We start from the raw sequence: 230,686 nt of genomic DNA on the forward strand, positions 1-230,686 counted from the left end.
TGGGCCAACTCGGCGGACAGCGCTTCGCCGCTGCAAACGATGCGGCGCAGGCCCTGGCAAGTGGCGCTCTCAGCATGGCCGACAAAGGCTTGCAGCATCGAGGGCACGAAATGCAGCGTGGTCACGGCGTAGCGCTGGATGCTCTCGACCAGGCGCTGCGGGTCGCGGTGTTCGCCCGGTTGGGCGATGGCCAGGCGGGCGCCGCTGAGCAGCGGCCAGAAAAACTCCCAGACCGACACGTCAAAGCTGAAGGGGGTCTTTTGTAGCACCGTGTCGCTGCCGTCCAGGGCGTAGGCTTTTTGCATCCAGTGCAGGCGGTTGACCAACGCTTGATGGCTGTTGCCGGCGCCTTTCGGGCGGCCGGTGGAGCCGGAGGTGTAGATCATATAAGCGAGATTCAGCGGGCTGCTCAGGCATGCCAGATCGGCCTCGCTGTAGGCCGCCAGCCAACCTTCAGGCTGGTCCAGGCACAGGGTTTGTAGCGCTGCGGGGGTCGGCAATTCAGCCAGCAGCGCCTGCTCGGTCAACAGCCATTGCACGCCGCTGTCGGCAAACAGATAGGTCAGCCGCTCGCGCGGGTAATCCGGGTCCAGCGGCACGTAGGCGGCACCGGCTTTGAGCACCGCCAGCAGGCCCACCACCAGCTCGATGCTGCGGTTCAGGGCCACGCCCACCAGGCTTTCCGGGCCTACGCCCTGCTCGCGCAGCTTGTGCGCCAAGCGGTTGGCCTGGGCGTTGAGGGCCTGGTAAGTGAGGCTGCGCTCGCCGAACATTAAGGCGGTGCGCTCAGGGGTGGCGCGGGCTTGCTGCTCGATCAGTTGGTGCAGGCAAAGGTTAGGGAAATCCGCAGCGGTGGCGTTCCAGCCCTGGACGATCTGCGCGCGCTCGGCGCTGGCCAGCAGGGGCAGTTCGGTGAGGCGTTGCTCGGGGTTGGCGACGACACTGTGCAGCAGATTACGCCAGTGCCCGGCCAGGCGTTGGATGGTGGTGGCGTCGAACAGGTCGGTGGCGTAGATCAGCGTCGCCCCGAGCCCGGCTGGGCTTTCATGGGTGTTCAAACTCAGATCAAACTGGGCCGTGCTGGCGGGGCGTGCCAGGCTTTCCACGCGCAGACCAGGCAGCGCTGGCAATGCTGTGGCGCTGCCTTGCTGATGGTTATAAAGGACCTGGAACAAAGGGCTGTGGCTAAGACTGCGGGCAGGCGCCAAGGCCTCGACCAACTGCTCGAACGGCAGGTCCTGATGCGCCTGGGCCTCTAAGGCGGTATTGCGCACCTGCTGGAGCAACTGGCTGAAGGTCTGCACCTGGGTGAAGTCCGCCTTGAACACTTGGGTGTTGACGAAGAAGCCAATCAAGCCCTCGGTCTCGGCGCGCTGGCGGTTGGCGATGGGCACGCCAACGCGCACCTCAGGCTGGCCGGCATAGCGCTGCAGCAGGGTTTGCAACGACGCCAGCAAGAGCATGAACAAGGTCACGCCCTGGGCCTGCGCCAGCGCATTGAGGGCATCGGCCTGGGCCGCGCTGAAGCGGATGTCCAGGCTGGCGCCGCGATTGTCGCGCACGGCCGGGCGCGGACGATCGCTGGGCAAGGCCAGCAACGGCGGCTCGCCGCTCAGTTGCGCCTGCCAATAATCGAGCTGGCGCTGGCGTTCACCGGCAGCCATCCACTGGCGCTGCCAATGGGCGTAATCGGCGTATTGAAACGCCAAAGGCGGCAACTCGGCGGGCTGCCCTTGCACCTGGGCGGCATACAGTTGCACCAGTTCATTGACCAGCAGCGGCAACGACCAGCCGTCGGCGATGATGTGATGCAAGGTCACCGCCAGCACGTGCTCGGCCGCGCCCAGGCGCCACACATCGACCCGCAGCAATGGGCCCTGGCGCAGGTCGAACGGCTGCCCGATGCGCTGCTCGATAGCACTTTCGAGGTCAGTTAGGCTGGGGCCCTCCAAGCCATGGACGGTGAGCGGCTGCGCTGTCGGGGCGTGAACGATTTGCACCACCGAATCACCGGCTTCGGCAAAGGTGGTACGCAAACTCTCATGCCGTGCGACCAACGCGTCGAAGGCCCCCTGCAAGGCGTGCAGGTCAAGTTCACCATGCAGGCGCAGAGCCGCCGGGATGTGATAGGCACTGTTGGCCGGTTGCAACTGCCAGAGAAACCACTGCCGTTGCTGAGCGTAGGACAACACCAACGGTTGCTCGCGGGACACGCGGGTGAACGCCGGGGCCGCCGATTGCTGGCCCTCACTCACCGCTTGGGCGAACGCCGCCAAGTCGCTGGCCTCGAACAGGCTGCGCAGCGGCAGCTCCACGGCCAACTGCTGACGTACGCGGGAAATCACCTGGGTGGCCAGCAGCGAATGGCCGCCCAAGTCGAAGAAGTTGTCGCTCAGGCCTACTCGTTCAAGCTTGAGCACCTGCGCCCAGATCGCCGCCAGGCCCTGTTCCAGCTCGCTGCGAGGGGCGACATAACCCGGCTGCCATTGGCTGGCGTCGGGCCGCGGCAGTGCTTTGCGGTCCAGCTTGTTGTTGGGGGTCAACGGCATGCGCGCCAGTAGCATCAGGTGGCTTGGCACCATGTAGTCCGGCAACGTGGCTTTGAGGTGCGCCTTGAGGGCCTGGCGCAAGCTGTCTTGGGCGGCTTGGGGCGCCTGCACCAGGCTGCTGTCGCAGGGCACCAGATAACCCACCAATTGCTTGCCACCTGGGCCATCGATGTCGATGACCGCGGCCTGGTGCACCGCTGCATGGGTGAGCAGGCGTGCATCGATCTCACCCAACTCGATACGGAAACCGCGAATTTTCACCTGGTGGTCCGAGCGCCCCATGTACTCGATCACCCCACCGGCGCGGTAGCGCGCCAAGTCGCCGGTGCGGTACAGACGCGCGCCGGGGGCACCGAACGGGTTGGCCACGAAGCGCTCCGCACTCAGCCCCGGGCGCTGGTGGTAGCCACGCGCCAGGCCGTCACCGCCGATGTGCAATTCCCCCACGACACCCTGGGGCACCGGCTCGAAGTTGGCGTCCAACAGGTACATGGCCATGTTGGCGATCGGCCGCCCCAACCACACTTGGTCGGCCCGGGTGATGGGCGCCAGAGCCTCCCACACGGTGGTCTCGGTGGGCCCATAAACGTTCCAGAGTTCTGCACCCTGGTCGAGGATGCGCTGGGCCAGCTCGGCGGTCAGCGCCTCGCCACCGCACAGCGCTTTGCGCCCGGCGAAGGCGTTGGGGCCGGCCTGGTCGAGCAGCATGCGCCAGGTCGAAGGGGTGGCCTGGACCAGGTTGATGTCGTGCTGCTGAATCAATGCCAGCAAGCGCTGCGGGTCTTTGTTTTCATCCGCTTCGATAAGCACCACGCTAGCGCCGAGCAGCAGCGGCAGGTAAAGCTCCAACACGGTGATGTCGAACGACAGCGACGCCAGCGACAACACTTTGTCGCCTGCCGCCAAACCGGGCCGCTCAGCCATCGCCCAGAGGAAGTTGACCACCCCATCGTGGCGAATCGCGACGCCCTTGGGGCGCCCGGTGGAGCCCGAGGTATAGATCACGTACGCCAAATGGTGCGGCCCCGCCAGGGCCGGCAGCGGGTCGCGCGGATAAGCCTGCAGGGCCTGGCCCAGTTGGTCCAGGCACAGGCTGCGCACGGCAGCCGGAATCGGCAGACGTGCGGCCAGCTCGCTGCTGGTCAGCAGCAGGCCCAGGCCGCTGTCTTCGAACATATGCGCCAGGCGCTCGCTGGGGTAGTCCGGGTCCAACGGCACGTAAGCGCCACCGGCCTTGAGCACCGCCAGCAGGGTAACCACCAGTTGCACCCCGCGCCCCAGGGCGATGCCTACCAGCACGTCGGGGCCGACCCCGTGCTCGCGCAGCAGCCACGCCAGGCGGTTGGCACGGGCCTCGAGCTCGGCGTAGTCGAGCTCCTCGGCGGCGCTGATCAGCGCCTGGGCGCCCGGTGTGCGCTCGGCCTGGGCGGTGATCAACTGATCCAGGGTGCGTTCGCGTGGGTAGGCTTGAGCGCCAGGGTTCCAACCCTGCAGCACCTGCTCACGCTCGCGGGCGCTGAGCATCGGCAAGTCGGCGACGCGCTGCTCGGGTTGCGCGGCAATCCCGTGGAGCAGGTTCAGCCAGTGCGTGGCCAGGCGTTCGACGCTGCTGGCGTCGAACAGGTCGGTGGCGTAGGTCAGCGAGGCACCGAACTCAGCGCCGCGCTCATAGGTGTCCAGGGTCAGGTCGAACTGCGAAGTGCGGCTCTCCCATGCCAGGGTCTGCACCGCCAGGCCCGGCAAGCGCTGCACGCTGGCGGCGGCATGCTGTTGGTGGTTGTACATGACTTGGAACAACGGGCTGTGGCTCTGGCTGCGCTGCGGTTGCAGCACCTCCACCAGTTGCTCGAACGGCAGATCCTGATGGGCCTGAGCGCCGAGCACCGTCTGCTTGACCTGTTGCAGCAACGCGCTAAACGTCAGCCCTAGGTCGAACTCGGCCTTGAGCACCTGAGTGTTGACAAAAAAGCCGATCAAACCTTCGGTTTCCCGGCGGTTGCGGTTGGCCGTGGGCACCCCGACGCGGATCTGCGCCTGGCCAGTGTAGCGCTGTAGCAACGCCTGAAAGCTTGCCAGCAGGAGCATAAACAACGTCGCCCCGTGCCCCTGGGCGACCTCCTTGAGGCGCTGCTCCAAACCCACTGGCCAGGCGATCTGCAGGCGCGCGCCACGGTGGCTTTGCTGCGCCGGGCGCGGGCGGTCCAGGGGTAGTTCGAGCACCGGCTGCTGCTCGCCCAACTGGGCTTTCCAATAGGCCAGTTGGCGCTCCTGCTCACCGGCCTCCATCCAATGCCGCTGCCACAGCGCGTAGTCGGCGTACTGGATGGGCAACGCGGGCAATTGCAACGCCCTGCCCTGGCTGGCGGCGTCGTAAACGCGCACCAGTTCCTCGACCATCAGCGGCGTCGACCAGCCATCGCTGACGCTGTGATGGGCGGTGACCAACAAAACGTGCTCGCGCTCGCTGCGGCGCAGCAGGCGCACCCGCAGCAACGGCCCGGTTTGCAGGTCGAACGGCCGTTGCACTTCTGGCTCGACGTAGGCCCGAATGAAGTCTGCATCGTCCAGGCCGCTGGCGCTTTCTTCCACAAAGGCACAGGGCGCGGCGGGGTGCACCACTTGAACCGCCTGTTCGCCCTGCTCGCAGAAGGTGCTGCGCAGGATTTCGTGGCGGCTGATCAGGCTGTCGAAACTGCACCGCAGGGCCGCCAGGTCGAGTTCGCCAGACAGCTGCAGGGCGACCGGGATGTTATAGGCCGAGCTGTCGGGGGCCAGTTGCCAGAGAAACCATTGGCGCTGCTGGGCGTAGGAGAGCAGCGCGGGCTCATCGGGCAACCGCGCCGTGATGGGCGTCAGCCCATACAAATTCACCCCCTGGCGTTTGAGCAAAACCGCCAGCGCCTTGCGCTCCCTGGACGAAAGCGACGCTACCGAATCGAGTAACTCTTGCACCTGGAACCCTCACTAAGAAATCAGCTCATCAATATCCTCATCAGACAGACGTTTAAGGGCCCCCAAGGATTTAGCCAGATCCATGGCCAGTGAGGGTTTATGCTGCTGGGCGGCCAGCACCCGCTGGCAGAAGTCGCCCAACACCGGGGCTTCGAACAGGTCACTGATAGCCATTTCCACCGCACACTGTTCCCGCACCCGCACCAGCGTTTGCATGACCAGCAGGGAATGCCCACCCAGGTCGAAGAAGTGATCGCCGCGCCCCACTTGCGGCACCTGCAAGACCTCACGCCAGATCGCCGCGAGCTGTTCTTCCAGAGCGCCACGGGGCGCTTCGTAGGCGTTTTGCACGGCCTGCCAGGGGGCTGGCAGGGCCTTGCGGTCGAGTTTGCCATTGGCCGTCAGCGGCAACTCGGGCAACAACAGCCATTGCGCAGGCACCATATAGTCGGGCAACTGCGCTTTCAGCCAGGCCTTGAGTTCGTCGCGCAGGCGCGCCTGCTGGGCCGCCTCGGCGGCAATCAGCGATGGCTCGACCGGCACCAGGTAGGCCAGTAGTTGCTGGCCACCGACCCCGTCCGCCGCCACCACGACCGCCTCGCGTACGCCCGCGTGGCGTTGCAGCAGCGCCTGGATTTCCCCCAGTTCGATGCGAAAGCCACGGATTTTCACTTGCTGGTCAATGCGCCCCACATAGTCGATAGCACCTGGCCCGACGTAGCGCACCAGGTCGCCGGTGCGGTACAGCCGCGCCCCTGGGGTGCTGGCAAAAGGATCCGGGACAAAGCGTTCGGCGCTCAGCCCGGCGCGCTGATGATAACCGCGAGCCAGGCCGGCCTGGCCGATGTACAACTCACCGCAGCAGCCACGGGGCACCGGGTTGCCCGCGCCGTCCAGAACGTACCAGGTCATGTCCGCCAAAGCCTGGCCAATGGGGCTGGCGTGGTGCGACGCCAGGTCCTCCTGGGACAACGCGCGGTAGGTGACGTGCACCGTGGTCTCGGTAATGCCGTACATGTTGATCAAGCGTGGGGCGCGATCGCCGAAGCGTTCGAACCAGGGCCGCAAGCTGGCCACTTCCAGTGCTTCACCGCCAAAAATAACGTAGCGCAGCGCAAGCCCGGCACCCTCCTGCGGCGCCGCACAGGCCACCCGCATCAGTTGCCGAAACGCCGAGGGCGTCTGGTTCAGCACGGTCACCCGCTGCTGGGCCAGCAAGGCATAAAAGGCTTCAGGCGAACGGCTCACGTCATGGGGCACGATCAGCAACTGGCCGCCATGGAGCAACGCGCCGAAGATTTCCCAGACGGAAAAGTCGAACGCATAGGAGTGGAACAGCGTCCAGACATCGTCGGGGCCAAAGCGCAGGTGTGTGGCGCTGGCCTGGAACAGTCGCACGACGTTTTCCTGGGGCACCAAGGTGCCCTTGGGTTGCCCGGTAGAGCCCGAGGTGTAGATCACATAGGCCAAATTGCGCCCGTCGCCCAGGGGCTCGGGGTTGCTGTCGGGGTAGCTCGCCAGCTCCTCTGGCAGCCGGTCCAGGCATAGGCACGTCATGTGCGCCGGAACCGGCAAACGCTGCAACAGATGGGCCTGGGTCAACAGTAGGCGGCTGCCGCTGTCTTGCAGCAAATAAGCCAGGCGTTCGCTGGGGTAGTCCGGGTCCATGGGCACGTAGGCACCACCGGCCTTGAGAATCGCCAACAACCCCACCAGCATGTCCAGGCTGCGCTCGACCGCGAGCCCCACGCGCACCTCCGGGCCGACACCCTGTTCGCGTAAGCGATGGGCCAGGCGATTGGCGCGCACATTGAGCTGGGCGTAGCTGAGCCGCTGGTCACCCAGCCGTACTGCCGTGGCATGGGGCGTACGGGCCACCTGCGCCTCGATCAGCGCAGGCAAACCGGGCCCACGGCTGAAGGTTTGCCGCGCCGGATTCCAGTCGTCCAGGCTGCGCTGCAATTCGCCAGGGTGGTGCAGCGGCAACCGGCCGACACACGCATTGGCGTCGTCGGCCAAGGCCTCCAGCAGGTTGGCGAAGTGGCCGGCGACCTGGGCGATCGCCGCTTCCTGCCAGTGGCGCCGGTCGTAGCGATAGTGCACGGCCAGGCTGCCCTCCTGGCTGATCACCAGGGTCAGCGGGTAGTTGGTCTGGTCGTGGTAGCTGATATGGCTGAACAGCAGGCCGGCCGGCGCGGCCTCTTGCAGAGCCTGGGCGACCGGGTAGTTTTCGAACACCAACAGGCTGTCGAACAGTGCCTCCCCAGGCCGCCCGACCCAACGCTGGATGTCATACAGCGGGGTATGCTCATGCTCGCGCAGGGCCAGATTGTGCGCCTGAACTTCTTGCAGCAACGCCTGCACGGGTTGCTCGGGGCGCGGCGCGAGGCTGATCGGCAAGGTATTGATAAACAGCCCCAGTTGCTCCTCGACCCCCGCCAGTTCTGCTGGTCGGCCCGCCACGGTGGCACCGAAGGTCACTTGCGCCTGGCCGCTGTAACGCTGCAACAGCAACACCCAGGCGGCTTGCAGCAGGGTGTTGAGGGTCACCCGGGAGGCCCGCGCGAAGGCTTCCAGACGGGCGCTCTGGGCTTGGCTGAACGCCTGGTGCAAATCCCCATGGCCGCTGGCCACGGCGGCCTCGACCGGCTTTGGCAAGGCCAAGGCCAAGCGGGTCGGCTCGCTGAGGGCAGCCAGTTGGCGGGTCCAGAAGGCCTGGCTGACGCTACTGTCCTGGCGTTGTAACCAGCCGATGTAGTCGCGATAACGCCCACCGGCGGTGGCCGGCACCTGCCCGGCGTAGCGTTGCAGCACCTCGCCGAACAAACGCGAGTTGCTCCAGCCGTCCATCAGAATATGGTGAGCGGTGTAAATCAGGTGCCAGGCCTGCTCACCGGTGCGTACCAGCAGCAAACGCAGCAGCGGCCCGCGGCGCACATCGAAGCCGCTGTTGCGTTCGTCCAGGGCGCGCGCGCTGAGCGCCTCGCTGCAATGACCGCGCTGGCGCCAGTCGAGCACCTCCAGGGGCACCGGCAGTTGCCGGGCAATGGCTTGCAACGGTTGCGCTAGGCCCGTGATAAAGCTGGCGCGAAGCACCTCATGGCGATCCAGCACCGCCTGCCAGGCAGCGCGGAAACGCTCAACCTCCAGGCCCTGGATATCCACCCGCATCTGGTTGATGTAATCCCCCGGCTGGCGGCTGTCGAGGCTGTGGAACAGCATGCCTTGCTGCATGGGCGACAGCGGGTAGAGGTCGGCGAAGGTGCTGCTGTCGGCGAGGCTGTCGAGCTGCGCCTGATCGAGCCCGGCCAGGGGAAAGTCCGACGGGGACACGCCGCGGTGCTGCGGCTGGGCGCAGTGCTGCAGCAGCTCAAGCAAAGCCTGCTGATACGCCTGGGCCAGGCTGTCGATGGTCGCGGGGTCGTACATGGCGCGGCTGTAGGTCCACTCCAGGCGCAATTGGCCCTCGTGCACCTGGCCGTTGACGCTTAGCCAGTTGGCCAGCGGCGCCTCTTCACTTTGACTGGGCCCGGTGCCCTGGGTCGCGATGCTGAACAGCGGGGCATCGAGCGTATCGAACTGGCCAAGGTAATTGAAGGTGATCCGCGGGCTGGGCAACGCGGCCAGCTCAGCGCGCACCGCGCTGTCGCCCAGGTAACGCAGCACGCCATAGCCGAGGCCTTTATTGGGCGCCTGGCGCAGTTGCTCCTTGATCGCCTTGATCGACTCACCCAGGCCGCTGGCCGGCCGCAGGCAGACCGGGAACAAGCTGCTGAACCAACCTACGGTACGGCTCAGGTCGAGGTCGTCGAACAGGTCTTCACGGCCATGCCCTTCCAGTTGGATCAGCACCGACGGCTGCTGGCTCCACTGGCACAGCACCCGGGCCAGGGCGGTCAGCAAAAGGTCGTTGACCTGGGTGCGATAAGCCGCTGGCGCCGCTTTAAGCAGTTGTTCGGTGTGCTCGCGGCCCAGTTGGGTGCTGGCGTGGCCGGCCTCGGCCTGGGCGAGCGAAAGCACTGCGCGGTCGCGCGGCAGATCCGGGCTGGCGGTGGCCAGGGTGGTGCGCCAGTAATCCAGCTCAGCGGCCAACGGGGCACTGCTGGCATAGGTTTGCAGGCGCTCGGCCCAGGTATGAACCGGGGTGGTTTGCCCCGGCAATTGCACCGCCTGCCCCGCCATGGCCTGCTGACAGGCCAGTTGCAGGTCCTCCAGCAGCACGCGCCAGGACACCCCATCCACCACCAGGTGGTGGATCACCAATAACAACCGGTGTTGGCCATCGGCCAAATCCACCCACACTGCACGCAGCAGCGGGCCTTGCTCCAAGTCCAGGCTGCGCTGGGCGGCCAGGGCCAGTTCAGGCAGCTCGTCCAGGCTGGCCAGCGCGCGCCGCCACAACGGCAGGCTGGCGGCCGCTACGCACTCGGCGTGCCACGGCGAGCTGGGCTGGAAACGCAAACGCAAAGCGCTGTGCTGCTCGATCACTGCCGCCAGGGCCGTCGTCAGGTAGGCCTCGCTCAGGGGCTGACGCGGCGTCAGCAGCACGGCCTGGTTCCAGTGGTTGCGCTGGGGTATATCCAGCTCGAAAAAGCGCGCCTGGATCGGTAACAGCGGCACCCGCACGCTGGCTGCGTCGGCCGGCGCTGCCGGGGCCTTGGCCTGGATGACCTGGACCACGGCAGCCAACTGCTCGATGCTTTGTTTTTCGAAGAGTTGTTTAGGCGACAGTTTCAGGCCCTGGCGCTTGGCCCGGGCAATGATCTGCAAGCTGAGAATCGAATCGCCGCCCAGTTCGAAGAAGTTGTCGCTGCGCCCTACCCGCTCGACTTTAAGCACATCGGCCCAAATCGCTGCGAGCTGGCTTTCGATCTCGCCCTGGGGCGCCTCATAGCCCGCTGCCACAGCACCGGGCAACGGCAAGGCACGGCGGTCGAGCTTGCCGTTGGCGGTCAGGGGCAGGCGCTCCAACAGCAGGAGGTGAGCCGGCAGCGCGTGCTCCGGCAAACGTCGCGCAAGCGCCTCCAGCAAGGCCTGGGCACTGATGCCCGGCGCCGCCACGCAATAGCCCAGCAGTTGCAGACGCTGCGGGTCGCTGTCCAGGGGCACGGCCAACACCACCGCCTCGCGCACCCCGTCCAGCGCCCCCAGGGCCTGGCTGACCTCCGCAGGCTCGACGCGATAACCGCGAATTTTCACCTGGTCATCCGCCCGGCCAATGAACTCCACCTGGCCCTGGCTGATCCGCCCACGGTCGCCGCTGCGGTACAGCCGCTCCCCCTGGCGAGCTTCAGGGTCGGGCACGAAACGCTCGGCGGTGAGCGCCGGCTGGCCCACATAGCCCAGGGCAACTCCGGCGCCACCCAGGTACAACTGGCCGGCGACACGCTCGCTGACCGGGTTCAGGCTGTCGTCCAACAGCCGTACCCAGGTGTTGGCCAAAGGCTCGCCCACTGGCGCGCTGAGGCACCCAGGCAGGCGTTCGCCGACTTCGTGGGTGAGCAGCCCGACCGTGGTTTCGGTCGGGCCGTAGTGGTTGAATACCCGGCAAGCTGGTTGCAGGGCGCGGACCTGTTCCACCAAGCCCCACGGGCAGCTTTCCCCGCCCAGCAGCAATACGGCGTGGGGCACCACGGCGGCGCGGTCGGCGGCCTGCAACAAGCCCTGCAAGTGGCTGGGCACAATCTTCAACACGCCCACGCGGTGTTCAGCCATATAGGCCGCGAACTGGTCCGGGTCAAAGGCCAGAGCCTGGGGCAGCAGATGCAGCAAACGGCCGCTGGCCAATGCGCCGAACAGCACGGTGTGGCCCAAGTCAGCCGCCGTGGTGGACACCAGCGCCAGGCTGGCGTCGGCGGGCAGCTGCACGCGGTCGAGCAAGGCTTGGGTGTAGTTGGCCAGGGCCTGGTGGCTGACGCTTACGCCTTTGGGTTGGCCCGTGGAGCCCGAGGTATAAATGATGTACGCCGGCTGCTGCGGATACAGGGTCACGCGCAGTGCTTGCTCGCTGCCAGCGGCCCACAGCGCTTCGTTCCAGGCCAGGCACTGCGGGCTATCAGCGAGGCTGCCGAGGCTTTGTTCAGGGCTGTGAAGGAGCAAGGCGGCTTGGCTGTCCGCGACGATTTGCGCCAGCCGCTCGCTGGGTTGGCTGGGGTCGAGGGGCAGGTAAACGGCACCGATTTTCAAGGTCGCCAGCAGGCCGACCACCCACTCGATGGAGCGCGGCAGGCACAGCGCGACCACTTGCCCTGGGCGTACCCGCCCTTGCAGGTAGTGGGCTAAACGGTTGGCCTGGCGCTCCAGGCCTGGGTAGTCGAGCGACTGCTCGCCCGCAGCCAAGGTGGGCCCGCGCAAAGCCGGGGCCGGGCCCGCCAGGCGCAGGCCCTGTTGCCACAAGGCCAAGGCATCGTGGCAGGGAAAATCAGCCTCCACCGTTGCGGTGCGGGCGGCCACGCTGGGCGCCAGCCGTTGCAGTGGCTCACCGAGGGCCGTTGGCAGGCCCTGCAAAACGTCACGCAAGGCCTGGGCGATACGCTGGATGGTCGGTGCTTCGAACAGGTCGGTGGCATAGCTAAACACGGCTTCGATGGCGTTGCCATGGTCGGTAAAATCCAGCGCCAGGTCGAAGCGGGCGTCGGCCGTATCGATGGGGTAAGCCTCCACCGCCAGCGCCCCCAGGCCCTGCCCTTGGTAACTGCCCGCCACCTCATCGGCCACGTTCTGGTTGATCTTGACTTGAAACAGCGGGTTGCGGCTGAGGTCGCGCTCGGGTGCCAGGGCATCGACCAGGTGCTCGAACGGCAGGTCTTGGTGGGCCTGGGCGCCGGCCACCGTTTCTTTAACCTGAGCCAGCAACTGGCCGACGCTGGCTAACTCATCCACCTCAACGCGCAGCACCTGGGTGTTGATAAAGAAGCCAATCAGCCCTTCCAGCTCCTCGCGGTTACGCCCGGCATTGGGCGCGCCGACGCGGATGTCGGCCTGGCCGCTGTGCCGTGCCAGCACCACCGCCAGGGCCGTCAGCATCAACATAAACAGAGTGCAGCCTTCGCGCCGGGCCAGGGCTCGCAACGCCTCGGCCAATTGCGCAGGCAACTCGCAGGCCACACTGGCGCCGCGGTAGCTCGGCTGCGCCGGGCGCGGGTGGTCCAGGGGCAGTTGCAAAGCGTGTGGCTCATGCCCCAGGCGCTCGCTCCAGTAGGCCAACTGGCGCTGGTCTTCACCCGCTTCTAGCCAGCTGCGTTGCCATACCGCGTAGTCTGCATATTGGATCGGCAACGCTGGCAACGCTGCCGGCACGCCGCTGGCCTGGGCGGCATAGAGTTGGACGAACTCGCTGACCATCAACTTGCTCGACCAACCGTCGGAAACGATATGGTGCATGCACACTGTCAATAGCGCCTCTTCGCTGCCCAGGCGCAGCAAGCGCACCCGCAGCAAGGGCCCCTTGAGCAAATCGAAGGGCTCGCCCAAGGCTTGCCCGACCAGGGTTTGCAGGGTATCGGGACTGGCGTCGGGCACCTCGACGGATTCCAGGCGCACGGGCGAAGCAGTGTCTATCACTTGGTAATACTGCCCGTCCTCGGCCACGAAGCGCGTGCGCAGGGTTTCATGGCGCAGCACCAGTTGCTGCAAGGCGGCGTCTAACGCGGCTTCATCGATGGCCCCGCGCAGGCGCACGGCCATGGGCACGTTATAGAAAGCGCTGTCCGGCGCCATCTGCCAGAGAAACAACAGGCGTTGCTGGGCGTACGACAGCGGAATGCGGCCATCTTGCGGGCGCGCATTGACGATCGGCAGCAAGCGGAAGCTCTGGCCGCTGGCGCTCATTTTGTCGAGGATCTGCCGCCGCTGCTCGCGGTCGAGGCTGACGAACCGGCGGGCGATACGCTGGGCTGGGGTGTTTTCCATATCAAGCCTGCGCCATGTCGTTGATCATTTTTTCGATGTCGGACAAGCCGTCATCACTCAGGGACAAGCCGCTTTCTTCTACGGCCAGGGCAAAGTCGTTCAACTGGGGCCTCTCAAACAGTTGGCGCAACGGCAGGTCGATGCCGAGGCGGGAATTGATGCGGGAAATGGCCAGGGCCGCCAACAGCGACTGCCCACCCAATTCAAAGAAGTTGTCGTCCAGGCCCACCCGCTCCACCTTGAGCACTTGCGCCCAGACTTGCGCCAGTTGCGTTTGCAGGTCGGTTTGCGGGGCACGGTAGGCTGGGCCGTGGCGGTGGCCGTCGGGCAGTGGCAAGGCTTGGCGGTCGAGCTTGCCGTTGGGCGTCAGCGGCATGCGCTGCAGCACTACCACGTGGCTCGGCACCAGGTACTCGGCCAGGCGTTCGCGCAGCGCTTCGCGTAACCCAGCGCACCAGGCCGCCTGGGCGCTGGCTGGGGCGTCGACCAAGGCGGCGTCGCGGGGCACCAGGTAGGCCACCAATTGCTTGCCGGCCACGCCGTCGATGGCCAGCACGCGGGCTTCGGCGACACGGTCGTCGAGCTGCAGGCAGGCCTCGATTTCTCCTGGCTCGACTCGGTAGCCGCGGATCTTCACCTGGTGATCGCTGCGCCCGACGTATTCCAGTGCACCCTCGGCGCGGTAGCGCGCCAGGTCGCCGGTACGATACAAGCGCCCACCGCCGCTGGCGGCGAACGGGTCGGGAAGGAATTTCTCGGCGGTCAGGCCTGGGCGGCCCAGATACCCGCGGCTGAGCCCAGCCCCGGCCAGATACAGCTCGCCGGTGCAGCGGGCCGGCACTAACTGGCCGTCCAGGCCCAACAGATAAGCCGCACTGTTGGGCAATGGGCGCCCGATGGTGGCCTGGCCGCCAGGCTCACGCCGGGCCCAGGTGGAATAGGTGGTGTCCTCCGAAGGTCCATACAGGTCGTAGACGTGCTGCACCGCGCCGTGCTGGTACAAGCGCTCCACCAACGCCTGGGGCAAAGGCTCACCGGCCAGGTTGACGATGCGCAGCGACTCCGGCAACTGCCCGGCGTCGCAGAGTGCCTTGACCGCCGACGGCACGCTGTTGATCAGCCGCACGCGCCCCCGGGCGGGTAATTCCGGCAGTTGCAGGGCGTTGTCGGCCAAGATCACGTAGCCACCGCAGCTCAGGGTGACAAACAATTCCCACACCGAGAGATCGAAGCAAATCGAGGTCGAAGCCAGCACCCCGCAGAGGTCGTCGCGGCTGTAGCAGGTGCGCGCCCACGTGATCAGCGCGCTGGCGTTGCGTTGCTCGATCAGCACCCCCTTGGGCGCTCCGGTGGAGCCTGAGGTGTAGATGGTGTAGGCCAGGTTCGCCGGGCCACCGACGCAAGCCAGGTTGTCGTCGGGGTAGGCGGCGAAATCGAATTGGTCGAGCAGCAGCGGCGTGCAATTGAGGGTCTCGGGCAGGCGTTCGAGCAGGTCACTGTGGCTCAGCAGCAAGGCCGCTTGGCTGTCGTTGAGCATGTAAGCCAGGCGTTCACGCGGGTACGCCGGGTCCAACGGCACGTAGGCGCCGCCGGCTTTGAGCACGGCCAGCAGGCCCACCACCAGTTCGACATTGCGGGCCAGGGCGATGCCCACTTGCACATCCGGGCCCACGCCTAATTCACGCAGGCGCCGGGCCAACTGATTAGCGCGGCGGTTGAGGCTGGCATAGCTCACCTCTTGCTGGCCGTGGATCACCGCCAGCGCCTCGGGGGTTTTTCCGGCCTGGGCCTCGAACCATTGCTTGAGGCTCAGTTGCGCCTGCGCCAGCGGGGCTGGGCAAACATCATGCAGCAGCCATTGGCGCTCCTCGCTGGCGAGCATCGGCAATTCACCGATGGCGGCCTGGGGCGCCGCCGCCATGGCCAGCAACAACTGCGCAAAGTGCTCAGCCAAGCGCTCCACGGTGCTGGCCTGAAAGTGCTCGCGGTCGAAGCTGTAGTGCACCGCCAGGGTCTCGCCGAGGGTCACCGACAGGGTCAAAGGCAGGTGCGTTTGCTCTTGCTGCTGGATCTCGCTGAACACCAGGCCATGCTCAGCACCCTCTTGCAAAGCGGCAGCAATGGGGTAGTTCTCGAACACCAGTAAGGTGTCGAACAAGGCTTCGGCGTTGTGCCCTGCCCAGCCCTGGATATCCGCCAGCGGGCTGTGCTCATGCTCACGCAAGCGCAGGTTTTGCCCTTGCACCTGCTGCACCCACTGCGCCACGGGTTGCTGCGGCGAAGGCGCGGCGGCCACCGGCAGGGTGTTGATAAATAGGCCTAATTGCCCCTCGATGTGCGGCAACTGCGCCGGGCGCCCCGCCACCGTTGCGCCGAACGCCACGCCGCGTTGGCCGGTGTAGCGTTGCAACAGCAGCAGCCAGGCCGCCTGCACCAGCGAGTTGACAGTGACCCGCTGGCTGCGGGCGAACTCGGTCAGGCGCGCGGTCTGCGTGGCGCTCAAGCGCTGGTAGTGATCGCCATGGCCGTGGCCCTGCGCTTGCCCCTCGGGCTTGAGGGCCTGGGCCAAGCGCGTCGGCTGTTCCAGCAGCGCCAGTTGCTCGGCCCAGAAGGCCTGGTCTTGCTGCACATCCTGGCATTGCAGCCAAGCGATGTAATCGCGGTAGGCGCCGCGCCGTGGCGGCAACGCTTGCCCGGCATAGGCTTGCAGTACTTGCCCGAGCAGTTGGGTATTGCTCCAGCCGTCCAGCAGGATGTGGTGGCAGGTGTAGATCAGTTCGTGGCGGTCAGCGGCCAAGCGCATCAGGGTGACGCGCAGCAGCGGCTCGCCCGCCAGGTCGAAACCGCGCTCGCGGTCGGCGGCGGCCCAGGCAGCCAGAGCAGCGTCCGCCTGGTCCTGCTGGCGCCAGTCGAGCAGCTCGAACGGCAACGTCATGCGCCGCCGGATCAGCTGCATCGCGCCAGCCTCGGTGTCGATAAAGTTCGCCCGCAGTACCTCGTGATGGTCCACCACGCTTTGCCAGGCGGCTTGGAAGCGTGCCACGTCGAGGCCGCCGACGCTGGCGCGCAACTGGTTCACGTAGGCCGCACCCGACTGGGCGTAGCGTGAATGGAACAGCAGGCCCTGCTGCATTGGGGCCAACGGGTAGAGGTCGTCGAGCTTGCCCGGCGCCACCGGCAAGGCGTCCAACTGCGCCTGGTCGAGCGGGGCCAGGGGGAAATCCGATGGCGTACAACCGCCATTGCCTGGCGCGCAGCAATGCTCGATCAACGCCTGCAGCTCACGGCCGCAGGCATCGGCCAGGGCCTGCACCGTCTCGGGGTAAAGCACCTGGTCGCTGAACACCCAGCTCAGTTGCAGCTCGCCGGCGTACACCTGGCCGTTAATGCTGAGCAGGTCCAGCGGTGCATCGGCGTCCAGGGTGGCGGCGCCGCCATCGCCCAGGGGTTGGAACAGCGGATCAGCGCTGGCCAACCCTGGGTCGAACTGGCCCAGGTAGTTGAACACGATCTCGCCCTCAGGCATGGCGGCCAGGCGCTGCCGCCACTCGGGTTCGCCCAGGTAGCGCAGCACGCCGTAGCCAAGGCCTTTGCCGGGCACGCCGCGCAGTTGTTCCTTGACTCCCTTGAGGGTGCTGGCGAGGTCGTTCTGGTTGTGCAGATGCACCGGGTACAGGCTGGTGAACCAGCCCACGGTGCGAGTCAGGTCGAGTTCGCCGCCCAATTCTTCACGGCCATGCCCTTCCAGGCGCAACAACACCGAGCCCTGCCCGCTCCAGTGGCACAGGGTGCGCGTCACGGCGGTCAGCAACAGGTCGTTGATCTGCGTGCGGTAGGCCTGCGGGGCCTGTTGCAGCAAGCGTTGCGTGCTGCTGCGGTCGAGGCAGGTGCGGACCTGCGCGGTGTGGCGGGCCTGGCGCGCACCGTCGGGCAGATCCAGGGGCCAGGCGGTCGGTGCACCCCTGAGGTGCTGCTGCCAGTAGTCGAGCTCGGCGCGCAACGCCGGTTGTTGAGCGTAGTCGTGCAACTGCTGGGACCACGCCTGGAACGAATCGGTGCGGCTCGGCAGGCGCGGCGCCAAGCCCTGGGCCAAGGCTCGGTAAGCCGCCTGCAAGTCGTCCAAGAGGATGCGCCAAGACACGCCATCCACCGCCAAGTGATGGATCACCAGCAACAAACGCTGGCTGCCATCGGCGAGGTCGACCAACAACGCCCGCAGCAGGCGCCCCGCGCCTAGGTCAAGGCTGGCCTGGGCGCTAGCGGTCAAATCGGCGAGTTCACGGGCGTCGGCGGCGCGCTGGTGCCACAGGCTACAGGCGGGGGCCTGGGCCTGGAAACTCCCTTGCCACTGGCCATCGACTTCACGGAACGCCAGGCGCAGGGCATCGTGGTGGGCGCAGAGCAGGTCCAGGGCCTGTTGCAGTAGCTTGGGGTCGAGCGGATTGTGCGGCTGCACCAGCAATGACTGGTTCCAGTGGTTGCGTTGGGGTATGGCCTGGCTGAAGAAGTGCTGCTGAATGGGTGTCGGCCGTAGTACGCCCTGAACGGGCCGCTGGTCGACTGCGCGCTGCGGCCCGACCCCGGCCACCGAGGCCAAGCGGGCCACGGTCTGGTGTTCGAACAAGTCTTTCGGCGCCAGGGCCAAACCGACTTGGCGGGCGCGGCTGACCACTTGAATCGAGACAATGGAGTCGCCGCCCAATTCGAAGAAGTTATCGTGCCGCCCTACCCGCTCCAGCTTCAGCACATCGGCCCAAATCGCCGCCAGTTGCTGCTCCACTTCGCTACCGGGCGCCACGTACTCGGCCTGGGCGTCGCGGGCATCCGGCAGCGGCAGCGCTTTGCGGTCGAGTTTGCCGTTGGCGGTCACCGGCAGGCTGGCCAGGTTGAGCAGATGGCTGGGCACCATGTAGTCCGGCAGGCGCTGTTGCAGGTGCGCCTTGAGGCTGGCGCTGTCGGCGCCGCCCACCCAGTAGCCCACCAGTTGCTTGCCGGCCGGGCCGTCGATGTCCAGCACCACTGCTTCACGCACCTCGGCGTGTTCCAGCAGCCCGGCTTCGATTTCACCCAGCTCGATGCGCAGGCCACGGATTTTCACTTGGTGGTCCAGGCGCCCGGCGTATTCCAGTACGCCCTCGCCGCGATAACGGGCTAAATCACCACTGCGGTACAGGCGCCCGCCATGGCTGGCAAAAGGGTCCGGCACGAAGCGTTCGGCGGTCAGCGCCGCGCGCCGGTGGTAACCGCGCGCCAGGCCGATGCCGCCCAGGTACAGTTCGCCGTTGCAGCCGGGCGCGGCCACCTGTAGCTCGGCGTCGAGCACGTGGGTTTTGAGGTTGTCGATGGGCCGGCCGATGGGCACGCTGATGCGTTCTTGCGCCTGGCAGGTCCAATGGGTGACGTCGATGGCCGCTTCAGTGGGGCCGTACAGGTTGTACAGCGCCGTGGCGGGCCATTGCGCCTGGGCTTGTTGGGCCAGCTCGGCGGACAGCGCTTCGCCGCTGCAAACGATGCGGCGCAGGCCCTGGCAAGTGGCGCTCTCAGCATGGCCGACAAAGGCTTGCAGCATCGAGGGCACGAAATGCAGCGTGGTCACGGCGTAGCGCTGGATGCTCTCGACCAGGCGCTGCGGGTCGCGGTGTTCGCCCGGTTGGGCGATGGCCAGGCGGGCGCCGCTGAGCAGCGGCCAGAAAAACTCCCAGACCGACACGTCAAAGCTGAAGGGGGTCTTTTGCAGCACCGTGTCGCTGCCGTCCAGGGCGTAGGCTTTTTGCATCCAGTGCAGGCGGTTGACCAACGCTTGATGGCTGTTGCCGGCGCCTTTCGGGCGGCCGGTGGAGCCGGAGGTGTAGATCATATAGGCCAGGTTCAGCGGGCTGCTCAGGCACGCCAGGTCAGCCTCGCTGTAGGCCGCCAGCCAACCTTCAGGCTGGTCCAGGCACAGGGTTTGTAGCGCCGCGGGGGTCGGCAATTCAGCCAGCAGCGCCTGTTCGGTCAACAGCCATTGCACGCCGCTGTCGGCAAACAGATAGGCCAGCCGTTCGCGCGGGTAATCCGGGTCCAGCGGCACGTAGGCGGCACCGGCTTTGAGCACCGCCAGCAGGCCCACCACCAGCTCGATGCTGCGGTTCAGGGCCACGCCCACCAGGCTTTCCGGGCCTACGCCCTGCTCGCGCAGCTTGTGCGCCAAGCGGTTGGCCTGGGCGTTGAGGGCCTGGTAAGTGAGGCTGCGCTCGCCGAACATTAAGGCGGTGCGCTCAGGGGTGGCGCGGGCTTGCTGCTCGATCAGTTGGTGCAGGCAAAGGTTAGGGAAATCCGCAGCGGTGGCGTTCCAGCCCTGGACGATCTGCGCGCGCTCGGCGCTGGCCAGCAGGGGCAGTTCGGTGAGGCGTTGCTCGGGGTTGGCGACGACACTGTGCAGCAGATTACGCCAGTGCCCGGCCAGGCGTTCGATGGTGGCGGGGTCGAACAGGTCGGTGGCGTAGCTCAGGCTAGCGCTCAAGCCGCCGGCCTGCTCTAGGGTTTCCAGGCTGAGGTCGAACTGGGTATGGCTGGCGTCCCAGGCCTGGGGCGTAAGGCTCAGCCCTGGCACCGGCGCCAGCGCGTTAGCGCCCTGGGCGTGGTGGTTATAAAGGGCCTGGAACAACGGCGTATGGTTGAGGTGACGCACCGGCGCCAGCGCCTCGACCAATTGCTCGAACGGCAGGTCTTGATGGGCCTGGGCCTCTAGCGCCGTGTGCTGCTGTTGTTGCAGCAACTGGGCGAACGTCTCGACCTGGGTGAAATCGGCCTTGAGCACCTGCGTGTTGACGAAGAAGCCGATCAGGCCTTCGGTTTCCAGGCGATTACGGTTGGCCACCGGCACGCCGAGGCGGATGTCGCGTTGGCCACTGTAGCGCTGCAACAGGCTGGCGAACGAGGCCAGCAGCAGCACGAATAGGGTTACGCCCTGGCGCCGGGCCAAGTCGTGCAAAGCGCTGCTCAGAGCACCCGGCAGTTCGAACTTCAATTGCCCGCCGCGGGCACTGCGCAGCATCGGCCGGGGCCGGTCGGTGGGCAATTGCAGCAGCGGTTGTTCACCGCCCAACTGTGCCTGCCAGTAGTCGAGTTGGCGTTGCCGCTCACCCGCTTCCATCCACTGGCGCTGCCACAACGCATAATCACCGTATTGGATCGCCAGCGCCGGCCGCTGCAGGGCCAGGCCCTGGCTAAAGGCGGCATAGCCCTGGCTTAACTCTTCGACGATGATCGGCAGCGACCAACCGTCGGCAATGATGTGGTGCAGGGTCAGCACCAGTACCTGTTCGTCTGCAGCCACCTGCAACAGGGCCACGCGCACCAGCGGCCCCTGCTGAAGATCGAACGGGCGCTCGACCTGGCGGTTGACCCAGGCGCGCAGGCGTTCGTCCTGGCCTGCGCCGGCCGCCAACGCCTCGACCTCGATGGGTACCGCCAGCGCCGCGTGTACCTGCTGCAACGGCTGCTCGGCCGGCTGTTCGAAGGTGGTGCGCAAGCTTTCGTGACGTTCGAGCATGGCATCGACACTGGCTTGCAGCGCCGGCAGATCCAGCGGCCCGCGCACGCGCAAGGCCTGGGCAATGTTGTAAGCCGCACTGAGCGGCTGCATCTGCCACAGCACCCACTGGCGCTGCTGTGCGTAAGACAAGGCAAAGCGTTCGCCGCGCGGCTGGGGTAGCAAGGCCGGGGCCTGGCTGGCGCTGCCCGAACGGGCAGCGGCGATAAAACTGCCAAGGTCACGGGCGGCGAACAGGCTGCGCAGCGGCAGTTCCAGGTGCAACTGCTGACGCACCCGGGAAATCACCTGGGTGGCCAGCAACGAATGCCCGCCCAGCTCGAAGAAGTTGTCGTCCAAGCCCACCCGCTCGACCTTCAGCACCTGCGCCCAAATAGCGGCCACGGCGCACTCCAGCTCACCGACCGGTGGCCGATAGTGGCGCGGGTCCCGGCTTGGGCTAACCTGGGGCAGCGCCTTGCGGTCGAGCTTGCCATTGGGCGTCAGCGGCAGCCGTTCAAGTAGAACCACCTGGCTGGGCACCATGTAATCCGGCAATTGCGCCTGCAAATGGGCCCGCAAAGCCTCTCGCAGGCTATTGCGCGGGGCTTCCTCAGCCTGCGCCAGCAACGCCAGCTCGGCCGGCACCACGTACGCCAGCAATTGCGCTCCTGCAGGCCCTTGCACGTCCACCACCACGGCCTGGCGGACGGCGGCGTGGGCAGCGAGGGCGGCTTCGATTTCGCCCAACTCGATGCGAAAACCCCGAATCTTCACTTGCTGGTCGATCCGGCCGACATAGCTGATCTGCCCTCGCGCATCGAACCGAGCCAGGTCGCCACTGCGGTACAGGCGCGCCCCTGGCTGCGCGGCGAAGGGGTCAGGGAGGAAGCGTTCGGCGGTCAGCCCGGGGCGGTTCAAATAACCGCGCGCCAGGCCAGCCCCGGCAATCAGCAATTCCCCGGCGACGCCCACGGCCGCCGGTTGGCCGTAGCCGTCGGCGATGTAAATCGCGGTGTTGCCGATCGGCCGCCCCAAGGCCACCGGGGTGCCCGCAGGCAGTGCCTGAATGGCCGACCAGATGGTGGTTTCGGTCGGCCCGTAGAGGTTCCACAAGCTGCCGCCCTGCTCCACCAGGTCGTGCGCCAGGTCGGCGGGCAAGGCTTCGCCACCGCACAGCAGGGTTTTGCCCTGGAATGTGCCGGCCGGCGCCTGCTCCAGCAGCATGCGCCAACTGGACGGGGTCGCCTGGATCACATTGACCTCGGCGGCCTCGATCAACTCGAGCAGGGCCTGCGGGTCGCGATGGTCGCCGCCCGGCACCAGCACCACACGGGCGCCACAGAGCAGCGGCAAGTACAGCTCCAACCCAGCGATATCGAACGACAGCGAGGTCAGCGCCAGCATACGGTCGCCGGCGCGCAGCCCGGGCGCTTCGGCCATGCTGGCAAGGAAGTTGTTCAAACCAGCATGGCGCACCGCAACGCCCTTGGGCCGGCCGGTGGAACCAGAGGTGTAGATGACATACGCCAGGTGCTCGGCGCTGGCTGACACCGGCGGGTTATCCGTAGGGTAGCTGCTCAGGTCGAGGGCGGCATGGTCCAGGCTCACACAGGCGGTGCCACGGGGCAGCGTTAGCTGCGCCAAGGTCGCCTGGTGGCCCAGCAGCAAGGGTGCGGCGCAGTCTTCGAGCATGTAAGCCAGGCGCTCGGCGGGGAATTCGGGGTCCAGCGGCACGTAAGCGCCACCGGCCTTGAGCACGGCCAGCAAGGCCACCAACATGGCGGTGCCACGCGGCAGAGCGATGCCCACCAACACTTCCGGGCCCACCGCGCGTTCGCGCAAGTACCAGGCCAACTGGTTAGCCCGGTGGTTGAGTTCGCCATAGCTCAGGGTCTGCCCGGCGAACACCAGCGCCACGGCATTGGGGTTACGCGCGACCTGGGCTTCGAATAAGTGCGGCATGGCCAGGCTGGCGGGCACATCGAGCTGGGTGCGGTTCCAGTCGACGAGCAGCTGCTGGCGTTGCGCTTGGTCGCACATCGGCAAATCCGCCAGGCGCGCGCTGGGCTGATCGACAAAGGCCTGTAGCAGGTTCAGCCAGTGCCCCGCCAGGCGCTCGATGGTCGGCGCGGCGAACAGTTGGGTGGCGTAGGTGAAGGCGCCGTACAACTGGCCGCCTTGTTCGTGGGTGTCCAGGGTCAGGTCGAATTGGGCAATACGGCTTTGCCGTGCCAGGGAGGCGATGCTCAGCCCGGTCTGGCTGCGCAACTGAGCGGCGTCGGTGACGTCGGCCTGGTGGTTGAACATCACCTGGAACACTGGGCTGTGGCTCAGGCTACGGTCCAGGTCGAGGGCTTCGACCAATTGTTCGAAAGGCAGGTCCTGATGGCTTTGCGCATCCAGGGCGGTGCGTTTCAACTGCTGCAACAGCTGGGCGACGTCGGCCAGCGGGTCCAGACTGCTGTGCAGGACCTGGGTGTTGATAAAGCAACCAATCAGCCCTTCGACTTCGCCACGATGACGGTTGCCGATGGGCACCCCGACCCGGATCGTCTGGCGCCCGCTATAACGCCACAGCAGGACTTTGAACGCCGCCAACAGTACGGTGAACAGGCTGACATTGTGTGCCCTGGCCAGCTCGCGCAAGCCCTGGGCCAACGCCGCGTCGATGGGCACTTCCAGGCGCTCGCCAACATAGTTGGGTTGCAGCGGCCGCGGGTGGTCCGCCGGCAATTGCAGCGGTGCGTGATCGTCACCCAGCTGGGCGCGCCAATAGGCCAACTGCCGGACCTGCTCGCCCGCTTCCAGCCAACTGCGCTGCCACAGCCCGTAGTCACGATATTGAATGGGCAAGGGCGCCAGCCCCACCTCGCGCCCGGCGCAAGCGCCTTCATAAAACGCCATGAATTCGCCGATAAGCAAGTTCAACGACCAGCCATCAGCAACGCTGTGGTGCAGGACCAGGCTCAACGCATGCTGCTCGGGCCCCAGGTGCAGCAGACGCACCCTAAGCAAGGGCCCGACCGCCAAGTCGAACGCTGCCAGGGCGTTTTCTTCGATCAATGCACCGCTGCGCTCGGCTTGGGCATCGGCCGCCAGGCCGCTGAGGTCGATGCGCTCGATGCGCACCGCGGCAGGCTCGCTGACCACTTGCTCGACCGCGTCGGGGCCTTCGTGGAAGTGGGTGCGCAAGGTTTCGTGGCGCGCCACTAACTGGTCAAAGGCCTGCTGCAACGCCTTCAGGTTCAGCGGGCCCTCAAGGCGCACCGCCAGGGGCAGGTTGTAGGCAGCGCTGAGGGGGTCGAGCTGCCAGAGAAACCACATGCGCCGCTGCGCATAGGACAGCCCGTTACGTTGGTCGCTGGCTACCGCCGACGGAATCGGCAGCAGTGAAAAATCGACACCCTCAGCCTGCAGGCCCTGCAGAAACAAACGACGTTTCTCCAGGGGGAGCAGGATGAAACGGCTGGCGAGTTTCAGTGCGTCTTCGGCGTTCATGCGGGGTGTCCTTAGTGATCGGCAGCGGCCCGGGGGCCTGAGCGTTTACCTAAGGACGTACGGCTGGCAGGCCGATTTAGCGCGCCGAATAGCCCTCGGCCATGGCCACCACCACTTTGCGCGGGCCGCTAAAAGGCGCGCGGGCGTGGGCGGTGAGCATGTTGTCGAGCATCAGTACATCGTTGCGCTCCCAGAGAAAACTCACAGAGCACTGGTCGAGTACGCCGCGCACTTCGTCCAGCAGGCTGTCTTCGATGGGGCTGCCGTCGCCGTAGTAGACATTGCGCGGTAAGTCTTCGGGTTCGACGATGTCCAACAAGGTCTCGCGCACCTCGGCCGGCAGGTTGGAGATATGAAACAGGTGCGCCTGGTTGAACCACACATCAGCACCGGTTTGCGGGTGCCGTGCCACCGCCTGGCAGCGCTGGCGCGTGCGCAGTTCGCCGTCGTCCTTCCACTCCCACTCGATGGCGTGGGCGCGGCAATAGGCTTCAGCGACCTGGCGCTGCTCGGTGTTGAACACCTGCTCCCACGACACATCTAAACCGTTGCCGTAATTGCGCACGTACATCAGGCCTTTGTCGATAAAACGCTGGCGGATCCGCGCGGGCACCCGGCGGTAAATCTCGCGGCTGTCGGCAATCGGCGTCTGCCCGCCGCTTTGGGCGGTGAGCACGCTGTAGAACCAGATTTTCATCGGCCAATCGAGGGTGTAGGCCTGTTCGTTGTGGAGGGGGATACTCTGGTGCGCCGGGTACTCGGTGGAGGTGTAGACGCCCTGGGTGACGTTGCTGCGGGGGGTTGAGCCGAATTCGTAGTTAAGCAAGGGGTGGCCGAACGAGCCGGCGAACTCGCGGAACGCTTCGACCCCGGCCACCTCGAAGCCACGAAATAACAACCCCCCACACTGGGCCAGGTGCTGTTCCACCAAGCCCTGCAGGCTGTCGAACACCTCGAGCAAATCGATGCCCGGCGCTGGCGCCTGCACCAGCAACGGCAACAGGCCGGTTTGCCCGGCCATTGGTAGGGCAAGAATCTCCAGTGTTTCACTCATGAATGTTTGGCTCCCTGTGGGGTGTGCAGCCCCCTTGGGCAGGGCGCTGTATTACCCGGTTGGACGGATGACTCAGGGTGGAAATTAGCCGCCAGCAGGGTTGAGGCAAGGGATCGAGGGCAAGCCCTCTCCTACCCGATCGCGGCACCCCCAATATCAAACATACCCCCGACCGTAGGAGGGGGCCTTGCCCCCGAGCTCTTGATCCTCAGCCACGCCACTCGGCATTCAGCCCGTTGCCCCAATACTATGCCCGCTCTGCACCCTGATATAACGACCAGCTAGCGTCGATTGCGTGCCTGCAAGACACTCGGGGGCACAGACAACCTGTCAGGAGTCAGCCCATGCCCACCCACGGCGTTTCCACGCTGCTCGCCGTTGACCTCGCGCAATCGGTCTTGCAGCGTTTTAACCAGGTGGGGCAGCGCTCCTCGGCGTATAGCGCGTATGGCGATACGCCCGCTCCTGCCATGGCGCCGCTAGGCTTTAACGGCCAACGGCGCGAGCCTAAGAATGGCCTTTATTTACTGGGCAATGGAAACCGGGCTTATAGCACTAGGTTAAGGCGGTTTTGCGCGCCAGATCGGTTGAGCCCGTTCGATGAGTTGAATGCTTATGCCTATTGTGATGGCGACCCTATTAACCTAAGCGACCCCACGGGGGCCTTTCCGTTTGCATTGTTAGCCACTGGGTTCAAAGCCTTATTCGGCATCGGTGCCTTGGCCTCCCTCGCGGGGCCAGTTGTGATGGTCGTCGGGAGCGATAATCAAACCATGGTGGTTGTCGGCCTTTCTCTATTGATTGCTGGCTTGGTCACGGCGACGGCAAGCGTGAAGGGTTTTGGCTGGGCTGCGAAGCGGGCTGGGCGTGCGGCGCCTGCGGTACCGGGTGTTTCCCTCTCGTACATAGATTCACTCGCAGAAAAAGGGCTAATCGCAACAATAGAACCACCCTTGCACGCCTCTGTCGTTCGTGATTCTGGGATCTACACATCTATACCCGTCCGATGAATACTCTAGCCCTAGCAAGTATTACGCTGCGCCGCCGGGGCATGGCGCGCAGCGCGAATTGTGGGTTGCGCTGCAGGCTGGGTAGCGGTCGACCACAGGGCCTGCCCCCCAGCACTTTTAGCGCTGCCCCACCGCCGCCGCCTGAGCGAATATCCCCGCCACCTGATCCACCTGTTCAGCACTAATAATCAGCGGCGGCAAAAAGCGTACGACACAGCCATGGCGGCCGCCGACTTCGAGGATCAGCCCGCGTTTGAGGCATTCGCGCTGGATACTGGCCGCCAATGGGCCGTTGGCCGGCGATGCTCTCACCGCATCAGTCGCGGAGTTTGCGCCACGTTCATACAAAGGGGGTAAGCCGCAGCGCGTAAGACGCCACGTGATCTAGCGCACCCGACCAGACCGAGCTTAGCCTCGATAGTACCCGCGCGCTGCACCCTGATATAACGACCAGCTAGCGTCGATTGCGTGCCTGCTAAACACTGGGTACAGACAACCCATAAGGAGTTAGCCCATGCCAACCCACCGCGCCCCGACGCTGCTAGCGGTTGACCGCGCGCAATCGGTCTTGCAGCGTTTTAACCAAACGGGGCAACGCCCCTCGGCCTATAGCGCGTATGGCGATACGCCAGCGCCCGCCATGGCGCCGTTAGGCTTTAACGGCCAGCGGCGCGAGCTTGGCAATGGCCTTTATTTATTGGGCAATGGGCATCGAGCTTATAGCCCGGTTTTGAGAAGGTTTAGTGCGCCCGATCGGTTGAGCCCGTTCGATGCCGGGGGGTTGAATGCTTACGCCTATTGTGGTGGCGACCCTATTAACCGAAGCGACCCCACAGGGGCCTTTCCGTTTGGGTTGCTAGCCAATGGATTCTTAGCCTCTAGCGCCATCGGTGGGTTGACCTTCATCGCGGGGACAGGTGTGATGATCGCCGGCGCCTCGATAGATAATACCACCATGGCGATTGTGGGCTTTGCTGGAATGGCGGTTGGCGTGGCCATGACGGGGGCAAGCATGAGAGCTTATATCTGGGCGAGGAAGCGCGCGATGGTGGCGCGGGCTCATAGGGAGATGCAGGCTTGGAGCGCGATTGCGACGCGGGCTCAGAGGGAGGCGCGGGCTCTGGGTGCGACGCGGGCTCAGGGGGAAGCGGGGGCTGCGGGTGCGGGTGCGGCACGCGTGGTATCTGACCGCCCTCCCACGTACATTGAGTTAGTCGCACAAGAAGAAGCACTCGCAAGAGCAGAGTTACGCCAAATAACAGAACTACCCGCGTACGACGTTGCCGTTCGTGGAACAGGGATCTCCAATACACGCTTTTAACCGGCCAATGACTATTCTAGCCCTATCACGTATTACCTTGCGCCGCTGGGGCATGGGGCGCAACGCGAATTGTGAGTTGCGCCGCAGACTAGGTAGCGCTCGACCACCGAGCCTGCCCCCAGCTCTTTTAGCGCTGCCCCACCGCCGCCCCCACCGCCTGAGCGAATATCCCCGCCACCTGATCCACCTGGTCAGCACTGATAATCAGCGGCGGCAAAAAGCGTACGACACAGCCATGGCGGCCGCCGACTTCGAGGATCAGCCCGCGTTTGAGGCATTCGCGCTGGATACTGGCCGCCAATGGGCCGTTGGCCGGCGGATGGCCGAGGGCGTCCGGGGTGCCGTGGGGGTCGACCATTTCCACGCCGAGCATCAATCCACGGCCGCGCACATCGCCCATCTGTGGGGTACGCGCCTGTAATTCAAGCAGGTGTTGGCGCAGGCGCGCACCGACGTCTGCGGCGTGCTGCACCAAGTTGTGTTGGTCGATATGGCGGATCACCGCCGAGCCCGCGGCCATGGCCATCTGGTTACCCCGGAAGGTGCCCGCGTGGGCGCCGGGCTGCCAGGTGTCGAGCCAGTCCTGGTAGACCATGACCGCCAACGGCAAGCTGCCGCCAATGGCTTTAGACAACACCACCACATCGGGCACGATCCCGGCGTGCTCGAATGCGAACAACTTACCCGTGCGGCCAAAGCCGGTCTGGATTTCATCGATGATCAGCGCGACACCGGCTTTCGCGGTGATTTCCCGTACCCCTTGCAGCCAGCGGTCCGCCGCAGGCACCACACCGCCCTCGCCCTGCACCACTTCGACGATCAACGCGGCGGGCAGTTGCACGCCGCTTTCCGGGTCGCTGAGCAGGTTGGCCAGGTAGCGCAGATTGAGCTCTACCGCCGCCTCGCCACCCACGCCGAATGGGCAGCGGTAATCGTAGGGGAACGGCATAAATTGCACGCCGCTGCTGAGCAGTGCGCCCAGAGGGGTTTTCGCCTTAAGGTTGCCCATCAGGCTCAGGGCGCCCTGGCTCATGCCATGGTAGCCGCCATGGAACGCCAGCACGGTGCTGCGGCCGGTGGCCATGCGCACCAGTTTCAGCGCGGCTTCAACGGCGTCGGTGCCGGTCGGCCCGGTGAACTGGATTTTCGCCCGTTGGGCAAAGGCCGGCGGCAACACGGCGAATAGGTCCTGGACAAAACGGTCTTTGACCGGCGTGCTGAGGTCCAGGGTGTGCAAGGGTAATTCGTCGTCGAGCACCTGACGGATCGCCTCGATCACCACCGGGTGGTTGTGCCCCAGGGCCAAGGTGCCGGCACCGGCCAGGCAGTCGATGAAAATACGCCCTTCCACATCTTCCAGGTGAATCCCGCGCCCGCGCTTGAGCGCCAGGGGCAAGCGCCGCGGATAACTGCGCGCGTTGGACTCCTGCTGCTTCTGGCGCGCCAGAATAGGGTTGTCGTGGAACTCATAAAGGGTCGCCTGGGGCCCCTGCTCCAGGGTTTCGACTTGCGCTAGCGCTGCGTCCATGTGAAGCCTCTCTGCATGGTTGAGGGGCCCGTCGGGGCCCGAAATTTAGAGCGCCTCGAGGCGCGACATAAGGTCGTCGATGCGGCTGGCGGTGTGCTCGGTCAGGGCGGCGCCCTGCAGCCCTTCGATGTAAAGCGCCAGCTCGGCGACGCTGCTGCACTCGAACATGGCCCGCAGCGGCACGTTGCGCTGCAAGGTCTTTTGCACCCGCGAAGCGATTTGGGTGGCCAACAATGAATGCCCGCCCAGCGCGAAGAAGTTGTCGGTCACCCCGACTTGCTCGACGCCGAGCACCTCAGCCCAGATCGCGGCCAGGGTGGCTTCCAGCTCGGTCCGTGGCGCCACCTGCTGCAGACCGCTGGCAAAGGTCAGCTCGGGCAAGGCTTTGCGGTCGAGCTTGCCGTTGGGGTTGAGCGGCAGTTGCGCCAGGCGCAGCCAGTGCTGCGGCACCATGTAGTCGGGCAAATGGGCGCGCAGTGCCTGCTTGAGCCGTTCGAACAACGCTGCGTCATCGAGCGCCAGGTCGGCGTTGGCCACCACGTAGCCGACCAGGTAATGGCCGCTGCTGCCAACCTGGGTCGCCACCGCAACTTGCTGCAGTTCGGGCAGTTCGCGTAAACGCGCTTCGATTTCTCCCAGTTCGATGCGGTAGCCGCGGATTTTCACCTGGTGGTCGGCGCGCCCGACGTACTCCAGCACGCCGTCTATACGCCGGCGTGCGCGGTCGCCGCTGCGATAGAGGCGCTCGCCGGGGCCACCGAACGGGTCGGGGAGAAAACTCGCCGCCGTGCGCGCGGGGTCACCCAGGTAACCGCGACCGACCCCGGTGCCGGCGATAAACAACTCGGCACTGGCCCAGCAGGGCAAGGGTTGCAGATCGTCGCCAAGCAGGTACAGACGGTTATTGTCGGTGGGGGTGCCGATGGGCAGGTAGGCGCTGTCAGTGGCGGCCAGGTCGACGCGAAACAGGGCCACGTCGTCGGCACACTCGGCCGGCCCGTAGGCATTGACCAGCGGCACCTGCGGGTAACGCTGCAACCATTCCCGGGCCAGGGCTGGCGGCATGGCCTCACCGGTGGGCAGGAGCCAGCGCAGGCTGGAGAGGTCGGCCGGGTCTTCTTTGAGCAGGCCCTGGATCAACGATGGCACGCTTTCCAGCACGCTGATGCCGGCGTCGCTGATGTGCCGTAGCAACGCGGCCGGGTCGTGGGCGATGGCGTCGGGGACGATGTTCACCTGGGCGCCGCACAGCGCGGCGGTGAGGAACTGCCACACGGAAATGTCGAAGCCCTGCGAGGCGGTCTGGGCGATCACGTCGTCGGGGCCCAGTTGCAGGTACGGCAGCTTGCTCAACTGGTTGTTGAGCATGCCAGCCTGGTGCACCGCCACGCCCTTGGGCAGGCCCGTGGAGCCGGAGGTGTAGATAGCGTAGGCCAGGTGCTGGCCGCTTACGGCAACGCTCGGCTGAACCGGACCCTGGGCTGCGGCTTGCAGGGTTTCCCACACCAGTAAGATCGGCCGACCGTTACAGGCCAGCTCGTCGAACAGGCGCTCGGCCTGGGCCTGGCAGGCGGCGCTGCAGACCAGCACCCGGGCCTGGCTGGCGCTGAGGATGTGGGCCAGGCGCTGGGCTGGGTGGGCCGGGTCGAGCGGCAGGTAACCGGCGCCGGCCTTGAGGGTGCCGACGATCATGCCCAACAGCGGTAAATCGCGCTCGGCCAACAGCGCCACCGCTTGGTCGGGCTGTACCCCACGCTCAACCAGGGCCTGGCCCAGGTGGCCAGCCTGTCGATTAAGTTCAGCATAGGTCCAGTGCTGGTCCAGGCAACGGGCGGCGACCCGCTGCGGATGCGCCGCCACCTGCGCCTCGAACAGCGCCACGTAGCCCTGCTCCAGGGGGTAAGCCTGGGCGGTCTGGTTGCAGTCATTGAGCAACTGGTTGCGCTCGGCCGGAGCCAGCAGCGGCAGCGCGGCGAAATCACCGGCGAAACCCTCGACCAACGCCAGCAACAGGCGCTGGAAATCGCCCAGCAGGCGCTCGATGGTCGCGCCTTCGAAGAAGCGCTGGTCATAGGACAGGTGCAGGCCCAAGTCATCGCCCGGGTAGCAGACTACGGTCAGCGGGTAATTGGTGTGGGTGCGGCCCGACTCCGAGCGCGCGTTCAAGCCTTGGGCCTGGTGCAGCACTGAGACGTCCACGGGAGCGTTCTCGAACACGAACAGGCTGTCAAATAACGGCTGGCCAGCCGGCAGCTCGCTGCACGCTTGAATTCTCACCAACGGCAGGTGTTCATGCTCGCGCAGTTCCAGGTTCTGTTCGAACAGCCCTTGCAGCCACTCCCGTACGCTCATGGCCTGGCCCGCCGCCGGCATGCCGATGCGCAGGGGAATGCTGTTGATAAACAGCCCCACCGCTTGTTGCATCTGCGGCAGCGCAGCGGGGCGCCCCGCCACGGTGACGCCAAACAGCACATCGCGGTCGCCGCTGTAGCGACGCAGTACCAGCGCCCAGGCCGCCTGGGCGAAGGTGTTGACGGTCAACTGATGCTGCTGCGCCAATTCGCGCAGCCGCGCGCCTTCGGCCGGCAGCAGGCGCACATAGCGGTCACCCACCTGCATGCCGGCGTTGTCGTGCACGATAGGCCGATCGCTGGGGATAAAGCTGGGCCGTTCGAAGCCGGCCAGCGCTTCTTGCCAATACTGCTGGGCGCTTTCCAGGCCTTGGCGCTGAAGCCAGGCGATAAAGTCGCGGTAGCGCGGCGGCGCAGGCAAGTCGGCGCTGCGGCCCTGGCCGAGGGCCTGATAGATCGCGAAAAAGTCACTCATCAAGATCGAGCGGCACCAGGCGTCAATCAGGATGTGGTGGTTGCTCATGATGAACCAATGCCGGTCAGGCGCCAGGCGAATCAGGCGCAGGCGCAGTGGCGGGCGTTCGAGCAGGTCGAAACCGGCGCGGCGTTCGTCCGCCAGTAGGGTCTGCAACTGCGCTTGGTGAGTGTCGGCCGGGCTGGCGCTCCAATCGAGAAACTCCACCCCGTCGCCCGCGCCTTTATGGATGATCTGCAGCATCTGCTCGCCGCCATTCCAGCAAAACGAGGCGCGTAACGCTTCGTGACGCGCGACGACGGCACGCCATGCCTGGTCGAAACGCTCGACGTCCAGCGCGCTGTCGATGCAATAGCGGTCCTGCATAAAGTAAATGCCGGTACCCGGCTCCAGCAGGGTATGCAGCAACAGGCCCTCTTGCATCGGCGTGAGCGGGTAGACGTCTTCGATCTGGGCGAACGGCAGGGGCAAGCCATCGAGCTGGGCTTGGTCCAGGCGCGCCAGGGGGAAGTCCGAGGGCGTGACGCCGTCGCTGTCCTCAGCCAGGCAGTGCTCGACCAAGGCTTGCAGCTCCAGGCGATAGGCTTGGGCCAGTGCCTCGATGGTGCGGCGCTGGTAGCGCGCGCTGCTGAAGGTCCAGCGCAGTTGTAGCTCACCGCCATAGACTTGGCCGTCGATGCTCAGCCAGTTGGGTAACGGCGCCTGCTCGTCGTGCTGGGCGCCCCCGGCTTCGGGGCTTGGGCGCAACAGGGCGTCACTGGCGAAGCTTTGGTCGAACTGCCCCAGGTAGTTGAAGGTCACCCGCGCCTCGGGCAACGCGGCCATGGCCGCACGGCTGTTGGCATCGGCCAGGTAGCGCAGCACGCCGTAACCCAGACCTTTATGGGGCACGCCACGCAGCTGTTCCTTGATGCGTTTGAGGCTGCTGCCCAGCTGTTCGGTGGGCACCAGGCGCACTGGGTAAGCGCTGGTGAACCAGCCGACACTGCGGCTGAGGTCGATGTCGTCGAACAGTTCTTCACGGCCGTGGCCTTCGAGCTGGACCAACACCGACGGCTGCCCGCTCCACTGGCACAGCACGCGGGCCAAGGCGGTGAGCAGCAGGTCGTTGACCTGGCTGCGGTAGGCCGCCGGCGCCCGCTGCAGCAGGGCCTGGGTGAGTTCCTGGCCCAGTGACAGCTGGACGCTCAGAGCGTGTTGCTGCAGGTCCTGGGCTGCGGGACTATCGCCTGGCCACTCCCTGGCAGGGTTGCCCAACTGCCGCTGCCACCACGCCAACTCTTCGCGTAACGGCTCGCTACCGGCATAGGTGCGCAGGCGCTGGGCCCAGTCGCGCAGTGCGCTGGTCTTGGCGGGCAAATTCGGCGCTTGGCCGAGGGCCAATTGGCGGTAAGTGTTTTGCAAATCTTCCAGGAGGATGCGCCAGGACACACCGTCGACTGCCAAGTGATGAATCACCAGCAACAGCCGTGGCGCCTGGCCCTGCACCCAAACCCCACGCAGCAAGGGGCCGGTTTGCAAATCGAGGCTGCGTTGAGCTTCCTCGAACAGGGCCAGGCGCTGCTCGGCGGTCTCGGCCTGGCGCTGCCACAACAGCGTTTGCATGGCCTCGGGCGGGCGATGTTCGGCCCGGCCCTGGCGGTCAAAGCTTAGCCGCAGCGCATCGTGATGGCTGACCAGCAACTGCAAGGCGCGCTCCAGCAGCGCAGGTTGCAGGGCTTCGCTGGGCTCCAACAGCAGCGACTGGTTCCAGTGCTGCGGGCGTGACAAGGCTTGCTCGAAGAACCATTGTTGGATCGGCGTCAGCAGGCTGCTACCCGTCACCGGGCCTTGCTCGATGCGCACGCTTTCGCTGTGCTGCGCAACGGCGGCCAGGGTACGCACGGTCTGGTGCTGGAACAGGTCGCGGGCGCTGAAGTGCACGCCACCCTGGCGGGCCCGGCTGACCACTTGAATGGACAGGATCGAGTCACCGCCCAGGGCGAAGAAATTGTCGTCGATACCCACCTGGGCCACGCCCAGGGTGTCACTCCACACCTTCGCCAACAGCACTTCCAAAGCGCTGCGCGGCGCTTGGTACTGCGCCTGGGCCGCTTGCAGATCCGGGCTGGGCAAGGCGCGGCGGTCGAGTTTGCCGTTGGCGGTCAGCGGGAAGCAATCGAGCAGCAGCAGATGCGCGGGCACCATGTGCTCGGGCAACGCCGCCAGCAGGTGCGCGCGCAAGCGTTCGGGCAAACCGCTGGTAGGCACGCCAGGTTGGGCGACCACGTAGCCGACCAATTGCGTGCCCGACGGGCCCTCGCACGCCAGGACCAAGGCCTCGTGCACCTCGCCAGCGCTGGACAAACGCGCCTCGATCTCCCCCAGTTCGATGCGAAAGCCGCGCACTTTGACCTGCTGGTCGCTGCGCCCCACGTACTCCAACTGGCCGTCGCGGCGCCAGCGCACCAGATCGCCGGTGCGGTACAGGCGCCCGCCAGCGGACCCGCCGAACGGGTCAGCGACAAAGCGCTCGGCGCTCAGGCCGGGGCGCTGGTGATAACCACGGGCCAGGCCATAGCCACCCACATAAAGTTCGCCAATGGCGCCACGGGGGAGCAACGCCAGGTCGGCGTCGAGTACGTACAGCCTGCGCACGCCCACGCCTTGACCAATCGGCACACTGCCTTCGACCAACTGCGCCGGCACGGCACAGGCGGTGGGCATCACCACGGTTTCAGTGGGGCCGTAGGCGTTGAACAAGGTGCCAGGGCTAAAGCTTTCCCGCAGCGCCTGCAGGTGCTCGGCGGTCAAGGCTTCGCCACCGGTAATGCACAAGCGCACCGGTAGCTGTTGGCCTTGGCTGCGCAGCCATCGGGCCAGCTGGTTGCCGTAGCTGGGGGTAAAGCCCAGCACGTTGATGCCCTGTTGGCGAATCAAGCCGCAGATGCTCTGGGCGTCCCACTGGCCCTGCTCGCGCAACACCACTTCGGCACCGAATAGCAGCGGCACCAGCAGACGCTCGCTGGCCGCGTCGAAGTTGATCGAATAAAAATGCAGCTCGCAGTCAGCCCCGCTGGTGCCGAACAACTCGCCCACCGCCTGGCAATGCATGGCCAGCGGGCCCTGCTCCACCGCAACCCCCTTGGGCAGGCCGGTGGAGCCGGAGGTGTAGATCACATAGGCGAGGTCTGCCGGGTGGCTGGGTAACTGCAGGTTATCGCTGGCCAGCGCCGGTAATGCTGAGGCGTAATCCTCCAGGCAACAGAACGTGACGTCGGACGGCAGTGCTCCCAGGGTTTCCTGCAGTTCCCGATGGCCGAGCAGCACCACCACGCCGCTGTCTTCGATCATGTAGCGCAGGCGGTCGTTGGGGTACTCGGGGTCCAGCGGCACGTACGCCGCGCCGGCCTTGAGGATCGCCAGCACGCCGACCACCATGTCCACCGAGCGGCGCAGGGCCAGGCCCACTTGGCGCCCCGGCACCACCCCCTGCCCCGCCAGGTAACGGGCCAGGCGGTTGGCCTGGGCGTTCAGTTCGGCGTAACTCAAGGTTTGCCCGGCGCAACTCACCGCACGCGCTGCGGGTGTGGCCGCTGCCTGACGCTCGAAGCGCGCGGGCACACTGAGGAAGGCCGGAGCCACAAGGGGCTGGGCCAACAGGCGCTGCTGTTCTGCCGGTGTCAGTAACGGGACTTCGCTGAGGCGCTGCTGCGGCGCGTCGAGCATGCCCTGCAACAATTGCTGCCAGTGCTCGGCCATGCGCTCGATGGTGTCGGCGTCGAACAGGTCGCTGCTGTAGGTCAGGCAGCAACGCAGTTGCGCATCGAAGTCGGTGACCTCCAGGTTGAGGTCGAATTTGGTCGCGCGGGCATCGTTGACCAGGTAGTCCACCTGCAGGCCGCCGGCGATTTCCCGGCTTTGCTGGAACTCCCAGCGCTGCACGTTGCACATCACCTGGAACAGCGGGTTGTAGGCGGCACTGCGCTCCGGTTGCAGGGCTTCGACCAGGTAGTCGAACGGCACGTCCTGGTGGGACTGCCCGTCGATGGCCACTTGGCGCACCTGCTCCAGCAGTTGTTCCACCGACATCTGCCCGTGGGGCTGAATGCGCAGCACTTGGGTATTGAGAAACGCGCCAATCAGGCCTTCGCTTTCAGGGCGAATGCGGTTGGCCAGCGGCACACCGATGCGCAGGTCCTGCTGCCCGCCATAGCGGTACAGCAACAGGGCCAGGGCGGCGCTCATGGTCATGAACAGGGTCAAGCCGCGCTGGTTATTGAAGGCTTTGACCCGTTGCGCCAGGGCCGGCTCCAGGTCGAAGCGGTGCAGGTCGCCGCGGTGGCTTTGCACGGCGGGCCGTGGTCGGTCGCTGGGCAGTGCCAGCAGCGGTTGCTCACCGCCGAGCTGCGCCTGCCAGTAACCCAGCTGGCGCTGCATTTCGCCGTCTTCCAGCCACTGCCGGTGCCAGGCGCTGTAGTCCAGGTACTGCACCGGCAGCGGCTCCAAGGGGCTGGTGCGATCGTCAAGCAAGGCTTCATACAACTGCGCCAACTCACGGGCGAAGATGTCCATGGCCCAGCCTTCAGTGACGATGTGGTGCAGGGTCACCAATAGGTAATGGTCCTGGGCCGCGCTCTTGACCATGCAAACGCGCAACAGCGGCCCGCTTTCCAGGTCGAACGGCTGGTGCGCCTGTTGCTCGGCCAGGGCTTGCACTTGCGCGGCATGCTCGGCCTGGGGTTGCTGGCTGAGATCAAGCCACTGCATGACCAGGCTCGATTGTTCGGCCACCTGCTGCCAGGCCTTGCCGTCTTCGCTGGGGAAACACGTGCGCAAGGTTTCATGGCGCTGGATCAACGCCTGCAAGGCTTGTTCGAAACGCGCCACGTCCAGGGCGCCACGCAGGCGCGCCATGCCGCCGACGTTGTAGGCGGGGCTGTGGGGGTCGAGCTGCCAGAGGAACCACATGCGTTGCTGGGAATAGGACAGCGCGCAGCGTTGGCTGCGGTCGACCCGGGCAATAGGGCCCTGGGTGTCGCCGCGGCCGTCGGCTTGGGCGCGGGCCACCCATTGGGCGAAATCGCCCAGGCGGCGGCTTTCAAATAGGCTGCGCAAGGGCAGATCGACGGCGAACGCCTGGCGTGCCCGTGACACGATACGGGTGGCCAACAGTGAGTGCCCGCCCAGTTCGAAGAAATCATCGTCGAGGCCGACTTGCGGCACCTCCAGCACGGCTTGCCAGATCGCCGCCAGTTGTTGCTCGCGGGCATCCCGTGGCGGCCGATGTTCGCGCAGGCGTACTTGCGGCCGTGGCAGCGCACGGGCGTCGAGCTTGCCGCTGGGGCTCAGGGGCAGTTGCGCCAGGCGCAGTACATGGGCGGGCACCATGGCGTCTGGCAGACAGGCTTGCAGGGCCTGTTTAAGTTGGCTGCAGATGGCCTCGTCACTGCCCTCGGCCTGGCTGACCACGTAGGCCAGCAGTTGCCCGCCGGCCGGGTTGTCATCCAGCAACAACGCCGCCTGTTGCACGCCGGGTTGTTGCATCAAGTGGGCGCGAATTTCTTCCAGCTCGATGCGCACGCCGCGTAACTTGACTTGAGCGTCGAGGCGCCCGAGGTACTCCAATACACCGTCAGCGCGCCAGCGCGCCAGGTCGCCGCTGCGGTAACAGCGCGTACCGCCCGGCGCGGGCACGAAGCGTTCAGCGGTCAAGCCAGGGCGGCCCAGGTAGCCGCGGGCCAGGCCACTGCCACCGAGGATCAACTCACCGGCGGCGCCGCTGGGCGCCAAGGCGAATTCAGCGTCGCGCACGGCGCAGGTGACATTGGCCAACGGCCGCCCGATCGGCACCCTGGCGCCTACCTCGCCCTGGCAGTGCCAATGGGTCACGTTGATGGCGGTTTCCGTCGGCCCATAGCGGTTATGCAGCTCGACCCCCGGCAACTGCGCGGCCAGGCGTTCGACCAACGCGGCGGGCAAGGCCTCGCCGCCGCTGAAAATTCGCCGCAAGCTCACGCACTGGGTGACTTCAGGCTCTTCGAGAAACAGCTGCAGCAATGGCGGCACGAAGTGCAAGGTGGTCACGCCATGGCGCCGCACCCGCTCGATCAAGCGCTGCGGGTCGCGCTGTTCATCGACCCCGGCCAAGACCAGTGGGCACCCCACTACCAAAGGCAGGAGACACTCCCACAGCGAGACGTCGAAACTCAGCGGGGCTTTTTGCAACAGCACGTCGCTGGCGTCCAGGGCATAGGCCTGACGCATCCAGTGCAGGCGCTCAGCCAGGGCCGCGTGGGTATTACCGACCCCTTTGGGCTGGCCGGTGGAGCCCGAGGTGTAGATCACATAGGCCAGGTTTTCGCCGTGCACGGCCAGTGGCGGCGGGTCCTGAGGAGCGCTGCCCAGGTGCAGGTTGTCGAGGTCCAGACAGGTCACGCCGCTGGGCACGCTGCCCAGCCGTTCAAGGGCCGCCGGGCTGCCGAGCAGCAACGGCATGCCGCTGTCGGCCACCATGTAGCGCAGGCGCTCCAGTGGGTAGTCCGGGTCCAGCGGCACGCAGACACCACCGGCTTTGAGCACGGCCAGCAAGGCGATCATCTGCGTCTCACTGCGGGGCGCCAGGAGGCCCACGGGCACCTCGGGGCGTACGCCCAGGCCGCGTAAATGATGGGCTAAACGATTCGCGCGAGCGTCCAGCTCGGCGTAGCTCAAGCGCTTATCGTCGATGATCAGGGCCACTGCATCAGGGCTGGCGGCGGCCTGATCGCTTAGCCACTGCGGCAGCAAACCCGTCACCGCAGCCGCCGGCTGACTGCCCCAATGCTGGAGCTGCGCCAAATCTTCGCTGCCCAGCAGTTGCAGGTTGGCCAGCGGCTGTTGCGGGTCGGCGCACACCTGCTCAAGGACGCGAACCCATTGCTGGGCCAGGCGCTCGATACTGCTGCGGTCGAACAGTTCTACCGCGTAGTCGAATGACCAGCGGATACGCCCGTGGGTGTCTTCTTCAGTGTGCAGTTGCAGGTCGAACTTGGCTTCGTGGCTGAACCACGGCAGCTCTTCGGCGAACAGCCCGGGCAGGCGCTTGAGGGCGCTGTGGTCGCGCTGCTGGTGGTTGAACAGCACTTCGAACAGCGGGCTGTCAGTGCCGTCGGCAACGGCTTCGAGCACCTGTTGGTAATCCAGCCCCTGATGCGCCTGAGCCTCTACCACTCGGCGCGCAGTGGCGTGGAGCAACTGGCTGAAGGGCTGCTGGCTGTCGACCTCGACACTGATCACTTGGGTGTTGATGAAAAAGCCGACCACGCCTTGGGTCTGCAGCGGGTCGCGGTTGGCGCTGGGCACCCCCAAGCGGATCTGCCGCTGCCCGCCATGGCGCTGCAGCAATGCTTGAAAGCTGGCGAGCAGGAGCATGAACGGCGTGACCTGGGCGGTTTTGGCCAGCTGGCGCAGGCGCTGGCAAAGGTTGCTGTCCAGGGCCTGGCTAACGCGCGCCGCCGCCGAAACCTTGGCACTGCGCGGGCGGTCCAGGGGCAGCGCCAGGGGGCTGTGGACACCGCTCAGGGCCTGCTGCCAATAGGCCAACTGCCGAGCGTGCTCGGCCGCCGTCAGGTGGCTGGCGTGCCACAGCGCGTAGTCGCTGTACTGGATCGACAGCGGCGCCAGTTGCACCGCTTGGCCCTGGACCGCACCGGCATAGAGTCGAGCGAATTCATCCAACACAATCGCCAGCGACCAGCCATCGGCGACGATGTGATGCAGGGTCACCAGCAGCAGGTGCTGCTGCTCATCCAGGCTCACCAGGCGCACCCGGAACAGGCCGCCCTGCTCCAGGTCGAAGGGGGTGGCCGCTTCCTGCTCGCGCAGCGCCTGGGCCTGGGCTTCGCGCTGCTGTTCAGGCCAAGTGCTCAAGTCATCGTGGAGCAACTGCCAGCCCTTGGCTGGCTCCACCCGTTGATAACCCTGGCCGTCGCGCTCGAAGAACACGCTGCGCAGCGAGGCATGGCGCTCGAGCAAAATGGCGAAACTGCGGCGTACCGCATCGATATCCAGTTCACCGCGCAGGCGCAGGCCACCGGGAATGTTGTAGGCGATGCTGCCAGGCTGCAATTGCCAGAGCAGCCACAGACGATTCTGCGCCAGGGATTGCGGCACCTCCACGGCGGCCGGCGCTTTTGGGATTGGCATCGCTGTAGCCGGCTGCGCTTGCTGCAGGACCGCGCAGAAGGCCCCAAAACGGCTGGCCTGGTAGAGGTCACTCAGTTGCAGTTCCAGACCCAGTTCATCGCGCAGTTGGGCGATCATTTGCACCGCTTGAATCGAATTGCCGCCCAGGCCGAAAAAGCTGCTATCGGCCGCCACCTCGCTGACGCCCAGGTAATCACACCACACCTGGGCCACCTGCTGCGCCAATGGCTGGCTGGGTGACGCCTGGGGCACGCGCGAAGGCAGGTCGCTGGCCACCTGTGCGAGGCTGCCGGCCAATAGACCTTGGGCGCAGGCGCTGCGCTGCAGCTTGCCGCTGGAGGTTTTCGGCAAGCTGCCTGGCTCCAGCAATACCACCCGCAACGGCGCCTGGCCGTGCACTTCGGCGACCGCCAGGTGGATGCTCTCGATCAGGCGGTCCAACCCGCCCTGGCGCTGACGACGGCGGTCCACCTCGGCCGCCACGGCAAAACCCTGGACCTCATTTTGGCTCCAGGCAAAGGCCGCCACCCGGCCCTTGCGCACGTCGGCCACCTGGTCTTCGACACTGCGCTCGATATCTTGCGGGTAGAGGTTTTGCCCGCGCACGATCAGCATGTCTTTCAGGCGCCCAGTGACGAACAGCTCGCCATTGCGGCGAAAGCCCAGGTCGCCGGTACGCAACCAGGTACGCCCGGCGCGCTCGACGAAGGTCTCGGCACTGGCCTGGGGGTTACGCCAATAGCCTTGGGCCAGGCTGGGGCCGCTGCTCCAGATTTCACCCACCTGCTGGTCGGCCAGGGTCTGGCCGCTGTGCGGGTCGACGATCAGCAGCGGGTGGTCTGGCTGCTCCCAGCCACAGCTCATGACGGTGGAATCGCTGCCAGGCTCGGCGCGATGGGCAGCCAGCGCTTGGCCGTCCAGTTGCAGCGCTGCAATGCCAGCCCCCGGGCGCCCGCCAGTGACGAACAGCGTGGCTTCGGCCAGGCCATAGCTGGCCAGATAGGCCTCGGGGGTGAAGCCGCACGGGCTGAATTTTTCACTGAACAGGGCCAGGCTGTCGGCACGGATCGGCTCCGAACCGGAAAACGCCACGCGCCAGTGGGCCAGGTCGAGCCCCGCCAAACGTGCTTCGGCGATGCGCTCGCAGCACAGGCGGTAGGCGAAATCGGGGCCGCCGCTGATGGTGCCGCGGTAGTCGCTGACCGCCTGCAACCAGCGCAGCGGCCGTTCAAGAAAGTACTGCGGCGCCATCAACACCACCGGGATAGCGCTGTAGACACCTTGCAGCAAGCCGCCGATCAAACCCATATCGTGGTAAAGCGGCAGCCAACTGACGATGACGTCGTCACTGTCGACCCCATAGCCCTGGCGGATTAGCCATTCGTTGGCCTCCAGGTTGCCATGGCTGACCTGCACGCCCTTAGGGGTAGCCGTGGAACCGGAGGTGTATTGCAAAAAGGCGATGGCCTCAGGTTGGGGCAAGGCACCGGTCCATTGGCCTTCGGCAGCGGGCGCCAGGCTGTCGACGGACAGCCGTGGCGGCAAGGCGCTGCCCAGGTGCTGGGCGACTTCGTGCAGGGACGCTTGCAGGTGTTCGACCGTCAGAATCAACGCCGGCTGCGCATCGTCGAGAATCGACAGCAAACGGCCCAGGTGCTGGGGCCGGCTGGATTCCGGTGGGTAAGCGGGTACGGCGATGACGCCGGCGTACAGGCAGGCGAAAAAGGCCGCGACGTAGTCCGGCCCGCTGGGAAACAGCAGCACCGCGCGCTCGCCCGGCGCGACCTGCGCCGCCAGGGCCAGGGCAATGCCCTGGGCTTTGCGCTGCAGCGCTTGCCATGTCAGCACCTGGCCGTGCTCGGTGTCGCCCTGCAGAAAGCGCAACGCCAACCCGTCAGGGTTGGCGAGGGCATTGCGCGTCAGTGCGGCGGCGAGGGAGGTCGGGCGTTCAAAGGAGTTCGTCATTGCTGTACCTGTTCATGATCCTTGCACGGACATGGCCCGCTTCCCGACGGAAGGTGGCGCTTTCGTATGCAAGCTAGACGGATACAGCCGGAGGGAATTTATAGGGGGTGCGAGGTGAGCGTTATGAGCAGAATCTACGGCAGCTGTTATCTAACGTTAATAATAATCATTTGCCTTTGAAACATTTTATCATCAATATGCCTGCCTTGCCGTTACAGGAACCCTTGACGTTCCGACACCACTGGCCGAAGGAAGGTACCCACATGCAGGAACATGCAAGCGTCGAGCACATCATTGAATCAGGCGCCTCGTCGCTGTTACGCGCTTTGATCGAGCATCGACGCACACTGGTGAAGACCGCTGCACGCATTACCGGCTGCCCCAGCCGTGCCGAGGACGTGGTGCAAGACGCCTTCCTCAGGCTGGCCGGGATCGGCCGCGTCGACCTGCCGCTCAAGGCGCAGATCAGCTACGTATTCAGGATCGTGCGCAACCTGGCGATTGACCACTACCGCAAACAAATGCTGGAGCTCAAATATTCCGGCAGCGAGGAAGAAGGCCTGAATGTCGCCATCGTCGGCGCCACCCCAGAGACGGAAAACCTCAACCGCGAGACCCTCGACCACATCGACAGCGCCTTAGGCGAATTGCCGGAACGCACCCGCTATGCCTTCGAGATGTACCGTCTGCATGGCGTCCAGCAAAAAGACATCGCCCGCGAATTGGGGGTGTCACCCACCCTGGTCAACTTTATGATTCGCGACGCCATGGTGCATTGCCGCAAAAGCGTAAACATGGCGCAATAAGTAGACGTAGGTGGGGTGCGGAAATTTAGGCGGCGCGGGCCTAACGTCAAAAGATCGGGGGCAAGCGGAGCGCCGCCCGGCCCCCTCCTACGCGGACGCGGCGGGGGTGATGGGCATCTTCAGGGTTACGCGCAGGCCGTCAGCCTGGTTGTCGAAATGCAGTTCGCACCCGCACCGCTGGACGATCGCTTGCACAATCGCCAGGCCCAGGCCACAGCCTGTACTGTGGTTGCTGCGCCAGAAGCGCTGAGTCAAGTGTTGCAGGTCGGTGCCGGGGATGCCCTGGCCGAAATCGCGCACGGTCAACACGGCGTAGCCAGGCTCGCCGGCCAGGCTCAGGTGCACCGGCTGCTCGCGGGGGCTATGGCGCAGAGCGTTGTCCAATAGGTTGCGTAACGCCGCGATGGCCAGCGCCGAAGGCAGTGCCAGACTGGCGCTGGGTGCATCCGGCGACAGGTGCAATTGCAGGCGTTGGCCATCGCCCTGGCTGGCGTCCTGCATGGCCAAGCGCGCTACCTGTTCGGCATTGCACTCGGCTCCGTCGTCGAAAGACAGGCTGCCTTCGACGCGGGCCAATAGCAGCAATTGCTCCAGGGTGCGGTGCAGGCGGTCGGCGCCCTCTTCGGCATGGGCTAAGGCCTGCTCGCGAGGCTCACCTTCGGTCATCCGGGCCACCTGCAGGTGGGTCTTGATGGCCGTGAGCGGGCTACGCAGTTCGTGGGCCGCGTCGCCGGTCAGGCGCCGCTCGCGCTCGATGGTCTGGCCAATGCGCAAGAATAATTGATTCTGGGTGTCCAACAGCGGTTGCAACTCACTGGGCAAGGCCCGCACGTGCAAAGGTTCGAGGGAGTCGGGGCTGCGCTTGCGCAACGCATCACGCATGCGCTGCAAGGGGGCCAAGCCCTGCCCTACCCCCACCCATAGCACGCCCAGGCTGCCGAACAAGGCGACTAGCACTGGCACCGAGGCGGCCAACAGCACCGAACGATTCAACGCCTCGCGCTCCTGCTGGCGGTCCGCAGTGGTGATGCGCACATCACCGCGCGCCAGGGTGAAACTGCGCCAGTGAGCGCCGTCGATTTCCTGGTCGTGGAAGCCGCTGCGCTGGTCATCCAGGTTCTGTTCGTTGCCATGGCTGCGGGCGAGGATTTCACCGCGCAGGGAACTGACCTGGCAGGCCATGCCGTCGGGGATGCTGAGCTGGTCGGCACTGAAGCGCGAGGCCTCACCATTGAGCGGCAGCGGCGGCAACTGCTCCACCAACCCGGCCACCATGCGCGCCGAGGCCACCAGCCGCTGGTCGAGGGAAAACATCATTTGGCTGCGCAAGTCGCGAAACATCCAGGCCGCCGCCAGGGCCCAGATCATAATAAAGGCACCGCCCAGGATAAGGCTCAGGCGCAGCCGCAGGCTCATGGTTGCACCGGCCCGGCCGGGCCCAGGCGATAACCCAAACCGCGCACCGTTTCGACAATGCCGTTGCCCAGCTTGCGGCGCAGGTGGTGGATGTGCACGTTCAAGGCGTTGCTTTCTACCTCGTCAGCAAAGCCATACACGCTATCTTTCAGTTGCTCGCTGGAGAGCACCCGCCCGCGGTTCTGCAACAGCGCTTGCAGCAGTGCCTGCTCGCGCCGCGACAGGTCCACAGCTTGCTCGCCCAACCAGGTTTCGCGGCTACTGGGGTCGTGGCGCAGCGGGCCATGTTCGATGATATTCACCGCACGCCCGGCCACACGCCTGACCAGCGTGTGCAAGCGCGCGCAGAGCTCACGCAGGTCGAAGGGTTTGAGCAGGTAATCGTCCGCGCCGGCCTGCAGGCCGTCGACTCGGTCGCTGACCGTGTCCCTCGCGGTCAGCAGCAACACCGGTAGGCTTTCACCGCGCTGGCGCAAGCGGCGCAGCAGCTTCAGGCCGTCTTCATCGGGCAAGCCTAGGTCCAGCACCATCACATCGAAGCGTGCCGCCGACAGCATGGCCTGAGCGGCGCCCGCGCTCGCCACGCGGTCGACGGTCAGGCCTTGAGCGGTCAGGCCAGCGACCACGCCGCTGGCAATCAGGTCATCATCTTCGCAGAGCAACACATGCATGGCGGGACTCATGGGCAGGGCAAACAGGCGGCCAACTATGGCCGCGGGTCATTAAGGCATTATTATGCCGCCGTTCGAGCCCAACCGTCTGCCCTTCAGGTATGCATCCAGCTGGCCGTGGTGCCAATGCGAATCACCCCCCCCAGGGCGCTGTAGTCGCCATTGCGGGCCTGCACCAGCGCTTTGATCCGGGTGATCTCTTCGGCCGGCAAGCAAAGCTCGCCACGGGCCATGCGGTTCAGGCCGCGGAACTGGCGGAAATCTTCCAGTCGGGCATCCACCACGGCATTGAGCAGCGCCGGCCCGCCGACATAACTGATGCGCCGCGCATAAGCCTGCATTTCACTGTCGCTGTTAATGGTTTCAAAGGGCCGGTTCAGGTACAGATCACGGTTGTTTTGAAAACGCCGAAAGCTTTCCAGGGAAATATCCCGTAGCAACGGATTATCCGGCAACGAACCAAAGTGGCTGGTGTTGAAGTCCATCATCATGCCCAGGCGTCGGTGCCGTACCAGGTTACCCAACAGCAACTGCCCCGGTGCGACCTCAAAGGCATGGTCACCAAAGGCCGGCTCGCCGGGCTCGGGCGGCAAAATCGTGTCGTCGACATCCATGTACAAGCCCCCTTCATGGTCCAGTAGAGCAAACCGCAGCGTGTCCACGGCGCTGGCGTAATTGAGCGCGTTGCCAGTGCTGCTCGCCTGGTATTGCTCGAAAAAGGGCGTGGTTTGGAAATGCTCGAAAAAAGCCGTGTCCTGCAAGTAGTGCACGGTCAGGCAGGATGGCCGCTGCGCCAGGCTTAGCATGGTTTTGTCGAGGGACCGGGCGTTGTTGATGGCCAGGTACAAGTGGCTGGTGAAAGGTCGCTCACCGCTATCGGCCAGGGTTGCATTGGCGATGACCCGGTTGACGAAACGCTTGGGCATCTGCCGGCCGATCCAGATGAAATGCAAGGCGCGCCTGATCGGCTGGGCGGCCGTGCGCTCGAGCGGCGCCAAAGTCCATGGCCAGCGCACTTGAATACCCAGGCCCTGGAGCGCCTCGTCCATTTGTGCAGGGCTGGGGCGCGGTTCACTGTCGACCTCAGGCAGCAGGCTGAAGCACCCGGTCTCAGGCTGCAGCCGGTAGGCCTTGCCTGGGTAGGTCCGCCATGTGTTCGTCAACGGATCGTAGCGCACCGACTGCGGATAACCTGCTACTTCGATACTGTAGCGCGGTGTTGCGCCACAATGCAGCGGCTCGCGCACCTTGACCCCGCGCAGCACCGTACTTACACCTGGGGTCAGCTCCCAGCGTTGCAGGGCCTGGGCCAAGTGTTCCAGGCTGTTGGGGTCGACCAGGGTAATGCGCGAGCCATCGAGGCCATCGCCCTGAACGTGTACCTCATCGAATAGCCAGCCGTCGTTAGCGAAGTCGTCCAGCGCTCGGCCCTGGCGCAAACGCTGCTCGACGAAGTCTTCCGGGTAACCTTCCCGCGTGGCCATGAAACGGGGGTTGCAATGCAGGTTTTCACGCAGGGATACACTCGGCAAACCGTCGATATCCAGTTCATACATGACAAACGGCCCATCGAACGCCGCCTGGGCGTAATGCACGGCGCCGCGCGGCGTGGCAAACGCGCGCAGGACTGGGCCGCCGAGCATTTTGCGCGCGTAGTCGAACGTGTGGGTGGCGCGCAGGCCTTCGGTCAATGGCAGGGTGGGATCGGCGCCGCGGGGTAATTCTCGGACCTGGTAAACCACCTTTACGTCGCACCTTTCCACCAGCCCCAGGCTATTCCAGTAGCCGCCTTCTGGCATGACAAAGGTGGGCCGTGGTCGCTCCAGGCTGAGCAGCGCAACCTGCTCTGGCACAGGCTCGGCGGGTAGCGGGGGCTCGTCCTGCGTGAGGGTCTCGAACAGGCCGGGTTCTTCCAGGCCGGGGCTTTTGATGAAAATCAGAGGTGCGGTGAACAGCACGGTGATCGCGCTGCCGATGGCCGCGAGGATTGCTTGTCGGCGTTCGCGACGGTCACTGGTTTGCAGGGCGGTCTGGGTGCACAAGGTGATATGGGCGATGCTCGCGCCCACCACGATCAATGCCGCCGGCCAACCGAGCGGCGCCATGCTGTTGGTCAGGCCAATGAACGCGCCGAGGTAGCGAATCCAGAGTTGCCGGCGCAATTGGTCATTGGTGGTGAGCAGGGTGTCGGCCTGACGTTTCATTTCCCAGCGCGCGACTTCGCGCAAATGAAAAAAACCGTCGCCCTCGATTAACGTCGATGCCTGATTGAGCAGGCCCTGATGCTGGCCGCTGGCGTCGTCACGAATCTGCTCAAGGTATTGGGTGAGTTGCCGCGCTTGCTCGGAATCTAGAGCGTTAAAGGCCGAGAAGTGCCGGCTTAGAGTATCTAGGCCACGGGGATCGGCGCATTGGCTGCGGACCCATGCGTACAACGCGCTGTGGTCGGCAAAGCCCAGCAGGCTGCGCTGATCGCCAGGCAGGTAAAGCACCTGGCGGCCCTGCTCATCCACCAGCCGCAATACGTCCCGGGCAACCAAGCCACCAATGCTCAAGGTATGCAGGCTTGCCCCGGCGGCACTCGGCGCAGCGCGGCTAAGTGTATCCACGCTCAGGGGCACGCTTAGCCCATTGGCCAGGCCGCTGTTCAACAGGCTTAGCTCAGCGCCGTTTAACAGGTGGCGTTGCAAGCGCACTTCGGCGAAAAAAGTGGCCCGGGCCAGTGCCACGAAGTGCCCGCCGTGGCGCGTCCAGAATTGCGTCAGCCGTGTGTGATAAAGGTCGCCGAAGTCGACTCGCCAAAAGTCCGCCAATAGATCCGCCGGCAATAGGCGCACCTCATTGCGCTCGTCATAGAGCCCATGCTCGGGGCCATCGGTGTAGAAACCGCCCATGGTTTGCAACGTATCGATGTTGTCCTGGTCGTGGGCGCTAAAGCGGTGCAGTAGCAGTTCCAGCAGGGTCATCGACTGCTGTGGGAGCCCGTGATGTTGCCAACCGCTGAAGGTTCGCGGGCTGCTGATCGCATTTTCGAAGCGGTGCCAATACACCTTGTCGGGGTCCAGGGCGCGTCCGCTGTGCCGTTTGATCAGGGCGGCTGCCTGTTCATGGGCCAGGCTATGCAGGTCGGGGAAACGTTCGACCCACTCGCGGGCGATATCCAGCAATTGCTGGCGGGAAAGGTCGGTTAGGTTGTCGGTCATGGCCTAGGCTCCAAGGGCAAAGCCCAAGCCTGAGCCGCACGGCTACGGCACGCGGGTAGATAACGCTGGAACAAAACATTCAGACGGTTCCGAACCGGCTATTAATCAGTGCTTAACTCCCGGACCAGCATACTGGCCAGCCCTTTTCCTCGGACCATCACCATGTTAAGTCTGAACGTAGGCCCCTTCGCCCTGGCCCTCAATCACCTGTTACTGCTGCTGGCCTTGGTGCTGGCCACCGTAGTGGGCGGCTACAGCGCCCGGCGTGGCCATGGGCAAAACCCTGAGGGCGCCTTGTTCATGCTGTTGCTGGTGGGTGTGTTAGTCGCCCGGATAAGTTTTGTCTGGGCCTATCGCGGCCAATATTGGGCCGACCCGTGGCAGGCCGTCGATCTGCGTGATGGCGGCTTTCTGCTCTGGCCGGGCGTAGCCGCGGCGCTGCTGGGGGGCTGCGTCTACGCCTGGCGCCAGCCCGGCCTGCGCCGCCCTCTGGCCCATGGCGTGCTAGGGGGGCTGACGCTCTGGGGTATGGGCTTGTTGGCCATTCACCTCTATGAGCGCAACACGGCGTTGCCGGACATCGTGATGCACGACGCCGCCGGTCAAGCCGTTGATCTACGCTCGTTGCAAGGCCGCCCGCTGGTCGTCAACCTCTGGGCCACCTGGTGCCCACCCTGCCGGCGCGAGATGCCTGTGCTCATCCAAGCCCAGGCCGCCCGGCCCGATGTGCGCTTCGTGTACGTCAACCAGGGGGAAAGCCCTGCCAGCGTGAACAGCTTTGTCACCGCCGCCGGGTTGCAATTGCAACACGTGCTGTTCGACCCCAGCGGCCAGTTGGGCCAGGCGGTCGGCTCGCGCGCCTTACCGACGACCTTGTTTTACGGCGCCGACGGGCGACTGTTGGGTAACCACCTGGGTGAACTGTCGGCCGCTAGCCTGGACCATGCCCTGGAACTGTTCGAGCCCTAACCGCCTCAGGGCTTGTTGGCGATCACCGCCCCATTGCTGGCGGCGACGACTGCGATACGGAAAGGCTCGAATATCTGGCGCATCACCCCGGCATCGCGTAGCTGCGTCAGGTAGCGGCTGAATTCTTCAGCAGAAATAGGCGCCGCCGGGCGAATCAGGGCGTAGTGGTGGTAGACCTGATCGACGCGCTCAGACATCAGTAGCTCTTGCGCTTCTTGCTGATTACGTTGCATGAAGTCGATCAGGTAGGAGCGCGTCACCAGGGCTACGTCAGCTCGCTTGCGCAGCACCATCAGCAGGTTGCTGTCATGGGAGTAGGTCAAACTGGCATTGAAATGAGTCGCCAGGTACTCGGGGCTAGCGTTGAACTGGGCGAAGGCGTAGTGGTAGCCGCTGAACAGCGCCAGGTGCTTGTCGCTCAGATCGTTGAAATACTGCTGGTCGTGCCCTTCGCGGCGCGCCACGAACACTTCGGCATCTTCCAGGCCGAGGTCCACCGCCACATGACGGATGTTCTCCCAGCCCCAATCAGGATTTTCGAAGATGGCCATATCGACCCGACCGTCTTCGAAGTCGCGAAAACGCCGAGGAATCGAGGTGGGCACGATCACGAAGCGGTAATCGCTTTGAATCCGGTTGAGCTCTTTCACCAACTCGGGTAGCAGCCCGGTATCAGCGCCTTGCTCGGGGCGAATGGTGTAGGGCGGAAAATGCGCGGCGCCAATGCGTACGTCCTGTACGGCCAGCGTGGGCCAGGCAATCAAGGCAGTCCATGCCAGGCAAATGAATTGCAACGCCGCCCGTAATGGCGTGGACATGACAACCTCGGTACGGTAGGAAACTGAATGCCGCTAAGCTAGGCGTTTTAACGTTATTAAACAACATGAATATTGTGGGAAAGCGACCTCCCATCGGCGACGGGGGCTCTCCATTCAGGCTTCACACGCGAGGTTACAACCCGCCTTGCGTCGGAGAGATCCGAACCTTTGCTTATTCGCTACGCTCTAGTTTCACAACGCATTGCACATTTGGAGCCTGCTATGCCGTACTGGCTGGTGATAGACCTCGAAGCCACCACCGATGAAGGGGGGTGGCCGGTACACGACATGGAAATCATCGAGATCGGCGCCAGCCTGGTGAACCCTCAAGGCTATGAGGTCGACCATTTCCAGCGTTTTGTACGGCCCCGGCGCCGGCCCTGCCTGACTACTTTTTGCCGGCAACTCACGCACATCAGCCAGCAAAATGTCGATAACGCTGAAAGCTTCGCCCACGTCTGGCCAGCCTTCGAACGCTGGCTCAACCACCATCGCGATCATCTGCAGGGCTGGGTGAGCTGGGGGGACTACGACCGCCAGCAGTTGTTGTTGGAATGGCAGCGCCACCAACTCAGCAGCCTGCTCGCAGACGTGCAACACATCAACCTCAAACAGCGCTTCGCCAAAGCGCGCCAGCTGCAACGCCCCCTCGGGCTCAACGGTGCGCTGCAATTGGCTGGCCTGCAATTCAATGGGCAACAGCACCGCGCCCTGGAAGATGCACGCAATACTGCTCGGCTATTGCCCCTGGCCTTGCCAGGGTAAGGTTTATAAAGCGGATGACGGCTTCGGGGCGCTTGGGCATACTGGCCAGCCATTTTTTCCCCTTTTTAGGAGTCGCCCATGTTTAAAGTCAATGAATACTTCGACGGCACGGTCAAGTCGATTGCCTTTACTGGCGCCGAGGGGCCAGCCACGGTTGGCGTAATGGCGCCTGGTGAATATGAGTTTGGCACCGCCCAGCGGGAAATCATGCATGTGGTTTCGGGCGCATTGACGGTCAAGCTGCCCGATGGCGACGGTTGGGAAGAATTTGCCGCTGGCAGCCAGTTCAATGTGCCGGCCAATAGCAAGTTTCAGCTTAAGGTCGCGGTTGAAACGGCTTACCTGTGCGAATACCGCGGGTAGGAGGGGGCTCGCCCCCGATCTTTTTGCTTAATCGGGGGTTGGCTGCAAGATCAAAAGATCGGGGCCGAGGCCCCTCCTACGGGGTCCGTGCTTCGTGCTCTGGGTTGAATTGCAATGCTGCCAGGCGTGCATAGAGCGGGTTTTCAGACACCAGCTGGCGGTGGGTGCCCACCGCGATAACTCTGCCCTGCTCCACTACGGCGATTCGGTCGGCGTTCTGCACCGTCGCCAGGCGGTGGGCGATCACCAGGGTGGTACGGCCCTGCATTAAGGTCGGCAGGGCTTGTTGGATCAAATGTTCGCTTTGCGCGTCGAGGGCACTGGTGGCTTCGTCGAGCAATAGAATGGGCGCGTCTACCAGCAAGGCGCGGGCAATCGCCAAGCGCTGGCGTTGGCCTCCCGATAGTCCAAGGCCCGCTTCTCCCAGACGCGTTTGATAACCCTGGGGCAGTTGCTCGATAAATTCATGGGCGTGGGCAATGCGCGCCGCTTGCCGCACCTGCTCGTCGCTGGCCTGGAGTTGGCCATAGCGCAGATTGTCCTCCACGCTGCCCACGAATAGCGCCGGGTTCTGCGAGACCAGGGCGAAATGTCGGCGCAGGTCTTGTGGGTCAAGCTGGCGCAAGTCGTAGCCATCGATAAGAATCTGCCCCTGCTGCGGGTCGTAAAAACGCAGTAACAGGTCGAACAAGGTGGATTTACCGGCCCCCGAGGGCCCCACCAGGGCCACCGTTTCCCCCGCTTCGATGGTCAGGCTGAGGTTATCGATGGCCCGCGGCGTAGGTCGCGACGGATAGGCGAACGACACGCCCTGCAATTGCAGGCGCCCGGTCGCCCGAGCCGGCAGTGCTTGCAAGGCCGCAACGGGCGGCTGGACTTCACTGCGCGCCTGCAACAGCTCGGCGATACGTTCAGCGGCGCCCGCTGCGCGTTGCAGCTCACCGATGACCTCACTGAGGGTGCCAAAGGCGCCGCCCACCACCAGGCTGTAGAACACGAATGCCGCCAATTCGCCCCCCGAAATGCGCCCGGCGATTACATCCATGCCGCCCACCCAGAGCATCACCCCCACCGCGCCCAACACCAGCACGATCACCAGGGTAATCAACCAGGCACGCTGAACGATGCGCAGGCGCGCTGTGGTGAATGCCTGCTCGACGGCCAGGGCAAAGCGGCGACGGTCTTCGCCTTGGTGGTTATAGGCTTGTACGGTTTTGATCTGGCCAAGGGTCTCGGCGACGTAACTGCCCACGTCGGCAATCCGGTCTTGGCTTTGGCGCGACAGCCCGCGGACGCGGCGGCCGAATACCAGGATCGGCGCCAGTACCAAAGGCAAGGCGAGGACTACGATGCCGGTCAATTTAGGGTTGGTGACAAACAGCAGAACGATGCCGCCGATGACCATCAGGGCATTGCGCAGAAACAGCGACAAGGACGAGCCGATGACCGATTGCAGCAAGGTGGTATCGGTGGTCAGGCGCGACTGAATTTCCGAAGCGCGGTTGTTCTCGTAAAAACCGGGGTGCAGTTGGATGAGGTGGTCGAACACCGCGCGGCGGATGTCGGCGACGCAACGCTCGCCGATCCACGACACCAGATAAAAACGGGTAAAAGTCCCCGCTGCCAGGGCCACGACCAACACCATGAACACCCCGATGGACTGGTTGAGCAGATGCGGTGAGCGAGTCATAAAGCCTTGGTCTACCAGCAGGCGAATACCCTGCCCCATGGACAAGGTAATGCCCGCCGTGATCACCAAGGCCAGCAAGGCGCCCAGGCTCTGCCAACGGTAGGGCCGGATAAAGCGCCACGCCAGGCGCAGGCCGCGGCGCTGAGTCGATGAGAGGATATTCAAGGGGGTCCGCCTGTCTGCCATGGAGCGTCCAGCCTACACCAACGGAACTCACCCGCCTGGCAAAAGTCTGCAGAACACTAGCCACTCGTTTAATAGGGAGACGGACCATGACCGACCATGACCAGCCAGCACAACCGTTGGCCGTACCGAAGATTCGCCCCGAAGACCCTGTGGGCGGCGCACTGATCGACGAAAAGGGCAAAGAGGTGCCGATCACCGAAACCATGGTGCGCGAAGCCTGCTCGAAACTGGAAAAAGACAAGCTTCAAGGCCTTTAACGGGGGGAGCGCACGCCCTGCTAGGCTACTCGGCAGCCTAACGCCTGCAGCATGGCCCGCAGATCCGCCGCGGGCCCCTGCACACTTACAGGCAGACCTTCGATTTCCCGGCGCAGCGGGTAGTGCTTGCGCAGCGCATCGAAGGCTAACCGCTGTTGCGCGGGGTCAGGGCAGAGGCTGCGGCGAAAGTCGGCATCGTCGCGCCGGGGGTCATAGACACTGCGGCATAAGGTCGACAGTGCCCAGTCCAGCCCGGCATCTGCGTGCAGGCTAAGCCCCGCCAACCAGGGCGCGGGTAGCAAGTCCGCCAAATCTACCTCGGCTTGGAAACCAAAAGCGCGACAGAAAGCCTGGTAGATCTGCGCAGTGCCGCGTTGCTTGCCGTCCAGGCTGTGCCCGGCGATATGCGGTGTGGCGATTACGCAGAGTTCGGCCAAGTCGGCATCCACCTGCGGCTCATGCTCCCAAACGTCCAGCACGGCCTGCAGGTCATCACGGGCCAGGAGCAATTGGCGCAGGGCCAGGTTATCAACGATGGGCCCGCGGGCGGCGTTGATCAGCCAGGCGCCCGGGCGCAAGCGCGCCAGGCGCTCGCGGTCGAGCAGGTGCCAGGTGCGGTGTTCGCCTTCACGGGTCAAAGGCGTGTGCAGGCTGATGACATCGCACTGCTCCAGCACTTCATCCAGGCTCACGTAACCCGCGCCGGGCTGCGCCGCTTCAAGCTGAGGGTCGCACACCCGCACGTCCCAACCCAGGCCGCGCAATACCTTGACCAAACGCCCCCCCACCTGCCCGGCCCCGACCACACCGTAACGCCGCTGGCTAAGCGCGCAGCCCTCCAGCTCAGCGAGGGTCAGCAAGCTGCCCAGCACGTAGTCCACCACCCCGCGAGCATTGCAACCGGGCGCGCTGGCCCACTGGATCCCGGCCTCGGCAAAGTAGTCGAGGTCCAGGTGGTCGGTACCGATGGTGCAGGTGCCGACAAAGCGTACCGCGCTGCCCGTCAATAACGCCCGATCGACCTGGCTGATGGAGCGCACCAGCAGAACGTCGGCGTCTTTGACCATGGCCCGGTCGAGACCGCGCCCCGGCACCCGGCGAATCTCACCGAAGCTTTGGAAGAACGGCTCTAGCAAGGGGATATTGTCGTCGGCAACGATTAGCATGGTGGGCTCCGTCAAGGGCGCGCCGGTAGGGCCGCCAGGGCTGGATCATTGGGCTTTTTTGCGAATCCAGTACAGATAGGTGCCGGCGTCTTCCCGCTGCTCGACCAATTGGTGGTCCAGGAATACGCAGAACTTGGGAATGTCGCGCTGGGTCGACGGGTCGGTGGCGATCACCTTCAGCAAGCCGCCGGCTTTCAGGTCGCGGATGTGTTGATGCAGCATCATCACCGGCTCCGGGCAGTTAAGGCCGGTGGCGTCGAGGATAGCGTCCTCAGTCATACAGGGGCTCCAAAATAAAGAGTGCAGGTGCACAGGCTGGCGGTTACAAGCGGCGCAGGTGGCAGGTGACTTCTTCGCGGTCATGGTACAGCTGCTTGCAGCCAATCGAGACCTTGATGCCGCGAGCCTTGAAACCGTCAGCGATACGCTCGAGCAGGCGCCGCACTTCGGCGTAGCGCTGCTTCATGGGCAGTTTCAGGTTGACCACGGCTTCGCGACACAGACCCTCGCCCAGCCAGGTTTCCAACAGCGCCGCGTTACGCGCGGGTTTCTCGACGATGTCACACACCATCCAGTCCACCGGCGGCTTGGGCTTGTAGGTAAAACCGTCGGCCATCAAGTGGGTCACTAGGCCCGTGTCCATCAGGCTTTCAGCCATGGGGCCGTTGTCGATGGCGGTCACCAGCATGCCACGGCGCACCAGTTGGTAGGTCCAACCGCCCGGCGCCGCACCCAGGTCAACCCCGGTCATGTCGCTGGACAAGCGCTCATCCCATTGCGCCCGCGGAATGAAATGGTGCCAGGCTTCTTCCAGCTTCAAGGTGGAGCGGCTGGGCGCTTCGCGGGGGAACTTCAAGCGGGGAATGCCCATGGGCCACATGGCCAGGTTACCGGCTTCAGCCATACCTAGAAACACTTCGCGGCCACTTTTGAAGGTCAGCAACAGGCATGGCAAAGCTGCGTCGTCTTTGAGCTTGCCCGCAGCCAACAGGGCCTTGCGCAAGGGCGCCTCGAACTTCTTGCAAAAGTTCGACAGCTCTTTGCCATCGTTGGTGTCGAGCACTTCCAGCCAGAGGCTACCGAATACAGGGTAATCCGCCAGTTGCGCCAATAGCACGCTGATGCGGTCGGTCTCGGGCAGCTCGACGAAGCGCCCCCGGGCCCACTGGCGAGGGAAGATCAGGTCCTGAAAGCGTACCCCGCGCATCAAGCGTGCCGGGCCGTCGCTGTCGTGGCAGATGAACTCCGCGCAGGCGCTGGCCGGCTTGGCTTTGGCGTAGCCCGGTACATCGAGACGCGCCGCCTGTTCGGCGATTTCCGAGCAGACTTCACCTTCAAAGCCAGGGCGGCAATGTAAGAACAGAGTTTTCATAACTAAAGGTTCATTGCCGAGGGGCTGAATCGGCGCATGATAAAGGAAATCGGAACCCCAGACATGCAAGGAAGTCCAGAGAATACAACCAGAGACGCCAGGCCCGTGCCGTGCGGGCCAGTAAAGGAGCTGATTTATGCCCTCTTTAGATAGCCTGAACACCCTTAAAACGCTTCAAGTCGACGATCAGCAATACCATTACTTCAGCTTGCCCGAGGCCGCCAAACGCCTGGGCGACCTGCAAGCGCTGCCCATGTCCCTGAAAGTGCTGTTGGAAAACCTGCTGCGCTGGGAAGACGGCGAAACCGTTAATTCTGGCGACATCAAAGCCCTCGCCGACTGGCTGGTGGAGCGCCGCTCCGACCGTGAAATCCAATACCGCCCAGCGCGGGTGCTGATGCAGGACTTTACCGGGGTACCCGCCGTGGTCGACTTGGCCGCCATGCGCGCCGCCGTGGCCAAGGCCGGCGGCGACCCGCAAAGGATCAACCCGCTGTCCCCCGTGGACTTGGTGATCGACCACTCAGTGATGGTCGACCACTACGGCGACCGCGCCGCCTTCGGCGAGAACGTCGATATCGAGATGCAACGTAACGGCGAGCGCTATGCGTTTTTGCGCTGGGGCCAGAATGCCTTCGACAATTTCAGCGTAGTCCCACCCGGTACGGGCATCTGCCACCAGGTCAACCTGGAATACCTCGGCCGCACGGTGTGGACCAAACAAGCGGACGGCCGCACCTACGCCTTCCCTGATACCCTGGTGGGCACCGACTCCCACACCACCATGATCAACGGCCTCGGGGTGCTCGGCTGGGGCGTTGGCGGTATCGAGGCGGAAGCGGCCATGTTGGGCCAACCGGTGTCGATGCTGATCCCCGAAGTCATCGGCTTTAAACTCACCGGCCAGTTGCGCGAAGGCATCACGGCTACCGACTTGGTGCTGACCGTTACGCAAATGCTGCGCAAGAAGGGCGTGGTGGGTAAGTTCGTCGAATTCTATGGCGACGGCCTGGCCACCCTGCCCCTGGCCGACCGTGCCACCCTGGCCAATATGGCGCCAGAATATGGCGCCACCTGCGGGTTCTTCCCGGTGGACGATGTCACCTTGGATTACCTGCGCCTGTCCGGGCGCCCCGACGCCACCGTCAAGCTGGTCGAAGCCTATTGCAAGGCCCAGGGCCTGTGGCGGCTGCCGGGTCAGGAGCCGGTGTTCACCGACAGCCTGGGCCTGGACATGAGTGAAGTGGAAGCCAGCCTGGCCGGGCCCAAACGCCCCCAGGACCGGGTGCCTTTGCCCAAAGTCGCTGGGGCGTTCGATGAATTCCTCGGCCTACAGCTCAAGCCGTCGAACAAAGACGAAGGCCGCCTGGAAAGCGAGGGCGGCGGTGGTGTGGCGGTAGGTAACGCAGACCAAACAGGCCAGGCGCAGTACACCTGGAAAGGTCAGACCTACAACCTCGCCCACGGCGCGGTGGTCATTGCTGCGATCACCTCCTGCACCAACACCTCCAACCCTAGCGTGATGATGGCCGCCGGGCTGGTGGCTAAAAAAGCTGTGGAAAAAGGCCTGACCGTCAAGCCTTGGGTCAAGACGTCCCTGGCCCCCGGCTCGAAAGTGGTGACCGATTACTACAAGGCTGCGGGCCTGACCGAATACCTCGACACCCTCGGGTTTGACCTGGTCGGTTACGGCTGCACCACCTGCATTGGTAACTCGGGGCCGTTGGACGAGCCCATTGAAAAAGCTATCCAGCAGGCAGATTTGACCGTGGCGTCGGTGCTATCGGGTAACCGTAACTTCGAAGGCCGTGTGCACCCACTGGTCAAGACCAACTGGCTGGCCTCGCCGCCCCTGGTGGTGGCCTATGCCCTGGCCGGTAGCGTGCGCATCGATATCAGCCAAGAACCCTTAGGCACTGGCAGTGACGGCCAGCCGGTGTACCTGCGCGACATCTGGCCGAGCCAGGCCGAGGTTGCCGCGGCCGTTGGCCAAGTCAGCACGGCGATGTTCCATAAGGAATACGCCGAAGTGTTCGCCGGCGACGCGCAGTGGCAAGCGATCGAAGTGCCCCAGGCAGCCACCTATGTGTGGCAGGACGATTCCACCTATATTCAACACCCGCCGTTCTTCGAGGACATCGCCGGGCCCCTGCCGACCATCACCGATGTCAAAGGCGCGCGCGCCCTGGCGCTGCTGGGCGACTCGGTGACCACCGACCATATCTCCCCGGCCGGCAACATCAAAGCCGACAGCCCGGCCGGCCGCTACCTGCGCGATAAAGGCGTAGAGGCCCGAGACTTCAACTCCTACGGCTCGCGCCGGGGTAACCATGAAGTGATGATGCGCGGCACCTTCGCCAACATCCGTATCCGCAATGAAATGCTCGGCGGCGAAGAAGGCGGCAACACGCTGCATATTCCGACTGGGGAAAAACTGGCGATTTACGACGCGGCCATGCGTTACCAAGCCGAGGGCACGCCCCTGGTGATTATCGCAGGCCAGGAATACGGCACCGGCTCCAGCCGCGACTGGGCAGCCAAGGGCACCAACCTGCTGGGCGTCAAAGCGGTGATCGCGGAAAGCTTCGAACGTATCCACCGTTCCAACCTGGTGGGCATGGGCGTACTACCGTTGCAATTCACCGCGGGTCAAAGCCGCAAAAGCCTGGGGCTGACGGGGCACGAGCAGTTCGATATTTCCGGCCTGAGCGATGCCAACATTCGCCCTGGCATGCCGCTGACGCTGCATATCACCCACCAGGACGGCCGCCAGGAAGACGTGCCGTTGCTGTGCCGTATCGACACGTTGAATGAGGTCGAATACTTCAAGGCGGGGGGAATTCTGCATTATGTGTTGCGGCAGTTGATTGCGTCTTAACGGACATAGATCAAGAGCTCGGGGGCAAGCCCCCTCCTACGAATCCAGCGCCTGGCGTCCCGTAGGAGGGGCCTTGGCCCCGAGCTCTTGCTTTTTTACCCTGCCTGCAAACGGGATTGCTGCAGCAGCTCGTTCAGCGCTGTGTCCAGCTTCTGCAACGCGCCTTCCTTATCGACCCACCAATCGGTTGACCACAGCCGCAGCAGGTTCCAGCCCAGACCACCGAGGATCGCGCTGCGCACCTTATCGCGGTCGCGGGCTGTGGCGGCGCTATGGTAGGTCGCACCATCGCATTCAACACCGGCCAAGTAGTCGCCAGGGCGGTCCGGGTGCACGATGCCCAGATCAATACGGAAACGCGAAACGCCAATCTGCGTCACCACCTGCCAGCCAAGGCGCCTCAGCCCTTGGGCCACGGCTTGTTCGAACGGCGAATCATAGCCCCCCACTGAGCCCTGAACCGCCTCGGCCAAAGCCCTTGGCCCACGCTGGGCGAACTCGATGAAGTGCTTTAAATCCCGCACGGCGCGGGCGTTGGTGCGGTTGAGGTCGATCATCGACGGGTCGAACGAGGTGAAGACCAACATCTCCCGTCGAGACCGGGTGATGGCAACGTTCAGCCTACGCCACCCGCCGTCTTTGTTCAGCGGGCCGAAGTTCATCGACATGACCGGCGCCCCAGGCTCAGTGGGGCCGTAGCCGATCCCGAGCATGATCAGATCGCGCTCGTCGCCTTGCACGGTTTCCAGGTTTTTGACCACCACGGGTTCAGTTTGCGTGTCCTGAAAAAACGGCTCGATCTGCGGGTATTGCTGACGCGCCGCGTCCAACAAATCGTTGATCAACTTCTGCTGGTCCGCGTTTAACGTGATGATGCCGATGGAATGCCCCGCCGCGACGAAGGCAGGGTCGGTAAGACGCTTTACGGTCTCACTGACGATAGCTTCGGCTTCAGCCTGGTTGTAGCGCCCTTTACCTTTGGCATACACGCCCTCGACCCGGCGCCATTCGACCGCACTGGCACGGGTTTGCGCTGCCGGAAAGGTGATCAGGTGGCTGTCGTAGTAACGGTGGTTGGAAAACGCAATCAGGCTTTCATGGCGGCTGCGATAGTGCCAACTCAAGCTGTGGCTCGGCACCCCGGCCCCCAAGCACTCGTCGAGGATGCTCTCCATGTCTTCAGCGGTATCGTCGTCACCGGCATTCGGGCCACGGCTGAAGAAGTTCGTCGGGGGCATCTGCCGTGGGTCGCCGGCAATCACTACTTGGTGACCCCGCGCGATCGAACCTATCGCATCCCAAGGGGCGATTTGCGACGCCTCGTCGAAGATCACCAGATCGAAGGGCGGCTGATCGGCAGGCAGGAACTGCGCAATCGACAACGGGCTCATCAGCATGCACGGTGCCAGGCAATTCAGCGCATCGCCCATCTCAATGGCCAACTGGCGGACAGGCTTGTGCCGGCGCGACTTTTGCAATTCATGCTTGAGCACCGCGAAGCCACTGCTCTTGGGGATGTCGTTCTTGGAAGGGATCAGGCCACAGAGTTTGGCGCGGATATAGCGCACGGTCAGTTTGGCCATTTGGTCATCCAGGCGAACGAACGCGCTGATGTCACTCATGTGCTCGGCGGCCACGAAATTTCTCAGCAGTGGCTCGTTGTCGATACCCTGGGTCGCAAACCAATGGGCATACGCTGTGACAAAGGTATCTTCAGCGGCGGCCGGCATCAGGCTGCCGGCTTGCAAGGCTGAAGCCAGGTTGGCCAGTCCGGCATCGGCCGCTTGCGCGCGCACTCGGCACCAGTCGCACCAGGCTTTGAGCTGCTCTTCCCGCTGTTGGATGGCCAGGCTGGTTGCCCGCCATACGGCAGCGCTCGGGCGCGCGTCAGGGGTGAGCGCCGCCAAGCCGGTCAATAGCCGATCGGCGTCGGTGTAGCGGGACAACGCCTGTTGCAACGCCGCGAAGGCTGCGCTGATGGGCCCACCGGCGGCCAACATATCATTGGCCTCGATGACCAGGCGCGACACCGCGCTGCGCAAGGTCAGCAAGTGCTCGGGAGATTCGGCCAACCCGCTCAACTGCCCGCGCAGTTTCTCGGCCAGCGTGACCGCCTGCAACAGCCGCGAGGTGTCGCTGCCCAAGCCTTGCCAGCCAGGGATCGGTTGCAGATCGCCGGCCAAGGTATCCAACTGGGTGAGTTGCCCGTGCATCTGCTCAAAGATGGCGAGGTCGCCAGGCGTGTCCGGTAGGCCCGACGCGCCCCCTAACGACACTAATTGCTTGGTCACCTTTTTCTTGGCAAACGTGGCTAGAAACCAGAATTTGCCCTCGGCCTCTTGCCACTCACGCTGAAGCTGCGCGAACGGAATACGTCGGCAGGCTTGGTCGGCATAATTTACCGAGAGGCTCTGCTCGAGCGTCCGATAGCGCTCGAGCAACTGGCACGCCTGCCGGGTGGATTCGATGCGCGCCGAGGCATCAGGCGTAAAGGCGAATGCCAGGTTCAGGCCATGGGCGTCCACCATCAGCGCAATCAGCGTGCTGAGTCGTTGGGCCTGCTGCACTTCAGCAACCGGCAACGGCAGGTGCGTCAAACCCAGCATCTTTTGGCTCGCGGCATTCAACCCATCGAGCGCCTCCGGCAGTTCCCGTGCGGCGCCAGCGATCTGCGCCTGCCAGGCGTTCGACCATTGAGTCTGCGCCAGGGCGCCGAACGATTCTGACAGATCCCGTGCCGCCGCCCCATTGAGGCCCAGGCGACGGGCAAGGTCGAGCAACTGGTCGTACTCGCTGGCCGTATGTTGCGTGCCGGCCGACCAGGCCAATCGGGGCGTCTGCGGGCCATGGTCACGCACTACACGACCGATCGATTGATGCAGGGAAAGGCCATTGTCCCAGCGCCTATGCAAGACTTCCACTAGCTGGTTAAGGCGCGCACGCAGGGTCTGCAAGCGCGCGGCTTCACGCTCCCACTCCTCGGTGCTAAGCGTGTCACTCACGTCCCAGGCACGGTCCAACTGCTTGAGCACTTCAACTTTCGAGGTTTTACTGGAATGCAGTTCCAGGCAAAACTCGCCCAGGCCCTTCTCGGCCAAGCGGCGATAAACCACGTCGAGGGCCGCGCGTTTTTCCGCCACGAACAACACACGCCGCCCCAACGCCAGGTTGTGCGCAATCATATTGGCAATGGTTTGCGACTTACCGGTGCCGGGCGGCCCATCCATGACAAAACTGTGGGTGCTGGCAGACGCCACCACCGCGGCCAACTGCGAAGAGTCGGCGGGCAATGGGGCAAACAGCTGCGCAGGGGTGACGCTGGCGTCGAGCCGCTCCGGCTGAGGAAACTCGGCAGCGCGGGAGAAGCCTTCGCCGGCTGCGCCTGGCTGCAACAGATGCTTGACCAGGGGGCTTTGCAACAGCTGCGCGGCGTTGGCGTTGAGGTCTTTCCACATCAAATATTTGGCGAATGAGAAGGTGCCCAACACCAGCTCGGTGCTTACTTCAAAGCCGGGAACGTCGCGTACCGCGCGGCGCACTTTGTTCCAGATGCCGGTGACATCGATGCCGCTGTCATCACTGGGCAGTTCGCCGTCCAGCCCTGGGATCAGCAACTCAAAATCGTGGCGCAACAGCTCCAGCAGCGTCAGGTTGAACCGGGGTTCCTCATCGAGCAGGCTCAGGGTGACACCTGACAAAGCGCTTTTTCGCTCAAGCTGCACGGGGAGCAAAATCAGAGGGGCTGAATAGGTTTTCGGGTCTTGCGCGCTTTTCTTCCATTTGAGAAAGCCCATGGCCAGAAACAGCGTATTGGCCCCGCCCTCCTCCAGGTCACTGCGGGCCTTGCGAAACAGTTCGATCAAGGTGGCTTCCAGCTTGACCTTTTCCAGCGTGGCCAGCACTTCACCCCGGGCCAGCGCCTGACGAGCAACCTCGTCGACCAGGTTTTCATGGTTTTGCTGCTCATACAGGGCCGCGTCGCGGCCACCGCTATTGAGGTCGGGGACTGCCAGCACGCGGATACGCCGACCACTGGACAGCAGGTCTTCCACTGCGGCAGGGTCAGGGCAAAGCAAACGCACGCCTTTGGCGCTGTCGGGCAGGTGCAGCAAGCGGTTGCGCGTGGTCAGATCGAGCAGCTTGCGCTGCCACAGCTTTAGTTTGCCGGCAGGGCCCTCGCTGCTGTCGTTGCTCTCGACATCGAAGCCGGGCAGCGCCGGCGCTTCCTCGAGGACTTCAGCGGCAGGTGGCGTATCCGTAGTTTCGGCGCTGGCATCCACTGCGGCGAGCAACGCCAACGGGCGAATTTTCTGCATGCGCGCGCGGTGCAGATCGATGGCCATGATGAACTGCTCATCGTCGAGCTGGCGCTCGGCGGCGGCAACAGCCTGGGAGAAACTGGGCGCCGGTGCGCGGGTGGCCAGGGTGGTCTCGAAAACCAGCATTTCTTTGAGGTCTTGGCGCTTGCGCACGGCCGAGGCTTCATCGGTGAGCAGCTGGGAAAATTCTTGAGGCTGCAACCAGACGCCGACAAAGGCGTGCCCCTTGGTCATGATCAACAAGGCATTGAGCCCCGCCTGCTCCAACGCCGCCGCGAACAACAAGGCCGTGTCCAGGCAGGTGGCCACACCGTTTTCCAAGACAACGCTCGGCGGCCTGACTTTCTGCCCTTGTTGCTCGAAGCTGGCCGGCGGTAATGCGTAGCTCAGTTGAAAGCTGCACACCCCAGACCAAATAGCCGAGGCCAGCTCCCAAGTGCGCGTGCGCGACTTGCCTTCGTAGCCATCGATGCCGTCTTTTTTTCCGGCACGGCGCAAGACCTGCGAAGCCGCCTTCAATACGCGATCGACCGCCGGATCGTTGGGCATGCAGAACGCTGCCAGCAGCTCCGGCATCGCGCTCAAGCCACCCCATTGGGTACGCGCCAGCAGTTCGCTGGGAAAGCGCTGCTCGACCAGCAATTGATCGCCCTGGGACACGCGCAGGATCACATCGGCGCTCAGGCTTTCGCTCAGCCCGGACAGGTACGCGGCATTGAGCTTGAGGTCACGGTCGGCAATGTTGAGGCGATCACCGGCGTTGAGGCGGTGGATAGACCAGGTGCGGCTTTCGACGAAGTCGGGGTCGGTGCTAAGGGTCAGGGTCAAGTTTTCGAACGGTGTGTCTTGCTGGTTCCAGAGGCTCAACTCACGTACGAGTGGGACGGCATTCTGGTGGGAGGCGAAGCCGATCTTGCGTGCGATCAGCGCCTCAATCTTGATGTTCATTCGTGGGGCACCTGGAGCTACGAGCAGCGGCCCCATGCAGAGGCCGGCAAATGGTGCCTATAGTCCATGAGTTGGCGACGCTTGGGAATGGGTTATCGGTCAACCCGCAGGCGAGCGCTGCTTATTCGGGCAAGCGGTTGAGCGCCGGCAAAAAAAATAATGGCACTGCTTAATGGGTCATGCATCGAATAAAATCGCCGCTTTCTTCGCCCGACGGATCGCTATGCTCCTCGCCCTGCTGTTTATCGGTGTCGGCTACGCCCTGGCCTTGGGATACGGCGACCTGGCCCCCGAGGCGTGGCTGAGCTTGCTGTGCCTGGCGCTCGCGGCCCTGGCCGTCGCCTCGCCCCGCTGGCGCGCGCTTGGCCACGGGCTGTTTATCTGCACCGCCTTGGCGTTGGCCGTGCATCTGTTACCAGGCTTTCACAACGCGCAGGTACTGGACAACGCGCGCCTAAGCGCCGACTCAGTGCCCTATAGCTTCAAGCTGAACCTAGACAAACCCCTGATTGGCCTGTGGCTGCTGCTGGTCTGCCCGTGGGTGCTGGGTGTGCCGCCACGGGGGCTACCACGCCTGGCCCTGGTGCTCGGCGGCACGTGCCTGGGGGTACTGGGCCTGGCCGTGGCACTGGGGGTGATCGGTTGGGCACCCAAATGGCCTGACGTCGGCTGGCTGTGGTTGGCCAACAACCTGTTGCTGGTCAGCCTGACCGAGGAATTGTTGTTTCGCGGTTATATCCAGGGCGGCCTAAGCCGTCTGCTCGCTGACCGGCGCTATGGCCAAAGCGTGGCGCTTGGCGCTAGCAGCCTGCTGTTCGGGTTGGCTCATCTGGGGTTGGGCGGGCGCTGGGCACTGCTCGCCGGCTTGGCGGGCGTGGGCTACGGCCTGGCTTGGCGCTATGGCGGGCTGTTCGCCGCCTTGGCCTGCCACGTCCTGTTGAATGTCCTGCACTTCGGCTTGTTCAGCTATCCCATGGGCTGCGGATCGCCACTGTGCGCCTAAACGGTGCGCGCCACTAAATTTTCCGCCGACGCGGCCGATACGCTCACACAGACTTGCTTGTGGAAACGAAGCCCATGCGTAACAACCAACCCATCACCCAACGGGAGCGTAGCTTCCCGGCCGAACAGCGGCTGATCTCGACCACGGATGCGAAAGGCCTGATCACCTACTGCAACGAAGCGTTCGTAGAGATCAGTGGATTCACTCACGATGAGTTGATCCGCGCGCCGCACAACCTGGTGCGCCACCCGGATGTGCCCTCGGCAGTGTTCGAACACATGTGGGGTACCCTGCGCCAGGGCCAGCCCTGGATGGGCATCGTTAAGAATCGCTGTAAAAATGGCGATTTTTATTGGGTCAACGCATACGTCACGCCGATTTACGAGAACCGCCAGGTGGTGGGTTATGAGTCCGTACGGGTCAAGCCCAGCGCCGAGCAAGTGCGCCGCGCCCAGGCGCTGTATGAGCGGCTCAACGCCGGTAAATCCGCGGTGCCTGCCAGCGACCGCTGGCTGCCGGTGTTGCAAGACTGGGTGCCGTTCATTCTGGTCAGCCAAATCAGTTTTATGATCGGGGTGTGGTTGAACAGCCATTGGGGCTTCGCCGCCGCCGCAGCACTGGCCATTCCCCTTGGGCTGCTGGGCCTGAGCTGGCAGCAACGCGGTATCAAACGCCTGCTGCGCCTGGCTGAACAGACCACCTCGGACCCGCTTATCGCGCAAATGTACACCGACAGCCGCGGCGCCCAAGCGCGCCTGGAGATGTCCATCCTCAGCCAGGACGCACGTCTGAAGACCTGCCTGACCCGCTTGCAGGACAGCGCCGAGCACCTTAGCGACCAAGCCCGGCAGTCCGATGTGTTGTCCCACGAGAGTTCGGCCGGCCTGGAGCGCCAGCGTGTCGAAACCGAACAGGTCGCCACCGCTGTGAATCAAATGGCCGCTACCACCCAGGAAGTCGCCAGCCACGTTCAGCGCACTGCCGATGCCACCCAGGAGGCCAACCGCCTGACCGGGCGTGGCCGGGCGATTGCCGGGGAGACCCGCGAGGCCATCCAGCGCCTGTCGGTGGTGGTCGGCGAAACCGGGCAGACCGTCACTCAGTTGGCCAAAGACAGCGATGAAATCGGCGGCGTGGTGGATGTGATCAAAGGCATTGCCGACCAGACCAACCTGCTGGCGCTCAACGCCGCCATCGAAGCCGCACGGGCGGGTGAGATGGGTCGAGGTTTCGCCGTGGTCGCCGACGAAGTGCGTCAGCTGGCCCAGCGCACCGCTGAATCCACCGGGCAGATCCACGGCCTGATCGCCAAGCTGCAACAGACGGCCAGTGCGGCGGTGCAGGCCATGGACGCCGGCCATCGCCAGGCCGAAGAAGGTGTGGCCCGAGTGCTTGAAGCCGACCAGGCATTGGTCGGCATTAGCGACGCCGTGGCCAATATCACCGACATGACCACCCAGATCGCCGCCGCCACTGAAGAACAAAGCTCGGTGGCCGAAGAAATCAGCCGCAACATCAGTAATATCTCCGAGCTGGCCGACCAGACCTCAGAACAGGCGCAGCACTCGGCCTTGCTCAGCGAAGCCTTGAGCAAGACGGTGAGCGACCAGTATTCATTGGTGGAACGCTTCAACCGTTAACCCAGGCGGGCGCGTTCAAAACAAGAACGCGACCACCCGATCGGCGGCGCTCAGCAGGTGCTCTTCGTGGGTGAAACCTGAAGCCTTCAACGGCTTCAGGTCATGGTCGGCGGCGTGCAACCAGAACACTTCCACCTGTTCCGATAGGACATAACCGGCAACGGCCTCCCGGTTGCCCAAGGCGTCGCGTTCGCCTTGCACGATCAGGCTGGGCGTGGCGAGCCCGGACAAGTGTGCAACCCGCGGCTTCTCAGGCTTACCCACGGCATAGAACGGATAGCCCAGGCACACCAGTGCATCGACGCCCAGTTCATCGGCCACGAGGCTGGCCATGCGCCCGCCCATGGACTTACCGCCGATGGCCAGCTTGCCCGCCATTTGCGTGCGCACCAGCGCATACACCTGGCGCCAGCTCTCCAGCAGCACGGCTTGCGGGTTCGGTGGGCGCTTGCTGCCACCGGCACGGCGCTGCGCCATGTAAGGGAATTCAAACCGCAGCACGCTGACCCCGCCCGCCGCCAGGTGCTGCGCCATGCGGTTCATAAAGGGGCTGTCCATTGGCGCGCCGGCGCCGTGGGCGAGGATCAGGCACGGCGCCTCACTGCCGTCGGCACGGCTTTGTGCCGGGTCCCATAGCCAGCCATTGGCCGTGACGCGCTGGGCCCATTGATCGGCATCGAGATCGGGGGTGGGATGCTCGCTCATGCTTGCCTCGCTGGATATAAAGTCTGCAGATACAGCCTATGGGAGCGGAACCCATGGGCAACGATGTAACCATTTAACTGACCACTTGATCAGGTTTTCATTGACAAGCGCGGCGGTCATTCGCCTATGATTCGCCACTTTCCAGTCTGAAGCACGGCCCTTTACATAACGCCGGGCAAAGACAAACCGCCGACCCGGCGCGGCCCTTTGTTATCATCCTGCCCCCAGTAAACCCGAACCGTGGAACCCGCGCATGGACACAACAACCCGCCCGACGGCGTACAACTACCAGGTTGTCCGCCAGTTCGCCGTGATGACGGTGGTCTGGGGCATCCTCGGCATGGGCCTCGGGGTATTCATCGCCGCGCAACTGGTCTGGCCGCAGTTGAACTTCGACCTGCCCTGGACCAGCTTCGGCCGCTTGCGCCCCCTGCACACCAACCTGGTGATCTTCGCCTTCGGCGGCTGCGCCCTGTTCGGCACCTCGCTGTATGTGGTGCAGCGCACCTGCCAGGTACGCCTGATCAGCGATCGCCTCGCCGCGTTCACGTTCTGGGGCTGGCAGGCGGTGCTGGTGGGTGCAGTGGTCAGCCTGCCGTTGGGTTTCACCACGTCCAAGGAATACGCTGAACTGGAATGGCCGTTGGCAATACTGCTGGCGGTGGTGTGGGCCGCGTATGCGGTGCTGTTCTTTGGCACCATCATGCGCCGCAAGACCAAACACATTTACGTCGCCAACTGGTTTTACGGCGCGTTCATTCTGGTCACGGCCATGCTCCACGTGGTCAACCATATGGCCCTGCCCGTGAGCCTGTTCAAGTCCTACTCGGCGTACTCGGGGGCCACCGATGCGATGATCCAGTGGTGGTATGGGCACAACGCGGTGGGCTTTATCCTGACCACCGGGTTTCTCGGCATGATGTACTACTTCGTACCCAAGCAGGCTGAGCGGCCGGTGTATTCCTATCGCTTATCCATCGTGCACTTTTGGGCGCTGATTACCCTGTACATCTGGGCCGGGCCCCATCACCTGCACTACACCGCCTTGCCCGACTGGGCGCAGAGCCTGGGGATGGTGATGTCGATCATCCTGCTAGTGCCGAGCTGGGGGGGCATGATCAACGGCATGATGACCCTGTCCGGCGCCTGGCATAAGCTGCGCAGCGACCCCATCCTGCGCTTTCTGGTGGTGTCCCTGGCGTTCTACGGCATGTCGACCTTCGAGGGGCCGATGATGGCGATCAAAACCGTCAACGCCCTCTCCCACTACACCGACTGGACCATCGGCCATGTGCACTCCGGGGCATTGGGCTGGGTCGCGATGATCACCATCGGCTCCACCTACCACATGCTGCCCAAGGCCTTTGGCCGCGAGCGGATGCACAGCATCGCGCTGATCAACGCGCACTTCTGGCTGGCCAGCGTCGGCACGGTGATGTACATCACCGCGATGTGGGTCAATGGCATCACCCAGGGCCTAATGTGGCGGGCGATCAACGACGATGGCACCCTCACGTACTCCTTCGTCGAAGCGGTACAGGCTAGCCACCATGGCTACATGGTTCGGCTGGCGGGTGGCGCGATCTTCGCCAGCGGCATGCTGCTGATGGCCTGGAATACCTGGCGCACCATACGCGGCGCCGACCCGCAACAGGCCGCCGAAGCCGCGCGCATCGAGCCGGCCGGGGTACGCCCATGAAGCACGAAAAGCTGGAAAAAAACATCGGCCTGCTGGCCCTGTGCATGGTCATCGCCGTCAGCATCGGTGGGCTGACCCAGATCGTCCCGCTGTTTTTCCAGGACGTCACCACCCAACCCATCGAAGGCATGGTGCCGCGCAGCGCCCTTGAAGTGGAGGGCCGGGATGTCTATATCGCTAACGGTTGCGTGGGTTGCCACTCGCAGATGATCCGCCCGTTCCGCGCCGAAACAGAGCGCTATGGGCACTACTCGGTCGCCGGCGAGAGCGTCTGGGACCACCCATTTCTCTGGGGTTCCAAGCGCACCGGGCCAGACCTGGCGCGGGTTGGCGCACGCTATTCAGACGATTGGCACCGCGCCCACCTGAATAACCCGCGCGACCTGGTGCCGGAGTCGATCATGCCGGCCTATCCGTTTTTGGCCCACACCCCTTTGGACAGCAGCCAGACCGCGAAGAAACTCGAAGTCCTGCGCGCCCTCGGTGTGCCGTATACAGACCAGGATATCGCCGGGGCCGCCGCCGCCGTGCAAGGCAAGACCGAAATGGATGCTTTGGTGGCCTACCTGCAAGGCCTGGGCACACTGATCAAAAGTAAACGGTGACAGACATGGACACTGGAATGATTCGCGGCCTGGGCACGGTCGTCGTGATGCTGGCGTTTATCGGTCTGGCCTTGTGGGTATTCAGCGGCCGCCGCCAGCAGGACTTCGACGAGGCCGCGCAGTTGCCGTTCGCCGATGAGCCGCAGCCTGCCGAGCCTGCGCAGCCGCCCCAGGAGCGTCCATGAGTACGTTCTGGAGCCTGTACATCAGCGTGCTCACCCTGGGCACGTTGGCCGCGCTGGCGTGGTTACTGTTCTCGACCCGCAAAGGCCAACCCGATGAACCCGGCGAGGAACCGCTGGAACATAGCTTCGATGGCATCCAGGAATACGACAACCCGCTGCCCCGCTGGTGGTTTCTGTTGTTTATCGCCACGTTGTTGTTCGCCCTGGGCTACCTGGCGCTGTATCCCGGCTTGGGTAACTTCAAGGGCTGGTTGCCGGGCTATGCCTACCTCGACGAAGGCACCCAGCGCCAGTTTGCCAACGGCCAGCAAGGCTGGAGCGCCGTGCACGAATGGGAAAAGGAAATGGCCGCGGCGCAGACCCGCGTCGGGCCGATCTTCGCGCGCCTGGCCAGCCTGCCGATCGAAACCGCCGCGCAGGACCCGCAAGCCCTGGAAATAGGCGCCCGCCTGTTCGCCTCCAACTGCGCCCTGTGCCACGGCTCTGACGCCAAAGGTGGTCTGGGCTACCCCAACCTCACCGACAGCGATTGGCGCTGGGGCGGCACGCCCGAGGCGATCAAGGCCAGCATTTACGATGGCCGTCATGCCGTGATGCCCGCCTGGGGCGCGATCATCGGTGACCAAGGGGTGGCCGATGTCTCGGCCTATGTCAGCCAGACCCTGCTCAAACGCAGCCTGCCGAGCGATACCAACGCCGACGCCAGCCGGGGCGCCAACCATTACGCCACCCTTTGCGTGGCCTGCCACGGCGCCGAAGGCAAAGGCAACGCCCTGCTTGGCGCACCGGACCTCACCAACCCCACAGCCTACCTGTATGGCACCCGCTACGGGCAGTTGCAGGACAGTATCCGCCTGGGCCGCCAGGGGGTCATGCCGGCCCAGGCGCAATTGCAGGGCGATGACCGCGTGCATGTGCTGGCCGCCTACGTATACAGCTTGTCGCGCCAAGAGGCCAAGCCGCCGGCCAAGGGCGACTGAGCCCACATAAGGTAGTAACGTAGCGAGACCAACCCCTGGAGCCCCAACGCAGCCGAATGTACCTATGACCGAACGTATCCAGGCCCACGACATCACGCCCCCGAGCCCCAGCGTCGGCCTGTACGCCCCTCGGCAGAACATTTACACGCGCGCCTTCGAAGGGCTGTACCGGCGCGTGCGGATCGGCGTGGCCGCGCTGCTGTTCGGCTTATACTTCGGCACGGTCTGGTTGAATTGGGGCGGCCACCAAGCGGTGTGGTGGAACCTGCCGGAACGCAAGTTCTACGTTTTTGCTGCAACGTTTTGGCCCCAGGACTTTGTCCTGCTGTCGGGGTTGTTGATTGTCGGGGCTTTTGCCCTGTTCTTTGTCACGGTGTACGTCGGCCGAGTGTGGTGCGGCTATGCCTGCCCACAAAGCGTCTGGACCTGGCTGTTCATGTGGTGCGAAAAGGTCACCGAAGGTGACCGCCAGCAGCGGATCAGGCGGGACAACAGCCCAGCGCACCTGGGCAAATACCTGCGTAAAACCCTCAAACATGGCCTATGGCTGCTGATCGGCTTCGTTACCGCGATGACCTTCGTCGGCTATTTCGCGCCTATCCGCGAGCTGGTCAGCGAATTCTTCAGCGGCCAGGCCAGCGGCTGGGCATACGCATGGGTGGCTTTTTTCACCCTGGCGACCTATGGCAACGCCGGCTGGCTGCGCGAGCAGGTGTGCATCTACATGTGCCCCTATGCACGCTTTCAAAGCGTTATGTTCGATAAAGACACCCTGACCGTCGCCTACAACCCCCAGCGCGGCGAGCCGCGCGGTGCACGCAAGAAAGGCGTCGAGCCGCTCGCCATGGGGCTGGGCGATTGCGTCGACTGCACCTTGTGCGTGCAGGTCTGCCCTACCGGTATCGACATCCGCGATGGCTTGCAGCTCGAATGCATCGGTTGTGCGGCCTGTATCGATGCCTGCGATAGCGTCATGGACAAAATGGCTTACCCGCGCGGGCTCATCAGCTACACCACCGAACACCGCCTGGCCGGGCAAGCCACGCCTTGGCTGCGCCCGCGCCTGCTCGGCTACGGCGCGGTGTTGCTGGGCATGCTCGCGCTATTGGCCAGCGCTTTCGCCCTACGCCCGCTGGTGGCCCTGGATGTCAGCAAGGACCGCGCGCTGTACCGGGAAGACGCCCAGGGCCGGATCGAAAACGTTTATACCCTCAAGGTCATCAACAAGAGCCAGCACGCCCAAGAGTACCTGCTCAGCGCCACAGGGCTGAGCGGGCTGGCGCTGACCGGTGAGACCCACCTGAGCGTGCCCGCGGGTGCCATGGCCAGCCTGGCGGTGGGCTTGTCCATGGCGCCCGAGCAGTTGCCTGCAGGCAGCCACGAGGTGGTCTTTAGCCTACGCGATGCCGACGACGATAGCGTTCAGGTGGACACCCCCAGCCGCTTTACCGGCCCATCGACCCCATGAGGCCAGCATGCCGTTGACCCCTGCTGCGAGCCCCTGGTATCGCCACCGCTGGCCGTGGATCCTGATTGCCCTGCTGGGCGGCTCGGTGACCTTGAGCCTGGCCACGGTGGCCATTGCGGTAAAGCACCCGGTGGACTTGGTCAGCGACAATTATTACGACGCCGGCAAAGGGATCAATCGCGCCCTCGACCGTGAGCGCCTGGCCCAGGCCCTGCATCTGCGCGCCACGCTGCAAGTGGACGCACTGACCGGGGAAGTGGCGTTGCGCTTGCAGGGCGACAGCCTGCCCGCCAGCCTGGCACTCAACCTGATCTCGCCTACCCAGCCCAGCCAAGACCGCCATCTCACCCTTCACCGCGACCCGGCCGGGCGCTATATCGGCCAATTGAACGACGCCGTAGCCGGGCGCCGCTTCGTCGAGTTGCTGGGCGAAGACGCTGGGCACGCCTGGCGCTTGTTCGAGGAGGAACGGGTCATCCCCGGGCGGGCCCTGACCCTGGGTGATGAGCCGCTGCAGGCAGAGCAACGACCGTGACGGACCGACCTTCACCGGTAGCAGGCCCGGCGGCTGGCATAACCTGCTACCACTGCGCCCTGCCGGTACTCACCGGCCAGCGTTTCACCGCCCCGGTGTTGGGCGAAACGCGGGTGCTGTGCTGTGCGGGCTGTCAGGCGGTGGCCGAAGCGATCGTGGCCGGTGGCCTAGAGCGCTATTACCAACACCGCAGCGAGGCCTCGAGCAACCCCCAGGCACTGCCGCGGCCGTTGCCTGACGAACTGTTGTTATATGACCGCGCCGACGTTCAGGCCAACCTGGTGCGCCAGGACGGCGACACCCGGGAAATCACCCTCCTGATCGAGGGCATCAGTTGTGCGGCCTGTGGCTGGCTGATCGAAAAACACCTGCGCGGCCTGCCAGGGGTGCTGGACGCCCAGCTCAACCTGGCCAACCAACGCCTGAGCCTGGCCTGGGTGGCCGCCACGGTGGAGCTGAGCCGCCTGCTGCAGGCGCTGCGCGAAATTGGTTACGCTGGCCACCCTTGGCAGCCCGACCAGGCCAACCTGCGGCTGGCCGCCGATAACCGCCGTGCGCTGCGCCAGTTGGGGGTGGCTGGGTTGTTGTGGTTTCAGGCCATGATGGCGACCATGGCGACTTGGCCGGAATTCAATCTGGACCTAACACCCGAACTACACAGCATCCTGCGCTGGGTGGCGATGTTTCTGACCACCCCTATCGTCTTCTATAGTTGCGCGCCGTTCTTCAAGGGCGCCGCCCGCGACCTGCGCAGCCGCCACCTGAGCATGGACCTTTCGGTCTCATTGGCCATCGCCGGTGCCTACCTGGCGGGTATCTACACCGCCATCAGCGGCCAGGGCGACTTGTATTTCGATGCGGTGGGCATGTTTGCCTTATTCCTGCTCACTGGGCGGTACCTGGAACGGCGCGCCCGCGAGCGCACGGCGGCAGCGACGGCGCAGTTGGTCAATCTGCTGCCGGCGTCGTGCCTGCGGGTTGACGCCCAGGGCCTGTGTGAACGCATCCTGCTCAGCGAACTGCGCCTGGGCGACCGCGTTCGGCTGCTGCCTGGAGCCCAGGTGCCAGCCGATGCCTGGATCGTCGCCGGCCATTCGCAGTTGGACGAGTCACTGCTCACCGGCGAGTATCGAGCGCAGCCGCGCGGTGTGGGTGAGCATGTGACGGCGGGCACCCTCAATGGTGACAGCCCGTTGACCCTCGAAGTCTGCGCCTTAGGCCAGGACACGCGCCTGTCGGCGATTATCCGCCTGCTCGAACGGGCGCAGAATGCCAAACCGCGCTTGGCGCTGATCGCCGACCGAGCGGCGCAGGTGTTTGTGTTGTGTTCGTTGCTTGCGGCCGGGCTGGTTGGCCTGCTCTGGTGGCACTGGGAACCGGCGCGGGCGCCCTGGATCGTCCTGGCGATGCTGGTCGCCACCTGTCCTTGCGCGCTGTCACTGGCAACGCCCACCGCGCTTACCGCCGCGACCGGCACCCTGCACCGCTTGGGCCTGTTGCTGACCCGCGGGCACGTCCTCGAAGGCCTGAAACACATCGACACGGTAATCTTCGACAAAACCGGCACCCTGACCGAGGGCCGGCCGACCCTACGTGAAGTGATCCCCCTTGGCCGGCTTTCGGCCGCCCAATGCCTGCAATGGGCGGCCGCCCTCGAAAGCCACAGTGAGCACCCCCTGGCCCGCGCGTTTGGCCCGGCCCAACACGCGGCCGACGCGGTGCACAACCTGCCGAGCCTGGGCTTGGCGGGTCATGTCGAGGGGCAGGCGCTGCGCATCGGTGCGCCGCACTGGGTATGCGCCCTCAGCGGTGCGGTGCTTCCACACCTACCACAGTCTCCGGGCCAGTGCGTCTTGCTGGGCGATAGCCATGGCCCACTGGCCTGGTTGCTGCTCGACGATGCCCTGCGCAGCGACGCCTTGGGCCTGGTGCGCGCCTGTCAGGCGCGCGGCTGGCGCACCTTGCTGCTGTCCGGCGATAGCTCGCCAGCGCTGGCCCAGGTCGCGGCCGAGCTGGCCATCAGCGAAGCCCAAGGCGCACTGGACCCGGAGCAGAAACTGGCGCGGCTCAAGGCCCTGCAGGCCGAGGGCCGGCGCGTATTAGTGGTGGGGGACGGGGTCAATGATGCGCCCCTGCTGGCTGCCGCCGACATCGGCGTGGCCATGGGCTCAGCCACTGACCTGGCCCGGACCAGCGCCGACGCCGTGCTCTTAGGCAACCGCCTGGGTGCCCTGCCTGAAGCCTTCGCGCTGGCTGCACGGGCGCGCCGGGTGATCCTGCAAAACCTACTTTGGGCCAGCCTGTACAATGGGCTCATGTTACCGTTTGCCGCGCTCGGCTGGATCACTCCGCTGTGGGCGGCACTGGGGATGTCCCTCAGTTCGCTGACGGTGGTGCTCAATGCCCTGCGTCTGACCCGCATTCCAGGAGGTGGCCCATGGCGGCCCTCTACATCATGATTCCAGCGGCGTTGGTGCTGGTCGGCCTCGCCTTGTACATCTTCTTCTGGGCCGTCGACAGCGGCCAATACGACGACCTCGAAGGTCCCGCCCACAGTATTCTTTTCGACGACGAGCCGCCTGCCGCCGAACAGGACAAACCCCGTGGCTGAGTGGCTGCCCTTGGTGCTATCGGCCATGCTCCTCGGCCTGCTCGGCGGCGGTCACTGCCTGGGCATGTGTGGCGGCCTGATGGGCGCGCTCAGCCTGGGTATCGCACCGGCCCAGCGGCACCAGCGGCTGCGTCTGCTAGTGGCTTATAACTTGGGCCGGGTGCTCAGTTATGCGCTGGCCGGGCTCTTGCTCGGGTTGGCCGGGTGGGCTGTGGCCAACAGCCCGTTCGCCAAGGGTTTGCGGCTGCTGGCCGCGCTTTTGTTGATCGTTATGGGCCTGTACCTGGCAGGATGGTGGAGTGGTCTGACCCGCATTGAGGGCCTGGGGCGCGGCCTCTGGCGCCGGGTGCAACCGCTCGCTGGGCACCTGCTGCCGGTCACCAGCATTCCACGGGCCATGGCCCTGGGAGCGCTGTGGGGCTGGCTGCCCTGCGGCCTGGTGTACAGCACGCTGCTGTGGGCTTCAAGCCAGGGCCATGCAGGCTACAGCGCCCTGCTGATGCTGGCGTTCGGCATCGGTACCTGGCCGGTGCTGCTGGCCACCGGGGTGGCCGCCGAGCGCACGCAGGCGTTGCTGCGCCGGCGTGGTCTGCGCATGGCGGCTGGGCTGCTGGTCATACTGTTTGGTGTGTGGAGCGTGCCGTGGCCGAACGCCCACGGCACTATGCCCCACGGCGCCATGCATCACCCCTAGCGCCCAATGGTACAAATGTGTTCAACCCTGTTGATGCATATCAACAGAATGTTGATCGGGCCGGCCTAGACTCACGCTACCGCCAGCCCGAGAGCGCCGCACATGCACCATGCCATTCAATGGGACGCCGAGTTGATCCGCCGCTACGACCAACCCGGCCCGCGCTACACGTCCTACCCTACCGCCGTACAATTCGACAGCCAGATTGGCACCTTCGACTTGCTCCACGCCCTGCGCGACAGCCGCCGCGCGTTGCGCCCGCTGTCGCTGTACCTGCATCTGCCCTTCTGTGCCAACGTCTGCTACTACTGCGCTTGCAATAAGGTCATCACCAAGGACCGCGGGCGGGCGCAGCCCTACCTGGAATGCCTGGAAGCGGAAATCCGCTTGATCGCCTGCCACCTCGACCCGCGTCAGCCGGTCGAACAACTGCATTTGGGCGGCGGTACGCCCACCTTTCTTAGCCACAGCCAACTGCGCGCGCTGATGAGCAGCTTACGCAAGCACTTCAACCTGCGCGACGGGGGCGACTACAGTATCGAACTGGACCCCCGCGAAGCCGACTGGTCAAGCATGGGCCTGCTCCGCGAACTGGGTTTCAACCGCGTCAGCCTTGGCGTGCAGGACCTCGACCCCGCGGTGCAGCGAGCCGTCAACCGTTTGCAAAGCTTGGAGCAAACCCGGGCCCTGGTGGATGCCGCGCACACCCTGCAATTTCGCTCGGTGAACATTGACCTTATTTACGGCCTGCCGAAACAGACCGTCACAGGGTTTGCCCACACCCTTGGGCAAGTGATCGAGCTGCAGCCCGACCGCCTCTCGCTGTTCAACTATGCCCACCTGCCCGAACGCTTTATGCCACAGCGGCGTATCGACCCCGCCGAGCTGCCCAGCGCAGCCAACAAACTGCTCATGCTGCAAGGCAGCATCGCCCAGCTAGGCGCCGCCGGATACCGCCACATCGGCATGGACCATTTTGCCCTGGCGGACGACGAATTGGCCGTGGCCCAGGAAGAGTCGCGCCTGCAACGTAATTTCCAGGGCTATACCACCCATGGCCATTGCGACTTGATCGGCCTGGGCGTCTCGGCCATCAGCCATGTGGGCGGCCTCTATAGCCAGAACGAGACGGACTTGACGGCCTACCAAGGGGCATTGAGCCGGCAACAACTGGCGACCCAGCGCGGCTATCGCTGCTCGTTGGACGACCGCGTGCGCGGCACCGTGATTCAGCACCTGATGTGTAACTTTGCGGTGGAGTGGCGGGCCATTGGCGAAGCGTTTGGGATTGACTGGCACACCTATTTCGCCGTGTTCCAGCCACGCTTGCGCGAAATGGCCAGCGACGGCCTGGTCGTTCTGCACGGGGATGGCCTACAGGTCACACCGGCAGGCCGCCTGCTGGTGCGTGCCATCTGCGGCGTATTCGATGCTTTTTGGCCCGCGCAGGACTCACGGCGGTTTTCTCGAGTGATTTGATCAGCCTGGCTGCCCGCACCCAATATGCGCGCTGGCCTGATGCCACTCACTGCGTTACCCTTACAGTCTATAGGTGAATTTCCACAAGGATTTGAAGAAATGTCCGAGCCAGTCAAACTGCGCGCCCAGAGCCACGCCCACTGCAAGGACTGCAGCCTCGCCCCCCTCTGCCTCCCCCTGTCGCTTAACCTCGAAGACATGGACGCGCTGGATGAAATCGTCAAGCGCGGCCGCCCGCTGAAAAAAGGTGAATTTCTGTTTCGCCAGGGCGATGCCTTTAGTTCGCTGTATGCCGTGCGCGCAGGCGCGCTAAAGACCTTTAGCTTGAGCGACAACGGTGAAGAACAAATCACCGGCTTCCATTTGCCCAGTGAACTGGTGGGCTTGTCCGGCATGGACTTAGAACGCTACCCGGTGTCGGCTCAAGCCCAGGAGACCACGTCGGTGTGCGAGATCCCGTTCGACCACCTCGACGAATTGTCGCTGCAGTTACCTCAGCTGCGTCGGCAACTGATGCGGGTGATGAGCCGTGAGATCCGCGACGATCAGCAAATGATGCTGTTGCTGTCGAAAAAAACTGCAGACGAGCGTATTGCCACGTTTCTGGTCAACCTGTCGGCGCGCTTTCGGGCTCGGGGCTTTTCCGCCAACCAGTTTCGCCTGAGCATGTCGCGTAACGAAATCGGCAATTATCTGGGCCTGGCCGTGGAAACAGTGTCGCGGGTGTTTACCCGTTTTCAACAGAGCCAACTGATCGCCGCCGAGGGCAAAGAAATTCATATCCTGGACCCGATCCAGCTGTGTGCCCTGGCAGGCGGAACGCTGGAAGGTTGATTCGCCGCGCCACCTGAGCAGGTATACTGGAGCGCTTTGACGCCTGCCAGGACACCCTAATGGTCTTCGACGAACCCGCCTTTCGTTCACTTATCCGCCCGGTCATCGACTTCCCCAAGCCGGGCGTGATCTTCCGTGACATTACCCCACTGTTCCAGTCGCCCAAGGCCTTGCGCCTGGTGATCGACAGTTTTGTGCATCGTTATATCGACGCCGATTTCAGCCATGTCGGTGTGCTGGACGCGCGGGGGTTTCTGATCGGTTCGATCGTGGCGTATGAGCTGAACAAGCCGCTGATCCTGTTCCGCAAACAGGGCAAACTGCCGGCCGACGTGCTCAGTGAAGGCTACCAGACCGAATACGGCGAAGCCTTCCTGGAAGTGCATGCCGACAGCCTGTGCGAAGGCGATTCCATGGTGCTGTTCGACGACCTGATCGCCACCGGCGGCACCTTACTGGCCGCTGCCAACCTGGCCCGGCGCATGGGCGCCAAGGTGCATGAAGCCGCCGCAATTATCGACCTGCCAGAGTTGCAGGGCTCGCAACGGCTGGAAGCGCAAGGCATCCCGACCTTCTGCCTGACGCAGTTTTCGCTCAGCGAGAAGTAATGGCTGAATGCCCCCGGCTTAGCCGCCGGGGGCGCTGTCGGCTGCTACAGCGTGATGGGTTTACGCCCCGCGAATGAGTGGGCCAAGGTGCCACCATCCACCAGATCCAACTCACCGCCCAGCGGCACGCCATGGGCAATGCGCGACGCCACCAAACCTTTTTGGCTAAGCAACTGGGCAATGTAATGGGCGGTCGCTTCGCCCTCCACCGTCGGGTTGGTGGCCAGAATGACCTCGGTGAAGCTGCCCTGCTCTTCGATACGCGCCAACAGTTGAGGCACGCCGATGGCATCCGGGCCCAGGCCGTCCAACGGTGACAAGTGGCCCTTGAGCACAAAATAGCGCCCTCGGTAGCCGGTCTGCTCCACCGCATACACGTCCATTGGGCCTTCCACGACGCACAACAGCGTTTCGTCGCGGCGCGGATCAGCGCACTGGGGGCATAAGTCTTCCTCGGTCAGGGTGCGACACTGGCGACAATGCCCGACCCCTTCCATGGCACTGGCCAACGCTTGCGCCAAGCGCGTACCGCCGCTGCGATCACGCTCCAGCAGTTGCAGCGCCATGCGTTGGGCGGTTTTCTGGCCAACGCCTGGCAAAGTACGCAAGGCGTCGATCAGTTGGCGGATCAGTGGGCTGAAGCTCATGGTAACAATGCCTGACAAAACTTCGAGAGAGGCGGTTTATACCGGCGTCGACGAGCAGCGTCAAATCTTCAGAGGTCGCTGACCTTGACCACCAGCTTGCCGAAGTTACGCCCTTCAAGGAGACCGATAAACGCCTCGGGCGCTTGCTCCAGGCCGTTGACGATGTCTTCGCGGAACTTGATCTTGCCATCACGCACCCACGGCACCATGGCCGAGAAGAATTCGGAATGACGATCACCGAAATCGTCGAACACGATAAAGCCCTGCATGCGTACGCGCTTGGTCAGAATCGTGCGCGGCAGCAACGAGAAGCGGTCCGGCCCGTCGGGCAGCGAGGTGGCGTTGTACTGGGCAATCAAGCCGCACACCGGCACGCGAGCACGGGCATTGAGCAGGGGCATCACCGCATCGAAGACTTTACCGCCGACGTTTTCGAAGTAGACATCAATGCCTTTGTCACAGGCTGCGGCTAAATCTTCAGCGAAGGTATCGCTTTTGTGATCGATACAGGCGTCGAAGCCCAATTCGTCCACGACGTAGCGACATTTGTCAGCACCGCCCGCCACACCCACGACCTTCAAGCCTTTGAGCTTGGCGATCTGCCCGACTACCGACCCCACCGCGCCGGAGGCCGCAGCCACCACCAGGGTTTCACCCGCTTCTGGCTGGCCGATGTGGGTCAGGCCCATAAATGCGGTCATGCCGGGCATGCCGAGGACACCTAGCGCCATGGAGGGGTTAGGGATACCCGCGGGCAATGGCAGTAGGTTCTTGCCATCGGAAATGCTGTGGCTCTGCCAGCCGGTCATGCCGACCACTAGGTCGCCCTGCTGAAACTTGGGGTTGCGCGAACTTTCGATACGGCTGACCGCACCCCCGGTCATCACTTCGCCGATCTCGACCGGCGCCGCATAGGAAGGCGCGTCACTCATGCGCCCACGCATGTACGGGTCCAGTGACAGATAAAGGGTGCGCAGCAGCACCTCACCGTCCTGCAGTTCCGGCAGGGCGACACGTTCCAGGCGAAAATTCTCTGGTGTAGGGGCGCCGCTGGGGCGCGACACCAGGACAAAACGCTGGTTGAGGGTCATTTCTTCGGACATAACGGCAGGCTCCTAAAATAGTGTGCAACGAACTACTGTAGGGAAACTGACCATTGCCGGCACTCGCCGTTCAGATAACGGGTGTGGGGATTAAAAGATCGGGGGCAAGCCCCCTCCTACGATTGCGAATATGCCTGACCGTAGGAGGGGGTCTTGCCCCCGATCTTTTACCGGGCGCTGCCTAAAACGGCATCTTAAAGCCCGGTGGCAATTGCATGCCGCTGGTCATGCCGGACATTTTGTCCTGGCTGTTGGCTTCGATCTTACGTACGGCGTCGTTGACCGCAGCGGCAATGAGGTCTTCCAGCACCTCTTTGTCTTCCTGCATCAGGCTGTCGTCCAGGCTGATGCGTTTGACATCGTGGCGGCCGGTCATGGTCACGCTCACCAACCCGGCACCCGATTGGCCGGTCACTTCGGCATTGGCCAGCTCTTCTTGCATCTTGGCCATTTTTTCCTGCATTTGCTGCGCCTGCTTCATCAGGCCGGCCATTGGACCTTTCATCATGGTGAGTCACCTCAAGGTTGTGCTTGGATTACACCGCGCATGCCAGGGGCAGCGCGCGGTGACAGGGGGTTAGCTTACTGGCTTTGGCCAACGACGACATCGACAGGTTCAATGGTGTCGGCACGAACGGTCGCATCGAACTGTTGCAGCATCTGTACTATCAATGGGTCACCGTGAATCGACGCCTCCGCCTCGCGCTGGCGGTTGGCGCGGCGAAACGCCTCGGCTTGTGCCGGGGTTTCCTGCTCGGGCTTGACCAGCTCGATGTCCAGGGTGAGGGTGCGCCCGTAGAACTGGTTCAAGGCTTCGTTCAGGCGGCGCTGCTGGGTGGCATTGAAGAGCGCGCTGTGGGCCGGGTCCAGGTGCAGCGTCCAGTGGTCGCCCTGCATGGCCACCAGGCTGCAGTTGGCGGCAATGCTGCCGGTCATGCCGGAGATCGGCAATTTGGGGAACAATTCGAGCCATTGCAAGGCCAGGCCGGTAGCCGGCGCTGCAGCGGGCAGCACCTCGGGTTCGGCAGGCTCTTGGGCAACGCTCTCGCTGGCGAGGTCGTCCAGGTAGCTGTAGGCGCCGGGGTCGGCGTCGGGCTCGTAATAGTCTTCGTCCAGCGGCACATCATCGTCGCGCTCCATGCCGGCCGGGACGTAGTCGATAGCCTTGGGGGGCTCCTCAGGAGCGTCTGGCACGGCGCTGGCAGGGGTCGGCGTGGGCATTGGGGTCAATGCCGGCTGTTCGGATACAGTGTCCAGAATCGGCTCAGGGGCGGGCTCGGCAACCGCTGCAGGTGTTGGCTCCGGCTCGGCTTCGAGCTCTGGCTCCGGCTCCGGCTCCGGCTCCGGCTCCGGCTCCGGCCCGATTTCAGGCTCAGGCACCGGGTCGTTCCAGGGCAAGTCGACCACCGCTGCCGCCACGCTAGGCGCACTGGGCGCTACGGGCTCGGGCGCTTTCTCGACCGCTGCGGGTATAGGGGCTGGCGCCACCGGCTTTGCGGAATCAACTGTGGCCTGGCTGATCCCCACCGGCTTTAGCACCTGCCTCGGCGCGTCCTCGGTGTCGGCAGGGCGGAACGCGAGCATGCGCAACAGCACCATCTCGAAGCCACCGCGCGGCTCTGGCGCCAGCGGCAGATCACGCCGGCCAATCAGGCCCATTTGGTAATAAAACTGCACATCCTCGGCCGGCAAAGCCTGGGCCAGGGCCAACACGCGGTCGCGGTCGCCCTGGCCGTTATCGACGGCGTCCGGCAAGGCTTGCGCCACCGCTACACGGTGCAACACGTTGAGCATTTCGGCGAGCACGCCACCCCAGTCGGGGCCCTGCTCGGCCAGGTGCCGCACCGCCTCCAGCAAGCCCTTGGCATCGCCGTCGAGCAGCGCCTGCAAAACGCCGAACACCTGACCGTGATCGAGGGTGCCCAACATCGCGCGCACATCGGCCGCCAACACCTTGCCTTCGCCGAAAGCGATGGCCTGGTCGGTAAGGCTCATGGCGTCGCGCATGGAACCATCGGCGGCACGCCCCAACAGCCACAGGGCATCGTCTTCGAACGGCACGTTTTCGGCCCCCAGCACATGGCTGAGGTGCTCGACCACCCGTTCCGGGGTCATGTTCTTCAGGGAAAACTGCAGGCAGCGCGACAGGATGGTGGCGGGCAGCTTTTGCGGGTCGGTGGTTGCCAGAATGAATTTAACGTACGGCGGCGGCTCTTCCAGGGTTTTCAGCAAGGCATTGAACGAGTGGCTGGAAAGCATGTGCACTTCGTCGATCAGGTAGACCTTGAAACGGCCCCGGCTCGGCGCGTACTGCACGTTGTCGAGCAACTCGCGGGTGTCCTCGACTTTGGTGCGGCTGGCGGCGTCGATCTCGATCAAGTCGACAAAGCGCCCTTCGTCGATTTCCCGGCACACCGAGCAACTGCCACAGGGCGTCGAGGTAATGCCTGTCTCACAGTTCAGGCACTTGGCGATAATGCGCGCAATGGTGGTCTTGCCAACACCGCGGGTACCGGTAAACAGGTAGGCGTGATGCAGGCGCTGGTTGTCCAGCGCGTTGATCAATGCCTTGAGCACATGGGCCTGGCCAACCATTTCGCGAAACGAACGCGGGCGCCATTTACGTGCAAGAACCTGATAACTCATGAAAAACCGTCGCATCTGGAAAGCGGAAGACCGCTAATCGTAGCGGAGCAGGGACAAAAAAGCACTCGATGCGCTCAATGCCGATCAGTTAAACGCCCACCGCCCTAAGAAAACTCTTTGCCGGCCGATATAACTCATTGCACTCGTCTATCAATGCAGATGATTGCACTATGCTAGCTAAGACGACTCGAGCTGCTGTAATGGACCGACTTATGTTTGCGATTTTAAGTGCCTTGGCCCTGCTTGCAAGCTCGGCCATGGCCGCAGAGCCGCCCTTGCGTTTTTCAGTTTCCGATAGTTGGACCATGCCCCTGGCGCGCATCGAAAATGGCGTCGCCACCGGCGGGATTTTGATCGACATGATGACCAGCCTGGCCAAGCAGCTCGACGCCCCGGCTGAGTTTCACGTGATCGCTCGGTTGCGCCTGCAAAACGCCATGGAGCGCGGTGACATCGACGTGCGCTGTTATACGGCGCAGTCCTGGCTACCCAATATGTCGGGCGACTATATCTGGAGCCTGCCACTGGTCATGCAGCGCGATATTCTGATCGCTACGGCCGACGACAACGCCCCTGTAGACCCGGCAACCTTTACCGGTGAAACCGTGGGCACCGTCCTGGGCTATACCTACCCGACCTTGCAGACACGCTTCGCCAACGGCCTGTTGCTGCGTGACAACGGCCGCACCCAGGACTTGGTAATGTACAAGCTGGCGGCCGGGCGTTATCGCTACGCCGTCAGCAACCAACTGTCGCTTGACTGGTTCAATGCCCACGTGCCGCCGGCACAGCGCTTGCGTAGCGTGGGCGTGGTGCGCGAGCAGGAACTGGGTTGCTACGTGCGCAACGACCCTAACCTGCCGGTGCAGCGAATCCTGCGCACCCTGCTCAGAATGAAAATGTCCGGGGAGATTGATCGCTTGATTGAGCACTACCAGCAGACGGCCTATTCTGACCCGGTGAGCCAGGCAAAAGATTAGCGGGAACCGCACCCGCCACCTACGATCAAACGCTCCGCCTCTTTATATCCTGGCAACGCTGGGGTAGTGTCAATCATTCGCACAGGACAGAGCACGCACATGACTTCCAAGCTCGAACAACTCAAAAAATTCACCACTGTGGTTGCCGACACCGGCGACATCGACGCTATTACCGAGCTCAAACCAGTGGATGCCACCACCAACCCTTCATTGCTGCTCAAGGCAGCTTCGATCCCCGGCTATGCCGAACTGGTCAAACGTACCCTGCAAGAAAGCAAAGGCGATCTGGGCTTGGCCTGCGACCGTTTTTCCGTTGCTGTGGGCGGGGGGATTATCAAGGCTATTCCCGGGCGTATTTCCACCGAGGTGGACGCACGGCTGTCTTTCGACGAGGCCGCATTGCTGGGCAAGGCCCATCAACTGATCGAGCTCTACGAAGCCGCCGGCGTCAAGCGCGACCGCGTGCTGATCAAGCTGGCCTCGACCTGGGAAGGTATTCGTGCGGCTGAAAAGCTTGAGCGCGAAGGCATTCAGACCAACCTGACGCTGCTGTTTTCCTTCGCCCAGGCCCAGGCCTGTGCCGACGCCGGGGTGTTTCTGATCTCGCCGTTCGTGGGCCGCATCTATGACTGGTACAAAAAGTCCACTGGCGAGGAATACACCGGTGCGGACGATCCAGGCGTGAAGTCGGTGACGCGTATCTACAATTACTACAAAGCCAACGACTACAAAACCGTGGTCATGGGCGCCAGTTTCCGCAACCTCAACCAAATCGAGCAGTTGGCCGGTTGCGACCGTTTGACCATCAGCCCCGAGCTGCTGCAAAAGTTGGCGCAAGACCAGGGTTCGCTGGAGCAGAAACTCAAACCCGGCAACCCAAGTGAGCCACGCCAGAGCCTGAACGAAGCGCAGTTCCGCTGGGCATCCAATGAAGATGCGATGGCGACCGAGAAGCTGGCAGAGGGTATTCGTCAGTTCGCCCGGGACCAGGAAAAACTCGAGCAGTTGTTCGCTTCGAAGGCGTAAGCGCCACGCTACAAAATAAAGGGGGGCAAGCAGACAACGGCTTGCCCCCCTTTGTTTTAGGTTTTAGCTGCGCTCTAGTGCGTTCACCAGGTCGTGGAACGCTTCGCGGTTGGAGTCATTGAGCCCCATCAGGATCTTGTGGGCCTCTAATACCTTGGCCTTGACGATGTCCTCGGACTGATCCTGAGAAGGCAGGTCGGTCAGGCATTCGGTACAGGGGATTGGCCGATCGACGATATTGAATACCTGATCGAAGCCCATCGATTGGAGCAGACGCGTGATGTCCTCATGGGTCGTCACTACGGTGGGCAGCAGCCCGACTTTCTGCCGCGACAAGATGGACAGCTTGGCCAACAGGCCGAGCGTCGTGCTGTCAATGCTCCGCGTTTCCGTGAGATCGATAACGATCGCCGAGAAATTCAGGGCAGTGAAGATCTTTTCAATAGTCGCATCCAGCGCTGAACATAAAGTCAGGCGGACTTCACCGACGAATTTCAGAACGAAGGTGCCGCTCTGTTCGGCGAACTGGATTCTACCGATACTCATGCAAGGTTCCTGCTCAGCACAAACAAGGCGATATCATCCGGCATCTCCCCGAGCGTGGCCAATCCAAACTTATGCCGCATGCCATCCAGGCTGCCGCCCGCGGCGTCGACTATTTCAGGTAACGCCGCTTCTTTGTCCTTGAGTGTTTCCCCTGGCAGCAAATCGAGAATGCCATCGGAAAACAAGGTCAGGCTGAACCGCTCCGGCAACTCCATCACGTGATCCGTGTAGGTCGCCTCGTTGAACAGCCCTACCGGCAGGCCACGGCCTTGCAGGTAACCGACCTTCTCATGGGTGTAGAGCACCGGCAATGGCAGGTGCCCTCCTATACTGTAGGTCAATAAACCAGTTTCTTCGTCAATTACACCCCCGACCATGGTCACATGCTTACCGAGCTTGCAGTTGATCAGGCCACGGTTGATATGCCCCAACACCTCTGAAGGCTTGAATTCACGCAGGGTGCCGTTGCGTTTGGATTCAAACATGAGCCGGGTCGTCATGAACTTCAACAGCACGGTGACGAACGCTGAAGAGGCGCCATGACCTGAGACATCGGCCAGGTAAAACGCTACGCGCCGCTCGTCGACCCGAAAATAGTCGACGAAGTCCCCCGACAAATACAGCGATGGGATGATCTGGTGCTCGAAGCGGAAACCGTCGGTGCTCCACGGGCTTTCCGGCAACATGTTCATCTGCACCTGGCGACCGGCGTTCTGGTCTTCCTGAAGCAGATGCAGGCTGGCTTCCAGCTCACGGTTGGCGGTTTCCAGCTTCTGCCGATAGCGCTGGTTTTCCAGCAGCAGATGCGCACGATCCAGCGCTCGGCGCACCGAGTGCTCCAATACCGCGAGATCTTCTAGGGGTTTGATCAGGTAGTCGGCGGCGCCGAGGCGCAGCGCTTCGACAGCGTCGTTCATGACCCCTGCCCCTGACAGCACGATCACCGGCATATCAGGCGCGCGCTCGGCGACCTGCCGAATGAGCTCGAGGCCGCCCACCTGCGGCATGCGCAGATCGCAGATGACGAGGTCAGGCTTTTCCTGCTCGAATACCTGAAGCCCCTGTAGGCCGTTATGGGCCTGCAGGACGCTGAAGCCACTGTCTTCCAAGTAGGCCGCAAGACTCGCGCGCACTACGTCGTCGTCGTCGATTATCAGCAGCGTTGCACTGGTTTTCTGCATGTGGGCAAACGGCGCCAGAAATGGGTTGGCGTAAGAGCGCTCGAATAACGCCTTCTTACTGGATTCGCTTCTAGCCTCTTGATCAACTCGCAAAGCACAATTGTGTTTTGCGTGGTCCATATCGAAGATGCCCTATAAGGCGCAGACGGTACTCCCATCCGACGGGCGTTTCAAGCGTGCACCGATGGCCGCTTAATGTCTTTACGGCGCAACTCACTGGGAGTTATAAAAACATCTTGAACACTAACGAAAACGAAGGACGGACCCCCATGAGCCAAATCGATCGTGATTACGAAGAAAAACGCGACTTTATTCGAATGACCGTAGACGCAAAGGTCACTGTCGAATTCAACGGCCAGACATTGCCCGGTATTTGCCGTGATCTCTCTTCCAATGGTATGCAAGTGACCCTGGAAACCCAAACACCCGCGGCCGCCGACGACGTTCTTATCGTGCACATGGCCTCCTCCCACCCCACTTTGAAAGATTTGCGGGCCGAAGCCAAAGTGGTCCGGGTTGGCGCAGACCCTGAAACGGGTAATCAGGTATTGGGCCTGAGCATCCTCACAATGGACTGAAATATCCAGCCATAAAAAAGGCGACCCGATGGTCGCCATTTTTATGGGCGCGAAAACGTTAAAAGTCGTCTTCGACCTGCCCGTCCTTGACCTTGAACTCGCGATTTTGCAGGTAGGCATTGCGCAAGAAGGTGTATTTGTCACCGTTGATGAGTTTTTCCGCCGACAGCAAGCTGGCTCGAGTGTCGATCAGGTTAAGCCCCAGTGCGGTGTTACGGACCGGCACATCGTCGATGTATCGATAGGGCGTGGCGTAGCTGTCGGGGATTTTCGAGAAGCTGTCGCGCACGGTGCTGGGGCCCAACAGCGGCAACATCACATACGGACCGCTGGCGACGCCCCAGTAGCCCAGGGTCTGGCCGAAATCTTCATCGCTGCGCGGCAAGCCCATGCGCGTACCGACGTCGAAGAAACCGAGCAGGCCAAAGGTGGTGTTGAAGATCAACCGCGCGGTGTCCACGCCCGCCGCCCGAGGTTTGGCTTGTAGCACGTTGTTGGCAAGGTTGCCGACATCGCCGATATTGTTGAAGAAGTTGTGAATGCCATCTTCGAGAAACTGTGGCGTCACGAACTGGTAGCCCTGGGCCAATGGCTTCAGCGCGTAGGTATCGAGGGTGTCGTTAAAACGGAAGATCGGCCGATTGACGCTTTCCCACGGATCTTCCTCGGTCGCGGCCTGGGCAGCCATTGGTGCACACGCAATGGCTGCCAGCAGGCAAACCCGCGCCAGAGGGTCGATGACACCCATAGAGATACTCCTTGAAAAACAAATGGGCACGGGCCCGGCAAGAAAAACCCGGCCAGTATAAAGCCAAGGGCGCGATTTAGGTACGTTGCTCATGTAACGGTGGTGAATCACGGGCAGGTCACGGTGCCGTCATATAGGGCGATTACTCTGAAGTTTTTCCAGAGTGAACCCCACCTATGCCAGACACCGCTGCCAGCCTGCCCCTGCCCACCGCTGTATTGTTTGGCCTGAGTGGTTGCCTGGTGGATTTCGGCGCCACCCACCACCCGGCAATGTGTGTCGAGGTATTACAGGACCCACCCTCACCCGCCAGCCTCACGCCTGGCGCCGCGGCGGCGCTGGCCTTTCTGGAGAGCAGCGAGGTGCCCTGCGCCTGGCTCGAACAGCTACCGGCGCACACTTGCTCGGCTTTGGCGCAAGAGCTGCCCAGCTCCGTGCGCAGCGTCTGTCAGCGCCCCGATACCCCGCCGTGGCCGGCGCCCGACGCCTGTTGGCAAGCTCTGATGCAGCTAGGCATCGGCCGCCTCGAGGGCTGCATACTGGTCAGCGGCGACCCCCAACTGCTGCGCTCAGGCCTGAACGCCGGGCTGTGGACCATCGGCCTGGCGTCCTGCGGCCCGTTGTGCGGGCTGGGGCCAGAAGCGTGGCAGGCATTGAACACCCAACAACGTAAACAAAAGCGCGCCCGGGCGACCCTGGACCTGTACGCCCTAGGCGTACACTCGGTGATCGACCACTTGGAAGCGCTACCCAACTGCCTGGGTGACATCGGCCTGCGCCGTTACAAAGGGGAAAAGCCCTGACAGGTTTACAAGCGCGCGATCGGCGCCGAAGTGGATTACCCTGAACACAGCCATGGACCTTTGCCAGAGCACTGCGGTCCATCGCTGTGCCTATTATTGAAGGGAGATCGCCATGCCTGCCAGCGAACTGCAAGAGCAGCTGAATTCGTTACGTGACCAATTGGAGCAAAACCCGCCTGAAACCGAAGAAGAACGGGAAAACCTGAGAGCGCTCATGGCGCAAATCGAATCACGTATCGAACTGGGCAATGCCACCAACGACCAAAGCTTGGCAGATACTGTCAACCTGGCGGTGGAAAACTTCGAGGTCAAGCATCCGGGGGTTGCCGGGACCCTGCGTAACATCGTGCAGACCCTCGGCAATATCGGTATCTAGCCGCAGCTATTGGCGTACCAGGCGACGGTTATCGAACGCCGTCGCTTCGGTGCTGCGATAGGGGTTGATATCCAGCCCCCCTCGCCTGACGTAGCGAGCGAATACCGTGAGCGTATGCGGTTGAAGCAGGCGCTGCAGGTCGAGGAAAATCCGCTCCACGCACTGCTCGTGGAAGTCGGCGTGCTGACGAAAACTCACCAGGTAGCTCAGCAAGCTGCCATGGTCTAGCGCGGCGCCCCGGTACTGCACGACCACGCTGCCCCAATCGGGTTGGCCGGTCACCGGGCAATTGGATTTCAGCAGATGGCTGTGCACGCTCTCCTCGACCTGGCGGGCCGGGTCACAGCGCAGCAAGCCCGGCTGGGGTTGGTTGTATTCATTGATAGCGATGTCCAAACCGTCGATGCAGATGCCGGGCAGCGCCGCCAGGCCCTGCGCTTGCACGTCGTCCAAGGTCCGCACCTTGACCCCCACAGGCTTGCCGGCGGCGCTGGAAAGATCAGCGGTCAAACACTCCACTAGCGCGTCAACGCTGGCAAATGGCGTCTGATTCAGCGAATTGAGGTACAGCTTGAAGGATTTCGACTCAATGATATTGGGTGAGTCCGCCGGAATGCTGAACTCGCCGATCGCCACGACTGGTTTGCCTGAAGGCAACAGCCAGGACAATTCAAAGCAATTCCAGAAGTCCACACCACGGTACGGCAAGGTCTCGGCGCTAAGGCCCAGCTCGGCCCATTTAGCGGCGCGGGGTATAGGAAACAGCAATGAAGGGGTGTAAGTGCTGATGTATTCGCTGGACTTGCCCAACGGCGAGTGTTCGGCTGCGGGGTGCATGTGCTCGACCTGACTAAGAAAACCCCGGCAGTTTAGCACTGCGCAGCCATGAGCAGATCCCCGAACGTCATGCTGCGTTATGCCAGGCCAACGCGCCCCTGGCGGGGCGCGCATGGCTCACTCGTAGCGTAAAGCGTGGGCAGGCTGGATCTGGGAGGCGCGCCAGGCCGGGTAGATGGTCGCCAGAAAGCTGAGCACCAGCCCTGCTGCACAGATCAGCGCGACGTCGGGCCACTGCAACTCAGATGGCAGGTTGCTGATGAAGTACACGTCTGAAGTGAAGATGTGTTGGCCACTGAGGCGCTCCACCCAGCCCACCAAAGTACTGACATTCAGGGCTGCGACAACGCCGAGTATGCCACCGACCAGGGTGCCGAACACGCCGATCACGCTGCCCTGCACCACGAAGATGCCCATGATCTGGCGAGGCGTGGCGCCCAATGTGCGCAGGATGGCGATGTCGGCGCCCTTGTCGTTCACCACCATGATCAAGGTGGCAATGATGTTGAACGCGGCCACGGCGATAATCATCAACAACAACAGGCCGATCATGGTCTTTTCCATTTTCATGGCGCTGAACAGGCTGCCCTGGGTGTGGGTCCAGTCATCGGCCTTATAGGCACTGCCCAGGCCGGCAACGATTTGGCTGGCCACTTGCGGAGCGTCGTACAGATCTTTGAGCTTGAGCCGTACGCCCTGCACCTGCCCTGGCTGCCAACGTTGCATCTGCGCAGCGTCGGCCACGTGGATCAAGCCCAGCGAACCGTCCAGCTCAGCCCCCACCTTGAAGATGCCGACCACGTTCAAGCGCTGCATACGCGGGGTGATACCGCCTGGCGCACTGCTCAGCTCGGGCACGATCAGCGTGAGACGATCGCCTACGTTGACGCGGAAGCGGCGCGCAGTGATTTCACCGAGGACCACGCCAAACTCGCCGGGTTTGAGGTCGTTGAGGCGACCTTGCACGATATGATCGGCAACGATAGAGACCTGGCCCTCGCGCGCCGGGTCGATGCCGCTGATCTGGATCGGCTGCATCGAACCCTTATAAGACAGCATGCCGTCCATTTCGGTGAACGGCACCGCTGCCAGCACCTCAGGGTTTTGCAGCGCGGCATCGGCGGCCGGCTTCCAATCGTCCAGCGGCTTGACCCCCTGGATGACCGCGTGGGGCACCATACCGAGGATGCGCGTACTCATCTCGCGCTGAAAGCCGTTCATCACCGACAGCACCACAATCATCGCCAGTACGCCAAGCCCCAAACCGATCATCGAGGTCATGGAAATGAACGAGATAAAATGGTTACGACGCTTGGCGCGGGTATAACGCGTGCCGATGAAGATGGATAAGGGTCGAAACATTTGCGCTAACACCGATAAAAAGAAGGGAAGGCCCTGCCACGCCGTATTCGTGGCCGGGCGTGCAGCGGTTAGATCGGCACCAGGTGACCGTCTTCCAGGCGCAGCACCCGGTCCATCTGCCGGGCCAGAGCCAGGTCGTGGGTGACCACCAGGAACGCTGTGCGCAATGACACGCTGAGTTCCAGCATCAAGTCTTGAATGCCCTGGCCGGTGTGCTGGTCGAGGTTACCCGTGGGCTCGTCAAGCATGACCAGGCCCGGCCGGTTCACCAGTGCCCGGGCGATTGCCACACGCTGGCGCTCGCCACCGGACAACTCCGAAGGTTTGTGTTGCAGGCGATGACCAAGGCCAACCCGCTGTAACAATGTGGTAGCGCGCTCGCGAGCCTCAGGGATCGGCGTATTGCCGATCAGCAACGGCATGCAGACGTTTTCCAGCGCGGTGAACTCAGGCAGCAAGTGGTGAAACTGGTAAACGAAGCCCAGAGCGCGATTGCGCAACAAGCCACGGGCGCGCTCGTTCAGCGCAGAAAGCTCTTCACCGGCCAGCCAGACGCTGCCCTGGCTCGGTGTATCGAGCCCCCCAAGCATGTTCAACAAGGTGCTTTTACCCGACCCCGAACTGCCAACGATGGCCACGCGCTCGCCGGCGTGCAATTCCAATTGCAGGTTGGCCAGTACCACCACCGACTCTGGGCCTTCCTCGTAGGACTTGCCCAAGTTGCGGCAGCTCAGGACTGCTTGATCGCTCATGCTCGACTCACTCATAACGTAGCGCCTCCGCCGGCTGGGTGCGCGCCGCACGCCAGGCCGGGTACAAGGTGGCGAGAAAACTCAGGACCAACGCCGCCCCGCAGACCATAAATACATCACTGGCCAGCAATTGGGACGGCAGGTAATCGATAAAGTACACATCGGCATTGAGAAACTTGTGGCCGATGAGTTTTTCCAGCAAAGCGATGGCCGCACTGACGTTAAGTGCCGCAAGCATGCCTAGCGCGGCCCCGACCAAGGTGCCGACTACGCCGATCACCGTGCCCTGCACCATGAAAATCCGCATGATTTGCCCAGGAGTCGAACCCAGCGTGCGCAGAATGGCGATGTCGGCCTTTTTGTCATTCACCACCATGACCAAAGTGGAGATGATGTTGAACGCGGCGACCGCGACGATCAGCAACAGCAGCAGGCCGATCATTGCCTTTTCCATGCCAATGGCCTGATAAAGGTTGCCATGGGTACGGGTCCAGTCCCGGGCGAAGTATTCCTTCTCGCCTAACTGCTGGGCGATTTGCCAAGAGGTACGCGGCGCCTGGAATAGGTCCGCGAACTTCAGGCGCAGGCCCTGCACTTGCCCAGGTTTCCAGCGGTGCAGGCGGCCCAGGTCGTCAAGGTTGGTCAGTCCCAGGTAGCCATCCAGTTCGCCCGCGCCCACGTGGAAAATTCCGACCACGGTAAAGCGCTTGAGGCGCGGAAACATCCCAGCCGGAGTGACGGTGATTTCCGGAGCGACGAACGTGACTTTGTCGCCCATACCCACACCTAGCTTGGTGGCGGCGCGATCACCGAGCATGATGCCAAACTCGCCCGGGCGCAGGTCGTCGACCCGGCCCTGCTGGACGAAGGCATCAATGATCGAGACGTTGTGCTCCTGCACCGGGTCGATACCGTTGAGCAGCACCTTTTGCACCTTGCCGTCGTGAGTGAGCAGCCCTTGCATCTGGGTGAATGGCGCTACGGCCTCAACCTGGGGGTTCTGCCGGACCTTGGCCGCCACGCCAGGCCAATGATCGATTGGCTGGCCGGCCTCGATGGTCGCATGGGGCACCATGCCCAGCACGCGGGTGCGCATTTCGTGGTCGAAGCCATTCATCACTGAAAGCACTACGATCATCACGATCACGCCCAGGGCGAGCCCGATCATCGAGGTCAGGGAGATGAACGAGACGAAGTGGTTGCGGCGTTTGGCGCGGGTATAACGTGCGCCAATGAAAACGAAGAGAGGTCTGAACATGTAGGGGCTTGTTCGGGTAAAAGAAGAGACGTCCTGGTGGCGGGGCGTGACCAGCAGCTTTACACTCAGACCATCGCCTCTACCCTGGGTTCGTCATGTCGACAACAGATGAAGAAGAACGCCGCGAATACTATCGTATCGAGGACCGGATCGCACTGGAAATCCAACCTCTGGATACCGATCAGCAGAGCCACCTGGACTTGTTGCAGGATGCTTCTCCGCTGTTCAACCTGCTCAGCGAGCTGCATGTGGCCGAATTCGAGGCGCAGCACCTACTGCGCCAGTTGAATGAATCCGACCGCACCCTAGCGGCCTTTCTCAAGGCGCAGAATAAACGCATCGACCTGCTGAGCCAGGTGGTCGCACAAACCATCCTGGGCGAAATCGGCGCACCGCAGCCGGTGGTCATCTCCGAGGGCGGCGTAGAGTTCAGCTACCCGCATACATTGGCCGTAGACACCCTCCTGTCAGTCAAAATGGCACTAATGCCCCAGGCCCACGGCCTTCTGGTACGCGCCCGGGTCACCCATTGCGCAGCGCACGAGGCAGGCAGCTTCACCGTGGGCACCGAATTCATCGGCTTACCGGATGCCCAACGGCAACTGATTGCCCGATATATTCTGCAAAAGCAGCAGTCACAACGCCGCCAAGCCCTGGAGCATGGGACCGCGCTGGCGCACTGACGCGGGCCACGGCTCAACTCCCCTATTTTTTGAAGGAACGAACGTGACGCTTATCTACGGCCATCGCGGCGCCAAGGGCGAAGCCCCGGAAAATACCCTTGCCAGCTTCAAACAGTGCCTGGAGCACGGCGTACGCCGCTGTGAACTGGACTTGCACTTGTCCAGCGATGGCGAGCTCATGGTGATTCACGATCCCACCCTCAAACGCACGACAGACCGGCGCGGCAAAGTTTCCGAGCACAGCGCCGCCGACCTGGCCACCTACGATGCGCGCAAGGGCGGCCCAGGCTGGGTCACGCCCTGCCCTATCCCACGCTTGGAAGAATTGTTCGAAACCTGTGACTTCGAGCACTGGCAACTGGAGGTCAAAAGCGCATCACGCACCCGCGCCGCTAGTACGGTATTGGCGATCCGCGAGATGGCCCAGCGTATGGACCTGCTGGACCGAATCAGCATCACCTCCAGCTCCCGGGAGGTGCTACGCGCAGCCCTCGACCTCACCCCAGACATTTCTCGTGGGTTAGTGGCCGAATACGCTTGGCTTGACCCCCTGAAGGTCGCGCAAAATTATGGGTGCCAGATACTGGCCTTGAACTGGACGCTGTGCACCCCGGAACGCCTGGCCAAAGCCCAGCGCCAGGGGTTGCACGTGTCGGTATGGACAGTCAACGAACCGGCGCTGATGCGCCGGCTCGCCGACTTCGGCGTAGACAGCCTGATTACAGACTTTCCCGGTTTGGCCACCGCCACCCTTGGGAATCGCTGAAATCGGTCTCCCCGGCCGGCTCAGGCCACCGGCCGGAGCCGCTCAAAAAAGCCGGTTGAGGCCGTCATAGGCGGCTACCCGGTAGGCTTCGGCCATGGTCGGGTAGTTGAACGTGGTATTGACGAAGTACTTCAGGGTATTCAACTCGCCCGGCTGATTCATGATCGCCTGGCCAATGTGCACGATCTCCGAAGCCTGGTCACCGAAGCAGTGCACGCCCAGGACTTCAAGGGTTTCCCGGTGAAAGAGGATTTTCAGCATGCCCACTGGCTCGCCCGAAATCTGTGCCCGTGCCATCCCTTTGAAAAACGCCTTACCCACTTCATAGGGCACTTTGGCCTCAGTGAGCTCGTGCTCGTTCTTACCGATCGAGCTGATTTCCGGGATGGTATAGATACCCGTTGGCACATCATTGACGAACCGCCAGCTGCCGTTGTCGACGATACTGCCGGCCGCCGAACGACCTTGGTCGTGGGCCGCACTGGCCAGGCTGGGCCAACCGATCACGTCGCCTGCACCGTAGATGGTAGGCACGCTGGTACGGTATGCCTCATCCACGGTGATCTGGCCCCGACCATTGACCTTGATACCAATGTTTTCCAAGCCCAGTCGATCCGTATTACCGGTCCGCCCATTGCACCAGAGCAAAGCATCGGCCTTGATCTTCTTGCCGGATTTAAGGTGCAGAACCACACCGTTCTCCAGACCTTCGACCCGCTCGTAGCTCTCGTTGTGGCGAACCATCACGTTGTTGTTGCTGAAGTGATAACTCAACGCCTGGGAAATTTCCGAGTCCAGGAAGCTCAGCAGTTGCTCACGGTTGTCGACCAACTCGACCAACACCCCCAGGCCACTGAAAATCGAGGCGTACTCGCAACCGATGACACCGGCGCCGTAGATGATGAGTTTGCGCGGGGTATGACCCAGGCTGAGGATGGTGTCGCTGTCGTAGATACGCGCATGGCTGAAATCGATATCGGCCGGGCGATAAGGCCGCGAACCGGTGGCGATGATCACTTGCTTGGCCATGAGCTTTTCGACAGCGCCATTGGCGCACACCACTTCAATGGTCTGTTCGTCGGAGAAACTGCCTGAGCCGAAAAATACGTCTACCCGGTTGCGTGCGTAATAGCCCGTGCGCGACGCCACTTGCTTGGCGATAACGCGCTCGGCGTTTTTCAGCACATCCGGAAAGGAAAACCAGCGCGGCTCGCCAATGGCCCGAAACATAGGGTTGGTGTTGAACTGAATGATCTGCTTGACCGAGTGCCGCAACGCCTTGGACGGGATGGTGCCAAGGTGGGTGCAATTGCCGCCGACCTGGCGACGGCTGTCGACCATGGCTACCTTGCGCCCCGCCTTGGCGGCGTTCATCGCCGCGCCTTCACCCGCTGGGCCAGAACCCAGTACCACCACGTCGTAGTTGTAGACAGCCATGCGTACTCCTTCATAACAGGCCGAAGCACCTTGCTGGCGCCTCTGGCTCGGTGTGCCCTCATCAAGGCCTCGAAATCTCGTTGTGCAGTCTATACAAGCGCGAGCCCGGCGAACATTAATCGTTGTTCTTGGCGTCAGTTTTTCCTGCTTGCACAGCCCACCCCAGGCTATCGGCCAAATTCGCCAAACACTCAACCGAGGGTGTTAAGTGAAATTTATTTCATGGCAGCCATGCATTCATAAACTTAAGGTGATCCACAGAACCCGTTAAGCCGCAGAGGCCAGACGGGCTGAAACCCGAAGATAAGATCAAAACAGTGAGCGCACCTGATGGCCTCTAATACCCATAAAGGCAAGGCGATTTTCCGCGTTGTCAGCGGCAACTTCCTTGAAATGTTCGATTTCATGGTTTACGGCTTTTATGCCACCGCCATTGCCAAAACCTTTTTCCCCTCCGACAGTGCGTTCGCCTCGTTAATGCTCTCCCTGGCCACCTTTGGTGCAGGCTTCCTGATGCGCCCCTTAGGGGCGATCTTTCTCGGTGCCTACATTGACCGGCACGGGCGCAAGAAAGGTTTGGTGGTGACGTTGGCGATGATGGCCATGGGCACCGTATTGATTGCCTGTGTACCCGGCTACGCCACCCTGGGCGTTGCCGCGCCTTTGCTGGTATTGCTTGGGCGTCTATTGCAGGGCTTTTCCGCCGGTGTCGAACTGGGCGGTGTGTCGGTTTACCTGGCGGAAATCGCTACGCCGGGCCGTAAAGGCTTTTTCGTCAGTTGGCAGTCCGCTAGCCAACAAGCCGCCGTGGTGTTCGCCGGTTTGCTGGGTGTAGGCCTCAACCACTACCTGAGCCCGGCAGAAATGGGTGAGTGGGGCTGGCGCGTGCCGTTTATGATTGGTTGCTTGATTGTGCCAGTGATCTTCGTCATCCGCCGCTCGCTGGAAGAAACCCCTGAATTCGAAGCCCGCAGTCACCGCCCCACACTGGGTGAAGTGGTGCGCTCGATCAGACAGAATTTTGGCTTGGTGATCGCCGGCATGGCCTTGGTGGTGATGACCACTGTAACGTTCTACCTGATTACCGCGTATACCCCGACCTTCGGCAAGAGCGAACTGCACTTGTCGGATTTCGATACGCTATTGGTGACCGTGTTCGTTGGCCTGTCCAACTTTTTCTGGCTGCCGGTGATGGGCGCGCTTTCCGACCGCATAGGGCGCAAACCGCTACTGGTGGCGGCGACCGTGTTGGCGATTCTCACCGCCTACCCGGCCTTGTCCTGGCTGGTGAATGAACCCAGCTTCGAGCGCCTGCTGCTGGTGGAGCTGTGGTTGTCCTTTCTTTACGGCTCGTACAACGGTGCCATGGTGGTCGCATTGACCGAAATCATGCCGCTGGAAGTGCGCACGACCGGGTTTTCCCTGGCTTATAGCCTAGCCACAGCTACGTTCGGCGGCTTCACCCCTGCGGCCTGTACTTACTTGATTCACGTGCTGGACAACAAGGCAGCACCGGGTATTTGGCTCAGTGGCGCCGCCGTGCTGGGGCTGGTGGCAACATTGGTGTTGTTCCGTGGCAACAGCCATCAGTTACGTACGGCACAGGCGGCTAATGCGTAAACCAAAAGATCGGGGGCAAGCCCCCTCCTACGGTCGGCTGAATATGCGCCAACCGTAGGAGGGGGTCTTGCCCCCGATCTTCATGAAGCGCGGGTAATTACTGCGGGAAAGCCGGTGGGTTAACCCCCGCCATGTCTTCCATCACACGTACTACCTGGCAGCTGTAACCGAACTCGTTGTCATACCAAACGTACAGTACGGCACGGTTGTCGTTGCAGATGGTGGCTTCGGCGTCGACCACACCGGCGTAGCGCGAGCCGACGAAGTCGGTGGACACCACTTCCTGGGAGGCCACGAAGTCGATCTGCCGAGAAAGATCCGAATGCAGCGCCATATAACGCAGATATTCGTTCATCTCTTCGCGCGAGCTGGGCTTGGCCAGGTTCAGGTTCAGGATGGCCATGGACACGTTGGGCGTCGGTACGCGAATGGCGTTACCGGTGAGCTTGCCCGCCAGTTCAGGCAGCGCCTTGGCAGCGGCAGTGGCGGCACCAGTCTCGGTGATGACCATGTTCAGCGCGGCACTGCGACCACGGCGGTCGCCCTTGTGGAAGTTGTCGATCAGGTTCTGGTCGTTGGTGTACGAGTGAACCGTTTCAACGTGCCCGTTGACGATACCGAACTTATCGTTGACCGCCTTGAGCACCGGCACGATGGCGTTGGTGGTGCAAGACGCCGCCGAGACAATTTTGTCTTCTGCGGTGATCTGGTCGTGGTTGATGCCGTGCACAATGTTCTTCAGCTTGCCTTTGCCCGGCGCGGTCAGCACCACACGGTCGATGCCTGGGCAGGCCAAGTGCTGGCCAAGGCCATCGGCGTCGCGCCATACACCGGTGTTGTCCACCAGCAACGCATTGCTGATGCCGTACTGGGTGTAATCGACTTCGCTGGGGTTCTTGGCGTAAATCACCTGGATAAGGTTGCCATTGACGGTCAGCGTGCTGTTTTCTTCATCGACATGGATGATGCCGTCGAACGAGCCGTGCACCGAATCGCGGCGCAGCAGGCTAGCGCGCTTGGCCAGGTCGTTGTCGGCGCCTTTGCGCACGACAATGGCACGCAGGCGCAGGCCATCGCCGCCGCCGGCTTTTTCGATGAGGATACGCGCCAGCAGGCGACCGATACGGCCAAAACCGTAAAGCACGACGTCGGTGCCTTTACGGCCGGCATCGCTCTGCTTGCCAACCACTTCGGCCAGTTCTTCGCGCACGAACTGCTCGGCGGAACGGCCGCTGCCGCTTTCCTTGAACTTGACCGCCAGCTTGCCCAGGTCGACCGAGGCCGCGCCGAGCTTGAGTTCGCTCATGGCCTTGAGCAATGGGAAGGTTTCGTGGACCGACAGCTCGCTGGAGTCAGCTTGACGGTGACGGGCGAAGCGGTGGGCCTTGAGCAGTTCGATCACCGAGCGGTTGATCAGGCTGCGGCCATAAATGGAACTCACCACGTTATTGTTGCGGTAGAGCTGGCCGATCAAAGGAATCATCGCTTCGGCGAGCGCTTCACGATCGATCCATTCACCAAGACACTGGTCGGGCTTCTGAGTCACGGGAACCTTCCACATGTAGGAGCTGAAAAAAGGGGCTACATTATGACCAGAGCCTGCCCTGGGAGCAATGCACGACGCGTCACAATGGCGCAATAGACCGACTGCCTCACAAAAGGTTCGGCGGCAAAGGTGGCAAATGGCTTGCTCTCCGATCTTCTCAATTGAGCACCTGACAGCCCGCCCTCGCGCCCGGTACAATCCCCCTCTTCCCTCGCAACGCTTGGAGCTCAACCTCCCGTGCCCGTTCTGCGTCTACCGCACCGCCCTGCCTCGGCAGGTAAACAGTTCTGGGGCAACCTGCCTGGAGCCGCCCTCAGCCTTGCCATTGCCGAGGCCGCCAGCGCCGCCAAGCGCTTTACCTTGCTGCTGACCGCCGACAGCCAAAGCGCTGACCGCCTCGAACAGGAGCTGCGCTTTTTTGCTCCGCAGTTACCCGTGCTGCATTTTCCCGACTGGGAAACCCTGCCCTACGACCTGTTTTCCCCACACCAAGACATCATCTCCCAGCGTATTTCCAGCCTCTACCGGCTGCCGGAGCTGACCCACGGGGTTTTGGTAGTCCCTATCACCACTGCCCTACATCGGCTGGCACCGACGCGTTTTCTGCTCGGCAGCAGCCTGGTGCTGGACGTAGGTCAGCGCCTGGATGTCGAACAGATGCGCGGGCGCCTGGAGGCCAGCGGCTATCGCTATGTCGATACGGTCTACGAGCACGGCGAATTCACCGTGCGCGGGGCCTTGATCGACCTGTTTCCGATGGGCAGCAAGCTGCCGTATCGCATCGACTTATTCGACGATGAAATCGAAACACTGCGCACCTTCGACCCGGAAAACCAGCGCTCCATCGACAAGGTGGAGTCCATCCGCTTACTGCCGGCCCGTGAATTTCCCCTGCAAAAAGACGCCGTCACGCGCTTCAAGGCGCGCTTTCGCGAGCGCTTCGACGTCGACTTCCGCCGCTGCCCGATCTTCCAGGACCTGAGCAGCGGCATCACCCCGGCCGGTATCGAGTACTACCTGCCGTTGTTTTTCGACGACACCTCGACCCTGTTCGACTACCTGCCGCAAGACACCCAAGTATTTTCATTACCTGGCGTGGAACAGGCGGCGGAACATTTCTGGACCGATGTGCGCAACCGCTACGAAGAGCGCCGCGTCGACCCGGCGCGGCCACTGTTGCCGCCCGCCGAGCTGTTCTTGCCGGTGGAAGACTGCTTCGCCCAACTCAAGGCCTGGCCGCGGGTGGTGGTCAGCCAGGACGATATCGAAGCCGGCAGTGGCCGTGAGCGCTTCCCCGCACGGCTCTTGCCCAACCTGGCCATCGAAGCCAAAGCCAACCAACCGCTGGCCGCGCTTTCGGGGTTCCTCGACGAGTTTGCCGGGCGCGTGTTGTTCACCGCCGAATCCGCCGGGCGCCGCGAAGTGCTGCTGGAACTGCTCGAACGCCTGAAGCTGCGGCCCAAAACCGTCGACAGTTGGGCTGAGTTCGCCGACGGTAAAGAGCGCCTGGCCATCACCATCGCCCCGCTCGACGAAGGCTTGCTGCTGCAAGACCCGGCCGTGGCGCTGATCGCCGAGAGCCCACTGTTCGGCCAGCGCGTGATGCAACGCCGGCGGCGCGAGAAGCGCAGCGAAGGCAACAGCGATGCGGTGATCAAAAACCTTACCGAGCTGCACGAAGGCGCCCCGGTGGTGCACATCGACCATGGCGTAGGCCGCTATCTGGGCCTCGCCACCCTCGAGATCGACAACCAGGTGGCGGAATTCCTCACCCTGGAATACGCCGAGAACGCCAAGCTGTATGTGCCGGTCGCCAACCTGCACCTTATTGCCCGCTACACCGGCAGTGACGACGCCCTGGCGCCCTTGCATCGCCTGGGTTCCGAGAGCTGGCAGAAAGCCAAGCGCAAGGCCGCCGAACAGGTTCGCGACGTGGCGGCCGAGCTGCTCGACATCTACGCTCGCCGTGCGGCCCGCGAAGGCTATGCATTCGCGGACCCTGCCGGGGATTACGCCACCTTCAGTGCCGGCTTTGCGTTCGAGGAAACCCCCGACCAGCAAACCGCAATCGACGCCGTGCGTGCCGACATGCTAGCGCCCAAGCCAATGGACCGGCTGGTCTGCGGCGACGTCGGCTTCGGCAAGACCGAAGTGGCTATGCGTGCGGCGTTCATTGCCGTCCACGGCGGTCGCCAGGTAGCGATCCTGGTGCCGACCACCCTGCTCGCCCAGCAGCATTACAATAGCTTCCGCGACCGCTTCGCCGATTGGCCAGTGCGGGTCGAGGTAATGAGCCGCTTCAAGTCCGCCAAGGAAATCGGCGAAGCCATGGCCGAGCTGGCCGACGGGCGCATCGACATCGTCATTGGCACCCACAAGCTCTTGCAGGACGACGTCAAGATCAAAAACCTCGGCCTGGTGATCATCGACGAAGAGCACCGTTTCGGCGTCAGGCAGAAAGAACAGCTCAAGGCGCTGCGCAGCGAGATCGACATCCTCACCCTGACCGCCACCCCCATCCCGCGTACGTTGAACATGGCGGTCTCGGGCATGCGTGATCTGTCGATCATCGCCACGCCACCGGCGCGCCGGCTGTCGGTGCGCACCTTTGTCATGGAGCAGAACAAAAGCACGGTCAAAGAAGCCCTGCTGCGCGAACTGCTGCGCGGTGGCCAGGTGTATTACCTGCACAACGACGTCAAGAGCATTGAAAAATGCGCGGCCGAGCTGGCCGAACTGGTACCCGAAGCGCGTATCGGTATCGGCCACGGGCAGATGCGCGAGCGTGAACTCGAACAGGTGATGAGCGATTTCTACCACAAGCGCTTCAACGTGCTGATCGCCTCGACCATCATCGAGACCGGCATCGACGTGCCCAGCGCCAATACCATCATCATCGAGCGCGCCGACAAGTTCGGCCTGGCGCAATTGCACCAATTGCGCGGGCGCGTCGGCCGCAGCCACCACCAGGCCTATGCTTACCTGTTGACTCCGCCCCGCCAGCAAGTCACGGGCGATGCGGAAAAGCGCTTGGAAGCCATCGCCAACACCCAGGACCTGGGCGCCGGTTTCGTGCTGGCCACCAATGACCTGGAGATCCGTGGCGCCGGCGAGCTGCTTGGCGAAGGCCAGAGCGGGCAGATCCAGGCGGTCGGCTTTACCCTGTACATGGAAATGCTCGAGCGGGCGGTCAAAGCCATCCGCAAGGGTGAACAGCCGAACCTCGACCAGCCCCTGGGCGGCGGCCCGGAAATCAACCTGCGGGTGCCGGCCTTGATTCCCGAGAACTACCTGCCGGATGTCCATGCCCGCCTGATTCTCTACAAACGCATCGCCTCGGCGGCGGACGAAGATGGCCTCAAAGACCTGCAGGTCGAGATGATCGACCGCTTCGGCCTGCTGCCCGAACCGACCAAAAACCTTATCCGCATCACCCTGCTGAAACTGCAAGCCGAACCCTTGGGCATCAAAAAGCTCGATGCTGGCCCCAATGGTGGACGAATCGAATTTACGGCCGATACACCGGTAGACCCGCTGGTATTGATCAAACTGATCCAGGGCCAACCCAAACGTTACAAATTCGAAGGCGCCACACTCTTCAAGTTCATGGTACCCATGGAGCGCGCTGAAGAGCGCTTCAACCATATCGAGACACTGTTCGAGCACCTGCTACCGAAACCGGCCAAGGGGGCCAAATGAGGCGGATCCACACCATTGCGCTGCTGTTGGCGCTGCTCACCCCACTGCCCTCCCTGGCCGCCGATTACCAGGTGGAAGTGGTGCTGTTCAGGCAGAACGCCGTACCGGTGATCTCCGCGCCGCCGGCCACCGAGGGCTGGGCTGAAGGTGCCCAGAACGCGGCCGCGCTGCCGGCCCGCTCGCCCGCTTTGAACAACGAAGTCAGCCGCCTGCAAGCCAGCGGCAATTACACCGTACTGACCCACAAGGCCTGGCAGCAAAGCCTGGGCGAACAAGCGGTGCGCACCGCGCTAAGCGACGGCGACGAGCGCTACGGGCGGTCACCGGTGCAGGGCCTGGTCACGCTGAATCAGGGCCGTTTCACTGAGGTGGCGGTGGACTTCTGGGTCAGTGAGCTGGACGCTGGAGGCCAGGTGCTGCACAGCGAACGGCTCAAGCAGAGCAGCCGCATGAAGCCTGGCGAGCTGAATTTCATCGACGGTGGGCACCTGGCCGCACTGGTCAAGGTCACGCCCCTCTAGATGCCCGAGCGCCTGGTCGACGACCTGCAGCCACGGCCTCGCCTGTGGCTGGGCAGTGTCGAGTTCAGCGCCTTCGAGCCGCGCAATGGCCGCATGCAACGCTACACCCAGCACCGCGCAGCCCTGGCGTTCGGCTACGCCGGTGAGTACGTCGCCGGTGGCCGCGGCACCAGCGTACTGGCCCAGCGCGACAACGAAACCCTGCGCATCCAACGTCAGCCTGGGGCTGAAAAAGCCCTGCGCGAGATCATGTTTAGCCTGGGGTTCAAGGTCGCAACGCGGCAGAGCAAGGCACTGCCAGAAAGCGCTGGTGATATTTTCGAACTGGCCAGTGAAGCGGCCTGGCTGCGGTTTATCCTCAATGACCTACCCGGCCTGCAAGCGCGTGGCTGGGAAATCGAATACGCCGAGGCCTTCGCCTTCGACCTGAGCCCGGTAGACGACTGGTATGCGGTGATCGACGAACCGCCCGAGCGCGACTGGTTCGACCTCGAACTGGGCATTGTGGTCAACGGCGAACGCCTGAGCCTGTTGCCTATCCTGGTCAATTTGCTGCGCCTGCATCCAGAGCTGCTCAACCCAGCGCAATTGGCGCGTAAACGTGACGAAGAACAAATTCTCGTGCCAATCAATGGCACGCCGCTGAACCGCCAAAAAACCCTGCAGGTGGCCCTGCCCTATGGCCGCCTGAAGCCGGTGCTGGCGACCCTGGGTGATTTCTATCTGCGCGAGCCAGGTGAAGTCGCCCTGCGCTTGCCCAAACCCGATGCCAGCCGGCTCAACGCATTGACGCAATTGCCTCTGAACTGGCAGGGCGGCGAGCAGCTACGTAGTTTTGCGGCGCGCTTGCGGGACATCCGCGATGTACCGGTGGCGCCGCCCGAAGGCCTTAACGCCAGGTTGCGCCCCTATCAACTGGAGGGCTTGAGCTGGATGCAGGCGCTACGCCAACTGGAGGTGGGCGGCATCCTGGCCGACGACATGGGCCTGGGTAAAACCTTACAAACTCTGGCCCATATCCTCTGCGAGAAACAGGCCGGGCGCCTGGATCGGCCCGCCATGGTGGTCATGCCCACCAGCCTGATCCCTAACTGGCAGGACGAAGCGGCGCATTTCACCCCCCAGCTCAAGGTGCTCGCGCTGCACGGCATAGGGCGCAAAAAGCACTTTGCCAACCTGGGCGACTATGACCTGTTGCTGACCACTTACGCTTTGCTGCCCAAGGACCTCGAGCAATTGCGCGGGCAACCCTTGCACCTGCTGGTGCTCGACGAAGCGCAGTACATCAAGACCGCTGGCAGCAAAGCCGCCCAGGCGGCACGGCAATTGGAGGCGCGGCAACGTTTGTGCCTGAGCGGTACGCCACTGGAAAACCACCTCGGCGAACTCTGGTCACTGTTCCATTTTCTTTTGCCTGGCTGGCTGGGCGATGCCCGGGCGTTCAGCCAGGATTACCGCATCCCTATCGAAAAGCACGGTGATGAGCTGCGTTTGCAGCATTTGAACGCGCGGATCAAACCGTTCTTGTTACGCCGGACCAAAGAGCAAGTCGCCACCGAACTACCCGCCAAGACAGAAATCGTCCATTGGGTAGAGTTGAACGAGGCGCAACGCGACGTCTACGAAACCGTGCGCTTGGCCATGGACAGCAAGGTACGCGCGCAGATCACCCGCAAAGGCGTGGCGCGCAGCCAGATCATCATTCTTGAGGCATTACTCAAACTGCGCCAGGTGTGCTGCGACCTGCGCCTGGTCAACAACCTGGCGCCACCGCCGCCTGGCTGCAGCTCAGGCAAACTGGACAGCCTGCTGGAGATGCTCGACGGTCTGCTAGCCGAAGGCCGGCGCATTCTGTTGTTCTCGCAGTTCACTTCGATGCTCGGGCTGATCGAGCAAGAGCTGCAAAAGCGCGGCGTTCGATATGCACTGCTGACCGGCGCCACACGCAACCGGCGCGCACCGGTGAAGGAATTCCAAGAAGGCGGCGTGCAGATTTTTCTGATCAGCTTGAAAGCCGGGGGCGTCGGGTTGAACCTGACTGCGGCGGACACGGTGATTCATTACGACCCCTGGTGGAACCCGGCCACCGAACACCAAGCCACCGACCGCGCCTACCGCATCGGCCAGGAAAAACCGGTCTTCGTTTATAAGCTGATTACCCGTGGCACCGTGGAGGAGAAAATCCAGCACCTGCAACAGGAAAAGTCAGCCTTGGCCGCCGGCGTGCTGGACGGCCGCACCAGCGGTGACTGGAAGCTTCAGCCAGAAGATATCGACGCGCTGTTCGAGCCTTTGGCGAAGCTGGGCGGCAAGCGCAAAGCCGCCGCCCCGCGCTGACCCTTATACCGCAGCCAACACCCGTGCCAGGGTGGCCTTGACCTTGCCCATGCCGTCGAGCAGCGCCTGTTCGATCTCTGCCATGGTGATCACCGCAGCGGACTTGCCTGCCGCCGGGTTGACCACCAACGCCAGGCAGGCGTAGGGGATTTCCAGTTCACGGGCCAACGCAGCCTCTGGCATGCCGGTCATGCCAACGATGTCACAGCCATCCCGTTGCATGCGCACGATTTCCGCCACCGTCTCCAGACGCGGCCCTTGGGTGCAGCCATACACACCGAAATCACTGTACGCACAACCTTCGGCCGCCAGCGCAGCCAGCAGGCGCTCACGCAAAGGCTGGTCGTACGGGTAGCTGAAATCGATATGGGTCACGTGTTCCAGATCGTCGGCGAAGTAAGTGTGCTCGCGCCCGTGGGTGTAGTCGATCACCTGGTCCGGCACACAGAAATGCCCGGTGCCCATGGCTGGGTGGATGCCGCCGACGGCATTGACGGCCAGGATAGCCTCGGCCCCGGCCTGCTTTAATGCCCAGATGTTAGCGCGGTAGTTGACCTGATGCGGAGGCAACCGGTGGGGGTGGCCGTGGCGCGCCAGGAACAGCACCTCTCGGCCAGCGTATTCACCGCGCAAGATATCGGCCGATGTGGCCCCGTAGGGGGTGTTCATCGGCAGCGCCTGCTGGATATGCAAACCTTCGAGCTGGGTCAACCCGGTGCCGCCGATAATTGCGTAGACAGTCATTGCAACTCCTCAATCGATCAGTTGGGCCTGACGCAAGGCGTCGACCGCTTGCAGCCAGCGCGGGTGGCTGCGGTATTCGACATCGGCGTCGCCCTGCGCGCGCATTCGCGCGATGCGCGGCGAGGGTTTGACCTGCAGCCGCTGGGCAGCCGAGAGCGCCAGCTCAGCCGCTGCGCGGTCGTTGCACACCAGCCCCATATCACAACCGGCCACCAGGGCCGCTTCGATACGGCTGGCAGCATCACCGACTACGTGAGCCCCGGCCATGGATAAATCGTCGCTGAAAATAACCCCGTCGAAGCCTAGCTCACCCCGTAGGATGTCTTGCAACCAACGCCGCGAGAAGCCCGCCGGGCGATCATCGACCTGGGGGTAGATGACATGGGCCGGCATCACCGCCGCCAGCTGCTTGCTCAGGCGTTGAAAGGGGATCAAATCCTGCCGGCGAATCTCCTCCAGGCTACGCTCGTCGGTGGGGATCGCCACATGGGAATCCGCTTCGGCCCAGCCATGCCCAGGAAAATGCTTACCGCACGCCGCCATGCCCGCCGCATTCAGGCCTCGGATAAAGGCACCGGCCAATTGCACCACACGCTGGGGGTCGCCCTCGAAGGCACGGCTGCCCACCACGGCGCTACGCTGGTGGTCCAGGTCAAGTACTGGGGCAAAGCTGAGGTCCAGGCCGACCGCAATCACCTCGGTGGCCATCAGCCAACCGCAGTGTTCGGCCAGCACCAGGGCATTGGGGTTGTCGGCCAGGGCACGCATCGCCGGCAAGCGCACAAACCCCTGGCGCAGGCGTTGCACGCGCCCACCCTCTTGGTCCACGGCGAGAATCAACTCGGGGCGCACGGCGCGAATAGCCTGGACCAACTCGCGCACTTGGCGCGGATGCTCGATATTGCGGGCAAAGATGATCAGGCCTGCCACTTCGGGCTGACGCAATAGTTGGCGATCTTCAGCGGTCAGCCAGGTACCGGCGATGTCCACCATCAGAGAGCCTTGCAGGCTGACACTCATGATAATTCCTTGAAATGAATGGGCGTGCCGCTCACGCTTTGACGGTGGCGGCAGGCTGAGAGGATTTCACTCGCGGGCGTAGTTGCGCACTGGCCATGGCGGCGTCGGTGACACCGCTTTCAGCGCGCATGCCTGCCGCCAGGAACGGCACCATCAGGCGCATCACCTGTTCGATAGAGGTATTGACGCCGAAGTCTGTCTCGCCAATGGCCCGCAGCGCTTTGATACCCGACATGCTGAACGCCGCAGCACCGAGCATAAAATGCACGCGCCAGAAGAGTTCGAGCGGGGGGATTTTCGGCGCAGCTTCATTGACCAGCAACATATAGCGGCGGAACACCTTGCCGTACATGTCTTCCAGGTAGCGCCGCAAATGGCCTTGGCTCTGGCTGAAAGCCAAGCCCAGCAAGCGCATGAAGATGGACAGATCGTTGCCACTGCGCGGCTGCACGACGAGGGTCTGCTCGACAAGAATTTCCAGCAGCTCTTCAAGGCTGGCGCGGTGCTCAGGGCGCGCCTGACGGCGCTCTAGCTCGCGTTCCAGACTGATGCAAAAAGGCCCGAGGAACCGTGAAAACACAGCTTGAATCAAGGCCTTCTTGGAGCCGAAATGGTAGTTCACCGCCGCCAGGTTGACCCCGGCCTTGCTGGTAATCAACCGCAATGAGGTTTCAGCGAAGCCCTTCTCCGCGAACAGCTGTTCGGCGGCATCGAGGATGCGCTCTACGGTTTCCGACTGGGCCATGACTACTCCGCTGACAAACAGGTGTTTGAAACATACGTTTCAAACTGGCCATTTGTCAAGCCTGTTCGGCCACAAAGTGACCGTACAGGCACGCATTTAACCACATAACTTTCTTTGCTGCCGAGACGTGTGGGCCTGGACGAAATGACCGTTTAGCGCAGTGATGTGAAATGCGGGATTGCCAACGTCAACGTACTGTATATAATCCCAGTCACTGTATAAAAAGACAGAGCCAACCATGCTAAAACTGACGCCACGCCAAGCCGAGATCCTTGCCTTCATCAAGCGCTGCCTTGACGACAATGGCTTTCCCCCCACCCGTGCAGAAATTGCTCAGGAACTGGGTTTCAAATCTCCCAATGCGGCGGAAGAGCACCTCAAGGCATTGGCCCGCAAGGGGGCCATCGAGATGACTCCGGGCGCTTCTCGCGGTATCCGTATTCCGGGCTTCGAAGCCAAAGTTGACGAGTCCACCCTGCCCATTATTGGTAGGGTCGCCGCTGGTGCGCCCATCCTGGCGCAGCAACATATCGAAGAGTCCTGCAACATCAACCCGACCTTCTTCCATCCCCGTGCGGACTATTTGCTGCGGGTGCATGGCATGAGTATGAAAGACGTCGGCATTTTCGATGGTGATCTACTGGCGGTGCATACCTGCCGCGAAGCCCGCAACGGCCAGATCGTGGTAGCGCGCATCGGCGATGAAGTCACGGTCAAACGGTTCAAGCGCGAAGGTAGCAAAGTCTGGTTAATCGCGGAGAACCCCGAGTTCGCACCTATCGAAGTCAATCTCAAGGACCAGGACCTGGTCATTGAAGGTTTGAGCGTCGGCGTCATTCGCCGATAACAGGAGGCAATATGCAGTTTCCACACGCACCGCAGCAGGCCCAGTTGTCCTTGTTCGAAGCGTTCATGGCTCAACCCATGCCGCCGCTGTTCAAAGAAGTGGTCGAATCGCCCTGGACAGCCGCCGAACCCGACGTGTTCAGTGAGCTCTCACTGCGTGGCGCGGCCGGAAACTGCTTAAGCCTGCTGGCCCCCATGCTTCGCGAGCTTAGTGAAGAGCAAGATGCCCGCTGGCTGACGCTAATCGCACCGCCGTCCAGCCTGACCCAAACCTGGCTGCGCGAAGCGGGCCTGAACCGCGAGCGGATTCTGCTATTGCAGCCACGCGGCGTGCAATCCGCCTTGCAGCTAACCTGCGAAGCATTGCGCTTAGGGAAAAGTCATACAGTGGTCAGTTGGGTCAACCCGCTGAGCTCGGCTGCGCGGCAGCAGTTAATCAGTGCTGCGCGTACTGGCGACGCGCAGAGCTTGAATATTCGCTTGGGTTGAAGGATGGCGCGGGGCACCCGCTTATTCTTTGGTGCCTGAAGCTGAAAGCTTTTGTACACCCTGGATCAGTGCAAAACCCGCGGGCCGTCGATGTCTTTTTCCAACTCGCCTTCGGCCAGTTTGCCAGCCATCTGCACACCTACGCTCAACATGGCTTTAGCCACCTCGACGTGCTGGCCTTGCAAAAACACTTTGGCGTCCTCGGAGAAATCCAATGTCACCAGAGATCCTTCGTCGTCGGCACGGCGCAGTTCAATACGGCCGTCAGGCAGCTCGACTATTTCAAGAAAGGACGTTGGCATAAAAGGGGTCTCCACGATAAGCGGGGGATTATAGCAGCCATTTATGCCAGTAAGCGGACAGGTGGTCAGTTTTCTGCCGATCGGTTTAGCATTCGCTCAAGCCTTCGCGAAAGCGCAACGCCAGGGTTTTCAACTCTTGACGCCAGCTTTCCAGGGTTTCTCGACTGAGCTCGGGGTCCTCGGGTGCGTCTAGGTTAACGGCTTGAATCAACGGCTGGAGCACGTCCCCCTTCGGTTGCTTGGGCGCGCGCGGCGGTTGAAACAGGGCTGCGTAGGCAGCCAGCAACTGCGCCAGCCACGTGTGGGAATGCTGAGCCAACTCGATCAGTTCGGCCAATTCGGGAATTGCGGTGTCCTGCAGCACATCTTCTCGCAGCAAGAGTTCGGCGCGGGCGGCGCCTGCCTGGGGCAAGCGGTAATAACCGGCGATCTCATGGCAAAGACCGAGCAAAGCACCGTACAAATGAAACAGCGCGGATTCGCGCTCGGCCTGCAACAAACCAGGCGCGTTCACGGCCTGTCCCGCCTGCGCCGTACCCATGGACTGCAGGGCTAGGCCTGCAAAATAAAGCTTTTGATTGGTGCGAGTGTAGAGTTCGTAGGCCATGACAGATCCCTCAAAGGCAAACAGGTAGGGCGCCTAGTTTCAGGTATCAACTCACCTGCTCGCAAGGTCCCCTGCTCTCGATACCCGACGGCAAGCGCTGCCAAGGCGGAACGGGCGCCCATTGCTCCAGGATGAAATCGATAAAGGCACGGGTTTTGGCCGGTAAATAGCGGCCGGGCATGTAGACCAAGTAAAGACCGCGACCTAATGAGCCGCTCACTTGATAATCGGGCAGCACCCGCTGCAAGCGGCCTGCGGCGACATCTGCAGCGATAGCGAATGTTGGCAGCAACGCAATGCCAACGCCTTGCAGGGTCAAATCGCGCAGGGCTTCACTGCTGTTAACCGACAGACTACTGGCAACGTCCACAGGGTGAATGACTTTGTCTTTCACCAGGTTCCAAGTCGCACGCCGGTTACGGAAGCCATAAAACAAACAGTTGTGCCGGGTGAGGTCTGCCGGGCACTGCAACGGCCCGGTTTCGGCCAGAAAACCTTCACTGGCCACCAGGCTGTATTGAAGTTCGCACACCTTGTGGGCCGAGAGGTTCAGCGGAGGGGCATCGCACAGTTTGAGCAAAACATCATAGCCCTCCTCCACCAGATCGACATGCCTATCGAGCAGACACAACTCGACGGACACTTGTGGATAAAGCGCGGAAAAGCTCTTGAGCAAGGGGATCAAATGCAAACGACCAAAAGCCACTGAAGTGCTTAAGGTCAATACCCCCGAAGGCTGCACAAGGTACTGCTCGGCATCTGCGCGAACCGCATCCAGTTCCTGAACGATTTTCAACGCCCGCTCATACATCGCTGCGCCAACGTCCGTGAGGCTGATATGCCGCGTGCTGCGATTGAGCAACCTTAGCCCCATGCTCGCTTCCAGGTCGCGCAGCTGGCGGCTGGTCACCGCCTTATCCTGACCGAGTGCGCGGGCCGCAGCGGAGATCCCGCCGGCCTCGACAATTTTGGCAAAGGTGATCATCCAACGTGCCGTGTTGAAGGTGCGAGGGGTTGTCATTGTTGTGTCCCTATCAACAGTGAATTGACAAGCGTCCGACTACTGAATTGCGCACGGCAGGATCACGATAAACCCCGTCATCCACTGATCTTCGTGCCATTTAGGGAATTACCATGACTGCCACAACACTGGCAACACCGATCGCTCAACAGCGCTTTTTCTGGCCGGCTCTGTTCATTCTGATGTGGAGCTCCGGTTACGTAGCAGGCAAAGTGGGACTGCCCTACGCAGGCCCCTTTACCCTGATTTTCATCCGCTTCGTTAGCGCCGCTCTGGTGCTACTGCTGGTCACGTTACTGACCCGAGCGCCCTGGCCCACCCGGCCCATGACCTACGTGCACCTCGCGGTAGTCGGCTTGCTGGTGCAAGCCCTGCAGTTCTCGGGCTTGTATTTAGGGCTGAGTTTGGGTGTATCGGCCGGGATATCGGCCTTGATCGTCGGCATGATGCCGATTTTCACGGCGGTAGGTGCGATTGTCGTACTGCACGAAAAGGTCACCCGACAACAAGTATTAGGCCTGATGGTGGGCCTGTTCGGCGTATCGATCGTGGTGCTCGACAAGATCGGCGTAGGCCACGCGCAATGGTCTGGTTACGCCGCAATTCTCTTGGCCCTGACCGGTATCACCGCAGGCACCCTCTACCAGAAAAAGTTCGTGACCCAAATAGACCTGCGCACCGGCGGGTTTATTCAACTGGGCATAGCTAGCCTAGCGGTTGCGCCGATTGCCATCCTCAGTGAAAACCTTTCGGTGATCTGGACGCCTGCGCTTATCGGAGCATCTGCCTGGCTCAGCCTGGTCAACTCCATTGGTGCGGTCAGCGTCTTGTTTCTGATGATGCGACGGGGCGAAGCCACCAAAGTCGCGGGTCTGTTTTACCTCATTCCCTCAGCCACCGCCTTTATGGGCTACCTGGTCCTGGGTGAAACCCTGACGACGTTGCAACTGTTCGGCTTTTTTGTCTCGGCCACAGGCGTGTATCTCACGACCCGGCATTGATCGCCACACGGCCTCGGATCCGTTCCACCCCAAGCACTCGCCGTTAACCCAAGGAGTACACCATGTCGACACCCAGCATCGCTTTGGATTCGAAACTCTATAACATCCTCGACAAGACCTGGCGCGACCAGAATCTGGCGTGGCAGCCCTACTCATCCGACGGTCGCAGCAATGTCGAAATCGTGCGCCTGTACGACGACAAGACCGATGGCGTTGGGCCCGCGGGCGCGCTGTTGCGCTACGCACCAGGCGCCTCGGTACCAGCGCACTTGCACCCCGGCACCGAAGTCATTCTGGTACTGGAAGGTGAGTTGATCAACGACGCAGGCGTGCATGGCCCCGGCACGCTGGAGATCTGCCCACCCGGTAGCGTGCACACCTTGTCCTCACGTATCGGTTGCACATTTCTGGTGATCTGGGAGCAGCCAGTCGAGCGCCTCGGCCAGGTGGCAGCATGAAGTTCATCACGGCGGAACAAGCCGCCCTGTTGATTCAGGACAACTGGACCCTGACGGTCGGCGGCTTCGGTCACTGTGGCGCGCCTGAAGCCTTGCTGGCGGCGCTCGAACGGCGCTTTCTGAACCACGGTTCGCCGGTCAGCCTTTCGCTGCTGTTTGCCGCTGGCGTGGGCGACAGGGGCCAACAGGGTGTCAACCGGCTGGCCCATCAGGGTTTACTCTCAAGCATTATTGGCGGTTTTTGGTCCCTCGCGCCGCGCTTGGGCGACATGGTTCGCCAAGAGCAAATCGTCGCCCACAATTGGCCCCAAGGGGTGGTCAGCCATATGTTCAGGGCGATTGCCGGCGGCTTACCTGGGGTTATTACCAGCACCGGCCTGGGCACTTTCACCGACCCCAGCCTCGGCGGTGGTCGTTTGAACCAGAAGACGGTCGAACCGCTGGTTGACCTGATTGATATCGCCGGCAGCGACTATCTGCTGTACAGAGCACCGCGCTTGCACTGCGCCCTACTGCGTGGCACTAGCTGCGATGCCAATGGCAATGTGAGCATGGAGCGCGAGGCTAACTTTCAAGATGTACTGGCCCAGGCTCAGGCCGTGAGGAACTGCGGTGGCACGGTGATCGTGCAGGTGCAAAACGTCGTCGAGAACGGCACCCTGGCGCCACACTCGGTGAAGATACCCGGCATTCTGGTCGACTATGTGGTGATCGCTCAGTCTCAGTTACACCGGCAGACCTACGGCGAACAATACAACGCTGCCTACTGCAATGCGGCCACGCAACCGCTGCTCCCGATCGTGACAATGGCGCAGGGAACCAAAAAAATCATCGCCCGCCGGGCAGCCCTTGAGTTGCTCAAGCGGGTGCAAGCCCGTGCATTCGAGCGCCCTTTGGTGGTCAACCTGGGCATAGGCACGCCTGAAGGTATTGCAGCGGTTCTACAAGCTGAAACGCTGGGCGATGCCGGCTTTGTATTAAGCGTGGAGTCTGGGGCTGTGGGTGGTTACCCAGCCGGCGGCGACTCATTCGGCGCCACGAGCAACCCCCAAGCGATTCTTAATCAAGCGGAGCTCTTCGACTTTTACAACGGCGGCGGTATCGACCTGGCGTTTTTGGGTTTTGGCGAGATCGACAGCCAGTGCCGGATCAATGTCTCAGGCTTGGGCAACCGAATCAACGGCGTGGGAGGGTTTATCAATATTTCCCAGGCCGCGCGAAGCTTGGTGTTTTGCGGCACCTTTACCGCAGGGGGCTTGGTGGTCAGTTGCAGCGCTGATGGATTGCAGATCGAGCAGGAGGGCAGTATCAAGAAGCTGGTTAAACGCGTTCGGCAGATTTGCTACGACCCCCAGGGCACCGCGCGTTGCACAGACCCTTTACTCATCACTGAGCGGGCGGTTCTGCGGATACACAAGCGCCACCTCGAACTAATAGAACTTGCGCCGGGCTGTACCGTCGAGCGGGATATTCTGCCCCATATCGATATGCCGGTGGTGATCAGTAAAACGTTGGCAAACATGCCGTGGACGGCCTTCAACAACGAGCCACTTAGCGCGCCTGTGGCATCACTGGACATACGCCTTCGCCAGGCCAATGGCTGATCTGCCAAAGGGTCATTGGGCGTATTCACTTAACAGCAACACCCCGCTACGGGTAAATCCCTTTGGGCACTCAGGAAGTGTAGCGGTCAGGCCAACAATAAAAAAAGGAGCAACACAATGAGCTTGACTAGAAAAAAGATCCTGGCAATCGTCGGCGGCGGCTCGGTCGCCACCTCCGTCTTAAAACAGCTCGCAGACGAAATAAACCAACGCGGGCAGGCCCCCTTCAATGAGGTGCTGATATTTGAAAAAAGCGCGGGTGTCGGGGCCGGCATGGCGTACCAACTCGACAGTGCCTCAAATCTTCTAAACACCCGCGCGGGAACCATGTCACCTATCGACGCCGAACCTGATCACTTCGTCAATTGGCTGCGAACGCACACCGCGAAGTGGCAGGCCCATTTCCCTCAAGTGGAGGTCAGCGACGGCGCCTTTTTGCCGCGCGGGCTGTTTGGCCTTTACCTCAACGACCTGTTTAGCGACTGCGTGCAGTCACTGACTGGCAACGGCGTGCGTGTGGAGCATGTGCAGCTCGAAATCAAAGCCATGCGAACCACTGCCAATGGCTATGAGCTGCAAGCCGGGCCGTTAAGCTACTTGGCAGATGCAGTGGTGCTGGCAACCGGCAACCTGCATTCTGCGGAACGTGACCACATGGAACGCGAGCCAGGCTACTTCAACTCGCCCTACCCGTGCACGCGCCTGATCGACGCTATCCCGCGCAACCATTCGGTATGCGTACTAGGTACCGGGCTCAGCGCCATCGATGCGGTGGTGTGCCTGGCCGACGCCGGCCATCAGGGCAAGTTGATCATGGCCTCCAGGGGCGGCCGCCTGCCCAGTGTACGTGGGGTACACCATGCCAGCTATTCCCCCAGGTTGCTGTCACGCCAAGGCATTGAAGGCTGGGTCGCGGGCCTTGGTGGCCCACTGACACTCGACCAGCTTTACGCCACGCTGATCAGCGAAGCGTCGGCGATCCACGGCGCACCTCTGCAGCTCGACAGTATCTTGCGCTCAGGCACAGGTGCCCACCGCTACCTGGATATTGAAGTTCAAGAAGCGCTAGACAGCGAACGTTCTTGGCAATCGGTGCTGTACGCACTCAATGAATCCATCGATCTCATCTGGCACTACCTGGACGATCAAGACAAAACGCGCTTTGAAAAAGACTTCAAGAGCCAATGGTTGGCCTACCGAGTGTCGTTCCCTGTCGACAACGCCAGGAAACTGCAAGCGCTGTTTCACCGCGACCAGTTGTGTGTATTTGGGGGGACCGGATTGTCTTGGCGCGATCAGGCCAGCGGCGCGTTTGCCACGAGCATTTTCGACCACCGCATGGGTTTTCGCGCCACGCTGTACAGTGACAGCCTGATTAACAGCACAGGTTTCACGGCCGATGCAGCTCAATGCAAAGCCAAACTGGTACGCCAGCTGCTGGACATTGGCTTGGTCAGCGCCCATCCCTACGGCGGTATCAAGGTCGACTTCCACAGTAACCAGGTGGTCACGGCCGATGGAAGCCTACTGCCTAACGTTTATGCCGTTGGTGCGCTGACCTCAGGCACGCATTTCTGGACCAACGCCATGAATGTCAACGCTCGATTGGCTAAGCAGGTGGCCGTTAACCTCTGCTCTGGTGTGCAGGCAGAGCGCTCCAACCTCAGCGGGTCGGCCCGTGCCCCCATGCAGTGGGCAGTATAAGTTCTGTACGAAAAAGCCCGGGCTTATCAGGCCCGGGCTTGTTCATTACTTAGCGGCGGGACGCTTGTCCTCCACCTTCCAGCTTTTTCCGTCGAAGAACGCACGCCAACCGGTAGGTTTACCCTCGACTTCGGTCTGTACGTATTGCTCTTTGGTTTTGCGGCTATAACGGATCACCGCTGGCAAGCCGTCAGGGTCCTTCTTCGGGGCTTCGCAGAGGAAGTGGTACTTAGGATCGATTTCATCCTTGTGCGGGATGATTTCCAGTACCAGCGGCGCACGGGTCTCGCGGTTTTTCGGGAACTGGCTGGCCGCCAGGAACAAACCAGAGGCACCGTCACGTAGCACGTATGTGTCGTTGACCTTTTCGCACTTGAGTTCCGGCATTTTCACCGCGTCCATCTTCGGTGGAGCCGCTTCACCGCTTTTCAGCAATTTACGAGTGTTCTTGCATTCGGCGTTGGTACAACCGAAGAACTTACCAAATCGGCCAGTCTTGAGCTGCATCTCGCTGCCGCACTTATCGCATTCCAGGCTCGGGCCTTCGTAGCCCTTGATACGGTAGTTACCCTCTTCGATTTCGTGGCCGACGCAATCAGGGTTGTTGCCGCAGATGTGCAGTTTGCGCTTTTCATCCAGCAGGTAGGCATCCATGGCCGTGGCACAGATAGGGCACCGATGCTTGCCACGCAGCACGCGCGATTCGGATTCACCTTCATCGTCGGCAGCGATTTCGTCGCCGGGGATCAGGTTAATGGTCGCCTTGCAGCGCTCTTTGGGCGGCAGGCTATAGCCTGAGCAACCCAGGAACACACCGGTGGACGCAGTGCGGATCATCATCGGCCGGCCGCACTCGCGGCAGGGGATGTCGGTCGGTGTCGGCTGGTTGGCGCGCATGCCGCTGTCGGTTGCACCCGCTACGTCGAGCTTGGTCTTGAAGTCGCCATAGAACTCGTCGAGTACGTTCTTCCAATCACGTTCGCCATGGGCTACGTCATCGAGGTTTTCTTCCATGCCTGCGGTGAAGCCGTAGTCCATCAGGTTGGCAAAACTTTCCGAGAGGCGTTCGGTGACGATGTCGCCCATTTTTTCGGAATAGAAACGCCGATTATGTAGCGCGACGTAGCCACGGTCCTGGATGGTCGAGATGATCGCAGCGTAGGTCGATGGCCGGCCGATACCGCGCTTTTCCATTTCCTTGACCAGGCTCGCTTCAGAGAAACGCGCTGGTGGTTTGGTGAAATGTTGAGTCGGGTCCAGCTTGATCAGCTTGAGTGCCTCGCCCTGCACCATTTCTGGCAGAACATCGTCGTCACCCGGCTTGGTGACTTGAGGCAGCACACGGGTGTAGCCGTCGAATTTGAGGATGCGGCCCTTGGCCCGCAGCTCGAAATTCGAGGCCGCAACCGTGACCGTGGTCGACAGATACTGTGCCGGCGGCATCTGGCAGGCCAGGAATTGGCGCCAAATCAGTTCGTAAAGGCGCTCAGCGTCGCGCTCCATACCGGTGAGCTTGCTCGGGTGAGTGTTCACGTCAGAAGGTCGAATGGCCTCGTGGGCCTCCTGAGCGCCCTCCTTGCTACCGTAGACAATGGGTGCGGCAGGCAGGTACTGCTTACCGAACTCATTTTCGATGTAGGTACGAGCCATCTCCACCGCGTCGGTGGACAGGTTGGTGGAGTCGGTACGCATGTAAGTGATGTAGCCCGCTTCGTACAAACGCTGCGCCATCATCATCGTCTTCTTTACACCAAAGCCCAGGCGGTTACTGCCGGCCTGTTGCAGGGTAGAGGTGATGAAGGGCGCCGAAGGTTTGCTGCTAGTGGGCTTGTCTTCACGCTTGAGCACGCTGTAACTGGACGCCTTGAGCTTGTCCAGGGCGGCCATCGCGTGGGTTTCGTTCAGTGGCTTGAAGGCCTCGCCGTTTTCTCGGGCCACTTCGAAGCGCACTTTGGCGTCTTTGGCGGTGCTCAGGTCAGCGTGTACTTCCCAGTACTCTTCAGGGATGAACGCACGGATTTCCCGTTCACGCTCGACCACCAACTTGACCGCGACCGATTGCACGCGGCCAGCAGAGAGGCCACGGGCGATTTTCTGCCACAGCAGTGGCGAAACCATGTAGCCCACCACGCGGTCGAGGAAACGCCGCGCTTGCTGAGCATTGACCCGGTCGATGTCGAGTTCGCCAGGTTTGGAGAAGGCTTCCTGAATGGCTTTTTTGGTGATCTCGTTGAACACCACTCGCTTGTAACGGCTGTCGTCGCCGCCGATGGCTTCGCGCAGGTGCCAGGCAATGGCTTCCCCTTCGCGGTCCAAGTCCGTCGCGAGATAGATGGTGTCAGCATCTTTAGCCAGACGACGGAGTTCGTCGATGACCTTTTCCTTGCCCGGAAGGATTTCGTACTTGGCCTTCCAACCTTGGTCCGGGTCGACCCCCATGCGGGCGACCAGTTGCTTGCGCGCCTTCTCTTTGGGCGTCAGTACCGGCCCCTCGGCAGCCGCAGCCTTACCGCGCTTGGCCGCAGGCTCTTTGGAGGCACTGGCCGAACCGCTGGTGGGCAGGTCTCGGATATGGCCGATACTCGACTTCACCACGTATTGGTTGCCCAGATACTTGTTGATGGTCTTGGCCTTAGCCGGGGATTCCACGATGACCAGCGATTTGCCCATGGATCAGAAAATTCCTGAATTCGAAAAATGAAAGGCAGTGATGCCTTAGAGGCACCGCTATATATAGTGGCTATGAGGTGAGGTCAAGCGCCGAGGTTCAAGCGGTCGGTGCAGACGGGCCGGAAAACAGGCTGGTTTCAGCTTGTACCAAAGCAAAGCGCGGGACCTGCTCGCCGTCAACCTCGACTGACTCGATGAACATGCTCAAGGGCCGTACCCAGAAGCCGTATTCGCCATAAAGTGCTTGATAGAACACCACTTCCTCTTCGCTTTCGGAGTGCCGAGCCACGCTGAAGACCCGATACTCGGGGCCTTTGTAATGGCGGTAGAGGCCTGGTTGTAACTGCATGTTGGCAACTCCTAGAAACCTTAAAAACAAAAACCGGGGCACAGGGCCCCGGTTGTTTTCACCCGAACGCTCTACACGCGCTCGAATACCGTGGTAATGCCCTGGCCTAACCCCACGCACATGGTCGATACCCCAAAGGTACCGTCATTCTGCTTCATGACATTGAGCAGCGTGCCGGAAATCCGTGCCCCCGAACACCCAAAAGGGTGACCCAGGGCGATGGCGCCGCCATGCAGGTTAACCTTCTCATTCATCTTGTCGAGTACTTTCAAATCCTTGAGCACCGGCAGGGCCTGCGCCGCGAAGGCTTCATTGAGTTCGATGAAGTCGATGTCAGTGATGCTCAAACCCGCGCGCTTGAGCGCTTTCTGGGTAGCGGGCACTGGCCCGTAGCCCATGATTGCCGGGTCGACACCCGCCACGGCCATCGAACGAATCACTGCCAACGGGGTGATACCCAAATCCTGGGCCCGTTGCGCGGACATCACGATCATGCACGACGCACCGTCGGTGATCTGCGAGGAAGTGCCGGCCGTGACCGTACCGCCCTTTGGATTGAAAGCCGGCTTGAGTGCTGCCAGGCTTTCCAAGGTAGTGTCAGGGCGAATGGTTTCGTCGTAGTCGAACATCTTCAGAAAGCCGTTCTCGTCATACCCCTGCATGGGGATGATTTCATCCTTGAACTTGCCTTCCAGGGTCGCCTTGTGGGCCAACTGATGGGAACGCACGCCAAAGGCGTCTTGCTGCTCACGGGTGATACCGTGCATCTTGCCGAGCATTTCGGCGGTCAGGCCCATCATGCCCGAGGCTTTGGCCGCGTAAAGCGACATATGGGGGTTGGGGTCGACCCCGTGCATCATGCCCACGTGGCCCATGTGCTCGACGCCACCGACCACGAATACATCCCCGTTGCCGGTCATGATCGCTTGGGCGGCGGTGTGCAGCGCGCTCATGGACGAGCCGCACAGGCGGCTGACGGTCTGGCCTGCAGCGGTGTGCGGGATCTGGGTCATCAGCGACGCCATGCGCGCGATGTTCCAGCCCTGTTCCAGGGTCTGGTTCACGCAGCCCCAGATCACGTCTTCCACTTCGGCCGGGTCGACCTTGGCATTGCGCTCCAGCAGCTTGCTGATCAGGTGCGCAGACATGTCTTCGGCGCGGGTATTGCGGTGCATGCCACCCTTGGAGCGGCCCATCGGGGTACGACCGAAGTCGACAATCACCACGTCTCTAGGATTCAAGCTCATAAATCACTCTCACTATTCTGTGTAACCGCGGTGGACTCACTCAAGCGAAGAAGCGTTGGCCTTTCTCGGCCATTTCGCGCAGCTTGGCGGTTGGGTGGTACAACGGGCCCAGATCGGCATAGCGGTCGGCCATGGCAACGAATTCAGCCACACCCAGGGAGTCGATATAGCGCAACGCGCCGCCACGGAAGGGGGGAAATCCAATACCGTAAACCAAGCCCATATCGGCCTCGGCAGCGGTTTCAACGATGCGGTCTTCCAGGCAACGCACGGTTTCCAGGCAGAGCGGAATCATCATCCAGTTCAGGATGTCTTCGTCGCTCACTTCGCGCTGTTCGTAGATCACCGGCTTGAGCAGCTCCAGAACCGACGCGTCGGCCACCTTCTTCGGCTTGCCGCGCTTGTCGGTCTCGTAGGCATAGAAGCCCTTGCCGTTTTTCTGGCCCAGACGGTCGGCGTCGTAGAGAGCATCGATCGCGCTGCGGCGGTCGTCCTTCATACGGTCGGGGAAGCCTTCGGCCATGACGTCACGGCCATGGTGCCCGGTGTCGATACCGACTACGTCCATCAGGTAGGCAGGACCCATGGGCCAGCCAAATTTTTCCATGACTTTGTCGATGCGCACGAAGTCGACGCCGGCGCTGACCAGCTTGGCAAACCCACCAAAGTAAGGAAACAGCACGCGGTTGACCAAGAAGCCCGGGCAGTCGTTGACCACGATGGGGTTCTTGCCCATTTTCTTGGCATAGGCAACTGTGGTGGCAACCGCCACATCACTGGATTTCTCACCACGGATCACTTCCACCAGCGGCATCATGTGCACCGGGTTGAAAAAGTGCATGCCGACAAAGTTTTCCGGGCGTTTGAGTGCTTTAGCCAGCAGATTGATCGAGATAGTCGAGGTGTTGGACGCCAGGATGGTGTCGTCGCTGACCTGTCCTTCCACCTCAGCCAGCACGGCCTGCTTGACCTTGGGGTTCTCGACCACGGCCTCGACCACGATGTCGACGTGACCGAAGTCACCATAGGACAAGGTCGGGCGAATGTCGTTGAGCGCTTCAGCCATCTTCGCGGGGGTCAGGCGGCCTTTCTCGACACGCTTGCCGAGCAACTTGGACGCTTCGGCCAGGCCTTGTTCGATGCCTTTTTCGTTGATGTCTTTCATCAGGATAGGCGTGCCCTTGAGGGCTGACTGGTAGGCAATGCCGCCACCCATGATGCCAGCGCCCAGTACCGCAGCCTGCTTGACATCATGGGCGATAGCGTCATAGGCCTTGGCCTTGCGCTTGAGCTCCTGGTCGTTGAGAAACAGCCCGATCAAACTGTGCGCGGCTGGCGTCTTGGCCATCTTGACGAAACCATTGGCTTCGACTTCCAGGGCCTTTTCGCGACCGAAATTAGCGGCTTTCTGGATGGTTTTGATCGCCTCGACCGGTGCCGGGTAGTTAGGCCCGGCCTGGCCAGCAACGAAACCTTTGGCAGTTTCAAAAGCCATCATCTGCTCAATGGCGTTGAGCTTGAGCTTTTCCAGCTTGGGTTGGCGCTTGGCCTGGTAGTCGAATTCGCCTGCGATGGCGCGCTTTAGCAGGTCGACGGCGGCTTCGTGAAGTTTGTCCGGGGCGACCACGGCATCGACGGCGCCGACTTTGAGGGCGTCCTCACCGGTGTTTTCCTTGCCGGAGGCAATCCACTCGATAGCGTTATCGGCACCAATGATGCGCGGCAGGCGTACGGTACCGCCAAAGCCAGGGTAGATGCCCAATTTGACTTCAGGCAAGCCGATCTTGGCGCTGCTGGACATGACGCGATAGTCAGCGGCCAGGCCCATTTCCAGGCCGCCGCCCAGGGCAATGCCATTGATGGCGACGACGGTGGGCACTGGCAGGTCTTCGAAATCGCTAAAAATACGGTTGACTTCGATATTGCCGGCGACCAGCTCGGCCTCGGGCAGCTTGAAGTTTTCGACGAACTCGGTAATGTCGGCGCCGACGATAAATACGTCTTTGCCGCTGGTGACCACGACGCCTTTGAGCGAGGCGTCGGCTTTGAGGGTGTCTACCACCTGACGCAACTCGTTCAGGGTCAGACGATTGAATTTGTTGACGGACTCACCCTTGAGGTCGAAACACAGCTCGACGATGCCGCTTTCAAGAGCCTTAAGGGTGATGGCTTTACCTTCGTAAATCATCAACTGATCTCCACGATATGGAAGCTGAACGGTACACGCTGAACTCAAGCATAGAGGATGACGAGTCGTTCTTCGTTCTTGTTGCAGACTCAGCCAACCTCGACGCCCGGCATACCCGCCAGCGCGATAATCCGAGCGCGCCGGGCAAACGCCCGATTCATACGCCCGTTTGATTCGGGTGGCCTACATTCAGGGAAATCCTGCCAATTGTCAATTGCACGAAATACCCTGACAAAACCCGACTGCAGACAAACTACGCTAATAGACCTTTGTGACCATGGTTGGCGCGTGCTATACATCGCCTGGTAATAAAAACAGGAGGCGACCGCCGATTTCACGGGTATGCTCCTTCCCGACTGAACTTGGGCCTGGTTGACCTGCCCAAGGCGTACAGCAAAAAATTACCGGCCTGCCTGGCCAACCCCAGCCCGATGCTATTATCGGGCTTTTTAATGCCTGTTTTTTGCTGCCACCCTGGTCAGTGCCGCTCTTTTCAATGGAAGTCACGACTGCGCACATCCAGCCCCGCCAACCATTGCCCGCGGTCTTCAAGGTGACCGGCAATCACGTGGCGAACACCGTTGGCCGACTCTAGCCGGCCTTTGACCTGTAACAGCTGCGCCCCCACCAACACCCGGCGCTGGCGCTCGGCTAGATCTTTCCAGACCACCACGTTGACCATGCCGAACTCATCCTCCAGGGTGACGAATGTCACCCCACCTGCAGTGCCGGGGCGCTGGCGACCCGTGACCAAGCCGACGATCGTTACCGGTCGGCCGTGTTCGATACTGGCTAAATCCTTGGAGCTTCGACAGCGCAGGCCGGCCAGCTGCCCGCGCAGCAGCGCCAGTGGATGTGGGCCAAGGGTGGTACCGAGGGTGCTGTAATCTGCGAACAGGTTTTCCCCCACGCTGGGTTGCGGCAGTTCGACTTCAGGCTCGGGCCGTGGGCCCGTGTCGGCGAACAACGGCAACTGGCGTTCGACGCTCGCTACCTGCCAGCGCGCTTGGTAGCGGTGGCCCACCAGCCCTTGCAGTGCCCCTGCGTCAGCCAAAGCCGCCAAGCTGCGGCTGTCGAGCCTGGCCCGCTCGCTCAAATCGCTGATGTCCCGCCAAGGCCCCTGCCCTCGAGCCGCTTCGATGCTTCGGGCGGCGTCCTCCGAATAGCCGCGAATCATCCGCAGGCCCAGGCGAATGGCCGGTTGGGCCTGATCATCGGGGTGCAAGGTGCAGTCCCAGTCGCTGTAACGGACATCCACTGCCAAGGTGCGAATGCCATGGCGCCGAGCGTCCTGCAACACTTGGTCCGGGCTGTAGAAACCCATGGGCCAGCTGTTGATCAGGGCACATGCGAAGGCGGCCGGTTCATGACACTTGAGCCAGCAACTGGCATAGGTAAGCAAGGCAAAACTGGCGGCATGGGATTCGGGAAAACCGTAACTGCCAAAGCCTTTGATTTGCTCGAAGATGCGCGCCGCGAACTCCGCGCTATAGCCATTGCGCAGCATGCCGTCCATTAGCCGCTTCTGGTGGGGTTCAAGGCCGCCGTGGCGTTTCCAGGCGGCCATGGAGCGGCGCAATTGGTCCGCTTCGCCAGGGGTGTAGTCGGCGGCGACAATCGCCAGCGCCATGACTTGTTCCTGGAACAGCGGCACCCCCAGGGTGCGCTCGAACACCCCTTTCAAAGCTTCTGAGGGGTAAACGACGGCCTCTTCGCCGTTACGCCGCTTCAGATAAGGGTGGACCATATCGCCAACGATCGGCCCAGGCCTAACGATGGCCACTTCGATCACCAGGTCGTAGAACTTCTTCGGCCTGAGCCGTGGCAACATGGCCATTTGTGCCCGTGACTCGATCTGGAACACGCCCAAGGTGTCAGCCCGGCTGATCATAGCGTAGGTGGCGACGTCGTCCGGGGGGATGCGAGCCAGGTCCAGATCCAGCCCGCGATGCAGGCGCAGCAGGTCGAAGCAGCGGCGCAGCGCACTAAGCATCCCCAGGGCGAGGATATCGACCTTCAACAGCCCCATTAGATCAAGGTCGTCCTTGTCCCACTGAATCACCGTACGCTCAGGCATGGCGGCGTTTTCCACGGGCACCAGGGTGTCCAACGGCTCCTCGGAAATGACAAAACCACCCGGATGTTGCGACAGATGTCGAGGAAAACCGATCAGTTCGCCAGTCAGTGCCATCACCCGCCGCAGCACCGCGCTAGCCGGGTCGAAGCCCGCTTCGATCAAGCGTTCGGCCGGGGGCAAGCTGTCGCTCCAGCGGCTGAAGCAGCCCGCCAGGGCGTTGATTTGATCGGGCGGCAAACCCAGCACCCGGGCCACATCCCGTACCGCGCCAGCCCCGCGGTAGCTGCTGGCCACGGCCGTCAACGCCGCGCGGCCACGGCCATAGCGCTGGAATACGTATTGCAATACCTCTTCGCGGCGGTCGTGCTCGAAATCCACATCGATGTCGGGCGGTTCGTTGCGCTCCTTGGACAGAAAGCGCTCGAACAGCAGATTGGTCTGGTCAGGGTCCAACGCGGTGATGCCCAAGGCGTAGCACACCACCGAATTGGCTGCAGAGCCCCTGCCCTGACAAAGAATCGAGCGCGAGCGGGCAAAGCGGACGATGTCATGCACGGTGAGGAAATAGCTTTCATAGCCCATTTCGCCGATCAGCGTCAGTTCGGTCTGCGCTTGTTGGCTGGCCTTGGCCGTTGGGCCCTGTGGCCAGCGTTCACGCAGGCCACGGGCTGTCAGTTCGCGAAGCCAAGCGATAGCCGTATAGCCTTCTGGCACCAGTTCACGCGGGTATTGATAGCGCAGCTGGCCGAGATCGAACTGGCACTGCTGGGCGATGTTAACGCTTTCTGCCAACAGCTCCGGGGGATACAGCTCAGCCAGTTGCGCCAGAGAACGCAGGTGTCGCTCGCCATTAGAAAACAGTAAATGGCCGGCTTCTGCAACTTTCACATGATGGCGAATGGCGGTCATGGTGTCCTGCAGAGCGCGACGGCCGCGGGCATGCATGTGCACATCACCACAGGCCACCAACGGGATCTTCAGCACCCCACCCAAAGCCTGCCAACGCTGTAGGCGCAGTTGATCATCGGGCCCGCGGTGCAAGTGCAGCGCCAGCCACAGGCGCGCGCCGAACAAGCTCTTCAACCAATGGCCATGGGCGTAGTCGTGGGTTTCATCCGCGACCCACAACGCCAGCAACCCATTGAGGTCCACTTGGCTGAAATCTTCTCTCAACAGCCGATACTCACCTTTTGCGGCGCGACGCCGAGCCAACGTGATTAGCTTGCACAGCGCTTGGTAGCCGGCCAGGTCCTTGGCCAGCAACACACAGTGCGGCCCATCGGCGATGCGCATTTCACTCCCGACCAGCAGCGGCAATTGCACCTCACGGGCTGCCTGCCAGGCTCTGACAATACCCGCCAGGGTGCACTCGTCGGTGATCGCCAGCGCGCTGTAACCGTGGCGCCGCGCCCGCTCGAACAGTTCGCGGGCGCTGGAGGCACCGCGCTGAAAGCTGAAATTGGACAGGCAGTGCAGCTCGGCATAGGGCTGGCTCATGCGAACCAGCCTTGCAGCCACAACGGCCCGGTATCGCCAACGGTGCGGTAGGCCCAAGCGCACTGGCCATTGCGCATCTGCACCCGGTAATAGTCACGGCGCATATCACTGCCGTCCCACCAGCCGGACTCGATGCGCTCGGGCCCGGCCAGCACCTGTAACGCCGGCTCGGCCAACAAGGCGGGCTCGTGCAACAGCCACCCAGGGCGCGGGGGGGCCAGTTGCAAGTGACCTCCGGGGCCAGCACCGGGCAGCGCCAGAGCCCGCTCGGGGCGGTAGTCGGCATTGGCGCGTAACTCGTGTAGACAGTCGTCACCGAGCCTGGCGCGAATGCGCTCGCGCAGTTGCTCCCAAGGTTGGTTTTGCTGCGGTCGGGTATCGAACAGTGCCCCATGCACCGGGACAAACGCCGGAAGCTCCTGGGCCACCAAACGCAACGCGCGCACCGGCCCAGGCAGGCGTACCGGCTCTAGCCGGCCGCGGGCCAACTCGAACAACATGTCGGCTTGGCGCTCGGTACTCAACAAACCGACCGGGACCAGGGTGTCATCCCCTTCCACGTGTTCCAGGTGCAGGACAAAACGTTGCACACCGCCATCGCGGCCAGCGAGGAACGCCGCCAGGTCGTTGATCAGCCGACGTAGCGGAAACAGCAAAGCCTGTTGCGCCTGTACATCGAAATTGAACTCGATGCGGCCGTTGAAGTGGTCAGGCGGTGTGTAATAAGTGAGGCTCAAGGGCCTTAGCCCAAGCAGGCAATCAAGCTGGGCCAGCACCTCGCTGGGAAAGCGCCGGGCCAGGGTTTCCCGAGGCAGCGCCAACACTTGCCCTAGCCGCCGCAAGCCCATGCGGCTCAAGGCCGTGGCAGCCTCCCTGGGCAAGCCGACGCGGTCGATGGGCAATGGGTCGAGGGCGGCGCGCAAGGCTGGCTCATCGGTTACCGCAAAACTTTCGAAGGCATTGGCCAATACCCGTGCCGCTGCCGGGTTGGGCGCCAACGTGATGCGATGGCTGAACCCCAACTGGGTCAGCTCTTGGCGCAAACGTGCCTCGAACTGTGCCCAGGGGCCGAACAATCCAAAGCTGGACTGCACTTCCAGCAAGACCACACGCGGATAAAACAGGCTGACCTGGGAGCTGAAACCGTAGGCCCAGGCCGCCAGGAAAGCTTGCCAGTGTTCGATACGGGCGGCGTCATAGTCCTCGGTAGCGAAATGACTAGCCAGCATCCGCGCGGCCGTTAGCGACTGCCCAGGCCTGAGGCCCAGTGCCCGCGCTGCGGGATTAACGGCCTGCAGCACCCGGCGCTGGGCATTACCGGCGATCAGTGCCAGTGGGCGGTCGGGGTCAGCGCAACCTCGCTGGAGGCCATCAAGGGCCAGTTGCGGCAAAAGAATGCAAGCCCACAGCATGGCAACCTCAATGCCCCGCCACGAAGGCGATGGGCGTTGCCGGGGCGAGCCCGCCACGGCACTTGAGTACGCGTACTTGCGCCGGGTGCAGGTCGATGGCCAGGCGCAGCGCCGCAGGCGACGGGTTGTGCGCCGCACTGTGCGGCCTGCAGGCAAAAGCCAGGGTCTGGCCGGTTTCTGCCGCGACCTGCAACCGCCTCAGTGCACGGTCGTCCACCTGCTGTGGCCAGCACAGCACAGCCCCGCAACTGCCTGACCTTAGGCACTGCTCGGCGGCCCACAACGCATCGCTGCCTGCCGCCTCAATGAGTGACAGCCAGCGCAGGTCGACCCCAGCCGCTAGCCAGGCCTGGGGGTAAGGTTGATGCGGTGGCCCCACCAACACGACCCGCTCGCCTGCTTGGCTGAGACGGGCCAATGTCGGCCACAGCAAGGCCAATTCACCACTGCCATTGGCCGGTAGCAAGAGCTCGCTAAGGGCCGCCGCCGGCCAGCCGCCGCTGGGCAACACGGCGTCCAAGGTTGGATGCTCGGTAGGTTGCGCGCCCAGGGGCCTGGCGGGTTGGCGACCTTTCCAGACGCGCCGCTCATCCAACAAGCCGTCGAGGCTGACCACAGCCCCTATCATCGCCGCACCAGCCCGCAGAAAATCCCTTCGATCACGAAGTCTTGATCGGCACGCACTTCAATGGGCGCGTAGGCAGGGTTACGGGGCAATAGGCGAAAGCCCGAAGCGCTCGTCTCGAAACGCTTGATGGTCACTTCGCCGTCGAGCCGCGCCACGACGATCTGCCCGGCGCGGGCTTCGGCCTGGCGTTTAACCCCCACCAGATCGCCATCGAGAATGCCGTCGTCGATCATCGAATCGCCAGCGACCTGAAGGAGGAAGTCTGGGGGCAAGGCGAAGGTGCGCGGATCGAAGCGCAAGTGATCATGTTCACCTACCCCAGGATCGATGGGCCGCCCTGCGGCGACTCGACCCAGCACGGGAACCTCAAGCCACGGCAAAGCACTCTCGGGGTCGCGCAAGCGTATGCCCCGGGCCTGGTTGGGGCGCACTTCGATCAGGCCCAACTCGGTGAGGGCCAGAATATGCTTGCGCGCCACGCTGCGCGAAGCGAAGCCGAACGCCTCGGCGATTTCAGCGAGGCTCGGGGGTTGACCCTGTTCGGCGATACGTTCGCGGATAAAGGTCAGGATGGCGGTGCGGCGTGGAGATAAAGTCGTCATGGAGTACATTTGTACTCTTTCCGGTTTTTTTTGGCTAGCGCCTCTGGTCGTCTTTGCATCAACTGTTACGATAAGTCCTTTGCGCCCAAGGCCCTCCCCCATGCTCGAAGCCCTGCTGTTCGACCTCGATGGCACCCTGACCGATACCGACAAGCTGCATTTACCGGCTTTTCAGCAATTGCTGGCCGAACACGGACGCACCCTGAGCGCCGAAGAATTCGAAACCCACTGCAGTGGGCGGGCGAACCCGGTGTTGTTCGCTTACCTGTTTCCCGAGCACTCGGTGGCTGAGCGTGCAGCCCTGGCAGACCGTAAAGAGGCCTTGTTTCGCGCTATGGCGCCTACCCTTGAGCCCATTCCCGGCCTGATGCGCCTGTTGGATTTCGCCTCGGCCAAAGCCATCGGCATGGCGGTGGTCACCAACGCACCCCGCGCCAATGCCGAGCACATGCTCGACGCCCTCGGTTTGAGCAGCCGCTTTGACGCCTTGGTCATCGCCGAAGAACTGCCCCGGGCCAAGCCCGACCCCCTGCCCTACTTGACCGGCCTTGAGCGGCTCAAGGGCCGCGCCGAAGCCGCGCTGGCTTTCGAGGACTCCGTGCCTGGGCTGACGGCAGCGGTCAAGGCCGGTGTGTTCACCGTCGGCCTGGCTACCAGCCAAAGCCCGCAGGCCTTGCTGGATGCAGGTGCTGGTTTGGTGATCAAAGACTTCGAAGACGAACGCCTATGGCAAGTGGTCGACCGTTTTCTCAGCCAAACCCACTGATCCATACCTACCCCAGGAGTGGCCTGTGAGCCTGTCCATCCGTGCCGCCAATGCGGCTGACGCCGAAACGATTCTGGCTTTCATCACCGAGCTTGCCGTGTATGAAAAAGCCGAACACGAAGTCCTGGCCAACATCGCCGACATCGAGCGTACCTTGCTGGATCCGAACTCCCCAGCCAAGGCTCTGATCTGCCTGAACAACGACCAACCCGTGGGGTTCGCGTTGTACTTTCTCAGCTATTCCACCTGGCTGGGACGCCCTGGCTTGTATCTGGAAGACCTGTATGTCGCACCGCAGCAACGCGGATTGGGCGCTGGCAAGAAATTATTGCAGCACCTGGCCCGCATCGCCGTGGAAAACGACTGCGGGCGCTTCGAGTGGAGCGTGCTGGATTGGAACGAACCGGCGATTCGCTTCTACGAAGCCATCGGCGCCAAAGCGCAACCGGAATGGGTGCGCTATCGCCTGGCAGGTGATGACCTGCGCCAATTCGCCGAAACGGGTTAACCTGCACCCGCAAAGTTTCGCACAATCTCTGTTGGCGGATCTGTGGATAACATGTTCGCGCTCCCCTGCAGGCCTTATACGGTAAGGCCTGTAGGGGATCGATTAAATATTGATCGATCCCCCTGAAAAACCGGGCTTTCGAAAAAGTCACGTGTTTTCAGCAAGTTAATTGATACGTGAATGGGTCAGCGAGAGTTCGGGGGCAAGGCCCCCTCCTACGGTCAGCGACATATCTCTCAAATATGCCCCAAATCGTAGGAGGGGGCTCGCCCCCGAGCTCTTCCCCCGGCAAACACAAACCCGCTAGCCAGCCCGTCAGCAGGCCGAGGCAGGCGCAAACACAGCCGCAAAGTTTCGCACAATCTCTGTTGGCGGATCTGTGGATAACATGTTCGCGCTCCCCTGCAGGCCTTATACGGTAAGGCCTGCAGGGGATCGATTAAATATTAATCGATCTCCATGGAAAACCCGCTTTTTGAAAAAGTCACGTGTTTTCAGCAAGTTAATTGATACGTGAATGGGTCGGCAAGAGCTCGGGGGCAAGGCCCCCTCCTACGGTCAGCGACATATCTCTAAAATATGCCCCAAATCGTAGGAGGGGGCTCGCCCCCGAGCTCTTCCCCCGGCAAACACAAACCCGCTAGACAGCCCGTCAGCAGGCCAAGGCAGGCGCAGACACAGCCGCAAAGTTTCGCACAATCTCTGTTGGCGGATCTGTGGATAACATGTTCGCGTTACTCTGCAGGCCTTATACGGTAGGGCCTGCAGGGGATCGATTAAATATTGATCGATCTCCATGGAAAACCCGCTTTTTGAAAAAGTCACGTGTTTTCAGCAAGTTAATTGATACGTGAATGGGTCAGCGAGAGCTCGGGGGCAAGGCCCCCTCCTACGGTCAGCGACATATCTCTAAAATATGCCCCAAATCGTAGGAGGGGGCTCGCCCCCGATCTCTTCCCCCCGGCAAACACAAACCCGCTAGACAGCCCGTCAGCTGGCCGAGGCAGGTTGAAACACAGCCGCAAAGTTTCGCACAATCTCTGTTGGCGGATCTGTGGATAACATGTTCGCGTTCCCCTGCAGCCCTTGTGTAGCAAGGCCTGCAGGGGATCGATCAAATATTGATCGATCTCCATGGAAAATCCGCTTTTTGAAAAAGTCACGTCTTTTCAGCGACTTAGTTCGTACCTGAAATGCAGGGCCTAGGGCCCTGCTATCGGCCGCCTAGGCCACCGGTAAGCTTTCAGATAAGTCTTCGCGTGGCGGGAATAGCAGGTCGAACAGGGTTCTCATTTCTGCTGGATTAGCGTTCACCGGAAGGGGGTCATTGGGGCGGTTCATGTTAGTTTGTAGTTCAGCTGCGTAATTGAGAGGGTAGCGAGCCCGTTCGATGGCTGGTAAGGCCTGATAGTGATCCAGGATTTCTTTGAAAAATTCCTTTCTGCCTCCGGACTGTGAGTACTCAATATCCCCTCTTGCTATAAGCGAAGTCCGCCATGCATTATCTCTCTCTGATGTCTCGCAAAAGGCCGCCTGCCGTTCGTTGATCGTGTAGGCACCGCTGTCATCATAGGTAATCAATACCAATTGTTCATTAGACAAACCTGCGAAGGGATTGGCAACACTGCCTTTGGTCCCGTTATGCACACTCTTTATGAAGTCTGATGATTGCTTTGCACGTTCCAACCACTCAAGATCATCCGTATCGGGAACGAAAGAGTCGTGTTTTTCTCGATTAGAGTAGTAGTTGGGACCCATTATTTGGGCCTTTAGCTCTGTGGCCTTATCCGCCAACGCTTTATGCCCCAACTCACTGTCGCGCTTTTCTGCCCTCACGGCACTATCGTATAAACGACTGGCCAGACTCGACAATGTGGCTTTGTCTTGCCCGTCTGGTAGGCTGTTGCGGTCCGCTGACTCCACAGACGCTATAGGCTTATGAGTACCCTTACTGCTTGGCTGGCTAGCGGGCACAACGCTGGAATGCACTTTTATTATCATCATTTTTCCTCTAACTCACTGCAAACCACACAGCAAAAATTTTCGCAACTAAAACCCCAGATAGCTAACTACTATAAAATAGCAATTAAGATTTCTCAGCCGCTTTGCCAATTCCAACCAGTCCGTTTTCCGATAAATTTTCACGAGGAGGAAAAAGTATATCGAACAAGGTTTTCATTTCTTGCGGGTTGGCATTTACTGGCAATGGGTCATTGGGTTGATTCATTTTGTTCTGCAGGTCCGAGACATAGTCGGCCGGGTACTGAGTCCGCTCGATGGGTGAGAGCGTCCAATAATTATCTATAATTTCCTGATAAAAATCTTTCATCCCGCCCGTGCGCGAGTATTCCTCGTTCCCCCGCGCAAGCAAACCCGTGCGCCATGCACTTTCCCTTCCTGCTGTCTCGAACGCGGCCGCTTGACGTTCGTTCAGGGTAAATGCGCCACTGTCATCGTAGGTAATCAATGCCAATTGCTCATTTGACAGGTTAGCGAAAGGATTAGCCACACTGTCCTTAAAGCCATTATGGGCAGCTTTCACGTAATCGGATGCTTGTTTGGCGCGCGCTAACCATTCAAGGTCGTCCGTATCAGGCACATAAGCATCGTGTTTCTCACGATTACTGTAATAGTCAGCCCCCCATATTTGCGACCTTAACGCTTTCATAACATTAGTAAGTTCGGCATGTCCCAATCCACTTTCGCGAGCGTCGGCCCGCAAAGCACTGGCACTTAAACGGCTCGCCAAGCTAGACAATGCCGGCTGCTCATGTATATCTTTGACAAGCATTTCCTCAGCAGATTCATTCAAATAACAATTACCATTTGCACTGACAACGCTACTTGAACAATAGAATCTTGCAACCTCATAAACATTACCAATCATATTGTTGACCCCCTACACCCAATAAATCTGCCCCGTCACGACTGAAACGGGGCAGATGTTTTAAACCACTACCGCATCAGAAATTCAACAACCCAAGTATGATCATTGTAATTAGTTTTAGTTATGGTCGCAGTACATGTAGCCCCATTAGAAGGTGTGGCCGCTTTAGTCCACTTCGGAGTCATAGAACCTCCCGCCCCCATCATATTCACATAGGTGGTAGAAAACACACACTCTTTTCGACCCATCCTGTAACGAACGTAAGCCCAGTTAGTATTCGGACTAATTAAACTTTGGACATCATAAGAGTTTGAGCATGATGCAAAAACTTCGTTTTCCGGCTTTGGACTGGAATTTAAATAGGTACTATTCTCGTTCGAATTCTCTCTAACGTTCAATGCAGACTCACTCCCCTGATTCTTAAAAACCACTGTAACCTTAGGCCCCGCATACACCCCTCCCCCCATCACCAAGCCACTCACCAACACACCCACTTTAAAACTCATCATTCTTTTCATCACAACATTCCTTATCGCTTTATTTGATGTTTGGGCTCACTGCCCGTTACCACTGTCTCCTCGGCCAAGGTCGAAGGCGCTGCCTTCCACATCCCTGTCCCTGGCCGTTGCCCACCGCTCCCAGCCTGCTCGGTTATCCGGCACAAGAGCGTTGGCCTCCTGGCGAGTCATGTGTCTGGTTCTGTGCCGAGCCCTCCCCATTCAGGTGCCAGTTCTTCGCTGGTCAATTCACGCACTTGCCCGGCTTGCAAACCGAACACTTCTAAACCCTCCGGCAAGGCGCGGCCCAGGGTCACGGCGCGCAGGGTGACGCTGCCGCCAGGCCCAGGGCGGTATTGGACCTGGTAGCCTTCGGGGCCGCGGCGCACGGTTTGAACCGGCACCACCCAGGCGCTTTCGCGCTGGTAGATCACCACCGACATGCGCGTGCTCATACCCAGGCGCAGGCGGGCGCGCTGTGTATCGGGCACAGGCTGGAGCAGCGCGCGGACGCGGTAGCGCACGCTGGTGGCGGAGCCGCCTTGGGTGACCGGCTCTTGGCTTAGGTGAGCGATATGGCCTGGCAGGGTCAGGCCGCTGAAGCCGTCGCCTTGCACTTCGACGGGTTGCTCTAGCTGCAAAGCATGCAGGTCGCTTTCATCGACTTCAGCGTCGACCGCCAATTGTTCGAGGCTGGCAAGCTGAAACAAGCCCTGGCCTTGAGTCAAACGGCTGCCTTCATCCAGTGATAACAGCGCACTACCTTGCTCTGGCGCGCGGCTGAGAATGCCGCTAAATGGCGCCACGATCTGCGTTGTGCCCCTCTGCTGTGCCACGGCATCGAAGCGCGCCTGAGCATTGGCTAGCTGCAAACGTGCGACGTTTAGATCGTCGTCACGGTCCAACAAGCCGCGCAGCTCGCCCTCGGCACTGGCCACATCGAGCCGTTGCAGGCTGGTCTGCTGCTCCAGCGCCTCGACCTCCATGCGCGGGACGATCCCCTGGGCCAGTAACCCCTGGGTTTCGGCCAACTGCCGCTGGGTTTGCGCAAGGCCCAGGCGTGCGGCCGCAAGGCTGCGTCGGGCGCGCGCGACCTCGGCGCTGGTGGCCCAGTTTTCCAGGTCGGCAACCGCTCGGCGCGACGTCAGCAGGAGCGCCTGGGCATCGCGCCAGGCGGGGTCGTGCAGATGGGTGTCCAGCTCAAGCAGCACTTGACCCCGTTCGACCTGCTGGCCCGGCTCGGCCAGACGCTGTTTCACCAGGGCATCAAAAGGCGCGCTGAGCATTACCTGGCGTGCAGGTTGCAACAGGCCGACCAACCCCAGACGAACCGTGACCGGCTGCGCGCGGACCTCGTGCCATAAGGCTTCGGCCGGCGCTGGCGCTACCGGCCACAGGCTCCAGGCCAGTGCCGCGCAGAGCACTAGCCCCAGCCCGATCGTACCGTTGAGCTTAGTCATGCACGCTGATCTCCCACCGCTGCAAAGTCAGCCCCAGCACTTCGTCCAGGCGGCTTTGGCCATTGAGGTAAGCGATGCGCGCGGCGAGCTGGGCGTGCTCAGCGGCGCGCCGGTCGCTTTCGAAACTCAGTACCTGAAAGTTGCTGGACCTACCGGCCTGAAGCTTTTGCTGCTCGATATCCAATTTGCGAATGGCCAACTGCGCGGCTCGCCCGGCCAGGTTCAGTTGCCGCCATTGGGTGGCCGTTTCGCGCAGCGCAGCCGTCACCTCCAAGGCCAACTGCGCCGAGGCCTGTTCGCTGCGCAGGCGCTGGTCGGCCACGGCCACTTCGGCATGCACCTGGCGCTGACGCGCAGTGGAATCGCCCAAAGGCACCTCTAACTGCAGCCCGGCATAGCTGTCCCAACGCCGCTGGGTGCGCGCGCCCTGCCAGCGTTCACGCACCTGGCTGGCCCCGCCCACCAAGGCCAAGTCCCATAAACGTTGGTTGTTGGCCAATAGCAGGTTGAGCTCCACCTGGCGCGCTGCAATCTGTTGGATCAAGTAGTCAGGCCGCTGCTGGCGGGCCAAAGCCTGGGCATTGGCCAAGGTCAGGTCTGGCTCGACCACGGCCAGGTCGTCGCTGGCGTCGATCATGGTGTCCGGGGCTAGGGCCAGTAATTGCAAGAGGGCTTCGCGGCTGCCTTGCAATTGATTACGCGCCTGCTCAACGCCGAGTTCTTGGCTGGCGTCGTCCGCTTCGGCCTGGACAATGTCGAATTCAGCCAGGCGCCCCGCGGCAATCAGGGCGCGATTCACCGCCAGTAATTGCTGCGAGCGCTGCCAGGCCTCACGGGCCAGGCGCAATTGCTCTTGGCTGTGCAGTAACCCACGGTAGGCCAAGGCCACCTGGGTCACGTTGTGGGTCAAACTGGCGCGCAGGTTGAGCCGGTGCACACGTTCGTCCAGCTCGGCCAGGCGTACCGGCGCCATCCCCACTTCAGGGCCAGCATCACGCAGCAGAGGCTGGACCAGGTTGAAGTCGACCCCTTCGTTGTATAGGTCGTCGGCGCGGTTGGCCTGGTTCAACTGGTGGCTCCAACCCAGGTTGACCCGCGTACCCCAAGGGCTGAGCACACTGGCCTGCGGCTCCAAGCCATGCTGACGAGAACGGTCGCCTTGGTCGCGGTTGACCTGGCTGCGGGCGTTGAGGATCAGGCGGGGCTGAAAACGCTCCCGCGCCACCTGCAGGTCGAACTTTTGCGCGACCCGCTGCAGGTAAGCACTGCGTACATGCCGGTTGTCGCGCAGGGCCAGCGCCACCGCATCGGCCAGGCTCAGCTCAAGCCGCTCAGCGCTCACGCCGGTCGCCATCGCCCAGACCGGTAGCAGCATCGCCAATAGCCCTGCCATGCACCGTTTAGTCATCGCGCAGTGCCTGCACTGGCGCCAAGCGTGAGGCCTGCATGGCTGGATAAACACCGGCGATCAGCCCGACCAGAGCTGCGCTGCCTGCGCCTAAAGGCACGCTGTATCCAGGTATCACCAGGGCCCAGGCAGCCTGCGCGGTGAAGCCCCAGGCCAAGACCAGCCCCAACAACGCCCCGGCCGAAGCGCCGACGGCCGACAACGCCAGCGCCTCGAACACAAACATCGCGCGAATATCCTGCTGACGTGCCCCCAGCGCCAAGCGCACGCCTATTTCCTGGCGCCGTTGGCTGACGCTCATCAGCATCACGGTCATCACCCCAAGGCCACCGGCCAGCAACGCCACCGCCGCCAGCCCGGCGAGCAAGCGGTTGAAGGTCACCCGCTGATGGCGAATGCCATCGAGCAATTGCCGGGGCACCTGCATGTCGACATGCTCCACCCCAGGCAGCACGCTGAGACGGCCTGCAAGACGCTGGGCCAGTTGCTCCAGGCCGGTCACCGTTCCACCCGCAAGCACTTGAGCGATATGGGCCTGGGCCGCCAGCCGCCGCAGGCTGGCCAGGGGAATCAGCACGGCGTCGTCCAGATCCAGGTTCAATGCGCCACCCATGGGCGCCGCCTCGATAACCCCGAGGACCTGAAACAGGTCTCGCTCGATCTGCACGAAATCCCCCACTTGCACTGGCCCCCCCGCGTTGGCCAAGGTTTGCGCACGCTGGCTGCCCAATACTGCGACCGCTTGGCCCCGGTCGAACGGCGAAAGAAAACGCCCTTGGGCCATGCGCAGGTCGAGCAATAGCGCCAACGCGGGGGTTGCCCCCAAAATACTGCTCGAATGGGCCTGCCCGCGATAGCGCACGGCCCCGGCCTGGAACCCCAGCGGCGCCAGTGCGCGCAATCCGCCAATGGCCCGGGTGTCCAGGCCCGCCAGGCTTATGGGCAACCGCGCGCCCTGCAAATGGGCCACCACCAGGTCACTGCCTAACCCCACGAACGCACGCTGTGCTTCCTGCGCGGCGCTGGCGCCGATGCAGGACAACGCAACCATGGCGGCACTGCCGATCACCATCCCTAGCAAGGCCAACCCGCCCCGCCCCCCGGCCACCGCCAGATTTCCCAACGCCTCGGCGAGCAGGTCACGCCGACGCGCGTAGCCGTTCATTCGCACAACCGCCCATGCTCCAGGCGCAATTGCCGTTGCAGGCGCGCGGCCAGGCGCGGGTCGTGGGTCACCATGATCAAGCTGACACCGCGCTGTGCATTTAGCCGTAACAGCAGGTCCACCACCCCATCGGCGCTGGCCTGGTCAAGGTTGCCCGTGGGCTCATCAGCCAGAATCACCTGGGGTTCGCCCACCAGGGCGCGGGCGATCGCTACCCGTTGGCGTTGCCCACCGGACAACTCGGCGGGCCGATGGCGCGCGCGTGATTCAAGGCCCACCTGCTGCAACAGCGGCCACGCCATGGCCTGGGCTTGGTGACGCGGTATACCGCGATAGAGCAAGGGTAAGGCGACATTGTCGAGCACGCTCAGGCGCGGCAACAGGTGAAAGCTTTGGAAGACAAAACCGATCTGGCGATTGCGCCACCCTGCACGCTGGTCGGCCGAAGCCTGGGTGACGTCGCGGCCGGCCATGATCAACCTGCCGCTGAGCGGTGTTTCGAGCAATCCCAACAGGTTGAGGAGCGTGCTCTTGCCGGAGCCAGAAGCACCGAGCAAGGCGCAGCTTTGGCCATAAGCCAGGGTCAGATCGAGGCGGTCGAGCACGCCAATCTGCCCCGCCGGGGTCGAGTAGCCGTGGCTGACGCAGTGCAAGGCGAACAGAGGATGCTCGCCAGAGGGGGCGCAGGTAGGCATGAGACGCTCCGTGTCCTACAACTCGATCAGAATTTATCCCACGGGGTCGAGGGATTTTTCGTGGAGCGAATTGTAGGCAGGGAGGCCGCTGACTTGCGCGGTGGGCGTTGTAGGACGTTTCCGAAAATTGTAAAAAGGCAGGAGGGCTATTTAGTCTGGGTTATCCAGTAACAGGAAATTGCCCGGCCGCGGGCCTTCCTCGGCGTCCAATAGCGGCACTTCGGCCTCATCTTTCAGGCTGACCCCGGACAGCTGACGCTGTTGCGCTTCGCGCATCAGGTACAGCAGTTTATGCATGGCCGTGGCATAGCTGAGGCCTTCCAGGCGGATATTGGAGATGCAGTTGCGCGAAGCATCGTTCAAGCCGACTTTCGGCGCGTAAGTGAAATACAGCCCCAGGCTGTCCGGCGAACTCAAACCTGGCCGTTCACCAATCAGGATGACCACCATGCGGGCGCGCAGCAGTTCGCCCACTTCATCGGCCACTGCCACCCGCCCCTGCTGCACCAGGCACACCGGGGCCAGCCGCCAGCCCTCGCTGGCCGCGGCCTGTTCAAGGCGTTCGAGCATGGGCCCGGCATGCTTATGCACTGCCAGGGCCGACAACCCATCGGCCACCACCAGCGCCAGGTCGTAACCGTCCGGCTGGGCGAGGCTGTGCTCGCGCAGCCGTTCGACCGAGGCAGGGTCGAGGCGCCGCCCCAGGTCGGGCCGTTGCAGGTAGGTGTGGCGGTCGGGCGCCGAGCTGTGCAGGCTCAAGCTCGGCTGCTGCCGGGCAGCCAATGCGCCGCTCAATGCGCCATGATCGAACGCCAGATGCACGGCGTCGCGAGCTTGGGCATGGGCGTACTGAAAGTCCAATTGGGCTGCCGTGGGTAAGCTGGTGCCCGCACGGCCCAGGGCAATGCGGGCAGGGGTGAGGTTACGCAACTGGCGCCAGGCGTCGGCCTGGGCGGGGGTTTTCGGCTTGTCGTCACTCATGCTGCAGGCCTCACTTGAGTTGTGCCAGGGCTTGTCGGAACAACGCTGGCACGCCGTTACCCAATTGTACCCGGCCGTCCTGCTGGCGCAGGATGTCCATGCGCGCTAGCCATTGCTCGAACTCCGGCGCCGGGCGCAGGCCCAGGGTCTGCCGTGCATAGAGGGCGTCGTGGAACGAGGTGGTCTGGTAGTTGAGCATTACATCATCGGAGCCGGGGATGCCCATGATGAAGTTGATCCCCGCCACGCCAAGCAACGTGAGCAGCGTGTCCATGTCGTCCTGGTCGGCTTCGGCATGGTTGGTGTAGCAAATGTCACAGCCCATGGGCACACCCAGCAGCTTGCCGCAGAAGTGGTCTTCCAGGCCGGCGCGGATGATCTGCTTGCCGTTGTACAAATACTCCGGGCCAATAAAACCGACCACGGTATTGACCAGGAACGGTTTGAAATGGCGGGCCACGCCGTAGGCTCTGGCCTCACAGGTTTGCTGGTCGACGCCGTGATGGGCGTTGGCCGACAACGCACTGCCCTGCCCCGTTTCAAAATACATCAAGTTCTCGCCCAGGGTGCCGCGCTTGAGGCTCAAGCCGGCTTCATAGCCCTCACGCAGGATTTCCAGGCTGATGCCAAAACTGCTGTTGGCCGCCTGGGTCCCGGTGATGGATTGAAACACCAGGTCAACGGGGACCCCCCTTTCGATGGCGGCGACGGACGAGGTGACGTGGGTCAATACACAGGACTGGGTAGGAATTTCGTAATGGCGGATAACACCATCGAGCATCTTCAACAGCTCACTGATGGCGCCCAAACTATCGCTGGCCGGGTTGATGCCGATCATGGCATCGCCGTTGCCGTACATCAGCCCATCCAACACGCTGGCGGCGATGCCAGCGGGGTCGTCGGTGGGATGGTTGGGTTGCAGCCGGGTCGACATGCGCCCGGCCAGGCCCACGGTATTGCGAAAGCGGGTGACCACGCGAATCTTCTGGGCCACCAGGATTAGATCCTGCACCCGCATGATCTTCGAGACCGCCGCGGCCATTTCGGGGGTTAGCCCTGGCGCCAGGGCGCGCAGGCTGGTTTCGTCGGCCTGGGCACCGAGCAGCCAGTCGCGAAAGCTGCCGACGGTTAGGTGGCTGACAGGGGCAAAGGCCTGCGAGTCATGGCCGTCGATGATCAGCCGGGTCACTTCGTCGTCTTCGTAGGGGATCAGCGCTTCTTCGAGGAAGCGCTTGAGCGGTACGTCCGCCAGGGCCATCTGCGCCGCGGCGCGCTCGGCGTCGCTGCTGGCGGCCACCTGCGCGAGAAAGTCGCCGGAACGGGCCGGGCTGGCCTTGGCCATCAGTTCGCGCAAGCTGTCGAAACGCCAGGTCTGCCCGGCAATGCTATGGACGAAGCCGCTCATCGGGTCTCTCCCTTACTCGTTGGCCAATGCCGCAGGCACAGCACCGCGGCTACGGACCAGCTTACAGAACACTGCACCCACCGCCATGAGGGCAATGAAAATGCCGCAGACCACGGTATTGAACCAGACCATGGCGATCAAGCACACCACCGCCAAGGCCAAAGCGATGCCCGGCACGATGGGGTAGCCCGGGGCACGGAAGGTACGTTCCAGGTCGGGTTCGCTGCGGCGCAGCTTGAACAGGCTGAGCATACTGACGATGTACATCACAATGGCGCCGAACACCGACATGGTAATCATCGCAGCGGTCAGGCTCAGGCCCTGGAGGTTGACCAGGCCGTCGCTGAAGATCGCCGCGATACCCACCACGCCACCGGCCAGAATGGCTCGGTGCGGGGTTTGGAAGCGCGACAGCTTGGCCAACCCCGCAGGCAGAAAACCAGCCCGGGCCAGGGCAAAGAACTGCCGTGAATAACCCAGAATGATCCCGTGGAAGCTCGCCACCAGGCCAAACAAGCCGATCCAGACCAGCATGTGCATCCAGTTGGAGTTGTCACCCACTACGGCTTTCATCGCCTGGGGCAGTGGGTCGTTGATATTCGCCAGGGTGCGCCAGTCACCCACGCCGCCGGCGAAAATCATCACGCTAATGGCGAGAGTGACCAGGGTCAGAATGCCCGCGATGTAGGCCCGAGGGATGGTGCGCTTGGGGTCTTTGGCTTCCTCGGCGGCCATGGCCGCGCCTTCGATGGCCAGGAAAAACCAGATGGCGAACGGAATCGCTGCGAACATGCCCGACACCGCGCCCAGGCTAAAGGTGTCCGAGCCGGCCCAACCGCCTAGGGCGAAATTGCTGAAGCTGAAGCCGGGTGCGACTACGCCCATGAACACCAGCAGTTCGAACACGGCCAATACCGTGACCACCAGCTCAAACGTGGCCGCGATGCTGACGCCAAGAATGTTCAGCGTCATAAAGATGAAGTAGGCCCCCACGGCGGCCATCTTCGGGTCCAGGCCGGGGTACTGCACATTGAGGTACGCACCAATGGCCATGGCGATCGCCGGTGGTGCGAAGACGAATTCGATCAGCGTGGCCAGCCCGGCGATGGTTCCCCCGACTGGGCCGAAGGCGCGCAAGCTGTAGGCGAATGGGCCACCGGCATTGGGAATGGCCGTGGTCAACTCGGTGAAGCTGAAGATAAAACAGGTGTACATCACCGCAACCATCACGGTGGTGACCAAAAAGCCCAAGGTCCCCGCCGCGCCCCAACCATAACTCCAGCCGAAGTACTCGCCGGAAATCACCAGGCCTACGGCAATCCCCCACAGGTGCAGGGTGCCCAACGTCGGTTTAAGTTTTGTCACAGTCATTGCTATGCACCTCGCCAGCGGATCAGTGGAAAAACCAGGAGCATAACCAGCACCCCGGCTGCAAGACTTGACCCCAGAGCGTCGCCGCTGTCGCGTACGGTCAAGTCGGCCAGGCGTGCACGATGACGGTGCACGGACGCTGCGTACCTCACCCAAATGCCCGGACCTGAGCGAAGCAAGGGCCTGGATGGGCGCATCGAGGCGCAGCGCTGCCAGCATTGCTGTGCAACAGCATAGGCGTGAATGAAAAAGGAACGGGTTTTGCTTGAAACATTTTCATACACCCTCACCCGGTAACACTCAGTGATGCATGCGCCCCTGTTGCAGCCCTCGTCCAGCCCTAGCCTACGTGGCAACAACCAAGGTGTGCTGTCGGCCGCCGCCAGTGGCCTGGACAGCTTTATCACGGGCCAGGGCGGCGACCTCGACCGCATCTTCGGGCATGCTGGTATCGATCCCGAGCAGTTGCTTCACCCGACCTTGAGCCTGGCGTTGCCCAACTATTGCCAGGTGCTGGAAGAAGCCGCCAGGCAAACGGGCTGTGACAACTTCGGCCTGCGCTACGGCGAGCAGTTCCAGCCCCAAGCCCTCGGCTTGCTGGGCTATGTGGGGTTATGTTCGGCAACCCTCGAGCAAGCACTGATCAACTTCGCTGCGGCGTTCCCCTATCACCAGCACAGCACCTTGATCCGCCTGGTGGATCAAGGCGAGTGTTACCGCTTCGAGTATCAAGTACGCCACGGCGCTATCGTCCAGCGCCGCCAGGACGCCGAGCTGACCATGGGCATGGCCACTAACCTGCTGCGCCATGTGCTGGGGCCGCAATGGGCGCCGCGCGAGGTAGCCTTCGAGCATCGGCGCCCTGAGGGCTGGCAAGAGCACCGCGACGTGTTCGCCGCCAACGTGGTCTTCAATCAAAGCTGCAACGCTCTGCTGATCCCCAAGCAAGATGTGGTGGGCCGGGCGATGCCAGGCCACGACCCAATGCTGCTGATGTTGGTGATGGACGCGATCCGCCAGCTGGGCGAAGCCACCCCGGCGCCGGATCTGCTGGACCAGGCGCGCCAGGCGATCGCCGCCATGCTGCCCCACGGCGAACCGGCCCTGGAAGCCTTGGCGCAGCGCCTGGAGGTGTCGGAATGGGCCTTGCAACGGCAACTGCGCGAACAGGGCACCAGCTTCAGCCAACTGGTGGACCAGCGCCGCCAGGCTTTGGCCCTGGGGCATATGCGCCAGCAGCGCTTGAGCATTTCGGAGCTGGCGCCGCTACTTGGCTATTCAGAAACCAGCGCGTTCTCGCGAGCCTTTCGCCGTTGGTTCGGTGTGAGCCCCCGGCAATGGCGCAGCGCCTCGCTCAATTGATTAGCGTTCTACGCCCAAGCGCTCGTGCCACTGGGCCAGCGATTCATCTGGGTAATGCGCGAACTGTTTGTCGTTGCCCCCCAGTTGCGGTTGTACCCATGAGGCTTTCGAGTCGAGCATCAGGTGAGTGCTTTCGGGCACCTTGGGCAGGGCGGTATCGATTGCACTGGCAAAGGGGTGGACCAACTCGGGCCACTGCGGGTCGAACAGCCACAGGGCGCTGCCGCATTTGCTGCAAAAATGTCGTTCGGCATTGCTGACCTGGCTGTTGCCTTCTTCCCGCATCACCGCGTGATAAATGCTGATGGCTTCGCCCCCATTGACCTGGAGGCTGCTCGCGTCGCCGCCCAAATTGATCGCATAGCCACCACCGCCCTGGGTCTTGCGGCAGATCGAGCAGTAACAGCGTTGGTACGGATAGGGGTGAGCGCTGTCCAGGCTGAATTTCACAGTGCCGCAATGGCAGGAACCTTCAAGACGCATGACCGAACTCCCTTGCTGAATGAGTATTGAGCTTTGACCCCAGCGCTGACCTCACGTTCTTAAATAACGCCCGCTGGCGGCCACGAACAGCAGCAACAGGATCAGGCTGCCCAACGCCACGCTCAGGTCGCTCAGGTGCGCCAATAAGCCGATCGCCGCAGGGCCCATCAGAATCCCGGCATAACCCAGGGAGGTCATTGCAGGAATCGCCGCACTTTGCGGCATGCTGGTTTGCCGGCCGACGGCGCTGTAAAGCACCGGCACGATATTCGAACAGCCCGCCCCTACCAGCGCGTAGCCCAGTAGCGCCGCCTCCCAGGCAGGCACCCAGAGAGAAAGGGCCAGGCCCACGGCGGCCAACAGACCGCCCGCTATGGTCACCCGCGCACCGCCCAGGCGGGACACGATGGCATCGCCAGTCAGGCGGCCGATGGTCATGGTGGTGGCAAATGCCGCGTAGCCGAGGCCGGCATAGGTGGGGTCCATGTCCCGCCAGGACACCAGGTACACCGCGCTCCAATCCAGCATGGCGCCCTCGGTGAGAAATACGATAAAGCACAGGGCCCCCAAGAACAGCACGATCCCCCGTGGCCAGGCGAACAGTGGCCCATCACTGTCGTTGCCGTAGGGTAATAGATGCGGGGCCGCTTTGAACAAGGCCAACAGGGTCAGCACAATCACCCCGCAGACCGCCGCCAAGGGCGCCAAGCCCAGGCTCAGCAAGCCGGTCATGCCGGCCGCGCCGGCAATGCAACCGACACTGAACAACCCGTGAAAACCCGACATCATGGCGCGGCCGCTGGCCTTTTCCACCAGCACTGCCTGGATATTCATCGCGCAGTCGAGGGAGCCCAGGCTCGCGCCGAACACCAAGACCGCAAGCACCAGCCAGGGCAAAGCGCTGACCGTCGCCAGTAAGGGCAAGATCAGGCAGATGCCCAGCCCAGCGGTCAAGATGACCCGCCGGCAGCCAAAGCGAGCACACAGGTAGCCGGCTAACGGCATGGCGAGAATGGAGCCCGCGCCCAAACCCAGGAGCAGCAAGCCCAGGCTGCCTTCACTGAGCGCAGCCCGGGCTTTGGCCAACGGCACCATCGGAGCCCAGGCGGACATGGCGAAACCGCCAATGAAAAAAGCGACACGGGTGGCCATTTGCGCCTCGCGGCCTGGCTCAGCGCGGGCGTCGGTAGTACTGGATGACATGAGAACAACCCTGTTCAGGATAAACGGCAACGCAGGCTAACAGGCCTGGGTGTGCGAGGCCAAACCGAACTAGATGGGGTTTTTTCGATCTGTCTGAGGGTAGCGATGACTGGAGCTCCCCCGTTGTGAACCGACTCTTACCGAAAATCGCCATACTGGCGGTGGCTGCGCTGTTCAGCCTGAACCTCTATGCCGGCGCCGCCGCGCCCGCCGCAGAGGCCGCACCTGCTGAGCCTGAGGCCGTGGTCCAGGGCGGGCTATTGGGCGCTATCACCACGAGCCTGGACGATGTCCAGGAAAAGCTCGACCTGAACGAGCATGTTTTGGACGCCTGGCGGCTGCGCACCGACCGCGCAGCGGTGGAAGTGGACAAGCTGATCAACCAGCATTCCGCCCGCTCACGGCTGTCCCTGGCGGCCGATTTCGCCTTGTTGACCGCCAGTTGGGCTGCCGCCTTCGCCGCCCTGCACTTTCTGGGGCGATTACTGGTGTCACGTCTGGGCCAGCGCGCCTTTTTTCAGCAGCGCCCGCGCTTTCACAGGGTTTTAGGCTACCTGTTGCCCTACACGGCCCCGGCGTTGCTGGCCTTGCCGCTGACCCTAGCGGTCGGCCATAACCTGGACAACTCGGTGGCGCGAGCCCTGGCCCTGTGCCTGGCCTACGCCACCAGCAGCGGCGCGTTCTCCACGTCCATCATTCTGTGCCTGATCACTCTCTTCGATGCCGGTCACAAGCGCCCTGCGGTGCGCATCCTGCGCTTGCATGCCCCGCGCCCGCTGTTTTTGATCGGCTTTCTGGCAGCCTTGAGCGATGCCCTGACCAGCCCACAAATTGCCCGGCAACTGGGCAACAACATCACCGACAGCATTGCGGTGGTGGTCGGCCTGCTGGCCACCTTCACCTTCGCTGTGCTGGTGATCCGCATGCGCCGCCCGGTGGCCCACCTGATCCGCAACCGCGGCCTGGCGCAGCGCATGCAACATAAAGGTGTGCAGGAGTCCCTGCGGATTTTCTCCGGGCTTTGGTATTTGCCGATTCTGCTGATGATTTTGGTGTCGATGGTGCACCTGATCGGTGCTGGCGAAGAAAGCCAGAAAGCGTTGCAAAGCGCCTTATTCACCACGGTCCTGTTGATTGCCACGGTTTTTCTGAGCACGGTGCTGCAGCACTTGTTCCGCCCTTCTGCCAGCCTGCCGAGCCAACGGGCACGCCCCTACAAAGAGCTGTTGCGCAGCCTCGGCCATGCCCTGGCGCGGATCGCTATGGCGGTGGCTTTTATCGAATTGTTGGGGCGCATTTGGGGCGTGTCGATTCTCGAGTTCGCGGCCAGTAATACCCTTGGCCGGGCCATCAGCGACTCGCTCAGCAGCATTGGCCTGATCCTGCTGGTGACCTGGTTGCTCTGGGTGGTCATGGACACAGCCATCCAGGAAGCCCTCAAGCCATCGGTTGGCAAGCGCGCCAACCGGCAGCCCAGCACGCGCATTTTGACCATCCTGCCCATGCTGCGCAATGCGATCAAAATCGTTTTAGTGGTGATCTGCGCCATCACCACCATGGCTAACCTGGGCATCAATGTCGCGCCCTTGCTGGCGGGCGCGGGGGTGGTTGGCCTGGCGATCGGGTTTGGCTCCCAGCAACTGGTACAGGACGTGATCACCGGGCTGTTCATTCTGATCGAGGACACTATTGCGATCGGCGACTGGGTGGTACTCGACTCTGGGCATGCGGGCACTGTCGAGAGTCTAACCATCCGCACCCTGCGCCTGCGTGATGGCAAGGGGTTCGTGCACTCAGTGCCATTTGGGCAAATCAAGGCCGTCACCAACCAGTCCCGGCAGTTCGCCTATGCCTTCTTCTCGGTACAGTTCACCTACGACACCGACATCGATAGCGCCCTGGAATTGATCCGCGAAGCCGGCAGCTCGATCAGCGAAGACATTATGCTCAAGCACAACTTACAGGGGCCTTTGCAGGTATTCGGGGTGGACCGCATGGACCTTAATGGGATCGTGCTCACGGCCCAATTTCGCACCGTTTCGGGAGGTCAGTACGGGGTGAGCCGAGCGTTCAATGAACGCTTGAAGAAACTCGTCGATCAGCACGACCAGGTACGCTTTGCCCAATATTATCCGCCTGCTTTGCCGCAACCGGCGGTGTAAGAAGAGCGAAAGATGGGGGCAAGCGGAACGCCGCCCGGCCCCCTCCTACAGGTCTCACCCCCGTAGGAGGGGGCCGGGCGGCGTTCCGCTTGCCCCCGAGCTGTACATACCAGGTGGCAAATCCCTCAGTGCATAAACAACGCAATCAAAATAATGATCGGGATTGGCACACCGAGGAAGAACAATAGAATCGAGCGCATGGGAAGGTTCCTTTCAGTCAGGCGCGCACAGGCGCTACGGGGGTATGGGAGAGGTGGTCAGCGTTGAGGTGAATCACTTCATCGCGGCGACGGCCGCCAAATGTTGCTGCCAGGCTGGCGAAGAACGCACCGATCAGCAACGCGACGAACATCCACAAGCTGGTCCAGGCCGCGACTTTCGCGGCGGTGTCCGCAGCTTCTTGTGCGGCGACCTTGGCATCGGTCGCAGCCTGCCGCGCCTGCATATACACCTGATCGACCCGCTGCTCTGCCTGGGCAGGCGTAAGGTTGGTGCGCTGCGAGACTAACTGCGCCAGGTACGCTCGGTCCGCAGGGATCAGCTGACCATCGTTATCCAAGGTACGCACAAAAATCCGCGTCACTACGCTGCGTGCGGCATCGTCATTTACGGCCACCGGGCGGTTGTCGCGAAACAACGTGTCAACGAAATACCCATAAGGGTCGGCGTTACTGGCCGAGCCCGCCCCGACCGAACCGGCGGCGCTGACCACCCCGGAGGCTACATTGGCAGTCGCTTGCACGCCGCCGCCCACCAGGCTGCCCAAAGAGCCGACCACCAGCACGGCGGTGACCAAGGTGGCGATGGCCCAGGACAAAAAGCCATGGGCGGTGTCGCGAAAGTACACCTCATCGGTATGCACCGTGGACCACTTGATTCGCAAGCGCCCCGCCAAGTACCCGCCCATGCCCGAGGCAATGATCTGCGTCAGCGCCAGCCAGACAATTGCCCATATACCCAGGCCCTTGGCGCTAACGCCGGTGTCTGCCCAGGGCGAGACGGCGGAGAATCCAAGGCCCATGCCCAACAGCATGAGAATCAGAGAGAGTGCAGCAGCCACCGCCGCACCGGCAAAGATGGCCGGCCATGAGACGCCGGATTGGTTGAGTTGGTGATTAACGGCAGAGGGGTAAGTGTCGGGGTGAGTCGTCATTTTTATTTGCTCCCGCAAGGACGAACAGTATTCAAATGCTTCGAAACAATTTGTTGCAGAGCATGTGCCACTCACCCTCGATACATTTAAATCAATGTATTCAATCATTTAGCAAATAATATGAAGAAACCACTCATGCAAAGTGCCCGATTGCCATTAAAACAGCGGGCTTTATGCGGGGTAGTAATAATCATTTTTCATTGAGCACGCGTGCGCTGTTCAGCGTTACAACCGCGCAGCGGAGCCCGAATCGTTGAAGAAAACCTCGATACGAATCGTTTCGAACGCTATTTATGGATATCCTGAGCGCCTATCTATCGTCGGTGCCCACCATGACTGATGCGCGCATGCCCTACGGGCGGTTGCTGGTTATTGCCGGCCTGGCCGCCCTGGCCGATTTGCTACTGACCCGCCTGGCCCAGGCCAGCTTGTTTTTCTGCAGCAGCGACACCCAAGCGTGCAATTTCCTGGCCCAGCACCAGACGCTCCTCAGCCTGTTGAACTTCCCGGCGTCGCAGTTGGCGCTGCACTTTCATCACGGTTTAGCGGCACACTGGTCGGCCAGCAGCTGGCTGTGGATCAACGCCGCGCTATGGGGCATAGCCACCTTTATACTCGGCTGCGCCGTCAGCCACCTGAGGCGCCCGGTGCGCCAGCGTTCTAATTACTAGCCCAGAGGAACAACAATGTCATCCATCATATTGGTGCTCAACGGTCCGAACCTAAACATGCTCGGCTTACGCGAGCCGACGGTCTATGGCCACGAAACCCTCGCTGATGTCGAACAGATGTGCCAGCGCAGCGGCCAGGCCCATGGTTTTACCGTTGAATGCCAACAGACCAACCATGAGGGGCAGATGATCGACTGGATTCACCAGGCGCGCGGCCGTGTCGCCGGTATCGTGATCAACCCTGGGGCCTGGACTCATACGTCGGTAGCGCTGCATGACGCGCTGGCGGCCAGTGAAGTGCCCACGCTGGAGGTGCACATATCCAACGTGCACAAGCGCGAAGCGTTCCGCCATCATTCGTATATCTCATTGATCGCCGTGGGCGTGATCGCCGGGTTTGGCACCCACGGTTACAAGCTGGCGCTGGATCACTTCGCCAAGCTGCTGAAATAAAACCTAGCGGTTCGCAGCCATCAGCTTATTCACTTCGCTACGCACCATCCCGGCATATTCGGGAGGCGACAGCAGGTCGAGTTCGGCGCGAACCCACTCCGCCCATTTGCCTTTGCGCTTGGCCTTTTCAGCGATCAAACGGGCGGCGTCTGCCTTGGCTTTGCCGAGGTTGGCTTGCCACAGTTCAAATAAGCGGGCTTTTTCATCTTCGAGGACGGCGCGCTCGGCGAAGGGCCTATTGGCCAGGTTGAAGCTCATGTACAGGTTCCTGTCGCAGAAAAAACTGGCGCCATGGTACACCCTTTACGCCACCTGATTAAGCACCGCCCGGGCAAACTCCGGTGCAACTTTCCCATGGCGGCGAACTCAATCGTTTACAGCCGTTCACTGACTCAGGAGTAGTCCCCATGGCGCGCAAAACACCCGCACAGGTTGCAGAAGATCAGATCAAGGACCAGGCGTTCAGCGAGCTGCAAGCGCTGATTGAAGAGTCGGAGAAGCTCCTCAAGGAAGGCGCATCACTGGTGGGGGACGAAGGTGAAACGCTGCGTGCCCAGGTCAGTATCAAACTCAGACAAGCCCGTGACGCCATGGCTGGCGTGAGTAGCCGCGCCCAGCCCATGGTCGAAGCCACTGAGAACTACATCGGTGGCCACCCCTGGCAGACGGTGGCGATCGCCGCCGCAGCAGGGGTGCTGGCGGGGCTGTTATTAGGCCGCCGCGACTAACCTGACTGCACCATTGGCTAGCCTACCCCTGCCGCCATCGCCTGCAACTGCTGCAAATGCTCAGGGGTAAGGCGGATGCCTTCACGATCGGCCATTTCCCGCGCCCGATAGCGCCTGTCCCCGGACAGGCGCGCTTGACCCACCTCGTGCATTCTTTCGACCAACTCGCGGCAACGCCCAGCGAAGCCGTGGCCAGGGCTTTTTGCCGGGTCAATCACGATGATCAATTGGCCGGTCCATGGCGTTTGCGCACCCGGGTGCCGGGACCAGTCGAACTCGAACGAAAAATGTCCCCCCGTCAACGCAGCGCTCAGTAGTTCTACCATCATCGACAACGCCGAACCCTTGTGGGCGCCGAATGGCAGCAATGCGCCGCCATGCAATATCGCTGCGGGGTCGGTGGTCGGCTGGCCATCGCGGTCGACGCCGCTACCCGGCGGGACCTGGCGGCCCTCGCGTGCCGCGATCTGCACATCGCCGTGGGCCAGCGCACTGGTGGCCATGTCGAACACCACCGGGTCGCGCCCTTCACAGGGCGCCGCGAACGCGATGGGGTTGGTGCCGAACAGCGGCTTGCTGGCGCCGTGGGGCACCACGCAGGTCATGCTATTGACCACACTCAATGCCACCAACCCTTCACGGGCGAACGGCTCGACATCGGGCCACAACGCGGCGAAATGGTGCGAGTTGCGAATGGCCAATACGGCAATCCCGGCGCTGCGCGCCTTGCTCACCAACAGGGCCCGCGCCGCTTGCAGTGCCGGTTGAGCGAAGCCACCGGCGGCGTCAACGCTGACGTAACCGCTGGCAATGTCTTCGACCAAGGGCACGGCGCGGCCATCGACCCAGCCGCTGGCCAGGCTCGACAAATAGCCAGGCATCCTGAACACACCGTGACTGTGGGCGCCATCGCGCTGCGCTGCAGCACAATTGGCGGCCAGGCTACGGGCTACATCCTGGGAGGTGCCGTGGTTGAGGAAGATACGCTCGAGCAATTGCTCAAGTTCAACTAAGGACAGAGACGGATCAGGCATAGTGGGTTCTCAAAAGTGGAGCGGCCGGCAGCGACGCGGTAGGATGAATGCTCGTCGCTCACCATGCCTGGCACGGTGAGACTAGAGCTGTTTGAGGCCAATTTCCATGCGCATCCTGATCGTCAACGTCAACACCACCGAGTCCATCACCCAAGCCATCGCTGAACAAGCCCGTAGCGTCGCCGCGCCCGGCACTGAAATCATTGGCCTGACCCCGCGTTTCGGCGCGGTGTCGGTGGAGGGTAACTTCGAGAGCTACATGGCTGCCATCGGCGTGATGGATGCAGTGATGGCCTACGACCAGCCCTTCGACGCGGTGATTCAAGCGGGCTACGGCGAGCACGGCCGCGAGGGCCTGCAAGAACTGCTCGACGTCCCCGTCGTGGACATTACCGAGGCCGGTGCCAGTGTGGCGATGTTATTGGGCCGCAGCTACTCGGTGGTCACTACCCTGGACCGTACCCTGCCGCTGATCGAAGATCGCCTGCGCCTGGCAGGCCTCGACAGCCGCTGCGCATCGGTCAGGGCCAGCGGCCTTGCGGTGCTTGAGTTGGAACAAGAGCCCGAGCGAGCGTTGCAAGCGATTGTCGAACAAGCAGAGTTGGCGGTGAGCCAGGACCGCGCGGAAGTGATCATTCTGGGCTGTGGCGGCATGACCGGGCTGGACCAGATCATCCGCGAGCGCACAGGTGTTCCCGTAGTGGATGGCGTGACCGCTGCGGTTACGCTGGCGCAGGCCCTGGTGCGCCTGGGGCTGAGTACGTCGAAGGTGCGGACCTACGCAGCGCCTCGGCCGAAAACCCTGCGGGGTTGGCCGCTGCCGCGTTGAGTGATGCCCACTGAGCGAACCTCACCCCCTGTTAGGCTTTTAGTGACCGGTGTGACGGGGGGCAAGGCGTGTCTAAAGTAAAACGAGTGGATTAATCCTTTTGCTCGCGCAAAAAGTTGCCCGAGGTGCCATCGATACGGAACTCGTAGACGGTAGCATCGGCTTTGCGCCCTTCCCCTTCCCAGTAGCCGTCATTGTCGGCTTCGATCTTCCAAACCTCGGTATAGCCTTTGGCCTTAGCGGTTTCTATGGCTTTCTCAATGGTGATCCAGCCCGCGCCGGGGCGATCGGCCAATGCCATGCCGGCAGTCATCAAAGCAGAAGTAGCAACCAGGGCAGTCAATGTTTTTTTGATCATCTTGATACTCCATCGATTTTTTATCAGGTACGTATTAGTGGGCGAGGCCCTCTTGCCTGCAGTCATTTGGAATGCGCAAAGAAAAACTAAGTTCAAACTAATACACAAATGCCATTATCGACTGTTCTCGTCAGCCTCTGCCGAGCTTAGAATAGCGAAAACCGGGATAAAGCCATGAGTCACGCAGCCCCACCCAACGCCGAGCAAGACAGCATTAGCGAAGCCGCCGCACAGTGGTGCATGCGCTTGCAGGAAGCCGACTGCACAGACGCCGAGCGGGCTGAGTTTCAGGCGTGGCTGGCGCAGGCCCCACTGCATCAGGTGGAGTTCGACGCCATGCGCGAGATTTGGCAGGTCGCGGGGGACTTGCCGATGCCAGCTGTGCGCCGGGCATCGCCACGGCGACGGCAGTTGGCTGCCGCGTTGGCAATCATCTTAGGGCTACCCGTGGCCGGTTGGGGCGGTTGGGAACTCGGATGGCTGCCCAACCATTGGCAGCGCTTCGAAAGCCAGGCCGCTCGCCAGCAAGTGGTGCTGGCCGATGGCAGCCATGTCGAACTCAACCTGCACTCGGCCATAACCTTCAGCAACTACAAGAACGAGCGCCGCGTCACCCTGAGCCAGGGCGAAGCGTTCTTTGACGTCACCCATGCCCGCCAGCACCCCTTCGTGGTCAAGGCTGGTGACGGCAAAGTCACGGTCACGGGCACCCGCTTCAATGTCTGGCGCTATCAAGACCAAGTGCAGGTGACCCTGCTCGAAGGCTCGGTGCTGGTCAGCAGCAACCAGGCAGACCCAGGTTACCGGCTCGACCCCGGCATGCAGGCGCGCTACAAAGCAGGCGATTTCCAGCCTCAGCTCCAGCAAATTTACGCCAACGACAACACCCTGGCCTGGCGCAACGGGGAGTTGGTGCTCGACAACCTGCCCCTGGCCGATGCCCTGCCGCTGATCAACCGATACCTCAACAAACCCCTCGCCCTGGCCGATGCCAGAACGGGGGCAATCCGTATCGGTGGTATTTTCAATACCGCCCAGATCGAGCGTCTGGTCACCAGCCTGCCGAAGGTATTACCGGTCTACCTGACCCAGAATGCCCGGGGCGATACCGTACTCAACAGCATTTCACCGACCCCCAAGGGTTGAGATGGTCTGCACGCGGTACTGCGGGTCGGCAGTGATCTGCGCCTCGGTAAAGGGCAGGGTTTGCCATTGTTTGCGTGAGAAAGCACGGGTTTGGTCGCTGGCATGGGGGGACTGTGGGTCGCTGGATTGGGAGAACGCCAACAGGCCCTGGGCCTGCGGGCCATGGCCGTCGAAACTGACCACCTGCAGATAACTGGTGCCACTGACCACCTGCAGATGGCCCTCGCTGGGGATGCTCTGCATCGCGTTATAAACACCCAGGCTGGCCGGGCCACCGTGGATCGGCAAGGTGTGGGTGCCGATCCGGGAGACTTGCACGTCGCCCCAGTGCGGTTGCGTGAGTTGATTTTTTTCGCTCATCGCCTGGGACGCGAGCATGGCCTGGCGTACCCCCTGCGCCACCTCGGGCCGCTCGATGGCAATGCCCCGCGGCGTGTGCTGCGGGTCGCCCGCGTCAAACGGCACACGCCAGACACCGGGTAGGTTTTTCAACGCCGTCATGATGTTATTCAGGTGCAGCACACCCAGGTTACTGTCGACGTTGGCTTTACCGTCCCAGGCGCGTAGTTGGCTGCACACAGCTTTCACGGCTGCAGGCGTGGAACAGGCTGCCAACAGGTCGGGTAAGACCAGTTCGGCCAAGTAAACCTGGTTGTCCATGACCATGCGCTGTAAGTCCGCGACACCGAGCTTGCCGCCCTGGCCCAGCCGCTGCAGGGCGAAGCGGGCCCGGGGGCTCAATTCGATGGCGTCTTGACTGATGAGCGGAGAATAGCTGGTCAGCGCCTGGGCCGGGTTGGTCTGCCAGGCCGAATCGTTGGAGTTCTGCACGAAGTCGGTACGCCGCAACTGCGGCAGGCGCGACGCTGGAAATATGCCAGGTTGGGCGGCGCTGGGGTCCACCTTCCATTGGCAGGCGCTGCGGCTGCCGTCGAGCACCACCATGGCGGGGTTTGCCTGCGGCCCGGCGCATTGGGCCAACAGCTGTGCGTCAACGTAAGGCACCACCGACTGGTTCAAGAACAAAGCCTGGCCTTGGGCATCCGTGGCCAGGGTGTTGACCCACGGAATACCTTGGGTCTTGGCGATCGAGGCCTGTAGCGCGTCCAGGCCGGTGGCCTGATTCATCTGTTGCCATTGGCTCAGCACGCGGTCGTTGTCGAGGTTGGCGTCACGCAAACTGAAGGCTTGCTGGGTATTCCAATCCAACCGCCCTGGCCAGGTAATGACCGGCCCGAAGGCCGAGCTGTAGAGGTCTCTGGAGACTTCCTGGAGTTGGCCGTCCGCGCCTTTGACCGTTACGCTGAGGCGTTTTCGTTGGAGTGGGGTAGAAACGCCGTCCAGCATGTAACGGCTGGGGTCGGCAGGATCGAGCTGCAAGCGATACAGGGTGAAGTGCTTGGAGGTATCGACGGTATGGCTCCAGGCAACGTCGCGGTTAAAGCCGATATTGATGACCGGCAGCCCCGGCAGCGCCGCCCCCATCACATCCAGCTTGCCGGCAATGGTCAGGTGCATCTCGTAAAAACGCATGCCGCCCGACCAAGGAAAATGCGGATTCGCCAGCAGCATCCCGCGGCCATTGGCCGAGCGCTCGCGGCCGATGGCCACGGCGTTGCTGCCCCGCTCCAGGGCGAAGCCTTGGCGGCGTTGCTCGGCCAGTTGAAACGCCTCGGCACCCTGCCCCTGGCTGGCCGTGGCCGCTGTGGGCGGTTTCGCCGCCGCCAAGGCCTCGGCAAACTGGCCGATCCCGCCCTCGACCAACAAGCGCCGGGTCAGTTTGAGCAGATCCTCGACGGTAATCGGCCGTAGCCACTGCGCACCTTGGCAGGCCGCTGGTAAGCCGGTGCGGCGCCGCTCATCGAGGGCGCGATTGAACCCGGCGACGTAGCCCTGCAGGCGCTGTTGCATATCGGGGTTCTGCGCCGCCCAAAACGCGCTCAGCGCCTCTGGGGTATTGAGCCAGGTGAAAAATAAATCACTGGTGAGGTTGTCACGCTGCTCAGCTGTGCGCGCGGTAGCACCGAAGTAGCGCGAGCGTTGGCCATTGACGGTGAGGACTTCGTTGGCCAGCAGGCAGAGGTTGTCTTGCCCGTAGGCATAGCCGATACCGTAACCAAGACCACGCTCGTCGGCGGCCAGGATGTGCGGTATGCCATAGCTGGTCCAGCGCACTTGAGCCTGGGTCGGCGAGCTGGAAACCTCGCGCGCCTGCAGCGGCGCTGCCACCCCCAACAGCAGCCCCGCAAGGCACCAAACGGGTAATTGCCTGCTATAGATCACACCGACTCCTGATTCATCGCAAAGATTATTCACTGATGAGTGAACGAAGTCAGCGGCGTAAAATTAATCGCCTAAGCTCAATGAATACAGGCGCCCGCGGCGCCCACAAGAAAATTTCTACACTCAAGCGTTCAGGATTGCTCGCGCTCGAACGTCCTATAGGGTATGAGCATCACACGCTTTCCCGGACTGGTTTTGAAAAGGAGAATTCATATGCAGCATTCGCAGGAGCACTTGCGCGCCTTGGCGCGTTTACGCAATGCACCCGCAACCCCCGCATCGCCTTTTGCCGACTCGACCCGCGGGGCGAACGAGCAGATCAAGCGCTTGCTCAAAAGCTTTGGGCTGCGCACCAGCCTGATCCGCCTCAAGGTCATCGACGCCTTGCTCAAGGCTGCCGAAAACGATCGCAGTATTGGCGTTAGAGGGGTGCACAGCCACCTGGAAGAACTGGGCCTACCGCTATCCTTTCTCAGCGTCAGAGAAGTGCTAAAGCGCCTTGAGGGCGAAGGGGTCATCGTGCTCGAAGCCGACAAATGTTACCGGCTGACCGAGCAGACCCAGACCATGCTGCAACATTGAACCTACTTCACCCGGCGGCGCATAACGCCATTAATGACCACCACCAGCACGGCCGTGGCAATGGCGATGTACTGGAACAGCTTTTCGCTGATCGCGCCGGTACTTTGCAGCCAAGACAGCCCTAGCATCAGCAGCAGTACGAGGATGGAAATAACGATTGAGTATTTGATGCGTTGTGCCTGAGTCATTACCGGTTCCCGAAACTGTTCTATTGGTTGCTTTCATATCGAATGCTTTATATCGACTGTGTAACGCCGAGCTTACCAAGCCCATACCTTATTTTGAGGACGGTCGGCTGCCCAGGCTGTCTCATATTACAGCGCCTGTTCGATCGCGCGCTTTATCATCTATGAGGGCTTGCTAATGTTTCGTCGAATCACATGGCTGATTCCAACGTTGTTTATCTTGAGCCTCAGCGGCTGCTGGATCTTCATGCCACCCGGTGGTGGTGGCGGACACGGTGGCGGTGGCCCAGGGCCGGGTCATGGGCCCGGTCCGGGTTTCAGTCAAGGGCGTTAAGCACCTCGCGCTTGTGAACCGCACAAGCGCTCCCGCCGCTTCCCCCAAACAAGCTTACCTGACCCTGAAGTAAGTCCAACGACCTCCGCTCGCCATTTTGCTCGCTCAACCCCCCGTGAGTTTACCTGCGACGTACTTGCTAACGGCCAGTTTCCTACCTACTCCGTCCCTAAAGCCGGGCGGGCCAGGCTGTCTTGCTGTCTACCGCAAACATCTCCTCGTAGACAAAAATGGCAACGCACCTTTCACGGCATCGCTGCGATGCCCACCCAACTGCGAGGAAGTCCAGGATGGACATCAATGAACTCAACAGGGTCGATACCCGCCAATTACCCCGATCCCTGCAAATGCTGATCGAATGCATCGGTGTCGAACAAGCCTACCGCCTTACCCGCCTCTACGGGGGCCGCCCGAAATATATCCCGAAAAACCCTCAGCGCACTGCCCTGGCCAAAGCCTTGCCCCCGGATGCACTGGCTGCGTTGATTAAACGTTTTGCCGGGCTGGCGCTGGAGATCCCTAAGGTTGACCACTTCTTACGGCAGCTGCGCAACCAAAAAATCCAAGAAGAAAGCTCCAACGGCTGCTCGCGCAGTACCTTAGCCGACAAGTACGGCTTGAGCCTGCGCCAGATCGGCAATATCCGCCGCACTGCCAATGGGTAACACTGCCTGCTGAACATTCCAAGGGCCAGGCCGCACATTGGTCCGGCAGCTCGGCGCAATGACGCGCCAGCGCAAGGATAAGGACATCTCACATGAGTCAAATCGACAATGAACTGATCGGTTCGGTAATCAATGCCATCCCCCTGGACAAAATGATCGCCGCCCCTCTGGACGCAATGATCAAAGCTCAGGTCAGCGCCAGCAAATCCTACGCCGACTTCTTGATGGGCGTGTGTATTCAGGGCGGTAAAGCGGTCGCAATTCAGTTCGAATACGATGAAACCGTCACCGATAGCGAGGGCGCTTACAAAGGCACCATCGCTCGCAAGATGCAGATCCCGCTGATCGCGGCGGTGACCCACCCAAACATCGCCATCGAAGAAGGCAATATCGAGTTCGAACTGACCATTAGCCAGCAGGCGATGGACACTAAAAGCACGGACGCCGGTGGCGAGATGACCGGTAAATTTGGCTGGGGGCCTTTCAGCCTCAGCCTCAAAGGCCAGGTCAGCCACAAATCCTCGCAAACCCGCAAGACCGATACCCGCGCCCGCTATAGCTTCAATACCCGGGTCGCCCGCCAGGAGCCACCTGAAGCGCTGATGCGGGTTATCGAATTCCTCACCGAAACCGCGACCAAGCCAACACGCATGCCGGGCGTGACCATCGAAAATAAAGAGAAGCTGCCGGTGTCGACGCTGCCAATGCCTGACGTGAAGGCCAACACTGATCAGGCCGAACATAGCGCTAAAAAACAAGATTCCATCAAAGCAGCGCCCGTGAAATCCTAAGTGAGCGTTTCCAGCGGGTGCGCCTGGCCAATGGTCCAGGCGCACCCGCGTCTCTTTCAAGGAGCTACCTGAATGTCTTTCTTCAAACCCGCCAAGGCGCCTATGACAGGCAGCGACCTGAGCCATATCACCCGCGGCCTGCACGAAGCGGCAGCGGCAACCAACCAGCTGATTGCCCAGCAATACATCAAGTTGTTCAGTCAGTTTTTCGATGGTGACCCTGAAAACCCCGCCGTGCCGATGCGCGCCAAGATGGTCGAGGTCGCTGTGGATGCCGATCACACCATGCAGATCCCGATGATTGCCCTGGTGACCCCTCGCGGGCTGTCCCTGGAAGCAATGAACGTGGATCTTTCGGTCAGAATAAAAGCCTGCGAAGTCGAACAGGCTCAACGGGAACTGGAGAATGGCGAAGCGCACTACGAACGGTTTTCGGTGACCCTGGGCGCCGACAAGCGCAACAGCCAGGACCGTGACCCCAATGAGGTGCAGATCAGCCTCAAGTTCGAAGCCAGGCAACCGCCGGAAGCGCTCAACCGGTTGATAGAGGAATACACCCAGCTGATCAGCCCGGTCCGCACTCGCCCGCTAGACCCTGAGCCTAGCGCTGACGCCGGTTAAAAGTCGCGTTTGTAGAAAATATCCAACGAACTGGCTACGCCGCTGGCTGCCTCCAGATACACCCGTTTGCTCAACAGGTAGCGCAACGCAATGGTGTTGGCCGGTTCGAACACACCGACCCCGTATCGCAGGGTCAAACGCTCGGTCAGGTTACCGCTGGCGACGACGCTAGTCGTATTGCCGCTGCCTTGGGTGTCCAGTTGGAAGTCCTCGATGCCTAAATCACTGGCCAGCTTGCCGGTGGTCGATGAGCTGCCCGCAAGGCCCAGACTTAGGGCCGCCTGGGCAACCAGGTTGCTGTCCTCGCCCGACGTACTCAAGGGGCGCCCCAATACCAGATACGACAATGCTTGCTCCTGGCTCATGGCCGGCTCCGAGAACACCTCGGTGGTGGGCTGCTCCGCATTGCCGGTCAGGCGAATACCGGCGATCACATCGTCGGTTTGACGAATGGCTTCGATGTCCAGATAAGGCTGGTCGATGGGGCCGGCGAACAGCAAACGCGCGCGGCGGATCGTCAGGCGTTGGCCGTAGGCCCGGTAGCGTCCGTCCTTAAGGTTGAGTTCGCCACGGGTGTCCAGGTTATCGCCGATGTGCACATGACCCAGCAAGTCGGCGGTCAAACCGAAGCCGCTGAACGCCAACTTGTCTTCGCCAACTTGCACGTCGATGTCCATGGCCACCGCCAGCGGCGCGGCGCCCTGCTCGGTCTGGTTGCCCACGATGTGGGCATCGTCGGACAACTTGACCGTCGATGGCGGCAACTCCCTGACGGTTATATTGCCTTTGGGAATACGTACTTTGCCGGCAACGACCAAGCGCCCCGCTTCGACCTTAATCGCCAAATCAGGCGCGGCCTCCAACACGGCGTAAGGCTCCACCACAACCGGTAGCCGTGAGCCTTTGAGCTGTAAGTCCACCGCCAGGGCCTCGGCCCAGGCCACGCTGCCGGTCAAACTACCCTGCCCGGCCTCGCCGCTTTTCCAGGCACCTTGTAGCTGCACCCGCTCGCCGACAATCTGCGCAGTCAGGCGTAGCTGTTCGACGCTCATGGGCAGCTCCGCGCCGGACACCTCGCCACCGCTTAGGGTGACATTGCCATTGACCTGTGGCGCCAGCAGGCCGCCGGAGATCTGCCCGCTGCCGTCAAGGCGCCCGGCAAGCCGCTCGACACCCGGCAAAAACGGCCGAGCCAGGGACAAGTCGACACCCGTCAGACGAAACTGCCCAGTCAGCGGCTTATTGGCAGGCAAGGGGTTAATGCGCGTATCGACCTGCAATTCACCCAGGGCTCCGCCCACGAAACGTAACTGTGTGTCGATCGCAGTAGGCGCCAACTGGCTTTGCATACGCAGGGTCTGGTAGGGGAAGCTAAGCCACTGACCTTTGTCGCGCACACGCAGGGTGCCGCCGTCGGCGTTAATCAGCAATTGCCCTTTGGGCCCGTTGGCGGGTAGGTCCAAAGCAACATCGGCATCCAGATTGCCGTCCCAGGCAAAGTCCTTTGGCAGCCATTGGGCGAGGCTTTGCAGCGGGAATTGCTTGAGGTGGTAACGTAACCGGGGCTCTGGCACCAGGCGCTGATCCTCACCGCACAAGCTGGCAGCGCCCGACCGCCAGCAATGGGCGCCGAGGTCGATCTGGCCGTTGGCCAAGCGGACCAGGCTCGCGGGGCTTTGTAAACGCCAGTCCTGACCACCGAACTGCACTTGGCCGGTGGCTACGCGGCCACGCCAATTACCCTGCTGCAGGGTACCGTCGAGCCCCAGGGCCGTCCGTAATGTTGGCCCTTGCAATGACAGCTGCAGTTGCTGGCGCTGCTGATCGCCTTGGCCGTTGACGTGCAGGCTGCCTAGCTCTGTCTCGCCGGCACGTATACCGTCGCCACTGAGGTCTAATCGCCCCTTCTGTGCGCTGTCGAGTACTGCTCGCAGGTCGAGCTTGTGCACCCGGTTGTTCGCTTGGGCCAGTTGCTGGCCTTGCAATGTGAGCTGCCCTTGGGGCGCTTGCAGGGTACCGGCGACATCCAAACGGCCCATGAGCCGGCCTTGCAGGTCGGGCCAGAGTTGGCCGAGCCGCGGCAGGTCCAGGTCGACGCGCCCGGCCAGGCGCTGCTCCAGGCTGCCACTGCCGTGTATTCGGTTTGCCCCCAGACGCACGTCCAGGGCGCCGAGCGTCCAGGCCTGGCCTGCGCCGGAGGCTTTGAGCAACAAGACCGCCGGCTGGCCACGCAGTTGGCCTTTAAGGTCAAGGTCGGCATCTGCCTGCAAACGCTCATCGCGCCATTGCCCCTTGCTGCGTAAAGGCCCGGCCAGGCGACCCGGCAGCGGTGCGACCCAATAGGCGGGGTCAAGGTTGCTCAAATCCAGGGCGGTGTCCCAGGCCACGCCGTCAGCGAAATCCAGGTTCAGGTGGCCTGCGGCCTTCCCTTGCCCGGCCAGCACTTGCAGTTCCAGCAGGTACAGGCGCTGCAGATCCCCGCTAAAAGGGCTGGCGACACTGAAAGGGCCTGCCGGGCCATCGAGGTTACCCTGGAAGTTGCCCAGGTAGTGGCCGTCTCTCCAGGACACTTCAGCAGTCAACTGCCGCGCCCGCACCGCAGGTTCGGCAGCCACCGGGTACAAGCGCTGCCAGGGGAAGTCACGCCAGTCGAGCTTGGCATCGGCCGCGAGTCCTTGCGCCCAATCGACACGCCCGCTCAAGGCCACCCGGTGGGTGTCGTCGGCACGCAGATCAAGGGCCGTGATGTCGGCGCCTTTAGCGTCAACGCGCCCCTGTAGCTGCAAGGCCATGGCTTGCTGCTCGGCCGGCAGCCGCGCCTGGCCGTCGATCTTATAGCCCGTTTGTAAATCGCCTTCGGCCAGCAGTTGCAGCTGCTGCAACTGTAAGGTCTCGGGCAACCCCGCACTGGGTTTGAACGCCTCACTGGTTAGCCGCAGGCGCGCGGGATAGTGCTCAGCCAGGGGTTGCACCTGGCCCTCGACATTGGCGCTCAAGTAACCGCTGCTCTGACCTTGCACCTTTACACTCTGCAGCAGCTCGCCCGTGAGCGCGAGGTTGAGGTGCCAGGCTTTGCCGTCGACCGAGGGCAATTGCAGTTGTACCTGCCCTTGCAGCGGCCATTGGCCCTGGGGGTCCAGAGTTGCGCTGAGCTCCAGGGCCAGGTCGTCGCGCTGTACCCGCGCATTGTCGATCTGCAGGCCGGCTGCCGTCCAGCGGGCACTGAGCTGCAACCCTTGGAACTGTTCGACTGCGTTCAAGCGTAGGCTGCCGATCTGCACGACACCTAACTCTACCCCCAGCGGCAGCCGCAGATCCGCCAATTGCAAGGGGCCGTCTGCGCTGGCCTCAGTACTAGGCGGTAACTGCAAATCGATCTGCCTGGCCTCCAGCCGAGGCACACACAGTGTTAGGCGCAGGAGGCAGCTTGGGGCCCATTGCAGCACTGGTTCAAATACTTCGACCCGTTGTTGCCCTTGTTGCCACACCACTCGGGTAGCATTCCATTGCCCGCCCAGGCGGCCTTCAAAGCCCTCCACCTGCAACCCGGGCACCCAGCCCAGTGCCCAGCGGCTGCCAGCGGTGCTGCCCAGCACCATCCATAGCGCCAATATCAAGGTCATCAGCAGTGCCAGAACACTCAGCCCTGCTATTTTCAAAACGCGAATCAAAGCTCAGGCCCCATGGAAAAGTGCAGACGAAAGCCACCGTCATCGTCTAGCGCGTGGGCGAGGTCAAGGCGCAACGGCCCGACCGGCGAAACCCAACGCACCCCGACCCCAACCCCGGTCTTCAGATTGGGCAGGTCCAGGCTGTTGAAGGAGTTACCTTGGTCGACGAAGGTCGCCACGCGCCATTTTTTCGCGATGGAATACTGATACTCGAGACTGCCGGCCACCATGTAGCGACCACCAATGCGGTCGCCATCGGAGTTTTCCGGGGACAGGCTCTGATAGTCGTAGCCGCGCACGCTTTGATCGCCGCCAGCAAAAAAGCGCAAAGACGGGGGAATCGAGCGATAACCGTTGGTGGCGCTGCCCCCCACCTGCACTCGCCCGAGGAAACGGTGGTTCTGCCACAGCGTGGTCAACCCCTTGAGCTGCAGGGTACTGTGCACCAGGTTGGTGTCGGAGAGCAGGCCCTCTTTGGCGACTTGGGTGTCGAACTGCAGGCGGTAGCCATGGTGGGGGTCGACTTTGTTGTCGCTGCGCAGATAGATATAGCTCACGCCCGGCATCAGCAGCGTGCTCAGGCCGGAATCGTCGCCCAGCCGATACTCTTCGCGTTGCCATTTGAGCGATATCACCCGCTGCCAGCCACTGGGCAGCTTGCTGTGCCACTCAGGGCCAACGGTGAGCAATTTACTGAGGGTATCGGTGTTGGAAATTTCTTCGTATTGGTAACCACCTGCCCAACGCAATTTGTCGGTGAGCGGCGGGTCCAACGGCACGTCATACCATAACCCAACGTTCTGCCGCGGCGCCGACAGTTCCATTTCCGCGCCATAGCTATGGCCCTGGGGGTTGACCCAATGGCGGGTCCAGTTGGCTTTGCCTCGGGGCCCGACGTCAGTCGAATAGCCCAGGCCCAAGCCCATGGTTCGCGGTTTGCGGGTGACCAGTTGCACGTCTACCGGAATGACCTGCCCCTGTGCCGCCGTGGGTGCGGCATCCACCCGCACACCGTCGAAATAGCCGCTCGATTGCAACGCTTGGTTCAACTCGGCGACTCGTTCGGAATCGTAGGGGGTGTTTTCTTTGAAGGGCACCATGCGCTGGAGGAGTTCATCATCGAACGGCGTGTCGCCTTCGAAATGCACCTTGCCCAGGCTGTAACGTGGGCCGCTGTCGAAAATCAACTGCAGGTCGGCGACCCCGGCTTGGGGGTCGATGGCCAGGCTCTGTGCCGTGAAACGTCCAGCGAAAAAGCCATAGCGCGATGCTTGATTCTGAATCAGGCGTTTGGCGTCTTCATAGTAACCATGGTTGAGCACCGCTCCTTGCTTCAGGTTACGCCCATCCGGAACGCGGAAACCCTTGAGCTGGCTAGCGGGGCCGTCGACGCGGATCACCACGTTACGCAAGTGCACAGGCTCACCCGGTTCGACGCGGATGGCCAGGGTTGGCGGCTGACCCGCAGTCACCTGGCTCTCCACTCTCGCTTGGTAATAGCCTAGAGCCTGAGCAGCCTTGCGCGCCTGTTCCTCCGCCGCGCGGCTGAAGCGCAGGAGCGCCTGCTCGTCACGGTCGCCGAGGCTACCGATATAACCTTCAATGTTGGCTTTGAGCGGAGCATTAGCAGGGTTGACTCGAACGTCCAGCGCGCTCTGCGCGTGAACCCCAAGGGCGGTGGTCAGCAGCATTAACGTGCTGGCGAATTTTACTGAACGCTTCATGAAGCAAATGCTATCACGTGCAATGGGCCGCCACTCACGCAGCAGCCGTTAGCACTTCCGGGTTGGGGTGAAAAAACACGTGTTCGGTCAAAGGCCCCACGGCTATTTCGCCAATCTTGGTGTAGCCCTGGCTCTGGTAGAACGCCAGGTAACGAGGGTTACCGGTGTCCAGCACAACGCCTTCGGAGTGTTCATCCACTGCGCACCAATTGTGCACTGCGGTGATCAGCTGTTCGGCATAGACCTGCTCTTGCGCCTGCGGGTGCAGTGCCAGCAGTGGCAACACATGTACAGAGTCGTTCGGCCGACAGGCCATGACCGAGTCGTGGTACTCGAGGAAGCGCCGTGTGCAGCGCAAGCCGGTGCCAATCAACATACGCAAGCGCCATGCCCAGCTTTCGGTCACGCCCAAGCGGCGTTGCGGCGGCGCGATCAGGGCAATGCCGATCAAGCGATCGTCCCGTAACAGGCCCAATGCGGGTAGCTGCTGGTAGAAGTGCTGCCGGACTCGCTCGCGCACCATCACGCGCATACGCTTTTCATAGCCAGGCCGGTCGGCCTCGAACAGATAGGCGACGGTTGGATCCTGGCGATAGGCCTCATAAAGCAGCGCACGCGCTTCACGCGCATAACCACGGTCCAGCGTACGTATTTCGGCCTTGGCAGGCGCGGAGTCAGGCATGGCGGGAAGTCCTTGGGCAGATGCTGTATTGAGCCCATGGTACCGCGCCGGTTCCTTTTTTCTGCGCCTAAGAACCACGCAGTAACAATGATGCGGATGTTAGTATGCCAATTTTGCCAGGACTGCCTCCATGAAGATCGTGTCGTTCAACATCAATGGCCTGCGAGCACGCCCACATCAGCTGGCCGCGTTGATCGAAAAGCACCAGCCAGACGTCATCGGTCTGCAGGAAACCAAAGTGTCGGACGAACAATTTCCGCTGGCCGACGTTCAAGCCTTGGGCTATCACGTGCACTACCACGGGCAGAAGAGCCACTATGGCGTTGCTCTACTGTCTCGTCAGGCACCGCTGGAGCTGCACAAAGGCTTCAGCGGCGACGCCGAAGACGCTCAGCGGCGCTTTATCTGGGGGACCTTCGCCGATGAGCATGGGCAGCCCGTGACCATCATGAACGGCTACTTCCCCCAGGGTGAAAGCCGTGACCACCCGACGAAGTTCCCAGCCAAAGAGCGCTTCTACGCCGACCTGCAAAACCTCCTGGAGGGCCAGTTCAGCCACAGCCAGCCATTAGTGCTGATGGGCGATGTGAACATCTCGCCGGAAGATTGCGACATCGGCATCGGCGCGGAAAACGCCAAGCGCTGGTTGAAGACCGGTAAATGCAGCTTTCTGCCTGAGGAGCGTGAGTGGATGGCGCGTTTGAAAGGCTGGGGGCTGACCGATACGTTCCGCCACCTGCACCCCGAGGTCGCTGACCGGTTCAGCTGGTTCGACTACCGCAGCCGTGGCTTCGAAGACCAGCCCAAGCGCGGCCTGCGCATTGATCTGATCATGACCTCCACGGGCCTTCTGCCACGGGTCAAGGCGGCGGGCGTGGACTACGACTTGCGTGGCATGGAAAAGCCTTCTGACCACGCGCCGATCTGGCTCGAACTGTCATGAATCGGCAACACCTCTGACTTAATCTGCGGGCACCTTCCCCCAAGTGCCCGCCCCATGCCGCCTATTCGCATCCTTGCCGTTCTCTGTGGCCTATGCCTGCCGTGGGTCGCGTTGGCCGATACCCCGGTGCTGCGTATTCAGGGCTCGAACACCATGGGCAGCAGCCTGGTGCCCGCATTGGTGCAGGGGTTGTTACGAGAAAAGGGCCTGAGCGCCATCGAAACCCAGGACCTTGCCCCCAACGAACAGCGGGCCAGCGCGCTGGACGCCCAGGGGCGACGGGTTTATATCGACATCGCCGCCCACGGTTCGAGCACCGGCTTTACCGCCCTGGGCACTGCCAACGCCGACTTGGCCAGCTCGTCGCGGCCCATCAACCCCCGCGAGCGGAAAAGCCTGGAGAACCTGGGTGACATGACCTGCGCTGACGCGGAGCACGTGATTGCCATCGACGGTGTCGCGGTTATCGTGCACCCCAGCAACCCGCTGCGTCAGCTGAGCACCGAACAACTCGCCCGCCTGTTCAGTGGGGAGATCAGCGACTGGGCCACCCTGGGCGGTAAAGGCGCGGTGCATCTGTATGCCCGTGATGACCAGTCAGGCACCTGGGAGACCTTCAGGGAGTTGGTTCTCAAACCTAGGAATGCCTCGCTGAGCCCGCGCGCGCAACGTTTTGAGTCCAGTGAGGCGTTATCGCAACAGGTCAGCCAAGACCCCCAGGCCATCGGCTTCATCGGTTTGCCCTATGTGCGCCAGGCTCGTGCGTTGGCCATTGCCGATGGCGAGGGTCAACCTATGCTGCCCAGCGCCGCCTTGGTTGCCACCGAAGACTATCCATTGTCGCGACGCCTTTACTTCTACCTGCCGCCCACCCGCATTGCGCCATGGGCGCAGGCGCTGGTCGACTTCAGCCAGAGCGAGCCGGGCCAGGCGGTGGTAGCCCAACAGGGCTTCGTGGCACAGACCGTTCAGGCCATGACCGTTCCCGTAGACCCGTCCATGCCGCCCCGCTACCAGCAATTGGCCGGGCAAGCCAAGCGCCTGTCGGTAAACTTTCGCTTCGCCGAAGGCAGCGCCAGCCTGGACAATAAAGCCTTGGCAGATCTGCAACGGGTGCTGGCTTACGTGCAGCGCTACGACAAAGGCCACAAACGCTTGACCCTGGTGGGCTTCGGCGACGCTAAACGCGACCCTGAGCGCGCCATCCTGCTGTCAAAACTGCGCGCCATGGCCGTACGCCGGGAACTGTTTCGGGCCGGCGTGGTGCTGCGCGATATTCAGGCCATGGGCAGCCAATTGCCGGTGGCCAGCAATGACGTTGACGGTGGTCGATTGAAAAATCAGCGGGTGGAGGTCTGGGTCTACTAGTACACGGATCCACGCCCCTTCTTGACGTTTACGTAAGCGTTGGCTTAGCGTGATGGGCACCTCCTCCTCGCGAGCGCGCCCATGAGCAGCCAGACTTACAGCATCTCCGACTTGTCGCGGGAACTGGACATCACCACCCGCACCATTCGCTTTTACGAAGAACAGGGCATGCTCAGCCCCCAACGGCGTGGGCAGGAACGGGTCTACTCAGCCCGCGACAAGGTCAGCCTGAAATTGATTCTGCGCGGCAAACGGATCGGCTTCTCCCTGGCCGAATGCCGCGAGCTGATTGACCTTTATGACCCCAGCGGCAACCAGAAACAGTTGACCTGCCTGATGGACAAAATTGCCGAGCGCCGGGCGCAATTGCGCGAGCAACTGCTCGACATCCATCAGATGCAACTGGAACTCGATACCGCCCAAGAGCGCTGTGAACAGGCCCTCGCAGACTTGCGCATGAGCGAGGCCTGACCCTATGACACTGCCTGCGGCGGTAAGGTTAGTGGAAGTCGGCCCGCGCGACGGATTACAAAACGAGCCAGGTAGCATCCCCCTGGCCGAGCGCATTGCGCTGGTCGACGGCCTCAGCGCGGCCGGCTTTCGCCACATCGAAGTGGGCAGTTTCGTGTCAGCGCGCTGGGTGCCACAAATGGCGGGTTGCGCCGAGGTCTTGAGCGGCATCTCCCGCCAGCCCGGCGTCACCTATGCGGTGCTCACCCCCAACCTGCGCGGTTTCGAGGCGGCGGTGGCGGCTGGGGCCAGCGAGGTGGCGATATTTGCCGCGGCTTCTGAGGCGTTTTCCCTGCGCAACATCAACTGCAGCATCCGCGCAAGCCTGGACCGTTTTGAACCACTGATGCTCGCTGCTAAGGGCCTGGGGATGCGTGTTCGCGGCTACGTGTCGTGCGCACTCGGGTGCCCCTACGAAGGCAACGTCAGCGCTAGCCAGGTGGCCAGCGTCGCCCATGCCCTCTACGCCATGGGCTGTTATGAAGTGTCCCTGGGAGACACCATCGGCACCGGCACCCCAGGCGCCACCCGCCGCCTGATCGGACAGGTCGCTAAGCAGGTGCCACGTGAGCACCTGGCGGGGCATTTTCATGACACCTATGGCCAGGCCCTGGCGAATATCTACGCCAGCCTGTTGGAGGGGCTCAGCGTATTCGACACCTCTGTCGCAGGCCTTGGCGGCTGCCCTTACGCCAAAGGCGCCAGCGGCAATGTCGCCAGCGAAGATGTGCTGTACATGCTCGATGGGCTGGGCATCGCCACTGGAGTCGATAGGCAGCGCCTGCTGCAGGCAGGCCAACGTATCTGCCAAGTGCTAGGCCGCGCCAACGCGTCGCGGGTAGCCCGTGCATTGCAAGTGCTACCGGCCCCACAGCCGACCCACCCGAACGGGTAACACGGAAACAGATTGACCAAGGCAAATGGGCTATGAGCCCGCCTTGAAAAATCAACCTACTGATTTATATAGCATTTCAGATTTTGGCACAGCTCGTGCTATTCACTTCGTACAACAAGAATAAAAAATGGTCACCCCTAAAAATAAGATTCTCGACTCTGGCAAAATAACTACAAACGCGGCAGAGGCGAAGCCAACAGATTTTTTTGAAGAGGGCCTGCTCCGGCAGTTCAGCGGTCAAAAAAATACGTTTGCTCTCGACCCCGATTGGGGTCAACAAAACAGCGCGACCGGTCATGGCTGACAACAATAACAATAGGCCACCCCGGCATAATAAAAACGAGCACGTTCATCACCCTTGAGGGGAGCCTAGGCTCCCCTCTGTGCTTTCTGACATTCATACAATCCCAGCGCAGTGCTACCGCCCCCCACGGCACTTCCCACACATTGTGTAACACGGGAACAAATTTCCTCACTTGCGGCGCTGTGCAGGCTCGAGGAAAATCGCAACCCATTGATCCACAAGCATTTCACTTAGTTGGCACGGCGTATGCTATCTCTATGGCATAACAACAATAAAAACCGATACCCAATAAAAACAATAGATAACGGCTCTGACATAACAAGAACAAACGCGACAGAGACGAAGCCAACTGATTTTTTTGAAGAAGGCCTGCCCTGGTAGGTCAGCGGTCAAAAAAATACGTTGCTCTTGGCCCCGCATGGGGGCCACTTAAAATAGCGGTACGGGCCACGGCTGATAAAAACAACAATAGGCCGCCCCTCAATAATAAGAAAGAGCACGCAACCTACTCGAGGGGAGCCCTAACCGGCTCCCCTCTTTGCGTTTGCGCCCCCGCCCAAACCGCGCAGGGCCCATATCCGTAGGAGGGGCCTTGGCCGTAGGAGGGGCCTTGGCCCCGAGCTTTTCCAAACCCCGCACAACAGCAAAACCAAAACCAAAAGCAAAAGATCGGGGGCAAGACCCCCTCCTACGCGTTGACAGAATACAGTTGCAGGCTTACGTTAACGTAAAGGTAATGCAGAAACCGATAATAATAAACAACGGACGGTCACCCCATGGGCTACACCTCTCTGAACTTCGCCCTCGGCGATACCTTGCACCTGCTGCGTGACCAGCTACAGCATTTCGTAGCTCGACAGATTGCCCCCCGCGCCGCTCAGATCGACCGCGACAACAGCTTCCCCGACGACCTGTGGCGCCCCCTGGGCGACATGGGCTTGTTGGGCATTACGGTACCAGAAGCCTACGGCGGTGCAGGCCTCGGTTACCTTGCCCACGTGATTGCCATGGAAGAGCTCAGCCGAGGCTCGGCCTCGGTCGCGCTCTCCTACGGCGCACACTCCAATCTCTGTGTTAACCAGATCAACCGCCACGGCAGCCACGCTCAGAAGCTCAAGTACCTACCCAGTTTAATCAGCGGCGAACAGGTCGGCGCGCTGGCGATGAGCGAGCCTGGAGCGGGGTCGGACGTGGTCTCGATGAAGCTGCGGGCCGAGCGCCGCGGCGACCGCTTCGTGCTCAATGGCAGTAAAACCTGGATCACCAACGGCCCGGATGCCAGCACTTACGTCATCTATGCCAAGACCGACCTCGAGCGCGGCGCCCACGGCATCAGCGCGTTTATCGTCGAGCGGGACTGGCACGGATTCAGCCGCGGGCCCAAGTTCGACAAGCTGGGCATGCGCGGTTCGAACACCTGCGAGCTGTTCTTCAGCGACCTGGAAGTCCCCGAGGAAAACCTCCTCGGGCCCCTCAACGGTGGCGTTGGGGTATTGATGAGTGGGCTGGACTACGAACGGGTGGTGCTCGCCGGCGGCCCCACCGGGATCATGCAAGCCTGCCTGGACACCGTGCTGCCCTACATCCATGAGCGTAAGCAATTTGGCCAAAGCATCGGGGAATTCCAGCTGATTCAGGGCAAGGTCGCCGACATGTACACCCAGCTCAACGCCAGCCGCGCCTACCTATACGCCGTGGCCCAGGCCTGCGACCGGGGTGAAGCCACGCGCAAAGACGCCGCCGGGGTGATCCTGTACTGCGCCGAGCGCGCCACTGAGATGGCGCTGCAGGCCATCCAGATCCTGGGCGGCAATGGCTACGTCAACGAATACCCCACCGGGCGCCTGCTGCGCGACGCCAAGCTGTATGAGATTGGTGCCGGGACCAGCGAAATCCGGCGCGTGCTGATCGGGCGCGAGTTGTTCAAAGAAAGCGAGTAGCGAACCTATCACTCACCAAGAGACTTCAGCGATATGGCTATTCTGCAAACCCGCCTGCACCCGCGCTCCCCTGAGTTCCAGGCCAACGCTCTGGCCATGACCACGCAGGTGCAAGCTTTGCATGACCTGCTGGCGCACGTGGCCGAAGGCGGCGGCGCCCAGGCCCAGGCGCGGCACGTGGCAAAGGGCAAGTTGCTGCCTCGGGACCGGGTCGACCGGCTGCTTGACCCAGGTTCGGCCTTTCTCGAAATCGGCCAGTTGGCCGCGTATCGAGTCTATGACGAAGCGGTTCCGGCCGCCGGGCTGATCGCCGGGATCGGCCGGGTGGAGGGGGTCGAGTGCATGATTATCGCTAACGACGCCACGGTCAAAGGCGGTTCGTATTACCCCCTTACGGTCAAAAAGCACTTGCGTGCCCAAGCGATTGCCCAAGAGAACCGCTTACCCTGCATCTACCTGGTGGACTCCGGCGGCGCCAACCTGCCCCGCCAGGACGAGGTGTTTCCCGACCGCGAACATTTTGGCCGAATCTTCTACAACCAAGCCAACATGAGCGCCCAGGGCATCGCGCAGATCGCCGTGGTAATGGGCTCCTGCACCGCCGGGGGCGCCTATGTGCCGGCCATGTCCGACGAGACCATCATGGTCAGCCAACAAGCGACCATCTTTTTGGCCGGCCCGCCCTTGGTCAAAGCCGCCACGGGTGAGGTGGTGAGCGCAGAGGATCTGGGGGGCGCCGACTTGCATTGCCGCACGTCCGGGGTGGCCGACCACTACGCGAACAATGACGAACACGCCCTGGCGTTGGCCCGGCGCTGTATCGCCAACCTCAACTGGCGCAAGCTGGGCCATGTGCAGCTGCGCCCGGTGGTACCGCCGCTGTACGATGCTAAAGAGCTATATGGGGTGGTTCCCGCCTCCCCGAAACACCCCTTCGATGTCCGCGAAGTGATCGCGCGCCTAGTGGACGGCTCCGTTTTCGATGAATTCAAGGCCCTGTTCGGTACAACCCTGGTGTGTGGTTTTGCCCACCTGCACGGGCAGCCCGTGGCGATTCTGGGCAACAACGGCATCCTCTTCGCCGAGGCCGCGCAAAAAGGCGCGCACTTTATCGAACTGGCCTGCCAACGGCACATACCGCTGGTGTTCCTGCAAAACATCACCGGGTTTATGGTGGGGCAGAAATACGAGGCCGGCGGCATCGCCAAGCATGGCGCCAAGCTGGTCACAGCCGTCGCCTGCGCCCGGGTGCCCAAGTTCACTGTAATCATTGGCGGCAGCTTTGGCGCTGGCAACTACGGGATGTGTGGCCGCGCCTACGACCCTCGCCTGCTGTGGATGTGGCCCAACGCAAGAATCGCCGTGATGGGTGCGGAACAAGCCGCTGGGGTCTTGCTGCAGGTCAAACGTGAACAAAGCGAGCGGCGTGGCGAGCCGTTCAGCGAAGAACAGCATCAGGCTTTGCAGCAGCCCCTCATCGAACAATATGAACAGCAGGCACACCCTTTCTATGCCAGTGCAAGGTTATGGGACGACGGCGTGATAGACCCCGCGCAAACCCGTGAAATCCTCGCCCTAGCCATCAGCGCTGCGCTGAATGCCCCCATCGAAGACAGCCGTTTCGGCATATTTCGGATGTGACCCTATGCACGCTTTCGACACTGTGCAATTGCAGCACGACGCCCGAGGCTTCGCCACGCTGTGGCTGAACCGCCCCGAAAAGCGCAACGCCTTCGACGCGTTGATGATTAACGAATTGACCCAGGCCCTGGCTGACGTAGAGGGCGCATCGCACGTACGCTTTTTGCTGTTGCGTGGCCGCGGCCAGCACTTTTGCGCGGGCGCAGATCTGGCGTGGATGCAGGCATCGGCTAGCCTCGGCGAGCAGCGTAACCGCCGCGAAGCCCAGGCCCTGGGCGAGCTGATGGCGCGCTTGGCACAGCTGGCGCTGCCCACCCTGGCGGTGGTGCAAGGGGCTGCGATTGGCGGCGCCGTGGGCTTGGTCAGCTGCTGCGATATGGCCATCGGCAGCACTGATGCCCTGTTCAGTTTGTCCGAGGTGCGCCTTGGCCTGGCGCCCGCCTTGATCAGCCCCTACGTAGTGCAAGCCATTGGCCCTCGGGCGGCGCGCCGCTATGCCCTCAGCGCCGAGCGCTTCGATGGCCAGCGTGCTGCAAGCCTGGGCTTGCTCAACGAAGCCTGCACGGCCGAGCAGTTGGAGGCCCGATTAGAGCATTGGGTCACCCAGTTGTTACTCAACGGCCCCGAGGCCATGCGCGCCACCAAGGCCTTGCTGACTGAAGTCGGCAGCGGCATTACAACGCCCCAGGTACGCCGCGCGTGCGAAGACACCATCGCCCGCCTGCGTACCGGCGCCGAGGGCCAGGAAGGCTTGCGCGCTTTTCTGGAAAAACGCCCGCCCCATTGGCAGACCACCCAGGAGCAAACACCATGATCGGATCGCTACTGGTGGCCAACCGCGGCGAGATTGCCTGCCGGATCATGCGCACGGCCAAGGCCCTGGGCCTGCGCACCGTGGCGGTACACAGCGCGGTGGATGCTCAAGCTCGGCATAGCCGCGAAGCCGACGAGCGGGTCGACCTGGGCGGTAGCGTAGCTGCCGAGAATTACCTGTGCATCGACAAACTGGTCGCCGCCGCTCTGCACAGTGGTGCCCAGGCAGTGCACCCAGGTTATGGTTTTCTTTCAGAGAATGCCGATTTCGCGCGCGCCGTCGAGGCCGCCGGGTTGATCTTCATCGGCCCGCCCGCTGCGGCCATCGACGCCATGGGCAGTAAGGCTGCCGCCAAGGCGCTGATGGCGCAGGCTGGCGTGCCGTTGGTACCCGGCTACCACGATGAACGGCAAGACTTGCAGACGTTCCGCCAGGCCGCAGCCCGCATCGGTTATCCGGTGCTGCTCAAAGCGACCGCCGGCGGCGGTGGCAAGGGCATGAAGGTCGTGGAGCAAGCCGAGCAACTGGCCGATGCCCTGGCGTCGGCCCAGCGCGAGGCGCTGGCCGCCTTTGGCGACGGGCGCGTGCTGCTGGAAAAATACCTATTGCAACCGCGCCACGTGGAAATCCAGGTGTTTGCCGACCGCCACGGCCACTGCCTCTACCTAAACGAGCGCGACTGTTCGATCCAGCGTCGCCACCAAAAAGTGGTTGAAGAGGCCCCCGCGCCGGGGCTTGCACCCGCCCTCAGAAAGGCCATGGGCGAGGCTGCCGTGCGTGCAGCCCAGGCCATCGGCTACGTAGGGGCCGGCACCGTGGAATTTCTCCTGGACGCCCGCGGCGAGTTTTTTTTCATGGAGATGAACACCCGCTTACAAGTTGAGCACCCGGTCACCGAAGCGATTACCGGGCTCGACCTGGTCGCGTGGCAGATCGATGTCGCCAACGGCAAGCCCTTGCCTATTACCCAGGGTCAGGTGGCTGCCCACGGCCATGCCATCGAAGTACGTCTCTACGCCGAAGATCCCCAACACGGCTTTCTCCCCGCCAGCGGACCGTTGCGGGTCTACCGCGAATGCGCGCCCGGCCCGGGGCGTCGGGTCGACAGCGGCGTGGCCGAGGGTGACGAAGTCTCGCCTTATTATGACCCCATGCTCGGCAAGCTGGTTGCCTGGGGTGAAGACCGCGAGCAGGCGCGCCGCCGGCTGCTGAGCATGCTCGACGAATTTCGCATCGGCGGGTTACGCACAAATCTGGCCTTCCTGCGTGGGATCATCGCCCACCCCGCTTTCGCCTCAGCCGAACTGGACACCGGTTTTATCCCTCGCCATCAGGCCCAACTGCTGCCCCCGGCAGAGCCGCTCAGCGAAGCGTTCTGGCAAGCTGCCGCACGTGCCTGGCTCAACCCTGCGCAAGCGGGCGAGCCGAACCCATCGCCCTGGGCGCAGACCCTCGGCTGGAGGGCCGGTTTGCCCACGGTGCAAGTTGTCAGTTTGAGCTGCGCTGGGCAAAACCAGACGGTGCGGCTGCGCGCGGACGCAGCCGTCGCTGAGGGTATCCACCAAGGGTCGACCCTTTACCTGCACTGGGCCCATCAACTGCATGCCATTACCCACTACGACCCGGCCGCCCAAGCCACCAGGGCTGAGCAGGCCGAAGGTGGGTTGGCTGCGCCCATGAACGGCAACGTGGTGCAGGTACTGGTGGCCAAAGGGCAGAAGGTCGAGGCCGGTGCGCCACTGGTGGTATTGGAAGCCATGAAAATGGAACACGCCCTGAGGGCCCCCAGGGCAGGAGAAGTGGCAGACATCCATTGCAAGGAAGGCGAAATGGTCGAGGAAGGCCGCTTGCTGGTAGAGTTGCTGGCGACCCCTTGATGCGCCTTATCACCCTGACAATGGTCCTGCCATGCCTGTGCCCCTAAGCCCGATCGACCGGCGCATCCTGCGCTTGCTGCAGCACGATGCCGACCTTTCTGCGGCCGAGATCGCCGAACGCGTGGAGCTGTCACAGTCGCCCTGCTGGAGGCGTATTCACCGAATGCAGGAAGAAGGCTTGATCGAGCGCAAGGTGGCTCTGCTGAGCCCGAAAAAACTCGGGCTCAGCATGACCATCTTTGTCAGCGTTAAATTATCCGGCCATGGGCGCCGTTATCTGAGCGAATTCGAAGAGGCGATCATCGGCTATCCGGAAGTTCTGGAGTGCTACACGATGGCCGGCGGCATGGACTTCATGCTCAAAGTGGTGGCCAAAGACATCGCCAGCTACGAGCGGTTTTTGCGCGACCATCTACTGCAAAAACCCCACGTTCAAGAAGCCTATTCAAACATCGCCATGAGCGAGGTCAAACGCACCACTGAGCTGCCTTTGGACTGAAGCAAAGGCGGTGAAAGCAAAACGGGGCCAAAAATATATTCGCCAAAAGCGAAAATAGTCTTGACCCCGAAATGATAATGATTATTATTGAGCCAACTGATCGCGAGATCGGTTGGTGATCCGAAAGACCTTAGGTCGGACTTTCAGATTATCTCCTCATCAGGCTAATCACGGTTTTTGACCCGGCTTTTTGCCGGGTCTTTTTTTTGGTTCTTCAGGCTAATGAAGAAGGTTCGCTAAGCGATGGCACCGATACTACCAAAGGAGTATTGGCTAACGGAAGTCCAAATCGTCGGCAACCTACCGATTGGTCAGGATTTGCGCCCAGGAGGTCCCCCCGATGTCCAGTCTGCTCTCTGACAACCCGTTGCCACGCCACGCATTGGATGCGCGCCAGGACGCCCTTTATTTCAACCTCAAACAACTGCCCAGGCGCATGCAGCAAGTATTTCTGTGCAGCCGCCTCGACAACCTGCCTTTCCCAGTCATCGCCGAACAGTTGGGCATTCCCCTTGCCACGGTGGAGCACGACATGCTGCTGGCCCTGGAAGCCTGCCGCACCCATTCACGCGGCATCGAAGACACCATCAGCACCCAGGCCAGCGGCTGGTACATCAAATTGCAAAGCCCGCTGACCACCCCGAGCGAACGCATCGACTTTCGCCGCTGGCTCGACGCCGAGCCATTGCACTTGGTGGCCTTCCACGACACCGAGCTGCGCTGGCGGCAAACCCTGGCTCCCGCCCAGTTGCTCGGTGCGGGCCAGTGGTACCGGCACTGCCATCGCAACCTGATGTTGCGCGGTATCATCGCCGCCGTCGTCGCCTTGGTCCTCGCAATGGAGCTCTATACGTTCCTGTAATGGGGCACCGGTGGCCCGCCGTAGTACAGTGGGCCACTTGAAGCCCCCCTACAGGACATCCTCCATGGCCCTGCACATCAGTGCTGATTTCGACAGCGGCAATATTCAGGTCATCGACGCCAGCGACGCTCGGCGCATCCGCCTGGCCATTCGCCCCGACACCCGCAGCCCGCACTTTCAATGGTTCCACTTTAAAGCCGACGGCCTGACCGTCGGCCAGGCGCATACCTTCGCGCTGGAAAACGCTGGCCAGTCTTCCTATAACCGAGCGTGGTCGGGCTATAACGCCGTCGCCTCGTATGACCAGCAGAACTGGTTCCGGGTACCCAGCCACTTCGACGGGCGAAGCCTCGGGTTTACTTTGCAGGCCGAACACCCGCAGGTGTGGTTTGCCTACTTCGAGCCCTATAGCCGTGCCCGCCATACACAGTTGATCGAGCGCGCCATTGACCAGGCCGGGTTAGTGACCCTGGCCACTGCCAAGAGCCTGGAGGGCCGCGACCTGCAACTGCTGCGCAAAGGCGACGGCGCGCCCGGCAAACTCAAGCTGTGGTTCATCGCCCAGCAGCACCCTGGCGAACATATGGCCGAATGGTTTATGGAGGGCTTGATCGAGCGCCTCATGGACAACGACGCCGATATCGGCAACCTGCTGGCCCGCGCCGATCTCTACCTGGTACCGAACATGAACCCAGACGGTGCCTTTCACGGCCATTTGCGCACCAATGCGGCCGGGCAAGACCTCAATCGTGCCTGGCAGGATGCGAGTGCCGAACGGGCTCCCGAGGTCCTGTTCGTTAAGGAGCAAATGGCGGCTTATGGCGTCGATCTGTTTGTCGACGCCCACGGCGACGAGGAAATCCCCCATGTCTTCACCGCCGCATGCGAAGGCAACCCCGGGTATACGCCGCGCCAGGCCGCGCTGGAAAAATCTTTCAGGGACAGGCTATGCGCCCAGACCGCCGACTTCCAGCAGGTCTATGGCTACCCGCGCAGCGCGCCCGGCCAGGCCAATATGCGCTTAGCCTGCAACTGGGTGGGGGAGCAATTCGACTGCTTGGCGCTGACCCTGGAAATGCCCTTCAAAGACCACGACGACGCGCCCAACCCCAAGACGGGTTGGTCCGGCGCGCGCTCGGCGGCCCTGGGCAAAGATGTGCTGACAGTGGCGGCGCAGATGCTCAACGAATTGCGCTGAGTCTGGAAAAGATCGGGGCCATGGGTAAAACGCCGCGGCCCCGCTTTTTAAAAGCTAGTTAGCCCGCCAACCCGACATAGACGTTTTGCACATCGTCATGCCCGTCAATGGCGTCGAGGAACGCCTCGACTTCGGCCATTTCGGCATCGTCGGTGATGCTGACCGGGTTTTTCGAAACATAGCCGATTTTCGCGGAAACCACGGTAAAGCCCTGCTCGGGCAGGGCTTTACACACGGCATCGAGGTCGGTGGTCTCGGTCAGGAACAGGGTTGCGCCCTCCTCCGCAGGTTCGAAATCCTGAGCGCCGGCTTCAATGGCAGCCAGCTCGGGATCGGCGTCCGGGTTGGTCGGCGTCGCTTCGATCAAGCCCAAATGGTTGAAGTCCCAAGACACCGAACCCTCGGCGCCCAATTGACCCTTGCGAAACAGCACGCGAATCTCGGCCACGGTGCGGTTGACGTTGTCGGTCAGGCACTCAACGATCAGCGGTACCCGGTGCGGGGCGAAACCTTCGTATTTGACCAAGGTGTACTGCACCACTTCGCCGCCAGTCCCTGAGCCTTTTTTGATGGCTCGTTCCAAGGTTTCGCGCGGCATCGAAGCCTTTTTGGCCTGCTCCACCACCAGGCGCAGGCGGGGGTTCATGTCGATGTCGGCGCCAGCGCGCGCGGCAATCTGAATTTCCTTGGCCAGCTTGCCAAAAATCCGCCCTTTGGCGTTGGCGGCTGCCTCTCTGTGTTTAGCTTTCCACTGTGCGCCCATTACCTGCTCTCTAAGTCGATGGCCCATGACGCCGCGTTGATTTGCTCGCCGGCGTGTTGCCGCGCAGTTTATACGCCCGTGCTGCGGCAATCGACCAAAAAAACCGTCGCGCTATTTAAGGTCAAGGCTTGAGCACCTGCTCCACCCAGTGAGCGTAGCCATCGATAAAGCCCTGGAGAAAGGGGCGGCTGCCCTCCGCCAGCTTGCCCGTGTCGTCGAACAAATGCCCGGCGTTGCCCACGTAGGCCTCGGGCGATTGCATGCACGGCACGTTGAGAAACACCAGGGACTGGCGCAGATGATGGTTGGCGCCGAACCCGCCGATAGCGCCAGGCGACACACTGATGACCGCACCCGGTTTCTTCGCCCAGGAACTGGCGCCGTAGGGCCGCGAGCCTACGTCGATGGCGTTTTTCAACACGGCGGGCACGGAGCGGTTGTATTCCGGGGTCACGAATAGCACAGCGTCAGCAGCCCCTAATTGCTGCCGAAAGTCGGTATAGGCCTGGGGGGGCGTGTGATCGATATCTTCGTTGTACAGCGGTAAATCACCGATCTCCAACACCTGTAGGGCAAGGCTCGGTGGTGCTAGGGTAGCCAAAGTCATGGCGACTTTGCGGTTGATGGAATCTTTACGCAAACTGCCGACCAGCACTGCAACCTGATAGATCTTGCTCATGACAGCCCCCAAGGTTTTGCGTTGTGTAGAGGAGATTAGTTATAGACTATGCCCAGGCCTTTTTCCGATCGGGTAGGGCCGGGGGCTTTTTTTCTGGAGCGGTAAAACTCTATGAGTGATCAGCGGTCTATCCAGAGGCGTTAAAGCGTGATTCTTTTTCAGAGGTTGTAAATAACATGGCTGCAGTACTCGTCGGACAATTTCATGCACGGGACGCCGAGCGTCGAGTCTATTCGGTGCATGAATTCCGTGACGCCGACCTTGGGGCAGACGGTCAGCCGACCGTGACCTACAAGTTGGCGATTGGCGACCGGGTGAAGCACAAGGAAGGCGACATCTTCGTCCTGGTCCAGACCGGGGTGGAAATCACCCGAGAGCAAGAACACACCCTTTGATATTTTTCGCGGCCCCACGCTGGAACCTATATCCGCTGCGGTAGGATGGTCCACACCTCACGGCACGGATTCCTCCCATGCGACTGCGTCACATCGAAGCCATTCAGGCCGTACTGCAAGCGGGTAGTTTCGTGGCGGCGGCGCAACGGCTGGACTTACAGCCCGATGCGGTGCAACAGACTCTTGAGGAAGCCGAGCGCCAATTGGGCTTCTTATTGTTCGCACGCAGCCGGGACCGGCTAATGGCCACCGCCGAGACGCGTGCCCTGCAACCGGCCATCGGCAACCTCTACGACCAGCTCGAAGCGCTGCAACGCCAAGCCCATAGCCTACGCCAGCACCATGAACCTGCCCTGCACGTAGACTGCAGTGCCACCCTGGCCGATCAGCTCCTGCCGCAAAGCCTGGCAGCCCTACGCCGGCGCTTCCGCGACACGCCCTGCCAACTCTCTAGCCAACGCAGCGCCTGCATGGTCGAGCGCCTGCTGGTGGGGTATTGCCATGTCGGCATCAGCCTACACGACCCGCAACACCCTAGACTGCACTGTGTCGCCCTCGGCCAAGGCAAGCTGCACCTGGTAGCGCCCCGCGGGTGGCTGTCGGCCAAACAGAAGTATATAAGCCTGCCAGCGTTGGCGGGCCAGAGCATGGTGGGGCTGGAAGGTGAAGACCCGCTAAGCGCGCAACTGGACAGCCGCCTGCAAGCCTTGCAACCGGCCCCGGTGATCCAGACGCGGGTGCAGAGCTATCCGATGATGCGCAGCATGGTTGAAGCGGGCGAAGGGCTGGCGGTCGTCGACCCTTTCACCGCCATTGGCGCGCGCCAGCTTGGCTTGGACGTTTGCCCGATAGCGCCGGCCATGACCGTCACCGTGTATGCCTTGACGCTGGCCGGCAGCAGCCCGACCTCGGCACTCAAAGCGCTACTGGCAATCATCGAAGAGAAAGTGCACAGCTTGTTGGAATAGCATCACTGCGCGGCAAAAAGCTGATACCAGAAAATAGCCACTTCCTCAGTGGCCGGGTCGATACCACGGTAGCGCAGTTCATCGACACCACCGACCGCGTAGCCGCATCGCTCGTAAAGCTGGCACGCCGCGAGGTTATTGTTCTGGGTTTCCAGCATCACCCCTGGCAAGGCTTTTTGTCGGGCCCAGAAACCCACCACCTTGAGTAGCTGCTGCGCCGTCCCCAGGCGCCGGGCCGAGGTGTCGACAGCGAGCTCGTCGACGTAGGCGTAACCATTCCAATTGGTGCTGACCACCACATGACCCACCGCACGGGTACCGTGCCAGGCAACGAATACCGCGCTGTCGGCTTTATCGCGATAGCGCGCAAACTCTTCAGGGTCGATGCCGTAGCATTTGCGATAAGGCGCCACAGCGCGCGTGGGCCAAGCCGTCACCGGTTCGCCTGGCACAGGCGTGGCATAGGCTCTGACGGTAAAACTGAAGTCGCTGGAAAGAATGTAGGATTCAAAGCGCTCATCGGCGACGCGCACGGCCAACTCACTTGCGTGAATCGCCCTGCCCTCTTGGCCCATCAGGAGGCGCTGTCGAGCAACTGTGACCAGAGCGCGGGGCCACCGGCCGACTTGGCGATCGCGTCCATGCGCGCGGCATGCTCAGCCAATTCGGCCTCGCTGGCGCGAATGATCCGCGCAGCTGGGCGACCACTGCCCAACCGGCGAATTTCGCTGCCCTGATTGCTGGAGCCTTCGCCATCGCTGGAGTTGCCGGCCAGAGATAGGCTGGTCTGCCCGCCGGTCATGGCCAGGTAGACGTCGGCGAGGATCTCCGAGTCGAGCAAGGCGCCGTGCAATTCACGGTTGGAGTTGTCCACCCCGTAGCGTTTGCACAAGGCGTCAAGGCTGTTGCGCTGGCCCGGGTGACGTTCACGGGCCATCGCCAAGGTGTCGATCACCGTGGTGAACTGAGTGATGTCGGCCCGCTCGGGCTGGCCAGCCAAAGCGAACTCGTTGTTCAGGAAGCCAACGTCGAAGTTCGCGTTGTGGGCGATCAGGTGCGCGCCCTTGATGTACTCGTAGAACTCGTCAGCCACCTCGGCGAACCGCGGCTTGCCGATCAAAAACTGCGAGGTGATGCCGTGCACGCCAATGGCGCCTTCATCGCTTTCGCGGTCGGGCTGCAGGTAGACGTGAAAGTTACGCCCGGTCAGCCGCCGCCCAATGATCTCAACGCAGCCGATCTCGATCACCCGATGGCCATCGGTGACCGGCATACCAGTGGTCTCGGTGTCGAATACTACAAAACGGGTGGCCATGGGCGAAGAACTCTCGAACGGGTTGGACAGGAAACAGGGGCGACTTTAACACAGACATTTCGTTACGCAGGCCTTGCACCCTGGTCAGCCCCTTAGCGCCAGGCTGGGCGTGAGGCCCGCCTTAGCCGTGACGAATGGCACGCACCTCGTCCACTCCACGGTTGGCCAAATCGTCGGCGCGCTCGTTGCCGGGGTGGCCATTGTGGCCGCGTACCCACTTCCAGCTCACCGTATGCCGACTCACCTGCTCGTCGAGCTGCTGCCACAGGTCGGCGTTTTTGACGGGCTGTTTGGCGGCGGTTTTCCAACCGCGCTTTTTCCAGTTGACCATCCATTCGTTGATACCCTTCATCACGTACTCGGAGTCCGTGACCAGCAGCACCTCGCAGGGCCGTTTGAGCTCTTGCAACGCTCGAATAGCCGCTGTCAGCTCCATACGGTTATTGGTGGTAGCCGTCTCACCGCCCCACAACTCTTTTTCTACGCCCTTGCATACCAGCAATGCGCCCCAGCCGCCTGGGCCAGGGTTGCCCTTGCAGGCACCATCGGTGAAGATTTCGACACTTTCGCTCATGGGTCAGACTCTAAATACGCTCTATACATTACCTGAAGGGGCCTGGCGGCTCAGTGCTTCTGTTTGCTGCTGCGGTTGACCTTGGCCATGGGCAGCGGTAGCAACTTGCCCATGGGCTCGCGGCGCGGCTGGCGCAGCGGGCGCAGACCGACCACCAACTTGCGCGCGACCAGGATATAAAAGCCGCCTCCTGCGCTTTGCCAGCCACCCGCGACGCGCTCCAAGCCGGCCAGCCGCGCTTGCCACTTGGCAGAAGCCAGCGGCGGACGATAACACCCGAAGCGGCGCTTTTCCAAAGCGAAACCTAGCAGGTTGAGCCAGTCGCCCACACGCGAGGCCGAAATGCAGCGCGCCTTGCGCAGGGCATCATGGGCAAAGTGATGACGCACCCCCCATGTGCTCCACGGGTTGATCCCGACGATCAACAGGTGCCCGCCCGGGCGCACAGCGCTGGCAGCTTCACGCAGCAAGCCGTGGGGCGACAGGCTGAAGTCCAGACCATGCTGCAGCACTACCACATCGGCCGCGTGCTGACCGAGCGGCCAGGCCTGTTCTTCGCAGAAGATTTCAACCCCTGGCAGCGGTGGGCCCAGGCGTACGTTACGCTGGATCTGCTGGGCCTTGGGTGGCGTCTCTGCACCTGGGCCATAGTGCACCAGGTAACCGCCAAAAAAGCGCTGCAGCTCTTCCCCGAGCAAGCGCTGTTCCTCTTGTAGCAACAGTTGCCCGAGGGGGCCGCCGAACCAGTCGCGCGCCTCGCTGATCAGTTCCAGCCATTGCGGATCGGCCTGGGCCAATGCCTCATCGCTCATTGCTATCTCCCACAGGAAGGTTCACGGGGAACCTCATGCGTTCTAAGATGCACCATTATTCGAAGCTTGGCGAACCAGACGATGATACACATTGATGCCCTGTGCGCCTTCAGCGACAACTACATCTGGTTGTTACAAGACCGCTCCAGCCAACGTTGCGCGGTGGTCGACCCCGGCGATGCCGCCCCGGTGCACGCCTGGTTGGCGGCTAATCCTGAGTGGACCCTCAGCGATATCCTGATCACCCACCATCATCAGGATCACGTGGGGGGCGTCGAAGCCCTCAAGCGCAGCACTGGAGCAACGGTGCACGGGCCTGCTGGTGAGACGATTCCGGCGCGCGACCACGCTCTGAACGACGGTGACACCTTGCAAGTGCTGGGCCTGATGTTGCGCGTGATCGATGTGCCTGGGCACACCCGCGGGCACATCGCCTTTGCCCATGAAGCGGCTCAGCAGCCCTTGCTGTTTTGCGGCGATACCCTATTCGCTGCTGGTTGCGGGCGGCTCTTCGAGGGCACGCCAGCGCAAATGCACCACTCGCTCAAGCGCCTGGCGGCACTGGCGGACGACACCCTGGTGTACTGTGCCCACGAGTACACCTTGAGCAACCTGAAGTTTGCCAGCGCGGTGGAGCCGGGTAACCCTGACATCGCCCAACGCTTGGATGAGGTGACCCGCCTGCGTGCAGAAGACGGCATCAGCGTACCGTCCACCCTAGGCCTGGAAAAACGTACCAACCCCTTTCTACGGGTGGCGGAGCCGGCGGTTCGGGAAAAAGCAGACGAACGGGCAGAGGCCCACCTGGGCTCGCTTGAGGAGGTCTTTGCTACGCTGCGCGCTTGGAAAGATAAGTTCTAACCCCCGCTCAATTGTGCCAAAAAGTTCTGAACAGTTGACCTAAATGAGTGCACTTTCTAGAATCGCCCGACATTTTCGCCCGGAACTATCTTCCAGCCAATGTCGTCATCTATACGTAAAACCTGCCAATTCGACACATTGACGCGCCTGGCGCAGGCAATGGCCGTCGCACTGTCCGCCACATTGGCGGGGTGCCAGGGCATGAGCCATACGCCAGACATGGAACCAGTTCGCGCCCACAACCTGAATAACCGCATCAAACAAAAGCCGCTTTTCGTCAATCAGCAGCCTGCCCAGCAGGCTCCGCAAGACGTCTGGGAGCGCATGCGCCAGGGTTTCCAGTTGCAGGACAGCGTAGCCGTCAATCCGCGGGTCGAGCAACAACGGCTATGGTTCGTCAGCAATCCGACTTTTCTCGAGACCGCCAGCGACCGTGGCAGTTTGTACATGCACTACGTGGTCGAGCGCCTCGAAGAACGCGATATGCCTCTGGAACTGGCATTACTGCCGGTGATCGAAAGCGCCTACAACCCAATGGCCTATTCGCGGGCCAACGCCGCCGGCCTTTGGCAGTTTATCCCCTCCACCGGGCGCTACTTCAACCTTAGCCAGACTCGCTTCTACGACGGCCGCCGTGACGTCACCGCCTCCACCGCCGCCGCACTGGACTACCTGACCCGCCTGCATGACATGTTCAACGGCGACTGGCTGTTGGCTCTGGCGGCCTACAATGCCGGTGAAGGAACCGTCAGCCGCGCCATGGAGCGCAACGAAAAACTCGGTCTGCCGACCGACTATTGGAACCTGCCGCTGCCCCAGGAAACCCGCGACTACGTACCCAAGCTGCTGGCGTTGTCGGAATTGGTGATGTCGCCGCAAGCCTACGGCGTGAACCTCAACCCGATCGCCAACGAACCCTACTTCGAGGTGGTCGAAGTCAATCAGCGCATGGACCTTTCCCGCGTCGCGGCCCTAGCCGATATCGACGAAGACGAAATGTTCCAGCTTAACCCGGCGTTCAAGCAGCGAGTCACGGTGCAGCCCAAGCAGCATCTGCTGATCCCGACCGCCAAGGCCCAATTGCTGACTGCCAGCCTGTCGAACATGCGGCCTGACGAATTACTCAGCCTGCAGCCGCAGAAAAAAGTCTTCGAAGACGTCGCCGTGGTCGAGCCCGCCCGTAAGCGCTTATACAAGGTGCGCGCCGGCGATAACCTGGGCCTGATTGCCAAAGCCAATAAGGTCGATATCAAAGATTTGCAGCGCTGGAACCGAACCTCGGGCAAGAACCTCAAGGTCGGCCAAACCCTGGTGATGCAGGATACCTCGGCGCCGCAATCGAGCAAGCAGAAGACCACTACGTATAAGGTCCGTAAGGGCGACTCGCTGTATCTGGTCGCCAAACGTTTCAACGTCGAGATGCAGCACCTCAAGCGTTGGAACCCGCGTACCGGCCATGCCTTGAAGCCTGGCCAGACCCTCACGGTGTACCTGGATCGCTGATCCGCAGCGCTACTCTTTTTCCAGGGGATACAAGCTGTTACTGTGGCGGTCATAAAGCCCATCGTCGCCTGGATCGGATCCGTGAATTGATACGTCCCCTCCTCATGCTCTCCCTGAGCCTGGCCTTGAGCTTTCCGGCCAGCGCCACGATCAGCGAAAGCCATGGTTACGCGCAATTCGGCACGCTCAAGTACCCAGCCACCTTTACCCATTTCGATTGGGTCAACCCTGACGCGCCCAAACGCGGCACATTGCGAATCATGGGCTTTGGTACCTTCGATACCCTCAACCCCTACACGTTCAAGGGTTCGAGCCCGGTGTCGACGCCTAATTTCCTGCAGTACGGGGTCAACGAGCTGAATGAAACCCTGATGGCGGGCACGGGGCAGTATGCCCAGGCGGGCGACGAGCCCACCTCCAGCTACGGTTTGATCGCCAAATCGGTGGAGTACAACGAAAGCCGCAGCTGGGTAGTGTTCAACCTGCGCCCCCAGGCACGCTTTCATGATGGTCAGCCGATTACCGCTGCCGACGTGGCGTTTTCCTACCGTCTATTGTTAAAGGAAGGCCATCCGCAGTACCGCACCAGCCTGCAGGAAGTGCAGCGGGTCGATGTGCTTGGCCCACGGCGAATTCGCTTCGTCTTCAAGCGCGCCGGTAACCCTCTACTGATCCTGCGCCTGGGCGAACTGCCCGTGCTGCCACGGCATTACTGGAAAGACCGGGACTTCAAGGCGACCACCTTTGAGCCGCCTTTAGGCAGTGGCCCCTATCGGATAAAACAGGTAGTACCCGGCCGTCGGCTGGTGTTCGAGCGGGTGCGCGACTGGTGGGGCAAGGACTTGCCCGTCAATCGCGGCAAATATAATTTCAACCGCGTGGAAGTAGAGTTCTATCGCGACAGCGACGTGGCGTTCGAAGCCTTCAAAGCCGGTGAATTCGACATCTATATCGAACACCAGGCCAAGAACTGGTCCAACGGCTACCAGTTTCCCGCCGTGGCCCGTGGCGACGTGATCAAGGCACAGATCCCGCACCAGATACCGACCCAGACCCAAGGCCTGTTCATGAACACCCGGCGGCCCACCTTCGCTGACGATCGGGTGCGCCAAGCGTTGGGGCTGTTGTTCGATTTCGAGTGGACCAACCGCGCGCTGTTCAGCAGTGCCTACCAACGCGCCAACAGCTACTACCCCAATAGCGAATTCAGTGCCACTGGCCTGCCCACCGGGAAGGAGTGGCTGCTGCTCTCCCCGTTCAAGGCGCAGTTGCCGCCGAGCCTGTTCACCGAGCCCTTCAGCGCCCCGCAAACCAGCGGCAATGGCTTACCCCGAGCGACCTTGCGCGCGGCCTTGGCGCTGCTGGCTGAGGCAGGCTGGTCGTTCGATGGCGCGCAGTTGCGCGATGCCCGGGGCCAGCCCCTGCGCCTGGAGATATTATTGGTGAACCCCAATCTTGAGCGGATTCTCCAGCCTTACATTGAGAACCTCACCAACCTGGGCATCCAGGCGCGCTTGCGCACCGTCGACCGGGCGCAATACAAGCAGCGCTTGGACCAATTCGACTACGACATGATTCTGATCACCCTGGGCCAAACCCTGAGCCCGGGCCTGGAGCAATGGCAGTATTTCCACTCCAGCCAAGCCCTGGTCAAAGGCAGTAAGAATTACGCCGGTATCAACCACCCCGTGGTCGACCGCCTGTTGGAGCAACTGCTGAGCGCCCAAAGCCGCGACGATCAAGTGGCGGCCGCCCGGGCACTGGACCGAGTGCTGCTGTCGCAGCACTACATGATCCCCAATTGGTACATCAACTATCACCGTCTGGCCTACCGTAACCGGTTCGCCTTTGTCACCACACCGCCCTACACCTTGGGGCTCAGTGCCTGGTGGCTCAAGCCCATGGAGAACACCCGATGACGTTTTTGCGCGCCTGGCTGCCACAGGCCTGCGGGCTGCTCTTGAGCGGGTTGGCGAGCCTCGCGCTGGCCGCGCCGGAACATGCCATTACCCTGTACGGCGAAGCCCCGAAATACCCCGCCAACTTCGCCCACTTCGACTACGTCAACCCGGATGCCCCCAAAGGCGGCACTTTCCGCCAGGCTGGCGCGGGCGGCTTTGACAGCCTCAACCCGTTCATTAACAAAGGCGTGCCGGCCGCCGATATCAACCTGATCTACGACACCCTGGCATTCCATAGCCTGGACGAGCCCTTCACCGAGTACGGCCTGGTCGCGCAAAAGATCGAAAAAGCCCCGGACAGCAGCTGGGTGCGTTTCTACCTGCGGCCCGAGGCACGTTTTCATGACGGCCACCCCATGCGCGCCGAAGATGTGGTGTTTACCTTTGAGACGCTGACCAAACTCGGCTCGCCGCTGTACCGCAGTTACTATGCAGACGTGGCCGAGGTAGTGATTGAAGACCCATTGCGGGTGCTGTTCAAGTTCAAGCACAGCAACAACCGCGAGCTGCCACTGATCCTAGGCCAATTGCCGGTACTGCCCAAGCACTGGTGGCAAGGCCGCGACTTTGCCAAAAGCAACCTGGAAATACCGCTAGGCAGTGGCCCCTACAAAGTCGCCGACGTCAAAGCCGGGCGCTCGATCCGCTATGAGCGGGTCAAGGATTACTGGGGTAAAGACCTACCGGTGAACCGCGGCTTCTACAATTTCGACGTGATGAGCATCGATTACTACCGCGACAACACAGTCGCCCTGGAAGCCCTGAAGGCCGGCCAGTTCGACTATTGGCTGGAGGTAAGCGCGAAAAACTGGGCCACCGCCTACAACACGCCAGCGGTGCGGGAAAAACGCCTGCTGCGCGAAGAGTTGCTCAACGGCAACCCGACCGGCATGCAAGGGTTTATCTTCAATCTGCGGCGGCCATTGTTCCAGGACATTCGCGTACGCGAAGCCTTGAGCCTGCTGTTGGATTACGAGTGGACCAACAAGCAATTGTTCAATGGTGCCTACACCCGCAACGACAGCTATTTCGAAAACTCGGACATGGGCGCCACTGGCCTGCCAACCGCCGCCGAGCTGAAGATTCTGGAGCCGCTGCGGGGGAAAATTCCTGACCAAGTGTTCACCACCCCGTTCAAGAACCCCGTCAGCGATGCCAGCGGTATGATCCGCGAACAGCAAAGGCGCGCCTACCAACTGTTGCAAGAAGCCGGCTGGAAGATCGTCAACGACCACATGGTCGATGCCCAGGGCAAACCGGTGGTCATTGAGTTCCTGTTGGCGCAGACCGAACTGGAGCGCGTCTTGATGCCATTCAAGCGCAACCTCGCCGACCTTGGCATTGAGATGGTGACTCGCCGGGTGGATGTATCGCAGTACATCAACCGCTTGCGCTCACGGGAGTTCGACATGATCGTCGGCAGCTTCCCGCAGTCAACCTCCCCTGGTAACGAACAACGCGAGTACTGGTCCTCGTCCAGTGCCGACAAACCCGGCAGCCGTAACTTCATCGGCCTGCGTGACCCCGCTATCGACACGCTGGTGGAAGGCCTGATCAACACCGATTCGCGGCAAAGCCTGATCGACCACACCCGCGCCCTCGACCGCGTCCTGCTGTGGGGTTACTACGTGATCCCTAACTGGCATATCAAGACCTGGCGTGTGGCCTATTGGGACCACCTTGGCCATCCCGCCGTCTCGCCCAAATACGACGTCGGCACCACCACCTGGTGGCGCAAGCCCCAAGTAAACCCGGCCGCTGAACCGGCAGCCGCAGCTCAGGGGGCGCTCTGACATGCTGGCCTATATCGCTCGCCGCTTGCTGCTGATCATTCCAACCCTGTTCGGTATTTTGATTATCAACTTCGTGATCATCCAGGCTGCCCCGGGCGGGCCAGTGGAACAGATGATCGCCAAGCTCGAAGGGTTCGAGGGCGCTACCAGCCGCATTGCCGGTGGCGGTGCCGAGGTGTCCGTCGCAGGGTCCAACTACCGCGGAGCCCAGGGCCTGGACCCGGCCCTGGTCAAGGAAATCGAGCAGATGTATGGCTTCGACAAGTCGGCGCCGGAACGCTTGTGGATCATGATCAAAAACTATGCGCACCTGGACTTCGGTGACAGCTTCTTTCGCGATGCCAAGGTCATCGACCTGATCATCGAGAAAATGCCGGTCTCTATTTCCCTGGGGCTGTGGAGCACCCTGATCATGTACCTGGTGTCGATCCCACTGGGGATCGCCAAGGCCACCCGCCACGGTAGCCACTTCGATGTCTGGACCAGTTCAGCCATTATCGTCGGTTACGCGATCCCGGCGTTTCTATTTGCCATTTTGTTGATCGTAGTATTCGCCGGGGGCAGCTATTTCGATTGGTTCCCGTTACGCGGCCTGACCTCCAATGACTTCGACCAACTGAGTTGGACCGGCCAAGTGCTCGACTACTTCTGGCACTTGGCATTGCCCGTCACCGCGCTGGTGATCGGTAACTTCGCCACCATGACCCTGCTGACCAAAAACAGCTTTCTCGACGAGATCGGCAAACAGTATGTGGTTACCGCCAAGGCCAAGGGCTTGAGCAACCACAAAGTGCTCTATGGCCACGTCTTTCGCAATGCCATGTTGCTGGTAATCGCCGGGTTCCCGTCAGCGTTCATCGGCATCTTTTTTACCGGTTCGCTGCTGGTGGAAGTGATTTTCTCACTCGACGGTTTGGGCCTCATGAGTTTCGAGGCAGCCATCAACCGGGACTACCCCGTGGTGTTCGGCACGCTGTTCATTTTCACCCTGCTCGGTTTGGTGGTGAAGTTGATCGGCGACCTGACCTACAGCCTGGTGGACCCGCGTATCGACTTCGAAAGCCGGGAGCATTGAAATGACTTTATCGCCCCTGAATCGACGGCGCTTTCTTCGTTTCAAAGCCAACAAACGCGGCTGGTGGTCACTGTGGCTATTTCTGCTGCTGTTCGGCCTCAGCCTGGGCGCCGAGCTGATCGCCAACGACAAGCCATTGGTGGTGCACTACGACGATCAATGGTACTTCCCGGCGTTCAAGCGTTACCCGGAAACCACGTTTGGCGGTGAATTCCCCCTGGAGGCCAATTACAAAAGCCCCTATATCCGCGACCTGCTGGCCAAGAAAGACGCCTGGACCTTATGGGCGCCAATTCCGTTCAGCTACCAAAGCATCAACTACGACCTGAAAGTCCCGGCGCCCGCCCCACCCTCTGCGCAGAACTGGCTGGGGACCGACGACCAGGGCCGCGACGTACTGGCACGGGTGATCTATGGCTTTCGGGTATCGGTGCTGTTCGCCCTGACCCTCACTGTGCTCAGTTCGATCATTGGCGTGGTCGCCGGCGCTCTGCAGGGTTTCTACGGCGGCTGGGTCGACCTGGTCGGCCAGCGCTTCCTGGAGGTGTGGTCGGGATTGCCGGTACTCTACCTGCTGATCATCCTCGCCAGCTTCGTACAGCCAAACTTCTGGTGGCTGCTGGGCATCATGCTGTTGTTCTCCTGGATGAGCCTAGTGGATGTGGTACGTGCTGAATTTCTGCGCGGGCGCAACCTGGAATATGTGCGGGCCGCTCGGGCCCTGGGCATGCAGAATGGGGCGATCATGTTCAGGCATATCCTGCCCAACGCCATGGTCTCGACCATGACCTTTATGCCCTTCATTCTGACCGGCGCCATCGGCACCTTGACCGCCTTGGACTTCCTCGGCTTCGGCCTACCCGCCGGGTCGCCTTCGCTGGGTGAGCTGGTGGGCCAGGGTAAATCCAATCTGCAGGCGCCCTGGCTGGGTATCAGTGCCTTTAGTGTATTGGCCTTGATGCTGAGCCTGCTGGTGTTCATCGGCGAGTCTGCGCGCGATGCCTTCGACCCAAGGAAATGAGATGAGCCCCGAGAACCTGATCGAAATCCGTGACCTCAGTGTCGAGTTCGCTTCCGGCGACGGCGCACAGCGCGTGGTGCAGGGCATCAGCTTCGACATTCGGCGTGGCGAGACCCTGGCGCTGGTGGGCGAAAGCGGCTCGGGCAAATCGGTCACAGCGCACTCGATCCTGCGCCTGCTGCCCTACCCGCTGGCCAGCCATCCAACGGGGAGCGTCAACTATGGCGGGCAGGACCTGCTGGCCATGGAGGAAAAGAAAATCCGCCACATCCGTGGCAATCGCATCGCAATGATCTTCCAGGAGCCGATGACGTCGCTCAACCCGTTGCAGTCCATTGGCAAGCAGATCAACGAAGTGTTGGCCTTGCACAAAGGGCTTACCGGCCAGGCGGCAACAAGGCGCACCCTGGAGCTGCTCGAGCTGGTCGGCATACCCGAGCCGCACAAACGCTTGAAGGCACTGCCCCACGAGCTTTCCGGTGGCCAGCGCCAGCGGGTCATGATCGCCATGGCCCTGGCCAACGAACCTGAACTGCTGATCGCTGACGAGCCCACTACCGCGCTCGACGTGACCGTGCAGCTGAAAATCCTCGAGTTGCTGAAGTCGCTGCAGGCCCGCCTGGGCATGGCGTTACTGCTGATTAGCCATGACCTCAACCTGGTCAAAAGAATTGCCCACCGCGTATGTGTCATGCAGCGCGGTTGTATCGTCGAACAGGCAACCTGCGCTCAATTGTTCAGCGCGCCGCAGCATCCGTACACCCAAGTATTGCTCGGCGCCGACCCTAGTGGCACGCCAGCGCAAACCGAGGTAGGCGAGCCCATGCTGGAGGTGCAGGACCTGCGGGTCTGGTTTGCGATCAAAAAAGGCCTGTTGCGCCGCACCGTTGACCATGTGAAGGCGGTCGATGGCATTAGCTTCAGCCTGCCCCGCGGGCAAACCCTTGGCATTGTCGGCGAAAGTGGCTCGGGCAAGTCGACGTTGGGCCTGGCGATCCTGCGCTTGATCCGCAGCCAGGGTAGCCTGCGCTTCCAGGGAAAACCGCTAGACTGCCTGACACAGCAGCAGGTGCGTCCGTTAAGACGGCAGATGCAGGTGGTGTTCCAAGACCCATTTGGCAGCCTGAGCCCGCGCATGAGTGTCAGCCAGATCGTCGGTGAAGGTTTACGTATCCATGGGATGGGCACCGAAGCGGAGCAAGAAACGGCAATTATTGCAGCATTGAAGGAAGTAGGACTGGATCCCGAGACCCGGCACCGCTACCCTCACGAGTTTTCCGGCGGCCAACGGCAACGCATCGCGATTGCCCGGGCGCTGGTGCTGAAACCGGCGTTGATACTGCTCGACGAGCCCACTTCGGCGCTCGACCGGACCGTTCAGCGTCAAGTAGTGGAGCTATTGCGTTCACTGCAAGCGAAGTACAACCTGACCTATTTGTTTATCAGCCATGACTTGGCGGTAGTCAAAGCGCTCAGCCACCAACTGATGGTGGTCAAGCAGGGGCAAGTGGTTGAACAGGGTGCGGCCGCGGATATTTTCGCCGCGCCGCAACACCCCTATACACAGCAGCTGTTGGAAGCGGCCTTTTTGGTCCCCTCGGCTGTCGATTAACCTGAAGAGGAACAACACATGGGTTTTCTCGCCGGTAAGCGCGTCCTGATCGTCGGTGTCGCCAGTAAACTGTCCATCGCATCCGGCATTGCCGCCGCCATGCACCGTGAAGGTGCTGAACTTGCCTTCACTTACCAGAACGACAAGCTCAAGGGCCGCGTCGAAGAGTTCGCCGCTGGTTGGGGCTCGAACCCCGAGCTGTGCTTTCCCTGCGACGTGGCCAGCGACGAAGAGATCGCCAAGGTCTTCGAAGCGCTCAGCAAGAAGTGGGACGGCCTGGACGTGATCGTTCACTCCGTCGGCTTCGCCCCGGGCGACCAGCTCGACGGCGACTTCACCGATGCCACCACCCGTGAAGGTTTCCGTATCGCCCACGACATCAGCGCCTACAGCTTCGTGGCCCTGGCTAAAGCCGGCCGTGAAATGATGAAGGGCCGCAATGGCAGCCTGCTGACCCTGTCGTACCTGGGCGCCGAACGTACCATGCCCAACTACAATGTGATGGGCATGGCCAAGGCCAGCCTGGAAGCCGGTGTGCGCTACCTGGCCGGTTCCCTGGGCCCGGAAGGCACCCGCGTCAACGCTGTATCGGCAGGCCCTATCCGTACCCTGGCAGCCTCCGGGATCAAGAACTTCCGCAAGATGCTCGCAGCCAACGAGGCGCAAACGCCTCTGCGTCGTAACGTGACCATCGATGAAGTCGGTAACGCCGGCGCCTTCCTGTGCTCGGACCTGGCTTCGGGCATCAGCGGTGAGATCATGTACGTGGACGGTGGTTTCAACACCACGGCCATGGGCAACATCGAAGAGTAATTTCTTCAGGCAAAAAAATCGGGGGCAAGCCCCCTCGCTACAACCCCGTAGCGAGGGGGCTTGCCCCCGATCTTTTTAAGCCCCGTTAATCAATAACGGGTAATTTCCGCCTGGCTTTCCAACAATTTGCGATAAGCCGCAAAGTCTTGTTGGCCAGCACGGGACGCTAGCGCACGGCGATAGGTCGCCTTCTCAGCGTCGGTAGGCGCGGCGCCATCGTTGATGCCTTTGAGGCGCAACACCACAATGCTGCCATCGGACAGTTTCAAGCTGCTTAGCTCTGGCTTGTCAGCGGCTTCTGGCTTAGGCATACGGAACACGGCCTGGAGGGTTTCAGGATTCAGCCCTTCCTGGTAACGGGTAGTCGCCTCCTGCACCTTCCAAGCCTGGCCTTCTTGCTTGTCCGCCAGGGCAACGCTGCCATCGCGCAAGCCAGCAACCAGCTTGTCCGCCTTGGCTTGTACAGCAGCAATGGCTTGCTCCTTGGCCAACTGCCCACGAATAGCGGCGCTAACCGCTTCCAGCGGCAGCTGTTCAGGCTGCAGATGCTGCTTGGCGCGCAGCACCACGACCGTCTCGGGGTCCAGTTCGATGGCCGCGCTGTTGGCGCCCTCTTCCAGCACTTCAGGGCTGAATGCCGCCTGGATCACGCCGCGGTTGGCAATGATGCCCTCACTGCCACCTTCTTTGCCGAAGGCTGGCGAGGTCTGCACCTTGAGTTTCAACTCCTGAGCGGGCTGGGCCAGGTCCGACGCTTCAAATGCCGAGTCTTCCAGTTGCTTGGTCGCCTCGACGAAACGCTGCTCCACCTGGGCCGTTTTCAGGTCGCGGGTGAGTTTTTCCTTGAGGCTGGCAAAGCTGGGTTTCTGCGGCGCTTCGACGCCGAGCAACTTGATCAGGTGCAGACCGAAGTCGGTACGAACCGGAGCAGAGACTTGGTCTTTGTTCAGCGCGTAAAGGGCCGTCTCGAAGGCTGGATCATAGACACCCTGGCCGGCATAGCCCAGGTCGCCGCCATTGCTGGCTGAACCCGGATCCTGCGAGTACTCCTTGGCCAACTTGGCAAAATCTTCACCTTTGGCCAGGCGCGCCTGGACCTCCTCAAGCTTGGCCTGCGCCTGGGCTTCGGTGGTCTTGTCGTTGATCTCGATAAGAATGTGCGCGGCGCGGCGCTGCTCGACCAGGTTGGCGACTTCTTTGTCGTAGGCCGCTTTCAAGTCTTCATCGCTCACTTGAACCTGATCGAAGAAGGTCGACTTCTTCAGCTCCACATAGTCGATGACCACTTGCTCAGGTGTCATGAACTCTTTGGCATGCTCGTCGTAGTGCGCTTTGATTTCATCGTCGGTGACTTTCTCGGTCGACGGGTCGGCCTTGAATGTCAGTGAAGCGAAGTCACGGGTCTGCTTTTCCAGGCGAGCGAATGCAAGTACTTGGGCATCGGTGACAAAGCTGCTGCCTGCTACGCCGGCACGCAATTGCCCAATGAGCATTTCCTCGGTCAGCATCTGACGGAATTGCAGGCGCGTGTAACCCATCTGACGCAAGACCTGGTCGAAGCGATCGGCATTGAATTTGCCGTCAACCTGGAACTCCGGGGTCATCAGGATCACTTGGTCCAATGCGCTGTCGGAGAACGAAAAATGGTTGTCGTGGGCGCCTTGCAGCAGCAACTTGCGGTCGATCAAGCCCTTGAGGGCAGATTCGCGCAGCATTTTCTCATCCAGCATGGCTGGGTCGAAATCCTTGCCCAGTTGTTGCACCAACTGCCGGCGTTGCATCTCCACTGCTTGGTTGAGCTCGTTGAGGGTGACCTCTTCCCCGTTGACCTTGGCCGCGTCCTGGCGCGTGCTAGCCGCCTGGAAGATGGCTTCGAAGCCGGTCAACGCCATCAATGCGATGATCAAGCCGATGATGGTTTTGGCAATCCAGCCCTGTGAATTGTCCCTGATATTCTGCAGCATGCGTCCCCCGAAAACGGCCGTACTGAATACGCGACCGCGGAGAGTGGTTGGAATCCGGATAGAAGAAAGGCGCATCCGAGGATGCGCCTTCTCGTAACTGGCGGAGCGGACGAGGTACGAGCCCTCGACCCTCGGTGTGACCGGGCTGTATCTGAACCGCCCTACGACCACTCCGCTGCCAAGACAGGATATTGCCCTGCCCCGGAAAGTCTAAAGCGCTTGGAACTTAGTTAACGGCTTCTTTCAGTGCTTTACCGGCTTTGAAGCCAGGCTTCTTGGCAGCAGCGATTTCCAGCGTTTTACCAGTCTGTGGGTTACGGCCCACACGAGCAGGGCGATCGGTCACGGAGAACGTGCCGAAACCTACCAGTACCACGGAGTCACCGGCTTTCAAAGCAGTGGTAACCGACTCGATGACAGCATCCAGCGCACGGCCAGCTGCGGCTTTCGGGATATCAGCAGATGCAGCGATAGCATCAATTAGTTCCGACTTGTTCACTCTAAGTCCCCTTATATCTATTTGAGTTGTTTCTAAGTATGTGATGGAAGCTTTGACGTGCGCCGGGTGGCTGGTAACAGCATAAGGGCCGTTTTATAACAAGGCCCTGAAAAAGCTGTCAAGAAAGCCACCCGGCCTAATGCTCACTAATGCGTGCTGATTCGTTCCTTGGAATCGGACTCGCGCTTTTCATCCTTGGTAACAATCTCGGGAGCCACATCGGGTAAGGGCTCCGGCGCGTATTGCAGCGCAATTTGCAGGACTTCGTCAATCCATTTAACAGGTTTGATTTGCAGATCCTGCTTGATATTGTCCGGAATTTCTTTCAAATCGCGGACATTTTCTTCCGGAATGATCACGATTTTTATCCCGCCGCGATGCGCCGCCAGTAGTTTTTCCTTGAGGCCGCCGATGGCCAGTACCTGACCGCGCAGGGTAATTTCACCCGTCATTGCCACATCTGCGCGCACAGGGATCTGGGTCAACGCGGAAACCAATGCCGTGCACATGCCTACGCCCGCGCTAGGGCCGTCTTTAGGGGTCGCCCCCTCTGGCATATGGATATGGGTGTCGTGCTTCTCGTGGAAGTCCAGGGGGATCCCCAGGCTCCGAGCACGGCTACGCACAACAGTTTGCGCGGCCGTGATGGATTCGACCATCACGTCGCCCAGCGAACCGGTTTTAATCAGTTGGCCCTTACCCGGGATCACTGCCGCTTCGATGGTCAGCAACTCGCCGCCCACTTGCGTCCAGGCCAGCCCGGTCACTTGGCCGATCTGGTCCTGCTGCTCAGCCAGGCCATAACGGAACTTGCGCACGCCGAGCAGATGTTCCAAGGCGTCTGCATCCACCTTCACGGTGAAGTTCTTGTCCTTGGCGTGCTCCTTGACCACCTTGCGGCACACCTTGGCGATCTGCCGCTCGAGGCCACGAACACCCGCTTCGCGGGTGTAGTAACGAATGATGTCGCGGATCGCCGACACCTCGAAGGCCAGCTCGGCCTTTTTCAGGCCGTTGGCTTCTACCTGCTTGGGCGTGAGGTACTTGGTCGCAATGTTGATCTTCTCGTCTTCGGTGTAGCCCGGTAGACGGATCACCTCCATCCGGTCCAGCAAGGCTGGGGGGATGTTCATGGAGTTGGAGGTGCACAGGAACATCACATCCGAAAGGTCGTAGTCGACTTCCAGGTAGTGATCGTTGAAATTGTGATTCTGTTCAGGGTCGAGAACCTCGAGCAATGCGGAGGCAGGGTCGCCGCGCATGTCGCTGCCCATCTTGTCGATCTCATCCAAAAGGAACAAAGGATTGCGTACGCCGACCTTTGTCATCTTTTGAATCAATCTACCGGGCATAGAGCCGATGTAGGTACGGCGGTGACCGCGGATTTCGGCTTCATCACGAACCCCGCCCAATGCCATGCGCACGAATTTACGGTTGGTGGCGTGAGCAATGGACTCGGCCAGGGAGGTTTTACCCACACCCGGTGGCCCCACCAGGCACAGCACAGGGCCGCGGATCTTCTTCACGCGTTTCTGCACGGCGAGGTACTCAAGGATACGCTCCTTGACCTCTTCCAGACCGTAGTGATCGGCATCCAGAATCGCTTCGGCACGGGCCAGGTCCAGGCGCACCTTGCTTTGCGCTTTCCACGGCACCTGCACCAGCCAGTCGATATAGGAACGCACCACGGTGGCCTCGGCCGACATGGGCGACATTTGCTTGAGCTTGTTCAGCTCAGCCTGGGCCTTGGTGTAGGCATCCTTGGGCAGGCCTGCGGCCTCGATGCGTTTTTTCAGCTCTTCGATTTCGTTATGGCCTTCGTCGCCATCGCCGAGTTCTTTCTGAATGGCCTTCATCTGCTCATTCAGGTAGTACTCGCGCTGGCTACGCTCCATCTGCTTCTTGACCCGGCCGCGGATGCGCTTCTCCACCTGCAACAGATCGATCTCTGCGTCGAGCAAAGCCAGTACATGCTCAACTCGAGCTGGAAGCTCGATGATCTCGAGAATTTCCTGCTTCTGCTCGATTTTCAGCGCCATGTGGGCGGCCATGGTGTCGACCAGACGCCCCGGCTCATCGATGCTGTTGAGCGAAGACAGCACTTCTGCCGGAACCTTCTTGCCCAATTGAACGTATTGCTCGAACTGCGACAGCAGGCTACGCACGAACACTTCGGATTCGCGGTCTGGAGCCTGGGCTTCATCGATCAGCTCGACGTGGGCACGGATGTGGCCGTCGACTTCGCTGAAATGTTCGACAGCGCCACGCTGCTCGCCTTCGACCAACACCTTGACGGTGCCGTCGGGCAGTTTGAGCAACTGCAGCACGGTTGCGATTGTGCCCACGCGGTACAGGGCGTCTTCACCTGGATCATCATCGGCGGGATTCTTCTGCGCCAGCAGGAGGATCTGCTTTTCACCCTTCATCGCGGCCTCTAGCGCCTCGATGGACTTCTCGCGCCCCACGAACAGTGGGATTACCATGTGCGGATAAACCACGACATCGCGCAATGGCAGGAGAGGCAATTCGATGGTTGTCTTCATGATTTCGCCTCTACAGCGGCCCTTGGGCCATAAACAGATTGAGTTAGCTTGCGTTCAATGTGGGGGCAGCCCCGGAAAAAAACAAGCGCTAACTCCATGAAAAGCAAAAGGGGCCCGAGGGCCCCTTTGGTTGTCACACAGCATTGGAGCGCGGGGCTCCGGTGCTTATGCGTCAGGTGCAGCCTTCGCCGGCGGCTCGCTGTTTTCGTAGATCAACAGCGGCTTGGACGTACCTTCAATAACGCTTTCGTCGATGACCACTTTACTGACTTCAGTCTGCGAAGGGATCTCGTACATGGTGTCCAGCAGCACGCCTTCCAGAATCGAACGCAAGCCACGGGCACCCGTTTTACGCTCCAGGGCACGGCGAGCGACCGACTTCAATGCATCGGCACGGAACTCCAGGTCCACCCCTTCCATTTCGAACAGCTTACCGTACTGCTTGGTCAGCGCGTTCTTAGGCTCGGTGAGGATCTGAACCAATGCCGCTTCGTCGAGCTCATCGAGGGTCGCCAGCACCGGCAAGCGGCCAACGAATTCCGGAATCAGGCCGAACTTGACCAAGTCGTCGGGCTCGACTTCACGCAGCGACTCGCCGACCTTCTTGCCTTCCTGTTTGCTGCGAACTTCGGCGTTAAAGCCAATACCGCCCTGGGTAGAACGGCTCTGGATGACTTTTTCGAGCCCCGAGAACGCACCGCCACAGATGAACAGGATATTGCGCGTGTCGACCTGCAGAAACTCCTGCTGGGGATGCTTGCGGCCGCCTTGCGGGGGTACCGAGGCAACGGTGCCCTCGATCAGCTTCAGCAATGCCTGCTGCACGCCCTCGCCCGAAACGTCACGGGTAATGGACGGGTTGTCGGACTTGCGTGAGATCTTGTCGATTTCATCGATGTAAACGATGCCCATTTGGGCTTTCTCGACGTCGTAATCACACTTTTGCAACAACTTCTGAATAATGTTCTCAACGTCTTCACCCACGTAACCGGCTTCGGTCAGCGTGGTCGCATCGGCGATGGTGAAAGGCACGTTGAGCAAACGAGCGAGGGTTTCAGCCAGCAGCGTCTTACCCGACCCGGTAGGGCCGATCAGCAGGATGTTACTTTTGCCGAGCTCGACATCGTCGTTCTTTTTGTCACGTTGATTGAGACGCTTGTAGTGGTTGTACACCGCTACTGCGAGAACCTTCTTCGCGCGTTCCTGGCCAATCACATACTGATCCAGGATGCCGCTTATTTCTTTGGGCGAGGGCAATTTATGCGCGCTGCTCTCGGCTTGGGCTTCCTGCACCTCCTCACGGATGATGTCGTTGCACAAGTCGACGCATTCGTCGCAGATAAAGACCGAGGGGCCGGCAATCAATTTGCGTACTTCATGCTGGCTTTTGCCACAGAAGGAGCAATAGAGCAATTTGCCGTTGTCCTCGCCGTTGCGGGTGTCAGTCATTCGATCGATCCAAATCCGATAGGCTTGAAACACAAGATGAAGGCTATTGCGGGCTTTTTCAAGTCCACGGGCAGCAGGTATTCGCTGCCACCCGGGCTATCTACCTGTTCAGGCAGGCATTTGCCGCTTGTCGAGAACCGAATCGACCAAGCCATACTCGGCGGCACGAGGCGCGCTCATGAAATTGTCACGGTTGGTATCACGTTCGATGGTCTCGATATCCTGGCCAGTGTGGAACGCCAGCAATTCGTTCAGACGCGCACGAATCGAGAGGATTTCCTTGGCATGGATATCGATGTCCGAAGCCTGGCCCTGGAAACCGCCCAGAGGCTGGTGGATCATCATCCGCGAGTTAGGCAAGCAATAACGCTTGCCCTTGGCACCGCCTGCTAGCAGGAACGCCCCCATGCTGCAGGCTTGGCCGATGCAGATGGTGGAGACGTCAGGCTTGATGAACTGCATGGTGTCGTAGATCGACATCCCCGCTGTCACCGAACCGCCCGGCGAGTTGATGTAGAGATGGATGTCCTTGTCCGGATTTTCGGCTTCAAGGAACAGCAATTGCGCGGCGACCAGGTTGGCCATGTAGTCTTCTACCGGGCCAATCAGGAAGATCACTCGCTCCTTGAGCAGGCGCGAGTAGATGTCGTACGCACGTTCGCCACGAGCGGATTGCTCGATAACCATCGGGACCAGGCCGCCTGCGGCTTGGATGTCAGAGCTCTGCTGAATATAAGAATTGCGGGACATGTCCTGCAGTCACTCCCAAATAGTCATGTCTTGAATACGCATAAGCCAGCACGAAGGCTGGCTTATGGTGTTTTCGAACGATCAGAAAACGATCACTCGGCTTGTGCTGCTTCCGCCGGCTTGACCGCTTCTTCGTAAGAGACCGATTTGTCGGTCACCTTCGCTTTCTGCAGAACAGTATCCACAACTTGTTCTTCCAGTACAACCGAACGTACTTCGTTCAGCTGCTCATCGTTCTTGTAGTACCAGGACACGACCTGCTGAGGTTCCTGATACGCCGACGCCATTTCTTCGATCAGCTCGCGTACACGGGCTTCGTCAGGCTTGAGGTCGTGCTGCTTGACCACTTCGGCAACCACCAGGCCCAGGGCGACGCGACGCTTGGCTTGCTCTTCGAACAGCTCGGCAGGCAATTGGTCAGGCTTGATGTTACCGCCGAACTGCTGAACGGCCTGCACACGCAAACGGTTCACTTCGTTCTCCAGCAGTGCTTTAGGCACGTCTACTGGATTGGCGGCCAGCAGACCGTCCATGACCTGGTTTTTCACCTTGGTCTTGATCGCCTGACGCAGTTCGCGCTCCATGTTCTTGCGAACCTCGGTGCGGAAACCGTCGAGGCCCGACTCTTTGATACCGAACTGGGCGAAGAATTCTTCGTTCAGCTCAGGCAGCTTAGGCTCGGAGACGGTGTTGACGGTCACGCTGAACTCAGCGGCTTTACCAGCCAGGTCGAGGTTCTGATAGTCCTCGGGGAAAGTCAGGTTGAGCACGCGCTGCTCACCTGCTTTAGCGCCTACCAGGCCATCTTCGAAGCCTGGAATCATGCGGCCCGAGCCCAGAACCAACTGGGTACCGGTCGCCGAACCACCGGCGAATACTTCACCATCGACTTTGCCTTCGAAATCGATGTTCAGTTGGTCTTCGTTCTGCGCGGCACGCTCGGCCAGCTCGTAACGAATATTCTGCTTACGCAGGATTTCCAGCATGTTGTCGAGGTCGGCATCGGCCACCTCGGCACTCAGGCGCTCAACAGCGATGGCGTCGAGGCCAGTCACTTCGAACTCTGGGAAAACTTCGAAAGTCGCGATGTATTCGAGGTCTTTGCCCTTTTCAAAAACTTTTGGCTCTACCGCCGGCGCGCCGGCCGGGTTCAGCTTTTGCTCGACCACGGCTTCGTAGAAAGAAGCCTGGATGACATTGCCCAGCGCTTCCTGACGAGCGTCGGCCTCGTAGCGCTGACGGATCACGCTCATTGGCACCTTGCCAGGGCGGAAGCCCGGGATTTTCGCATTGCGGGCGGTCTGTTGCAGACGCTTGTTGACTTCGGCCTCGATGCGTTCGGCAGGCACGCCAATGGTCATGCGGCGCTCGAGAGCGGAAGTATTTTCAACAGAAACTTGCATGGATTTTCCTCGTTGCACAGACGTTAGCCGGCCATTTCCGACCCCAGATCAAGGGCAAGCATTCTAGTGGGTCGAACACAAGAAGTCACCCTGCGCAAGTCAGTAGCGTTAAAGTCAGGGCAAATCGCTCATTATTAGGGGGGCCTGACCCGCTACTGGGCGCGTTGGAGCAATCAGATTGAACGAACGCAACGGCGAATAGATCACAAGAAAAGTTTTGCAAGATATAGAAAGAAGTTTTGCACGATATCAGAAAGCGGTTTGCTATCCTTCGACGCATTCGAGCATGATGCTTGTCATGCCAAATGCCTCGTCAGCACCCCTTGTGCTGGCGAACAAATCCTCCTGCACCGGTATGCCATGGCAGTTATCAACGAAGCGCTCGTCACCCTGGCCAACTGCGAAGACGAACCTATTCATCTCCCCGGTGCCATCCAGCCCCATGGCGCCTTGCTGGCGCTGGATAGCCAGGGGCGAGTGCTCAGCCGTAGCAGTAATTTCCAGGCGCTGACTGGCTTCGATGCCCTACCGGGCGAGTTTTTACTGGAAAGCCAGGTAGGCAAACCGGTGATCGAGGTGTTGCAGGAAGGTCTCAAGGCCAGCGCGCCGTGGTTCGACAGCGCCGAAATGCGCTTGGGCGATGTCGATTTCGATGTTGTCGCGCACCTTCACCTGAATGTGCTTTATCTCGAATTCGAACCGCGGCAAAACGCGACCACCTCTTTCAGCCAGTTTGCCCTGTACGCGCAACGCATCATCAACCAGATGCAAGTGCGTAACGACATCGACGCACTGCTCAGCCGGGTGACCGACGAGATCCGCCAGATGACTGGCTACGACCGAGTCATGGCCTATCGGTTCAGGCCCGACCTGTCGGGGGAAGTCATCGCCGAAGCCCATCGCGAGGACCTGGAGAGCTACCTGGGCCAGCGCTACCCTGCCTCTGATATCCCTGCCCAGGCCAGGCTTCTGTATATTCAGAATCCGATTCGCCTGATCGCAGACGTGTCCTACAGCCCCGCCCCGCTGGTGCCCGCGCTGAATCCGCACACACAGCACCCTTTCGACTTGAGCTTCAGCACGCTGCGCAGCGTCTCGCCCATTCACTGCGAGTACCTCACCAACATGGGCGTGCGCGCCTCGATGAGCGTCTCCATCGTGGTCGGGGGCAAGCTGTGGGGGTTGTTTTCATGCCATCATATGTCACCCAAAACCATGCCGCACCCTTTGCGCATGTCGTTCCAAGTGATTTCGCAAGTATGCAGCGCCCTGGTCGAACGCCTGGAACAAAACCAGGCCAGCGAGCGGCTCAACCTGGCCAGCCAACGCCAACTGATTCTCACGCACCGGGCCCGGGACTCCGAAGACCTACTCGCAGCCCTCAGCGCTGAGGCCGACAACGTCGCCAACCTCATCAGCTGCGACGGTGCAGCGGTATTGATGGCTGGCCGCACCCAAAGCATTGGCGGGCATTTCGACACCTTGAGCCGGGAAGTCATGGCGCGCCTGGCGCAAGACCCCGAGCTTGAGGTATTCCACACCGACCACTGGGTGCACGATGACCCGCAGAGCGAGGACGCGCGCTACTGCGGGGTACTCGCAATCCGTTTTCATCGTCAGGAATCGGGCTGGATTTTCTGGTTCCGTTTGGAAGAAATCCACAACGTGCGCTGGGGCGGCAAGCCCGAAAAAATCGTCAAGGTGGGCCCTTCAGGCTCTCGCCTGACCCCCCGCGGCTCATTCGAGGCGTGGGAAGAAGTGGTTCGCGGCCGCTCGCCACATTGGAGCGCTACCGATATCAGCATCGCCGAGAAAATGCGCGGTGAGTTAGTGGAGCTCTGCCTCAGCCGCGCTGGCGAAATCGACAGCATGCGCCAGCGCCTGATCGCCATGCTCGGCCACGACCTGCGCAACCCGCTGCAGTCCATCTCCATGGCTGCGGCCATGCTCTCTTCCAGCGAAGTGCGCGACACCGAGCTGCGCAAGCACATCAGCCACTCCAGCGGCCGCATGGAACGGCTCATCAGCCAGATCCTGGAGATGAGCCGCCTGCAGTCTGGGCTCGGGATCATGGTCAAACGCGAAGACACTGACTTGTCTGGGCTGGTGCGCAGCATCATTGCCGAGACCTCAGTCGCTTTCCCCGGCCTGGTCATCGAGACGCATATCACCACCGACGTCCAGGCCATGGTCGACCCTGACCGCTATGCCCAGGTGATCGCCAACCTGCTGAGCAACGCCCGACACCACGGCACGCCCGGCCACCCCGTACTGGTCTCACTGAGCAGCGACGAACACTGCACCAGACTCACCGTACTCAACCACACCCTGCCTTTGCCGGAAGAACGCCTGGCCAGCCTGTTCACACCCTTCAAGCAACAGACCGGCGACCACCAGCGCAATAAAAGCGGGCTAGGCATCGGCTTGTACATCTCCCAAGCCATCGCCGCTGCTCACAGCGGGCATATTGAGGTGCAGCAACAGGGTGAAGTGATCACGTTTAGTATGGTGCTGCCGACGCAGGCTTGAAGCCTGATGAGGTCGCTATATACAGATGTAGGAGCGAGCTTGCTCGCGAAAAACCTGCAGACGCCGCGTTATTCCAGAGCACATGCGTTATCGTTGGCGATTTTCGCGAGCGAGAGCGAACGATGTAGGAGCGAGCTTGCTCGCGAAAAACCCTGCAGGCGCCGCGTTATTTCAGAGCACATGCGTTATCGTTGGCGATTTTCGCGAGCAAGCTCGCTCCTACAGGGGGGAGACGCTGATAATTCAGCGCATCAAGGGGGAGCACTGTTGACGCTCGTAACCCCTTGATTTAGAAGATGGTGCGGACGAAGAGACTCGAACTCTTACACCTTGCGGCGCTGGAACCTAAATCCAGTGTGTCTACCAATTCCACCACGTCCGCTTGAAGCTTTTAAAGCAAAGGCGCCAGATCGTAAGATAGGGCGCCTTTCGAAATATGGGGTGGACGATGGGGATCGAACCCACGACAACAGGAGTCACAATCCTGTGCTCTACCAACTGAGCTACGCCCACCATATTGCGTTGTTGCGTCACTTGTGCCAAAGCTGCCTGATATGGCGCACCCGGCAGGACTCGAACCTGCGACCATCCGCTTAGAAGGCGGATGCTCTATCCAGCTGAGCTACGGGCACATACTGAGGTGAGTATTCTTTGCAGATTACGACTCAAGTGCTTCAGTCTGTCGCCTTGAGCAAGCTTTAAAACCGCTTACTCTGTTTGACTTTCTTAAGCAGTGCTAGGCCCTGCCCGACAAGTGCGACGAATGTTATAGACGGCCGGTAGGGTCGTCAACTCTTTTCTGAAAAAAATTCATTTAATTAAAGGGGTTAGGCCAATTCACCAAGCAAGCGCCTTTGCCCTCGGGCCGCGACATGCGAGAATACGCGCTCTTTTTCTTTCCCTCTCGATGGTTAATCACGCGTCATGACTGCACAACTAATCGACGGCAAGGCGATCGCCGCTAACCTGCGCCAGCAGATCGCCCAACGTGTCGCCGAGCGTCGCGAGCAGGGCCTGCGCACGCCGGGCCTCGCTGTGATCCTGGTCGGCACAGACCCCGCCTCCCAGGTCTACGTCTCGCACAAACGCAAGGACTGCGAGGAAGTCGGCTTTCTCTCGCAGGCCTACGACCTGCCCAGCGATACCACTCAGCAAGCCCTGGCCAGCCTGATCGACCGCCTCAACGATGACCCTAACATCGACGGCGTACTCCTGCAGTTGCCCCTGCCCGAGCATCTCGATGCTTCCAAGCTGCTGGAGCGTATTCGCCCCGACAAAGACGTCGATGGCTTCCACCCTTATAACGTTGGCCGCCTGGCCCAGCGTATCCCTCTGCTGCGCCCTTGCACGCCAAAAGGCATCATGGCGCTGCTAGAAAGCACTGGCCAAGATCTATACGGCATGGATGCGGTGGTGGTTGGCGCCTCGAACATCGTCGGGCGTCCCATGGCCATGGAGCTGTTGCTGGCCGGTTGTACTGTGACCGTGACCCATCGCTTCACCAAGGACCTGGCCGGTCACGTAGGCCGCGCCGATCTGGTGGTAGTGGCCGCCGGTAAGCCGGGCCTAGTCAAGGGCGAGTGGATCAAAGAAGGTGCCATCGTCATCGACGTGGGCATCAACCGTCAGGAAGACGGCAAGCTCATCGGTGACGTGGTCTACGATACCGCCCTGCCCCGTGCTGGCTGGATCACCCCGGTCCCCGGTGGCGTAGGGCCAATGACCCGCGCCTGCCTGCTGGAAAACACGCTGTACGCTGCGCAAACGTTGCACGTTTAACGGTTGCGCGGCCGGGGGCTGGCACCACCAGGCCAGCCCCCGGCATTTCCACCAGAGCCCCGCACGCTCTACCCTCCTAACGTTGAAAAAAGCAAATTTTCGCTCCGGGCCCCAGATGCATTAAAGTAGTGGCCCCGACCGGTCAGCCTACCTTCCGCGGACTCGGTGAACTTCTTCAGGAACCATCGACGATGGAACACCGTGAAGCGCTGATCGCGCTGCGTACCTTTCTCTCCACCCAGATCCTGGGCCAGGAAAAACTCGTCGACCGGCTGCTGATCGTCCTTCTTGCCGATGGCCACATGCTTGTGGAAGGCGCGCCAGGCCTGGCTAAAACCAAGGCCATCAAAGAACTGGCCGAAGGTGTCGAAGCACAGTTTCACCGTATCCAGTTCACCCCCGACCTACTGCCTGCCGACATCACGGGTACGGAAATTTATCGCCCGGAAACCGGCAGTTTCGTATTTCAGCAGGGGCCGATTTTCCACAATCTGGTGCTGGCGGACGAAATTAACCGGGCCCCGGCCAAGGTGCAGTCGGCACTGTTGGAAGCCATGGCCGAGCGCCAGGTCAGCGTCGGCCGCAGCACCTATGAGCTGTCGCCCCTGTTTTTGGTGATGGCCACGCAAAACCCCATTGAGCAGGAAGGCACGTATCCCCTGCCCGAGGCGCAACTGGACCGCTTTCTGATGCACGTTAAGATCGGCTTCCCCGACGCTGCCGTCGAACGCCGGATCCTGCAACAGGCCCGCGGCGAAGCGCTAAATGGCGAGACCAAACCGGAACGCAGGGTTAGCCAGCAAGCGATCTTCGCCGCCCGCAAAGAGATCCTCGGCCTATACATGGCCGATGCGGTGGAAGAGTATCTGGTGCAGTTGGTAATGGCCACGCGCACCCCGGCCAAATTCGACCCAGAGCTGGGCGAGTGGCTGTCCTACGGGGCGAGCCCGCGCGGGTCGATCGCCCTCGATCGCTGCGCGCGCGCCCACGCCTGGCTGGCCGGGCGCGACTTCGTCAGCCCCGAAGACATCCAGGCGGTGCTGTTCGATGTGCTGCGTCACCGCATTATCTTGTCCTTCGAAGCGGAAGCGGCCGGTATCGACCAGGACCGAGTGATTCAGCGGATCCTCGACGTCGTGGCGGTCGCCTGAGCCCATGGTCAACGAGCTGCTCGCCACGCCGGGCATCCGCATCTCTCTAGCCGAGATGATCGAGATGCGCCACCGCGTGCGCGAAGTGCAACTGTTCAGCTCACCCGGCCAACGCAGCCCACTGGTCGGCCTGCACCATTCGAAACTGCGTGGGCGCGGGGTCGACTTCGACCAGGTACGGGTTTATCAAGCCGGCGACGATGTGCGCAGTATCGACTGGCGCGTCACGGCGCGCACCCAGGAGCCCCATACCAAGCTATTCCACGAAGAGCGTGAGCGGCCGATCTTTATCCTCGTCGAACAAAGCCGGCGTTTGTTCTTCGGCTCTGGGCAGACCTTCAAATCGGTACTGGCCGCCCAGGCCGCCGCGCTGATCGGCTGGGCCGCCCTGGGCCATAATGACCGCATCGGCGGGCTGGTGTTCGGTGACGGCGTACACTATGAAATCAAACCACGACGCAGCAAACAGAGCTTGCTGCAGTTGCTCAATCGTTTGGTGCGAGTCAACCACTCGTTGCACACCGACGCGCAACCGGAGGCCGATGCCCTTGGTCTAGCCCTGCGCCGGGCCCGTGAAGTGCTGCGCCCGGGCAGCCTGGCGATCGTCATTTGTGACGAACGAGCGCTGGGGGAAGCCGCCGAACAACAGCTGAGCCTGTTGGCACGCCACTGCGACCTATTATTACTGCCGGTGTCAGACCCCCTCGACCACGCCCTGCCCGCTGCCGGCTTGCTGCGCTTTGCCCAGGGCAGTCGGCAGTTGGAGGTCGACACCCTTAACCCTGAACTACGGCTGGCCTACCGCGCCCAGGGCGAAGCGCGTATCGCCGCCTGGGAGCGGCTGGCGCAGAAACTGCGGGTGCTGTTGATGCCCCTCAGCACCCAGGGCGAACTGATCGAACAGTTGCGCGAATACCTCAACCCGCAACGGCCAAGGAAAGCCCCATGAGCTCCCTGGAGCAGTTGCAGCCGTTGATCGCGCCACCGGCGGTGAGCGCCTGGCCGCCCGCTCCAGGCTGGTGGGTGCTATTGGCGGTACTGGCTGCGCTGGCCTGGGGGCTGATGCGCTGGCGTCGACGGCCGGCCAAGCCTGTGGCGGGCGCGGCTACCGAACAACCCCTCGACCCACAGCGTGTGGCCGCCCTGGCGGAACTTGCCATGCTCAGCCGGCCTTATAACGGCGCGCCCGCTGGGGCCTGGTTGCAACAGATCAACGCCCTGCTCAAACGCCTGTGCCGCAACCACTACCCCAATGCCAACAGCCACACCCTAAACGGCCGTCAGTGGCTGGCGTTTCTCGACAACCGCTGCCCGGCGGCCGGGCTGACGCGCTGGATGATTCTCGTCGAGGGCGCCTACAAACCAGAGTGCAAGCTCGACGACAAAGCCATCGCCGGGCTCAGCCAGGCTATCGACACCTGGATTCGCAAGCATGTTTGAGTTCGCCTGGCCGTGGGTATTCGCCCTGCTGCCGCTGCCCTGGCTGCTGCGAACCCTGCTGCCAGCCGCTGACAGCGGCGAGGCCGCGCTCAAAGTCAGCTTCCTCGCCGAACTGGAACACCTGGCCGGACACCGCGCGCGCATCAACCTGCCCACCTGGCGCCAACAGTTACCCTTTATTCTGCTGTGGCTGTTGCTCCTGTCGGCAGCCGCTCGCCCGCAATGGATGGGGCCGCCTTTGCCCTTGCCCGCCAGCGGCCGCGATTTACTGGTCGCGGTGGATGTCTCGGGCTCCATGGACTACCCCGACATGCGCTGGGGCGACGAAGACGTCAGCCGCCTGAGCCTGGTGAAAAGCCTGCTGGGGGACGTCCTCGAGCAGCGTAAAGGCGACCGGATCGGCCTGATTCTTTTCGGCAGCAAGGCTTACGTGCAAGCGCCGCTGACCTTCGACCGCCACACCGTGCGGGTCTGGCTGGACGAAGCGCTGGTAGGCATTGCCGGCAAAAATACCGCCATCGGTGACGCCATCGGCCTGGCCCTTAAACGCCTACGCCTGCGCCCCGCCCAGAGCCGTGTACTGATCCTGGTCACCGACGGCGCCAACAATGGCGGGCAAATCCACCCCCTGACCGCGGCCCGCCTGGCAGCCCTGGAAAACGTCAAGATCTACACCATTGGCATCGGCGCTAATCCGGAGCAAGACGGCGCCCTGGGCATGTTGGGAGTCAATCCGAGCCTGGACCTCGACGAGCCCAGCTTGCGCGAGATCGCGCAAATCACCGGTGGCCAGTACTTTCGCGCCCACGATGGCCAGGAGCTGCAAGCCATTGGTAGCCTGCTGGACCAACTCGAACCGGTCAGCCAGCAGCCCACCCAAGCACGCCCTAGCGAGGCCTTGTACCCGTGGCCCTTGGCAGGCGCGCTGCTGCTTAGCGTGTTATTGATGATGCGTGAGCATTGGGCCAATAGTGCCTTGCAGCGCTTTTTCCGTCAGCGCCCACGGTTGCCCGTTGCGCCCCAATGGCGCGAACGGCTGCAACGCCTACGCCTGCGCAGGCGCCGATGAGCGACCTGGGGCTGCACTGGCTACGGCCGCTTTGGCTGCTACCGCTGCCTTTGTTGGGCGCCTTGCTGTGGGTGCTGTGGCACCGGCAAAAACGCGCGGGGCGCTGGCAGCAGATTCTGCCGCCGGCGTTTCAGGCGCTATTGCTCAGCGGTGGCCACGGGCGCGCCAGCCGCTTGCCGGTGCTCGCCCTGGGCCTGGCCTGGCTATTGGCGGTGCTGGCGCTGCTGGGCCCAAGCGGGCAACGGGTCGAACAAATGGTGCAGAAGCCGGCCGACCCCCTGGTGATTCTGCTCGAACTAAGCCCTGAGATGCTCGCCACAGATGTCGCCCCCAATCGCCTCGAACAAGCTCGGCGCAAGCTTGTCGATTTGCTGCGTTTTCGCCACGACTCGCAAACCGCGATCATTGTCTATTCGGGCAGCGCTCACGTGTTGGTCCCGCTGTCAGACGACCTCGACACTAGCCGCAACCTGCTCGAAGCGCTCAAGCCCTCGATCATGCCCGCCACCGGCCATCGCGCCGACCTCGCCGTGGCGCGGGCCCTCAACCTGCTCGACCAGGGTGGGCTGGGCCAGGGCCGCATCTTGCTGATCGGCGCCTCCCTGAGCGGCGAAGAGCGCCAGGGCATCGCCCGCCAACTCGGTCGACAAGCCCCACCCTTGCTGATGCTGGGAATCGGCAGCGCCGACGGCGCGCCGGTCAAACAGGAAAACGGCGATTTCCTCAAAGACCGCCAAGGCGCCATTTTGCTCTCACGCCTGGATGCACCCAGCCTTAAAGACTTCCTCAATGACATGGGCGGCCAGTACCGCAGCGCCCGCCTGGATGACCACGACTTGCGCGAGCTTGGCCTGCTCGACAACCCCCATCGCGTGCGCAGCGATGGCCAAGCGCAGCGCCTGGACAGCTGGGCCGACCAGGGCCACTGGCTATTGCTGCCGCTGCTGCTGATCGCCGCCTGTGCCGGCCGCCGTGGCTGGCTATTCTGCCTGCCGTTGCTCTGGTGCCTGCCGCAGCCCAGCTACGCCATGAACTTCGATAGCTTATGGTTGCGGCCCGACCAACAGGGCCAACGCCTGCTTGAGGAACAACGCCCAGCGCAGGCGGCGCGTCGTTTCGAAGACCCGCAATGGCAGGGCATGGCGCTGTATGAAGCCGGTAACTATGCCGCTGCGGCGCAACGCTTCGCCGAAGGTAACCGCGCCGCCGACCATTACAACCGTGGCAACGCACTGGCCCGCCAGGGTGAGCTCGAAGCCGCACTTGACGCCTACGAACGGGCCCTGGAGCTGCAACCGGACCTGCTGCCCGCGCAGAAGAACCAGGCTCTGATAGAAAAATTACTCCGCGAAAAACAGCCGTCTGGCACCGGCGAAGCACAAATAGGGCAAAATGCCAGCGCAGGCCAGCCCACAATCGGGCAAAATACGCCGCCAAGCGAGAACAGCCAGCCAGTGCCCCCTCAGGACAGTGAACAAAGCACCCCTCAAGCGGGCGCCAATTCCAGCGAAACCGGCGCGCAGGCAGGCAGCGATGGCACCCCAGGCAACACCCAGGCGCCGCCCGACGAGCAGACCACACGGCCGCCGCCGCCCCCAGACGAAGCGCCGCTGAACGCGGAGCAGCGGCTGGCTTTGGAACAATGGCTAAGGCAGATCCCCGATGACCCCTCGGAGCTGCTCAAGCGCAAATTCTGGTACGAACAGCAACAGCGTCAGGACAAACCCGATGAGCCGCGTTAGCGTCTTTTTACTCACCTTATGCTTGAGCCTCCTGGCCGGCGCTGCCCAAGCCAAGGCGCTGGTGGCCAGTGTCGACCGCACGCGGCTCAACTCCGGCGAGACGGTGGAACTGACCCTGCAAATCAACGACGTGACCCAGTTCGGCAAGCCTGACCTGAGCCCCCTCGATGAGCAATTCGAAGTACGCGACACCCGCCAAGTCAACCGCCTGACCACCCTGGACGGCGACAGCCTGGCCACCACCCGCTGGATCATCACATTGTTACCGCGCCACAGCGGCAGCGTGCTGATCCCGCCCCTTCAGTTGAACGACCTGCGCAGTCAGAGCATCACCTTGCAAGTGCTGGAGAGCAGCCAAGCCGCTGGCAGCAACATGGACCCAGTATTCATCGACGCCAGCGTCGACACCGACACCGTCTATGTCCAGGCCCAAGTGGTACTGACCCTGCGCATCTACCATTCGGTATCGCTCTACGACGACAGCAGCCTCAGCCCGCTGCAAATCGCCGAAGCCCGCGTAGAACCCCTGGGCGATACCCGCACCTACGAAAAAATCATCAATGGCGTACGCCACGGCGTCATTGAAATGCGCTACGCCATCTACCCCCAGCACAGCGGCAGCCTCGCCCTGCCCAAGCTGGTGTTCAGCGCCACCACAGTGGACATGGGCGTGGGCGCCGATGCCACCTCACGGCCAGGCAAACAGGTACGCGTCACCTCAGCGAGCATTCCGCTGACCGTCAAACCTATTCCGTCTGCCTACCCCAGCGACGTGCCCTGGCTACCCGCGCGCAGCCTGAGCCTGAGCGAAACCTGGAACCCCGAGCCCGGCGACAACCTGGTGGGCGACTCCCTCACCCGCACCCTCACCGTCAACGCCGAAGGCCTCTCTAGCGGCCAGTTGCCGCCGCTGCCAGACACCGAAGTCGACGGCCTGCGCCGCTACCCCGACCAACCTCAGCTGAGCAACCAAAACACCGACCGCGGCGTGGTCGGCAGCCGCGCCGAGCGCGAGGCCCTGGTGCCCGCGCGCAGCGGCGAGGTGCAGTTGCCCGGCGTGGAAGTGATGTGGTGGAACACCCGCGAAGACCACCTGGAGCACAGCAGCCTGCCGGCGCGCACGCTGCAGATCGGCGATAACCCCGGGCTGGTGGTGGACACCCCCGCCGGCGGCGACACCGGCAATGACCGGCACTCAAGCCTTTGGCTGTGGCAGATGGCCTGCCTGCTACTGACGTGCACCACCCTGCTGGGCTTCGGCCTATGGTGGCGAGGGCGCTGGCAACCCGCGCTGACCCGGACCGCACAAACCGGCCCCAGCCCCCGCACCCTGTTGGACGACCTCAAGCGCGCGTGCCAAGCCAACGACCCCCACGCCACGCGCCAGGCTCTGGACGCGTGGGCCCGCCAACAACCAGAAACCCTGGCGGAAATGGCCGCGCGCTTCGTGCCGCTGTCCAACGCCCTGGACGGCCTGAACGGCGCCCTGTACAGCGAGGCTGGGCGGTTTTGGCTGGGCGACGCGCTGTGGCGCGCCATCGGCTCGATCCCGCGCTCGGTACGCGGCGAAGGCGCCCCTGCAGAAAATGGCAGCCTGCCGCCCCTCTACCCCAAATAACCCCCCAAACCGCGTTGATTCAACTCAAATAGCGCTTGAACCAGCCCAGCGTACGCTCCCACGCCAGGTCCGCCGCCGCTTTGTCATAACGAGGCGTCGAGTCGTTATGAAAACCGTGATTGGCACCCGGGTAAATGTAGGCCTCATAAGTCTTGCCGGCAGCCTTAAGCGCCTTTTCGTACGCCGGCCATCCTTCGTTGATGCGCGTATCCAATTCACCATAGTGCAACAGCAACGGCGCCTTGATGCGTGGCACATCCTCCACGTTGGCCTGCCGCCCATAAAACGGCACCGCCGCCGCCAATTCGGGGTACGCCACCGCCGCCGCGTTCGACACCCCACCGCCATAGCAAAAACCGGTCATGCCTACCTTGCCCGTGGTGGTTTCGTGCTTCATCAACCATTCGATGGCCGCGAAAAAATCGTTCATCAACTTTTCCGGGTCGACGGTCTGCTGCAGTTCACGGCCTTTATCGTCATTACCGGGGTAGCCGCCTACCGAACTCAAGCCGTCCGGCGCCAACGCCACATACCCCGCCTTGGCCACCCGCCGCGCCACGTCTTCGATATAGGGGTTGAGCCCGCGGTTCTCATGCACCACCACCACCCCCGGCACCTTCCCGGCAGCCTTGGCTGGACGCACCAGGTAAGCCCGCACCGTACCGTGCCCCTTGGGGGATGGATAATTGACGTACTCGGCAATGATATCCGGGTCGGTGAACTCCACCTGCTGCGCCAACGCGTAGTCAGGGCTCAACGAGGCCAACAACGCCGAAGCGGTCAACCCCACCACAGTGAACGCCGCCGCACGGTCGAGAAACTCGCGGCGGTTGATCTTGCCGTGGGCGTAGTAGTCATACAGCTCGAGCAACTCTGGGGCGAAATCTTTTGCAGTCAGACGTTCCATTCGGCGCGTTCCTCTATGGGCATTGCGGGTTATTAAAGCAGCGTTTGAGCGCAGCGCCACATTTGACGGCGTTGGTTACGAGTCGCGCCGTCATCTGGGCGGCCACAACTGTAATGCGTTGTGGACTAAGCCAGGTGTAAAGCTAGTCCCGCATAGGCTGTAACCCGTGACCACCAATCGATCTCATTCATGCACATTTTTCCCTAAATCCAGTCTTCAACGCGCAGACCCGGCACGCGGTTAAACTCGCAAAGCTTGTTGGTTACCAAAATCAGCCCTTGCGAGCGAGCGTGCCCTGCGATCATGTGGTCGTATGGCCCAATAGTCATGCCTGCCTTATCAAGCTCTGCCCTTAGTTGGCCTGTATGCGCTGCCGCATCCTGATCGTATTTCAAGACTTCAAGTCGTGCTGCAAAGCCTTACACATCAAGCAAATTTCGGGCTTGGTTGGAGGGCTTTTCTGCGCTGTAAATGAGTTCCATCAAAGTCACGGTCCTGATGCACAGTTGGCCATGGTGCGTATTGAACACTTCGCGCACATGCTGCGGCTTGTTCTTGATTGTGAAGATGCAGATGTTGGCGTCCAGCATGTACTTGAGCGTCAAAACGATTCCCGCTCTTGATCGGCGGGCTGTTCACGCTCCGTCATGAAATCCGCAGTGACGCCTTCACCATCAAACCAGCTATCCCAGGATTCACCAGCGGGGGTCAGAATTCGAGTCCTGCCTATAGCGATCACATCGACACGCTTCACATCATCGGGGAACGCAGCTGCCTTGGGTAAGCGCACGGCCTGACTACGATTAATGAGGAATACTGACCCTTGTTCCATGCTGCACCTCCAAGGATATGCCATAGGTATATCCCATGACAGCTAGAGCAATGGATATACCTTTTGTTTATCATGAAAAACCGCACTAACAGCCAATCATCCTTCGAATTAAGGATTAACTCGATGAAATATCGTCAACTGTTCCTCTCTTGTGCAGCGTTTTTTACTTGCTCCAGTAGCTTCGCAGCCACGCCTGCCCTGCAAAGCTTTCTGACCTGCGATGACAACTCCCTCGCCGTGATAAATCAGCCCGGGCTCAAGGAACGCATTCCCAGCACTCTGGCCGATGGAAAGATGATATTGAGTGGCGGAGCCAAGACAGAGGTGGGGCAGCGTTGGCTGTTCGACACGCCCGTAACCCTCAACGGAATCGCCTTGACCGGCTTTTTCATGGAAGACCAGAACCTCATGGGCTCACGCATCATTGGCTGGGGCTTCTATACACAGCACGCGCCCGATGAGCTTTATGTCCAGTTGTCTAAAGTGCCAGGTAGCGCCTTGGAGAGCGCCAACGGGATTTACGTACGCGCGCAAATCTGGTCACCCAAGCAGTCCGCCTGGGTACCGGAAAGCGGCGATGAGACGGCAGGAAAGTTGGTAACCGACACCGCCGAGCGGATACTGATGGTAGAGCCGGCCTCACCAGACGTGGCCAAAACCAGCAAAGGTATGATCACCTGCTCGGTTCAAGGGGCGGTTAGCCCAGCGATGCTTAAATCCACTCGGCCGGACCTTATCAACTGACTGCGTGGGGCGGCCACATAAGCGAGCAATTTCGCCCACTGGCCGCCTCCGAAAAACACATGCTGATATTAATCACCCGAATGCCAGCATTTCATCTAGCCAACGTGGCCGCCCGCGTGAACGTTGTAAATGGTTGCTTGCTGACAAAGGCCAACCCGATTGCTCGTTCTTGAAGGCGGCAGAGCTGGGGCAGACTCCAGCGCACCGAAAAGCGAAAAGCCCGAAAATGGTGGCTGCGCGACCACTTTCGGTTAATATTTTCTGGGCGCTCGGCACGTATTTTAAAAAAATCTTTGGTCGGTTAAGAAAATCTAGGCAAAGACAGGGGAAAAATTGGGAAATCTGGTGGGTTACGCCCATTTGATCAATGCGGTGGTCTGAAGGCTATCGCTAAAGAAGCCTGCACTCGTTCCACCCGTGAACCGCCTTGAGCGGATCAAAGGCGCGCTTGCAGTGCCGCAGGCAGTTGCGCCGAAGCCTGGCGATTCTCTCGGCCACGTTATCCTTGCGCTCAAACATGCTGTACTCCGGGCCGGGGAGTTTTGAACAACTCGTTGAGTTCACCGGCCAGCGCTTAGCTGCCCCCTACGGCGATAGCGCCGGCCGCGAAATTTCCGCCTGTGGCCGAGGTGCCCTCGCCGCCTATAAAGGCGTGCAGGGCCTGGGCAATGGCCCTGGATGCAAATTCCCAGTAGATCACACCAAATCAACGCCCGCCCTAGGCTGTTACACAGTAGATCTAGACCTTTGCAGGCCGGCCCATGCTTGAGGTGCCCCCCTGCAAAACTGCATCCACTAGCGCCCTGGCGCCTTCGACCATCTGCAACACCGACCAGACAAGCCCGGATTGACCATGACCATTTTCGGTCAACTCATAGGCCACATCGTATGAGCACTTCAGCAGTAGTGAAGCGTGAACTAACGCATCTTCGGCATTGATGCCCGCAGGCACGTTGAAAATGGGCCGCTGGTTGGCGTCGAGAACACCAAATGGATGGGCGGCGGTGAGGTCGAACAGCGGCCTATTCGACTTCGGTGGGTCCGGGATAAGTTTGTCCATGGCGCGAATCTCCTTGATCGATGGAGCTGCCACACCACGCTGCTAAACGAGAGGTGACAGCCATACGCGGGTTAGCAGACCAGGGATCAAGGAACCCGGCGCATCCAAAGATGCCCCGCGCATGGCCGTCATAAAACGAACAGCTGGCGAGTATACCGGATGGTCGGTGTATGCGCAGGCGCGCCTTGATTTAAATCGAGCTGCTAAACCCGGCCGCTCAGGGAAGCGACGTGGAGGAAATTAACGGGGGCAAGCAAGTGATTCAAGGGGAAGATGTCTGTTTTTTAAAATTTCAGAAGCTTCCTACATTTGGATAAATGGAGTACACCTCAAGCAATAAAAGTAGCCTATACGGATTAGGATCAAGCTCAACCCAGCATAGCTCGCGGCATGATCTAAAGTACGAGTTGTAGCTTTCGCACCAACTAAACTTTAAGTGACACCGAAAATTCTGGCCCGAGTTCACGCCTCAAACTTATAACTAATCGCTCACCTTCCAATTTAAACTCACGCTCCAACTCCTCACTCTTAAACCCGGAGTTCGGCGGATAATCAACATCCAGGGTCTCATCATAAGTGCCGGCCCACTTTAACAGACGCTCCTGAAGCTCCTTAGAGATCGAAAGCTCGCAAGGAGCCATGTCCGCATATTCGCCGGGTGACATATTCCAAATCGGATAACAGTGATAATCCGCCATCAATTTTATACATTTCACTTAACGCTGCCCCTTGGATTTGCTCCGACAACCAAGCCGTTATCACCAACAGTCACAGCTATTCGTTGCGTCTGATCGTTAATCTTTATCTCATAGATCGGGCGCCCAACTCCGGAGCCTTGATAACCAACGAGCTTACCCTCAGAAACCGCTCTCATCACTACTCCCGGAATCTCAGCCGCTGACGAGTAGCTTTCGTTGGCGGCGGCGCTGAGGGCGAGATTGCCGATGGCTTTGACGGTGCTGGCGATGATGGCCAGGTCGCGCCCGGCGTCGGCTTGCAGGTTGCCGCCGACGGCGATGTCGCTGGCGTGTTGGGTGGTTTGGCTGGCGCTCCAACGGGCGCGTTTTTGTTGGCCGCTGCTGCTGTCGACTTCTACGGCGGCGGCGATGTTGAGCAAGCCGCGGCCGGTGTTGAGGGTTAGATCATGACTCGCCTAGATCCGTGCAGCGCTATCACAACCAAATAGAACCGTGAATCAAATCCTGCTCATACTGAATCAGGTTTTTGACAGACGATATAGAATTGATCCTATTGATTAATGTACCGCCATCTACCAAAGCCATTGTAATCGATCAGCGTTTACTCGACTGCCCGTGCGTCAGCACGTAAAAGGTTCTGCAAACCCTCTAGTCTGTCAATCGTAATACCTGGTGGGGGGAAGATGACTGATCAGCTTAGCCATCGTTTTACTTAACTCCACTTACATTCGGAATTGATACATCTAGAGTGACCCCCTCGGACCCACGAGCAGCAAACTTCACATCTGGTTGAAAGTGCTTTTTTAATTTTTATTTATCAATTAGCTACAATAGGATGAAATTAGAGCTTTGGCAATTTTACCTTCCGCAGAGTAATCGCATGCCAGCTCAGCCAACCTATCCATCGAGATCAAATTTGAGTTTAAGTACCCAAAAAAATCTTCTTGAATCTCTGACTTTTTAACAGCAACAACTCCAAACTCCTCATATGCACTTTCAAAGGCAACCCATTTGCATGCGCTATCGCATAGAATAATTGGATAACGAACCGTGCCATCAAAAAAGCTTTCAAACTTTCGACTTAGCCAATCAATATCTCTCTCTAAATCAGTCGCATCGACTGAGAAACAAGAGTTCTCCAATAGCTCACTTCCTGAAAACTTTATAAAAACATTTGACTCAAAACTAGCAACGCTGCTCGATACCAATCCCGCGAAAACCTCAAAAAAACAGAACAACGGCCTTTCAAAAAACCAAAACAAAAATCCATCACCAACGAAAACATTCATTGGCAAGTCTTTATCGTGATCCATGACAACCGAGAGCCTATCAAGCAAAAAAATCAAATCCTGACTATCAACTTTAAAAATAGCCATTTCTATTCTCCAGAAAACCTAATTTTCGCAGCTGGTTTCTTTAGCCCGTCTATAGTCAACGACGCGGAAGGTTGTCCTGTGGATGTCGAAGATGGATAAAATCTATAGGTCTTCTCTCCATTAGTTAACACCGTCACCAAGCCATCCTGAGAAATTGTTTTCTTGTAACATGAGCAGAGATTCTTTTATATAAAAACTCATAAAAATCTGAAGCGTAATTAACGTTTTCGCCAGACGGAAGCCGAAGCCCAACAGGGCACTCACCATCTTTAAAACTTGAATAATCAAAGAAAAAAGCTTCCCCTATATCAGTTTCACTAACCACAATTTTTTTGCCGTCTACCAGATTATTTTTTAGGTCGATGATATGCTGACAGACGATATCCCCCCCCATTGAGACCCTCGAAGTCCACGCCATAGATACTATAGGTTTCTTCAGTACCAATCTCCCCACCCGCATGGTGAAAAATTTTGCGTCGTTTCTGCAATAGGCCCTGCTGTATTTGCGTCACATGGTGCAGGTTCACCGACCTGCCATCTACACCAATGGGCGCTACCAGAGGCCATCCGCCCAGCATTACTACCTGTTACACCCTAACATTTATTTCTGTTAGATTAACTTTTTCTGCATTAGCAAGGACACCATTAAATCAGTCCAAACTCACGCAACTGCCTCTCACTCGCAAACTCCAACCCACCGTTCTCAACCCTAGACCCATCTGAATAATGAGCGCACCCACAGACATTGCACTGATAAGCCAACAATCCATTATGCTTACCTATAAAGGCGCGCATTCCCTGAGACTCACATCTAGGACATTGCTCGTAAACTTCAATAGTCGCCAACTCCTCAATAGTATCGCGTAAAAACATCGCAATCGAGTCTAAATCTCTAGACTGACGCTTCAAAACAGCACTCTTGAAATTAATTAAATCACTCATTTCAAAGGAAGAGTATTCAACTGGAAGCTGCCTTCCATCTAATTTTACAAAGTTATCGAATCCATAAACTGAAAACGGCTCACCGGCAAGATACTTATAGTTACTTCTCACCCAAAATAGGATTACTTCAAGAACCTGCCTGAAAGGGGGTTCTTCACTCAGAGACTCCACTACCGATTGTAATTCATGCCATATTTTTATGGGTACAGTACGCATCAGTTGCCCACCTTAACCGGGAAGGTTGTAATTAAATTTCCTGCCTTATCGGTGAATACCTTAATCACAGACGTAGGAGCTCCACCATCCTTCAACGTAGTAGTGCCAATAGCCCGCCCCACATCAACCGTTCTTACGAATTGGCCATCTGGCAGCGCAGCAACCGGAGATTTCACAACAGAACTGCTCTGTAGGATCCCTTTCAGCTCATCCGGAGCAATGGTAAAAACGGAGCGCGAGTTGGAAATTTCTCTATTGAAATGCCCATCTATAACGTGATCAAAACCCGCAGATACAGGATTGCCGTTATCCCGAAGAGGAGTCGTTTCCGTGCGACCATTGGCAATGTTTACCCTTGACTGTACTCGGCTTGGGATTCGAGTAGGAACTTCGTCTACCCCTTTCGCCCCCCCAGCCCCACCCTTACCCGTCAGCTTCCCAGCAATCAACGACGCCGTCCCCAGCACAGCAGCCTGCCCTTGCGCGCTGAGCGGGTCAAGCCCCATCGCTACGGCAATTTGCTCCAAGGTCGGCACAACAATGCCACCCTTGGCGTCGTTTTCCGCGTCTATATTGAGAGCATGAAATTGCCCCCAGATTTTACGTTCCTCAGGCCCCAACTCATGTTCGTGGCCTTCCTGAAAACCAATCACCGCCTTGTGTATCTCCGCAGCTATGCTCATGCAAGTTCGCACGTCCACCTGGCAGATCTTTTCGAGGTTGGCTTTGTTGGCCTCATGCTTTTCTAAAAACTTAGCCCCCACCCCCTCGCAGTTACCCAGCGCTTTGCACTTGCTGAGCTCTTCATTGAGCTGCGCCATTTCCACATGGGTGAGGTAGTTGTACTGGGTAGCGTTGGCTGCCACGCCTGCGCCCACGTTGACATCGCCGCCTGTGAGTGACGCCGCCAAAACCCCCACGAGCTGTGAATAAGCGAGTAGCCGTTTCGTCGCACCCTCATAACCCATTGGGTCGATTTTGCTGCCCTCAGGCAGCACGCTGTCGGCCAGCACGCTGACCATGACTTCGTTGGCTCCGGCCGCTAAGGCGCCGGTGCGGAAGTCGCCGCCCATGGCTTCCGCCAAGAGGCCGCCGAAGGTCGCGTGCAGTGCCACTTTGGTCCAGGTGGGGCTGCCGATGGTGGCATCGCCGATCTGATTCGCGCCAAGAGCTCCGCCAACACTGATCGCGGTGCCGACGACCGCGTCGACAACGTTGTCGGACAGACTCCCGCCCTTGGCCGCCGTGCTGACCAGCGCATCGACGCTCATTTTGATTGCCAGCACTTGAGCGCTGTTGACGTCGAATTTCAAGTTCAGCGGGTTGTAGCCCAGCTTGGCACCGATACCTGCCGTGATGCCTGATAACGCGTAGCTTTTGAGGTTCTCGCTGGAGGTGATGTCCTTGAGCGCGGCGCCGAGGTTGCCCTTATTGTTGATCACGCTGACAGTGGCGGTACTGGCTGCGCTAGTCGCTACGGCGGTTAACGCCACATTCCCCCAACCTGCTGCCACAATCGAACCCGCCGTCGCGCCACTGGCCACCGCCGACGTCGTCGCGATGCCCGATGCCGCCATGGCCGTGCCGGAACCTGCGTACGCCGATGCAGCCCCGCCAATCATGGAGCTGGCCCCACCGTAGGTCAGCACCGTAACCACGATGGCAATGGCCAACATCGCGCCCTGCCCCAGGCTCGAATGGTCGTACTTGAACGAGTCATGTACTTCCTTGACGCGTTGCCAATCCACGTCACCCCGTTTTTCAGCGTCTTTTAGCCATGCCAATTGCGGGTCGGCCGTGACCATTGCGTCGATGGTCTGGCTGACGCTGTGTTGATCGAGGTGGCGGATGTCGATTTGCAGGCCATCGATTGCGTTGATGACCACTTCACCCTGGGCGGTCAGTTGGCTCTGGCGGACGCTTTCATCGGTCTTGCCCTTGCCCTTCATGCTGTTCCAGGCAAGGCTGGTGCTGCTCTTCTCGTGGCTCTCCTGCTGCAGGTCTTTAACGGCTTCGAAGGTGATCGCCCCGCCACTGTCGAGGGTCAGGTCGTTGCCACTGTTGAGTTTGGCCACTTGGTAACGCTGATTGCCTTCGCTGATCAGCGTGAGGTCGCCACCTGTGGTGATTTCGCTACCGACGTTGCGCACGGTGGTGACTTCGTCGCGTTGGGTTTTCTTCGCCCCAAAACTCCCCTTCTTCTTGTAGTCATACAGGTAGTAATCACTGTTCTGCGCCGACATCAGCGCCAGTTGTTCACCGGCATACACATACGCTTCATCACCAGCTTTAAGCTGGCTGGCGGTGACCAGCACATTGCCGCCTCCCTCGACGCTCAGGTCGCCACCCGCTTCGAGTACGGCCGCTTGCTGGCGCACGGTGTTTTGTTCTTTGTCGATCTTTTTGCTGCCGCCTTTGCGGTGGAATTCCGAGTGGCTTTCGTTGGCGGCGGCGCTGATGGCTACTTCGCCGGCGGCGCTGAGGGCGAGGTTGCCGGTGGCTTTGACGGTGCTGGCGATGATGGCCAGGTCGCGGCCGGCGTCGGCTTGCAGGTTACCGCCGACGGCGATGTCGCTGGCGTGTTGGGTGGTTTGGCTGGCGCTCCAACGGGCGCGTTTTTGTTGGCCGCTGCTGCTGTCGACTTCTGCGGCGGCGGCGATGGCCAGGTCGCGGCCGGCGGTCAGGGTGGCGTTGTTGCCGGCCTGCAAGGCGCCGCCGATGTTGAGCAGGTCGCGGCCGGCGTTGAGGGTTAGATCGCGACTGGCCTCGATGCGCGCCGCGTTATCAGCCCCGGCCTGGCTCCAGCTGTATTGCCCGGTGTGTTCGCTGTAGCCGATGGAGCGCTCGTTGACGATATCGCCGTTCATGGCCACGACGGTGACGTCTTGGCCGCTGATCACGCCGCCTTTGGCGTTGCGGATACTCTCGCTGGCCAGTAGGGCGATGCGTTGATTGGCTTGCATCAGGCCGCTGTTGTCGATGTTTTTCGCGGTGGCGCTGAGGCTGGCGCTGGCGCGCAGGGTGCCGCTGTTTTCCAGGCGTTCGCCGCTGATCAGGGCGACGTCATCGAGCGCATGTTTGGGCGGCTGAAAGAGAATCGCCGGATAGTGACGCGCTTCGACAAGCTCGCGAAAAGTTTTGCCGCAATGGCCTCGCTGACTTCCTCCGTGCGGTGTTTGCGACGTCTCTTTTCGTACAGAACCTAGTACCAGCTGATACTTAGGCTTTGAATACAAAGCCACATATTGAGCGCGGGAGCTAACTGCTTCAGCTATTGCGCTATAAAAATTATCGACCTGAAAGCTTTTCTTTTAGTCTTTTCACAACTTGGCTCATAGCAACAAGTGGGGCAATACCATCTTGGGAATATACGCTGCACGAAGCCATATCTTCCGGATAATCAAAGTCCGCATAAATTTCCTGGAGCCTTTTTAATTTTTTTTCATCACTATCATTTGACTGATCAATGCAAACTAGAAAAGCCAAACGCCACTTATCCATCTCGACAACAAAATCTTTGATATTTATTTGTTTTGAGATGATGTCAAGAATCTCTTCATCATTTAAGTATTTGCCCCCAGCAATGATGGCAACGTTTTCGCTATCGCAACCATTTAGAAGCTGACTCATAGCATATTCAAAAATATCTTCCCGATTTATCCAATGTTTCGTATACCCAACAAAAATGGTGGACCAACTCGCCAAATTTAAATCAGTCAATACGTCAAGTTGCGACATTAGCGCCTCCTTATTTTTTAGGAATCTGGTTGGGCTGCCCCGTCACTTGACCACCAGGAATAAATCGTCGGTGAGTTACATTGCCTTCATCAACAATCCATTCAAAAACCCCACCAACACCATTATTGCTGCCTTCAATTTGTCTTAACTCGGAGACCCTTACCACCTTCCCACCAGGTCCCTTGGTTGGTATCTCAAATTTAGCTGCATGACCAGCATAGTTGTCAATTATGTCATTGAATCCATGCTGACCATCAGGAATTTTATTTGCGCTCCCTACTCTTGGTTTCCCTAAGACTGAGTTATCAATTGCTTTGACACCCTCACCCTTTACCGAAACACTCGAACCCCGCCCTGGCCCTCCCCTATCCGACGGATCCATTGCATTTTGGAATAGTTCACTCAGAAAACTCAACACCCCGCCCATCTCCGGGCGGTTTAGCTCCGTGACGGTTGTCTTTATGGCGAGCTCGTTGTTCCCACCACTCGAAAACAAGGAAATCGCGCGCGACAGGCTTCCATCCTCGTCGGAAATCCTCACATCGTTCATCAATTTCTCGTTCGCTGGCTGCTCAGCTAGCAAACGATCATGGATACCACGGCACGAGACGGGGTCACGCTGACAGAGGTCGCTCAACTCGGCGTTACGCTTACTATCAAGCTCCGCGTAGCTCTCGGCGATTTCGTTGCATTGAGCGGTTGAGGTGCAAGTTTTGAGCTTTTGATCTCGCTCGACCAACTCTTGATGGTAGAGGTAGTTAAAGGTCGTCGCTTTTTGAGCAATTTGCGCGCCTTGGTTTAGATCACCACCCACGGAGGCCGCGCCCACCAGGCCGACCAGCTGCGAGAGCATCAGTTGAACGTCGGCGTTGCCACTGGCCAATGACGCCATCTGATTGATGAGTGCCTCGTTCAACCCCGCAGCCATTGCTCCTGTTTTAAAATCACCGACCGTGACTTCCGCCAGCATGCCGCCCATCAAGGCGTGAGCCAGAATTTTCTGAGCGCTACCATCAGGGAAGCGAATGCTGTCCCCTACCCAGTTGAAGCCCGTGGCCATAGCCACGTTGCCTGCCTCGCCTAGCAGTGCCGCATTGAAGTTATCGCCTAAACTGCCGCCGTTGATATGCCGCTAAAAAAGAATCTCAGACAAACGAAATGTCTAATCTATCGACCCGCCATGAAATCAGTTTCCCCTCAAGGAAACCAAAATCCGCCAGAAAAATCTCTTCACAGAAGGTCAACCCACTACAGCACAAACAACCATCTCTCAACTCGCCGATAATTCTACATGAATAACCTGGACCTTCTCTAAGGACTGAGGGTGTGACATGAGAACTCTCTTGAACAACATACTCACCAAAAACCATGGGCAACAACTCTGCCCGATACACTCGCCCTATCTCAAGCTGATAAGGAAGATAGCTGGCAAAGCAGGTAAGCCTCTGACCACATACAACAATCGAAACTTCCTCTTCTATTTCAGGGTTGATGCCATCAACAAGCACTGAATAAATCATGGTACAGGCCTTATAATTTATCTTTAGGATCACCATTCAGCATCTCCCAAAAACCCTTACCACTTTCCACATGGATTGTAGTGATCGCACCATCAGAATTAGTTTCTACAAATCCAGACTTCGCATCTCCACGGGACGAATCACCCATGAACTGCACGTAACCAGTTCGCATTTCGCTTTTGTACAGATACTGAACCTTATCCCCGCATTGCATAATGTCCCTGCTCACCTGCAAATACTCGATAGACGACTTTTCCCCAAATTCAGCACCGTGTTTTTTCAAAATAACCAGTCAGCTTTGTTTCATCAGAAAACTTAGCCGAATTCAAGTTCACAGTCGCTTTTTTTACCGATCAAAGAAACTAAAATTAAACTTTTATCGCACCAAACATTACAGGATCGAAACCTTCAGGCCAAATTGCTATAACATTTGAAAGATCAGCCCCTTCATCTGCACGCCAACCAGCGTCGCGTTCATAAGAGCGGCACCATGCATTAACGCCCCATTCAATATAGAGTAATTAAAAGACGCACTTCAAATTAGAATTTGTAAAATCTGCTCCCGAAACATCAAAATTTTCAAAAATTGCACGATGAAGATCCGGCCCACTAAATATTGAATTAGCTAGACCATCCAAAGGCAAACCCAGGGTCTCACCTGTCTCAAAGCAGATAGTTATCATCTATTCCCCCAATCTACCGGATCAATTTTACATCTGATACAGGTTTGGTCTGTCCAGCTTTGCTGGGCGACAAGGTTCCTGGAGCCACCTCTGGACTTCGCCCTAATATTTTCGCTGCGATATAACGATGATTCCCATCAACAATTATATTGCCATGCATCTTAATTGGAGGAGCGACATCCCCCTTAAGAAGACGATCAACATATCTCTGAACCGCAGGTAAGGAAACAAAATTTTGACCGCTAATAGCAGGATCACCTTGTAATGCTTTTTGAATTTTGGTTTACGGTAGAGGGCAGTGCAAGGGCGCTAACGAATCTGACCTCTCGCACCAGCCTTAGAGATCATCAGTATCATTTACCCTGTTCATCACCAACATAGACTAAAACACATTTACCATCAGACTTCGTAACTAGACTTATAGGATGCTTCGTCGACCTATCATCTATGGAAATTTCAACTAGCAACTCTTGATCTTCGAAGGACCTCAGCTCTTTTATTAGCTGCGCAATAGTTTTTCCACTAGTTATCCAACTTGGTCTTCCAACATCGTTCATTTTAGTCTCCAATACGCTGCAATTTTTCATCAAAAGTTCCGATCCGTGTATTTTTACTGCCAAGATCCTTTACTGATCCAGCCATCTTCCAAGCCCCTCCATTATGCCCATCTAGATCTCTTGTAATATAGTTATTTCCAAGCCTGAACACAGCCTGACCACCATGCACTGTTTCATTTATCTTAGTGTACCCGAGCGCCTCCGCCGCATTCTTGGCATCTTTATTGGTTTTGTACACAGCTCCACGGATTGACCGGGCGTTTGTATCAGTAATTTCACCCTTTACCGAAACACTCGAACCCCGCCCTGGTCCTACCTTATTCCACGGATCCATCGCCCCTTGCAATAGCTCACTCACAAAAGTCCACATCCCGCCTGACTCCGGGCGCTTAAGCTCCCTGACAGTTGTCATTTGGGCTGCGTAGTTTTCCTGACCACTAGACGCCAATGATAGCGCTCGCCTTAGGCTCTTATCCTCGCCAGAAATCCTCACATCATTGGTCAATTTCTCGTTCGCTGGCTGCTCAGCTAGCAAACGATCATGGATACCACGGCACGAGACGGGGTCACGCTGACAGAGGTCGCTCAACTCGGCGTTACGCTTACTATCAAGCTCCGCGTAGCTCTCGGCGATTTCGTTGCATTGAGCGGTTGAGGTGCAAGTTTTGAGCTTTTGATCTCGCTCGACCAACTCTTGATGGTAGAGGTAGTTAAAGGTCGTCGCTTTTTGAGCAATTTGCGCGCCTTGGTTTAGATCACCACCCACGGAGGCCGCGCCCACCAGGCCGACCAGCTGCGAGAGCATCAGTTGAACGTCGGCGTTGCCACCGGCCAATGAGGCCATCTGATTGATGAGTGCCTCGTTCAACCCCGCGGCCATTGCTCCTGTTTTAAAATCACCGCCCGTGACTTCCGCCAGCATGCCGCCCATCAAGGCGTGAGCCAGAATTTTCTGAGCGCTACCATCAGGGAAGCGAATGCTGTCCCCTACCCAGTTGAAGCCCGTGGCCATAGCCACGTTGCCTGCCTCGCCTAGCAGTGCCGCATTGAAGTTATCGCCTAAACTACCACCGTTGATGGCCGTTGATATGCCGCTACTGATGACCGCACGGCCGCCCACTCGCGTGAGGGTGTCGGCGGCGGTGCCCCAGCGGAAAATATCGTTAGAAGTGTTGCCGCTATACAGGGTCGAACCGTCGGTAGGGCTGATGCCGGCGGTAGTGCTATCGCTAGCTGGAAACCAGTTGGCATCGGCATAACTCAGTCCGTAGGCGGTGAACCCTGCTATTGCCGCGTTCTTCAAACTGTCACTACTAAAAGTCTCTTTCAGTGCCAGCCCAAGATTGCCCTTGTTGCTGATCGTGCTGGTGACAGCGGTCGTCGCCAGGCTGATCTCAATAGCGCCACCAACGCCTGATATCCCCAGGCCCCCAGGCCCCATAACCGCCGCCATCATGATCGCGATGGCGATCTTGGCGCCTGCCCCCAACCCCGAGTTGTCATATTTGAAAGAGTCGTGAATCTCTTTGACCTGCCGCCAATCCACGTCCCCGCGCTGCTCGGCGGCTTTGATCCAGGCCAGTTGAGGGTCGGCTTTAACCATGCTGTCGATGGTCTGGCTGACACTGAGTTGGTCGACTTGCTTGATGTCTATTTTCAGGCCGTCGACGGCCTTGATGACGGTCTGCCCCTGCGCCACCAGTTCACTCTGGCGTAGAGTTTCGTCGGTGGTGCCTTTGCCCTTCATCGAGAACCAGGACAAATCGCTTTTGCTCTTGGTATGACTCTCGTCGTGAAGGTCTTTAACCGCTTCGAAAGTGATGCCTGCGCCACTGTCGATTACCAAGTCTTTACCACTGTTCAACTTAGCGACTTGGTAACGCTGATCCCCCTCGCTGACTAAGGTGAGATTGCCGCCGGTTTTGATTTCACTGCCCACATGGGTGATTTGCGTGATCTCATCGCGCTGCGCTTTCTTCGCCCCAAAACTCCCCTTCTTCTTGTAGTCATACAGGTAGTAATCACTGTTCTGCGCCGACATCAGCGCCAGTTGTTCACCGGCATACACATACGCTTCATCACCAGCTTTTAGCTGGCTGGCGGTGACCAGCACATTGCCGCCTCCCTCGACGCTCAGGTCGCCACCCGCTTCGAGTACGGCCGCTTGCTGGCGCACGCTGCTTTGTTCTTTGTCGATCTTTTTGCTGCCGCCTTTGCGGTGGAATTCCGAGTAGCTTTCGTTGGCGGCGGCGCTGATGGCCACTTCGCCGGCGGCGCTGAGGCTGAGGTTGCCGGTGGCTTTGACGGTGCTGGCGATGATGGCCAGGTCGCGGCCGGCGTCGGCTTGCAGGTTGCCGCCGACGGCGATGTCGCTGGCGTGTTGGGT

At 61.3% G+C, this 230,686-nt stretch carries 172 protein-coding genes, 3 tRNA genes and 5 pseudogenes (2 of these 180 only partly in view); 84 read left to right on the forward strand and 96 right to left on the reverse strand.

Going from position 1 to position 230,686, the window contains the following annotated elements; translation table 11 throughout:
- The 4 genes from QCL65_RS17255 to QCL65_RS17270 all read right to left on the reverse strand — a co-directional run.
- Positions 1–5,501, reverse strand: the 5' portion of a protein-coding gene (locus tag QCL65_RS17255; protein WP_407310822.1) for an amino acid adenylation domain-containing protein. The gene continues 976 nt to the left of window position 1, outside the view; only the first 5,501 of its 6,477 coding nucleotides appear in the window; the start codon lies at positions 5,499–5,501; the stop codon falls past the left edge of the window.
- A 12-nt stretch (positions 5,502–5,513) separates the two neighbouring features.
- Positions 5,514–13,412, reverse strand: coding sequence for an amino acid adenylation domain-containing protein (locus QCL65_RS17260; RefSeq protein WP_407310824.1), 7,899 nt, complete (start codon positions 13,410–13,412; stop codon positions 5,514–5,516).
- 1 nt (position 13,413) lies between these two features.
- Positions 13,414–24,426: an amino acid adenylation domain-containing protein gene (locus QCL65_RS17265; RefSeq protein ID WP_407310826.1), complete on the reverse strand. Its 11,013-nt coding sequence runs from the start codon at positions 24,424–24,426 to the stop codon at positions 13,414–13,416.
- A 76-nt stretch (positions 24,427–24,502) separates the two neighbouring features.
- Positions 24,503–25,480: a TauD/TfdA family dioxygenase gene (locus tag QCL65_RS17270; protein ID WP_407310828.1), complete on the reverse strand. Its 978-nt coding sequence runs from the start codon at positions 25,478–25,480 to the stop codon at positions 24,503–24,505.
- Positions 25,481–25,824: 344 nt separating this feature from the next.
- Between QCL65_RS17270 and QCL65_RS17275 the strand changes: the two genes are divergently transcribed.
- A complete protein-coding gene (locus QCL65_RS17275) occupies positions 25,825–26,490 on the forward strand; it encodes an RHS repeat-associated core domain-containing protein (RefSeq protein ID WP_407310830.1) in 666 nt (221 codons plus the stop codon).
- A 117-nt stretch (positions 26,491–26,607) separates the two neighbouring features.
- Here QCL65_RS17275 and QCL65_RS17280 read toward each other — a convergent pair.
- Positions 26,608–26,787, reverse strand: a pseudogene (locus QCL65_RS17280) (diaminobutyrate--2-oxoglutarate transaminase); the annotation flags it as partial.
- Between the two features lie 217 nt (positions 26,788–27,004).
- Between QCL65_RS17280 and QCL65_RS17285 the strand changes: the two are divergent.
- Positions 27,005–27,811 carry an RHS repeat-associated core domain-containing protein gene (locus QCL65_RS17285; RefSeq protein WP_407310832.1) on the forward strand — a complete coding sequence of 269 codons (807 nt, stop codon included), beginning with the start codon at positions 27,005–27,007 and terminating at the stop codon, positions 27,809–27,811.
- Positions 27,812–27,938: 127 nt separating this feature from the next.
- Here QCL65_RS17285 and QCL65_RS17290 read toward each other — a convergent pair whose 3' ends face one another.
- Together QCL65_RS17290 and QCL65_RS17295 are read right to left on the reverse strand one after the other, a co-directional pair.
- Positions 27,939–29,339, reverse strand: a complete 1,401-nt coding sequence (locus QCL65_RS17290; RefSeq protein ID WP_407310834.1) for an aspartate aminotransferase family protein — start codon at positions 29,337–29,339, stop codon at positions 27,939–27,941.
- A 45-nt stretch (positions 29,340–29,384) separates the two neighbouring features.
- On the reverse strand, positions 29,385–42,296 hold the full coding sequence (locus QCL65_RS17295) for a non-ribosomal peptide synthase/polyketide synthase (RefSeq protein ID WP_407310836.1): 12,912 nt from the start codon (positions 42,294–42,296) through the stop codon (positions 29,385–29,387).
- A gap of 263 nt (positions 42,297–42,559) precedes the next feature.
- Here QCL65_RS17295 and QCL65_RS17300 point away from each other — a divergent pair, with 263 nt between their 5' ends.
- Positions 42,560–43,102 (forward strand): RNA polymerase factor sigma-70, encoded by a 543-nt coding sequence (locus QCL65_RS17300; protein ID WP_407310838.1) that lies wholly within the window; start codon positions 42,560–42,562, stop codon positions 43,100–43,102.
- A gap of 87 nt (positions 43,103–43,189) precedes the next feature.
- Here the strand turns inward: QCL65_RS17300 and QCL65_RS17305 are convergent, their stop codons facing one another.
- The 3 genes from QCL65_RS17305 to QCL65_RS17315 all read right to left on the reverse strand — a co-directional run bounded on the left by QCL65_RS17305 (position 43,190) and on the right by QCL65_RS17315 (position 48,392).
- Complete coding sequence (locus tag QCL65_RS17305) at positions 43,190–44,518, reverse strand: ATP-binding protein (protein ID WP_407310840.1); 1,329 nt, start codon at positions 44,516–44,518, stop codon at positions 43,190–43,192.
- Positions 44,515–45,189, reverse strand: a complete 675-nt coding sequence (locus QCL65_RS17310) for a response regulator (RefSeq protein WP_407310842.1) — start codon at positions 45,187–45,189, stop codon at positions 44,515–44,517. Before QCL65_RS17310 ends, QCL65_RS17305 begins: the two co-directional genes overlap by 4 nt.
- 95 nt (positions 45,190–45,284) lie before the next feature.
- Entirely contained in the window at positions 45,285–48,392 is a 3,108-nt protein-coding gene (locus QCL65_RS17315) for a dermonecrotic toxin domain-containing protein (protein ID WP_407310844.1), read from the reverse strand.
- A gap of 162 nt (positions 48,393–48,554) precedes the next feature.
- Between QCL65_RS17315 and QCL65_RS17320 the strand changes: the two genes are divergently transcribed.
- Positions 48,555–49,361: a prolipoprotein diacylglyceryl transferase family protein gene (locus QCL65_RS17320; RefSeq protein WP_407310846.1), complete on the forward strand. Its 807-nt coding sequence runs from the start codon at positions 48,555–48,557 to the stop codon at positions 49,359–49,361.
- A gap of 5 nt (positions 49,362–49,366) precedes the next feature.
- On the opposite strand, the gene QCL65_RS17325 is transcribed toward QCL65_RS17320, so the two are convergent.
- Entirely contained in the window at positions 49,367–50,179 is an 813-nt protein-coding gene (locus QCL65_RS17325; RefSeq protein ID WP_407310848.1) for a substrate-binding periplasmic protein, read from the reverse strand.
- 222 nt (positions 50,180–50,401) lie between these two features.
- Here QCL65_RS17325 and QCL65_RS17330 point away from each other — a divergent pair, with 222 nt between their 5' ends.
- Together QCL65_RS17330 and QCL65_RS17335 are read left to right on the forward strand one after the other, a co-directional pair.
- Positions 50,402–50,944: an exonuclease domain-containing protein gene (locus QCL65_RS17330; protein ID WP_407310850.1), complete on the forward strand. Its 543-nt coding sequence runs from the start codon at positions 50,402–50,404 to the stop codon at positions 50,942–50,944.
- Positions 50,945–51,022: 78 nt separating this feature from the next.
- The gene (locus tag QCL65_RS17335; RefSeq protein WP_407310852.1) at positions 51,023–51,307 is read left to right on the forward strand and encodes a pyrimidine/purine nucleoside phosphorylase; all 285 of its coding nucleotides are present in this window, start codon (positions 51,023–51,025) and stop codon (positions 51,305–51,307) included.
- 76 nt (positions 51,308–51,383) lie between these two features.
- On the opposite strand, the gene QCL65_RS17340 is transcribed toward QCL65_RS17335, so the two are convergent.
- Complete coding sequence (locus QCL65_RS17340; RefSeq protein WP_407316903.1) at positions 51,384–53,156, reverse strand: ABC transporter transmembrane domain-containing protein; 1,773 nt, start codon at positions 53,154–53,156, stop codon at positions 51,384–51,386.
- Positions 53,157–53,269: 113 nt separating this feature from the next.
- Here QCL65_RS17340 and QCL65_RS17345 point away from each other — a divergent pair, with 113 nt between their 5' ends.
- Positions 53,270–53,440, forward strand: coding sequence for a PA1571 family protein (locus QCL65_RS17345; RefSeq protein ID WP_407310854.1), 171 nt, complete (start codon positions 53,270–53,272; stop codon positions 53,438–53,440).
- 20 nt (positions 53,441–53,460) lie between these two features.
- Here the strand turns inward: QCL65_RS17345 and pdxB are convergent, their stop codons facing one another.
- The 3 genes from pdxB to rlmM are packed head-to-tail and all read right to left on the reverse strand — an operon-like array spanning position 53,461 to position 55,978.
- Positions 53,461–54,606 (reverse strand): 4-phosphoerythronate dehydrogenase PdxB, encoded by a 1,146-nt coding sequence (gene pdxB / locus QCL65_RS17350; protein ID WP_407310856.1) that lies wholly within the window; start codon positions 54,604–54,606, stop codon positions 53,461–53,463.
- A 45-nt stretch (positions 54,607–54,651) separates the two neighbouring features.
- Entirely contained in the window at positions 54,652–54,885 is a 234-nt protein-coding gene (gene tusA, locus QCL65_RS17355) for a sulfurtransferase TusA (protein ID WP_407310858.1), read from the reverse strand.
- Between the two features lie 43 nt (positions 54,886–54,928).
- Complete coding sequence (rlmM, locus tag QCL65_RS17360) at positions 54,929–55,978, reverse strand: 23S rRNA (cytidine(2498)-2'-O)-methyltransferase RlmM (protein ID WP_407310860.1); 1,050 nt, start codon at positions 55,976–55,978, stop codon at positions 54,929–54,931.
- 136 nt (positions 55,979–56,114) lie between these two features.
- On the opposite strand from rlmM, the gene acnA reads away from it, so the two are divergent.
- Positions 56,115–58,856 carry an aconitate hydratase AcnA gene (gene acnA / locus QCL65_RS17365; RefSeq protein WP_407310862.1) on the forward strand — a complete coding sequence of 914 codons (2,742 nt, stop codon included), beginning with the start codon at positions 56,115–56,117 and terminating at the stop codon, positions 58,854–58,856.
- A 95-nt stretch (positions 58,857–58,951) separates the two neighbouring features.
- Here the strand turns inward: acnA and QCL65_RS17370 are convergent, their stop codons facing one another.
- The gene (locus tag QCL65_RS17370; RefSeq protein ID WP_407310864.1) at positions 58,952–64,123 is read right to left on the reverse strand and encodes a DUF4011 domain-containing protein; all 5,172 of its coding nucleotides are present in this window, start codon (positions 64,121–64,123) and stop codon (positions 58,952–58,954) included.
- A 223-nt stretch (positions 64,124–64,346) separates the two neighbouring features.
- Here QCL65_RS17370 and QCL65_RS17375 point away from each other — a divergent pair, with 223 nt between their 5' ends.
- Positions 64,347–65,126: a CPBP family intramembrane glutamic endopeptidase gene (locus QCL65_RS17375; RefSeq protein WP_407310866.1), complete on the forward strand. Its 780-nt coding sequence runs from the start codon at positions 64,347–64,349 to the stop codon at positions 65,124–65,126.
- A 74-nt stretch (positions 65,127–65,200) separates the two neighbouring features.
- A complete protein-coding gene (locus QCL65_RS17380; protein WP_407310868.1) occupies positions 65,201–66,766 on the forward strand; it encodes a methyl-accepting chemotaxis protein in 1,566 nt (521 codons plus the stop codon).
- Positions 66,767–66,781: 15 nt separating this feature from the next.
- Here the strand turns inward: QCL65_RS17380 and QCL65_RS17385 are convergent, their stop codons facing one another.
- Positions 66,782–67,471: an alpha/beta family hydrolase gene (locus tag QCL65_RS17385; RefSeq protein WP_407310870.1), complete on the reverse strand. Its 690-nt coding sequence runs from the start codon at positions 67,469–67,471 to the stop codon at positions 66,782–66,784.
- Between the two features lie 253 nt (positions 67,472–67,724).
- Between QCL65_RS17385 and ccoN the strand changes: the two genes are divergently transcribed.
- From ccoN to QCL65_RS17445, 12 genes are all read left to right on the forward strand, one after another.
- Positions 67,725–69,170, forward strand: coding sequence for a cytochrome-c oxidase, cbb3-type subunit I (ccoN, locus tag QCL65_RS17390; protein WP_407310872.1), 1,446 nt, complete (start codon positions 67,725–67,727; stop codon positions 69,168–69,170).
- Positions 69,167–69,775 (forward strand): cytochrome-c oxidase, cbb3-type subunit II, encoded by a 609-nt coding sequence (gene ccoO, locus QCL65_RS17395; protein ID WP_407310873.1) that lies wholly within the window; start codon positions 69,167–69,169, stop codon positions 69,773–69,775. The genes ccoN and ccoO overlap by 4 nt, the downstream gene beginning before the upstream one ends.
- A gap of 5 nt (positions 69,776–69,780) precedes the next feature.
- The gene (locus tag QCL65_RS17400; RefSeq protein ID WP_407310875.1) at positions 69,781–69,960 is read left to right on the forward strand and encodes a cbb3-type cytochrome oxidase subunit 3; all 180 of its coding nucleotides are present in this window, start codon (positions 69,781–69,783) and stop codon (positions 69,958–69,960) included.
- Complete coding sequence (gene ccoP / locus QCL65_RS17405; protein ID WP_407310877.1) at positions 69,957–70,940, forward strand: cytochrome-c oxidase, cbb3-type subunit III; 984 nt, start codon at positions 69,957–69,959, stop codon at positions 70,938–70,940. The genes QCL65_RS17400 and ccoP overlap by 4 nt, the downstream gene beginning before the upstream one ends.
- Positions 70,941–71,004: 64 nt before the next feature.
- Complete coding sequence (gene ccoG, locus QCL65_RS17410; RefSeq protein WP_407310879.1) at positions 71,005–72,408, forward strand: cytochrome c oxidase accessory protein CcoG; 1,404 nt, start codon at positions 71,005–71,007, stop codon at positions 72,406–72,408.
- A 7-nt stretch (positions 72,409–72,415) separates the two neighbouring features.
- Positions 72,416–72,943 (forward strand): FixH family protein, encoded by a 528-nt coding sequence (locus QCL65_RS17415; protein ID WP_407310881.1) that lies wholly within the window; start codon positions 72,416–72,418, stop codon positions 72,941–72,943.
- Between the two features lie 38 nt (positions 72,944–72,981).
- A complete protein-coding gene (locus tag QCL65_RS17420) occupies positions 72,982–75,402 on the forward strand; it encodes a heavy metal translocating P-type ATPase (protein WP_407316905.1) in 2,421 nt (806 codons plus the stop codon).
- Positions 75,381–75,554 carry a cbb3-type cytochrome oxidase assembly protein CcoS gene (gene ccoS / locus QCL65_RS17425; protein ID WP_407310883.1) on the forward strand — a complete coding sequence of 58 codons (174 nt, stop codon included), beginning with the start codon at positions 75,381–75,383 and terminating at the stop codon, positions 75,552–75,554. The genes QCL65_RS17420 and ccoS overlap by 22 nt, the downstream gene beginning before the upstream one ends.
- On the forward strand, positions 75,547–76,248 hold the full coding sequence (locus tag QCL65_RS17430; protein WP_407310885.1) for a sulfite exporter TauE/SafE family protein: 702 nt from the start codon (positions 75,547–75,549) through the stop codon (positions 76,246–76,248). Before ccoS ends, QCL65_RS17430 begins: the two co-directional genes overlap by 8 nt.
- A 102-nt stretch (positions 76,249–76,350) precedes the next feature.
- Positions 76,351–77,727, forward strand: coding sequence for an oxygen-independent coproporphyrinogen III oxidase (hemN, locus tag QCL65_RS17435; protein WP_407310887.1), 1,377 nt, complete (start codon positions 76,351–76,353; stop codon positions 77,725–77,727).
- 99 nt (positions 77,728–77,826) lie between these two features.
- Positions 77,827–78,561, forward strand: a complete 735-nt coding sequence (gene fnr / locus QCL65_RS17440; protein WP_407310889.1) for a fumarate/nitrate reduction transcriptional regulator Fnr — start codon at positions 77,827–77,829, stop codon at positions 78,559–78,561.
- A 59-nt stretch (positions 78,562–78,620) separates the two neighbouring features.
- Positions 78,621–79,169 (forward strand): adenine phosphoribosyltransferase, encoded by a 549-nt coding sequence (locus tag QCL65_RS17445; RefSeq protein ID WP_407310891.1) that lies wholly within the window; start codon positions 78,621–78,623, stop codon positions 79,167–79,169.
- Between the two features lie 44 nt (positions 79,170–79,213).
- Here QCL65_RS17445 and recR read toward each other — a convergent pair whose 3' ends face one another.
- The 4 genes from recR to dnaX all read right to left on the reverse strand — a co-directional run bounded on the left by recR (position 79,214) and on the right by dnaX (position 83,565).
- On the reverse strand, positions 79,214–79,816 hold the full coding sequence (recR, locus tag QCL65_RS17450; RefSeq protein ID WP_407310893.1) for a recombination mediator RecR: 603 nt from the start codon (positions 79,814–79,816) through the stop codon (positions 79,214–79,216).
- Between the two features lie 68 nt (positions 79,817–79,884).
- Positions 79,885–80,919 carry an NADP-dependent oxidoreductase gene (locus tag QCL65_RS17455; protein WP_407310895.1) on the reverse strand — a complete coding sequence of 345 codons (1,035 nt, stop codon included), beginning with the start codon at positions 80,917–80,919 and terminating at the stop codon, positions 79,885–79,887.
- Positions 80,920–81,100: 181 nt separating this feature from the next.
- Positions 81,101–81,427 carry a YbaB/EbfC family nucleoid-associated protein gene (locus QCL65_RS17460; protein WP_407310897.1) on the reverse strand — a complete coding sequence of 109 codons (327 nt, stop codon included), beginning with the start codon at positions 81,425–81,427 and terminating at the stop codon, positions 81,101–81,103.
- 74 nt (positions 81,428–81,501) lie between these two features.
- A complete protein-coding gene (gene dnaX / locus QCL65_RS17465) occupies positions 81,502–83,565 on the reverse strand; it encodes a DNA polymerase III subunit gamma/tau (RefSeq protein WP_407310899.1) in 2,064 nt (687 codons plus the stop codon).
- 212 nt (positions 83,566–83,777) lie between these two features.
- Between dnaX and QCL65_RS17470 the strand changes: the two genes are divergently transcribed.
- Entirely contained in the window at positions 83,778–84,545 is a 768-nt protein-coding gene (locus QCL65_RS17470) for a substrate-binding periplasmic protein (protein WP_407310901.1), read from the forward strand.
- 99 nt (positions 84,546–84,644) lie between these two features.
- A complete protein-coding gene (gene tal, locus QCL65_RS17475) occupies positions 84,645–85,571 on the forward strand; it encodes a transaldolase (protein ID WP_407310902.1) in 927 nt (308 codons plus the stop codon).
- Between the two features lie 63 nt (positions 85,572–85,634).
- On the opposite strand, the gene rssC is transcribed toward tal, so the two are convergent.
- Positions 85,635–86,117, reverse strand: coding sequence for an anti-sigma factor antagonist RssC (gene rssC, locus QCL65_RS17480; protein ID WP_407310904.1), 483 nt, complete (start codon positions 86,115–86,117; stop codon positions 85,635–85,637).
- Positions 86,114–87,298 carry a two-component system response regulator RssB gene (gene rssB / locus QCL65_RS17485; RefSeq protein WP_407316907.1) on the reverse strand — a complete coding sequence of 395 codons (1,185 nt, stop codon included), beginning with the start codon at positions 87,296–87,298 and terminating at the stop codon, positions 86,114–86,116. The genes rssC and rssB overlap by 4 nt, the downstream gene beginning before the upstream one ends.
- A 269-nt stretch (positions 87,299–87,567) precedes the next feature.
- Here rssB and QCL65_RS17490 point away from each other — a divergent pair, with 269 nt between their 5' ends.
- A complete protein-coding gene (locus QCL65_RS17490) occupies positions 87,568–87,876 on the forward strand; it encodes a PilZ domain-containing protein (protein ID WP_407310906.1) in 309 nt (102 codons plus the stop codon).
- 58 nt (positions 87,877–87,934) lie between these two features.
- On the opposite strand, the gene QCL65_RS17495 is transcribed toward QCL65_RS17490, so the two are convergent.
- On the reverse strand, positions 87,935–88,564 hold the full coding sequence (locus QCL65_RS17495) for a VacJ family lipoprotein (RefSeq protein WP_407316909.1): 630 nt from the start codon (positions 88,562–88,564) through the stop codon (positions 87,935–87,937).
- 236 nt (positions 88,565–88,800) lie between these two features.
- On the opposite strand from QCL65_RS17495, the gene QCL65_RS17500 reads away from it, so the two are divergent.
- Complete coding sequence (locus QCL65_RS17500; protein ID WP_407310908.1) at positions 88,801–89,427, forward strand: hypothetical protein; 627 nt, start codon at positions 88,801–88,803, stop codon at positions 89,425–89,427.
- A 112-nt stretch (positions 89,428–89,539) separates the two neighbouring features.
- Complete coding sequence (locus QCL65_RS17505) at positions 89,540–89,803, forward strand: DUF4404 family protein (protein ID WP_407310910.1); 264 nt, start codon at positions 89,540–89,542, stop codon at positions 89,801–89,803.
- Between the two features lie 6 nt (positions 89,804–89,809).
- On the opposite strand, the gene queF is transcribed toward QCL65_RS17505, so the two are convergent.
- The 4 genes from queF to QCL65_RS17525 all read right to left on the reverse strand — a co-directional run bounded on the left by queF (position 89,810) and on the right by QCL65_RS17525 (position 94,012).
- Positions 89,810–90,640 carry an NADPH-dependent 7-cyano-7-deazaguanine reductase QueF gene (gene queF, locus QCL65_RS17510; RefSeq protein ID WP_407310912.1) on the reverse strand — a complete coding sequence of 277 codons (831 nt, stop codon included), beginning with the start codon at positions 90,638–90,640 and terminating at the stop codon, positions 89,810–89,812.
- A 117-nt stretch (positions 90,641–90,757) separates the two neighbouring features.
- The gene (locus QCL65_RS17515) at positions 90,758–92,002 is read right to left on the reverse strand and encodes a lipoprotein-releasing ABC transporter permease subunit (protein ID WP_407310913.1); all 1,245 of its coding nucleotides are present in this window, start codon (positions 92,000–92,002) and stop codon (positions 90,758–90,760) included.
- A 68-nt stretch (positions 92,003–92,070) separates the two neighbouring features.
- A complete protein-coding gene (lolD, locus tag QCL65_RS17520; protein WP_407310915.1) occupies positions 92,071–92,754 on the reverse strand; it encodes a lipoprotein-releasing ABC transporter ATP-binding protein LolD in 684 nt (227 codons plus the stop codon).
- Between the two features lie 7 nt (positions 92,755–92,761).
- Positions 92,762–94,012, reverse strand: a complete 1,251-nt coding sequence (locus QCL65_RS17525) for a lipoprotein-releasing ABC transporter permease subunit (RefSeq protein ID WP_407310917.1) — start codon at positions 94,010–94,012, stop codon at positions 92,762–92,764.
- Positions 94,013–94,107: 95 nt separating this feature from the next.
- Between QCL65_RS17525 and QCL65_RS17530 the strand changes: the two genes are divergently transcribed.
- On the forward strand, positions 94,108–94,695 hold the full coding sequence (locus QCL65_RS17530; protein ID WP_407310919.1) for a PilZ domain-containing protein: 588 nt from the start codon (positions 94,108–94,110) through the stop codon (positions 94,693–94,695).
- Between the two features lie 43 nt (positions 94,696–94,738).
- Positions 94,739–95,461, forward strand: a complete 723-nt coding sequence (locus QCL65_RS17535) for a glycerophosphodiester phosphodiesterase (RefSeq protein ID WP_407310921.1) — start codon at positions 94,739–94,741, stop codon at positions 95,459–95,461.
- A gap of 42 nt (positions 95,462–95,503) precedes the next feature.
- On the opposite strand, the gene sthA is transcribed toward QCL65_RS17535, so the two are convergent.
- The gene (sthA, locus tag QCL65_RS17540; protein ID WP_407310923.1) at positions 95,504–96,898 is read right to left on the reverse strand and encodes a Si-specific NAD(P)(+) transhydrogenase; all 1,395 of its coding nucleotides are present in this window, start codon (positions 96,896–96,898) and stop codon (positions 95,504–95,506) included.
- 330 nt (positions 96,899–97,228) lie between these two features.
- Here sthA and QCL65_RS17545 point away from each other — a divergent pair, with 330 nt between their 5' ends.
- The gene (locus QCL65_RS17545) at positions 97,229–98,518 is read left to right on the forward strand and encodes an MFS transporter (protein ID WP_407310925.1); all 1,290 of its coding nucleotides are present in this window, start codon (positions 97,229–97,231) and stop codon (positions 98,516–98,518) included.
- 97 nt (positions 98,519–98,615) lie between these two features.
- On the opposite strand, the gene QCL65_RS17550 is transcribed toward QCL65_RS17545, so the two are convergent.
- Positions 98,616–100,079 (reverse strand): glyceraldehyde-3-phosphate dehydrogenase, encoded by a 1,464-nt coding sequence (locus QCL65_RS17550; RefSeq protein WP_407310927.1) that lies wholly within the window; start codon positions 100,077–100,079, stop codon positions 98,616–98,618.
- Positions 100,080–100,301: 222 nt separating this feature from the next.
- Between QCL65_RS17550 and mfd the strand changes: the two genes are divergently transcribed.
- Genes mfd through QCL65_RS17565 form a run of 3 tightly spaced genes read left to right on the forward strand, consistent with a single transcriptional unit; the run spans position 100,302 to position 106,621 of the window.
- Positions 100,302–103,763: a transcription-repair coupling factor gene (gene mfd, locus QCL65_RS17555; protein WP_407310929.1), complete on the forward strand. Its 3,462-nt coding sequence runs from the start codon at positions 100,302–100,304 to the stop codon at positions 103,761–103,763.
- The gene (locus tag QCL65_RS17560; protein WP_407310931.1) at positions 103,760–104,284 is read left to right on the forward strand and encodes a CsiV family protein; all 525 of its coding nucleotides are present in this window, start codon (positions 103,760–103,762) and stop codon (positions 104,282–104,284) included. The genes mfd and QCL65_RS17560 overlap by 4 nt, the downstream gene beginning before the upstream one ends.
- The gene (locus QCL65_RS17565; protein ID WP_407310933.1) at positions 104,285–106,621 is read left to right on the forward strand and encodes a DEAD/DEAH box helicase; all 2,337 of its coding nucleotides are present in this window, start codon (positions 104,285–104,287) and stop codon (positions 106,619–106,621) included. It abuts the gene before it with no gap.
- A gap of 3 nt (positions 106,622–106,624) precedes the next feature.
- Here the strand turns inward: QCL65_RS17565 and QCL65_RS17570 are convergent, their stop codons facing one another.
- From QCL65_RS17570 to QCL65_RS17580, 3 genes are read right to left on the reverse strand one after another with little or no spacing between them, the layout of a single operon-like run.
- Positions 106,625–107,365, reverse strand: coding sequence for an S-methyl-5'-thioinosine phosphorylase (locus tag QCL65_RS17570; protein WP_407310935.1), 741 nt, complete (start codon positions 107,363–107,365; stop codon positions 106,625–106,627).
- Positions 107,366–107,374: 9 nt separating this feature from the next.
- Positions 107,375–108,373, reverse strand: a complete 999-nt coding sequence (gene nagZ, locus QCL65_RS17575; RefSeq protein WP_407316911.1) for a beta-N-acetylhexosaminidase — start codon at positions 108,371–108,373, stop codon at positions 107,375–107,377.
- A gap of 43 nt (positions 108,374–108,416) precedes the next feature.
- Positions 108,417–109,130, reverse strand: a complete 714-nt coding sequence (locus QCL65_RS17580) for a TetR family transcriptional regulator (protein ID WP_407310937.1) — start codon at positions 109,128–109,130, stop codon at positions 108,417–108,419.
- 238 nt (positions 109,131–109,368) lie between these two features.
- On the opposite strand from QCL65_RS17580, the gene lexA (QCL65_RS17585) reads away from it, so the two are divergent.
- The gene (gene lexA, locus QCL65_RS17585; RefSeq protein WP_407310939.1) at positions 109,369–109,977 is read left to right on the forward strand and encodes a transcriptional repressor LexA; all 609 of its coding nucleotides are present in this window, start codon (positions 109,369–109,371) and stop codon (positions 109,975–109,977) included.
- Positions 109,978–109,988: 11 nt separating this feature from the next.
- On the forward strand, positions 109,989–110,465 hold the full coding sequence (gene sulA / locus QCL65_RS17590; RefSeq protein WP_407310941.1) for an SOS-induced cell division inhibitor SulA: 477 nt from the start codon (positions 109,989–109,991) through the stop codon (positions 110,463–110,465).
- A gap of 65 nt (positions 110,466–110,530) precedes the next feature.
- On the opposite strand, the gene QCL65_RS17595 is transcribed toward sulA, so the two are convergent.
- The 3 genes from QCL65_RS17595 to QCL65_RS17605 all read right to left on the reverse strand — a co-directional run bounded on the left by QCL65_RS17595 (position 110,531) and on the right by QCL65_RS17605 (position 112,395).
- On the reverse strand, positions 110,531–110,767 hold the full coding sequence (locus QCL65_RS17595) for a hypothetical protein (protein ID WP_407310943.1): 237 nt from the start codon (positions 110,765–110,767) through the stop codon (positions 110,531–110,533).
- 85 nt (positions 110,768–110,852) lie between these two features.
- Positions 110,853–111,374 (reverse strand): DUF6586 family protein, encoded by a 522-nt coding sequence (locus tag QCL65_RS17600; protein ID WP_407310944.1) that lies wholly within the window; start codon positions 111,372–111,374, stop codon positions 110,853–110,855.
- A 46-nt stretch (positions 111,375–111,420) separates the two neighbouring features.
- Positions 111,421–112,395 carry a LysR family transcriptional regulator gene (locus tag QCL65_RS17605; RefSeq protein WP_407310946.1) on the reverse strand — a complete coding sequence of 325 codons (975 nt, stop codon included), beginning with the start codon at positions 112,393–112,395 and terminating at the stop codon, positions 111,421–111,423.
- A 113-nt stretch (positions 112,396–112,508) separates the two neighbouring features.
- Between QCL65_RS17605 and QCL65_RS17610 the strand changes: the two genes are divergently transcribed.
- The 4 genes from QCL65_RS17610 (at position 112,509) to QCL65_RS17625 (ending at position 117,162) form a co-directional block, all read left to right on the forward strand.
- Positions 112,509–113,396, forward strand: a complete 888-nt coding sequence (locus tag QCL65_RS17610; protein WP_407310948.1) for a DMT family transporter — start codon at positions 112,509–112,511, stop codon at positions 113,394–113,396.
- Between the two features lie 62 nt (positions 113,397–113,458).
- A complete protein-coding gene (locus QCL65_RS17615; RefSeq protein ID WP_407310950.1) occupies positions 113,459–113,854 on the forward strand; it encodes a cupin domain-containing protein in 396 nt (131 codons plus the stop codon).
- Entirely contained in the window at positions 113,851–115,458 is a 1,608-nt protein-coding gene (locus QCL65_RS17620) for an acyl CoA:acetate/3-ketoacid CoA transferase (RefSeq protein WP_407310952.1), read from the forward strand. The genes QCL65_RS17615 and QCL65_RS17620 overlap by 4 nt, the downstream gene beginning before the upstream one ends.
- Before the next feature lie 117 nt (positions 115,459–115,575).
- On the forward strand, positions 115,576–117,162 hold the full coding sequence (locus tag QCL65_RS17625; protein WP_407310954.1) for an FAD/NAD(P)-binding protein: 1,587 nt from the start codon (positions 115,576–115,578) through the stop codon (positions 117,160–117,162).
- A gap of 45 nt (positions 117,163–117,207) precedes the next feature.
- On the opposite strand, the gene topA is transcribed toward QCL65_RS17625, so the two are convergent.
- The 8 genes from topA to lexA (QCL65_RS17665) form a co-directional block, all read right to left on the reverse strand.
- A complete protein-coding gene (gene topA, locus QCL65_RS17630; RefSeq protein ID WP_407310956.1) occupies positions 117,208–119,832 on the reverse strand; it encodes a type I DNA topoisomerase in 2,625 nt (874 codons plus the stop codon).
- Between the two features lie 97 nt (positions 119,833–119,929).
- A complete protein-coding gene (locus QCL65_RS17635) occupies positions 119,930–120,181 on the reverse strand; it encodes a DUF1653 domain-containing protein (RefSeq protein WP_407310958.1) in 252 nt (83 codons plus the stop codon).
- A gap of 71 nt (positions 120,182–120,252) precedes the next feature.
- Positions 120,253–121,428, reverse strand: a complete 1,176-nt coding sequence (fadA, locus tag QCL65_RS17640) for an acetyl-CoA C-acyltransferase FadA (protein WP_407310960.1) — start codon at positions 121,426–121,428, stop codon at positions 120,253–120,255.
- 40 nt (positions 121,429–121,468) lie between these two features.
- The gene (gene fadB / locus QCL65_RS17645) at positions 121,469–123,616 is read right to left on the reverse strand and encodes a fatty acid oxidation complex subunit alpha FadB (RefSeq protein WP_407310962.1); all 2,148 of its coding nucleotides are present in this window, start codon (positions 123,614–123,616) and stop codon (positions 121,469–121,471) included.
- Between the two features lie 493 nt (positions 123,617–124,109).
- Positions 124,110–127,211: an error-prone DNA polymerase gene (locus tag QCL65_RS17650; protein WP_407310964.1), complete on the reverse strand. Its 3,102-nt coding sequence runs from the start codon at positions 127,209–127,211 to the stop codon at positions 124,110–124,112.
- Complete coding sequence (locus tag QCL65_RS17655) at positions 127,187–128,602, reverse strand: Y-family DNA polymerase (RefSeq protein ID WP_407310966.1); 1,416 nt, start codon at positions 128,600–128,602, stop codon at positions 127,187–127,189. The genes QCL65_RS17650 and QCL65_RS17655 overlap by 25 nt, the downstream gene beginning before the upstream one ends.
- A gap of 7 nt (positions 128,603–128,609) precedes the next feature.
- Positions 128,610–129,227, reverse strand: coding sequence for a translesion DNA synthesis-associated protein ImuA (gene imuA, locus QCL65_RS17660; RefSeq protein WP_407316913.1), 618 nt, complete (start codon positions 129,225–129,227; stop codon positions 128,610–128,612).
- Positions 129,227–129,841 (reverse strand): transcriptional repressor LexA, encoded by a 615-nt coding sequence (lexA, locus tag QCL65_RS17665; RefSeq protein ID WP_407310968.1) that lies wholly within the window; start codon positions 129,839–129,841, stop codon positions 129,227–129,229. The genes imuA and lexA (QCL65_RS17665) overlap by 1 nt, the downstream gene beginning before the upstream one ends.
- Before the next feature lie 91 nt (positions 129,842–129,932).
- Between lexA (QCL65_RS17665) and QCL65_RS17670 the strand changes: the two genes are divergently transcribed.
- Both QCL65_RS17670 and QCL65_RS17675 read left to right on the forward strand, forming a co-directional pair.
- Positions 129,933–130,598 (forward strand): HAD family hydrolase, encoded by a 666-nt coding sequence (locus QCL65_RS17670; RefSeq protein WP_407310970.1) that lies wholly within the window; start codon positions 129,933–129,935, stop codon positions 130,596–130,598.
- A 25-nt stretch (positions 130,599–130,623) separates the two neighbouring features.
- Positions 130,624–131,106 carry a GNAT family N-acetyltransferase gene (locus QCL65_RS17675; RefSeq protein ID WP_407310972.1) on the forward strand — a complete coding sequence of 161 codons (483 nt, stop codon included), beginning with the start codon at positions 130,624–130,626 and terminating at the stop codon, positions 131,104–131,106.
- Between the two features lie 1,224 nt (positions 131,107–132,330).
- On the opposite strand, the gene QCL65_RS17680 is transcribed toward QCL65_RS17675, so the two are convergent.
- The 10 genes from QCL65_RS17680 to eat form a co-directional block, all read right to left on the reverse strand.
- Positions 132,331–132,942 carry a hypothetical protein gene (locus tag QCL65_RS17680; RefSeq protein ID WP_407310974.1) on the reverse strand — a complete coding sequence of 204 codons (612 nt, stop codon included), beginning with the start codon at positions 132,940–132,942 and terminating at the stop codon, positions 132,331–132,333.
- Positions 132,943–133,192: 250 nt separating this feature from the next.
- On the reverse strand, positions 133,193–133,993 hold the full coding sequence (locus QCL65_RS17685) for a hypothetical protein (protein WP_407310976.1): 801 nt from the start codon (positions 133,991–133,993) through the stop codon (positions 133,193–133,195).
- A 68-nt stretch (positions 133,994–134,061) separates the two neighbouring features.
- Positions 134,062–134,511 carry a hypothetical protein gene (locus tag QCL65_RS17690; RefSeq protein WP_407310978.1) on the reverse strand — a complete coding sequence of 150 codons (450 nt, stop codon included), beginning with the start codon at positions 134,509–134,511 and terminating at the stop codon, positions 134,062–134,064.
- A gap of 167 nt (positions 134,512–134,678) precedes the next feature.
- The gene (locus tag QCL65_RS17695; protein WP_407310980.1) at positions 134,679–135,950 is read right to left on the reverse strand and encodes an efflux RND transporter periplasmic adaptor subunit; all 1,272 of its coding nucleotides are present in this window, start codon (positions 135,948–135,950) and stop codon (positions 134,679–134,681) included.
- Positions 135,943–137,358: a TolC family protein gene (locus tag QCL65_RS17700; protein WP_407310982.1), complete on the reverse strand. Its 1,416-nt coding sequence runs from the start codon at positions 137,356–137,358 to the stop codon at positions 135,943–135,945. The genes QCL65_RS17695 and QCL65_RS17700 overlap by 8 nt, the downstream gene beginning before the upstream one ends.
- The gene (locus QCL65_RS17705; protein WP_407310984.1) at positions 137,351–138,523 is read right to left on the reverse strand and encodes an ABC transporter permease; all 1,173 of its coding nucleotides are present in this window, start codon (positions 138,521–138,523) and stop codon (positions 137,351–137,353) included. The genes QCL65_RS17700 and QCL65_RS17705 overlap by 8 nt, the downstream gene beginning before the upstream one ends.
- Entirely contained in the window at positions 138,520–139,218 is a 699-nt protein-coding gene (locus QCL65_RS17710) for an ABC transporter ATP-binding protein (RefSeq protein WP_407310986.1), read from the reverse strand. Before QCL65_RS17710 ends, QCL65_RS17705 begins: the two co-directional genes overlap by 4 nt.
- A 150-nt stretch (positions 139,219–139,368) precedes the next feature.
- Positions 139,369–140,199 carry an ethanolamine ammonia-lyase subunit EutC gene (eutC, locus tag QCL65_RS17715; protein WP_407310988.1) on the reverse strand — a complete coding sequence of 277 codons (831 nt, stop codon included), beginning with the start codon at positions 140,197–140,199 and terminating at the stop codon, positions 139,369–139,371.
- A 10-nt stretch (positions 140,200–140,209) separates the two neighbouring features.
- Positions 140,210–141,604, reverse strand: a complete 1,395-nt coding sequence (locus tag QCL65_RS17720) for an ethanolamine ammonia-lyase subunit EutB (protein WP_407310990.1) — start codon at positions 141,602–141,604, stop codon at positions 140,210–140,212.
- A gap of 12 nt (positions 141,605–141,616) precedes the next feature.
- The gene (eat, locus tag QCL65_RS17725) at positions 141,617–142,975 is read right to left on the reverse strand and encodes an ethanolamine permease (RefSeq protein WP_407310992.1); all 1,359 of its coding nucleotides are present in this window, start codon (positions 142,973–142,975) and stop codon (positions 141,617–141,619) included.
- 306 nt (positions 142,976–143,281) lie between these two features.
- On the opposite strand from eat, the gene QCL65_RS17730 reads away from it, so the two are divergent.
- Entirely contained in the window at positions 143,282–144,337 is a 1,056-nt protein-coding gene (locus tag QCL65_RS17730; RefSeq protein ID WP_407310994.1) for an AraC family transcriptional regulator, read from the forward strand.
- Here the strand turns inward: QCL65_RS17730 and QCL65_RS17735 are convergent, their stop codons facing one another.
- Both QCL65_RS17735 and QCL65_RS17740 read right to left on the reverse strand, forming a co-directional pair.
- Positions 144,338–144,820: a GFA family protein gene (locus tag QCL65_RS17735; protein ID WP_407310996.1), complete on the reverse strand. Its 483-nt coding sequence runs from the start codon at positions 144,818–144,820 to the stop codon at positions 144,338–144,340.
- A 51-nt stretch (positions 144,821–144,871) separates the two neighbouring features.
- Complete coding sequence (locus QCL65_RS17740; RefSeq protein WP_407310998.1) at positions 144,872–146,023, reverse strand: MFS transporter; 1,152 nt, start codon at positions 146,021–146,023, stop codon at positions 144,872–144,874.
- A 146-nt stretch (positions 146,024–146,169) separates the two neighbouring features.
- Between QCL65_RS17740 and QCL65_RS17745 the strand changes: the two genes are divergently transcribed.
- Positions 146,170–148,185, forward strand: coding sequence for a mechanosensitive ion channel family protein (locus tag QCL65_RS17745; RefSeq protein WP_407316915.1), 2,016 nt, complete (start codon positions 146,170–146,172; stop codon positions 148,183–148,185).
- Positions 148,186–148,402: 217 nt separating this feature from the next.
- Here the strand turns inward: QCL65_RS17745 and QCL65_RS17750 are convergent, their stop codons facing one another.
- Complete coding sequence (locus QCL65_RS17750) at positions 148,403–149,338, reverse strand: hypothetical protein (protein WP_407311000.1); 936 nt, start codon at positions 149,336–149,338, stop codon at positions 148,403–148,405.
- Positions 149,339–149,631: 293 nt separating this feature from the next.
- Between QCL65_RS17750 and QCL65_RS17755 the strand changes: the two genes are divergently transcribed.
- Both QCL65_RS17755 and aroQ read left to right on the forward strand, forming a co-directional pair.
- Positions 149,632–150,009, forward strand: coding sequence for a hypothetical protein (locus QCL65_RS17755; protein WP_407311002.1), 378 nt, complete (start codon positions 149,632–149,634; stop codon positions 150,007–150,009).
- 15 nt (positions 150,010–150,024) lie between these two features.
- On the forward strand, positions 150,025–150,462 hold the full coding sequence (gene aroQ, locus QCL65_RS17760; protein ID WP_407311004.1) for a type II 3-dehydroquinate dehydratase: 438 nt from the start codon (positions 150,025–150,027) through the stop codon (positions 150,460–150,462).
- 3 nt (positions 150,463–150,465) lie between these two features.
- Here aroQ and QCL65_RS17765 read toward each other — a convergent pair whose 3' ends face one another.
- On the reverse strand, positions 150,466–150,720 hold the full coding sequence (locus tag QCL65_RS17765; RefSeq protein WP_407311006.1) for a hypothetical protein: 255 nt from the start codon (positions 150,718–150,720) through the stop codon (positions 150,466–150,468).
- Between the two features lie 149 nt (positions 150,721–150,869).
- Here QCL65_RS17765 and QCL65_RS17770 point away from each other — a divergent pair, with 149 nt between their 5' ends.
- Positions 150,870–151,190, forward strand: a complete 321-nt coding sequence (locus QCL65_RS17770) for a YqjD family protein (protein WP_407311008.1) — start codon at positions 150,870–150,872, stop codon at positions 151,188–151,190.
- A gap of 17 nt (positions 151,191–151,207) precedes the next feature.
- Here QCL65_RS17770 and QCL65_RS17775 read toward each other — a convergent pair whose 3' ends face one another.
- Positions 151,208–152,224, reverse strand: coding sequence for an Ldh family oxidoreductase (locus QCL65_RS17775; protein ID WP_407311009.1), 1,017 nt, complete (start codon positions 152,222–152,224; stop codon positions 151,208–151,210).
- A gap of 106 nt (positions 152,225–152,330) precedes the next feature.
- On the opposite strand from QCL65_RS17775, the gene QCL65_RS17780 reads away from it, so the two are divergent.
- Positions 152,331–153,053 carry an aspartate/glutamate racemase family protein gene (locus QCL65_RS17780; RefSeq protein ID WP_407311011.1) on the forward strand — a complete coding sequence of 241 codons (723 nt, stop codon included), beginning with the start codon at positions 152,331–152,333 and terminating at the stop codon, positions 153,051–153,053.
- A gap of 91 nt (positions 153,054–153,144) precedes the next feature.
- Here the strand turns inward: QCL65_RS17780 and QCL65_RS17785 are convergent, their stop codons facing one another.
- The gene (locus tag QCL65_RS17785) at positions 153,145–153,411 is read right to left on the reverse strand and encodes a PepSY domain-containing protein (protein WP_407311013.1); all 267 of its coding nucleotides are present in this window, start codon (positions 153,409–153,411) and stop codon (positions 153,145–153,147) included.
- A gap of 174 nt (positions 153,412–153,585) precedes the next feature.
- Between QCL65_RS17785 and QCL65_RS17790 the strand changes: the two genes are divergently transcribed.
- On the forward strand, positions 153,586–154,557 hold the full coding sequence (locus tag QCL65_RS17790; protein WP_407311015.1) for a FecR family protein: 972 nt from the start codon (positions 153,586–153,588) through the stop codon (positions 154,555–154,557).
- On the opposite strand, the gene QCL65_RS17795 is transcribed toward QCL65_RS17790, so the two are convergent.
- Positions 154,537–156,840, reverse strand: coding sequence for an acylase (locus QCL65_RS17795; protein WP_407311017.1), 2,304 nt, complete (start codon positions 156,838–156,840; stop codon positions 154,537–154,539). The two genes, QCL65_RS17790 and QCL65_RS17795, sit on opposite strands and share 21 nt — an antisense overlap.
- A 213-nt stretch (positions 156,841–157,053) precedes the next feature.
- Between QCL65_RS17795 and QCL65_RS17800 the strand changes: the two genes are divergently transcribed.
- The gene (locus QCL65_RS17800; RefSeq protein ID WP_407311019.1) at positions 157,054–157,422 is read left to right on the forward strand and encodes a fe2+ zn2+ uptake regulation protein; all 369 of its coding nucleotides are present in this window, start codon (positions 157,054–157,056) and stop codon (positions 157,420–157,422) included.
- A gap of 2 nt (positions 157,423–157,424) precedes the next feature.
- Here QCL65_RS17800 and QCL65_RS17805 read toward each other — a convergent pair whose 3' ends face one another.
- Positions 157,425–157,610: a hypothetical protein gene (locus QCL65_RS17805; RefSeq protein WP_407311021.1), complete on the reverse strand. Its 186-nt coding sequence runs from the start codon at positions 157,608–157,610 to the stop codon at positions 157,425–157,427.
- A 621-nt stretch (positions 157,611–158,231) separates the two neighbouring features.
- On the opposite strand from QCL65_RS17805, the gene QCL65_RS17810 reads away from it, so the two are divergent.
- The 3 genes from QCL65_RS17810 (at position 158,232) to QCL65_RS17820 (ending at position 160,018) form a co-directional block, all read left to right on the forward strand.
- On the forward strand, positions 158,232–158,606 hold the full coding sequence (locus tag QCL65_RS17810) for a Mor transcription activator family protein (protein ID WP_407311022.1): 375 nt from the start codon (positions 158,232–158,234) through the stop codon (positions 158,604–158,606).
- A gap of 92 nt (positions 158,607–158,698) precedes the next feature.
- On the forward strand, positions 158,699–159,397 hold the full coding sequence (locus tag QCL65_RS17815) for a DUF2589 domain-containing protein (RefSeq protein WP_407311024.1): 699 nt from the start codon (positions 158,699–158,701) through the stop codon (positions 159,395–159,397).
- A gap of 72 nt (positions 159,398–159,469) precedes the next feature.
- The gene (locus tag QCL65_RS17820; protein WP_407311026.1) at positions 159,470–160,018 is read left to right on the forward strand and encodes a DUF2589 domain-containing protein; all 549 of its coding nucleotides are present in this window, start codon (positions 159,470–159,472) and stop codon (positions 160,016–160,018) included.
- On the opposite strand, the gene QCL65_RS17825 is transcribed toward QCL65_RS17820, so the two are convergent.
- The 3 genes from QCL65_RS17825 to QCL65_RS17835 form a co-directional block, all read right to left on the reverse strand.
- The gene (locus QCL65_RS17825) at positions 160,015–163,689 is read right to left on the reverse strand and encodes a translocation/assembly module TamB domain-containing protein (RefSeq protein ID WP_407311028.1); all 3,675 of its coding nucleotides are present in this window, start codon (positions 163,687–163,689) and stop codon (positions 160,015–160,017) included. The genes QCL65_RS17820 and QCL65_RS17825 overlap by 4 nt on opposite strands.
- Positions 163,686–165,380 (reverse strand): autotransporter assembly complex protein TamA, encoded by a 1,695-nt coding sequence (locus QCL65_RS17830; RefSeq protein WP_407316917.1) that lies wholly within the window; start codon positions 165,378–165,380, stop codon positions 163,686–163,688. Before QCL65_RS17830 ends, QCL65_RS17825 begins: the two co-directional genes overlap by 4 nt.
- Before the next feature lie 67 nt (positions 165,381–165,447).
- Complete coding sequence (locus QCL65_RS17835; RefSeq protein ID WP_407311030.1) at positions 165,448–166,095, reverse strand: GNAT family N-acetyltransferase; 648 nt, start codon at positions 166,093–166,095, stop codon at positions 165,448–165,450.
- Between the two features lie 130 nt (positions 166,096–166,225).
- Here QCL65_RS17835 and xthA point away from each other — a divergent pair, with 130 nt between their 5' ends.
- The 12 genes from xthA (at position 166,226) to QCL65_RS17895 (ending at position 178,946) form a co-directional block, all read left to right on the forward strand.
- The gene (gene xthA / locus QCL65_RS17840) at positions 166,226–167,038 is read left to right on the forward strand and encodes an exodeoxyribonuclease III (protein WP_407311032.1); all 813 of its coding nucleotides are present in this window, start codon (positions 166,226–166,228) and stop codon (positions 167,036–167,038) included.
- A gap of 54 nt (positions 167,039–167,092) precedes the next feature.
- On the forward strand, positions 167,093–168,406 hold the full coding sequence (locus QCL65_RS17845; protein WP_407311034.1) for a substrate-binding domain-containing protein: 1,314 nt from the start codon (positions 167,093–167,095) through the stop codon (positions 168,404–168,406).
- Positions 168,407–168,487: 81 nt separating this feature from the next.
- Positions 168,488–168,877, forward strand: a complete 390-nt coding sequence (locus QCL65_RS17850; protein WP_407311036.1) for a MerR family transcriptional regulator — start codon at positions 168,488–168,490, stop codon at positions 168,875–168,877.
- Positions 168,878–168,881: 4 nt separating this feature from the next.
- Positions 168,882–169,811 (forward strand): hydroxymethylglutaryl-CoA lyase, encoded by a 930-nt coding sequence (locus tag QCL65_RS17855; RefSeq protein WP_407311038.1) that lies wholly within the window; start codon positions 168,882–168,884, stop codon positions 169,809–169,811.
- Positions 169,812–169,938: 127 nt separating this feature from the next.
- Positions 169,939–170,115, forward strand: coding sequence for a hypothetical protein (locus tag QCL65_RS17860; protein WP_407311040.1), 177 nt, complete (start codon positions 169,939–169,941; stop codon positions 170,113–170,115).
- 776 nt (positions 170,116–170,891) lie between these two features.
- Complete coding sequence (locus QCL65_RS17865) at positions 170,892–172,055, forward strand: isovaleryl-CoA dehydrogenase (RefSeq protein ID WP_407311042.1); 1,164 nt, start codon at positions 170,892–170,894, stop codon at positions 172,053–172,055.
- Positions 172,056–172,088: 33 nt separating this feature from the next.
- Positions 172,089–173,696: a carboxyl transferase domain-containing protein gene (locus QCL65_RS17870; RefSeq protein WP_407311044.1), complete on the forward strand. Its 1,608-nt coding sequence runs from the start codon at positions 172,089–172,091 to the stop codon at positions 173,694–173,696.
- Positions 173,697–173,700: 4 nt separating this feature from the next.
- Positions 173,701–174,510 (forward strand): enoyl-CoA hydratase-related protein, encoded by an 810-nt coding sequence (locus tag QCL65_RS17875; protein WP_407311046.1) that lies wholly within the window; start codon positions 173,701–173,703, stop codon positions 174,508–174,510.
- Entirely contained in the window at positions 174,507–176,387 is a 1,881-nt protein-coding gene (locus QCL65_RS17880) for an acetyl/propionyl/methylcrotonyl-CoA carboxylase subunit alpha (RefSeq protein ID WP_407311048.1), read from the forward strand. The genes QCL65_RS17875 and QCL65_RS17880 overlap by 4 nt, the downstream gene beginning before the upstream one ends.
- Positions 176,388–176,418: 31 nt before the next feature.
- The gene (locus QCL65_RS17885) at positions 176,419–176,886 is read left to right on the forward strand and encodes an Lrp/AsnC family transcriptional regulator (protein ID WP_407311050.1); all 468 of its coding nucleotides are present in this window, start codon (positions 176,419–176,421) and stop codon (positions 176,884–176,886) included.
- Positions 176,887–177,226: 340 nt separating this feature from the next.
- Positions 177,227–177,748, forward strand: coding sequence for a DUF4880 domain-containing protein (locus QCL65_RS17890; RefSeq protein WP_407311052.1), 522 nt, complete (start codon positions 177,227–177,229; stop codon positions 177,746–177,748).
- A 64-nt stretch (positions 177,749–177,812) separates the two neighbouring features.
- The gene (locus QCL65_RS17895) at positions 177,813–178,946 is read left to right on the forward strand and encodes a M14-type cytosolic carboxypeptidase (protein ID WP_407311054.1); all 1,134 of its coding nucleotides are present in this window, start codon (positions 177,813–177,815) and stop codon (positions 178,944–178,946) included.
- Positions 178,947–179,004: 58 nt separating this feature from the next.
- Here the strand turns inward: QCL65_RS17895 and QCL65_RS17900 are convergent, their stop codons facing one another.
- Complete coding sequence (locus tag QCL65_RS17900; protein ID WP_407311056.1) at positions 179,005–179,709, reverse strand: YebC/PmpR family DNA-binding transcriptional regulator; 705 nt, start codon at positions 179,707–179,709, stop codon at positions 179,005–179,007.
- A gap of 121 nt (positions 179,710–179,830) precedes the next feature.
- Complete coding sequence (locus tag QCL65_RS17905) at positions 179,831–180,388, reverse strand: NADPH-dependent FMN reductase (protein ID WP_407311058.1); 558 nt, start codon at positions 180,386–180,388, stop codon at positions 179,831–179,833.
- A 176-nt stretch (positions 180,389–180,564) separates the two neighbouring features.
- On the opposite strand from QCL65_RS17905, the gene QCL65_RS17910 reads away from it, so the two are divergent.
- Both QCL65_RS17910 and QCL65_RS17915 read left to right on the forward strand, forming a co-directional pair.
- Positions 180,565–180,783 (forward strand): hypothetical protein, encoded by a 219-nt coding sequence (locus tag QCL65_RS17910; RefSeq protein ID WP_407311060.1) that lies wholly within the window; start codon positions 180,565–180,567, stop codon positions 180,781–180,783.
- Positions 180,784–180,860: 77 nt separating this feature from the next.
- Positions 180,861–181,751 (forward strand): LysR family transcriptional regulator, encoded by an 891-nt coding sequence (locus QCL65_RS17915; RefSeq protein WP_407311062.1) that lies wholly within the window; start codon positions 180,861–180,863, stop codon positions 181,749–181,751.
- Between the two features lie 2 nt (positions 181,752–181,753).
- On the opposite strand, the gene QCL65_RS17920 is transcribed toward QCL65_RS17915, so the two are convergent.
- The 4 genes from QCL65_RS17920 to QCL65_RS17935 form a co-directional block, all read right to left on the reverse strand.
- Positions 181,754–182,326: a GNAT family N-acetyltransferase gene (locus tag QCL65_RS17920; RefSeq protein WP_407311064.1), complete on the reverse strand. Its 573-nt coding sequence runs from the start codon at positions 182,324–182,326 to the stop codon at positions 181,754–181,756.
- Positions 182,326–183,066, reverse strand: a complete 741-nt coding sequence (gene dnaQ, locus QCL65_RS17925) for a DNA polymerase III subunit epsilon (protein ID WP_407311066.1) — start codon at positions 183,064–183,066, stop codon at positions 182,326–182,328. Before dnaQ ends, QCL65_RS17920 begins: the two co-directional genes overlap by 1 nt.
- 121 nt (positions 183,067–183,187) lie before the next feature.
- Positions 183,188–183,640 carry a ribonuclease HI gene (gene rnhA, locus QCL65_RS17930; protein ID WP_407311068.1) on the reverse strand — a complete coding sequence of 151 codons (453 nt, stop codon included), beginning with the start codon at positions 183,638–183,640 and terminating at the stop codon, positions 183,188–183,190.
- A gap of 50 nt (positions 183,641–183,690) precedes the next feature.
- On the reverse strand, positions 183,691–184,452 hold the full coding sequence (locus QCL65_RS17935; RefSeq protein ID WP_407311070.1) for an SAM-dependent methyltransferase: 762 nt from the start codon (positions 184,450–184,452) through the stop codon (positions 183,691–183,693).
- Positions 184,453–184,533: 81 nt separating this feature from the next.
- Between QCL65_RS17935 and gloB the strand changes: the two genes are divergently transcribed.
- The 8 genes from gloB to fabI all read left to right on the forward strand — a co-directional run bounded on the left by gloB (position 184,534) and on the right by fabI (position 195,091).
- Entirely contained in the window at positions 184,534–185,313 is a 780-nt protein-coding gene (gloB, locus tag QCL65_RS17940; RefSeq protein WP_407311072.1) for a hydroxyacylglutathione hydrolase, read from the forward strand.
- Between the two features lie 99 nt (positions 185,314–185,412).
- Positions 185,413–186,816 (forward strand): transglycosylase SLT domain-containing protein, encoded by a 1,404-nt coding sequence (locus tag QCL65_RS17945; RefSeq protein ID WP_407311074.1) that lies wholly within the window; start codon positions 185,413–185,415, stop codon positions 186,814–186,816.
- Positions 186,817–186,902: 86 nt separating this feature from the next.
- Positions 186,903–188,735 carry an extracellular solute-binding protein gene (locus QCL65_RS17950; protein ID WP_407311076.1) on the forward strand — a complete coding sequence of 611 codons (1,833 nt, stop codon included), beginning with the start codon at positions 186,903–186,905 and terminating at the stop codon, positions 188,733–188,735.
- Positions 188,732–190,570: an extracellular solute-binding protein gene (locus tag QCL65_RS17955; protein WP_407311078.1), complete on the forward strand. Its 1,839-nt coding sequence runs from the start codon at positions 188,732–188,734 to the stop codon at positions 190,568–190,570. The genes QCL65_RS17950 and QCL65_RS17955 overlap by 4 nt, the downstream gene beginning before the upstream one ends.
- A gap of 1 nt (position 190,571) precedes the next feature.
- A complete protein-coding gene (locus tag QCL65_RS17960) occupies positions 190,572–191,645 on the forward strand; it encodes a microcin C ABC transporter permease YejB (protein WP_407311080.1) in 1,074 nt (357 codons plus the stop codon).
- Position 191,646: 1 nt separating this feature from the next.
- Positions 191,647–192,666 carry an ABC transporter permease gene (locus QCL65_RS17965; RefSeq protein WP_407311082.1) on the forward strand — a complete coding sequence of 340 codons (1,020 nt, stop codon included), beginning with the start codon at positions 191,647–191,649 and terminating at the stop codon, positions 192,664–192,666.
- 1 nt (position 192,667) lies between these two features.
- Positions 192,668–194,278, forward strand: coding sequence for an ABC transporter ATP-binding protein (locus QCL65_RS17970; protein ID WP_407311084.1), 1,611 nt, complete (start codon positions 192,668–192,670; stop codon positions 194,276–194,278).
- 18 nt (positions 194,279–194,296) lie between these two features.
- Complete coding sequence (gene fabI, locus QCL65_RS17975; RefSeq protein WP_407311086.1) at positions 194,297–195,091, forward strand: enoyl-ACP reductase FabI; 795 nt, start codon at positions 194,297–194,299, stop codon at positions 195,089–195,091.
- 89 nt (positions 195,092–195,180) lie between these two features.
- Here the strand turns inward: fabI and QCL65_RS17980 are convergent, their stop codons facing one another.
- The 6 genes from QCL65_RS17980 to tig form a co-directional block, all read right to left on the reverse strand.
- Positions 195,181–197,055, reverse strand: coding sequence for a SurA N-terminal domain-containing protein (locus QCL65_RS17980; RefSeq protein ID WP_407311088.1), 1,875 nt, complete (start codon positions 197,053–197,055; stop codon positions 195,181–195,183).
- Positions 197,056–197,281: 226 nt separating this feature from the next.
- Complete coding sequence (locus QCL65_RS17985; protein ID WP_407311090.1) at positions 197,282–197,554, reverse strand: HU family DNA-binding protein; 273 nt, start codon at positions 197,552–197,554, stop codon at positions 197,282–197,284.
- A gap of 146 nt (positions 197,555–197,700) precedes the next feature.
- Positions 197,701–200,097 carry an endopeptidase La gene (gene lon / locus QCL65_RS17990; RefSeq protein WP_407311092.1) on the reverse strand — a complete coding sequence of 799 codons (2,397 nt, stop codon included), beginning with the start codon at positions 200,095–200,097 and terminating at the stop codon, positions 197,701–197,703.
- Between the two features lie 165 nt (positions 200,098–200,262).
- The gene (gene clpX, locus QCL65_RS17995) at positions 200,263–201,546 is read right to left on the reverse strand and encodes an ATP-dependent Clp protease ATP-binding subunit ClpX (protein WP_407311094.1); all 1,284 of its coding nucleotides are present in this window, start codon (positions 201,544–201,546) and stop codon (positions 200,263–200,265) included.
- A 108-nt stretch (positions 201,547–201,654) separates the two neighbouring features.
- A complete protein-coding gene (clpP, locus tag QCL65_RS18000; protein WP_407311095.1) occupies positions 201,655–202,296 on the reverse strand; it encodes an ATP-dependent Clp endopeptidase proteolytic subunit ClpP in 642 nt (213 codons plus the stop codon).
- Positions 202,297–202,388: 92 nt separating this feature from the next.
- The gene (gene tig, locus QCL65_RS18005) at positions 202,389–203,699 is read right to left on the reverse strand and encodes a trigger factor (RefSeq protein ID WP_407311097.1); all 1,311 of its coding nucleotides are present in this window, start codon (positions 203,697–203,699) and stop codon (positions 202,389–202,391) included.
- A 360-nt stretch (positions 203,700–204,059) separates the two neighbouring features.
- On the opposite strand from tig, the gene QCL65_RS18010 reads away from it, so the two are divergent.
- Positions 204,060–206,228, forward strand: coding sequence for a GAF domain-containing protein (locus QCL65_RS18010; RefSeq protein ID WP_407311099.1), 2,169 nt, complete (start codon positions 204,060–204,062; stop codon positions 206,226–206,228).
- A gap of 297 nt (positions 206,229–206,525) precedes the next feature.
- On the opposite strand, the gene QCL65_RS18015 is transcribed toward QCL65_RS18010, so the two are convergent.
- The 3 genes from QCL65_RS18015 to QCL65_RS18025 form a co-directional block, all read right to left on the reverse strand.
- Positions 206,526–206,610: transfer RNA gene (locus QCL65_RS18015), tRNA-Leu, on the reverse strand.
- A gap of 55 nt (positions 206,611–206,665) precedes the next feature.
- Positions 206,666–206,741 (reverse strand) — tRNA-His (locus QCL65_RS18020).
- A 42-nt stretch (positions 206,742–206,783) separates the two neighbouring features.
- Positions 206,784–206,860, reverse strand: a tRNA-Arg gene (locus QCL65_RS18025).
- 292 nt (positions 206,861–207,152) lie between these two features.
- On the opposite strand from QCL65_RS18025, the gene folD reads away from it, so the two are divergent.
- The 7 genes from folD (at position 207,153) to QCL65_RS18060 (ending at position 215,027) form a co-directional block, all read left to right on the forward strand.
- A complete protein-coding gene (gene folD, locus QCL65_RS18030; protein ID WP_407311101.1) occupies positions 207,153–208,007 on the forward strand; it encodes a bifunctional methylenetetrahydrofolate dehydrogenase/methenyltetrahydrofolate cyclohydrolase FolD in 855 nt (284 codons plus the stop codon).
- A 191-nt stretch (positions 208,008–208,198) separates the two neighbouring features.
- Complete coding sequence (locus QCL65_RS18035; protein ID WP_407311103.1) at positions 208,199–209,158, forward strand: AAA family ATPase; 960 nt, start codon at positions 208,199–208,201, stop codon at positions 209,156–209,158.
- A gap of 4 nt (positions 209,159–209,162) precedes the next feature.
- Positions 209,163–210,107: a DUF58 domain-containing protein gene (locus QCL65_RS18040; RefSeq protein ID WP_407311105.1), complete on the forward strand. Its 945-nt coding sequence runs from the start codon at positions 209,163–209,165 to the stop codon at positions 210,105–210,107.
- The gene (locus tag QCL65_RS18045) at positions 210,104–210,598 is read left to right on the forward strand and encodes a DUF4381 domain-containing protein (protein ID WP_407311107.1); all 495 of its coding nucleotides are present in this window, start codon (positions 210,104–210,106) and stop codon (positions 210,596–210,598) included. Before QCL65_RS18040 ends, QCL65_RS18045 begins: the two co-directional genes overlap by 4 nt.
- Positions 210,591–211,667 carry a vWA domain-containing protein gene (locus QCL65_RS18050; RefSeq protein WP_407311109.1) on the forward strand — a complete coding sequence of 359 codons (1,077 nt, stop codon included), beginning with the start codon at positions 210,591–210,593 and terminating at the stop codon, positions 211,665–211,667. The genes QCL65_RS18045 and QCL65_RS18050 overlap by 8 nt, the downstream gene beginning before the upstream one ends.
- Positions 211,664–213,409 carry a VWA domain-containing protein gene (locus tag QCL65_RS18055; protein WP_407311111.1) on the forward strand — a complete coding sequence of 582 codons (1,746 nt, stop codon included), beginning with the start codon at positions 211,664–211,666 and terminating at the stop codon, positions 213,407–213,409. The genes QCL65_RS18050 and QCL65_RS18055 overlap by 4 nt, the downstream gene beginning before the upstream one ends.
- Complete coding sequence (locus QCL65_RS18060) at positions 213,396–215,027, forward strand: BatD family protein (RefSeq protein WP_407311113.1); 1,632 nt, start codon at positions 213,396–213,398, stop codon at positions 215,025–215,027. Before QCL65_RS18055 ends, QCL65_RS18060 begins: the two co-directional genes overlap by 14 nt.
- A gap of 19 nt (positions 215,028–215,046) precedes the next feature.
- Here QCL65_RS18060 and yghX read toward each other — a convergent pair whose 3' ends face one another.
- From yghX to vapB, 3 genes and pseudogenes are all read right to left on the reverse strand, one after another.
- A complete protein-coding gene (yghX, locus tag QCL65_RS18065; protein ID WP_407311115.1) occupies positions 215,047–215,934 on the reverse strand; it encodes a YghX family hydrolase in 888 nt (295 codons plus the stop codon).
- A gap of 203 nt (positions 215,935–216,137) precedes the next feature.
- Positions 216,138–216,524: pseudogene (gene vapC, locus QCL65_RS18070) on the reverse strand (tRNA(fMet)-specific endonuclease VapC).
- A gap of 11 nt (positions 216,525–216,535) precedes the next feature.
- Positions 216,536–216,766: a type II toxin-antitoxin system VapB family antitoxin gene (gene vapB, locus QCL65_RS18075; RefSeq protein ID WP_407311117.1), complete on the reverse strand. Its 231-nt coding sequence runs from the start codon at positions 216,764–216,766 to the stop codon at positions 216,536–216,538.
- Between the two features lie 72 nt (positions 216,767–216,838).
- Here vapB and QCL65_RS18080 point away from each other — a divergent pair, with 72 nt between their 5' ends.
- Positions 216,839–217,510 (forward strand): hypothetical protein, encoded by a 672-nt coding sequence (locus tag QCL65_RS18080; protein WP_407316919.1) that lies wholly within the window; start codon positions 216,839–216,841, stop codon positions 217,508–217,510.
- A 739-nt stretch (positions 217,511–218,249) separates the two neighbouring features.
- Here the strand turns inward: QCL65_RS18080 and QCL65_RS18085 are convergent.
- The 7 genes and pseudogenes from QCL65_RS18085 to QCL65_RS18115 form a co-directional block, all read right to left on the reverse strand.
- On the reverse strand, positions 218,250–218,570 hold the full coding sequence (locus QCL65_RS18085; RefSeq protein WP_407311119.1) for a DUF6124 family protein: 321 nt from the start codon (positions 218,568–218,570) through the stop codon (positions 218,250–218,252).
- Between the two features lie 712 nt (positions 218,571–219,282).
- Complete coding sequence (locus QCL65_RS18090; protein WP_407311121.1) at positions 219,283–219,687, reverse strand: hemagglutinin repeat-containing protein; 405 nt, start codon at positions 219,685–219,687, stop codon at positions 219,283–219,285.
- Positions 219,688–220,089: 402 nt separating this feature from the next.
- Positions 220,090–220,644, reverse strand: coding sequence for a hypothetical protein (locus QCL65_RS18095; RefSeq protein WP_407311123.1), 555 nt, complete (start codon positions 220,642–220,644; stop codon positions 220,090–220,092).
- Positions 220,645–220,777: 133 nt separating this feature from the next.
- Positions 220,778–221,038, reverse strand: coding sequence for a hypothetical protein (locus QCL65_RS18100; RefSeq protein WP_407317022.1), 261 nt, complete (start codon positions 221,036–221,038; stop codon positions 220,778–220,780).
- The gene (locus tag QCL65_RS18105; protein ID WP_407311125.1) at positions 220,992–221,222 is read right to left on the reverse strand and encodes an HNH/ENDO VII family nuclease; all 231 of its coding nucleotides are present in this window, start codon (positions 221,220–221,222) and stop codon (positions 220,992–220,994) included. The genes QCL65_RS18100 and QCL65_RS18105 overlap by 47 nt, the downstream gene beginning before the upstream one ends.
- A gap of 67 nt (positions 221,223–221,289) precedes the next feature.
- A complete protein-coding gene (locus tag QCL65_RS18110; protein ID WP_407311127.1) occupies positions 221,290–221,802 on the reverse strand; it encodes a hypothetical protein in 513 nt (170 codons plus the stop codon).
- A pseudogene (locus QCL65_RS18115) lies at positions 221,802–224,867 on the reverse strand (DUF637 domain-containing protein); the annotation flags it as partial. The gene QCL65_RS18110 and the pseudogene QCL65_RS18115, both read right to left, overlap by 1 nt.
- Between QCL65_RS18115 and QCL65_RS18120 the strand changes: the two are divergent.
- Positions 224,856–225,008, forward strand: a pseudogene (locus tag QCL65_RS18120) (IS5/IS1182 family transposase); the annotation flags it as partial. The pseudogenes QCL65_RS18115 and QCL65_RS18120 overlap by 12 nt on opposite strands.
- An 82-nt stretch (positions 225,009–225,090) precedes the next feature.
- Here QCL65_RS18120 and QCL65_RS18125 read toward each other — a convergent pair.
- The 6 genes and pseudogenes from QCL65_RS18125 to QCL65_RS18150 all read right to left on the reverse strand — a co-directional run.
- Positions 225,091–225,540, reverse strand: coding sequence for a DUF2247 family protein (locus QCL65_RS18125; protein ID WP_407311129.1), 450 nt, complete (start codon positions 225,538–225,540; stop codon positions 225,091–225,093).
- A 10-nt stretch (positions 225,541–225,550) separates the two neighbouring features.
- Entirely contained in the window at positions 225,551–226,606 is a 1,056-nt protein-coding gene (locus QCL65_RS18130; RefSeq protein WP_407311131.1) for a hypothetical protein, read from the reverse strand.
- A 79-nt stretch (positions 226,607–226,685) separates the two neighbouring features.
- Positions 226,686–227,060, reverse strand: coding sequence for a hypothetical protein (locus QCL65_RS18135; protein WP_407311133.1), 375 nt, complete (start codon positions 227,058–227,060; stop codon positions 226,686–226,688).
- Between the two features lie 421 nt (positions 227,061–227,481).
- A pseudogene (locus QCL65_RS18140) lies at positions 227,482–227,580 on the reverse strand (hypothetical protein); the annotation flags it as partial.
- Between the two features lies 1 nt (position 227,581).
- The gene (locus QCL65_RS18145; protein WP_407311135.1) at positions 227,582–227,743 is read right to left on the reverse strand and encodes a pentapeptide repeat-containing protein; all 162 of its coding nucleotides are present in this window, start codon (positions 227,741–227,743) and stop codon (positions 227,582–227,584) included.
- Positions 227,744–228,301: 558 nt separating this feature from the next.
- Positions 228,302–230,686 carry the final stretch of a DUF637 domain-containing protein gene (locus QCL65_RS18150; RefSeq protein WP_407311137.1) on the reverse strand. The gene runs 4,257 nt beyond the window's last position, so the window shows 2,385 of its 6,642 coding nt (coding positions 4,258–6,642); its start codon lies off the right edge, out of view; the stop codon is at positions 228,302–228,304.

The sequence above is a fragment of the Pseudomonas sp. nanlin1 genome, from assembly GCF_045571515.1.
Classification (GTDB): Bacteria; Pseudomonadota; Gammaproteobacteria; order Pseudomonadales; family Pseudomonadaceae; genus Aquipseudomonas.

What these genes read in the sequence shown, in the direction of transcription:
- QCL65_RS17260 (WP_407310824.1), bottom strand. Translation starts at nt 13,412, where the DNA reads ATGGAAAACACCCCAGCCCAGCGTATCGCCCGCCGGTTCGTCAGCCTC.
- QCL65_RS17265 (WP_407310826.1), bottom strand. Translation starts at nt 24,426, where the DNA reads ATGAACGCCGAAGACGCACTGAAACTCGCCAGCCGTTTCATCCTGCTC.
- QCL65_RS17270 (WP_407310828.1), bottom strand. Translation starts at nt 25,480, where the DNA reads ATGAGTGAAACACTGGAGATTCTTGCCCTACCAATGGCCGGGCAAACC.
- QCL65_RS17275 (WP_407310830.1), top strand. Translation starts at nt 25,825, where the DNA reads ATGCCCACCCACGGCGTTTCCACGCTGCTCGCCGTTGACCTCGCGCAA.
- QCL65_RS17285 (WP_407310832.1), top strand. Translation starts at nt 27,005, where the DNA reads ATGCCAACCCACCGCGCCCCGACGCTGCTAGCGGTTGACCGCGCGCAA.
- QCL65_RS17290 (WP_407310834.1), bottom strand. Translation starts at nt 29,339, where the DNA reads ATGGACGCAGCGCTAGCGCAAGTCGAAACCCTGGAGCAGGGGCCCCAG.
- QCL65_RS17295 (WP_407310836.1), bottom strand. Translation starts at nt 42,296, where the DNA reads ATGACGAACTCCTTTGAACGCCCGACCTCCCTCGCCGCCGCACTGACG.
- QCL65_RS17300 (WP_407310838.1), top strand. Translation starts at nt 42,560, where the DNA reads ATGCAGGAACATGCAAGCGTCGAGCACATCATTGAATCAGGCGCCTCG.
- QCL65_RS17305 (WP_407310840.1), bottom strand. Translation starts at nt 44,518, where the DNA reads ATGAGCCTGCGGCTGCGCCTGAGCCTTATCCTGGGCGGTGCCTTTATT.
- QCL65_RS17310 (WP_407310842.1), bottom strand. Translation starts at nt 45,189, where the DNA reads ATGCATGTGTTGCTCTGCGAAGATGATGACCTGATTGCCAGCGGCGTG.
- QCL65_RS17315 (WP_407310844.1), bottom strand. Translation starts at nt 48,392, where the DNA reads ATGACCGACAACCTAACCGACCTTTCCCGCCAGCAATTGCTGGATATC.
- QCL65_RS17320 (WP_407310846.1), top strand. Translation starts at nt 48,555, where the DNA reads ATGTTAAGTCTGAACGTAGGCCCCTTCGCCCTGGCCCTCAATCACCTG.
- QCL65_RS17325 (WP_407310848.1), bottom strand. Translation starts at nt 50,179, where the DNA reads ATGTCCACGCCATTACGGGCGGCGTTGCAATTCATTTGCCTGGCATGG.
- QCL65_RS17330 (WP_407310850.1), top strand. Translation starts at nt 50,402, where the DNA reads ATGCCGTACTGGCTGGTGATAGACCTCGAAGCCACCACCGATGAAGGG.
- QCL65_RS17335 (WP_407310852.1), top strand. Translation starts at nt 51,023, where the DNA reads ATGTTTAAAGTCAATGAATACTTCGACGGCACGGTCAAGTCGATTGCC.
- QCL65_RS17345 (WP_407310854.1), top strand. Translation starts at nt 53,270, where the DNA reads ATGACCGACCATGACCAGCCAGCACAACCGTTGGCCGTACCGAAGATT.
- pdxB (WP_407310856.1), bottom strand. Translation starts at nt 54,606, where the DNA reads ATGCTAATCGTTGCCGACGACAATATCCCCTTGCTAGAGCCGTTCTTC.
- tusA (WP_407310858.1), bottom strand. Translation starts at nt 54,885, where the DNA reads ATGACTGAGGACGCTATCCTCGACGCCACCGGCCTTAACTGCCCGGAG.
- rlmM (WP_407310860.1), bottom strand. Translation starts at nt 55,978, where the DNA reads ATGAAAACTCTGTTCTTACATTGCCGCCCTGGCTTTGAAGGTGAAGTC.
- acnA (WP_407310862.1), top strand. Translation starts at nt 56,115, where the DNA reads ATGCCCTCTTTAGATAGCCTGAACACCCTTAAAACGCTTCAAGTCGAC.
- QCL65_RS17370 (WP_407310864.1), bottom strand. Translation starts at nt 64,123, where the DNA reads ATGAACATCAAGATTGAGGCGCTGATCGCACGCAAGATCGGCTTCGCC.
- QCL65_RS17375 (WP_407310866.1), top strand. Translation starts at nt 64,347, where the DNA reads ATGCTCCTCGCCCTGCTGTTTATCGGTGTCGGCTACGCCCTGGCCTTG.
- QCL65_RS17380 (WP_407310868.1), top strand. Translation starts at nt 65,201, where the DNA reads ATGCGTAACAACCAACCCATCACCCAACGGGAGCGTAGCTTCCCGGCC.
- QCL65_RS17385 (WP_407310870.1), bottom strand. Translation starts at nt 67,471, where the DNA reads ATGAGCGAGCATCCCACCCCCGATCTCGATGCCGATCAATGGGCCCAG.
- ccoN (WP_407310872.1), top strand. Translation starts at nt 67,725, where the DNA reads ATGGACACAACAACCCGCCCGACGGCGTACAACTACCAGGTTGTCCGC.
- ccoO (WP_407310873.1), top strand. Translation starts at nt 69,167, where the DNA reads ATGAAGCACGAAAAGCTGGAAAAAAACATCGGCCTGCTGGCCCTGTGC.
- QCL65_RS17400 (WP_407310875.1), top strand. Translation starts at nt 69,781, where the DNA reads ATGGACACTGGAATGATTCGCGGCCTGGGCACGGTCGTCGTGATGCTG.
- ccoP (WP_407310877.1), top strand. Translation starts at nt 69,957, where the DNA reads ATGAGTACGTTCTGGAGCCTGTACATCAGCGTGCTCACCCTGGGCACG.
- ccoG (WP_407310879.1), top strand. Translation starts at nt 71,005, where the DNA reads ATGACCGAACGTATCCAGGCCCACGACATCACGCCCCCGAGCCCCAGC.
- QCL65_RS17415 (WP_407310881.1), top strand. Translation starts at nt 72,416, where the DNA reads ATGCCGTTGACCCCTGCTGCGAGCCCCTGGTATCGCCACCGCTGGCCG.
- ccoS (WP_407310883.1), top strand. Translation starts at nt 75,381, where the DNA reads ATGGCGGCCCTCTACATCATGATTCCAGCGGCGTTGGTGCTGGTCGGC.
- hemN (WP_407310887.1), top strand. Translation starts at nt 76,351, where the DNA reads ATGCACCATGCCATTCAATGGGACGCCGAGTTGATCCGCCGCTACGAC.
- fnr (WP_407310889.1), top strand. Translation starts at nt 77,827, where the DNA reads ATGTCCGAGCCAGTCAAACTGCGCGCCCAGAGCCACGCCCACTGCAAG.
- QCL65_RS17445 (WP_407310891.1), top strand. Translation starts at nt 78,621, where the DNA reads ATGGTCTTCGACGAACCCGCCTTTCGTTCACTTATCCGCCCGGTCATC.
- recR (WP_407310893.1), bottom strand. Translation starts at nt 79,816, where the DNA reads ATGAGCTTCAGCCCACTGATCCGCCAACTGATCGACGCCTTGCGTACT.
- QCL65_RS17455 (WP_407310895.1), bottom strand. Translation starts at nt 80,919, where the DNA reads ATGTCCGAAGAAATGACCCTCAACCAGCGTTTTGTCCTGGTGTCGCGC.
- QCL65_RS17460 (WP_407310897.1), bottom strand. Translation starts at nt 81,427, where the DNA reads ATGATGAAAGGTCCAATGGCCGGCCTGATGAAGCAGGCGCAGCAAATG.
- dnaX (WP_407310899.1), bottom strand. Translation starts at nt 83,565, where the DNA reads ATGAGTTATCAGGTTCTTGCACGTAAATGGCGCCCGCGTTCGTTTCGC.
- QCL65_RS17470 (WP_407310901.1), top strand. Translation starts at nt 83,778, where the DNA reads ATGTTTGCGATTTTAAGTGCCTTGGCCCTGCTTGCAAGCTCGGCCATG.
- tal (WP_407310902.1), top strand. Translation starts at nt 84,645, where the DNA reads ATGACTTCCAAGCTCGAACAACTCAAAAAATTCACCACTGTGGTTGCC.
- rssC (WP_407310904.1), bottom strand. Translation starts at nt 86,117, where the DNA reads ATGAGTATCGGTAGAATCCAGTTCGCCGAACAGAGCGGCACCTTCGTT.
- rssB (WP_407316907.1), bottom strand. Translation starts at nt 87,298, where the DNA reads ATGCAGAAAACCAGTGCAACGCTGCTGATAATCGACGACGACGACGTA.
- QCL65_RS17490 (WP_407310906.1), top strand. Translation starts at nt 87,568, where the DNA reads ATGAGCCAAATCGATCGTGATTACGAAGAAAAACGCGACTTTATTCGA.
- QCL65_RS17495 (WP_407316909.1), bottom strand. Translation starts at nt 88,564, where the DNA reads ATGGCTGCCCAGGCCGCGACCGAGGAAGATCCGTGGGAAAGCGTCAAT.
- QCL65_RS17500 (WP_407310908.1), top strand. Translation starts at nt 88,801, where the DNA reads ATGCCAGACACCGCTGCCAGCCTGCCCCTGCCCACCGCTGTATTGTTT.
- QCL65_RS17505 (WP_407310910.1), top strand. Translation starts at nt 89,540, where the DNA reads ATGCCTGCCAGCGAACTGCAAGAGCAGCTGAATTCGTTACGTGACCAA.
- queF (WP_407310912.1), bottom strand. Translation starts at nt 90,640, where the DNA reads ATGCACCCCGCAGCCGAACACTCGCCGTTGGGCAAGTCCAGCGAATAC.
- QCL65_RS17515 (WP_407310913.1), bottom strand. Translation starts at nt 92,002, where the DNA reads ATGTTTCGACCCTTATCCATCTTCATCGGCACGCGTTATACCCGCGCC.
- lolD (WP_407310915.1), bottom strand. Translation starts at nt 92,754, where the DNA reads ATGAGCGATCAAGCAGTCCTGAGCTGCCGCAACTTGGGCAAGTCCTAC.
- QCL65_RS17525 (WP_407310917.1), bottom strand. Translation starts at nt 94,012, where the DNA reads ATGTTCAGACCTCTCTTCGTTTTCATTGGCGCACGTTATACCCGCGCC.
- QCL65_RS17530 (WP_407310919.1), top strand. Translation starts at nt 94,108, where the DNA reads ATGTCGACAACAGATGAAGAAGAACGCCGCGAATACTATCGTATCGAG.
- sthA (WP_407310923.1), bottom strand. Translation starts at nt 96,898, where the DNA reads ATGGCTGTCTACAACTACGACGTGGTGGTACTGGGTTCTGGCCCAGCG.
- QCL65_RS17545 (WP_407310925.1), top strand. Translation starts at nt 97,229, where the DNA reads ATGGCCTCTAATACCCATAAAGGCAAGGCGATTTTCCGCGTTGTCAGC.
- QCL65_RS17550 (WP_407310927.1), bottom strand. Translation starts at nt 100,079, where the DNA reads ATGTGGAAGGTTCCCGTGACTCAGAAGCCCGACCAGTGTCTTGGTGAA.
- QCL65_RS17560 (WP_407310931.1), top strand. Translation starts at nt 103,760, where the DNA reads ATGAGGCGGATCCACACCATTGCGCTGCTGTTGGCGCTGCTCACCCCA.
- QCL65_RS17565 (WP_407310933.1), top strand. Translation starts at nt 104,285, where the DNA reads ATGCCCGAGCGCCTGGTCGACGACCTGCAGCCACGGCCTCGCCTGTGG.
- QCL65_RS17570 (WP_407310935.1), bottom strand. Translation starts at nt 107,365, where the DNA reads ATGACTGTCTACGCAATTATCGGCGGCACCGGGTTGACCCAGCTCGAA.
- QCL65_RS17580 (WP_407310937.1), bottom strand. Translation starts at nt 109,130, where the DNA reads ATGGCCCAGTCGGAAACCGTAGAGCGCATCCTCGATGCCGCCGAACAG.
- lexA (WP_407310939.1), top strand. Translation starts at nt 109,369, where the DNA reads ATGCTAAAACTGACGCCACGCCAAGCCGAGATCCTTGCCTTCATCAAG.
- sulA (WP_407310941.1), top strand. Translation starts at nt 109,989, where the DNA reads ATGCAGTTTCCACACGCACCGCAGCAGGCCCAGTTGTCCTTGTTCGAA.
- QCL65_RS17595 (WP_407310943.1), bottom strand. Translation starts at nt 110,767, where the DNA reads ATGCCAACGTCCTTTCTTGAAATAGTCGAGCTGCCTGACGGCCGTATT.
- QCL65_RS17600 (WP_407310944.1), bottom strand. Translation starts at nt 111,374, where the DNA reads ATGGCCTACGAACTCTACACTCGCACCAATCAAAAGCTTTATTTTGCA.
- QCL65_RS17605 (WP_407310946.1), bottom strand. Translation starts at nt 112,395, where the DNA reads ATGACAACCCCTCGCACCTTCAACACGGCACGTTGGATGATCACCTTT.
- QCL65_RS17610 (WP_407310948.1), top strand. Translation starts at nt 112,509, where the DNA reads ATGACTGCCACAACACTGGCAACACCGATCGCTCAACAGCGCTTTTTC.
- QCL65_RS17615 (WP_407310950.1), top strand. Translation starts at nt 113,459, where the DNA reads ATGTCGACACCCAGCATCGCTTTGGATTCGAAACTCTATAACATCCTC.
- QCL65_RS17620 (WP_407310952.1), top strand. Translation starts at nt 113,851, where the DNA reads ATGAAGTTCATCACGGCGGAACAAGCCGCCCTGTTGATTCAGGACAAC.
- QCL65_RS17625 (WP_407310954.1), top strand. Translation starts at nt 115,576, where the DNA reads ATGAGCTTGACTAGAAAAAAGATCCTGGCAATCGTCGGCGGCGGCTCG.
- topA (WP_407310956.1), bottom strand. Translation starts at nt 119,832, where the DNA reads ATGGGCAAATCGCTGGTCATCGTGGAATCCCCGGCTAAGGCCAAGACC.
- QCL65_RS17635 (WP_407310958.1), bottom strand. Translation starts at nt 120,181, where the DNA reads ATGCAGTTACAACCAGGCCTCTACCGCCATTACAAAGGCCCCGAGTAT.
- fadA (WP_407310960.1), bottom strand. Translation starts at nt 121,428, where the DNA reads ATGAGCTTGAATCCTAGAGACGTGGTGATTGTCGACTTCGGTCGTACC.
- fadB (WP_407310962.1), bottom strand. Translation starts at nt 123,616, where the DNA reads ATGATTTACGAAGGTAAAGCCATCACCCTTAAGGCTCTTGAAAGCGGC.
- QCL65_RS17655 (WP_407310966.1), bottom strand. Translation starts at nt 128,602, where the DNA reads ATGCTGTGGGCTTGCATTCTTTTGCCGCAACTGGCCCTTGATGGCCTC.
- lexA (WP_407310968.1), bottom strand. Translation starts at nt 129,841, where the DNA reads ATGTACTCCATGACGACTTTATCTCCACGCCGCACCGCCATCCTGACC.
- QCL65_RS17670 (WP_407310970.1), top strand. Translation starts at nt 129,933, where the DNA reads ATGCTCGAAGCCCTGCTGTTCGACCTCGATGGCACCCTGACCGATACC.
- QCL65_RS17685 (WP_407310976.1), bottom strand. Translation starts at nt 133,993, where the DNA reads ATGATTGGTAATGTTTATGAGGTTGCAAGATTCTATTGTTCAAGTAGC.
- QCL65_RS17690 (WP_407310978.1), bottom strand. Translation starts at nt 134,511, where the DNA reads ATGAAAAGAATGATGAGTTTTAAAGTGGGTGTGTTGGTGAGTGGCTTG.
- QCL65_RS17695 (WP_407310980.1), bottom strand. Translation starts at nt 135,950, where the DNA reads ATGACTAAGCTCAACGGTACGATCGGGCTGGGGCTAGTGCTCTGCGCG.
- QCL65_RS17700 (WP_407310982.1), bottom strand. Translation starts at nt 137,358, where the DNA reads ATGACTAAACGGTGCATGGCAGGGCTATTGGCGATGCTGCTACCGGTC.
- QCL65_RS17705 (WP_407310984.1), bottom strand. Translation starts at nt 138,523, where the DNA reads ATGAACGGCTACGCGCGTCGGCGTGACCTGCTCGCCGAGGCGTTGGGA.
- QCL65_RS17710 (WP_407310986.1), bottom strand. Translation starts at nt 139,218, where the DNA reads ATGCCTACCTGCGCCCCCTCTGGCGAGCATCCTCTGTTCGCCTTGCAC.
- eutC (WP_407310988.1), bottom strand. Translation starts at nt 140,199, where the DNA reads ATGAGTGACGACAAGCCGAAAACCCCCGCCCAGGCCGACGCCTGGCGC.
- QCL65_RS17720 (WP_407310990.1), bottom strand. Translation starts at nt 141,604, where the DNA reads ATGAGCGGCTTCGTCCATAGCATTGCCGGGCAGACCTGGCGTTTCGAC.
- eat (WP_407310992.1), bottom strand. Translation starts at nt 142,975, where the DNA reads ATGACTGTGACAAAACTTAAACCGACGTTGGGCACCCTGCACCTGTGG.
- QCL65_RS17730 (WP_407310994.1), top strand. Translation starts at nt 143,282, where the DNA reads ATGCATGCGCCCCTGTTGCAGCCCTCGTCCAGCCCTAGCCTACGTGGC.
- QCL65_RS17735 (WP_407310996.1), bottom strand. Translation starts at nt 144,820, where the DNA reads ATGCGTCTTGAAGGTTCCTGCCATTGCGGCACTGTGAAATTCAGCCTG.
- QCL65_RS17740 (WP_407310998.1), bottom strand. Translation starts at nt 146,023, where the DNA reads ATGTCATCCAGTACTACCGACGCCCGCGCTGAGCCAGGCCGCGAGGCG.
- QCL65_RS17750 (WP_407311000.1), bottom strand. Translation starts at nt 149,338, where the DNA reads ATGACGACTCACCCCGACACTTACCCCTCTGCCGTTAATCACCAACTC.
- QCL65_RS17755 (WP_407311002.1), top strand. Translation starts at nt 149,632, where the DNA reads ATGGATATCCTGAGCGCCTATCTATCGTCGGTGCCCACCATGACTGAT.
- aroQ (WP_407311004.1), top strand. Translation starts at nt 150,025, where the DNA reads ATGTCATCCATCATATTGGTGCTCAACGGTCCGAACCTAAACATGCTC.
- QCL65_RS17765 (WP_407311006.1), bottom strand. Translation starts at nt 150,720, where the DNA reads ATGAGCTTCAACCTGGCCAATAGGCCCTTCGCCGAGCGCGCCGTCCTC.
- QCL65_RS17770 (WP_407311008.1), top strand. Translation starts at nt 150,870, where the DNA reads ATGGCGCGCAAAACACCCGCACAGGTTGCAGAAGATCAGATCAAGGAC.
- QCL65_RS17775 (WP_407311009.1), bottom strand. Translation starts at nt 152,224, where the DNA reads ATGCCTGATCCGTCTCTGTCCTTAGTTGAACTTGAGCAATTGCTCGAG.
- QCL65_RS17780 (WP_407311011.1), top strand. Translation starts at nt 152,331, where the DNA reads ATGCGCATCCTGATCGTCAACGTCAACACCACCGAGTCCATCACCCAA.
- QCL65_RS17785 (WP_407311013.1), bottom strand. Translation starts at nt 153,411, where the DNA reads ATGATCAAAAAAACATTGACTGCCCTGGTTGCTACTTCTGCTTTGATG.
- QCL65_RS17790 (WP_407311015.1), top strand. Translation starts at nt 153,586, where the DNA reads ATGAGTCACGCAGCCCCACCCAACGCCGAGCAAGACAGCATTAGCGAA.
- QCL65_RS17800 (WP_407311019.1), top strand. Translation starts at nt 157,054, where the DNA reads ATGCAGCATTCGCAGGAGCACTTGCGCGCCTTGGCGCGTTTACGCAAT.
- QCL65_RS17805 (WP_407311021.1), bottom strand. Translation starts at nt 157,610, where the DNA reads ATGACTCAGGCACAACGCATCAAATACTCAATCGTTATTTCCATCCTC.
- QCL65_RS17810 (WP_407311022.1), top strand. Translation starts at nt 158,232, where the DNA reads ATGGACATCAATGAACTCAACAGGGTCGATACCCGCCAATTACCCCGA.
- QCL65_RS17815 (WP_407311024.1), top strand. Translation starts at nt 158,699, where the DNA reads ATGAGTCAAATCGACAATGAACTGATCGGTTCGGTAATCAATGCCATC.
- QCL65_RS17820 (WP_407311026.1), top strand. Translation starts at nt 159,470, where the DNA reads ATGTCTTTCTTCAAACCCGCCAAGGCGCCTATGACAGGCAGCGACCTG.
- QCL65_RS17830 (WP_407316917.1), bottom strand. Translation starts at nt 165,380, where the DNA reads ATGCTGCTGACCACCGCCCTTGGGGTTCACGCGCAGAGCGCGCTGGAC.
- QCL65_RS17835 (WP_407311030.1), bottom strand. Translation starts at nt 166,095, where the DNA reads ATGCCTGACTCCGCGCCTGCCAAGGCCGAAATACGTACGCTGGACCGT.
- xthA (WP_407311032.1), top strand. Translation starts at nt 166,226, where the DNA reads ATGAAGATCGTGTCGTTCAACATCAATGGCCTGCGAGCACGCCCACAT.
- QCL65_RS17845 (WP_407311034.1), top strand. Translation starts at nt 167,093, where the DNA reads ATGCCGCCTATTCGCATCCTTGCCGTTCTCTGTGGCCTATGCCTGCCG.
- QCL65_RS17850 (WP_407311036.1), top strand. Translation starts at nt 168,488, where the DNA reads ATGAGCAGCCAGACTTACAGCATCTCCGACTTGTCGCGGGAACTGGAC.
- QCL65_RS17855 (WP_407311038.1), top strand. Translation starts at nt 168,882, where the DNA reads ATGACACTGCCTGCGGCGGTAAGGTTAGTGGAAGTCGGCCCGCGCGAC.
- QCL65_RS17860 (WP_407311040.1), top strand. Translation starts at nt 169,939, where the DNA reads ATGGTCACCCCTAAAAATAAGATTCTCGACTCTGGCAAAATAACTACA.
- QCL65_RS17865 (WP_407311042.1), top strand. Translation starts at nt 170,892, where the DNA reads ATGGGCTACACCTCTCTGAACTTCGCCCTCGGCGATACCTTGCACCTG.
- QCL65_RS17870 (WP_407311044.1), top strand. Translation starts at nt 172,089, where the DNA reads ATGGCTATTCTGCAAACCCGCCTGCACCCGCGCTCCCCTGAGTTCCAG.
- QCL65_RS17875 (WP_407311046.1), top strand. Translation starts at nt 173,701, where the DNA reads ATGCACGCTTTCGACACTGTGCAATTGCAGCACGACGCCCGAGGCTTC.
- QCL65_RS17880 (WP_407311048.1), top strand. Translation starts at nt 174,507, where the DNA reads ATGATCGGATCGCTACTGGTGGCCAACCGCGGCGAGATTGCCTGCCGG.
- QCL65_RS17885 (WP_407311050.1), top strand. Translation starts at nt 176,419, where the DNA reads ATGCCTGTGCCCCTAAGCCCGATCGACCGGCGCATCCTGCGCTTGCTG.
- QCL65_RS17890 (WP_407311052.1), top strand. Translation starts at nt 177,227, where the DNA reads ATGTCCAGTCTGCTCTCTGACAACCCGTTGCCACGCCACGCATTGGAT.
- QCL65_RS17895 (WP_407311054.1), top strand. Translation starts at nt 177,813, where the DNA reads ATGGCCCTGCACATCAGTGCTGATTTCGACAGCGGCAATATTCAGGTC.
- QCL65_RS17900 (WP_407311056.1), bottom strand. Translation starts at nt 179,709, where the DNA reads ATGGGCGCACAGTGGAAAGCTAAACACAGAGAGGCAGCCGCCAACGCC.
- QCL65_RS17905 (WP_407311058.1), bottom strand. Translation starts at nt 180,388, where the DNA reads ATGAGCAAGATCTATCAGGTTGCAGTGCTGGTCGGCAGTTTGCGTAAA.
- QCL65_RS17910 (WP_407311060.1), top strand. Translation starts at nt 180,565, where the DNA reads ATGGCTGCAGTACTCGTCGGACAATTTCATGCACGGGACGCCGAGCGT.
- QCL65_RS17915 (WP_407311062.1), top strand. Translation starts at nt 180,861, where the DNA reads ATGCGACTGCGTCACATCGAAGCCATTCAGGCCGTACTGCAAGCGGGT.
- QCL65_RS17920 (WP_407311064.1), bottom strand. Translation starts at nt 182,326, where the DNA reads ATGGGCCAAGAGGGCAGGGCGATTCACGCAAGTGAGTTGGCCGTGCGC.
- dnaQ (WP_407311066.1), bottom strand. Translation starts at nt 183,066, where the DNA reads ATGGCCACCCGTTTTGTAGTATTCGACACCGAGACCACTGGTATGCCG.
- rnhA (WP_407311068.1), bottom strand. Translation starts at nt 183,640, where the DNA reads ATGAGCGAAAGTGTCGAAATCTTCACCGATGGTGCCTGCAAGGGCAAC.
- QCL65_RS17935 (WP_407311070.1), bottom strand. Translation starts at nt 184,452, where the DNA reads ATGAGCGATGAGGCATTGGCCCAGGCCGATCCGCAATGGCTGGAACTG.
- gloB (WP_407311072.1), top strand. Translation starts at nt 184,534, where the DNA reads ATGATACACATTGATGCCCTGTGCGCCTTCAGCGACAACTACATCTGG.
- QCL65_RS17945 (WP_407311074.1), top strand. Translation starts at nt 185,413, where the DNA reads ATGTCGTCATCTATACGTAAAACCTGCCAATTCGACACATTGACGCGC.
- QCL65_RS17955 (WP_407311078.1), top strand. Translation starts at nt 188,732, where the DNA reads ATGACGTTTTTGCGCGCCTGGCTGCCACAGGCCTGCGGGCTGCTCTTG.
- QCL65_RS17960 (WP_407311080.1), top strand. Translation starts at nt 190,572, where the DNA reads ATGCTGGCCTATATCGCTCGCCGCTTGCTGCTGATCATTCCAACCCTG.
- QCL65_RS17965 (WP_407311082.1), top strand. Translation starts at nt 191,647, where the DNA reads ATGACTTTATCGCCCCTGAATCGACGGCGCTTTCTTCGTTTCAAAGCC.
- QCL65_RS17970 (WP_407311084.1), top strand. Translation starts at nt 192,668, where the DNA reads ATGAGCCCCGAGAACCTGATCGAAATCCGTGACCTCAGTGTCGAGTTC.
- fabI (WP_407311086.1), top strand. Translation starts at nt 194,297, where the DNA reads ATGGGTTTTCTCGCCGGTAAGCGCGTCCTGATCGTCGGTGTCGCCAGT.
- QCL65_RS17980 (WP_407311088.1), bottom strand. Translation starts at nt 197,055, where the DNA reads ATGCTGCAGAATATCAGGGACAATTCACAGGGCTGGATTGCCAAAACC.
- lon (WP_407311092.1), bottom strand. Translation starts at nt 200,097, where the DNA reads ATGAAGACAACCATCGAATTGCCTCTCCTGCCATTGCGCGATGTCGTG.
- clpX (WP_407311094.1), bottom strand. Translation starts at nt 201,546, where the DNA reads ATGACTGACACCCGCAACGGCGAGGACAACGGCAAATTGCTCTATTGC.
- clpP (WP_407311095.1), bottom strand. Translation starts at nt 202,296, where the DNA reads ATGTCCCGCAATTCTTATATTCAGCAGAGCTCTGACATCCAAGCCGCA.
- tig (WP_407311097.1), bottom strand. Translation starts at nt 203,699, where the DNA reads ATGCAAGTTTCTGTTGAAAATACTTCCGCTCTCGAGCGCCGCATGACC.
- QCL65_RS18010 (WP_407311099.1), top strand. Translation starts at nt 204,060, where the DNA reads ATGGCAGTTATCAACGAAGCGCTCGTCACCCTGGCCAACTGCGAAGAC.
- folD (WP_407311101.1), top strand. Translation starts at nt 207,153, where the DNA reads ATGACTGCACAACTAATCGACGGCAAGGCGATCGCCGCTAACCTGCGC.
- QCL65_RS18035 (WP_407311103.1), top strand. Translation starts at nt 208,199, where the DNA reads ATGGAACACCGTGAAGCGCTGATCGCGCTGCGTACCTTTCTCTCCACC.
- QCL65_RS18040 (WP_407311105.1), top strand. Translation starts at nt 209,163, where the DNA reads ATGGTCAACGAGCTGCTCGCCACGCCGGGCATCCGCATCTCTCTAGCC.
- QCL65_RS18045 (WP_407311107.1), top strand. Translation starts at nt 210,104, where the DNA reads ATGAGCTCCCTGGAGCAGTTGCAGCCGTTGATCGCGCCACCGGCGGTG.
- QCL65_RS18050 (WP_407311109.1), top strand. Translation starts at nt 210,591, where the DNA reads ATGTTTGAGTTCGCCTGGCCGTGGGTATTCGCCCTGCTGCCGCTGCCC.
- QCL65_RS18055 (WP_407311111.1), top strand. Translation starts at nt 211,664, where the DNA reads ATGAGCGACCTGGGGCTGCACTGGCTACGGCCGCTTTGGCTGCTACCG.
- QCL65_RS18060 (WP_407311113.1), top strand. Translation starts at nt 213,396, where the DNA reads ATGAGCCGCGTTAGCGTCTTTTTACTCACCTTATGCTTGAGCCTCCTG.
- yghX (WP_407311115.1), bottom strand. Translation starts at nt 215,934, where the DNA reads ATGGAACGTCTGACTGCAAAAGATTTCGCCCCAGAGTTGCTCGAGCTG.
- vapB (WP_407311117.1), bottom strand. Translation starts at nt 216,766, where the DNA reads ATGGAACAAGGGTCAGTATTCCTCATTAATCGTAGTCAGGCCGTGCGC.
- QCL65_RS18080 (WP_407316919.1), top strand. Translation starts at nt 216,839, where the DNA reads ATGAAAAACCGCACTAACAGCCAATCATCCTTCGAATTAAGGATTAAC.
- QCL65_RS18085 (WP_407311119.1), bottom strand. Translation starts at nt 218,570, where the DNA reads ATGGACAAACTTATCCCGGACCCACCGAAGTCGAATAGGCCGCTGTTC.
- QCL65_RS18095 (WP_407311123.1), bottom strand. Translation starts at nt 220,644, where the DNA reads ATGGCTATTTTTAAAGTTGATAGTCAGGATTTGATTTTTTTGCTTGAT.
- QCL65_RS18100 (WP_407317022.1), bottom strand. Translation starts at nt 221,038, where the DNA reads ATGGGGGGGGATATCGTCTGTCAGCATATCATCGACCTAAAAAATAAT.
- QCL65_RS18105 (WP_407311125.1), bottom strand. Translation starts at nt 221,222, where the DNA reads ATGCTGGGCGGATGGCCTCTGGTAGCGCCCATTGGTGTAGATGGCAGG.
- QCL65_RS18110 (WP_407311127.1), bottom strand. Translation starts at nt 221,802, where the DNA reads ATGCGTACTGTACCCATAAAAATATGGCATGAATTACAATCGGTAGTG.
- QCL65_RS18125 (WP_407311129.1), bottom strand. Translation starts at nt 225,540, where the DNA reads ATGTCGCAACTTGACGTATTGACTGATTTAAATTTGGCGAGTTGGTCC.
- QCL65_RS18135 (WP_407311133.1), bottom strand. Translation starts at nt 227,060, where the DNA reads ATGATTTATTCAGTGCTTGTTGATGGCATCAACCCTGAAATAGAAGAG.
- QCL65_RS18145 (WP_407311135.1), bottom strand. Translation starts at nt 227,743, where the DNA reads ATGATAACTATCTGCTTTGAGACAGGTGAGACCCTGGGTTTGCCTTTG.